Raw genomic sequence first — 230,686 nt, 5'->3', positions numbered from 1 at the left:
GGCTTGCAGCACCCCGTTAAAGCTTGCCAGATGTCGCTGTGGGTGCTCGCCCCGTCGATCAGGCGTGTAAGCAAACCAAACGGCAGGTGCCTCATGGGAGCCGCACGGCCGGTCATCACGCACGTACACCCAGAGCCGTCCAGTCTTGGTGCTACCTCGCCCGGGCTCTAACACCGGCAATGGTGTGTCATCGCCGTGGACCTTGGTGCCGCCCAGCGCGTAGGCACGCACAGCATCCACCAGCGGATTTAACAACCAGCTCACGCGCCCCAGCCAATGCCCCATCTGCCCGGCCTCGAGTTCCACACCGTCACGGGCATAGATCGCCTGCTGGCGGTACAGCGGTTGGTGATCGAGGAATTTGCTGGTAATGATGTGCGCGAGCAGATGGGGGCCAGCCACGCCACGCTCAATCGGGCGACTCGGTGCCGGCTGCTGCACAATCGTGTCGCAGCACGCACAAGCGAGCTTGGGGCGGCGGTGGCGAATCACACGGAAGTGCGCTCGCACGTATTCGAGCTGCTCCGAGACGTCTTCTCCCAGCGGCTTGAGTTTGCCGCCACAGGCCGGGCAATCTTCGGCCTCGGGTAGGTAGACGCGCTCTTCACGCGCAAGGTGTTCTGGCAGCGCCTGGCGCTCGGATCGGACTTTTACTTGGGACTTAATCGGCGTGGCAGCCTCGGTGGCACCTTCGGCGGCTTGCAAGTCCTCCAGACGCAGCTCGAGTTGTTCGATCTGGCGTGCGAGCTTCTCGGATTTTCGTCCAAACTGCATGCGCTTGAGCTTGTCGATGAGCAGCTTCAAATGCGCAATCTCTTGCTCGCGCGATGTGAGGCGCGTTTGCAGCGCGGCGAGCTGTATTTCGCGCTCGTGCAAAACCTGCTGGCTAGCCAACACCAACGCCTTGAGGGCATCGATGTCGTCAGGCAGATTGGCGCGGGAGAAGCTCATGACGTAAGCCTATCGTCCAGTGCGCCCGCTGCCTATCGGATATCTCCCAAAAAATACGTTATCTCGCACTGCGTGGGCGAGCCGCGTCGATGGGCTCGCGCCAATCGAACCCTTCAAGCAAGAGTGAGAGCTGCGCAGTGGTGAGTGCCACGACACCACCATCGGCCCGTGGCCACGCGAAGCGACCTTTCTCCAGCCGCTTGGCCAGCAAGCACAATCCGCCATCGCTCCAGCACAGCGCTTTGAGCAAATCACCACGACGACCACGAAACAGGAAGATGTGCCCCGAGAACGGATCCTTATGCAGCACCGACTCGACCTTGGCAGCTAAACCATTGAAGCCGCAGCGCATATCTGTCACGCCAGCGGCGATCCACACACGCGTGTTCGAGGGCAACCCGATCATGTGCGTAGCTCCGAAATCAACTCGCGCAGTAACTCCAAACTCAGCGGACCATCGAAGCGCATTGTGCCGCCACGCATCACCAACTCGATCTTCCCCTCGTGCCTCGATGAACATCGTGAGGTCGGGACTGCTTGGTCTGCCGTCGGCGTGGCGATGCCAACGAGAGCCTTCGTGATCGTCACGGGAACAAACTCGGTCACCGAAGCCGCGGAACTCTGGCGAGTAACAAGCTCAGGTGTGACATCACCGTAAGCGCCAGCCAGATAATGCCGGCGCCATTTGAATAACAAGTTGGCGTTGATGCCTGCCTTGCGCGCTGTCAAAGCAACCGACGCACCTGGCCTTAACGTTGCCTCGACCGTCGCGCGCTTGAACTCCATTGGGAAATTCGCTCGTCGGTAAGGTACCGCTTCCACAGCCACACTCAAAACCTTGTCCACTTTTGTGCCCACCATTTCATTTGGTGGACGCAAAAGTACCCACATACTCTCCTCGCATCAAGACGGTACTCCTCGAGCCTTTACTTCGAAACTCTCTTGTCTGGTTGATGATGTACATTTATGAGTGTATCCATTTGGATACGAAAAGTCAAAATTGTGTTGATAAGATGCTCGGCTCCACGCGCAGCAGTCGACGTCGGCAGCGGGGCAGGCGATTGGGGCTACTTCATTGGATGAGGGCGGAAAGCGGATCGGATGCATTGCTGACTGAGTGCATAGCACCAGCTCGTAGCAGAGGTTAGTCGAGGCGGAAATCTAGTGCGAATGTGGCGGGTAGTCTATGAGGGCGCAGGCCTCGTAGCGGTTGAGCCCAACGCACTTCGGGCGACAACTTCCAGCTTTAACGGTGGTGTCGAAGTGATGCCGATGTAACCCGGCCTTTCGACCGCAACAACCCTGACCGTCAGTTCTTGGCCTTGGGTCTTGATTCGCATCGTCAAACCTCCTTATGCACATGGCGCGGCTTACGGAAGAAAGCCGCCTCGGACACCCGGCTCATATAGGACTAAAGTCCAATGCGGTGCCTCCATTTGGCCGCTACGCTCGGAAACGCAATGGGTGTATTCATTGCGCCGGAGCCGACTCGGCCCCATGTCGGTAGCGGCCACGTGCTACGCCACGGAAAGCCGATAGACCAATAGAGGTAAGAATGGAAAAGGAACTTCAACCGGGGAAGCTCGGAGACTCGACGGAAGTTGACAAGCGCACCGTCGCTGAGTTGACCGAGGGCGAGATGGCTCAGGTTAGCGGGGGATTCGGGGAGTCTTTTGGGGGACGAGCTGTCCCCGTCGCTACCCCTAACTCCAACAACGCGCGGTTCGGTCCCACCCAGCGTCCTGGCACCCGATAAACAAGCGCAGCAGGCGCAGCGCCCCGTGCGACTCCCGGTCTAACCGGCACACGGCGGCGCTGCGTTTGTGTCGACTACCTCGCCGTCGACACGTCAATGATTTGTTCCTCGTACCACCTCCCGCTTTGGCATCGCTTTCGCGGGCCTCACCGGGTCCCGCAATTTCCTGCAAACACTCGCCAAATAAAACGCAGTTCCCCAACGAACGCTCCGCGCCCCCATCCCACATAGGACTAAAGTCCAATGCGCAGCTTTCATTTGGTCACCATGCTCCGGCGTGCAATGGCCGAAAGTCCATTGTGCCGGCGCTGACTCGGCACCAAGTCGGCAGCGGCGCCGTGCGTTTGCGCGGCAAGCCGATAGACCAGTAGGAGTGAGAATGGAAAAGGACCTTCAGCCCGCGAAGCCGGGTGAGAACATGGACGTTGAAAAAGGCAAGCTCGCTGAGTTGAGCGAGACGGAGGTCGCTCAGGTGGGCGGTGGGTTCGGCGCTAACCGGTCGAACTGCGCTGTTCCCGTGCAATCCGGAAAAGATGGAATTGCAGGCGGCAAGAGCGTCCTCTAACTTCACGGTTAGATAGCATCAGGACCAGCGCCGCATGAAACTCCAGGTCAGCGCGACCCACCGCGGCGCTGCGCTCGTACCGCTCCATCGCAAGACGCTGCCACCCTCGCCGCCCACGCCGCCCGACGCGCCAACGCCCCCCCCGACGCCGATCCGCGTTTACGCAAGCTCAATCCGCCGGCGAGCCAGCACTTTTGAACGCGTTCGGTGGCGCATATCCGTATTTCCTGAAAAGCCGCGCCAGATACGATGGCGATTCGAGCCCTACCGCGGCGGCCACGCCAAGCACCGTCATGCCCGGCGCATTAAGCAGCGACACAGCCATCTCGACTCGGCGCCGCGATTGATAATCCACCACGGTTTCGCCTGTGACGTCGCGGAAAATTCGCGTCAACGTCCGGCGAGATAACCCGAATTCGTAAGCGATGCGATCGAGCGGGACAGGCTGCTCAAGCGTCGCGTCCAAAAACGCACGGATGTCGCGAACGATCTCTGCATTTGCCGCCATCCGATCGGCGCTCAACGGTGCCGACGTCAACCCCGCTTCAATGCAGGTCGCCGCCAGCATGCGGGCGCTGAGCTCTGCGCGAAAGGTCGACAGTTCGGGAGAAAGGGCAGGGCCGGAGGCACTGGCATCCATCGTGGCGACCCGCACGGCATCCAGAAGAAGCATCGGCGCGGACCAGATCGTGACACGCGAACAGGAAAGCTTACGCTGCGCCTTTCGCTCACAGAACGCGACAAAGTCGCTCGCCACATAGACCGCCACATGGGCCTGGCCTGCGCGATAGCCCCGCGTGTCATGCACGCGCTGCGGCGGTATGACCACGAAGGATTTGGGGGCGACCCGTACGGGCAAGACGTTCGTTTCGACGTTGAGCACCAGTTGCCCGGTTCTCGGTAGCAGAAACATGTACTCGTCATCATGCATATGCGGCTGCGTACGGTACTCGCCAACCGACACGTGCCGCACGTCGGCGATTCGATCACCGCAGAGATGACGCTGAGCGGTCGGATAGGACTTCACGTTACGCTTCCTCGGCAGTACAGGGCCTGCAATGACATGCACGACAATTTGCGACGAATGACGACTGTCGATGCGGCACGGTCGTCACCCTGCGGCATCACATTCAAGCGCCCAGTATAGCCTCAGCAAACGCATCGCAAATCCCCCCAGCCATCTCGTCAATACGCGCTCGTCCGACGCCAGCGCCGACCACGATCTCCGGGAAACTACCTATCTTTGCCCGGTGCGCTCGGCCGGGGACTTCCGGCATTTGGCCCGATCGGACGCCATCCATGGCCCGATAAGCGGCGACGGTCTTTTTCCGCCTCGTCATGCTTGCGCCACCTGCCACCGCGAGAGTTCCCAAATGCCACCCAATCTTTACGATCCCACCGGGATCGCCGGTACCACCGGTACCACCGGTACCACCGGTACCACCGATACCACCGATACCACCGATACCACCGATATCACCCGCCGCACCGACGCCGCACCGGACCTGCGTTTCGTCAACGTATTCTCCGCTGGCTCCAATGGCGGAAATCCCGCACCCGTCGTGCTCGACGCCGATCACTTGTCGGCCGACGAGATGAAAGCGATCGCCGCGCGCTACGGGCATGAGAGCGCCTTTGTCTGCCGCGCCGCAGACCCTCGTCACGCCTTCCGCCTACGTTTCTTCGTACCGGCGCACGAAATGGAAATGTGTGGCCACGCCACGCTTGGCGCAATGTGGTTGCTGCGTCAGGCAGCCCGGTGGACGACGCCCAAGGCCACTGTCGAGACGTTGAGCGGCATTGTCGACGTGCGTTTTGACGACGAAACCAAACGCATCGATGTCGGACAGCCCAGAGGCATCGTGGAACCGATCAACGATCCATCGTTGATCGGTTCCGTCTGCGAAGTCTTGCGCATCTCGCACGACGACCTTGCCCCGATCGGCATCGTCAACGCGCGGACGAGTCGCACGAAGACGCTGATCCCGCTCAAGTCGGTCGACGTGCTCGATGCGCTCGCCCCCCGACTGCCGGGCGTCGCCGCACTGTGCGACGCCCTCGACTCGACGGGGCTGTACCCGTTCGCCGTCGAGTGCGCGAGGCCGCTCGAACTGCATGCGCGTCAGTTCCCGCGCGCCTCGGGGTATCCCGAAGACGCGGCTACCGGGATTGCCGCTGCCGCCACGCTATACGGCGCCATCCACTACGGCTTGCTCCGCGACGGCGATTCCACCATGCGGGTGTACCAAGGCTTCGCGATGGGGCGACCGTCGTGCATTCGCGTCGCCTTGCGCGATCCCTTCGACAGCAGTGCAGGTTGCTGGATCAGCGGCGCCGTCGAATTCACCCTGCTGGCGTCGCTGGCATGAAGATCGTCGACAGCGGGCAGGTGCGGACAGTGTCCTCGATGTGGTGTCGGACATCATGACACCCGCCACACGCGCGTGCGCAGGCCTGCGACGGCTACCGATCAACATCCCGGAAGTGAGACGGCTGTTGATCATGGGCGTCTATTACCTCCTCGACATGGGGCGCGTCGCCACCCATGCATCAGGCGTCGCCTTGTCCGTTGAAAATCCGAACGCACCAGTCGACAAAGGTGCGCAGCGCAGCCGATCGGTAGCGACTCTGTGGATACAGGAGGGATATGGGTTCGGCAGGTGCGGTGTGGTCTTGCAAGACCTGCTTCAGGCGGCCTTCGGCGATCAGGGCGTCCACCATGTAGTCCGCGCTTCTGATCAGGCCCAGTCCCGCCACACCGCTCGCGACATACGCCTCGGTGTCGTCGACCGACACTTGCTCCGACATGGCAATTGCGTGCAATTGCCCCGCTTTCTGGAAGACCCACTCGGCCGACCGGCCCGTCCTGCTGGAGATGTAACCCACCGCGTGATGCTCGCGAAGATCTTCAGGCGACACGGGTTCGCCGTGATTGGCGAGATAGGCAGGGGATGCGCAAACGAGCCATCGAAAGGTCGTCAGCCGACGCGCGACGAGTGTGGCGGACGGTTGGGGTTCCCCGGCTCGGATGACGCAGTCGAGGCCTTCCTGCACGAGGTCGGAGACCGAATCGCTCAGTCGCAGTCCGACGTCGATGTGGGGGTGTCGCGCGGTGAATTGTGGAAGCGCCGGAATGATGATGCGGCTTGCCAGCGAGGGCGTGGTGCTTACGCGAATGGACCCGCGAACCTCCCCCTCGGGCCCGGCGATAGCCTCCTCGGCACTTTGCACCTCATGCAGGATCAGCTTGCAGCTTTCGTAGTAGCGTTGTCCCGCGTCGGTGAGGCTTAGCGCGCGCGTGGTTCGGTTCAGAAGTCGTGTGCCGAGATGCGCTTCGAGGTCCTTGATCGTCTTCGTCACCGTGGCGGGCGGCAGCGACAGCGTACCGGCGGCCTTCTTGAACCCGTGGGTCTCGACCACCCGAGTAAAAATTTCCATCGCCTGCAATCTGTCCACCACGCTCACTCTCCCTGTTTTCCGGCGCCTGCGCTCGATATCGACATATCGGGCATACCGGCATACCGGCATACCGGCGCCAGCGATGTTCTCCGACGTTTGTCCAACCGTCCAGACAATTCGTCAATCGTGAATTCTGAAAACCGCGCTTGCGGTCTTATCGCGGCGACCGAATGACGCCACCATAAGGACGTCTCCGGCCGATCCTGCGCAACGCAGTGCGCCAGCGCGTCGATCCACTTCACGAACGCATGACAAAGATTATCAAACAAGGAATTTCACGATGAACGACACAAAGGTCAACATTGAAAACATGATCGTCCTCGGGGCGGGCCAACTCGGCATGGCGGTGCTGCGCGCTCTTGTACCCGCACGTTCGCGACGGCACCCCCCCAAAACGCCGATTACGGTATTGGTCTCGCCGCAGATGATCGACGCACCGTCGTCACAGGATAGCGAGAACCTGTCGGCGCTTCGTCAACTCGGTGTGGAGATCGTCGCCTTCGACCTGGCGGCCGAGGGCGAGGCGCTGACGGACCTGTTCAGACGATTCCGGACGGTCGTCAATTGCACGGGATTCGTGGCTGGCCCCGGCACGCAACTGAAAATCACCCGGGCGGCCCTGGACGCGGGCGTCGAGCGCTATTTCCCATGGCAGTTCGGCGTCGACTATGACGTGGTCGGTCGCGGCAGCGGACAGCCTGTGTTCGACGAACAGTACGAAGTGCGTCAGTTGCTTCGTGCGCAATCGAAGACCGAGTGGGTCATTGTGTCGACGGGGATGTTTACCAGCTTCCTGTTCGAGCCGGCGTTCGACGTGGTCAATCTTGACCATGGCACGATTCATGGGCTGGGCAGTTGGGAGACTAAGGTGACTGTGACGACACCCGAGGACGTCGGCAAGCTCACCACGCATATCCTGCTCGCCGAACCGCGCATCGTCGACGAAGTCGTGTATGTCGCAGGCGACACCCTCTCTTATGGTCGGCTGGCCGAGGTGGTGGAGCGGGTCACCGGCCGCACGTTTGAGAAGACGGCGTGGAGCCTCGAAAAGCTGCGCGCGGACCTGAGCGCTGCGCCCGGCGACGTCATGACGCGTTATCGCGCGGCGTTTGCCGCCGGAGACGGCATGTGGTGGGACAAGTCCACCACATACAATGCGCGCGAAGGTCTTTCCACCGTCGATGTGCAGGCGTACCTGCGCTCGCGGCTGGGGTGATGCGCCGCAGGCCGCCATCGGCCCTCTAGGCGGCGTCGGCAGGACCTGTCGGAACGGCCCATGCGCATGGCGGACATGGCGTGGCTGGCGTCGGACAACGTCCGTTCAGCCGTTCTTACCGAGGGGCGTTCGCCAGAATTGCGTCGGCAATCACGCGCATGATCCGATCGGCACGAGAGGCGTGCGACGGTTGTTCGCGAAGCCAGGCGAGCGCCGCGATCAGATCGAACAGTTCGGCGCCATCGAGGTCGCTTCGCGCCACGCCTTGCCTTTGTGCATGGGCGAGAAGCGACGCCCCTGCGGCTCTTAGCTTGATGCACGACGCATGAAGCGCGGACTCGGGGTCTTCGATCGCGGCCATCATCGGTGCGATGATGCCGCGGTGCGCATGGGTGAAAGCGATGGTCTCCTGCAGCCATGACAGCAGGGCATGGTCAGCGGCATCTGACGTCTCGAGGTGTCTCGCCCTCGCAGCCAACGCGTCGAAACTCGACGCCAGCAACGCCTCCAACAACGCCTCACGCGTCGGAAAATGGCGGTAGAGCGTGCCCAAGCCCACTCCGGCTCGTCGCGCGATATCGCGCAATGACGCTTCCGCGCCCTGATCGGCAAAGACTTCCCGCGCCGTCGACAGCAATTGGTCGTAGTTCTTCTGAGCATCGGCTCGCATAAATGTTCTTGGAAGTGTTCTTGAAAGTGTCCTTGACAAACGGAGCACTGCTCCATATATTTGGAGCAGTGCTCCGTTCACGTTAAAGCATTTCTGCGAAAGAGGAAAGTCATGCCCATCGATACGATGAAGGCCGTTAGGCAACATGCCTTTGGTGGCCCCGAGGTGCTGCGGTATGAAACCGCGCCGATTCCGGTGCCGAAGTCCGGCGAAGTTCTCGTGCGGGTTCACGCGGTGGGCATCAATCCTCCCGATGGGTATCTTCGCGAGGGGTACAAGATGCTGCCTCCGGAGTGGCGGCCGCAGTTGTCGTTTCCACTGATCCTGGGGACCGATATTTCGGGGGTCGTCGCATCGGCCGCCGATGACGTCAAAGCCTTCGCTGTCGGCGACGAAGTCTATTCGATGGTGCGGTTCCCCAGTGGTATGGCGGGCGACAGTCGGGCGTATGCCGAGTACGTCGTCGTGCCGGTGTCGGAGCTCGCGCGCAAACCTCGTGGCATCGACCATGTGCATGCGGCCGGAGCGCCGATGTCCTTGCTCACGGCTTGGCAGTTCCTGGTCGATCTCGGGCACGACGAACCGAATCCGTTACAGCCGCATCGGCATGTACCGGTGCCGCTCGAAGGCAGGACGGTGCTGGTGAATGGGGCCGCGGGCGGCGTCGGGCATTTCGCGGTGCAACTGGCCAAATGGAAAGGGGCCCGAGTGATCGCCGTGGCGTCCGGCAGGCATGAGGCAATGCTGCGTGAGCTCGGTGCGGACGAAGTGCTGGACTACACAAAGACGGCGCCCGAAACGTCGATTCGCGATGTTGATCTCGTTGTCGATTCGGTGGGCGGGCCCGGCGCCGGTCGGTTCATTCCGACCCTGCGTCGGGGCGGCGCGCTTTTTCCGGTGTTCCCTCTGGGGTTCTCCGATGCCGAAGCGGCCGAAAAGGCGGGTGTTACGGTGTCGGCAACGCAGGTGCGATCCAGTGGCGCACAGCTCGAAATGCTTGCCGGTTTGCTGGACGCCGGAACGATTCGCGTCGTGATCGACAGCACTTACGCGCTGGCAGAGGCTCACGTGGCGCACGAGCGGGCGAGCCGGGGTCATATTCAGGGCAAGCTCGTCCTCAAGGTTCGATAGACGGGGTTGCTACCCAAACCGTCGTTTCCATCCGCCAAGTCAGAAACGTGTGCGCGCCGACGTTCGCCGCCGAGGACGCGCGACGCAACCGGGAAACTCATATGGCCCTCATGCAAGCGGTCGTCAACGACCTGTTCAACCAGCCGCATTTGACGACGCGAGACGCCGTCGGGCGACACTTCGCGCCGTCGTTTCGACAACGCACAAACGGTGAGTGGAGCGATTTCGATGCGTTTGTCGCCAACATCGACCAGTTCCGACGACGCGTCGCGCACGCGTGCGTGACCGTGCTGGACGAGTTCTCCGATGGCGAGCGATATGCGGAGCGCCACATCATCGACCTGCTCACACACGACGGACAGAAAATCGTTCAGGAAGTCTTCATGTTCGCCGAGCGCGACGCCGACGGACGGTTTCGCAGAATCGAGGAGACGACGCTGTCGCTGGGGGCCGCGTCAGACGGCTGAGCTACGTGCATTCGACTTGGATTCGATTTGTCGTGTGCGAAAAAAGCCGCCGCGCGAAAGCGGAGGCGGCGCTCAACCCCGATCATAGGCCCACGTACCGTTCGCGCCGAGCGCACGGGCGAACGACGCTCGGCCGGGGCCTGCGAGCCACTCGCGAACGGACAGCATCGAAGGATGGATCGCGCGCAGCATGCCGAGATCCGCATTCCCGGCGAGTGGCCCTTCATTGACCAGCGCAGTGAGTTTGTTCAGGAAGGGGCTCGCGGCAAGCGTCTCCTCGGTGAAGCGGGCGTAGGCGATCCTGCGCCCCGCCGCCTCGCTGAGCAACGTCTCGAGCGACTCGCCGGTCACCGTGTCGCCGGCGATTTCAAAGGTCTGTCCACCGAAACGGTGCGCCGCGGCGAACACCGGTTCGACGAACTTGCCGATATCCTCGACCGCCAGCAATTGCATTGCCTGCCTCGGATGCAGGAAAAAATTGAATCGCCCCTCGTTGAGCCCGAGTCCGGGCATGGCCAGCGTCTCCATGAAGGTCACGGGGCGAACGATGGTCGCCATGATCGGCAAAGACCGAATGTGCGCTTCGATGCGCATCTTGCTGTCGAAATGGCCAACGCCGGTAGGCTTGTCGCCGACCGCCGCTCCCGAGCTGTAGACCAGGTGGCTGACGCCGCATTCCACCGCCATGTCTGCGATCGAGATACCGAAACGAACCTCGTCTTTGTCCGTCAACTCCCCGCTCGGCGACGACTGCTGCACGCTGAATACCCCGTGCACGCCGCCCATGGCCGCGCGGATGGCGTCGGTGTCGGCGTAGGTACCCTGAACGAGTTGCGCGCCGGCGTTGCGCAGTGCGATGGCTTTCTCGGAAGCAGGATCTCGCACCAGCACGCGCAATGGCCAATCCGCCTTGAGCAGCGCAGCGGCGACCGAGCCGCCCTGTTGACCGGTAGCACCAAAGACAAGAACAGGTTTTTTGGGGTCCGACATGTATGCCCTCACGTGCATGGTGATGAGCCGCTAATTTAAACTCCGGTAGCATCCGCCGGAAGACGGCACATTGATTAACCTTGGGCACAAGCATGATACGAATGCAACGCACCATTCACGGTCGACCTTACGAACAAACGGAAGCGGGGCCGAAATTCCGGCCATGCGCACCGCATGACGTGCTTGCCCGACTCGGTGACAAATGGACGATTCTTGTCGTGTCTCACCTTGCCATCGCCGAAGGGCACCGTCTGCGTTTTTCCGAACTCAAACGCGGTATCGAAGGGATTACGCAGCGCATGCTCACGCTCACGCTGCGCAATCTCGAACGGGATGGGTTGCTGACCCGGCACTGCTTTGCAGAAGTCCCGCCACGCGTCGAGTACGAACTCACGGAAATGGGTGACAGCCTGCTCCCCGCGTTGGCGGGCTTCACGGCGTGGATACGAGACAACTGGCCGCGGCTGGAAGCCTGCCGACGCGCGTTCGACGAGGCGCAGCGACAGGACTCGTGAGCTCGCAGGCAGACCGGACGGCATGCCTTGGCGGGCCCTAGAGGAACATCCCGCCCGAGGCCTCGATGCGCTGCGCATTGATCCAGCGATTGTCTTCGGCCAGTAGCGATGCAATCAGCGGCCCGATGTCGTCGGGCAGTCCCGCTCTGCCCAGCGCCGTATTGCTCGCGACGAAGCGGTTGAGTTCCGGGTTGTCGCGAACCGCACCGCCGCTGAAATCCGTCTGGATCGCCCCCGGCGCCACCGTATTCGCCGCGATGCCGCGTTTGCCCAGTTCGACGGCCAGATAGCGCGTGAGCACTTCCACGGCGCCCTTCATGCTCGCGTACGGCGCACTGTTGGGAAGGGTGATGCGCGTAAGCCCCGACGAGATGTTCACGATGCGGCCGCCGTCGCGCAAGATCGGCAGGAGGGTCTGCGTGAGGAAGAATACGCCCTTGAAATGGACGTTGTAGAGACTATCCAGCTCCTGCTCGGTAGTCGTTGCTATCGCGTTGTGATGCGAGATCCCCGCGTTGTTGACGAGGAAATCCAGCTTGTCGGTACCGAGCGACGACAGCGCCGCGCGCACCTCGGCGGAGAAGGCTTCAAAGGTGGAGACGTTGCCGACATCGAGTGGCAAGGCGATGGCCTGAGCGCCGTTGGCCGCGACCTCGGCGACCACCTCATCGGCTTGCGCACGGTTCGAGTGGTAAGTGAAGATGCTGCGGATGCCTCGCCAGGCCAGGCTCTGTACGGTACTGCGTCCGAGGCCGCGGCTTCCTCCGGTTACCAGTGCGACGGGGTTGGGGGATGTCGTGTAGATCGTGTCAGTCATGGGGGGTTCCGGGAAATGGATACGGAACCCTTAGCGTAGAGCGGCAGGCGCGCCACGCCTATGCCGAAACTATCCTGTTTATTGCCCGATCCTGCTTTTTCCGGTAGCTTGCGCGACATGGATACCCGAGCTGAACACGCGACGTCGATGGCCACACTGGTCGACGCAGTCAACCGCTACACCGCTCGCCAATCTGGCGAGAGCCCGTTCTACACGATCGCGGACGGGCTGGTCGTTCTGCGCGCTCAGTGCCATCGGCATCCGACCCAACTGATACACAAACCCGCGTTGTGTATCGTCGTTCAGGGCGCCAAATGGACCGCATTCGGCGCTCACAAACTCGTCTACCGGGCGGGTGAGGCGCTGGTCGTCAACCTCGAAATGCCGGGGGCGAGCCAGGTGATCGAAGGCAGCGCCGATCGACCGTATCTGAGCATCGTGATCGAACTCGATCAGGCGGCGACGCGCGAAGTCCTCGCGCAGCTTGATTCACCGCCCGCTGCCGACACCGACGCGCCGGAAAGCGCTTTCGTCATGCCGCTGGAAAGCGAGCTGATCGATTGCGCGTCGCGCGCAATCCGACTGCTGGAGACGCCGGACGCGGTTCCGGTGCTGTACCCGCTTCTCATGCGCGAAATTTGCTATTGGCTACTGAGCGGTCCGCACGGGGGACGCATCGCAAACGCGATCGTCGGCGGCGAGCGGCATGTGGGCGTTGTCAAGGCGATGCACGTCTTGCGCGAACGTTTTGCGCAGCCATTCCGGATCGAGGAACTGGCGGCATTCGCGAAGCTGAGTCCCTCGGCGTTTCATCACAAGTTCAAGGCGCTCACCTGCGTCACGCCCCTGCAATACCAGAAGCAGATTCGCCTGCTCGAAGCGAGGCGTCTGATGGCGGCCGGCGAAGCCAACGTGCAGAGCGCGGCGGCGCGTGTCGGCTATGAAAGCGCCTCGCAGTTCAATCGCGAGTACACGCGCATGTTCGGTGCGCCGCCCAAGCGGGATATTTCGACGTTCGGTCGCGTGGGGCGGCGCTCATCGTAGTCCCCGCCGATGCGCGAGAACACCGACATCGCTTGCGCACCGGCGCGCGCTTGCGGAATCGTTATCCAGGCGGCGTTCATGTCGGTTTCCGTCACGCCGGGCATGACGGCGTTGACCGTGATGCCCCGCGCACCGAATTCCGGGGCAAGTGCCAGCGTCAATGTTTCGAGCGCCCCCTTCGATGCGGCATAGGCAGGATGGGTCGGCGCCGCCACCCGGGTGAATCCCGTCGAAACATTGATGATCCTTCCGTTGTCCCGAATGTGATCGGCGACCGCCTGGATCAGGAAGAACGGCGCCTCGGGGCGGCCGCGCGGTTGCATGATTTCGACAGCGGTGCTCCAGCATGCCGACAAGAGCGAGTCTGTCGCGCAATGGGTGGCTGCGCGACGGGATCTCGGGTTGAAGACGATCAGGGCGCGCTTCGATCGTGCAGTCGCCGAGGGCGAGCTGGCCAGCGATACCGACACCGAAGCCTTGGCGCGCTTTTTCGGCGCAGTCGTGCAAGGCATGTCGGCGCAAGCCTGCGATGGCGCGAGCAAGGCAATGCTAAAACGCATGGCCGATGTCGCACTATCCGCATGGCCCGGTGCGATAGGCGGCCGGTGACACGGATGGGAACGTCAGTTGCGCGAGCATTTGGAGGCACGACAGGGCTGGCAGGCGCGCACGTCGACACGTGATCGCCTGCGAGCATCAGATAGGTCCAAGCCATACGGTTCTCCTAGAAAGAGCCGGGCCGTCCCGGAATGTCTCGTCAACAGGTGAAGTCGTCCTCACGCCCGACACTAAACGAGTTCACGCGAATCGCTGCAATGGTATGGCGGACGCTCAATGGCTATCGGGCGCAGATCAGCCGAGCTTGAGCTTCGGAATGTCAGCGATGAGGGCGTTGACGGCGCAGCGCGTTTTCGAGGGCAGGTAAGGCGTCTTCGGCCACACCACGTGGATCGGTAGCGGACGCGGGCCGCACAGGTCGCGCACGGCAACCAGCTTACCGGCTGCGATGTGCCGCTCCAGCAACCAGCAAGGCAGGTAGACGAGTCCCAGACCGGCGATGCCCGCGTCGGCGATGGCCTGCACGTCGTCCAGACTCAACTGTCGCGTGATTGGCAGTTCTCGCTCGCTGCCATCGGCGTCGAGCACCTGCCATGCGGACGCCGTGCCGTTGCGCGAATAGGAAATGCCCGTGTGACCGGCGAAGTCTTCGAGAGCAACAGGCTTGCCGTACTGCGCGAGATACGAGGCCGATGCACCGATGCTCAGGTGCTGCGTGCCAAGACGTCGTGCCTCCAGCCGCGTGGTATCGCGCAGATCGCCGATGCGCACGGCGAGATCGAAATGCTCTTCGATAAGATCGACGGCCCGGTCGGAAAACGAGATGTCGATTTGCAGCTTCGGATGCTGACGCGCGAGCCCGAACAGCACTGGCGCAACGCATTGATGGCCGAAGGCAATCGGCACACTCACGCGTAATCTGCCACGCGGCTCGCTCAGCCCGCTCTCCACTTCCGCCGCACCCGCGTCCAGTTCAGCCAATGCCCTCACACAGCGGTCGTAATACACGCGACCCGCCTCGGTCAGCGTGTGACTGCGCGTCGTGCGATGCAGCAGTCGCACACCCAGTCGCGCTTCCAGGCGAGAAATCACCTTGCCGATGGCAGAGCGCGTCAGGTGCAGGCGTTCGGCGGCAAGCGTGAAGCTCCCCGCTTCGACGACCTGCACGAAGACCGCGACGCCGTCGAGTTCGTTCGTCATGTGGGATTCCTGTGAGACAACGTGTGAAAGATTCGGTCTTACACGTCCCTTATTGTGGGAATAAATGTCGGTAATAGGGAAACAGGTTCCCGATATATTACCTCTGACGTTATCCAATCCGGTGATTCCCATGACTCACACACCCACATCAAGAAACGCGGTGGCGCTCGCCGCCGTGTGCCTCACGTCCCTGATGTTCGGCCTCGAAATTTCCAGCGTGCCGACGGTGCTCTCCACACTGGAGCGCGTCTTGCAGGCCGACTTCCGACAGATCCAATGGATCATGAATGCTTACACGCTGGCCTGCACGACGGTGCTGATGGCCACCGGCACACTTGCCGACCGTTTCGGGCGCCGTCGCGTATACCTGATCAGCATCGTGGTCTTCGCGCTGACGTCGCTCGCATGCGGGCTCGCGCAAAGCGCCCCGGTGCTCATCGTGAGCCGCTTCTTGCAGGGCATGGGCGGCGGCGCCATGCTGATCTGTCAGGTCGCGGTGCTCTCGCACCAGTTTCGCGAAGGGCGCGAGCGCAGCAAGGCGTTCGGCGCGTGGGGCATCATCTTCGGCATCGGTCTGGGTTTCGGGCCCATCATCGGCGGCATGATCGTTGCCGTGGCGGACTGGCAGTGGGTTTTTCTGGTGCACGTGGTGCTCTCGCTCGTGGCGCTCGCACTGGTGTTGATCGGTGTGCAGGAGTCGCGCGATCCGCATGCGCATTATCTCGACGTGCCAGGCATCGTCACGCTCTCGCTTGCCACGTTCGGTCTGGTGTATTTCATTACGCAGGGTCCCGATCTCGGCATGGCCAGTGCGCAGGCGCTCGCCATCGCTGCCGCAACGGTGGCGAGCTTCGTCGCGTTTGTCTGGATCGAGAAGCGCAGTCCGCGTCCGATGTTCGATTTCGCCGTGTTTCGTATTCGACGCTTTTCCGGTGCGATGTTCGGTTCGATGGGCATGAACTTCAGCTACTGGTCGTTCATGATCTATCTGCCGATCTATTTCCAGGGGGCGTTCGGCTACACGAGCGTGGATGCCGGGCTGTCGCTGCTTGCCTACACGCTGCCCACGCTCGTCGTGCCACCGCTCGCCGAACGGCTGTCGCTACGATTCGACGCCCGCCGTGTCATCCCGCTGGGCCTCTTCACCATCGGTCTGGGTTTCCTGCTGATGAAGGTTGGCTCAGGCATGGCGCAGGCGAGCTGGCTCACGATGTTGCCCGGCTGTGTGCTTTGCGGCGTGGGACTGGGACTGACGAACACGCCGGTCACGAATACCGCGACCGGGGCGGTGTCGGCGAATCGGGCCGGCATGGCGTCGGGAATCGACATGAGCGCGCGACTGATCAGTCTGGCCATCAACATCGCCGTGATGGGATTCATTCTGCTCCAGGGGGTTGGCGCATATCTCGTCCGCGCGCTGCCATCGGGATTTGACGCGCACTCGCTGCGCTCCCTCGCAGAGAAGGTGGCTGCCGGTAGTCTGGAATCCGTTGCGCAGGGCAATGCGGCGCTCGCCGCGGCCGATCCGCAAGGGCAGATCGTGCACGCTGCGCTGGTGCATGGCTTCGGGTGGGTGATGGTGTATGGCGTCGTGGGCGCGTGGGGGCTGGCGCTGATGAGCGGGGTCGCGTTCGGCAAGGGTGGCAGTCAGGACGACACGGCGTCGCCCGCATCCGCACGGACGGGGCAGGCCGAGCACGCCAGGCAGATATGAGCGAAGCGGAGGGAGGGCAGGGGAAGGGCCGTCGTCGTGACCTGGGTGGTGACGGTTATGGCGATGCGCGACAGGCGCGCAACTGCGGGAACGTGTCGTCGTCCAGTTCACCGAATTCTCCACGCTGGTACGCCGAGATGCGGTCGTTGAGTTGCTCGATCGAGTTCATGACGAAGGGGCCGTGTTTGGCGATGGGTTCGTTCAGCGCAGGACCGGACAGCACGACGAAGTGCGTGTCGACGTCGGCGCTTGCGGCGCGCATGACGAGCGTTACGAGCGTGAAGCAAGCGTCGGGCGCGTCGTCGAGCACACCGACGGCGACGGCGTCTCCGGCTTGCCACTGACGTTGCGATCCGGCGACATCGACATGCAGCGCGCCGGAAATGACGCACACGATCGCATTCCACCCGCTTGAAGTTACGCGCACGGAACAATCGGCGGGCGGATCCTGATAAAGGGGAGAAGACATTTCGAGGCAAGGCTGGTAATATACGTTTCGTAGCTATTTCGTATATATGGAGCCTGCCCCATGGGTATCGTGAAGATATCGGAGCAAATGCATGAGGCGCTGCGCAACACCAGCGGCGCGCTCAGCCGCTCGATCAATGCGCAAGCCGAACATTGGCTGCGCGTCGGCATGCTTGCCGAACTGAATCCCACGATGAGTTATGGCGAGATTTGCCGTCGGCTCATCGAGACCGAAGGCGCGCCGGTCGGCCAGACCGGCGCTGTCGTTTCTCCAGCAACCGGTGCACCCGTCACCGTATTGAACAAGGTGGCCTAATGGTGCGCGAACGCGTTGTCATCCGCTCGAACGAAGAAATTGCCCTGTCGCGCCGCGCCGGGGAGCTTGCCGCACAGGTGCTTGCGATGATCGGCGAGCATGTGAAGCCCGGTGTCACGACCGACGAGCTCGACCGGCTCTGCCATGACTTCATCGTCAACGAGTTGAAGGCGATTCCGGCCAACGTCGGTTATCACGGTTATCCGAAGACGGTGTGTGCGTCGGTGAATCACGTGGTCTGCCACGGTATTCCCGGCGACAAGAAGTTGCACGACGGCGACATCGTGAACATCGACGTCGCACTGATCAAGGACGGCTGGTTCGGTGACACGAGCCGCATGTATTACGCGGGCAAGCCGAGCATTCTCGCCAAGCGTCTGGTCGACACGACGTACGAGGCGATGCTCGCGGGCATTCGTGCCGTGCGTCCTGGCGCGACGCTCGGCGACGTCGGCTACGCGATCCAGACGGTCGCACACCGGGAAGGCTTCAGCATCGTGCGCGACTACTGCGGGCACGGCATTGGCACCACGTATCACGACGATCCGCAGGTGCTGCATTACGGGCGCCCCGGCACGGGGCTGACGCTGCGCCCCGGCATGATCTTCACCATCGAACCGATGGTCAATGCCGGTAAGCCCGACACGAAGCAACTGGCCGATGGGTGGACCGTTGTCACGCGTGATCGCTCGCTCTCCGCGCAATGGGAACACATGGTCGCCGTCACCGAGACGGGCTTTCAGGTGCTCACGCAATGGCCGGACGGCCTCGGCGACTATGCGCGCTATGGGGCGCTGGATGCCGGTGTAGCGGCAGCGAACGCCGCTTGAGGTTGAGCGTGGCCGAGGAGGCGGACGAGGCCAACGAGGCCGTCAATTGCCGACGATCCCGCCGGTAGAGGCAGACGCCGATAAGGCCGACGGAACGAAGGGGCGCAGGTCACATGCCTGCGCCCCTTTTGTATCTGTGTTTGTTCAAACGTCGTCGGGTGCGCCTTCCAGATCGAGAAGGCGATTCGCATATCGGTGGTAGATCCAGCCGTTGCCCGCGCAGATGACAGCCATCCACACGACGGAGATGATCGCTTGCAGGATCAGCGCGGCGAGCACCAGCACCGTTGTGCTACCGGTCATCCGGACGAGCAATTCGACAAGGACCAACATCACGAGCGCGCCGACGATGATAGGCACGGCGATGGCCAGACCGGTGCCGAAAATCGACCAGAAGTGACCGCGCGTGTCCTGCCACGCGGCGCGCCAGCGTTTGCTGCGCCCGGCGCCGACCTGCGCCAGAATCAGCGAGAGGCGGATCGCAACGAATATCGCCAGACATAGCAACAGGACGAGAAGCGTCATCGCAAGGGCCGACGAGTCTCCCTGACCGGACAGGCGCATCGCTAACACGGCGATTACCATGATCGCTGCCGAGACCACGCCGAAGCCAAACCCGATCTGGATCGACGTCCACACGTAACGAACGACGTCGCGATACCAAGCGGTCCCACGCGCGAGTTCCGGCCCGAGCACGACGTAGCGCACGGCGTGAACGGCAAGTGTCGAGTACGCCACGACGTTCACAAAGCCGATGCCCAACGACACGAGCGCGAGTTTCAGACGGTATGCCGCGGGCATGCCGGTTTGGGCGGCATCGGCGGCAAGTTGCTTGACCGACGTGCCAAGCGCTAGCGTGACGAGAATGACGAGGGCAACGGTGATGGCGAGCAGCGGCCGATTGCGCAACGCGTTGAGACCGTCGATCCAGGCGCCTTTGAAACACTGTGTGAACGTGATCGGTTCCATGTTTCCCCTTGAGCGAATATCGCTTCGTCGATCGAAGCTGTGTGGTGACGGCGCGCCGGTGCGCTGGCCTGCCAGGCCGCAGCCATTCTTGCAGATCGCCTCACGGCTGACAATCGCAGGTGTCCGAGGGATCGGCTGCCGGGTGTCGCGCGCGTACTGGAGCGCGCGTGCCGCGTAGCGCCGGTGCATGAATGCGCAGAGAGCAGAGGCAAGCGGTTGAAAGCGGTGGAAAGCGAGGGAAAGCAGGGTAATGCGCGAGGCAGAGGAGGGCGCCGATCCGCGACGCCGGTTGGCATCGCAGACCTTTCGACGTTTGGCGCTTAAGCCGTCATGACCTTGCGAAGCACTTCGGCATGGGTGACAACGCCGACGAGCCGCGCGGCGTCGTCGAGTACGGGCAGCGTACCGTGACGTTGCGTCACGAGCAGCGGCACCAGCTCCGAGAGCGGCATGCCGGCGGTGGCCGACGGGAGATCGCCCTGCATCAGATCGCGCACTGCGCGGCGCTGGCCTCCCACGCCCAGCGACATCGCGAAGCGCGGCCAGCGCTGCCGGCGTGCGCGGCGGGTGTGCAAATCATGACGCGTCACGAGACCGATGACGCGGGCGTCGCCGTCGACGACCGGCAGGGCGTCCAGCCCGTGGCGCTGCAACAGACGCCACGCTGCCGGGACGTCTTCATGCGCCTGCACCTTGGCCAGTGGCGGGGCCATGACATCGGCCGCCGTCAGTTCTCGGGCACGCCGGGCGAATGCCTCGCGTTGCGTATCGCGCAACAGGCTGACCAAGTCGTCTGCCGAAATGTCGAGCAGTTCGCTGCGGCGGGCGAGGGCTTTTTCGGCGTCGGCGGTCGTGACCGGGATCGCCTGGGCATTGACCGGACGCGCCGCTGCCTGCGCACGCATTGCATGCGGATAGCGGTGACCGGTGAGGGCGTGATAGCCGATGGCGGCGCCCAAAAGCAGGACCGATTGCAGCGCGATGGGTTCGAGCACAAAGCCGTAGCCGAGTGCGTGAACGGACGGGCCGCCAAGCACCGCTGTCAGCGCGACCGCCCCCGAGGGCGGATGCACGCAGCGCAGCGTGAACATCAACGCAATCGCCACGCCCACCGCCGTGGCGGCGGCGACGACGGGCGACGTGATGAACATGGCGCACGTCACACCGACGACGGCCGCGACGAGATTGCCGCCGAGCATCGACCAGGGCTGTGCGAGCGGACTGGCGGGCACGCCGAACAGCAGTACGGCCGAGGCGCCCATGGGTGCGACCAGCCAGGGGATGTCGCTGGCCGGGCCGAGCAGCCATAGCATCAGCGCGCCGGTCAGCCCAATGCCGCACAAGGCGCCCAGGCCGGCGCGAAGTCGCTCGCGCCAGTGCACCGCCGCCACGGCGGGCAAAAAGCCCGCCATCCAGTCCCTTACATCGCGTCGTGTCATGGCCATCTCGTCCCGCGGGATCCGTTCCATCCGCCGCACCCGTTTGGGGCGGCTTTTTGATATTTTGTGCATGATATATCGTATATCGATGGATTGGCAGGAGGTGAGCGCATGATTTTAATGCTGCGGCGCAGCGAGATCAGCGTCTGGCGGCGACTGGCATCGAAGCGGTGCACCAAATCCAGGAAAACGGGACGCCAGGACAGCGGGGGGAGAACCTTGCTGGCTACGGAGGCCGCTGGCGTGCGGGCGGGAAGTCGGGCGCAGAGAAAGGCGGATGGGCGCCACAAACGAAACGCGGCAGGGTGGGAAACCCTGCCGCACGGCTGGCAAATCAGCGGAACGTTGCGACGTCAAATGTCATGGACGCCGGACGCTTATCAGTGTCCGCCCACGATCTGGACGATGACGCCTGAACTATTGACCAGCAGGAAGTCGGCGCCGACGCCAACCCAGTGGTGACCCCGCTTGGGCGGGTCGAGATGGTATTGGCGGTAGTCGTCGACCCGATACTGGGCGTCGCGATACTGTTGCGGTACGCGATCGCCCTTGCGCCAGTCGGGGTGTTGCCACGACGAATCGTCGCCGGGACCGCCCTGCGCGCGCGGCGGCGGGCCGCCATGCTTGCTCTTCTGAGGACCCTGGCCCGGAGGACCGCCATGCGGCCCGCCCGGCTGGTGTCCCGGTGGACCGCCTGGCCCGCCTTGCGGCGGCGGGCCGCCCTGAGCCAATGCGAGGGACGAGGAAACCGCCAGACCGGCGGCGAGGCAAAGCGACAGTGTCTTGCGCATCTTCATTGTTTGCACTCCTTATCGTAGGGTCGAAAGACCGAACGCGGGGGAAGCATTCGAGATGACTTGCCAGCGACGGTCGTCGCGCCCATGTCCACCCTGCGGCGCACGAATGCGGCGAACCGTGTGTTCATCCTACCATCGTCGGCAAAAAAAACGCCCGGACATGCCCAATGTCTTTTGACCTGAGGCATGCGCCGGGCAAGCAGGGACGCAGGGAAGAAAACTTTTACGCGCGCTCGCTTTCAAGCTGTCACGCTATTACGCGACGAAGCGCGGGTGCACCGGGACCGGCGGCGCGCCTGGCCCGCATCGGGGGCAGGTCAGCGGGCCACTCGTCTTGGGGGTACGAGCGCGGCCGCCGGTTCGGTGCATTCCTGGCGTTCACTTCGCCGTGACACCCTCGGGGGCGGGTGTCACGACGGTTGCAGTGCAATCGCTGCAACTCGTTATGGCGCGTGGCGCTGTTCGCCACGTGCGCTCAGCGAGCCGCCACCGTGGCGCCGTTCGCCGTCGACGCGCTGGCCGTCGGGGCGGCGGCACCTTCGGTCGTGCCGGGGGGCGTGCCGTCGGGCGACTTGGGCAAATCGCCCCAGCCACCGCCCAATGCCCGAATCAGGTTGACCGTCGACACGGCCTGCGCCCCGGCCAGTTGCACGGCGCTACGGCGCGTTTGCAAGACGGTGCGCTCGGCGTCGATGACGTCCAGATAGGCAATCGAGCCTTCCTGATATTGCGTGCGCGAGAGTTGCGCCGCGCGGCTCGATGCCTTGACGGCGTCGTCTTGCGCCCGCGTTTGCTGCGAGAGCAGACGCAGGTTCGACAGGTTGTCTTCGACCTCCTGGAACGCCACCAACACTTGCTGACGATAGTTCGCGACGTCCTCCTCGTACTGCGCACGCGCACGCGACAGGTTGCCGCTGCGCGCACCGCCGTCGAAGATCGGCATCGAGAGCAGGCCACCGACCACCGGGCCGAGCAGGAACGTACGGCTCGACCAGTTGAACAGGTCGCCCAGCGTGGCGGCTTCAAAGCCACCCGAGCCGGTTAGCGACAGCGAGGGGAAGAAGGCTGCCTTCGCCACGCCGATGCGCGAGTTCGCTGCGGCCATTGCGCGCTCGGCGGCGGCGATGTCGGGGCGGCGCTCCAGCAATGCCGAGGGCAGACCCGCTGGAATGCGGACCGTGACCGGCACCAGCGGCGACGGTGCGAACGTGAACTCGGCCGGCGTTTTGCCAAGCAGAATCGCGAGGCTGTGCTCGGACGCGGCACGCAGACGCGCCACTGCAAGCGCATCGGACTGCGCCGTGGCCAGTTCGGCCTTGGCGCGCGCCACGTCGAGCTCACCGATATCGCCTTCGGAGAAGCGACGCTGCACCAGTTTCAGGGCTTCTTCGCGCAGCGTGACCGTCTGCGTGTACAACGCCTGTTCGGCGTCGAGCTCGCGCAGATTGAAGTAGTTCTGCGCGACGTCGGCTTGCAGCGCTAGTTGCACCGAGCGGTACAGGGCTTCGCTCTGTTCGGCATCTGCCCGGGCAGCGGCGACGTTATCCGACACGCGGCCGAACAGATCGACCTCGTAGCCCACGCTCGCCTGCGCACGCCACACCGTGAACGGCGCGATGTTCGTGCCGTCCGGTTGCATCTGCGACGCCGGCGAGACCTTCTGACGCGACGGGCCGAATCCGGCGTCGAGCGTCGGGAACAGCGCCGCGCGTGCCTGACGCTGCACGCCACGGGCTTCCTGCACGCGGGCGGCGGCCGCCTTCAGGTTCTGGTTGGCTGACAGCGCGTCTTCTTCCAGCTTGTCGAGTGCGGCATCGCCGAACACCTTCCACCATTCGCCGCGCGCCATCGCTTCCGACGGCTCGGCGGTCTTCCACGTGCCGGCTTCACCCGCTGCGAGCGTGGCGGTGGACGCGTCTTCCTTGAATGCCGTGGGCGTTCCCTTGTCGGTCACCTTCGGCACTTCGTACGTGGGGGCCATCGAGCAGCCCGCCACCACCAGCAGGGTGGCGAGCAACCCCGACACACCCAGACTGCGTTTCATCCATTGCGATTGCATGATTGGCATCCTTCAGACTTCGGCCTTGACGTTGGCGGGCATGGTCGACGCGTGCGCACTATGCAGCGGCTTCTTGCCAGCCAGCGTACGGAGCAGTACGTAGAACACCGGCGTGAGGATCAGACCGAAACCGGTCACTCCGATCATGCCGAAGAACACGGCCACCCCCATCGCGTGACGCATTTCCGAACCGGCGCCGGACGAGGTCACCAGCGGCACCACACCCATGATGAACGCGATGGACGTCATCAGAATCGGGCGCAGACGCAGACGGCTGGCTTCGATAGCGGCCGCAATCGCGGTGCGTCCCTGCATTTCGAGTTCGCGCGCAAACTCCACGATCAGAATCGCGTTCTTCGCGGAAAGTCCCACCAGCACCATCAAACCGATCTGCGTGAAGATGTTGTTGTCGCCCCGGGTGAGCCACACCCCGAACAGCGCGGACATGATGCTCATCGGCACGATCATGATCACGGCCAGCGGCAGCGTCAGGCTTTCGTACTGTGCGGCGAGCACCAGGAACACCAGCAGCACCGAGATCGGAAACACCCACAGCGCCGAGTCGCCCGCGAGAATCTGCTGATACGTCAGGTCGGTCCACTCGAATTTCACGCCGCGCGGCAGCGTTTCGGCAGCAATGCGCTCCACTGCGGCCTGTGCCTGCCCGGACGAATAGCCCGGCGCCGGACCGCCGTTGATGTCGGCGGCGGTATAGCCGTTGTAGCGAACCACCATTTCCGGACCGTACGTCGGCGAAACCTTCACCAGCGACGAGAGCGGAACCATGTCGCCGCTGGTGTTGCGCGTCTTGAGCAACCCGATGTCTTCAGCATGGGCGCGATACGGCGCGTCGGCCTGCACACGGACCTGGTACACGCGACCGAACTTGTTGAAGTCGTTCACGTACAGCGATCCGAGGTAGATCTGCATGGTGTCGAATACATCGGTGATCGGCACGCCCAACTGCTTGGCCTTCACCCGGTCGAGGTCGACGTTCAACTGCGGCACGTTGATCTGGTACGACGAGAACGTCGGGCCCAGTTCCTTCGTCTGCGAGGCCTTCTTGATGAACGCCTGCGTCGCGTTGTTCAGGGCCTCGTAGCCGAGTGCGCCACGGTCTTCCACTTGCAGCTTGAAGCCGCCGAGCGTACCCAGACCCATCACCGGCGGGGGCGGGAACACGGCGATGAACGAATCCTTGTTCTTCGCGTATTCGGCATTGAGCTTCGCGGCGATGGCGGCGGCCGACATCGATTTGTCCTTGCGCTCGGAGAACGGCTTGAGCATGACGAACGCGATACCTGCCGAGGACGAGTTGGTGAAGCCGTTGACCGACAACCCCGGGAACGCCACGGAACTCTTCACGCCGGGGATCTTCAGCGCAATGTCCGTCATGTCGCGGATGACTTTCTCCGTGCGGTCGAGCGATGCCCCATTGGGCAACTGCGCGAACGCGACGAGGTATTCCTTGTCCTGCGCGGGTACAAATCCGCCGGGGACCACTTTGCCCAGCAACACCGTAATACCGAGCAGCACCGCGAAGATCGCCATCATGACGGCCTTGCGACCGATCACGCGGGTGACGCCATTGCCATATTTCTCCGAACCGCGATGGAACACACGGTTGAACGCGTTGAAGAAGCCGCCGAGATAGCGGTTCATCTGGCGCGTAAGCCAGTCCGGCTTGGCGTGATGGTCCCGGAGCAGCAGGGCGGCCATGGCCGGCGAGAGCGTGAGCGAGTTGAAGGCCGAGATCACCGTCGAGATGGCGATGGTCATGGCGAACTGCTTGTAGAACTGACCCGTCAGACCCGACATGAACGCGAGCGGCACGAACACGGCCACGAGCGTGAGGGCGATCGCGATAATCGGACCGCTGACTTCGCGCATCGCCTGATAGGTGGCTTCCTTCGGCGTGAGACCCGCCGCAATGTTCCGCTCGACGTTCTCCACCACCACGATGGCATCGTCCACCACGATACCGATGGCCAACACCATGCCGAACAGCGACAACGCATTGATCGAGTAACCGAAGCCGAGCAGCAGGGCGAACGTACCCACGATCGACACCGGCACGGCGAGCAGCGGGATGATCGAGGCACGCCACGTTTGCAGGAACACGATCACCACCAGCACCACCAGGGCGATGGCTTCGAGCAGCGTGTGGCTCACGGCCTTGATCGACGAGCGCACGAACTGCGTCGGGTCGTACTCGATGCGGTATTCGACCCCCGGGGGCATATCCTTTTGCAGATCCGCCATCGCTGCGCGAACGTCGTCCGATATTTGCAGCGAGTTGGCGCCGGGCGACTGGTTGATACCGAGACCGACGGCCGGCTTGTTGTCGAGCAAGGAGCGCAGGCTGTACGACGAAGCATCGAGTTGCACGCGGGCCACATCGCTCAGATGCGTCACGGCACCGTCCGGCGACGTCTTCAGAATGATGTCGCGGAACTCTTCTTCCGTGTTCAGACGGCCACGTGCGTTGACGTTCAGTTGCAGTGGCGTGTTCGGGCCGGCCGGCGTCGCGCCGATCACGCCGGCGGCAACCTGCACGTTCTGTTCGCGAATGGCCCTGACCACGTCCGATGCCGTCAGGCCACGCTGGGCAACCTTGGCCGGATCGAGCCAGACACGCATCGAGTAGTCGCCCGCTCCCCACAACTGCACTTCTCCGACGCCCTGAATGCGCGAGAGGCGATCCTTGACGTTGATGAGCGCGTAGTTGCGCAGGTACGTCATGTCGTAACGGTCGTTCGGCGAGATCAGGTGCACCACCATCGTGAGCGTGGGCGAGGACTTGATCGTCGTCACGCCCAGACGCTGCACGTCGTCCGGCAGGCGCGGCAGCGCTTGCGAGACACGGTTCTGCACGAGCTGCTGTGCCTTGTCCGGGTCCGTGCCCAGACGGAAGGTCACCGTCGTGGTGAGGTTGCCGTCGCTATTGGCCTGCGACTGCATGTACAGCATGTTCTCCACGCCGTTGATCTGCTCCTCGAGCGGAGACGCAACGGTCTCGGCGATCACCTTTGGGTTCGCGCCGGGGTATTGGGCATGCACGACGACCGACGGTGGAACCACTTCCGGGTATTCCGAAATCGGCAGCTGGAACACGGCGATCAGGCCGGCCAGCAGCGTGAGGACCGAAAGCACGCCCGCAAATATGGGCCGGTCGATAAAGAATTTTGAGATGTTCATGACGAAACTCTGGGGTGTCGTTCAGCGTGCAATGTTGCTGTGTGCCTGCACGCGCATTTCGCGCAACGGACAGACCGCGTCGATCACGAGCGCGAAGCGGCATGCTTCGCCGTGCTCGTTGCGACCGATTGCGTCTTGCTGTCGTTTTGCGAAGTTTTCTGTATCGCTTTGGTGTCCTCAGCGTTGCGGGTACCGTTGGCGCTGGCTTCCGACTGGGCGGAGACTTTGGCAGCATCACTGCTCCCTGCGCCCGCGACGGCTGTCGTGGCGACGTCGTGGCCTTCGCCGGTGTCTCCGGCCATCTTCACGACCTTCGGCGAGACGGCGTCACCCGGGCGCACGCGTTGCAGGCCGTTCACGATGATCCGCTCGCCGTCCTTCAGGCCGCCAGCGATTTCCACGAGACCGCCGTGGCGCTCACCGAGCTGGACTTCGCGGTATTGCGCCTTGTTCGCCTGGTCGACCACCATCACGTACTTCTTGCTCTGGTCGGTGCCGACCGCGGCTTCGTCCACCAGCAGGGCGGGGTGCGGCTCGCCGCCGCCCACGCGAATGCGGGCGTACAGGCCGGGGACCAGCGCGCCGTCGGCATTGTCGAAGCGCGCACGCACGCGGATCGTGCCGGACGTGGTGTCGAAGCGGTTATCGACCGAGTACACCGTGCCCTTGCGCGAGTACCCGGATTCGTTGGCGAGACCCAGATCGACCGGCACGCCGTTCGGTTTGGCGGTGTCCTTCGAGAGATAGCGCAGGTACGTCTGTTCGTCGACGTCGAAAGCGGCATAGATCGGCGAGACGGACACGACCGTGGTCAGCGCGGGCGACTGCGCGCCAGCCGACACGGTGTTGCCGACCGTGATTTCCGCACGCGAGACGCGACCCGCCACCGGCGCCACGATCTGCGTGTAGCCGAGGTTGATGCGAGCGGTTTCCAGCGCGGCCTTGGCGGCCTTCACGTTGGCGACGGCCTCGCGCGCCGCGTTTTCCTTCTGGTCGAAGTCCTTCTTCGCGATGGCGTTATCCGCGATCAGGCGCTGCGCGCGAGCCAGATCGGTGCTGGTGAAGACGTCGCGGGCCTGCGCGGACGCGAGCTGTGCCGCCGCGCGGTCGACTTCGGCGGCATACGGGCGCGGGTCGATCGTGAAGAGCGGATCCCCCTTCTTCACGAGCTGGCCGTCCTTGAAATGCACGGCGGTGATGGTGCCTGATACGAGCGGCTTGATATCGACGTGGTCGACCGCGTCGAGGCGACCCGAATAGCTTTGCCAATCGGTCACGGTTCGCGAGAGCACATTGGCAACGTCGACTTCCACGGTAGGCATGACCTGCGCGGCGGGTGTGCTGGCGTCGACGCGCACGACGGTGAGTGTGCCGATGGCCAGCAGCGCGGCGGTGGCGGCAGCGGCGATAAGGACGGGTTTGCGAGCGAGGGTGGTCATTTTTTCAAATCTCCGGGATCGGATGGACTCACTGGGTAGAGCCGGTAACAGGCAGTGCCAGCCGGCGTGTCAGGAACGTGGCCACCTCCCGCAGCGCGGCGGGAAGCGCGGCCAGGCCGTAATGGGAAGCGCTGCGATGGCGCGTGACTTGTGTCGGCACGCCGGCCGCAATGAGCTCGGCAGCGTATTTTTCAGCTTCGACGTGCAACAGGTCGTGTTCGGCGGAGGCGATCAGCGTGGGCGGCAGGCCCGCGAGACGGCGTGATTCGAGCGGTGCGGCATACGGATGCAGGCGTTGCGTGGCATGCGGCAGGTAGGCGCGATAGCAGCGGGCGCACTCGCTGGCTTCGATGTCGCTGGGCGTACGGCCGTCGGCCAGACGCGTCATGCTGGGATCGAGCAAGGGCGCGAGCAGCGCCTGCGCGGCCACGCTGATCTCGCCGCGGTCGCGGGCGATCATCGTGAGGGCGGCCGCAATGTTGCCGCCCGCGTCGTGGCCGACCACGGCCAGCCGGCGCGTGCTCGCCCCATAGCGGCGGGCGTGGCGTTGCAGCCAGAGGGCAGCGCACCAGGCATCTTCCGGCGCCGCAGGAAACGGATGCTCGGGCGCGAGCGAGTAGCCGACCGAGACCACCAGCGCCGGCACGTGCGCGGCGAGGTAGCGTGCCGCGGCGTCGCCGTCGTCGAGGGAGCCCTTGCAAAAGCCGCCGCCATGGAAGTAGAGCACGGCAGGCAAATGGGCTTCGAGCGGCACCACCACGCCGGGCTGGCCCGCATGCTCGGCCGCTGCCCCGGGCGCGTGACCACCGTGCAGGCCGACCGGCCGGTATAGCCGCAGCGTCACCGGGACAACATGGCCGGGGATGGTCACCTCTTCGATGCGCAGACCGTCCTCGGTGCGGAAAGTCGTGGCGCTTGCCCCCGGTTTTCCCGATTGCCCTGGCTTCGACTTGGCATTGACTGACATATGGCGTCGGGCTCGCGCGAGCGATACCCCTCTGATGACATTGGATGGAGCGAAGTCTAGAGGCCACGGACATTGGGATAAACGCCTATAATTTGGCAACACTGTTCGGCCAGCTCGACTAATCGGTCTCAGCCTTATGGGCATTGGCTTATGCCATCGACCAATAAGCATATGCAGTTGCGGTGGGAGCGAAATTTCGCCGGACCGGCCAGTGCAACAGTGTTTTCAATGGGGAAATATCATGGATCGCTTGCAAGCGATGCAGGTCTTCACGCGAGTGGTCGAGGCGAACAGCTTCTCGCGTGCCGCCGACAACCTTGGGTTGCCGCGCACCTCGGTGACCACGATCATTCAGAATCTGGAGTCGCATCTGGGCACGCGTTTGCTTCAGCGAACGACCCGGCGGCTCAATCTCACGCCTGACGGCGCGGCGTATTACGAGCGATGCCTGCGCATTCTCGCGGACATCGAGGAGACCGAATCGTCGTTCCGCGAGAGTAGTCAGCGTGTGCGCGGCAAATTGCGCATCGACATGCCGGGCTCGCTCGGCAAACTGGTGGTGCTGCCCTCGCTGTGCGAATTTCACGACCGCTACCCGGAAATCGAGTTGATGGTCGGCATGGGCGACAAGCCCGTCGATCTGATTCAGGAGGGCGTCGATTGTGTGTTGCGCGTGGGCACGCTGCAGGATTCGAGCCTCGTCGCGCGCCGGGTCGGCATGTTTCAGAGCCTGACCTGCGCGTCGCCATCCTATCTGGAGCGCATGGGCATGCCGCATACGCTCGACGATCTGCAACGTCACACGGCGGTGCATTACTTCTCGAGTCGCACGGGACGCATCATCGAAGAGCAGTTCGTCGTCGATGGCAAGGAAGTCGAAATCCACATGCAGGGCTCGGTCGCCGTGAACGATGCCGAGGCGTATCTGCAACTCGGATTGTCGGGCTTCGGGACCGTGCAGTTGGCGCGCTTCATGGCGCTGCCCTATCTGCAATCGGGGCAACTCGTCGAGATCCTGCACCAGTGGAAGCCGCCTCCCATGCCGATTTCGGCGGTATACCCGCACAACCGCCATCTGTCTCCCAAGGTGCGCGTATTTGTGGACTTCATCGCCGAAATCTTCGAGCGCTGCCCGTTATTGCAAGGGCTCGACGAGACCGCCGGGCAATGCAAGCCGACCGTGGCTGCGGCTGACGGCGATCAGCGCTGGGCAACGTACGGCACGGAAATGGCACCGCAGGAAGTGGTGGTTTGAGCGATTTCTGCACGCGTGTGAAAAGACCCAATGGAAAAATTGGGCACTTTCACCGCGAGCAGAGAGGGGCGGTACCGACCGTCCCTCGCCAACCCCATCATGACGATATCGACGACGCAACGTCCGCCGTTTCTTGACTTTCTTTGCCTTGGCTACGCGGGCACTGCCAGTCGGCCTGATCTCCCTCATTTCCCATATTTCCGCTCCCCGTCGACGGCATCCAACTCGCCGCCGCGAGGCACGCAATGATTACCAGCGCGCTCGATGCGCTGCGAAGCGCCATTCATCCCTGCCGCCATCTCGAGTCCTCTGCGGCGCGGCTGAATCAGTCGCTGGACGTCTTGGATGACAGTTTGCGCGGTGGCTCTCCGGGGGCTTCCGATATCACCGAAGCCGCGGAGACCGTCGAAAAAGCCTGTTTGAAGAGCGACGGTTGGCACGCCCTCAAACGGGGCTTTTCGCCGGAATCGGGCCGCAAAGTGTTCGTCGAACAACTGGTGCGAACGCATCTCGCGACGACAGACACCGGACTGGCGCACGTACGCCAGACGTTTCCTTACGCGGTGCTGGATTCGGAGGCTGCCGACGTCGTCAAGGCGCTGAAGCCGACTGTCCGGGACGCCATCGTGAGTCGCTGGTCGGACCCCGAGAGCACGGCGGTCCACATGAGCGAGCCAGGTTTCATCGCTTTGGAGGTCCCGGGGACGGATCTGCGTTGCGCCTTGTTCGGGGGGTGTTTCGGGAGCGATGGTCTCGCGCTGACGCAGCGCGAAGCCACGCAACTTCTGCTCGCGAGACCGGAAGGGGCGCCGCCCGGCGCCACGGTGCTTCGGGCGATGCGCGACGGGACCGCGGACCGGTCCGCCGAAAATTACGCCCTGTTAAGTGCCGCTATCGACGCCTATGGCAACGTGTTGCCGGAGCTGAATCAGGAGGATGTCCGTGCGGTTGCGAACGCCGCGCACGATGCGTTCGTGAACACCGGCGACACCCGGCCACGCGAACCGTTCGCCTGGCTGTTCCGCCGGATGGGCGACACGCACCGTGCCGACCAGTCGCTCGGCGTGGTCACACTGACGATGCCTGCGAACGGGTTGCGCGGCGGCGCGTCCATCCTGGCTCGCACGGTGACGAACGAGGCTTCGAACCGACCTTCGAACCAAGCTTCGAACGCGGCACCCGATTCGACCGCGACCACGACCCCGCGTGAGCTGACGTTGCAGGCGCAGGTCCGGGCGATGAGTCAGGCCACGCCACGCGCTGTGGTCGATGCGCTGCTCGCGTCTGCGAAAACCTTTGAAGACGCGAACGATCCGCTCGCCGCCGCCGGGAAATATGCGCTGGCTGCGGAAAAGCTCGCCGGTTTCGCGCTGTTCCCGAGCGTGGGCGAGGCGATGTTCAACGCGTTTGGCAACTACGGTCCCTATTTGCAGAGGACGAGCAGGATTGCCTCGCTCTGTGCCGAAGCGTTCGAGGCGCGAGGCCTTTATTTGAGCGCGGCCGCGACGCACGAGGTGGTTGCGGATTATCTCGAAGCCAGTCTGAAGCATCGCATCGACCGCGAAATCATGGCAACGCTGGCGATCACGCACCGCGACACCGCTGACGCATGTTTCGTCAAGGCCGGTCAGCCGGCAGCGGCCAAGGACCGTGACTTCGCAGGCCTGATCCGTACGGCGATCGAGGCGAACAGTGCGCACCTGAGCGACGGAAACGTGCTGGCGGGCGACGGATATGTCATCAAATTCGAGGATCAGACCGATCCGTTCCTCGCGGAGACTTTCGACAAAGAAGCACCCACCGAGTGGGTGCTGTTCATGAGCGGCCATCGTGCCGATGGGGTCGAAATCTATACGCCGATTACGGAAGAGTCCTGGCGCATGCTGACTCGGCCGGTGACGGACGAGCGGGGCGTGGCGCTGGCGAATCAGGCACGTCGGCACCCTCATCTGACGCGCCCGCTCGCCGACCGGGACTTCGCGCGGGGGGCCATCTGTGTCGAGATGTTCCACCGGGCCAGCAAAGTCGGGACAACGGAATCTGATGTGACCCCCGCATCGTCGCAATCCGGCGGAGGGCCGCAATGATTCCGGGCGCGCTCGATGCGCTCAGAAGCGCGATTCAATCGTGCCGCCCTCACGAGCCGACGTCAACGCAAGCGGCAGCCGCGATGCAGACACTACAGGCGTGCCTGCAAACCTGCTCTCCGGGCGCTGCCGAACTGACCAGGGCGATCGAGCGGGTCGAGGCGGCGTTCACGAAACATGAGGCCTGGCAGTGCATCAAGCGTTGCTTCGAGCGGCATGTCGGCCGCAGCGCCTTTGTGAAGGACGTGGTCAGAAATCACGTCACGACGACCTCGACCGGTCTGGCGCATGTGCATCGTGTCGTGGGCAATCTGCAACTCGACAACTTCGCGACACAACTGGTGCGCGCCATGCGCCCGGAGGTCCGCGCCGACATCGTGGATCGCTGGTCGCAACCCGATGGCACGGGGCTATATGTGACCGAAGGGAACTTCATCGCCGTTGGCATACCGGGCACTGACCTTCGGCTCTCCCTCATGGATGGCGGGTTTTCGCACCAGGGCCTGAATCTGTCGCAAGCGGAGGCTACGCAACTGTTGTTGGCGCGACCGGAGGGCACGCCGCCAGGCACGACATTGCTCGACTTGCTGCCGATGCTCACGGACGATCGCCCCCTCGCCAGTTTTCGGATCATCGGTGCGGCAATTGGCGACGATGGGCATGTGCTGCCGGGGCTCGATCGGGACGCCACGCATGCGGCGGCCGCAGCGGCGCACGACGCCCTGACGCATCTGAGCGGCACGTTGCCCGAACGGGAGGCGCTGGCGAGATTTTTCGGCTCGCAGGGCGACGAGCGACGGGCCGCGCAATCCCGGGAAATCATTGCGCAGATTCGCTCGGGAATGTCGCCGGACGAGAACTTCCGTTCGGGCGAGGTGGCGCGCGAACGCCTCGAGACGATCGACGCCATTCGCAGGTTCAACGATCTGCGTGCGGGAGAGAACCGGCAGAGAGCGGCATTCCACTACGCGCGCGCCGCCTCGCCGCAGTTGGCCGCCGAGCAGTATCTCGCGTCGGCAAAGATGTATGCGAGCGCGGCAGACCATCGGATGGCCGCCAGCATGTACGCAAATGCCGCCGAAAAACTGGCAAGCTTTGCAACCTTCAGAGACATCTCGCAGGTGCTTACCGACGCGATCACCGCGTACGAAAACGATGTGAGCGCCGTGAGCCGGATCGGCACGCGATGCGCCGAGGCGTTGACGAAGCAGGGTCTGTACGTCAGCGCGGCGATGGCGCACGACCTCGTCACGCATCGCCTGCTCGACTGGCTGGAGAAACAGCCGGCAGGCGTCGATATGGCGCAAGTGCGTGCGCGGTATGCCGCGCACACCGAAGCGATGTTCGAATGCTTTGCGGCGGTGGGGCTGTCGGTCACTGAATTCGACACGCCATCGCTGATCCGATCCGCCATCGACGCGCGACGTAACGATCTGGCGTCGTCCGACGGCTTGGCGGGCAATCGGTACGTCATTCACTTCGACGACGAAAGCGACACGATCTCGGCGCAGGCGTTCGACGCGCACGCGCCGACGACCTGGGTGCTGCTTCGTCGCGGCGATATCGGCGATCCCAAACAGGTCTACGAGCTCATGACGGAGGACTCGATGCATGATCTTCTGCGACACCGAAGCGTGCATCCTTATCATCGGAAACCGCTGGTCGAGACCGATTTCGTCGAAGGGATCGAGGTCCTCGATATGCTCACGGCGAAACCGCCCGGCCCCGACGCAGCGGCACCCGCCCGCGCTTCGGTCTGAGCGATTTGTGCACGCCTGCACAAAGGCATAGTGGGACACTGAGCTATCGCTATGCCATGTGCGGGGACACCAAGTCCGCGTCTACCTTGTCCAATGACGTCGCAATTGCTGCACACGCTCAAGAGCGTGATATCGCCTTATTTCACGATGGCCAATCCCGAGGCGCGCTTGTCGAAGGCGATGCACGTCATCGCGGCGCTTGCCGAGACATGTCCGGCGACGTCCAGGGAGTTGTTCCTCGCCGGTGCGGAACTCCTGAAGGCGGCGAGTGCGGATCACGGGTGGAACGTTATCGGGCCTTGTTTTCAGCACGGCGTCGACCGTACGGATACCGTCAGAGAACTCGCGCGCAGCCATCTGGCCGCGTTGCCCGGCGGACTGCGGCATGTGCTTGCCGTGTGCAACATTCGCGTTTTCGACGAGTTGAACGAAAAGGTGTTCGGCGCCTTGTCGCAGGATGTCCGAGACGAAATCGTGCGGCGCTGGTCCGAACCCAACGCATCGTCGCTATACGTCACGAAGGACGGGCTCTTTGCCGTGGACTTGCCCGGCACCGATTTTCGCTGCGCCCTGACCGCCAAAGGCTTGTCGCAGAACGGGCTGCGTCTCACGCAACTCGAGGCCACCAGGCTGCTGCTGGCGCAGGTCGACGGCGACTTTGCGAGCGGCCCCGTACGGACGGTCTTACCTGCGATGGCCGTCCTCCATCCCGGCGTTGTTTATACGCTGCTCGGTGCGGTCATTGGCCCGGACGGCAGTCTGCCGCCGGAACTCGATCGTGACGAGATCCATGCGTTGGCGGCGGCCGCGCATGACAGGTTGAAGGGCGAGGACGGGACGGTCGAGCTTCGCGAGCCGTTCGCCAGGTTTTTCCGTTGGATGGGGGATGAGAAGCGGGCGGCCCAAGCGCATGCCCTGACGGCAAAAGTTCGATCCATGCACGCCGAGCAGGGCGGGGCACTGGCGGTCGACCCGAACCTGAGCGGGCACGATCGGGCAGACGAGGTGTTACGGATCAATCACACACGTGCTGCCATTGAACGTCAACTGGCCGCATTTCACTATGACAGGGCGATCGAGCCGCGCTTGGCAGCAACTGAACTTCTGGCGTCGGCGAGCAGTTTTTCATCCGCCGGAGAGCGTCCTCTGGCCGCGGCGATGTATGCCGCCGCCGCTGAAAAGCTCGCGAGTTGCGGCGCCTTTTTCGAGGTCCGATCCACGTTGAAGGACGCGGCAGGGGCGTATGGCGCCGACTCGGAGGCGCTGAGCCGGATTTGCACGCGCTGTGCCGATGCGTTCGGCCAGCGCGGCCTTCACTATGCAGCGGCGAAAACGCACGCGCTGGCCGCCGAGTTCCTGCGCGAGAGGATTGAACGACATACGGATATCGATGTTGCCGCCGCAGTGGCTTGCTACGAACGACATTTCGTGCGCGCCCAGTCGGATCTCCCCGCGCGCATTCGGTCGGCCATCGCTGCACGTCTGGACGCGTTGAGTTCGCCCGACGGGCTGAAGGTCATCGGGGCCGTCATTCGATTCGACGCCCGGCAGGATCCGATTCTGTTCGAGGTATTCGATCCGCAGGCGGACACCGAATGGCTGCTTTGGCACATGGGTGAGCAGGGTGATGGCACTGGTGTCTATCACCTCGTGATTGATGAGACGCGCGAGCAACTTTGCCGGACCGGGAGCCGACATCCCTATTTCGACAGGGCGGTAACGCTCAACGACTTCGTCGATGATGACGCGGCGCTGGCGTTACTGTCGAGGTAACCGATGCAAACGAGGCGTGCGAAGGAGATAGACGTTGATTCCAGGCATCAGTGGTTCGCGGATCGGCGCGACGACGGGGGTTGCAAGCGACGTTGCACCGGGCGAGCGGTTGACATCGGCATTGGCTGAGTTCGAGGTCGAGGTGCAGCGAAGCGCACCGGGCTCGGCGCAACTCACGCGACTCGTCGACTGGTTGGAGATGGAGGTTCTGCATCCCGAGAACTGGCGATGTCTTCGCCCCAGTTTCAAAGATTGTGCAGCACGGCGGTGGATTGCGGAGCATCTGGCGCGGGCGCATTTGGCGACATTCGCCGCGGGTGTCGAGCACCTTCAGGACAGTGCGTTCAGCGCACAGCTCGGCACCCTGGCGCCGTGCCTTCTTGGCGCACTGACGCAGGACGCTCGCGACGACATCGTGAGGCGTTGGTCGACGGGGGACGCTGCGGCGCTGCAAGTGACCGACAAGCAGTACTTCGCCATGGACATTCCGGGCACGGGCTTTCGCTGCGCGCTGATCGGCAACGTATTCGGACCGGGCGGTTTGTGCCTGACGCAGCGCGAGGCGACGGATCTGCTGCTCGCGCGGCTGGGGGACGGCGCCACGACGGTATTGCAGGCGCTGCGCCGCGTTGCCGGGCGAAATCCGGTCACCGCTGGGCAGTTGTTGCACGCCGCGATCGGCGCGGATGGCAGTCTGCTGCCCGAATTGGACGCCGCCGAAGTTCGCACCCTTGTTGCGTCGATTCTCGAGACGCTCAGGCCCGAAGCCAGAAGCGTAGTGTTTCGTGAGCCGTTCGCGCGATATTTCAACTGGCTGAGGGACGATGCGAGTGCGGCGGCGCTGCGCAAGGAGATGGCGCAGATTCTCGCCGATCAGGCAGGCGACCTTGTCCCGCAAGCCGTTCGCGTGCGCGACGGCAACATCATGGCGCCGGACGACATTCGGGTGCAGCATTCATACAAAGTCGGCATACAGCACTCGCTGGCCGCGTTGCATTTCCGGGAGGCCAACGCGCCAATGGAGGCGGCAATACAGTACGTCAGCGCGGGTATTCGTCTGAGTGAGGGGGGTGACGCCGCCATTGCCGACGAACTGATGATGCGTGGCGAGGCGCAACTGCTGAGCGTGCTTGGGGCGGCGCGTTATCAGGACATCGGAGACATCGTGAGTCAGCTGCTCGACGCGTGCCGCGCCGACTACGCCGCGATTGCGCGCATCTCAAGGTTCTGCGCGACGGTATTCGAGAGTCAGGGGCGAATGCTCAGTGCTGCAAGAGTGCATGACGCCGTCATTGCGTGTTTGCCGGGAACGCTCGAGTCGGGCGTCGACGGGAACGCGCGGGCCATGGAAAGCGCGCGAGCGTTTCACGTGAGGCAGGTGCAACGCCATTACGAATCGGCGGGACTGGGACAGGCGCTGGGCGACGTGTCGACGTTGATACGATCGATCGTTCACGCTCGCGTCCAAACGCTCATGCCGGTGGAGCGACTCGCGGGGCCGAACTACGTCGTGAATCTGGATGCGGCGCAGAAAATGTTCCTGAACGAGCCGTTCGACAGTCAATGGTTGTTGCTGTCGGTCAACCGCGATGACGCGCACGAGACGACGTACCACGTCGTCAGCGAAAGCGGAAAGCGCGAGATGCTGGCGCAGGCAACGGTGCATCCGTATCGGGAGCGTCTTCTCGACGCGTCGGACTTCATTGACGGGACGCAGGCCCTGGAACTGCTGCTGTCGGCGCGACCTGTCGTGGCATCGGTCCTGTCGAGCGCAGGATCGCTGGCGCCGTCACAGATAGAGAGAGCGGGGTAACACCCCCCGTCGCGCCGGTCTCGCGCGCGAGTGCGCGAGGAAGCGCCGGGAGCCGACGTTGGCTCCCGGGTGAGGCTTGGTGGGGGGCAGACGGGGAGTGGTCGCTGAGGTCGCAGACGTCGCAGAGGTCTTTCGGAGGTCCCGGAAGACTCAGCGGGCGCTTGCCTCGGCGACACGCTGGCCGATGTGCGCCAGCGCTTCGTCGACCTGATCGATGAGGATCAGACACAGGTCGCCCGGTTGCAGGCGCGCCAGTGCCGTGTCGATGGCGACGAACTCGCCGTTGATCTCATCGATATGGCGGGTGCGGGTGGCGCCCGCCAGACCATCGCGCAGGAGCCTGATCACTTCACCGTCTTCACGGCCGCGCTGGCACTGGTCCTGATAGAGCAGCACGTCGTCGAACGCGTCACCCAGAATCTCCGTCTGACGGCGAATGTCTTCGTCGCGACGATCTCCCGCGCCCGAAATCACCACCGAGCGGCGACGCGCCGGCATCGTCTCGATGGCCTGCGTGAGCGCCGCGATGGCGTCCGGGTTATGGCCGTAATCGGCGATCAGCGTCGCGCCCTTGTAATCGAAGACGTTGAAGCGACCCGGCGCAGTGCCTGCGTCGTTCACGAACGTGAGCAGCCCGGCGCGAATCGTCGCCGGATCGATCGCCAGCGCCCAGGCGGCGCCGATGGCTGCCATCGCGTTCTCGACCTGGAAACCGATGGCGCCGTTGCGGGTGAGCGGAATCGCCGACATCGCATAGCGCGTTTCTTCGCCGCCGTGCGCCGTCACGATATGACCCCCGTCGACGTAGACCACGCGCTTGCCCTTGGCGCGATGCGTCGCGAGCACCGGGTGCGCTGCGTCCACCGCGAAGTACGTCACATCGCCCGGACAGGCATCGGCCATGCGCGCGACCATCGGGTCGGCAGCATTGAGTACGGCCATGCCGCGCGGGGACACGTTGCGCACGATCACGCTCTTGAGCACCGCCAGGTCTTCCACGGTGTTGATGTACGACAGCCCCAGGTGGTCGCCCATGCCGATGTTGGTCACGACCGCAACATCGCAACGGTCGTAGGCGAGTCCCTCGCGCAGCAGACCGCCGCGCGCCGTTTCGAACACGGCGGCGTCGACGTCCGGGTGCATCAGCACGTTGCGCGCACTGCGCGGGCCGCTGCAATCGCCGGTGTCGATGCGCTGACCACTGATATAGATACCGTCGGTGCCGGTCATGCCCACGCGCAACCCTTGCTGGGCGATGAGGTGGGCGATCAGGCGGACGGTGGTCGTCTTGCCGTTCGTGCCGGAGACGGCGACGAGCGGAATGCGACCATCGTCGCCGTCTTCGAACATGGTCGAGACGATGGCTTCGCCGACCGCACGGCCTTTGCCGTAGGACGGCTGAAGGTGCATGCGAAGGCCCGGCGCAGCGTTGACTTCCACGATGCCGCCGGCCTGTTCTTCGAACGGCCTGATGACGGTTTCGCACACGGCGTCGACACCGGCAATGTCCAGACCGACCTGCTGCGCGGCCGCCACGGCGCGTGCCGCGATTTCCGGATGGACGTCGTCGGTCACGTCGGTGGCGGTGCCGCCGGTCGACAGGTTGGCATTGTTGCGCAGGACGACGCGCGCGCCGGCATCGGGCACAGAGTCGGCGTTCAATCCTTGTTTTGCCAGCGTGGCCAGTGCAATGTCGTCGAAGCGGATTTTCGTGAGCGAGGTGGCATGGCCTTCGCCGCGGCGCGGATCGGCGTTCACTGCCTCGACCAGCTGGCGCACGGTATGCACGCCGTCGCCGGTGACTTGCGGCGGATCGCGACGTGCAGCCGCCACCAGCTTGTTGCCGATGACGAGCAACCGGAAGTCGTGGCCCGGAATGTAGCGCTCGATGATGACGTCGCGGCAGATGTCCTGCGCCGCTTCGAATGCCTTCTCGATCTCCTCGCGCGTGCGCAGTCGCACGGCGACGCCCTTGCCCTGATTGCCGTCGCGCGGCTTGACCACCACCGGTGCGTCGATTTCCTGTACCAGCTTCCAGGCGGCTTCGATGTCGCGCACGGTACCGCCGAGCGGCACCGGCACACCGGCGGCGTGCAGCAGCGTCTTGGTCAGATCCTTGTCCTGCGCAATCGATTCGGCCACTGCGGAGGTGCGGTCGGTCTCGGCTGCCTGAATGCGTCGCTGTTTGCTGCCCCAGCCGAATTGCACCATAGAGCCTTCGGTCAGACGGCGATAGGGAATGCCACGTGCCACCGCCGCATAGACGATCGAGCCGGTCGACGGGCCGAGGCGCACGTCTTCGTCCAGATCGCGCAGACGATAGAGCGCGTCAGCGAGATCGAACGGGCCATCTTCAAGCGCGGCGTGAATGAGCTGTTGCGCCAGATCGAACGCCAGACGCCCGACCGGCTCTTCGCTGTATTGCACCACCACCTGGAAAGTCCCCGGTTCGATGGTTTGCGTCGTCTGGCTGAACGTCACCGGACAACCGGCGGCCGCTTGCAGATGCAGCGCCGTGGTGGCGAGCGCGTCTGCGAGCGAGACCGGACGCTCTTCCGCGTCGGGCGTGAGCGCCGGCAACTCCGGGAAGCGGGCGCGCAGACGGGCTTCGAAGCCGGCCAGATTGCCGATCGAGTATTCCAGATCGGTGCACGTCACGATGGCCTCGATGGCGGTGTGACGGCTCCAGAGGTTCGGCCCGCGCAATGCGCGGATACGGGAGACTTCCATAAATTGCAATCCCTGTCTGTCCACTTCGCGTCCCTGTGTATCGTTACGGCGGTTGGTTGGCGAGAAAAACGACTGTGGCTTAGGTATTCGGTACTTATCTAGAGGGAGACGGCGGCGGCAGGGTGGCTGCCGGGCGCCGCTCCTGACGGTTTTGCCTCAGGCGGCCAGTGCTCGCATCGGTTGACCCATCCACAGATGCACGAGGTCAAGCATGGCGCCGGCGCCGCCCTCGTCGGCCTGCAACACGAGCAGATCGCCGCTCGCGAGCTGGGCGAGCGCGGCTTCGGCGGCGGCGCGGCGCTCGCCGGCGTCCGTGACCTGAACCTTGCGGCCAGCGGCCTCGATGCCTGCGCGCAGTTGCGCGCGCGACTCGGCCGACGCACGTTTCTGCTTGACGCTCAGATCGTCGCAAAGCACCACGCGATCGAACGTCTGGGCAAGCAGCTTGCCTTGCGCCTGAAGGTCCTCGTCCATGCGGTCCGCACCCGGGCCGTACACCGCCATGCGGCGCTCTGCGGGCAGCGAGGCGAGGGCGGCAGCGAGCGCCGTCAATGCCGGGGCATTGTGCGCATCGTCGACGATCACGGTCGCGCCTTGCTTCTCGAACAGCGTGAACCGGCCCGGCGCATCGACCTGACCGACGTCGAACGTCGTCACGCCCGTGCGCAGAATGTCGAGAGCGACGCCCATCGACCACGCGGCGGCGAGCGCAGCCAAGACGTTCTCCACCTGGAAGGCGACGCGTCCGGCGTAGGTGAGCGGGATGTTCGCCGTCGGCCCGAGAATCGTCTCTTCCGAACCGGTGGCGAGTATCACCTGGGCATTGCGCACAAAGACCACGCGCTTGCCTGCGGCGCGGTGAGCCACGATGGCCGGCAACTGTTCGTCCAGACCGAAGAAGATCACGTCGCCATCGCACAGCTCGGCCATTTCCACGACCAGCGGGTCACGGGCGTTGAGCACGGCCACGCCGTCCGGCAACACTACGTCCACCTGCGTGCGCAGCACGCTGAACATGCGCTCGACGTCTTCGACGAAGTACTGGCCGAGATGGTCCGGGCGGTCGATGTTCGTCACGATGCCGACCTGGCAGCGGTCGTAGGCGAGGCCCTCGGACAGAATGGCGGTGTTGTCGTTCTCGAAAACGGCGGCCGTGACGCTGGCGTTCATCAGCACGCGGTTTGCAGCGTCCCAATTGGCGCAGTCGCCACGTTGCACGAGGCGTTTGTCGAGGAACAGGCCGTCGCTGCAAGCCAGTCCGGTATGTTCGCCGGCCAGATGCAGCAAGTGCGTGAGCAGACGCGCCGTGACGGTCTTGCCGTTCGTGCCGGTAATGCCGACCACCGGAATGCGCCCGGCGTCGCCATCGGGGAACAGGTGATCGACGATCGCACGGCCGACAGGGCGCGGTGCGCCGTCTGCGGGCTTCAGATGCATGAGCAGACCCGGGCCGGCGTTCACTTCCACAATGGCGCCGCGTTGTTCGGCGAGCGGGCGGGAGATGTCTTCGGCGACCAGATCGACGCCGGCGATGTCCAGCCCGACGATACGCGCGGCCAGCGACGCATGCGCGGCCACGCTCGGGTGCACGCGGTCGGTCACGTCGAAGGCGACATTGCCGTTGCGCTGGATCAGCACGTTCTTGCCTTGCGGCGGGACGGAATCGGCATCGAAGCCCTGACGCTTGAGCTCAAGCCGGGCAGACGAGTCGATGCGCACGCGGTTCAGCGGCTGGTCTTCCGCGCTGCCGCGACGCGGATCGCTGTTGATTTGCAGCTCGATGAGTTCCGAGACGGTATGTTGGCCGTCGCCTACCACCGAGGCCATTTCGCCCATTGCCGCAGCCACCACGCGACCGCCCACGACCAGCAGACGATGTTCGAGCCCCGGCACGAAGCGCTCGACGATCACGCCGTTGCCTTCTTCGAGCGCGACATCAAACGCGGTGGTGACTTCTTCTCGTGTGGTGAGATTGATGAACACGCCACGGCCGTGGTTGCCGTCGTACGGCTTGACCACCACAGGCAGGCCGATGTCTTCGGCGGCGTCCCAGGCGTCTTGCGCGCTGTCGACCAGACGGCCTTCCGGCACGGGCACGCCGCAAGATTCGAGCAGTTGCTTGGTCAGGTCCTTGTCGCGCGAAATGCTCTCGGCGATGGCCGGAGTGCGGTCGGTCTCGGCCGTCCAGATGCGACGCGCGGCGGCGCCGTAGCCCAGTTGCACGAGATTGCCGTCGGACAGGCGAAGATGCGGAATGTCGCGGTCGTCGGCGGCGTCCACGATGCACGCCGTGCTAGGGCCAAGACAGTGCTTGTCGACCAGATTGCGCAATGCTTCCACCGCCGCCTCGACGTCATAAGGGCGGTCTTCGATGGCTGCCATGACCAGATCGCGTGCGGCGAACAGCGCTGCGCGGGTCACGTCTTCATGCCAGGCGCGCACGATGACCTTGTAGACGCCGGAGATCGGGGTCTCGCGCGCCTTGCCGAAGCCACCGGGCATGCCGGCGAGGTTCTGGAGTTCGAGCGTGACGTGCTCGAGGATGTGGCCGGGCCAGGTGCCTTCGCGCAGACGCTGGAGGAAACCGCCGCGTTCGCCGATGCTGCAACGATGCTCGATGAGGGTCGGCAGCCACTCGGACAGCCGCTCGGGGAACCCCGGGATCTTGTTGGACGGGAACGCTTCGAGTTCACCGATATCGACCCATGCCTCAAGCACCGGCCGATATGTCCACATATTCGGTCCGCGCAGCGACAGGACATCGAAAATCTCAATGTCTTTCTTTTTCATCTAAGGCTTTTATTCACGCGTCAGGGCGGGTACGTAGAAGCCGGCGAGGCCGGGTTTCAGGCGGCACAGCCGGTCGCGCTCTTACAGTTAACTGGATGCTTAACGCAAAAAATCCGTAAACGGTTGACACCCGCAACAATATTTCAATGCTGCACCGTGTCATGCTGGAACTCCGTGCCGCAAAAAGCGTCGCTGTGGTTATACTTGCGGCAATTTTGCGGACCTGACAGGGAAAGTCCGCGTCGATTTTTCTCCGTTTGCCTCGATGTCCGCCCCTTGAGGACACGTCTGCCGCATCAATGACCGACACTTCCGCCCACGCGGCGTCTTGCGCCGCCGCCTCGAAAGATCCCTCCGCGGCGCCATCCCCGGCGACGCCCGCGCGCAACGCCGCCGCCGAACCCTGGTACGTCGATCTGAGCGCCCAACTGGCCGACGGCGAGGCCGTACTGGCGTGGCTTGGCGTGGATCTGGACGCCCAATTGCACTTTGCGCGTGGCGTCGTTGTCGCGACCGATCGCCGGATCTTCGCCCGGGAGGCGCGCCGCGACACGCCCTCGGGGGCCTGGCAGTCGTGGCCGTACCGCGCCGACTTGTCGCTCTCGCATACCGACCACGCGGGCGTTGGCTCGCTGGAACTGTGCGACGCGAACAAGAAACTGGCGAACTGGCGCTATACGCTGGGCCACAATCCGGCAGCGCTCACGCTGATGGACACGATCGTGCGCCAGCGCGATGCGCTGGTTGCGGGCCAAGCCGCTAACGATTTGCCGCATGAGGTGGGGGTTTGCCCAATTTGCCAGGCGGAACTGCCGCCGGGCGCCGACGAATGTCCGCAGTGCAACCCGGAGGTAGAAGCCCCGCCGTCGACATGGGCATTGCTGCGATTGTGGCGCTTCGCCCGTCCGTATCGCTTTCAGTTATTGGCCGGGTTTCTTCTGACCCTGTGCGCCACCGGCGCCACGCTGATCCCGCCGTATCTGACGATGCCGCTCATGGACAACGTGCTCATTCCGTTCCAGAACGGCCAACCCATCGATTACCACCTGGTGGGAATGTACTTGTCGGGACTGCTCGGCGCCGGCGTGGTGGCGTGGGTGCTCGGGTGGGCACGCACCTATTTGCTGGCCAAGGTGTCGGAGCGTATCGGCGCCGACCTGCGCACGGCCACTTACTCGCATCTGCTGCGGCTCTCGCTGGAGTACTTCGGGGGCAAGCGCACGGGCGATCTGATGGCGCGCATCGGCTCCGAGAGCGACCGTATCTGTGTCTTCCTGTCGCTGCACCTGCTCGACTTTGCCACCGACGTGCTCATGATCGTCATGACGGCCGTCATTCTCGTGTCGATCAATCCGTGGCTGGCGCTCGTCACGCTGTTGCCGCTGCCGTTCATCGCCTGGCTGATCCATCTGGTGCGCGACCGTCTGCGCCACGGCTTCGAGAAGGTCGACCGCATCTGGTCGGAAATTACCAACGTGCTTGCCGACACGATTCCGGGCATTCGGGTGGTGAAGGCGTTTGCGCAGGAAAATCGTGAGGTGGCGCGCTTCAAGGAAGCGAACCGCCACAACCTGATGGTCAATGACCGGGTCAACAAGGTCTGGTCGCTGTTCACCCCGACAGTGACGTTCCTCACGGAAGTTGGGTTGCTGGTCGTCTGGGTCTTTGGTATCTGGCAGGTTTCCAAGCACGAGATCACGGTAGGTGTGCTCGCGGCGTTTCTGACTTACATCAGCCGTTTTTACACGCGCCTCGATTCGATGAGTCGCATCGTGTCGGTGACGCAGAAGGCCGCCGCCGGCGCCAAGCGCATCTTCGACATTCTCGATCACGTGTCGAATGTGCCGGAACCGGTCAACCCGGTGCATCTGAAGGAAGTGAAGGGCGCCATCGATCTGCGCGACATCGGTTTCCGCTACGGCAATCGCGCTGTGATCCGCGGCATGGACCTGCGCATCGCGCCGGGCGAGATGATCGGTCTGGTCGGTCACAGCGGTTCGGGCAAGAGCACGCTGGTGAACCTGATCTGCCGCTTCTACGACGTGGCGGAGGGCTCGATTCAGATCGACGGCGTGGACATTCGTGCGCTGCCGGTGTCGGACTTCCGCCGCAACGTCGGCCTGGTGTTGCAGGAGCCGTTCCTGTTCTTCGGCACGATCGCGGAGAACATCGCCTACGGCAAGCCCAATGCCACGCGTGCCGAGATCGTGGCCGCCGCGCGCGCCGCGCACGCGCATGAGTTCATCCTGCGCCTGCCGCATGGCTACGACTCGCTCGTGGGCGAGCGCGGTCAGGCACTCTCGGGCGGTGAACGTCAGCGCATTTCCATTGCCCGCGCCTTGCTGATCGATCCGCGAATTCTGATTCTGGACGAAGCGACGTCCTCGGTGGACACCGCCACGGAAAAGGAAATTCAGAAGGCGCTCGACAACCTCGTCAAAGGGCGTACGACGATTGCCATTGCGCACCGTTTGTCGACGCTTCGCAAGGCCGATCGTCTCGTGGTGCTCGATCGCGGCAAGATCGTCGAAGTCGGCAATCACGACGAACTGATCGCGCGCGAAGGCGCCTACTACAAGCTCTATCAGGCGCAGCAGCGCAATGTCGATACGGATATCGACGCCGTTGTCGAGTCCGCCGAAGCGGCCGCCGCCGTGGCGGCCGTCACGGCAGCGCCGGCACAACCGCTCTCCGTCAACTGATCGTCAACTGAACCGTTCGCGAGGCCATTTATGCAGATCGATTTCACCCTGTCGCGCAACGCCTTCGGACGTCTGGTGCTGACTGACGCCTCGGGCGTCGCGCATGAAGGTATCGTGCCCGTGCGCGCCTTTCCGATCGCCGCGCCGGACGAGGGCCTGGCGCTCGTGAGCACGGAAGGGCGCGAGCTCGTCTGGCTCGATTCGGTGGATGCGCTGCCCGAGGACATGCGTGCGCTGGTGCGCGATGAACTCGCCGCGCGAGAGTTTATGCCGGAGGTGCTGCGCATCAAAGGCGTGTCGACCTATGCCACGCCAAGCACGTGGACGGTCGAGACGAATCGCGGTGAGGCGTCGTTCGTGCTGCGCGGTGAAGAGGACATCCGCCGTCTCGGCGGGCAGACCCTGCTCATTACCGACAACCACGGCATTCACTTCCTGATTCGCGATTCAGGCGCGCTGGACAAGGCCAGCAAGAAGATTCTCGACCGTTTCCTCTGACGACTTCGGCGCTCATCTTGCGCGATTCGGGTTACCGCACTTCGCCGTACCTCCCGGCACTGGTAAAATCGCTGCTTTTGATTTTGCGGTGATGCCGATGTGGTTCAAGAATCTTCAGTTGCACCGAATTCCTGCCGGTTGGTCCATGAGCGTCGCGCAAATGGAAGAGGCGCTCGAGAAGCACGCCTTCCGTGAGGGCGGCAGCCTCGAAATGCAGGTGCAGGGCTGGGCGCCGCCGCGCGAAGGCGGCGAACTCGTGCACAGCGTCAATCGTCAGTTCCTGCTGGCCTATCGCGCGGAGAAGAAGCTCCTGCCGACGACCGTCGTCAATCAGGTCACGCGCGCCAAGGCGCTCGAACTCGAAGAGCAGCAGGGCTTCAAGCCCGGCCGCAAGCAGATGCGCGAGCTCAAGGAGCAGGTCACCGACGAACTGCTGCCGCGTGCGTTCGGCATTCGCCGCGACACGCGCGTGTGGATCGATCCGGTCAACCGCTGGCTGGTGATCGATGCGGCCTCGCCTGCGAAGGCCGATGAAGTGCGCAGCCTGTTGCTCAAGACGCTGGACATCATTCTCGAGAACGTCGAACTCAACGAAGCGCCGGTCGCCGTGATGACGTCGTGGCTCGCGGGCAACGACGCGCCGGCCGGCTTTACCGTCGATCAGGACGTGGAACTGCGCTCGAACACGGACGAGAAGGCTGCCGTGCGTTACGTGGCGCACCCGCTCGACGGCGCCGACGTGCGTCAGCACATCGAAGCCGGCAAGCGCTGCACGAAGCTGGCGATGACGTGGAACGACCGGATTTCGTTCGTGCTGACCGACGCGTTCATCATCAAGCGAGTGACGCCGCTCGACATCATCAAGGACGCCGCCGACCCGACCGCCGAAGGCGAAGCGGAGAAGTTCGACGCGGACGTCGCCCTCATGACCGGCGAACTCGCCCGCATGCTCGACGATCTGGTCGAAGCCGTGGGTGGCGAACGCCAGATGGACAAGGCCGCCTGAGCGCCAGACCGTCCTGGCACGAAGGCGAACGCCGCGATACCTTCCGGGTGTCGCGGCGTTTTTTTTCGACCGGGTTTACGGATTTATGACTGGGCGGACGGATCGATCAGGTAAATGCCTTGCGACAATCCCTGTTTGACAGCACGCGTCGTGTTGTCGACGTGCACTTCCAGTTCGCCGGCCTCGATGGCCGCGTAAGCCTGACGCACGACGTCCGACGGCGTGGTTTTTTCGACGTCGAAGCCGCTCGTCAAATCGGTGTCGATGTAACCGGCATGCAGACCGACGACCTGGGTCTTCTGTTCACGCAATTCATGACGCACGCCGTTGGTCAGCGACCACGCCGCCGACTTCGTGATCGAATATTCGGGGATCACGCGGGAATTGACCCAGCTCACGACGGACAACACGTTGAGCAATGCCCCACCCCCGTTGCGCCCCAGGACCGGGGCGAATGCCTGCGTCATGGCGAGTACGCCGAACAGGTTGGTCTCCAGCGTGTCGCGCAGCAGCTTCGCCGAGCCCGGGCGGGTCAGGCCCTCGGAGACGCTGGCGACACCGGCATTGTTGACGAGCAGGGTGACGTCGCCTGCCAGGCTGGCGGCAGCCGCCACGTCGTTGGCGTTGTTCACGTCGAGTTTGACCGGGGTCACGCCCGGTAGCGTCGCCTTCGACGGGTCGCGCGAACCCGCGTAGACCTTTTTCGCGCCGAGGGCTAGCGCCTGTTTGGCGAACTCCAGTCCAAGGCCCCGGTTGGCGCCGGTGACGAATACGACGGCATCTTTGATCTGCATGGCATGACTCCAATACGGTAAATGGACCGTGCCGCAAAGGGCAGGCGGCTAACGGTTTCGGCTATACTTCATGACAATTGTGATCGCCATCGTCATTGAGGCGCATTGTGCCGACGGGATGTGATGTATGTCAATGGTGATCGACATTGTCTTTTTCGATGACGCCGATAGGCGCGACTGGGGCGCTACCGGCCAGCGTGCGGGAGGAAGTGGGGAAATGGGGATTTCGAGGGAGCAGGCGGCGGAAAATCGTGAGGCGATCGTCAAGGCGGCCGACCGGTTGTTTCGCGAGCGCGGCGTTGACGCCGTGGGACTGACCGCGCTGATGAAGGAGGCCGGGTTCACACAAGGCGGCTTCTACAACCACTTCAAGTCGAAGGACGCTCTGGTGGCGGCGGTGATGGCGCGGGCGATGGCGGCCAACGATGCGATGTTGGCGCAACGTCAGACGGATCTGGCCGCGGGAACAGTGCCGGAGATGAGCGTGGACAAGTATCTGTCGACGGCACATCGCGACGACGTGGCGTGCGGTTGTCCCATGGCAGGGTTTGCGGGCGACGTGCCGCGCATCGGCGACGAGGCGCAAGCGTGCTATGCCAAAGGACTGGCGCACGCACTCGAACGGATGACGGAGGCGGGCATGGCGAAGGGAGCCCCCCGGGAGCCGGCGTATCAGGACGCCATGGCGCGATTTGCCCAGATGGTCGGCTCGCTCGTGCTCTCGCGCGCTGTGGTCGGGGCGGACCCGGCGTTGTCCGAGGCGTTACTGGCCGCAGGGCGCGACGCGCTCAAAGGAGCGACCGGGCGCGACACAATGGCGTGAGCGAGACGCCGCGGGGTAGCGGGCAGCGAGCAGTGGGGCCGTCAGCGCTCAGGCCAGCGCCAGGTCGCGCGCAAACGGTCTCGCAAGAACTCGACGAACACGCGCGTTCTCGGCGCCTGATGGCGGCTGTGCGGATAGACGGCATGTAGCGGCGAGGCCGGAATCTGAAGGGCGGGCAGCACGCGCGCGAGCCGGCCCTCGCGAATATCGTCGCCCACGTCCCAAATCGATTTTTGCGTGATGCCTGCGCCGTGCAGCGCCAGTTGATGGGCCGCGTCGCCGTCATCCACCACGTAGGTGTCGGGCACTTGTACGCGCAATGTTTCGGAGCCCGATACGAATCGCCAGTCGCCATGCGGTGCATTGCCGAAGAGGATGCAGTCGTGGCGTTGCAGGTCGCCGACGTCCGACGGCGTGCCGCGTTGTGCGAGGTAATCGGGCGAAGCCACCAGCACCCGATAGTTCGGCGCCAATTCCTGCGCCACAAGGCTGGAGTCGGGCAGGCTGCCGACGCGGATCGCGACGTCGATGCCTTGCGCCACCAGATCGACCCACAGATCGCTTAGCGACATCTGCACCCTGACGCCCGGATGCTGTTCGCGAAACGCCACGAGCAGGGGCGTGAGATGACGTCGGCCAAAGGCGCGCGGCGCACTGATGCGCAAGACGCCGCCGACGGTGCCTGCCTGTCGGGTCATCAGCCGTTCGGTCTCTGCAATCTCGGCCAGAATTCGCTGGCAGCAGGCATGAAACACCTGTCCCGCTTCGGTCAGCGCCTGCCTGCGCGTGGTGCGGTTGAGCAGTCGCACACCGAGTCGTTGTTCCAGTAGCCCGAGCCGTTTGCTCACGACCGCGAGCGACAGGCCCATCTCACGGGCCGCGGCCGACAGGCTTCCGGTCGAGACAACCCGGTCGAAGAGCGCAAGGTCCAGCGTCTGATCGATCATCGCGGCGCCATTGTCAAAAATTTGAAGAGAGTCATTCAGTTTTTCGGAGGATTATCGTCCTGGTGGATGAGGATCACAATAGGCGCATGACTTCGCCGATCACACGATGGCGGCGTCGCGGTTCCTTTTTTCTTCTATGGAGTGACACCATGTTTGACTTCGAAGGCCAGCGGGTGCTGGTGATCGGCGGGAGTTCCGGTATCGGCCGCGCGGCGGCGCAGGCGTTTGCGAAGGCGGGCGCGGCGGTGACCATCGCGTCGCGCAGTCAGGCCAAACTCGACGACGCGCTCGCCACCATCGGCAGCAGCGCCCGGGCGGTCGTGCTCGATACCGGCGACGTGGCCGCCGTCGAGCAGTTCTTTACCGATCACGCGCCGTGGCGCCACGTGGTGATCTCTGCCGCGCAAACGCCGACAGGGCAGGTGCGCAAGCTCTCGCTGGCGGACGCCCATGCCGCGTTCGACAGCAAGTTCTGGGGCACTTATCACGTGGCCAAATTTGCTCGCATCGAGGATGGCGGGTCGCTCACGCTGACGTCCGGCTATCTGAGCGTGCGGCCCAGCACGTCGTCGGTGGTGCAGGGGGCGATCAACGCGGCGGTGGAAGCGCTGGGTCGCGGACTCGCGCTTGAGCTCTCGCCGGTGCGCGTCAACACGGTCTCGCCGGGGCTGACCGTCACGCCGCTCTGGAACAAGCTTGCCGAGGCGGACCGCGAGGCGATGTATCGCCAGGCGGCCGAGCGTTTGCCCGCGCGTCGCGTCGTGGCGGCCGAGGACGTCGCCAACACCATCCTGTATCTGGCGGGCACCCCGAGTGCGACAGGCTCGACGGTGCTCATCGACGCGGGGGGCGTCATCGCCTGAGGCGCCTCGTTTTCCGCCAGAAATTGTTGCGCTGCATCAATTTGCCGGTCCCGATCTTGCGTCGACGTTCACCTTGCGCAAACGCGGTATACCCGAGTCACTTTCGAGTACCTATTTCGATAGGGATTGCCTAGAATGAAAACGTGCCATCCCGCCATGTCGAAGTTAGGAGGCCGCTATGCTTACAGGGAGCTTGATTGGGATGTTGTTGATTGCGCTGGTGGTCGGTGCCGCTGTGGCCTGGCTGGCAGATCGCAATTGGTGTCGGGAGCACCCGACGGCGCGGCACACGTGGCGGCGCCATCGTCGTGACATCCGACACGGTTGAGTCGTGTCGGCGTTCTCCGGGGCAGACGCTCCGGACAATGAAAAGCCCGCCTTCCGGCGGGCTTTTTTGCGACTATAGACACCTTAACAACTGGCTGGGCGTTCAGGCAACGGCCTGAAGGAAGTACTTGCCCTGGACGGTCAGACGCGGCGACTTCTTCCCCGCTTCCAACTCTTCCCACTCGATCAGTTTGCTCTCGAGCAACGATTCGAGGTCCGGGCGATCCAGCTCCACTTGCTCCGGAGCTTCCTTGACCAGCATCAGGGTGGCAAATTCATGATGACTCAGCATCTTCGTCTCCCGGTTTGCGGTTCCACAGGGGGTCCCTCGTCAGGGACTTTAAGGATAGGTCACGAAAAAGCCGCTTGCGCGACAAAATTCGTACTTTCGATGCTGCTATGCAGCACGTCTCGTGTGGGACTTTCCCACGCACAGAATAGGCCGGACGGATGACATTGCCATGTCAATCGGCTAGCATTTTGCAACGCAAGCAACGTATACAAAATGCACCGCCGTATTGCGTTGCAGCAATGGTAATTTTTGGGCAATTTGCGGTGTTGCCCTGCTTATTAGCGGTTTGCAGGAAGCCAAGGGACGGTAGAATGGCCCAATTTGCCAGCAATTCGCGCACAACAACCTGACATGCCGCAAAAGAAAACGCCGTACTTCGAGTTACGCAGCGGTGCCGTAGATACCCTGCATTTCGTTGTCAAGACGCCTGAGCTGGACACCTTGCGCACCGAGTTGGCGCAACGTTTCGAAGCCACCCCGGAGTTTTTTGCCGGCGACACGGTCGCCATCGACGTGCGGCGTCTAGCGGGCGAGGAGCGCGTCGCCGTACCCGCGTTGGCCGAAATGCTGGCCGAATTCCGCATGAAGCCAATCGGTGTGGTTGTGAACGCCGAGCAGGCCGAGTGGGCCGTGGTGGACGGCCTTCCGCGTCTGGACAGTCACGAGCGCCACGAGCGCCGTGCCCCGCGCGCGAGTCGCGACACCGAGGCGCCCGCCGATGCCGAACCGGCACAAGCCGCGAGCGCACCGGTGGTCGCGGAAGCCTCGGCGATTCCCTCGACGATCATCGACAAGCCTTTGCGTTCGGGCCAGCAGGTCTACGCGAAGGGCGATCTGATCATCCTCGATCTCGTCAGTTATGGGGCCGAGGTGATCGCGGAAGGTAATATTCACATTTACGCGCCGCTGCGGGGGCGGGCGCTGGCAGGCGTGAAGGGCAAGCTCGACGCGCGCATCTTCTGCACTTGCCTGGAGCCCGAGCTGATTTCCATCGCCGGCATTTACCGGACTGGCGAATATGCCTTGCCGCCTGACGTGCAGGGGCGGTCGGTGCAGGTGCGGCTGGTAGACGACAAACTGATTTTCGAGCCCCTCGGGCTCAAATGATTCGTAGCTAATTTCATCCTCAAGTTTGGGAAGGCATCGACAGATGGCAAAAGTGATTGTGGTGACCTCTGGCAAGGGTGGTGTCGGCAAGACGACGACCAGCGCCAGCTTTTCCGCCGGCCTCGCCTTGCAGGGGCACAAGACGGCAGTCATCGATTTCGACGTCGGCCTGCGCAATCTCGACCTCATCATGGGTTGCGAGCGCCGCGTGGTGTACGACCTGATCAACGTGATTCAGGGCGAAGCCAACCTCAATCAGGCGCTCATCAAGGACAAGTCCTGCGAGAACCTGTTCATCCTGCCCGCCTCGCAAACGCGGGACAAGGACGCACTCACGCAAGCCGGTGTGGAGAAGGTCATCAAGGACCTGACCGACATGGGCTTCGAATACATCGTGTGCGATTCGCCGGCCGGTATCGAGTCGGGCGCGCTGCTGGCGATGCACTTCGCTGATGAGGCGCTCGTGGTGACGAACCCGGAAGTGTCGTCGGTGCGCGATTCGGACCGCATTCTGGGCATTCTGTCGTCGAAGACGAAGCGCGCCATCGAAGGCAGCGAGCCGATCAAGGAGCATCTGCTGATTACGCGTTACAACCCCAAGCGCGTGAACGACGGTCAGATGCTGTCGCTGGAAGACATTCAGGAAATTCTGCGAATCAAGCTCATTGGCGTGATTCCGGAATCGGAGTCGGTGCTCCATGCCTCGAACCAGGGCACGCCCGCCATCCATCTGGATGGCACCGATGTGGCCGATGCCTATCGCGACGTGGTGAGCCGATTCAAGGGCGAAGACAAGCCCATGCGCTTTACCGACTATCAAAAGCCGGGCCTGTTGCAGCGCATTTTCGGCTCGAAGTAAGGAGCGCCCATGTCCTTCCTGTCTTTCCTCCTGGGGGAGAAGAAAAAGACCGCCGCCGTTGCCAAAGAGCGCCTGCAGATCATTCTGGCGCACGAACGCGCGGGCTCGTCGCCGCCGGCAGATTACTTGCCGGCGTTGCAACGCGAGCTGGTCGCCGTCATCTCCAAGTACGTGAAAATCGCGCAAGACGACATCAAGGTCAGTGTCGAGCATCAGGACAACCTCGAAGTGCTCGAAGTGAAGATCGAGTTGCCGCAGACCTGAGCGGGGCGGGGCGCCCGGCGGCGTAGCTGCCACGCGCTCGGCGCTGATTCGTTCGACGCACGCAAAAGCGAAAGCCCGCCCCCGCATCGCAGGGTGGCGGGCTTTCGTCGTTCCTGCATGCGCTGCTATCGGCCGGGCAGCGCTTCAGAACTTGTAGTCGGGGTTCTTCGGATCGAACGTGGCGTCCGTCCACTGTTCCTTGCGGACTTTTTCAAAACGCATCTCTTCGATCTTCTGGCCCGAGGCGTCCCAGGCTTCGATCCCTCGCGGACGGCCCGTCTTCAGATCGAGTAACACGCGCGACTTGTTGGCATAGTGTTGCGGCGGCCCGGACGGGGCATCCCATTCCAATGCCAGCACACGCGCGCCGTTCACTTCGGATACCGATGTTCTGGCAGGCTTCTCGGGCAGCCCGGCCGCGCGGAAACTCTTGCCGTCGTGGGCGATCTGCTCCGCGATAAATCCGAAGCCAAGATCGCGCACGGTGTGGTTCGATTGCGAGCGCGCCAGCGCGCCGTCAATACTGCTCCAGATCGACGTAAAACCCAGCATGCCGCCAAGGTGGCCGTACATTTCCTTCGGCTTCTTCGTCTCGTCGTAAATGATCTCCTGTCCCGCGTGCGCGCCGTCGGGAAGCCACTTTGCGTAGATCTGCAGCGGGTTTTCGCGAATTTTCACCAGCATGCGATCGGGCGTCGTCTGCCACTGGTTGTTGATGCGCTCATGACGCGTGAGTTCGTACTGGTACTCGGGCAGCGCGGCGGCTTCAGCCTTCAGGAATCGGACGAGGGTGTCGGGGTGAATGGCCTGCATTCGCGCGACGATCTGGTCGTCGCTCATCTTCGCCAGCTCGCCGCTCTTGATCGTGCGCGAGAGCCACTGCGTTTGCTTGGGGACAGGCAACGCGGCGATTTTGGCGACGTCGGAATCCGGCGTCGCGGCAGCCGCAGGAGCGCTGCCCGGGCTGTCGGCCGGTCCGCCGGGCGCGGTTTGCGCGACGGCATACGATGCGCTCACGAGCCCGACGGCGAAGGCCGCTGGCAGCAACGCGAGCGTGAACAGCATGCGCTTTGCATGACGTGCGCGACGTTCATCCGGCGCATGATGGCAGAGGAGGTGGCAGAGGTGGCGGAGGTGGTTCGCCGCAGCCGAAGTGTGAATGGGCATGTCGTTATCTCCCTGAATCGCGAGCCGGTTCGCGCAGTTCGCGCCGCAGGATCTTGCCCACTGTCGTCTTCGGCAATTCACCTTGACGAAATTCGATGATGCGCGGCACCTTGTACGCGGTCAGATGCTGGCGACAGTGCGCCGATATGGCCTCGACGCTCAGTTGCGGATCTTTCGCCACAACCACGAGCTTCACGCGCTCGCCCGCCACCGGGTCGGGCACGCCGACCACCGCCGCTTCGCGCACGCCCGGATGCAGCATCACAACGTCTTCGATCTCGTTCGGATAGACGTTGAAGCCGGAGACGAGAATCATGTCCTTCTTGCGGTCGATGAGCCGCACATAACCGCGCTCGTCCATGACGCCGACGTCGCCCGTGAGCAGCCATCCATCGGCGTCGAACGTTCTGGCGGTCTCTTCCGGGCGATTCCAGTACCCGCGCATGACTTGCGGTCCGCGCACGCACAACTCGCCCGGCTCGCCGATGGGCGCCCAGGTGCCGTCGTCGCGCTTGAAGCGCACGTCGGTGGACGGGGCCGGCAGGCCGATGGACCCGGTGAAGTCGATGGCGTCCATGTGCGCGATGTCGACCGGATTCATCGTCACGATGGGCGAACATTCGGTCAGTCCATAACCTTCGATGATCGGCTTGCCGGTGACCTGCTTCCATCGCTCGGCGATCGCGCGTTGCGTGGCCATGCCGCCCGCGAGCGACAACTTCAGTTTCGAGAAGTCGCGCGCGCGAAACTCCGCGTTTTCCAGCAAGCCATTGAACAGCGTATTCACGCCGGTCACGCCCGTGAACGTTTCGTTGCGAATGATGTAGACCACCTTCTTCACATCGCGCGGATTCGCGATCAGGATGTTGCGTCCGCCCAAGCTCATGAACACGAGGCAGTTCACGGTGAGCGAGAGGATGTGATACATCGGCAGCAGCGACAGATTGACCTCGATATCGCCGTCGAGCTGATCGGCCGCCCACGCTTCGGTTTGCAGCAGGTTCGCCAGCACGTTGCCGTGCGAGAGCATGGCGCCCTTCGCCACGCCGGTGGTGCCGCCCGTGTACTGAAGGAAGGCGAGGTCTTCGCGTGCCATCGGAACGGGAGCGACCTTGCGTGTCGCACCGTCTGCCAGTGCCTGGCGCAATGGGACCGCCTGCGGCAGCCGGTAGGGCGGCACCTGCTTCGCGATGTGTCGCATAAGGAAGTTGACCGCGCGCCCCTTGAGATTCGCGCCCGCGCCGAGCAAGTCTCCGATCTGGGTGATGAGGACATGGCGCACCTGCGTGCCGTCGATGGCTTCCTGCAAGGTCTTTGCGAAGTTCTCGAAGACGACGATCGTCTGCGCGCCACTGTCCTGCAACTGATGCTTCAGTTCGCGGGCCGTGTATAGCGGGTTGACGTTGACGACCACGGCGCCTGCGATGAGCGTGCCGAACAGGCAGATGGGGTACTGGAAGCAGTTGGGCATCATGAGCGCGACGCGGTCCCCCTTTCTTACCCCTTGCGCCTGCAACCACGCCGCGAAGGCGTAAGCCTGACGAGAGACTTCGGCATAGGTGATTTCGCTGCCGAGACTCACGAACGCAACGCGCTCGCGGTACTTGTCGATCCATTCGTCAAAAGCCTGTACGAGCGACGTGTATCGATTCACGTCGATGTCCGCAGGCACCCCGGGCGGGTAGGCCTTCAGCCATACGCGTTCCTCTTGGACGGCTTGATCCATCGTTGTCTCCATGGAAGATGTCTACACTTTTTTGTTCGCCGCCACTGCCCGCCGTCCTCGTCGCCCAATGACGCAGACGAACGGCTCCCGCAACATTGCCGATGAACGATCGGCCGGTGTCGCGCGGCGGCGCTTTTTTCAATGCCCCTGTGTGACTTTGTCTCACGACGATGGCGTCTACCGCGATGGAATGCGATAGCGCGACGTTCTCGTTGTGTTCTTGTTGTGTTCTTGTTGTGCTTTGGTGCGGGTTTGGCGCGCTCAGCGCTCGAGCATCGCGACCACCCCTTGTCCGCCGGCGGCGCAGATGGAGATGAGGCCACGGCCACCGCCGCGTTGGGCGAGTAGTTTCGCGAGGGTGGCCAGAATGCGTCCGCCGGTGGCCGCGAACGGATGACCGCAAGCGAGCGAGCTGCCGTTCACGTTCAGGCGCTGGCGGTCGATGCTGCCCAGCGGGGCGGCCAGGCCGAGCCTGTCGCGGCAATAGACAGGGTCTTCCCAGGCCTTGAGCGTGCACAGCACCTGCGCCGCGAAGGCTTCATGGATCTCGTAGAAATCGAAGTCCTGCAAGGTGAGCCCGGCCTGTGCGAGCAGGCGCGGCACCGCATAGACCGGCGCCATCAACAGGCCCTCGCGCTGCGATTCGTCCGGATTGAAGAAGTCGACGGCCGCCGTTTGCGAATACGTCAGGTAAGCGAGTACCGGAATGTCGTGCGCCTTCGCCCAGTCTTCGCTGGCGAGCAGCACGCACGATGCCCCGTCGGTCAGCGGCGTCGAGTTGCCCGCCGTCAGCGTGCCCGTTGCGCTCCGGTCGAAGACCGGTTTGAGGCTGGCGAGCTTCTCGAGCGTGAGTTCGGGGCGCAGGTTGTTGTCGCGCTGCATCCCTCGGAACGGCGTCATCAGATCGAGGAAGAAGCCGCGGTCGTATGCTTCGGCCAGATGTTCGTGACTCGCCAGGGTGAGGGCATCCTGTGCGGCGCGTTCGATTTCCCAGCGCTTGGCCATCCATTCGCAATGCTCGCCCATCGAGAGTCCGGTGCGTGGTTCGCCATTGCGTGGCAACGCTGGGCTGAACAACATGCCCGGGCGCACCTTCGCCAGCGCGCCGAGCTTGCCCCCGGTGCTGCGTTGCCGGTTCGCTTCGAGCAGGATCTTGCGCAGCTTCTCGTTCACGCCGATGGGGGCGTCCGAGGCCGTGTCGACCCCGCCGGCGATAGCGACATCGATCTGACCGAGTGCGATCTTGTTGCCCGTGAGAATCGCCGTCTCCAGGCCGGTGCCGCACGCCTGCTGAACATCGTAGGCCGGGGTCTGGGCGGCAAGCGTGGTCGACAGCACGGATTCGCGCGTGAGGTTGAAGTCCCGGGCGTGCTTGAGCACGGCGCCGGCGGCGACTTCGCCGAGCGTCTGTCCGTGCAGGTCGAAGCGGTCCACGAGGCCCTGGATCGCTGCGGTGAGCATGTCCTGATTCGACGCCGTGGCGTATGCCGTATTCGAGCGGGCGAACGGGATGCGGTTGCCGCCGAGGATCGCAACGCGGCGCAGGGCAGGGGCGGGCGCAGTAGGTTTGAAGGCGCTCATGAGAGGTCCGGAGTCGAAGATGTCGGTTCGCTGGCGAGCGAGGTGGACGATGCGGCGCAAGGCGCGGCGGCGAGGCTGTGCCACCGCGCGCGCAGGTGCGGCACCGCACCGGAGGCATCGCGCAACTCGAAGCGCTCGCCATCGGCGGCGCGCCAAAGCGTGACCTCGCCTGGGAGCAGCACGGGGGTCTTGAATTCCACGAGCAGATCGAGCGTCGCGACGTCGGCCGGCGAGGTGGGCGAGGTGGGCGAGGTGGGCGAGGTGGGCGGAATCGGGTTCATGGCCGCGACAGTGCGCGCAAAGCTCCACATGCCGTGAATGATCGGCCGAGCAAAGCCGAACAGCTTCGCGGTGAGCGGCCATAGATGGATCGGGTTGTAATCGCCGGAGACGCGCGCGTATTGGCGGCCGAGGTCGCCGGGCACATGCCACGTGGCGGATTTCGTCATGGCGTCGTCGGCGGCGAGTTCGGCGCGATAGCGCGGACCGAGCGCGTTATGCACGCCCGTCCTGAGGTAAAGACTCTCGCCCGTCCACACGACGATGCCGTCTCTGCGCGCGGTTGTGACCACGGTGAACACTTGCCCTTTGTCATGGGCGTACAGCGGGCCGCATCGCACGTCCAGCGTGAGTCGCTCGCCCGCGTGAAGTGTCGCGTGCTGCCGGATGCGGTTGGCCAGATGCACCATGCCGAGCATGGCGAACGGAAAGGCGCGATCGGTCATGAGCAGCATGTGCAGCGGGAAAGCGAGCAGATGCGGCCAGGTCGCCGGCACGCCGTTTGCCTCCGAAAAGCCGCAAAGGCGCGCGTAACGTGCGATGTCCCCGGCATCGAGCGGCACATTGCCGCGCTCGAATGCCAGTGCCGGCATGGGGTGCGCCCGGGCCGGTTTGCGAGACGCCAGCAAGGCGCGCACGTACAGACGCAGCGGCGAAGGCAGATGGGTAACCTGGGTGACCTGTGCCACGGGGACGATGTCCGTACGGTCGTTGGGCATGGTCAGGCTCCCAGCAGGCTCTGGCCGCAAACGCGCACGACCTGCCCGGTGAGGGCGCCCGAGGCGGGATGCGCGAGCCACGCGATGGCTTCGGCCACGTCGACCGGCTGGCCGCCCTGCCCGAGCGAGTTCATGCGGCGCCCGGCTTCGCGAATCGCGAACGGTACGGCGGCCGTCATCTTCGTCTCGATGAAGCCGGGGGCGACGGCGTTGATGCTGATCTGACGCTCGGCGAGGATCGGCGACCACGCCTCGACCATGCCGATCACCGCCGCTTTCGACGTGGCGTAGTTGGTCTGTCCGCGATTCCCGGCAATGCCGCTGATCGAGGCGACCCCCACGACCCGGCTGCCCGCGCGCAGCGCGCCTGCATCGAGCAACGCGCTATTGAGGCGCTGTGGCGCGCCGACGTTGATGTCGAGCACGCTTTGCCACTGTGCGTCGCTCATGCGCACGAGCGTTTTGTCGCGGGTGACGCCTGCGTTATGGACGAGGATGTCCAGGCCTTGCGGGGCATGCGCGGACAGATGCGCGATGAGCGTTGCCCCCGCCTCGGGGGAGGTGATGTCGCAGGCCAATGCGCTGCCGTCCAGGCGCGTGGCCACGGTGCTCAGGGCGTCCTGCGCGGCAGGGATATCGACGCAGACGACGTGGGCGCCGTCGCGCGCCAGTACGGTGGCAATGGCCTCACCGATGCCACGTGCCGCGCCGGTCACCACGGCGACTTGTCCGGCCAGCGGGCGCCGGTCGCGCATTGGCGGCGTCTCGAACACGGGATTCTGAAGCGTAATGGCCTGGCCGCTCACGTACGCGGCGCGAGGCGAGAGGAAAAAGCGTAGCGTCGAGTGCAGGGATTCACGCGCGCGCGGCGCGATGTAGAGCAACTGTGCCGTTGCGCCGCGGCGCAGTTCCTTGGCCAGCGAGCGTACGAACCCCTCCAGCGCGCGTTGCGCCGTGCTGGCGTGCGGCGTGGCGGCAATCGACGGCGGCAGGCCGAGCACGAGGACACGCCCGCATCGGTCGAGCGACGCCAGCGTATCGTGGAAAAACGTGTAGAGCGACGCCAGTGCACCGGTATCGGCGATGGCGCTGGCATCGAACAGCAACGCCTTGGGGCGCACACCTTCGTTCGCATTGAATCGCCCGCTCATCGTACCGGCCTTGTTCGCGTACGAAATCCAGCCGAGTCGCCCGGCGTGGGCGAGGCTCGGAATGCCCAGCCAGTGCAGCTCACGCGCCAGTCCCGGCAGCAACGGCGCATCGCCCGCGCCGCCGACGACGGCCAGCGGCGCGTGAATGGCGCGTGCTTCGGCGACCTCGTCACCATAGTCGGGCATGCGCTCCAGCGGCACCGGGCGCGGCAGGCCCAGCGCGTCGGCCAGACGGCTGCCGACGGCGGAGTTGGCGAAAGCAAGATATCGGTCGGACGTCGTCACGGCGCGGTCATCCTCAGAGAGTTGTCAATCGGCGGGCGAGCGAACTCAGGGCGTGAGCGCTTCATCTGCCGGGGCGTGCTGCCGGGCCTGCTGCGCGTCGGCTGCACGGCCGAAATCGGCGGGGAAGTCGTCGACCGCGACGGCTCTTGCCGCATAGTCGGCGTACTGGGCGAGCAAGCGGCGCTCGTCGTCGCTGATGCGTTGCGACTGCGCGGCGTGAGCCACCCATGCGGTGAATTCGGGCAGGCTCTGTGGCATGACCGGCAAATGGCCGTCCTTGATCGCGGCACGCAGGCGCTGCTCGATGGCGGCGACCTCGGGCGTCATCTGGAAGACGATTTCGCCGTAGGCCAACGCGTCGACTTCAGGGCTCGGGGAGTAGCTGCCCGCGATGAGCCGCTCGCGCGCGTCCCCCGGGGTCTGCATGATCTGCGCCACGCGAGCGCACAGCGCGTCCGACGGCTTCGTGTATGGCAGCCCCAACGGCATCAACTTCCAGCGCATCCACCATGCCACACCGCGCGACGGGTAGTTCGCCAGCACCCCCTCGAAGGCCTCGCGCGCTTGCCGTAACGCATCCTGGGCGGCCCAATGCACAAGCGGCAAGTCGGCTTCCGGGCGACCTTCGTCCTCGAAGCGCTTGAGTGTGGCCGTGAGCACGAAAAGCTGGGAAAGGATGTCGCCAAGCCGACCGGTAATACTCTCCCGGCGCTTGAGCGAGCCGCCAAGCACTGCCATCGAAATGTCGGCGGCAATGGCAAGCAACGTCGACATGCGGTTCGCGGCGCGGTAGTAGCCCTGTAGTTCCGGTGCCACGCCCGATGGGACGGCAGAAAAGCGCGCGTGCGTCACACCTTGGAGCGCACCGCGCACGATGTTGCTCGTGACGAAAGTCAGATGGCCGAAGAGGGCGTCGTCGAAGGCGCGCACGGCGGCGTCGTCGTCGGTCATTTGCGCAGCGGCAAGTTCCTTGAGCACGTACGGATGGCAGCGAATCGCCCCCTGGCCGAAGATCATCAGGCAGCGCGTCATGATGTTCGCGCCCTCGACAGTGATCGACACGGGAATCTGTTGATACGCGCGGGCGAGGAAGTTGTTCGGGCCCATGCAGATGCCCTTGCCCGCCACGACATCCATGCCGTCGTTCACGACCTTGCGGGCGCGCTCCGTCACGTGATACTTCGCGATTGCCGAGATGACGGACGGCTTTTCACCGAGGTCCACGGCGAGCGCAGCCATGCGGCGGGTGGCGTCCATTGCGTAAAGGTTGCCGGCCATGCGCGCGAGCGCTTCCTGCACGCCTTCGAACTTGCCGATGGGCGTGCGGAACTGGCGACGAACGGCGGCATACGCCCCCGTTGCGCGCACTGCGATCTTCGAGTAACCCACGTTCGACGACGGCAGTGAGATTGCCCGACCCGCCGCGAGGCATTCCATCAGCATGCGCCAGCCCTTGCCGACTTGCGCCTGACCGCCGATCACCCAGTCAATGGGGATGAAGACGTCGGTACCCGAGTTCGGGCCGTTCTGGAAAACAGCGTTCAACGGCCAGTGGCGACGGCCGATGACCACGCCCGGATGACGGGTCGGAATCAACGCGCAAGTGATGCCAGGCTCGTCGTCGTCGCCGAGCAAGTGTTCCGGATCGAGGGCGCGAAAGGCGAGACCGAGAACCGTCGCGATAGGCCCGAGGGTGATGTAGCGCTTGTTCCATGTGACGCGAAAGCCGAGCGTTTCGCGTCCCTCATGCATGCCGCGACACACGATGCCGACGTCGGGAAGGGCGGCGGCGTCCGATCCGGCGTAGGGACTCGTGAGGGCGAAGCAGGGAATTTCCTGGCCTCTGGCCAGTCGTGGCAGGTAATGGTCTTTCTGCGCTTCGGTGCCGTAGTGCAGCAGCAGTTCGGCAGGCCCAAGCGAGTTCGGCACCATGACCGAGACGGCGGCGGCCGAACAGCGTGATGCGAGTTTCATGACCACCTGTGAATGCGCGTATGCGGAAAATTCAAGGCCGCCGTAGCGCTTCGGAATGATCATGCCGAGGAAGCCGGCTTCCTTGGCGTATTGCCAGGCTTTGGGCGGCAGGTCCTGCCAGACCTGCGTGCTTTCCCAGTCGTTGGACAGGTCGCAAAGGTGCTCGACCTGATTGTCCATGAAGGCTTGTTCTTCGGCGGAAAGGGCCGGCGCGGGCATGGCCTTGAGTTTCTGCCAGTCGGGCTGTCCCGAGAACAGGTCGGCATCCCACCAGACGGTGCCGGCCTCGATGGCGTCTTTCTCGGTGTCCGACATTTCCGGCATGATGGTCCGGAACTTCGCGAGCATCGGCGCGGTGACCCACGCGCGGCGCAGCGGGCCGATGCTGAGGATCAGGGCGGGAAGAATGAGCGCAATACCGAGGACTACGGTCGCGAGAGTGCCCGTCAGCCCGAACACGATGCCGGCGCCCACCCACAGCGCGGTCGCAATGAGCCACTGCCAGGCGTGCGCACGATAGAAAAGCAGGGCGCTCACGCCCGCGACAAACGCAACAATCCATACGGCCATCATTTTCTCCTCCCTTGGGTTTGGCGTCCCGGCAGGCGATCTTCGGCCTGTGCTCGCGTGACACGCATGCCGCGCGCGGTGACGTGGCAAGCCCGGGGCTGTCATCCTCTTGCCATTGGCCGGATTCGGCTGGCGTGGCGCGCAGTTCGGACCGGTGGCGGCGTTCTTATTGGATCGTTCGGCGACCTGTTGGTGCGCCGGGAATTCGAGTAAAGCGTCAAAATCTGGCGGTGCTGTATGTGCTGCAAGTGCACGGCTGCGTGGCGTCGCCTCTGCCTGCGAGGTGCGGCGGGCGTGCGGTCCATGCCGGGCCGCGAGCCCGGCGATTCGACCGCGCGGCGCGGTTTGCGGCTTGGGCCGCCGTCAGGGGCTCACGCGTTCAGGCGCTCGGGCACTCAGGCACTCGCGAGCGATCGGTCGCTCGACGCGGGGCCGTCGTCGTTCGCCTGATTCGGTGACGTGCCCGCGACCTGACCGGCTTCGCGAGGGGGAGTGACATCGGCGTCCTTCGCAAGCGCGAATACGGCTGCGAAGCTGGCCAGTTGCTCCTCTCCGGGCATCGGTGCCTTGAGCGCCGCGACCATGAGCGCGGTGAGCCTTGCCACGACTTGCAGATCGCCCATCGGCTGACCTTGGGCAAAGGTGTCGATCAGCCGCGACGTGTCGCTGCTCGCGAGCACCCCGGACAGCGCCTGGAGGGCAAAGTGAAGCCGCCAGCCGAGTTCCTGGCGCGGCAACTCGGGGAGCGCCCGCGCAAAGGCTTCGAAGAACCGCTCGAAGACAGGCGCATAGTGTTGCTGCAGGTAGTCGCGGATGAAAGGCGACGGGTCGGCATACACGCGACCGAGCAATCGCAGGAACGCCGGACCACCGATGTCGCGATGATGCGAGATGGCCAGCGCCGGGATGAACATGGCGCCCAGCACGTGTTCACACGTCAATTGCGGCGCGGGCCAGACAGCCTCCGCGCGGGTGAGCAGCGCCAGACGCTCGTCGTTGAGCCGGTCGAGCCGGCGCGAGAGCATGGCCTGGAGCAATGTTTCCTTGCTGCCGAAGTGGTAGTTCACGGCAGCCAGATTGACCTCGGCGCGCGAGGTGATCTGACGCAGGGACATGGCTTCGTAGCCGAATTCGATAAACAGATCTTCTGCGGCATCGAGGATGCGCAGCTTGGTGTCGCCGGCTTGACGACCGGCCAGGACGCGAGGATTCACGACGAACCTCCAGTGAGACATGGCGCGGTGAGCACTGTGAGCACCGTGCCACGTCATCTCAAAGAACCGATGTTTCATTCAAACGTTCGATTGAATCCTAGGCGGTAAGTCGGCGCCACCCAAGCGGTTTTTGTGGACGTCGCCCTCTAAAGCGCGGTTTCGGCAAATGGGGCGTGTTCCTTGCGCGAGGCCGCCGGGTGAACCCGTTAAGGGGTGGCAGGGTCTGATTTCCGTGCTTTCCCGCCGGAAAGTCTCGGTGCAGGACAATAGTTTGCTAAAATGTCCCGCTTTGTGTGCAAGACCTTTTTGGCGCTAACCCGGATTGTCGGGTGCGGAGGGAAGCCGGCGTCGCATCGTCGGTACCGGCCCAAGGTTGATTAACTGACAGGGTCCGCTTGCGGCATTCCCTCGCCGCAACACAGAACGACCCTCTGGATGGACGAATATCCTCATGACTATCGCTGTTGAAAACCTCGGCAAGCTCGAGCGTCGCTTTACCATCACCCTGCTCAAGCAGGACGTCGAAAAAGAAGTTGCGACGCGCATCCAGCGACTGTCGAAAACGGTTCGCATGCCGGGCTTCCGTCCGGGCAAGGTGCCCCTGAAGATGGTCACCCAGCAATACGGCGGTCAGGTCGAAGCCGAAGTCGTCAGCGACAAGGTCGGCCAGCAGTTCTTTGAAGTCAGCAAGGCGCAGGATCTGCGCGTGGCCGGTCAGCCGAGCTTCGCTCCGAAGGCTGACGCTGCGGAAACCGAATACGCATTCGACGCGACGTTCGAAGTCTATCCGGAAGTGAAGATCGGTGATCTGACGACGGCTGAAGTCAGCCGCACGACGACCGACGTGTCGGAAGCCGAGATCGATCGCACGATCGATATCCTGCGCAAGCAGCGCGTGCACTACCACGTGCGCGGCGAAGCCGGCGCCCACGGCGACGGCGGCTCGGTCGAAGCCAAGGACGGCGACCGCGTGACGGTTGACTTCGTCGGCAAGATCGACGGTGAAGTGTTCGCCGGCGGCAGCGCCGAAGACTTCGTGTTCGTGCTGGGCGAAGGCCGCATGCTTCCCGAATTCGAAAAGGCGACGTTGGGCCTGAAGGTCGGCGATTCGAAGGAATTCGAACTCAAGTTCCCGGACGAGTACCACGGCAAGGAAGTGGCCGGCAAGACCGCCACGTTCACCGTGACGCTCAAGAAGGTCGAGTGGGCCCATCTGCCGGAAGTCGACGCAGAATTTGCCAAGTCGCTCGGCATCGCCGACGGCAGCATCGAGAAGATGCGTGCCGACATCAAGGAAAACCTGTCGCGTGAAGTGAAGCGTCGCACGCAGGCTCTCCTCAAGGACCAGGTCATGAACGCCCTGATCTCGGTTTCGGAACTCGACGTGCCGAACGCGCTGATCGCTCAGGATCAGGAGCGTCTGGTAGCGATGGCCCGCCAGGACCTCGCACAGCGTGGCGTGCCGAACGCCGGCAATGTGCCGATCCCGGCTGAAATGTTCAAGGAACAAGCCGAGCGTCGGGTGAAGCTGGGCCTGATCCTGGCTGAGCTGGTCAAGCAAAACGACCTGCAAGCCAAGCCGGAACAGATCAAGGCCGAAGTCGAAGAATTCGCGAAGAGCTACGAAGACCCGCAAGAAGTCGTCCGCTGGTACTATGGCGATCAGCAGCGCATGGCGGAAATGGAAGGTTTCGTCGTCGAGAACAACGTTGTCGAGTTCGTCCTGGGTAAGGCCAAGGTGACCGACAAGCAGGTCAGCTTCGAAGAACTGGCCGGCAATACGCAAGGCTGATCGACCGCGACACGACTGACTGAACCGCCGCGGCCGAAAGGCCGTGGCGGTTCTTTTCCAAATGGCCTCCGGGTCTTCCCCTTGCGGCGCGCAAAACCATCTCGATAGAAGGGTCGAACCGATATGATTACCCGTTCCGAATTGCTCGCCCAACTCGCCTCCCAGACGCACAACTCCGCTCTCGACACGCAAGGCCTTGGCCTCGTGCCGATGGTCGTCGAGCAAAGTGGTCGTGGTGAGCGCGCTTACGATATCTATTCGCGCCTCCTCAAGGAGCGCATCATTTTCATGGTTGGCGAGGTCAACGACCAGAGCGCCAATCTCGTCGTCGCCCAGTTGCTGTTCCTCGAGAGCGAAAATCCGGACAAGGAAATCTCGATGTACATCAATTCGCCGGGTGGTTCCGTCTCGGCGGGTCTGGCGATTTACGACACGATGAAATTCATCAAGCCGCCGGTCTCCACCCTGTGCCTCGGCATGGCCGCGAGCATGGGCGCTTTCCTGCTCGCCGCCGGTGAGAAGGGCAAGCGTTTTGCGCTGCCAAACGCGCGCATCATGATTCACCAGCCGTTGGGCGGCGCTCGCGGTCAGGCATCCGACATCGAGATCCACGCCAAGGAAATCCTGTTGCTCAAGGACCGGTTGAACCGTCTGCTGGCCGAGAACACCGGTCAGTCGCTCGAAGTGATCGCGCGCGACACCGATCGCGATAACTTCAAGTCGGCGGCGGATGCCGTTGAGTACGGGTTGATCGATCGCGTGCTCGAAAAGCGTCCCTGATTCGGTCCCGAATTCGGGGCGCCTGACGGCAAAATCGTTGGCGCGACACCAGGCATTTTCGTTTCGGGAAGCAGGGTGGTCGCGCCAAGTCTTTGTCGTAAAAGGGAATTTATGGCTGTCGCGAGTGGGCCACACGCTCGCACGGCATGGCGTTACAATGGGATTCACGTATGCCGCGTTTGCCGCCCCCGGTGGGGGACGACCGGGGCGCAAATTGCTAGCAGGCTGACACAGATATGGTGGATAAAAAAAGCACTTCCAACGGCGAAAAGCTGCTCTACTGCTCCTTCTGCGGAAAGAGCCAGCACGAGGTCAAGAAGCTCATCGCAGGTCCGTCCGTGTTTATTTGCGACGAGTGCATTGATCTGTGCAACGAGATCATTCGTGACGAGGCCGCAGCGGCCGAAGACGAGACCGGCAGCGGGGCCAAGTCCGATTTGCCGTCGCCGCAGGAAATTCGCGAGAGCCTCGATCAATACGTGATCGGTCAGGACCGTGCCAAGAAGATTCTGGCCGTTGCGGTCTATAACCATTACAAGCGATTGAAGCACCTCGGCGACAAGCGCGACGAGGTCGAACTCTCCAAGAGCAATATTCTGCTGATCGGGCCGACCGGCTCGGGCAAGACGCTGCTCGCGCAGACGCTCGCGCGTTTGCTCAATGTGCCCTTCGTGATTGCCGACGCCACCACGCTGACCGAAGCCGGTTATGTGGGTGAGGACGTCGAGAACATCATCCAGAAGCTCCTGCAGAACTGCAATTACGAGATCGAGCAGGCGCAAAAGGGCATTGTCTACATCGACGAAATCGACAAGATCAGCCGCAAGTCGGACAATCCGTCGATTACGCGTGACGTGTCGGGCGAAGGTGTGCAACAGGCGCTGCTGAAGCTCGTCGAAGGCACGATGGCGTCGGTGCCCCCGCAAGGCGGGCGCAAGCATCCGAACCAGGACTTCATTCAGGTCGACACGACCAACATTCTCTTCATCTGCGGCGGCGCGTTCGATGGTCTCGAGAAGATCATCATGAATCGTACCGAAAAGACGGGTATCGGCTTCGGCGCGACCGTCAAGACCGGCGAAGAGCGTGACGCAGGCGAACTGCTGCGCGACGTGGAGCCGGAAGATCTGATCAAGTTCGGCCTGATTCCGGAGCTGATCGGTCGTCTGCCGGTGGTTGCCACGTTGGGTAAGCTTGACGAGGACGCACTGGTCACGATCCTGATCGAACCGAAGAACGCACTGGTCAAGCAATATCAGCGCCTGTTCTCGATGGAAGGCGTGGAGCTGGAAATTCGCCCGGCGGCAATGCATGCGGTGGCACGCAAGGCCATCAAGCGTAAAACCGGGGCGCGCGGCCTGCGTTCGATCATCGAACAAGCGCTGCTCGAAGTGATGTACGAGTTGCCGTCACTCAAGGGTGTGACCAAAGTGATCCTGGACGAGAATGCGATCAGTGGCGACGGAAAGCCGCTCCTGATCTATCAGGAGTCGCCGAAGGTTGCCGGCTCCAATTGAACGGTCAACTTAGCCCTACCTCAAGCCGTTCATGGAAACATGGACGGCTTTTTTTCCTTCATACTAGTGCCACGGGCAATGAAACCCCGAGTGGTGCAACTTGTTGGCGAACGGGCTTCCCAGCCCCTTGTAATTCTCGCCGGCGGCCTCAATTAGCTGGAACACAACGGTATCGTTAAATATGGGGAACGAGATGTCAGGCACCCAAATCCTCCCGCCCGAAGCGATTCAACTGCCCCTGTTGCCTTTGCGCGACGTGGTCGTGTTTCCGCACATGGTGATTCCCCTTTTCGTGGGGCGTCCGAAATCGATTAAAGCGCTTGAAACCGCGATGGAAGGCGGCAAGCACATCATGCTGGTCGCACAGAAAGCCGCGGCCAAGGATGAGCCTACGGCCAAGGATCTCTACGAGATCGGCTGCGTGGCCAACATCCTGCAAATGCTCAAATTGCCCGATGGCACCGTCAAGGTGCTCGTCGAGGGGATTCAACGCGCCCGCACGCTGAGTGTGGACGAAGAGGAAACCCAGTTCACGTCCGAAGTCATGCCGCTCGAGCCGGACGATGGCAACTCGCCGGAATCCGAAGCGCTGCGTCGCGCGATCGTGGCGCAGTTCGACCAGTACGTGAAGCTCAACAAGAAGATTCCGCCCGAGATCCTGACCTCGCTGTCCGGTATCGATGAGGCGGGTCGTCTGGCCGACACGATCGCCGCGCATCTGCCGCTCAAGCTCGAGCAGAAGCAGAAGATTCTCGAGATGTTCCCGGTCATCGAACGCCTCGAGCATCTGCTCGCGCAACTCGAGAGCGAGATCGATATCCTTCAGGTCGAAAAGCGTATCCGTGGCCGCGTGAAGCGCCAGATGGAGAAGAGCCAGCGCGAGTACTACCTGAACGAGCAGGTCAAGGCGATCCAGAAGGAATTGGGCGAAGGCGAAGAGGGCGCGGATCTCGAGGAACTCGAGAAGCGCATCAAGGCCGCACACCTGCCCAAGGAAGCCAAGAAGAAGGCTGATGCTGAGCTCAAGAAGCTCAAGCTGATGTCGCCGATGTCGGCCGAAGCGACGGTCGTGCGCAATTACATCGACACGCTGGTCGGTCTGCCGTGGCGCAAGAAGAGCAAGGTGAACAACGATCTGTCGAACGCCGAGAAGGTGCTCGACGAAGACCACTTCGGTCTCGAGAAGGTCAAGGAACGCATCCTTGAGTATCTTGCCGTGCAACAGCGCGTGGACAAGGTCAAGGCGCCGATCCTGTGCCTCGTTGGGCCGCCCGGTGTGGGCAAGACCTCGCTCGGTCAGTCGATCGCGCGTGCAACGAACCGCAAGTTCGTGCGCATGGCGTTGGGCGGCGTGCGTGACGAGGCTGAGATTCGTGGCCACCGTCGCACGTACATCGGTTCGATGCCCGGCAAGATTCTGCAGAGCCTGTCGAAGGTTGCCGTGCGCAATCCGCTGTTCCTGCTCGACGAAGTCGACAAGATGGGGATGGACTTCCGTGGCGACCCGAGCTCGGCGCTGCTCGAAGTGCTCGATCCGGAGCAGAACCACACGTTCTCGGATCACTACGTCGAAGTCGACTTCGATCTGTCGGACGTGATGTTCGTGGCCACCTCGAACTCGCTGAACATTCCGGCGCCGCTGCTCGACCGTATGGAAGTGATTCGACTGTCGGGTTACACGGAAGACGAAAAGGTCAACATCGCCCAGCGTTATCTGCTGCCGAAGCAGAAGAAGAACAACGGGTTGAAGGAAGGTGAGATCGATCTGACGGAAGCCGCGATTCGCGACATCATTCGTTACTACACGCGCGAAGCGGGCGTGCGTTCGCTTGAGCGTGAGATTTCGAAGATCTGCCGCAAGGTCGTGAAGATGCTGTTGCTCAAGAAGGTCGAAGGCTCGTCGATCAAGGTCGATGCGGGCAATCTCGACAACTTCCTGGGCGTGCGCAAGTTCGACTTCGGTCTGGCGATGAAGGAAAACCAGATCGGCCAGGTCACGGGGCTGGCGTGGACGGAAGTGGGCGGCGATCTGCTGACCATCGAGGCTGCGCTGATGCCGGGCAAGGGCAACATCATTCGCACGGGTTCGCTTGGCGACGTGATGAAGGAGTCGGTTGAAGCCGCTCGCTCGGTGGTGCGCTCGCGGGCACGTCGCCTTGGTGTGACCGATGAGCAGTTCGAGAAGAAGGACATCCACATTCACGTGCCCGAAGGCGCGACACCGAAGGATGGTCCGTCTGCCGGTATCGCGATGACGACGGCGCTCGTGTCGGTGCTCACGGGGATTCCGGTGCGCGCGGACGTCGCGATGACGGGTGAGATTACGCTGCGCGGCGAAGTGCTGCCGATCGGCGGTCTCAAGGAGAAGTTGCTCGCGGCGCATCGCGGCGGCATCAAGCTCGTGTTGATTCCGGAAGAGAACGTGAAGGATCTCGCAGAGATTCCGGACACGGTCAAGAACGCGCTGGAAATCGTGCCGGTGCGCTGGATCGACAAGGTGCTGGAACTTGCGCTGGAGCACGCACCGACGCCGTTGCCGGAAGAAGAGGCGAAGGCTGCGCCTGTGACGCCGAACGCCGATGCGAGCGGCAAGCAGGACGTCATCAAGCACTGAGTGAGGTGATCGTCGGGGAATGATCGGAGATTGGATCGTTGCCCGGCGACGCATGACGCAAGCGTTGCAAAAGTTGCAAAAAGCTCGGGGTTTTCCCCGGGCTTTTTTTATTGACGCAAAGTGATCGAGAATAGCGTCCGGCAAGCACAGATTCAGGAGTGCTTCCGATGCCCTTCGAAGGCCGCAAAACGGCTTGACATCAGGGTTTGCGGCTTGTCTAATGGCAAAGCCAGCGGACCTCTCAGATCAATGTCAAGGCGCGCAAAGAGCGCCTCCGCGGCTCAATCGCCTACTATCCTTGCAAGGGGGTTACAGTGAATAAGACGGAACTGATCGATCACATCTCGGAACAGTCGGACATTTCGAAAGCCGCTGCTGGCCGAGCACTCGACGCATTCGTGGGTGCAGTAAAGAAAGCGCTGAAGAAGGGTGATGATGTGACGCTGGTTGGCTTTGGCACGTTCCACGTCGCCAAGCGCGCTGCCCGCACGGGGCGCAACCCGCGAACGGGTGACGCCATCAAGATTAAGGCGGCGAAGGTTCCGAAATTCCGCCCTGGCAAAGATCTAAAAGATAGTGTAAACTAGCCAGCTTTCCTGCTTCGGCAGGAGGCAGCAACAAGACAAATCAGGAACGGGTGCTTAGCTCAGCTGGTAGAGCGGCGCCCTTACAAGGCGTAGGTCGGGGGTTCGAACCCCTCAGCACCCACCAGTTCCAGATCTTGGGGAGCGGTAGTTCAGTTGGTTAGAATACCGGCCTGTCACGCCGGGGGTCGCGGGTTCGAGCCCCGTCCGCTCCGCCAAATTGTGAAAAGGCGAACTTCGGTTCGCCTTTTTTGCCATATAGCGTCATAAAACGCCTCCAGACGACTCTTCCGATTTCGTATGTTCGACTTCATTCGCCGTCATCAACGATTGGTCCTCATCTTCCTGACGGTGCTGATCGTGCCGTCGTTCGTGGTGTTTGGCGTCCATGGCTGGCAAGAGTACGCCTCGGATGCCGGTACGATCGCCAAGGTCGGCGATCAGACCGTGACGCGTCAGGAATACGACGGCACGCTGCGCGCTCAGACTGAGCGCATGCAGCAAATGTTTGGCGGCGCAGTCGATGCCAGCCAGATCAACACGCCGGAAATGCGCACCGCAGTGCTGGATAACCTGATTCAGCAGAAGCTGCTCACGCAGGAAACCCTGAAGAAGAATCTTTCGGTGCCCGATGCACAGGTGCGCGAGGCGCTGCTGGCCATTCCTGCGATTGCGCAACTGCGCCGCGCGGATGGCTCGATCGATCAGGCGGCTTACGAGCGACTGCTCTCGGCACAGAACCTGACGCCGCAGCGTCTGGAAGCACAGATCCGTTTCGAACTGGCGTCGAATCAATTGCCATCGAGCGTGCAGGCGAGCGCCATGTTGCCCAAGACGGTGCTGGAGCGTTTCGCGCAACTGCGTTCACAGCAGCGCGAAGTCGCCACGATCGAAATCCCGCTGTCGGACTATGCCGGCAAGATCGTGCCCACGCAGCAGCAGCTTCAGGCCTACTACGATGCGCACAAGGCGGCGTTCCAGACGCCGGAGTCGGCCGAAATCCAGTATGTGGTCCTCGATCCGAAGGCCATGCCGGCAACCACGCAGGCTGCGCCGAGCGATGACGTGCTGCGCAAGATGTACAACGACAATCTGAAGCAGTACACGACGCAGGAAGAGCGTCGTGCATCGCACATCCTGATTGCATCTCCGGCGGATGCATCGCCGGCCGATCACGCGAAAGCCAAGGCCAAGGCCGATGCTATCCTCGCGCAGATCAAGAAGAACCCGGGCGACTTCGCCAAGCTCGCGAGCGAGAACTCGGAAGACCCCGGTTCGAAGGCCAACGGTGGCGATCTGGGCTTCTTTGCGCGCGACGCAATGGTCAAGCCGTTCGCAGACGCCGCATTCTCGCTCAAGAGCGAAGGCGAGATCAGCGACGTCGTGAAAAGCGATTTCGGCTATCACATCATCAAGCTCACGGGCATCAAGGCAGCCCAGACGAAGTCGTTCGACGACGTCAAGGCGCAACTGGCCGACCAGTATCGTCAGCAGGAGGCCGCGAAGGGTTACGCCAAGCTTGCCGATCAGTTCACGAACTCGGTGTACGAACAGCCCGACAGCCTTCAGCCGGTCGCCGACAAGCTGAATCTGAAGTTGCAGACGGCAAAGGTCACGCGCACGCCTGACCCGGCGCTGGCGCAAAGCCCGCTCGGTAACGAGAAACTGCTCAAGGCGGTGTTCGGTGACGAGTCGCTCAAGAACAAGCGCAACACCGAGGCCGTGGACGTTGGTCAGGGTGTCCTGGTGTCGGCGCATGTCGTGACGTATCATCCGGCCGCGACGCCGCCACTCGCGCAGATCGAGGCACAGGTGAAGCAGAAGGCGATTGCCGATCTGGCTGAGCAGGAAGCAAAGAAGGCTGGCGAAGCCAAGCTCGAAGCGCTGAAGAAGGGTGGTGACGCCACGTTTGGCGCGGCACAGACCGTTTCGCGCGACAATCCGGGCAAGCTGGCGCCGAATGCTTTGACGGCGATTTTCAGTGCCGACACGAGCAAGCTGCCGGCATATGTCGGCGTGGCGCTGGGCGAGGGCCAAGGCTATGCGGTATATCGCATCAGCAAGGTGTCTCAGTCGCCTGCGCAGGATCCCCAGCGTCTGGCCGCCGAGGCGCAGCAGTTGAGCCAGTTGGCCGCACAGGCCGAATGGAACGCGTGGCTGGGCGACCTGCGTGCGCGCTCGAAGGTCAAGATCGTGAACGACGTCACCAAATCGTCGGGTAACTGATCGCAATAGGGGCGCCAGAATGGTCCACCAGACGTTGGACGACGATGGCGCGACCAAGAAGAACGGCCAACCCAGTTGGCCGTTTTTTTATGTCTTCGATCCGAATGTCGGATGGATGTGTCGGATTCAGGCACCCGGTTTCGACGAACGCGACTCTGCCGCTTTGGCAGGCGACTTACCAGCGGGCTTGAGGAGCGGCTTCACGGTGGGCCAGACGTTTTGGAGAATCTGCGGATGCGCCTTGGCGAGCGGGTGGATCTGGTCCGGCTGGAACCAGTCCTGATGCTCGGCAACCCCCGCCAGCAGGAACGGTACATAGCCCGTCTTCTCTTGTTTGGCAAGGGTCGAGAACATGGTGAAGAACTGTTCGCTATAGTCCGGGCCATAGTTGGGCGGAATGCGCATGCCCACAACGATCACCTGGCTGCCGGCCTTGCGAGCCGCCGCGATCATCTCACGTAGATTGCTGCGAGTGAGTTCGAGCGGGATGCCGCGCAGCGCGTCGTTTCCGCCCAGTTCGATGAGGGTGATGGCGGGCCGGTAGCGCGCGAGCAAAGGGGCGAGGCGGGAGCGTCCGCCGCTCGTGGTGTCGCCACTGATACTTGCGTTGACGACGTTATAATCGAACCCGCTTTGCGTGATCGTCTGCTGCATCAGATTGACCCAGCCGGCGCCGCGCGCGATGCCATATTCCGCCGAAAGACTGTCGCCCACCACGAGAATGGTCGGTGCGTCTGAACTTGCCGCATTTGCTGCGGTCCCTGTCAGCAGGCACCAGCCCGCAACGGCCGATGCAGCCAATTTCAAGAACTCTCTTCTTGCCATGTCGTTTTCCGAAAACGTTATTGAAGTGCGGGGGCTGGGTAAGCGGTTGCGCGACGCTACCGGTGAGCTTGTCATTTTGCAGGATATCGACTTCAGCGTCGCGAAAGGTCAGAGCGTGGCCATCGTGGGCGCATCGGGGTCCGGAAAGTCCACGCTGCTTGGCCTGATGGCTGGCCTCGACACCGCGACCGACGGCAGCATCACCTTGCTGGGCCAGTCGCTGGGCGATCTTGACGAGGAGGGGCGTGCCGCTTTGCGGCGCGGCGCCGTCGGTTTCGTCTTCCAGTCCTTTCAACTGATGCCGCATCTGAGTGCGCTCGAGAACGTGATGCTCCCGCTGGAACTGCTGGGTGAGACACGAGACGTGCGCAATCGTGCCGTCAGGCTGCTCGAACAAGTGGGGTTGGGCTCTCGGCTCACGCACTACCCGAAGCAACTCTCCGGCGGCGAGCAACAGCGGGTTGCACTCGCGCGCGCGTTCGTGACGGAACCTGCCGTTTTGTTTGCCGACGAGCCGACAGGCAGCCTCGATACGGCGACGGGAGAACGTGTCATCGATCTGATGTTTTCGCTCAACGAGGCGAGTGGGGCGACGCTGGTCCTCGTGACCCACGATCTTGCGATTGCGCAGCGTTGCGACGCCACAGTGCGGCTCGCAGGCGGGCGCGTAGTCAATGGCGCATCATCCGTCTGACGCGCGTCGCATGACGTTTCAAGGCGTCATGACAAAAAGGAGAAACCTCGGTGGCTTCTCCTTTTTTCGTTTCCGTCGAATCGTCGAAATCGTCAAACCGTAGATCGCGCCTCGCGCATTGTCAGGGCCGCTTCCTGAGCGCCTCGCCCGCAATGCGAATCAGCGACGCCGTTGACGCATCGTGAGCATCCGCTTTGAGCGAGTCGGGATCGACCAGTTCCGGCTCGATCGCGCGGCAGAGCGTCTTACCGAGTTCCACGCCCCATTGGTCGAACGGATTGATGTTCCAGATGGCGGCCTGGACAAACACCTTGTGCTCATACAGCGCGATGAGGGCGCCGAGTCGCTCCGGCGTCAGCTTGTCGATCACCAGCGTATTGCTCGGTCGATTGCCGTCGAAGCGGCGCTGCGCGGCCAGCGGACCACCGGCTTGATCGGGCGTGGCCATCGAGCCGCCCTGAAGGAACGCTTCACTCTGCGCGAAGCAATTGGCCAGCAGCTTGCGGTGATGATCGAGATACTCGGGCTGATCGTATTGCGGCGCCAGGACCGCGATGAAGTCCACCGGCACCAGCGTGGTGCCCTGGTGCAGCATCTGGAAGTAGGCATGCTGGCCATTGGTGCCCGGCTCGCCCCAGATGATCGGTGCGGTCTGCCAGAAGACGGGTGAACCGTCGACCTGTACCGACTTCCCGTTGCTCTCCATATCCAGTTGCTGCAGATACGGAGGAAGCTTTTGCAGCGCGTCCGTGTACGGTGCAATGGACAACGTCTGCGCGTCGAAGAAGTTGCGATACCAGATGCCGAGAAGACCGAGCAGCACAGGCATATTGGCGTCGAGCGGTGCGTGCCGGAAGTGCTCGTCCATGGCGTGCGCGCCGGCAAGCAAGGCATCGAAATGCTGCGCGCCGAGATAGAGCATGACGATGAGCCCGACCGACGACCACAGCGAATAACGTCCGCCGACCCACTCGCCGAACTGGAACACGTTCTCGCGCAGAATGCCGAAGCGCATCGCTTCGTCGACGTTGGTCGACACCGCCACGAAGTGCTTGTCCAGCCCGCTCTCGGGGACGCCGTTCTTGATGAACCACGCGCGAATCGTGCGCGCGTTGGTCATGGTCTCGAGCGTGGTGAAGGTCTTCGAGCAGACCACGACCAGCGTGGTTTCCGGGTCGAGCGTCGGCAACGTGCGTGCGAGTTCGGTCGGATCGATGTTGGCGATGAAGTGCGCCGAGAGATCCTGCCGTCCGTACACGGCGAGCGCGTCGCACACCATGCGCGGCCCCAGATCCGAGCCACCGATGCCGACGTTGATCAGATGCCTGATGCGCTTGCCTGTGGCGCCGGTCCACCGGCCGTCTCGCACGCGCTCGCTGAAGTCTCGCATGCGAGCGAGCGTTTCGCACACGCCGCTGCTGACTTCGCCGGTCGTGTCGCGAAACGTCACACCCTTCGGTGCACGCAACGCCATATGCAGCGCTGCCCGGTTCTCGGTGACGTTGACGTGTTCGCCGGCCCACATGGCGTCGCGTTTGGCCGGCAGATGACATTCGCGCGCAAGATGCGTGAGCAGTGTGCGCGTTTTCTCCGTGATGCGGTTCTTCGAGTAATCGAGATACAGACCGGCGGCGTGCAGCGAGAATTGCTCGACGCGCGCGTGGGCCCCGGTACCGGCGAACCAGTCGCGCATATGCTGAGCGGCGATCTCGTCGCGATGCTCGAGCAGGGTGCGCCAGGCGGGAAGTTGATCCAGTCGAACGGATGTCTTGTACGGCATGTGCGGTAGGGCCATTTCGATAAAGCGAAGTATAACGGGAGTCGCCGCGAAATCACGCTGAAATGCAGCGTCGGGCGGCTTGGGGGACCTGCGCCGGATCGGCCAGTATGCTCAGTTCGGTGCGAATGGCGGGCAGAAGTTCAGAGGCAGTCAAACCCGCCGGTCCGGCTCCCTCGAGAACACACCGTTGCGCGGCCGCGCCGTGGAGCCAGACCGCTGCGAGCGCCGCTTGCGTGGCGGGCATGCCCTGAGCGAGCAGTGCGCCGATCACGCCTGTCAGCACGTCGCCTGTGCCTGCCGTGGCAAGCCCGGCGTTTCCCGTGATGTTGATCCACGCACGTGCGCCGTCATCGACGACGCTTCCCGAGCCCTTGAGCACCACCGTCGCATCGAATTGCTTTGCCAGTGCACGCGCCGAGGCCAGACGGTCGGACTGAATGTTGGCAACTTCGCAGCCCGCAAGCCGTGCTGCTTCCAGTGGATGCGGCGTGAGCACCGTTGGCCCTTTACGCCGACGCACACGCTGCGCGAGTGTCGGTTCGGCTGCGAGCAGATTGAGCGCGTCGGCGTCGATCACGAGGGGCGTATCGTCCAACGCGAGGGCGCGAGACAAGCACGCCGCCGAGGCGTCAGACGTGCCGAGCCCGGGTCCCACGCCGACTGCCTGCATCGATGCAAGATCGAGATCTTCTGCGTGACGCAACATCAGTTCCGGATGCATCGGGTCCCATGCGGGGGCGTCGTTCGCGATGAATCCCACGTACACGCGCCCCGCGCCCGTCATCAGACCGCTGCGTGCCGAGAGCATTGGCGCGCCCACCATGCCCGCGTGACCGCCGAGCACCGTCAGCGATCCATAGCTGCCTTTGTGGGAGGCGTGATGGCGTCGCGGAAGGTGTTCGATAAATGCGCTCGGGGCGTTGGTCGCAACGCCGCCGCCAGCGTGTGTCGCCGTGAGGTCCTCGGTGCCGAGTGCGGCCACGAAGACCTCGCCGGCGACATCACGCCCGACGCCTGTGAACAGCCCCGGACATGCGCCTAGCATGGCTATCGTGGCGTTCGCATGAATGACCGGACCTGCGGCGAGGCCCGTGGCGGCCATCAGACCGCTGGGAATATCGATGGCAAGCACCGGCGTGCCACAGGCATGCGCATAGACGATGTTCTCGACGAGAGCGCCTGCTGCGCCATCGAGCGGGCGGGAGAGTCCGATGCCGAACAGGCCGTCCACGATCCAGGCGTAAGCATTCGGTTGCGGCCACGTATCGGGCGACCGACGCACCGGCACCCCGGCGGCCAACGCCTCGCCAAGTGCCCACCGGGCATCGTCGGTGGCGGGCGGCGCCAGTTGCCAGACGTCGACCAGCACACCCCGGCGATGCAGTTCTCGCGCCGCGACATACGCGTCGCCCCCGTTATTGCCCGGGCCGGCGAGCAGCAGCACGGGTTGCCTGCCGGCGCTCGCGAGTGCGGGGAGATGGCCGTAGAGCCAATGGGCAACGGCGGCCCCTGCCCGGGCCATGAGGGTATGAGGCGCGAGTCTGGCTGCGGCGTCGCGTTCGATGCGCCTTAGCGCAGCGGGCGAGTGCAGGTCGAGCGCAATCGTGCTTCTTACCGCGACCGACACGCCGTCGGGGGACGGGCGGGCCCGTGGTCGGGCAAGCGGACTGGGGTGGGCGGGCGCGGCCTCGGGGCTGAGGCCGGAGACGTCTTCGACGTGCAGGGGATCGGACATGGCAGGCGGAGCTCCTGGAATCGACGGCGGTGTGCGCAGCGCTTCTTGCAGAACGCGGACGGCGGACCGCAGATGATGGGCTGCAGGCAGCAGACCGTGCCCACGTGGTGTTTCGACGCGCAGCGGCTCACTCGCGAATTGCGTATCGATCTTCGGATTATGCCGTCAATGCGCCGTGTCGCCTGCCAGTATCAATCCCGACGTTGTGTCGGTTATCTCCGACATGGGGCGCAATGAGGCGGAATGTGGCGGTGCGCAGCGGGCGAGAGCGCCGGAGGGCGGATGCAAAGGCCGTCGCGTCCGCGCCATTCAAACGTGCGGGGACGGCCGTCGCTTCGCCCTGTCGGTCTTATCCGTCTTATCGATCGTAACGGGCAAGCGTGAGCCCGTTCAGGTCGATGTCCGGCGTCTGGCCGGAGATGACGTCGGCGAGCACGCGGCCCGAACCGCAGGCCATCGCCCAGCCGGTCGAGCCGTGACCCACATTGAGGAAGATGCCCGGCAGGTGTGTGGCGCCGAGCAGCGGCGGGCCGTCGGGCAGCATCGGACGCGCCCCGACCCACGCCCGGGCCTCGCGATACCTTCCCGCGCCGGGGAACCAGTCCGTCGCCACCTTGTAGAGCGTGGCGATGGCGCGCTCGCGCAATACGAGCTGCGTGTCGCCCAGTTCGGCTGTGCCCGCGATGCGCAGACGGTTGCCCTGTGGGGTGATGGCCGTCTTGTACGACTCGTCCATGACGGCAATGCGGGGGCTGAACAACTCGGTCTTGACGGGGACCGTAATCGAGTAGCCCTTGATCGGCCACAGCGGCAGATCGATGCCCAGCGGGCGCAGCAGCGACGTGCTGGCGACGCCGGCGGCAATCACCACGGCATCGGCTTCCAACGATGCGGTTTGCCCGGTTTGCCCGACTTGTGCCGTACTGACTGTCTCGACGGTGACACCGGCACGTCCCAGGTTGGGCCGCACGGACAGCACGGTCGTCTCGGTCGCGAGTGTCACGCCGATGTCGCGGGCGATCTGGGCGAGGCGCTTGGTGAAAAGCGGGCAGTTGCCGGTCTCGTCGCGAGGCAAATGGAGGCCGCCGGCCAGCGGCGCGTCGGTGGAAATCGCGGGTTCGAGCTTGCGGCATTCGTCGGCCGTGAGCAGGCGATGCGGCACCTCGTTCTCGGCGAGCATGGCGCGCGCCGGCGCGTTCATCTTGATGTCGCGCTCGGTCCGGAACAATTGCAGATAGCCCTGCGTATGCTCGTATTCGAAAATGTGGCTTTCGCGCAGTTCGTGCAGGCAGCGCTGGCTGTAGAACGCCAGACGCTGCATGCGTTCGCGATTGGCGCGGTAGCGCTCGAGCTTGCACTCGCGCAGCCAGCGCGCGGCCCAGCGCCATGTGCCGGCGGACAGGCCGGGCCGGAAAATGAGCGGGCTCGCGCTGCTGAACATGTAGCCCAGCAACTTGCGCGGCATGCCGGGCGCGGCCCAGGGCGTGACATAGCCCGGCGCGATAACGCCTGCATTGCCGAAGCTGCTCTCCTGCGCAACCGTGCTATTGCGCTCGACGAGCGTGACCGTATGCCCCGCGGCGGCCAGATAGTAGGCGGTGCATGTGCCAATGACCCCGCCGCCGATAACGATGACCTTCATTCCCAACCGTCTGGTGTGTGGCGAACGCCCGTTCGTTCGCTTGTTAGTGTCGTTCTTTGACGTGCCGCCTGCCCGGTGACGCGCCTCAACCCGCCGTAAAGCGGTGAATGTCGGCCGGATTTGCATGAATCCCGGTTTCGCGGCCCGCATGGATACGGGGCGCATAGGTTACCAGAGAGACGCCCTCACAGGGCGGGACAGCATGCACATTGCCTGCTTCACACTCGGGTATAACCCGGGGTAAGCAGGGTATAATCCCGGTTTGTCGTTCCCACGCGTTTTGAACGCCTCGCCTTCCGTCCTTCCATGACTCACATTGCCTGCTTCGCCGGCGCCTTGGCGCTCTCCGAATTCCGCCAGCAACGTCTTTTGCAGACCCTGCAAGCCATCGACAGCTCGATCGTGCGCATCGACGCCCGCTACGTGCATCTCGTCGCCAGCGCCGAGCCGCTGTCGAGCGAGGACGTGGCCCGTGTTGCCGGTCTGCTCACTTATGGCGAGCCGGTGCGTGAAGAGCCGGTCGGCGACCAACTGCTGGTCATTCCGCGTCTGGGCACGATTTCACCGTGGGCGAGCAAGGCGACCGATATCGCGCGCAACTGCGGCATCGATCACGTGCGCCGCATCGAACGTGCCGTCGAATACACGATCGGCGTGAAGTCCGGTCTGCTGGGCGGCAAGAAGTCGCTGGCAGCCGATGTGCTCGCCCGTGTGGCCGAGGTGCTGCATGACCGCATGACGGAGGCGGTCGTCGCCACGCGCAAGGATGCCGAGGCACTGTTCGTCGAACTGCCGGCCAAGCCGTTGCAAACGGTCGACGTGATCGGTGCGGGCCGCAGCGCGCTCGAGGGCGCCAACCGCGATCTCGGCCTGGCGCTTGCCGCAGACGAAATCGATTATCTCGTCGACGCCTTCACGAGCCTGAAGCGCAATCCGACCGACGTCGAGCTCATGATGTTTGCGCAAGCGAACAGCGAGCACTGCCGTCACAAGATCTTCAACGCCAACTGGACGATCGACGGTCATGTGCAGGACAAGTCGCTGTTCCAGATGATCAAGAACACGCACCAACTGCACCCGCAGGGCACGGTGGTGGCGTACTCGGACAACGCTTCGGTGATGGAAGGCGCCGAAGTCGAGCGCTGGTATCCGCGCGGCGCCGACGGCAAGTATGGTCGCAGCGTCGAGCTCACGCACACGCTGATGAAGGTCGAGACGCACAATCACCCGACGGCCATTTCGCCGTTCCCGGGGGCGTCGACGGGGGCGGGCGGCGAGATTCGCGACGAAGGCGCGACGGGCCGTGGATCCACGCCGAAGTCGGGGCTGACCGGCTTCACCGTCTCGAACCTCGCGCTGCCGGACGCACGCGAGCCGTGGGAAAACGATCGCGACGTGGCGGTGCCGCCGTCGCTGCGCAAGCCGGACGATACGGGCGCCGACTACGGCCGCCCGGACCGTATCGCGTCCCCGCTCCAGATCATGATCGACGGCCCGCTCGGCGGCGCCGCGTTCAACAACGAATTCGGCCGACCGAACCTGGGCGGCTACTTCCGCACCTATGAGCAGAACGTTGGCGGTCGTGTGCGCGGCTATCACAAGCCCATCATGATCGCGGGCGGCATGGGCAATATCGCGGCACAACACACCCACAAGCACGATCTGCCGGCCGGCACGCTGCTCATTCAGATCGGCGGCCCGGGCATGCGCATCGGCATGGGGGGCGGCGCCGCCAGTTCGATGGCGACCGGCACCAACACGGCCGAACTGGATTTCGATTCGGTCCAGCGCGGCAACCCGGAAATCGAGCGTCGCGCGCAGGAAGTGATCAACTGGTGCTGGCGTCAGGGCGAAGCCAACCCCATCCTGTCGATTCACGACGTGGGCGCGGGTGGCATCTCGAATGCGTTCCCCGAACTGGTGGACGGTGCGGGCAAGGGCGCGCGCTTCGATCTGCGTCAGGTGCAGTTGGAAGAGTCTGGGATGTCGCCCGCGGAAATCTGGAGCAACGAGGCGCAGGAGCGCTACGTGCTCGCCATCGCCCCGGACAGCTTCCCTGCGTTCCAGGAAATCTGCCAGCGCGAACGCTGCCCGGTCGCTGTCGTGGGTGTTGCGACCGACGAACGTCAACTGAAGCTGGTCGACCCGATGCATCCGGAATCGCCGGACCCGGTCGACATGCCGATGGATGTGCTGCTCGGCAAGCCGCCGCGCATGCATCGCGACGTCAAGCGCACGAAGCAGGAACTGCCGCCGGTCGATGTCACTGGACTGTCGCTCGACGAAGTCGCGCGCGCCGTGTTGCGTCACCCGACGGTGGCCAGCAAGTCGTTCCTGATCACCATTGGCGACCGCACGGTGGGCGGCCTGACCGCGCGCGACCAGATGGTCGGCCCGTGGCAGGTGCCGGTGGCCGATTGCGCCATCTCGTTGATGGACTACAGCGGCTATCGCGGCGAAGCGATGACGATGGGCGAGCGCACTCCGCTGGCGGTGATCGACGCACCGGCGTCGGGTCGCATGGCTGTTGGCGAAGCCATCACCAACATTGCCGCGGCGCCGATTGCGTCGCTCGATCAGATCAAGCTGTCGGCCAACTGGATGGCGGCCTGCGGCGCCGAGGGCGAAGACGCTGCGTTGTTCGACACGGTCAAGGCCGTTGGCATGGAGTTGTGCCCGGCCCTGGGTCTGTCGATTCCGGTGGGCAAGGATTCGCTGTCGATGCGCACCAAGTGGGACGACGCCGGTCGTGCCAAGGACGTCGTTGCGCCGGTATCGCTGATCGTCTCGGCGTTCGCGCCGGTCGAGGACGTTCGCGGTCATCTCACGCCGCAGTTGCGCGCGGTTGCCGACGTGGGGGAGACGGTACTGATCTCGATCGACCTGGGGCACAACAAGAATCGTCTGGGCGGCAGCATTCTCGCGCAGGTGACGCAGCAGATCGGCGACGTCACGCCGGATCTGGATGATCCTGCCGACCTCCAGCGTTTCTTCGACGCGATCCAGAAGCTCAACCGCGAGGGCAAGCTGCTCGCATATCACGATCGCTCGGACGGTGGCCTGTTCGCCACGGTCGCGGAAATGGCGTTTGCCGGACACGTTGGCGTGTCGCTGAACGTCGATATGCTTACGCTCGACGAAGGCTTCGAATCCGATTACGGCGACGCCAAGGACTGGGCGAAGCAAACGGCGGGGCGTCGTGAAGACAAGACGCTGCGCGCGCTGTTCTCGGAAGAGCTCGGCGGCGTGATTCAGGTGCGGGCGTCGGAGCGCGACGCCGTCTTGCAGACGCTGCGTGAAGCGGGTCTGTCGTCCGTGACGAACGTCATCGGCAAGCCGAACAACACCGACGTCATCGAAATCTATCGCGACGCCAAGAAGATCTTCGGCGCCTCGCGTGCCGAGCTCCAACGCGTGTGGTCGGAAGTGAGCTGGCGTATCGCGCGCCTGCGCGACAACCCGGCGGCCGCAGATGCCGAGTATGAAGCGCTGAACGACACCAGCGATCCGGGCCTCTCGCCGAAGCTGACGTTTGACGCGAGCGAAGACGTGGCCGCGCCGTTCATCGCGACGGGCGTACGTCCGAAGGTCGCCATTCTGCGTGAGCAGGGCGTGAACTCGCATCTGGAAATGGCCTACGTGCTGGATAAGGCTGGCTTCGATGCGTACGACGTGCACATGAGCGACCTGCTCGCCGGCCGCCATTCCCTCGACGCGTTCAAGGGCTTCATCGCCTGCGGCGGCTTCTCGTATGGCGACACGCTGGGCGCTGGCGAAGGCTGGGCGAAGACGATTCTGTTCAACCCGTCGCTCGCCGAGCAGTTTGCCGGTTTCTTCAACCGTGCCGACACGTTCGCACTGGGCGTGTGTAACGGTTGCCAGATGATGAGCAACCTGTCGAACCTGATCCCGGGTGCCGCCGCCTGGCCGAAGTTCACGTACAACCAGTCGAAGTACGAAGCGCGTCTGACGCAGGTGGAAGTGCTGGATTCGCCGTCGCTGTTCTTCAAGGACATGGCAGGCTCGCAACTGCCGATCGTGATCGCACACGGCGAAGGCTTCGCCAACTTCAGTCAGCAGGGCAACATCGATCAGGCGATTGCCGCAATGCGTTTCGTCGATCATCGTGGTCAGCCGACGGAGCAGTACCCGTACAACCCGAACGGGTCGCCGCGCGGCCTGACGGCGGTCACGACCGGCGACGGCCGTTTCACGGTGATGATGCCGCATCCGGAGCGCGTGTTCCGCACGGTGCAGATGAGCTGGGCGCCGTCGCAGTGGCGCGAGGACAGCCCGTGGATGCGCATGTTCCGCAACGCCCGTCGTTGGGTGGGCTGATGCCGTGACGGCGTGAGCGGGGCGATACTTCGCGGCGGATCGCGAAGGCGTCCCGCCAAAATGGCCGTGAAATTGCAGTGAAAGGACCGCTTGCCCTGTTCAGGGGCAGGCGGTTTTTTCTTTTATGGATCTCGTCACCTGTCAGGGTTGACAGTTGTTCGTCGCAAACGTGGCGTGGCCCAATAAGTCCGGGCCGCTTTCATGCGAGGTGTTGCGATGATCCCTTCGACCTCCTTGCGCTTGCTGAGTGGCGCGTGCGAGCGCGTCGTTGCGTTCGATGCCTTGGTCCGATTTCGACGTGCGCTCGCATGCCTGTGGGCGGCGCTGGCGCTGGGCAGCGGTAGCGGTACGGCCTGCGCGGCCTCGGGTGCAGACGTTGCGCAATGGGTCAGTCAGCGCTACGCATCGCGCGTCGAGAAATGCGCGGTGGACCGCGCTATCTGGATGTGCAGCGGCCTGATCGTTCGCCCACTCGCTGGCGGCGCTTCGCAGAACTTCGCCGCGCTGACGGTGGATGAGGCGCAAAACCAATCGGTGAATCTCGTATTTGTGCGAGGCGACTTGCGGACGTCGTCGCTGGGCGCCACAGCAGGTTTCATTCTGGCGGACGGCTTCACCGCGGCGGGCTGGGGCAAGCCCTACGACGTGCGGTGTGTGTATCCCTTCGAAGTGAGTCCGCCGGGCGCGGCCGGCTCGCACGGTTGCGACCTGCTGGGCAGCGCGCCGCCGGTGCCGCCGGACTGGAGTTCGTGCGCCGCCAACGGCGTGACCGATGCGACGGCATGGGTCGCACACTTCAATGCCAATGGCCAGAACGTCCTCCGGCAATGCTCGCTAAGTGCGCATGTGGCGCCGCAGTTTTATGCAGCCATGCAGGCGCACGAACAGGCAACGGACGCGCTCGCACAGACCGCGATGTCGCTACTGAGCACCGCATGGAATCCGGCAGCGCCGGCCACGATTCCCGTTCAGGCCTTCTACTACGACGTCGGCACACCCGGCCAGCTCATGCAAGCGCAGCGCTACCAAATGCAGTACTTCAACGCCATGCGTGAGTGGGTGCCGATTCTCCGGGTCGCGTTCACGCCGGGGCAAGGCGCCGCTTTCGGGTATGACGAGACCGACCAACTGGAGGAGGGATATCGCGTCGCCGAGCGGTTGACGAATCGGTATGCGGATACCTCGCCCAATTGCAATGGCGGCACGAAAGCCGCGTACTTTTGCGATGGCGTCATCATCCGGATGGTGTCCGTCGCGCAGATGCCGATCTGGAACCCGCACCAGTCCTACATCAACCGCGATGGCGTGTCGGCGAGCTACATGCGCGCGGACGCCAAGGTGACGCAGCTCGCCACCGGGCGCGGCGGGACCGGATTCATCTTCAAGGAACTGAACGCGCCAGCGGGTCAGCAGGTGATCGTGAAGTGTTCCTTTCCGGCGAATGCGAACACGAATGCGCGCCCCGACAGTTGCTTTAACCCGGGGCAGAATCGGTACTGTGACTCGCTTGGCGTGACGACATACCCGGCATGGACGTCGTCGCAATGCCCATTCAGCGTAACGCCAGCCCAATTCAATCTGAGTGTGACGGTCCGGCGCGACTATGCGGGGGGCGTCGGTGCATGGAATGAAATCACCATCAAACCCTGGCCGCCGAATATTCCGGCGAGGTTGCCATTGGAAGCGTTCGTGGCGGTGGGCGATGCTTACGTCGATGCCCGCACCATCCAACTGGGCTATTTCAATGCGACGGCGCGCTTTTTGCCCATCATCCGCGTCAATGCCACTGCGGCACCGGGACTGATATTTACCTACGTGCCAGGCGATCAGGTCGGCGCTCAGCAATAGCGAGTCGACGGACCTTTTGCATCCACCTGTCAGGGTTGACAGTTGTTCGTCGAGGATGCGGCATGGCCCAATGATCGCGGGTCGATAACGCGCGAGGCGAGTGATGACGGTCCTGCTCATTCGATGTGTCGTGGGTCAGTACATCGCAGGTTGGTGTCGAATCTCGATGTCGTTGGGCCTCGCGTTCGCGGCGTTGTGCGCTCACGCCCAGGCGCTTCCCGGTCCCGATGTGGCGCAACTGGTGAATCAACGTTATGCGTCGCGTGTTCAGCGTTGTGGCGTGGACAGGCCGATATGGACATGCAGCGGCCTGATCGTGCGCGCGTTATCGGGCGGCGCGTCGCAGCAGTTCGCGGCCCTTACGCCGGACGAGACGCAGACGCAGTCGGTCAATCTCGCGTTCGTACGAGGGGACTTGCGCACATCATCTCTGGGCGCGACGGCGGGTTTCATTCTGGCCGACGGTTTGACGGCGGCGGGCTGGGGCAAGCCCTACGAGGTGCGGTGTGTGTATCCCTTCGCGGTGAGCCCGCCGGGCGTGTCCGGCTCGCATGGCTGCGATATGTTGGGCAGCGGACCGCCTGCGCCACCGGACTGGAGTTCGTGCGTTTCCAACGGCGTGGCGGACGCAACGGCCTGGGTCGCCCACTTCATTGCCAACGGTCAGAACATCCTGCGGCAATGTTCGCTGAGCGCCCACGATGCCCAGCAGTTCTACGCGGCGATGCAGGCCCACGAGCAGGTAACGGACGCGCTGGCGCAAACCGCCTTATCTCTGCTGAGCGCGGCATGGAACCCCGCCGCGCCGACGACCATTCCGATTCAGGCGTTCTACTACGACGCGAGCACACCCGGCCAGCTATTGCAGGCGCAGCGCTATCAGATGCAGTACTTCACGGCGACTGGCCAATGGATGCCGATCCTGCGCGTGATGTTCGTGCCCGGCCAAGGTGCGACGTTCGGCTTCGATGAAACCGATCAGATGGAGGAGGGGTTTCGGGTGGCGGAGCGCTTGACGAAGCGGTACGCCGACATTTCGCCAAGTTGCAATGGCGGGAAGGATCCGGCGTATTACTGCGACGGGGTGTTGATTCGGATGGTGGCTGTGAAGGACATGCCGGTGTGGAATCCCCGTGCCGACTACCTTGTTCGCGACGGTGTGTCTTACAGCTATCTGCGAGCCGACGCAAAGGTGACTGCGGTCGCCGGATGGACAGGGGGGACCGGTTTCATCATGAAGGAGTTCAACGCGCCTGCGGGGCAGCCGTTGATTCTGAAATGTTCGTTTCCAACTGATGCCCATACCGGCGCACGCGCGGACAGCTGTCGCTCTTCGAGTGAAGGGAAGTTCTGCGATGAACTGGGCGTGACCTCTTATGCCATCTGGTATGCCCGTTACGCCCATCAGGCAATATCGGTTCACTGCCCGTTCCGTCCTAACCCTGTCGGGTTCCAGCTAAGCATCACCATTCGCCGCGATTTCCCCAGCGACACGATTCTTGGCTACAAGCACAACGAAATCACGATTAAGCCATGGCCCCGCGACATCCCTGCGAAACTGCCGCTTGAAGCGTTCGTCGCCGTCGGCAATGTCTTTGCCGACGCCCGCATCATTCAGCAAGGCTATTTCGACGCGACAGGCCGCTTCCTCCCGATCATCCGCGTGAATGTCACAGCGGCGCCCACGCAGATATTCATCTACGCGCCGGGTGATCAGATAGGTGCAAATTGAAGACGTCGATCGGTCGGACTCGGTGTGCGCCTTGCGCGACACCGATGTGCAAGACGTTGTGCCGGGATGTGCCAATACCTTCCAGATTCCTGCCAATTGGATTCAATGAGAGGAGGCAACGATGCAAAAGTGTTTGCTGAACATTCTGGGGACAGGTTGCACATTTCTGCTTTCGCTTGTGCTTATCGCGTGTACTGCGCCGGGCCAATCGACATCGAGGCCCAGCGTCGCAGCGGCTTCAGACGCCGTTCAGTCGACGCCAGGCCCCTCGGTCATGGCCGCGCCCGATGCGGCTGCTGATCCCGCTGTGCAATTGACCCACTGGTACAACAGCAACGCTCAGAATTGTGGCTCGGTCAATCGGCCTGCTTTTCTATGCGGCGGCGTGACAATACGTACGACCGACACCCATCCAGACTTCTATCCGTGGGATCCCAGTCCCGACGCGATTCGCAAGGGGGGAATTGCATTCGTGTGGCTTCGCTACGACTCGAACTTCTCGAAACTGTGGCAGCACGCAAACGGATTCATTTTGTACCCGGGAATGGAAGCGCCCGCCGGAACACAGGAGGTACAGGTGCTGTGTGCTTTCCCTTACGATGCCGATTCCTGGAATCGACCGACGCTTAATGGGTGTGGTCCGCTCACCTACGACCCGGTCGGCACGCAGTCATGCGAAACGCTCGGTATCACGACAGCCCAACAATGGGTTGAGCACTTTCGCAAAGTCAATCGACGTCCCTATCAAATGTGTGGCTGGAACATGCGGATCGGTCAGCAAGGCACCGCGGATCGGTTCTACCAGAACATTCTCGCTCGCGCACAGCAAGCGCCGACCGGCACGTTCGACTGGAACGAACTTTTGATGGCGACATGGCAGAGTGGCAGCGGTGCTACGCTTCCCATCCATTCGTTTTTCTATCTTCAAAATGTCGCTGGCGCGCTCGCAAACGCGCAAAGCGACCAGCAGCGCTACTATCAGGCTTACCGGAAGTTCGTGCCCATCGTGCGAGTCGGGATGCCCGCTAACGCGGGGGCCAGAGCCACCTTCGCCTATATTCCGGCAGAGCAAGTGGTCGCGCCGGATAACGGCATCGGCAACGTCGCGCCGAAGGTGCTCGAAGCTTCGGCGAACAATGGGGCACGGTTGCTGATTTCCGATTTCTACGAGCGCGATACCGTGACTGTCGAGGTGCCCGCCTATCCTGGCATGGCCGTCGGGCAGACGGTCGGCGCAAGGTGGCAAGGCCCTTCGGTCACTTACGACACACCGATCAAGTCCGTGGCGAGTGTGGGGCGAATGACATTCGACATTCCTCGTGTCGAAGTGATCGACGCGATAGGCGCGACCGTGCCAGTAACGTTTAGCGTCAAGCGCGGCAACAATCCCATCGAGCAGTCTGCGCCGTTGAACCTCCAGATCGAGGGGCAATCGCTGAGCCTGCCCGCGCCGGCGATCGATGCGGCCAAAACGCAGGTGACAGTGTCGTTCCCCGGGGCCGCGAGCACGCATAACGTTCAGGTGCGCTGGGCTGGTGTGGTGGTGCGTGATACCGAACGTCAGAACGTGGTCCCCGGCCGGGCCAATGTATTCCAGATTCCCACTGCGTGGATCACGGAGAACGCAGGGAGGACGGTGGCTGTGAATTATGCGGTAGGCACCTCGTCCGGCGCCCGCTTCCAGTTCTCGAGGGTGCTGCGGATCGGGTTTTGATGCGGTGCGAATGTGACGCCTTGTGACGCCTTATGGCGCCCTTCGCTTATTGGGGGACGGGCCATGAGCCCGGGTCGATATCGGGAGAGAGGAATGATGATGGTTCCGCTGAATCCGGAAGTTGCGACTCGATCCGTATCCGCTCGGTGGCGTACGCTCCTGTCGCTTGCACTCATGGCTGCATGCTACTGCGCGCAGGCACAAATGCTTCCCGGGCCGGACGTCGCGCAGTTAGTGAATCAGCGGTACGCGTCGCGTGTCGAGCAGTGTGGGGTCGATCGGGCGATCTGGATGTGCAGCGGGTTGATCGTGCGGTCGTTATCAGGTGGCGCATCGCAGCAGTTTGCCGCGCTGACGGTGGAGGAAACGCAGACGCAGTCGGTGAACCTCGCGTTCGTACGAGGCGACTTGCGCACGACGTCGTTGGGGGCGACTGCGGGGTTCATTCTGGCCGATGGGTTCACTGCGGCTGGATGGCAGAAGCCTTACGACGTGCGTTGCGTTTATCCGTTTGCGGTCAATCCACCGGGGGCCACCGGTTCGCATGGCTGCGATTTCCTGGGCAGTACGCCACCAGCGCCACCAGACTGGAGTTCGTGCGCGGCCAATGGTGTGACCGACGCGACGGCATGGGTCGCTCACTTCCTGGCGAACGGCCAGAACGAGTTGCGACAATGCTCGTTGAGTGCGCGTCTGGCCGCGCAGTTCTACGCGGCCATGCAGGCGCATGAACAAGTATCGGACGCGCTGGCGCAAACGCCCATGTCGCTGCTGATCGCCGCATGGAATCCGGCGACCCCTACGACCATCCCCATTCAGGCGTTCTATTACGACGCCAGCACACCCGGCCAGCTATTGCAGGCACAGCGCTATCAAATGCAGTACTTCACGGCGACCGGACAATGGATGCCGATTCTGCGCGTGATGTTCGTGCCAGGCCATGGTGCCGCGTTCGGCTTCGATGAAACCGATCAGATGGACGAGGGGTTTCGGGTGGCGGAGCGGCTGACGAAGCGGTACGCCGACATTTCGCCGAGTTGCAATGGCGGGAACGATCCGGCGTATTACTGCGATGGGGTGTTGATTCGGATGGTCTCAGCCACCGCCATGCCCGTGTGGAATCCACGTGACAACTACTATGTTCGGGATGGCATTTCGTTTAGCTATTTGCGAGCGGATGCCAAAGTTACCGCGCTTGCTCATTGGGCGGGCGGGACTGGCTTGATCATGAAGGAATTCAATGCCCCGGCGAGCCAGCCGCTCACACTGAAATGTGCATTTCCAACCGATGCCCAAACGGGCCAACGCGCCGATAGCTGCCGTTCCATCAGTGAAGGTCGCTTTTGCGACGAGTTGGGTGTAACGTCATATGCCGTTTGGTACGCCCGCTATGCCCATCTAGGCATTTCGAGTCACTGCCCATTCCGCCCCGATCCGGTGTCGTTCCAGCTAAGCATCACGATTCGCCGCGATTTTCCGAGCGATGTGATCCTCGGCTACCGGCACAACGAAATCACTATCAAGCCGTGGCCTCGCGACATTCCCGAAAAGCTCCCGCTCGAAGCCTTCGTGGCGGTAGGCAACGTTTTCGCCGACGCCCGCATCATCCAGCAGGGCTATTTCGACGCGACAGGCCGCTTCCTCCCGATCATCCGCGTGAATGTCACAGCGGCGCCCACGCAGATATTCATCTACGCGCCGGGTGATCAGATCGGGGCGCAATGACAGCCGACGGCAGGCCGAATGTGTCGGTTCGGGTTTCGGGCGCGAACGTAAAAGCGTCCTGCGTCGGCACCGCAACACGGCATGATGCGGATGTGCGCAATCTTTGCGGGCGGAACCGCCCCTTTCGCACCTCACCACCGGAAAACAAAAATCCCGCCATCAGGCGGGATTTTCGTTTCGATACCGCAAGCACAAGGCTTACTGAATCTTGGCCTTCTTCTCCAGACCGTCGATGAAGCCCTGCAGCTTTTCTTCCTGCATCTGCTGCACCAACTGCGGCTTAACGTCGGCCAGCGGGGGAATCTGTGCGTCGCGCACGTCGTCCAGTTCGAGAACGTGATAGCCGAACTGCGTCTTGACCGGCGTTTGCGAATACTGACCCTTTTGCAGCTTCTGCAGGGCGTCGGCGAACTCAGGCACGTAGGCGTTGGCCGGCGACCAGTCGAGGTCACCGCCGTTCTGTGCAGAACCCGGATCCTTCGAGTACTGCTTGGCGAGATCGGCGAATTTCGCGCCGCCCTTGAGCTTGGCGATGATTTCCTTGGCAGTATCTTCGCTCGGCACCAGAATGTGGCGGGCGTGGTACTCCTTGTCGCCGAACTGCTTTTTCAACTGGTCGTAACGCGCTTGCAACTCGGCGTCCGTCACCGGCGAGGTCTTCTGGAAGTCGGCGATCAGCGCGCGGATGAGCACGCCTTGCTCGGCAAGCTTGATCTGCTGCTTGACGGCCGGATCGGTGGCCAGACCCTTGCTGATGGCTGCCTGCGCGAGGACTTCGCGCTTGACCAGTTCTTCACGCACTTGCTGTTGCAGTTGCGGCGAGTTCGGCTGGCCCTGACGCACCATTTCACGCACCATGGCGTCGGCGCGTGCCACAGGCACCGGCGTACCGTTCACAACGGCAACGTTCTGGGCGAGGGCAGGGAGGGAGACGGCGGTCAGCGACACGACGGCGCCAAGCGCCAATGCCGTGCGGGCGAGTTTCAATGCCATGCTGTTTTTCCTAACGAATGACGAAGGCAAGGTTAATCGACGGGGGACGCGTCGCATGCGAGTTACGCTTCGCCCGGGGCGAGCGCAACGATGGCGAGGGCGTGAATGCCGTTCTGCATCAAATCGGCTAGCGCATCATACACCAGGCGGTGACGCGCAACGCGGTTACGTCCGGTAAACGCGGCGGAGACGATGCGCACGTTGTAGTGGCCGCCCGATGCCGCTCCGGCGTGCCCGGCGTGGCGCGCGCTGTCGTTCACGAGCGCCAGTTCGAGCGGGGAGAGCGCGGCGGTAAGCCGCGCTTCGATTTGCTGTTCCATGGTCATGGCGATGATTTCCTGACGAACGAGTCGTTACTCGTCCTGCTTGATGTACTTCGCGAGCCACAGGCTCTGCACGACGATGAACACGACCATGAGGCCCATGCCGCCGAAGAGCTTGAAGTCGACCCACGTGTCGGTGGAGAAGTGATACGCGATGACCAGATTAAGCGCGCCCATCGCAAGGAAGAACAGCGCCCAACTGAAGTTCACGGCACGCCAGAGGTTCTCGGGCAACGCCATCTGCTTTTCCATCATCGCGCGAATCAGGTTCTTGTCGAACACCAGTTCGGCTACGAACAGCGTGACGCCGAAGAGCCAGTACAACGCGGTCGGCTTCCACTTGATGAAGGTTTCGTCGTGCAGCAGCATGGTCGCGCCGCCGAACACCACGATGATCGCCAGACTGACCCACTGCATGGGTTCCACCTTGCGGTGACGCAGCCACATCCAGACGACCTGGGCAATCGTGGTGACGATCGCGATGCCGGTCGCCACGTAAATGCCGGCGAATTTGAAGGCGACGAAAAACAGGATGACCGGTAGCAGGTCGAAAAGAAATTTCATGAAGTCTCGGCTTGGGGGCTTCGGGATTTTTGCCCCGCGGCACGAGTCGCCAGGGGGCAAACATCCATTATATTTCAAAGGCCCGGGACGCAGATGGGCGAGCATCCGAATTCCGAGAGGGGGGCGGCCGAGAGCGCTGGAGAGGACTAAGAGGACCGACAGACCGGACAGGGCTGAGAGGACGGATAAGACTGAGAGAGCTGACAGGGCGATGCCCGCGCGATGGCGGGCATGCTAGGCATCGACATGCGCACGGGGTAACTGCTGCGCCGCGCTATCCTGGGCTACTCCACACCACTCCGCGCTGCTCCATTACCGACGATCCACGAACTCGACCTTCTTCACGTCGATGTCGTTCGGCTTGCGATGATGGACATCGACTTCCCCCCAGATCCGGACGAGCGTCTGCGGCGTGATTTCACGCCCGGTGGGGACATACTTGTCGTCGATCTCGATAAGGATCGTCTTGCCCGACGCGTCGCGGAACGTGTAGTGCTCGTGCTTGCTCTCTTTCTGCACGATGTATCCCTCGATGACGGCTTCGATATCCTGCTTTGCCGCCAGCGCCTGTTCGACGGTCACGGCGCGCGGCATGACCGTCGGCGCGACGACACTGCCGCCTGCTCCACCCGAGCCGGCCTGCGGCACGTTGATTTGCGCGTGCGCGGGCGCGCCGAGCATGACGCCGGCGGCAATCAGCGAACCGGCGAGGGCGAGGGTCAGACGACGATCAGATTTCTTGGACATGACAAGGACTCCCAGTTAAAGACAGGTGGACGCAAGCCTAAAGCCAAAAAACGCCAGTTTCGGGCGAATGACATGAACTTCACGACATTTCACCGGTAGTCAGCGACACAGTGCCGCTTTTTGAAAGCGGACCCCGAAGGCGCCCGCCCGAAGAGGGTGCGGTCAGTACGCTCGGTGAAAGCACGCAAGCCAGGCGCCTGCGCAGCGAGTGCACTCAGTCCTGCGTCGGTTTATCCGACTTGCCGTCCTTGTCCTCGAAATTGAGCGACGCGGAATTGATGCAATAACGCAGGCCGGTGGGTTGCGGGCCGTCCTCGAACACGTGACCGAGGTGGGCGTCGCAATTGTGGCAGCGCACTTCGACGCGGACCATACCATGGCTGTAATCCGTAACCTCGTCGATACCCGCCCCCTCGATCGGCTTCGAGTAGCTCGGCCATCCGCAGCCGGCGTCGAACTTTTCGGTCGACTCGAACAGCGGGGCGCCACAGCACACGCAGCGATACGTGCCGTCCTTCCAATGATCCCAGTAGCGCCCGGTAAAGGCGCGTTCGGTCGCGGCATGGCGCGTGATCTGGTATTCGACGTCGTCGAGCTGGGCACGCCACTCGGCGTCGGTCTTTTCCACTTTGCTCATGAAAATCTCCTGATATCCAGAATCAAGAAGAGCAGCTGACTTCGAGCTGTCCGGCCCAATCGGGCGGCAACTCGGCGTAGCGCTCGAATTCGGGTTGTTCGTCGTACGGGTGCGAGAGCACTTTGAGCAGCGTCTCGACTTCGGAGAAGTCTTTCTCGTTGGCTCGCCGGATGGCAACTTCCGCCAGATGGTTGCGCAGGATGTATTTGGGGTTGACGAGCCGCATTGCAATGGCGCGCTTCGCATCGGTGCTCGCCTCGTAACGCAGGCGGGCGCGGTAGTCGACAGCCCACGCGTCGAAGCCCGGCCGGTCGATGAACATGTCGCGCAGCGGTGCATCGGCCTGCGGGTCATCCATCTTGAGCGTGGCGAGCGTGCGGAACAGGTGCGTGAAGTCGACACGACCCTCATGCATGAGCCTGAACAGACGGTTGATGAGCGTCTCGTCGTCGGCATGCGATTCGCGCAGGCCAAGCTTGGCGCGCATGCGCAGGTCGATTTCCTCGGCAAAACGCGTCTTGAATACCGGCAATACCGACTGAGCCTGTTCGATGGCCGCTTCGCCCTCGCCAAACAGCGGCAACAGCGACTGCGCCAGGCAGAACAGATTCCAGTAAGCGACGTTCGGTTGTGCCTGATAAGCGTAACGGCCCTGCGTGTCGGAGTGGTTGCAGATGTGATGTGCGTTGAAGCCGTCGAGAAAGCCGAAGGGGCCGTAATCGATCGTCAAACCGAGAATCGACATGTTGTCGGTGTTCATCACTCCGTGACAGAAGCCTACGGCCTGCCAGTGCGCGACCAGTTCCGCCGTCGCGTCGCACACGGCGCTCAGCAGCGCGAGATACGGATTGGCCTCATCGCGGCAATGCGGATAGTGATGATCGATGGTGAAGTCGGCAAGCTGGCGCAGTGCGTCGTAATTGTCGCCGGCCCAGAAGTGCTCGAAGTGCCCGAAGCGGATGAAACTCGGCGACAGGCGCGTGACGACGGCGGCCGTCTCGATGGTTTCGCGGCGCACCGGGGCGTCCGAGCCGATGACGCACAGCGCCCGCGTCGTCGGCACGCCCAGATGGAACATGGCTTCGGAGCCGAGGAATTCGCGGATGGAGGAGCGCAGCACGGCGCGGCCGTCGCCCATCCGGGAGTAAGGGGTGAGTCCTGCGCCCTTGAGCTGGATCTCCCAACGTCCGCCGGGGCCGTCGGCCTCGCCCAGGAGCAGCGCGCGACCGTCGCCCAATTGCCCCGCCCACACGCCGAACTGGTGTCCGGAATAGACGCTGGCAAGCGGATCTCCGCCTGCCAGCGGGGCATTGCCCGCGAAAGTCGCGAGGAATTCCGGATCGCGTGCGGCCTGCGCAGACCAGCCGAGCAGCCGAGCGGCGTCGGCCGAGAAACCGACGAGGTACGGTGCGGGCAGCGGTTGCGCGCTCAGGCGGGTAAAGAAGTCGGTGCCGAGCGTTGCAAAGCGGTTCGTCAGGCGTAGCGGTCCGAACGGCTTCAGGGATTCAGAGACGGCGGCGGGAACTGAGGCGGGGCGGTCGGTGGCCGGCATTGGGGACGTTCCTGATGGTGAACAAACATTCTACTTGAGGTGTCCGTCGGGCGCTGTGAGCTTGCGTACACTGGCGGTCATGATTCGTGTTGCGCCGCACAAGCGATGGGCGTTGACCCGGCGCGCCGGCGCGTCAAGAATCGCTCAACGTATCCCGTAATCCCCGTAATTCCGGTTATTCCGACTTTTCTGGAGATTCGACGTATGGCAACACCGCTCCTCGGCCAGATGATGGCCGCGCCGCTGCTGATTTCCTCGCTGCTCACGCATGCCGCACGTCACCATGGCGATACCGAGATCGTCTCTCGTCGCGTTGAGGGCGACATCCACCGCTATACCTGGCGCGATGCCGAGCAGCGATCGCGTCAACTGGCGCAGGCGTTGCGCCGCCTGGGGGTGGGCGATGGCGAGCGCGTGGGCACGCTTGCGTGGAACGGCTACCGTCACCTCGAACTGTATTACGCGGTCTCGGGCATGGGCAGCGTGGTTCACACCGTCAATCCCCGCCTGTTTCCCGAGCAGATCGCCTACATCATCAATCACGCGCAGGACCGCTACGTCGCCTTCGACGTCAACTTCATGCCGCTGGTCGAGACCGTCGCCAAACAGTGCCCGGACGTGCAGGGCTGGATTGCGATGACCGATCGCGAGCACCTGCCGGTCACGGATTTGTCGTTGCTTTGCTACGAGGATCTCATCGCCGCCGAAGACGGTAAGTTCGATTGGCCTTCGATGGACGAGAACCGCGCGTCCGGCCTTTGCTACACGTCCGGGACCACGGGCAATCCGAAGGGCGTGCTCTACAGCCACCGCTCGACGGTCCTGCACGCGTTTGGCGCGTCGCTGCCGGACGCCATGAACATGTCTGCGCGCGACGCCGTGCTGCCCGTCGTGCCGATGTTCCATGTGAATGCGTGGGGGCTGCCGTATTCCAGCGCGCTGACCGGTGCGAAGCTTGTATTCCCCGGCAAGGATCTCGACGGCAAGTCGCTGTACGAACTTTTCGAAGCCGAAGGTGTGACGTTCTCGGCAGGCGTGCCGACGGTTTGGCTCGGGCTGCTCACCTATGTGAAATCGATCGGCGCGCGGTTTTCCACGCTCGAGCGTACGGTGATCGGCGGTTCGGCTTGTCCGCCTGCCATGCTGCAATCGTTCGAGAAGGACTACGGCGTGCGCGTCATTCACGCGTGGGGCATGAGCGAAATGTCGCCGCTCGGCACGTTGTGCCATTTGCGCAAGCACCATCGCGACTTGCCGGAAGCCGAGCAGCAGCGCATCCTCGAGAAGCAGGGGACGGCCATCTATGGCGTCGACCTCAAAATCGTGGGGCCGGACGGCGAAGCGTTGCCGTGGGACGGCAAGGCGTTCGGTGACCTTTACGCGCGCGGACCGTGGGTGCTGGAACGCTATTTCCGCTCCGATACTTCACCGCTGGTCGATGGCTGGTTCCCGACCGGAGACGTGGCGACCATCGATCCGGAAGGCTATGTGCAGATCACGGATCGCAGCAAGGACGTGATCAAGTCCGGTGGGGAGTGGATCAGTTCCATCGACGTCGAGAACGTCGCCATGGCGCATCCCGACATCCATGAGGCGGCCTGCATCGCCATTCGTCACCCGAAATGGGAGGAGCGGCCGCTGCTGGTCGTCGTGCGCAAACCCGGGTCCACGCTGACACGGGAGGACGTGCTGGCGTTCTATCAGGGGCGTGTCGTGAAATGGTGGATCCCCGACGACGTGGTGTTCGTCGACGAAATTCCCCACACGGCGACCGGCAAAATGCTCAAGCTCAAATTGCGCGAGAAATTCCGCGATTACGAAGCGGCGTCGTGAGACGACTGTCGTCATACCGGCATGCGCGGGATCACGGATCGGAATGATCCGATACGCATCGGGGATGCCGTCCGAAATCCAGCATTGGCGCCGTTTTTCGGGGCATCTCAAGCGAGTCGGGCGCGCCGGCCGCTCTATAATGTCAGCCTGAATTTTCTCCGGATGCGGCGCTTGCGCCGCGTCTTTCATTGGCTTGCCGGATCTTCCCGAAGTTTCCTAACGCGTCTTAACGCTTCCTAACGCTTCCCCAAAGGAGATGTAGTGCAACTGCTGAGCGCCACCACCGGCCTCGTTCTCGTGAACGGTGTGAGCTATGGCTTGCTGCTGTTCATGCTGTCAAGCGGACTTACGCTGATCTTCAGCATGCTCGGCGTGCTGAATTTCGCCCACGCCAGCTTTTACATGCTGGGGGCGTATTTCGCTTACGCGCTGGCGTCGATGCTCGGATTCTGGTCGGCTTTGATCCTTGCGCCGTTGATCGTCGGCGTCGCCGGCGCGGTGTTCGAGCGTGCGGTGCTGCGGCGCTTGCGAGCGCGCGGTGCACTGGCTGAATTGCTGGCAACGTTCGGGCTGGCATACGTTGTGGCGGAACTGGTGCAACTCGCCTGGGGACGCGGTCCGGTCGACTACGCCGTACCTGCTGCGCTCGAAGGGGTTCTCGTGCCTGTGGCGGGAATTGCCGTGCCCGCTTACCGCTTGTTCCTGATGGGACTGGCATGCGTAATCGCGCTGCTCGTGTGGATTGCCTTTCGGGCCACACGGGTCGGATTGATCTTGCAGGCGGCGCTGTCGCAGCCGGCGATGACACAGGCGCTCGGTTACGACGTCCCCTTGCTCTACACGGGCGTGTTCGCGTGCGGCGCCGCGCTGGCGGCGCTGGCAGGCGCCGCGGGCGGCAACGTGCTGGTGACCGAGCCCGGCATGGCGGCGACGGTCGGCAGCGTGGTGTTCGTCGTCGTTGTCGTCGGCGGCCTCGGGTCGCTTGGCGGGGCGTTTGCCGCCTCGCTGCTTATCGGCGTGCTGCAAACCTGGGCCGTGACGAGCGATGCCACGTTGGGGCAATGGTGGCCGCCAGCGGCCGGGGAGCTTGCTGGCGTCACGGGCGTGATCCTCCGGGCGATTGCCCCGGTGCTGCATTTGAGCGTTGCGCAACTGGCGCCGGCGGTGCCGTATTTGCTGATGGTCGCGGTGTTGCTGTGGCGTCCGCGTGGACTCTTCGGCGTGAGGGAGGGGTGATGGACCAGGCGGTTACGGGTGTCCCCTTGTCCGAGGCGTCGTCCTGGCGCCGCCGTGTCGCCGTGTGGGCGGCTTTCGCTGCCGTGCTGGTCCTGTTGCCCTGGTGCTTTCCCTCCGACGCTTCGCTCACGCTCATGACGCAGATGGGCACGGCCGCCATTCTCGCGCTCTCCTTTAATTTGCTGCTCGGCTCGACCGGGCTGCTGAGCTTTTGCCATGCGACATACGCGGGTATCGGCGCATTCGCGGGCGTGTGGTGCATGAACCGGATCGGCGCGCACGCCCTGCCGGTGTCGATGGCGCTTGTGCCGATCGCGGGCGCGCTTGCCGGTGGCGCAGCGGGAGCGACACTGGGCTACGTAACCACGCGCCGTTCGGGCATGACATTCGCGATGATCACGCTTGGCGTTGCCGAACTGGTCTGGGTCATGGCCGCGATGCTGCCCGAATGGTTCGGTGGCGAGCGCGGGATTCCGACGGACCGCACGTTGGGCGCACCGTGGCTGGGCGTGACGTTTGCCACGCAGGGCCAGGTCTACGGCCTGGTGGCGGTGTGGCTGTTTGTCTGCACGGCGTTGATGTTCGGCCTCACACGCACGCCGTTGGGTTTTCTCGCCCGCGCCGTGCGCGATAACGCCGTGCGCGTGGCCTTTCTGGGGCAGTCCCCGGCAGCGGTGCGTTATCGCATGCAAATCGTCGCGGCGGCGTTTGCGGGCGTGGCGGGCGCACTGGGCGCGTTGAATTTCGAACTGGTCAGTGCAGACACTTTCAGTCTCGAGCGATCGGGCGGGGTCCTCGTGTTCACCGTGCTCGGGGGCTCGGCTTATTTCGCAGGGCCGATGCTGGGGGCTGTGGTCGGCGTGTTCGCAACGGTCGTACTCGCGACCACGACACGGGCCTGGCAACTCTATCTCGGCCTTGGATTTCTCGGCGTCGTCGTGTTCATGCCGGGCGGTATCGCCGGGTTGCTGGCGATGCATGCGCGCGCGTGGCGCGACGGCGTCGTAGGCGTGCTTTGGCGGCCGTACGCGGTCCTATGCGGAGGGCTCGCGCTTGCCATCGGCGGACTGATCGTCATCGTTGAGACCACCTATGGCGTGCGTCTTGCTGTTGCCGGCGCGTCGATGCCAGGCCGTTGGGGAATCGAGGGCGGCGCGGCCATTTGGGCTAGCTCGGCGCTCGCCGTGGGCGTGGGTGTCGTGATCGTCAAGGTCGCCGCAGGTCGTTTGCGCCGGGCTGTCGGCGGCGCAAACCGCCTGGTGCAGGAGCGGCCATGAGCGGCGTATCGATGCATGCCGATGCCTCCGCGTTTGCCCTGAGCGTGCGCGGCGTATGCAAGTCTTTTGGGCCCACGCGCGTGCTGAGCGGCGTCGACCTCACGTTGGCGCAAGGAGAGCGGCTCGCCATCATCGGCCCGAATGGCGCGGGCAAGAGCACATTGTTTGACGTCATCACCGGGCGAACGCGGCCCGACAGCGGCCGCGTGTTGCTGCGCGGGTGCGACGTCACTGCTCGCGCGCCGCACGTAATCAGCCGACTCGGCCTGTCCCGAAGCTTCCAGACGTCTCAATTGTTCGGTCAGATGAGCGTGATCGATCACCTGCGCTGCGCGGGGTTATGGTCGAGCGGGCACCGCTACACCTTCTGGCGACGTATGCGGGGTATCGAAAGCGTGACGCGTCACAGCGAGGCCTGGCTGGCGCGCGTGGGGCTGGAGGGCCGTCGTGACGTGCCAGCGGGGGCGCTGAGTTATGCCGAGCAACGGGTGCTGGAAATCGGTCTGTGCGCGGCGTCGGCAGGCCATGTCATGTTGCTCGACGAACCCACCGCCGGTATGAGCCAGTCAGAGTCGGCCCGCATGGTGGCATTGATTGCCGAACTCAGCCGGGGACGCGCGTTGCTGATGATCGAGCACGACATGCAAGTCGTTTTCTCACTGGCTGATCGCATCGCCGTGTTGGCGCGTGGCGCGGTGATTGCATGCGACACGCCGGAACGTATTCGCACGCACCCCGACGTGCGCATGGCCTATCTGGGCGAGTATGCCGATCGTCCGAACTTGGGAGACGAGCGCCATGCTTGAGCTCGTCGATGTCAGGGCAGGTTACGGCGGCAGCCGTGTGTTGCACGGGGTAACGATGCAGGTCGCGCCGGGCGAAATCGTGGCGGTGCTAGGCCGCAATGGCGCAGGCCGCTCGACGCTCGCACGCGCGATCATGGGTCAGTTGCCTCGTGAAGGCGAAATCCGATGGCGTGAACGGTCATTGGTCTCGCTGGCGCCTCACCAGATTGCGCGGCTCGGTGTTGGTTACGTACCCGAGACGCGAGACGTTTTCGGACCGCTGACCGTGCTTCAGAATCTTCAGCTCGGCCAACGCACGGGAAAGACGGTGTCACGCGCGAGGGGGGCTGGCCGGGCCATGACGCTGGCACAAGCCTTCGAGCGTTTCGAAGAACTGGCGCCGCGTCGCGACGCGCCGGCCGCTTTGCTATCAGGAGGCGAACAGCAATTGCTTTGCCTGTGCCGGGCGATGATGGCGGGCCCGGACCTTCTGATCGTCGACGAGCCGACCGAGGGGCTTGCGCCGCGAGTGGTGGCGCGTATCGGTCGGATCCTCACGGATCTGCGCGCGGCCGGTGTGGCGATCCTGCTGATCGAACAGAAGCTGTCGCTGGCGCTGAGCTGCGCCCAGCGCGTGGTGGTCATGGGGCGAGGCGCGCTGGTGTTCGAGGGCTCGCCGCAGACGCTGGCGGCTTCGCCGGAGATCCGTCGCGAATGGCTCGAGGTGTAGCGCTGCGCTAGAATCGAACGATCGTCTTGCCGCAGCTTGCGGGCTCGCGGCGCTCCCCCAACGACGCCAACAATAAGGAAAGAGACAAGGATGAGCACGGCTTATGAGGTTTGTGACGGCGTGGCCGTCATCACGCTGGAAAATCCCCCGGTCAACGGTCTGGGACATGCGACGCGCGCCGGGATTGCGCAAGGCCTGACCCAAGCCCAGGCGGACGCTCAGGTGCGTGCCATCGTGCTGATCGGGGCAGGCAAAGCGTTCTCCGGCGGCGCCGACATCCGCGAATTCAACACGCCGAAGGCAACGCAAAGCCCATTGCTGGTCGATGTCATCAATGCGTTGGACGCGTGCACCAAACCTGTCGTTGCTGCGGTGCACGCGGTGGCCATGGGGGGCGGTCTGGAACTCGCGCTCGCTTGCCACTATCGCGTTGCGCTGCCTGGTGCGCAAATTGCCTTGCCCGAGGTCAAGCTGGGTTTGTTGCCGGGCGCAGGCGGCACGCAACGTCTGCCGCGAGCCGTCGGCATTGCGCGGGCGCTCGATATGGTCGTGACCGGGCGCGTCGTCAAATCCGAAGCGCTCGTCGGCTCGCTTTTCTCGACCCTGTTCGAGGGAGATCAGGCTGACCTGCTGGCCGGCGCCATCGGCTTTGCGACCGACGTGGCGAACCGGGGCGGGGCGTTGCCGCGCCTGCGCGACATTGCCATCGACGATGCCGACGGTTCGGCCGGCGCCGCGATAGCGCAAGCACGGGAAAAGGTGCAACGCGAACAGCCGCACTTCCCCGCACCGCACAAGTGTGTGGCGGCGGTTGAGGCTGCGCTGCAACGCCCCTTTGACGACGGGGTGAAATTCGAGCGCGAGTGCTTCGTGGCGTTGGTCAGCTCGCCCGAGTCGAAGGCGCTGCGCCATGCGTTTCTCGGCGAGCGTGCGGCCGCCAAGATCGCGGACGTACCGGACGATGTCCCGTTGCGCAATATCGAGCGCGTGGCCGTCATTGGCGCAGGCACCATGGGGGGCGGCATCGCAATGACGTTCGCGAGCGCCGGTATTCCCGTCACGATCGTCGACACGACAGAGGCGGCGCTGGCGCGCGGCATCGAGGCCGTGCGCAGCAACTACGGCCGCGCGGTAACGCGAGGCAAGCTGTCGGCCGAGGAGGCGCAAAAGCGACTGGCCCGGATTCAGGGCAGTACCGATTTTCAGGCGGTGGCCGACGCCGATTTGATCGTCGAAGCGGTTTTCGAGGACATGGCCGTCAAACAGGTTGTCTTCAAGGAACTCGACAAGGTCGCCAAGGCGGGCGCGATTCTGGCGTCGAATACATCGACGCTCAATCTCGATACGCTGGCCGAGACCACGTCGCGCGCCGCGGACGTCATAGGCATGCATTTCTTCAGTCCCGCGAATGTCATGCGCCTGCTGGAAGTCGTGCGCGGCGCCCACACGGGCAAGGACGTGCTGGCAACGGTAATGAAACTGGCCAAGCGCATTGGCAAGCTGGCCGTGGTCGCCCGTGTGTGCGACGGATTTATCGGCAATCGCATGCTCGAACCGTATTTCAAGCAATCCCAATGGATGATCGAGCAGGGTGCGACGCCCGCGCAAGTCGATGCTGCGATCGAACGTTTCGGTTTTGCCATGGGCCCGTTTCGCACGAGCGATCTGTCGGGCAACGATGTCAGTTGGGCCATTCGCAAGCGCCGTCACGCCGAACATCCGGACGTCGCGTACCCGAAGATTGCCGACGTGCTTTGCGAGGCCGGCCGTTACGGACAGAAGACGCACGCTGGCTGGTATGACTATGCCGAAGGGGACCGTACGCCGCGCGAATCCGCCAAGGTGGCGCAAATGCTCGACGACTACCGCAAGGCCCATGGCATTACGCCACGGACCTTCGCGCAGGACGAGATCGTCGATCGCCTCGTTTATGCCTTGGTCAACGAAGGGGCAAAGGTGCTGGCGGATGGCACGGCCGCACGGGCGTCCGATATCGATATGGTGTACCTGAACGGTTACGGCTTTCCGCTGTGGCGTGGCGGGCCAATGCTTTACGCCGACACCGTAGGACTCGACAAGGTGCTCGCGCGTGTGCGGGAATTCGAAGCGGGCGAACACGGCGAGGATTGGGCGCCAGCGGCGCGCCTCGTGGAACTGGCCGAGACCGGCAAGCGTTTCAACGGCTAAGCGCGTCAGGCAGCGGATGGGCGTCGGCATGCAAGGTCGGACCGGCGCCGATCTTCTTGCTTCCGGGTGTTCGTCAATGAAGAGGCAATGACATGAAACCGATGAGCGAAGTGTTGCTCGTGATCGATGTACAGAACGACTTCATGCCGGGCGGTGCGCTCGCCGTGCCCCATGGCGACGAAGTGGTGGGCCCGATCAACGCGCTGGCGAGCGGTTTTGCCCATGTGGTCGTAACCCAGGACTGGCATCCGGCCGGGCATGTGTCGTTTGCGGAGAATCACTCCGGACGTCGGCCTTTTGAGACCATCACGTTGCCGTACGGCGAGCAGGTGCTGTGGCCGGCGCATTGCGTGCAGGACACGCACGGTGCCGCGCTGCATACGGACCTTCACATTCCGCATGCGCAGGCGGTAATCCGCAAGGGGTATCAAATGGGCGTCGACAGCTACTCGGCGTTTCTCGAGGCCGACCGGAAGACGCCAACCGGGCTCGCCGGGTATCTTCGAGACAAGGGCGTGAAACGGGTGCATTGTGTTGGACTGGCGACGGATTTCTGTGTCGCCTGGAGCGCTCTCGACGCCAAAGCCGCCGGATTCGACGTGTGCGTGATCGAACATGCCTGCCGCGCCATCGACCTCGACGGGTCGCTCGTGAGCGCGTGGACGTCGCTCGAAGCGGCAGGTGTTTCGCGGGTGTAACCGATGCTGGAGTGCGATCGATTCGCCACAATGTCGCCGCAGTGCAGTCGCGCCGGTGTGCCGCATGCGGTGGCGCATGATTGATGAATGAACAGTCAGTTGAAGAAATGATGATGGACAAGTTTTGTCTGAATGGCCAAGCCGGCCGGAGCCTGCGATGAACGCACTGTCTATCCGGTCGGGGTTTATCGATCACATGGGCATCGAGTTGCTGCGCGCCGAAAACGGTGAGTCGGAAGTGCGGCTCGCCTTATCGTCGCAGCATCTCAATAGCTGGGAAGTGATGCACGGCGGTGTCACCATGGCGCTGCTCGACGTGGCGCTGAGCACCGCGAGCCGGAGCGTGGCGCCTCACGGCACTGGGGTGGTGACGATTGAAATGAAGACGAGCTTCATGCAGCCCGGCTCGGGAGAGATGCGTGCGTTCGGGCGTTTGTTGCACCGCTCCACGACCATGGCCTATTGCGAGGGCGAGGTGCGCGACGCCAAAGGCAAGCTCGTCGCCAAGGCCATGGGTACCTTCAAGTATCTGCGGCGCCTCGCCGTCGGGCGCGAAGTCCATGAACAACGCCACCATGGCGAACCGAGCGGGGACTGAGGTCCGGGCCGCTGACTTATGTCGCCGATGCGACTCATGCAACCTATGCGGAGGAAAGTCTCATGACGATCAATCGCCAGATACTGCTGGTCTCCCGTCCCAACGGAGAACCGACGCTCGACAACTTTCACCTGGCCGCGCCGGAATTGCCGGAACTCGGTGACGGACAGGTGCTGGTGCGCAACTTCTATCTTTCCCTCGACCCTTACATGCGCGGCCGGATGAGCGACACGAAGTCGTATGCGCCACCGCAGCCGCTCGATACGGTCATGATCGGCGCCACGGTGGGCGAGGTGATCGAATCGCGTCATCCGGACTGGCAGCCGGGGGACGCGGTGACGGCCATGTTCGGCTGGCAGGAGTATGGCATTTCCGACGGAAGTAACCTGCGCAAGCTTCATGACACCCGCGTGCCGATGAGCGTATACCTCGGCGCGGCCGGTATGCCCGGTGTCACGGGTTGGTACGGCCTGAATCGGATCATTGCGCCCAAAGCGGGGGAAACGGTTGCGGTCAGCGCGGCGTCGGGCGCGGTCGGGAGCGTGGTGGGGCAACTCGCCAAGCGTGCGGGGTGCCGCGTCGTCGGCATCGCCGGCGGCGAGCAGAAATGTACTTATGTGCGCGAGACGCTCGGATTCGATGCGTGCATCGACTACAAGGCGGGCAACGTCTTCGAGGCGTTACGCGACGCCGCGCCGGACGGCATCGACGGATATTTCGAAAACGTGGGGGGCGAGATCTTCGACGCCGTATTGCGCAATATGAACGCGCATTCACGAATTGCGCTGTGCGGCATGATCGCAGGCTACAACGGTGAACCGATTCCGCTGAAGTACCCGTCGCTGCTGCTGACCCAGCGAGTCAAGCTCGAAGGTTTCATCGTGACCGAGCATCTTGACGTCTGGCCCCAAGCGCTAAAGGAACTGACCGACGCCATTGCGGCAGGCGAGTTGCGGTATCGCGAGTCGATGACACAAGGTATCGAAAGCGCACCGGCCGCGTTCCTCGGACTGCTCAAGGGCGAGAACTTCGGTAAGCAGATTGTGCGGTTGGTGTGACGCTCAGATCCGGACACCTTAGCGAGTACCCCTGAATTTCAGGAGTATTGTGTTTTATTTGCTTTGCATGGATTGGCACAGTTGGCACAATAACGGGATATCGACCAGATAAGCCGCCTGAGCGGTACCCGTTATTGTGACCACTGCTGCCAAGCCGTCAGCCGATTTCCGTGCAAAGGCATTCGTTCCCGAAACCCGGTTCGGGAACTGGTTTCTGAAAACGTACACGTGGCGGCATCACGTGCTGCGCGTCGCTATCGAAGATCTGCTGCGGCTCTCGCACGGGGCGGTCCCGGAAGCCCCCGTGGTGCTCGATGCCGGATGCGGGCACGGACAGTCGCTCCCGCTGCTTGCACGATATTTTTCCCCTTCGCGCTTAATTGGCTTCGATTGCTTCGCCCCGGCGCTGGCCGATGCGCAAGGGCATGCGCGTGCCACAGGGACGTCGGTCGAATTGATGCCGGGAGACTGCTCCGATATTCCAATGCCGGACGCCAGTTGCGACATCGTCTTCTGTCACCAGACGTTCCACCATCTCGTCTACCAGGAAGCTGCCCTTGCCGAGTTTTACCGCGTGCTGAGACCCGGTGGCCTCTTGTGCTTTGCCGAGTCCACGGAGGCTTATATCCGATCATGGGTGATTCGGCTGCTGTTTCGCCACCCCATGCATGTGCAGCGTAGTGCGGAAGGTTATCTTGCAATGATTCGTGAGGCGGGCTTCACTTTCGATGCCGAGAATGTGTCCTACCCATACCTGTGGTGGAGCCGCGCCAGGGACTTCGGGCTGTTCGAACGCATGGGACTTCGGCGCCGTCCGGCGTTCGGTGAACGCGAAGAGACTTTGGTAAACGTTGTCGCCCGAAAGCCGCTGGCCTGGTGCGCCGGGGTTGGCGAATCACATACGCGTCAACGTTAATGCCGCGTAGGTGCCGCCAAAGCCGAAGGTATTGACGAGCACGCTATCTACCCTGTACTCGCGTGTGTCGGTAAGAACCGGGAACGCCGACGCGCGCGCGTCCATCTGCTCGACGTTGGCGGCACCGGGTACAACGTTTTCCTGCATGGCCCAGATGGCGCATGCGATTTGCATCGCACCTGCGGCGGCCACCGTATGTCCTGTCAGCGCCTTGATCGAAGTGATGCCGGGAAGCTCGGAAGGGCCGCCCAGTGCATGCGCGAGTGCCTCCAGTTCCGCGATGTCGCCATCGACCGAACCGTTTGCATGTGCGCTGATAAATGTTGGCGGGGCGGGAAGGTCGGCGCAAGCGTCCCGAACGACGCCGCACATCGTGGCGAGGTCCACTGCGAAGGCACGAGAGGCACACATTGCCGCGCCCATGCCGGTAATTTCGGCGAGCGGCCGCGCCCCCCGCGCAGTCGCATGTGCAAGGGTTTCGAGTACCAGAATGCCGGCGCCGCCCCCCAGGACAAACCCGTCGCGGGCTGCATCGAAGGGGCGTGAGGCGCCCGCAGGGCGGCCGTTGTGCGCACGAGACAATACACCCATTGCATCGAAGCACAGAGCGGCTCCCCACGGAGCCTCCTCGCTGCCACCGGCGAGCATGACGTCTTGCCGCCCGAGCCGGAGCAGGTCGACGGCATGTCCGACACAGTGGATTGACGTCGAACACGCGGACGAAATTGCATAACCGACGCCGCGCAGGTCGAACAGTGCGGCGATCGCTGCCTGAGCAGTGCTCGACATGGCTCGCGGCACCACGTAGGGCAGCACACGCGAAGCGCCGCTTTCACGCGCGGTGTCGAGCGCCTGCTCAAAATCTTTCATCGCGCCGGTCCCGGAGCCAACCACGACCCCGCAGCGGCCATTGGCCAGTATCTCGGCATCGAGTTCGGCCTGCGCGATCGCCTGGATTGCGGCATGACACGCATAGCTCGCCGTATCGCCCATGAAGCGTCGAAGCTTGCGCGGTATGGCCGCGTCGTCCAGCGTCCCGGCATGCGGTCGCCCCGTGACGGTCGAGCGCAACCCATGTGCAACGTAATCAGGCGCTTCGTGCACCCCGCTTTTTTGGCGGAGCAACGCATCGACAATGGCGCCGCGCGAGTGACCTGCGGCGGACACCATCCCGATCCCGGTGACGACAACCCGGTGCAAACCGTCGGCGCGATGAAAGGGCGTCATTAGAGGCGACGGATTTCCGAATTGATATCGTGGATGAGTGTCTCGACCCACCGGTTGTAGTTCGGGTGGATCATCGGGGTGTTGGGAGGCAGTGCCGAATTGAGATCGTCGCGGCGCGTCGGCGCGGCGTTCGTGCCGGAGAGCTGATATTCAAGATTCGTACTGTCGCGGTACGTCACCGAGTACGCGGTTTCGGTGTATTTGATCATGACCGACGCATAGTGCTTGTTGCGCACGTTGATGGATGCAACCATCTCGCCGGGCTTGACCAGGCTGACGGTCCAGTCATGGACCGCGGCGCCTCGTGCGATGGCGCCTCGCACGTCGTCCAATGAGGGCGTTTTTCCGCTACCCGAGATGATCGCGATATTGTCGTGTGGCACGATCGGCACTGCCGGACGTGCGGCCTGGGCGGTCGTTCCGATCAGGGCCGTGGCGGTCGCGCACAGCGAGGCGATGAGCAAGCGTCGACGAGTCTTCATGTTTTCTCCGTTTTTTTGATGTGGCACCGCACGTCCCCGCTGTGCCGAGTTGGCGGCGCAGGGAGCACGCGGTGTTCGGGGTGCAACGTGGTGCGACAACGTTGTTTCAATCAACAAACTGCTCAAAAATCAAAGACGTATTGATGCCACCAAAGGCGAAGTTATTGCTCATGATGCGTCGGGCCTCAAGCGCCCGGCCTTGTGCGCCGGCGATATGATCGAGCGCCGCGCATGCCGGGTCCGGCGATTCCAGGTTGAGCGTGCCGGCGAACCAGTTCCGACGCATCATCTCGATGGCCCACCATGCTTCGATCGCGCCACAGGCGCCGAGCGTGTGGCCAAGATAGCTTTTCATCGCGCTGATCGGTACGTTCGAACCGAAGAGGCCGAACGTGGCTTCACTTTCGGCGACATCGCCGCGATCGGTCGCGGTGCCATGGGCGCTGATGTAGCTGATGTCGTCGGGACGAAGGTTGGCGTCGGCGAGCGCCAGTTCCATGGCGCGCGCCATCGTCGCCGAGGTTGGCTGGGTGACGTGATTGCCATCCGATGTGCAGCCGAAACCCACGATCTCCGCGAGAATCGTGGCGCCGCGCGCTTTTGCGTGTTCGAGCGATTCCATGACAAGCGTTGCGGCGCCTTCTCCAACGACAAGACCGTCGCGCGCCACGTCGAACGGACGAGGCGTGAGCTTGGGCTCGTCGTTGCGCGTGCTTGTCGCGTAAAGCGTGTCGAAAACGGCGCTGCCGGGGCCGGACAACTCTTCGGCGCCGCCGGCGAGCATGGCCTTCACGCGGCCAAAACGAATGGCCTCATAGGCGTAACCGATCGCCTGGCTGCCTGAGGTGCAGGCGCTTGACGTGGGGATAATGCGGCCTTGAAGGCCGAAGTGCACGCCGATATTCACAGCCGTCGTGTGCGGCATCATCTGGATATAGCTGGTCGACGTCACCCCAGCCATCGAACCGGTGTCGACCATGACGCCGAATGCGTGAATTGGCGCGATGCTCCCCGATGACGAGCCGTAGGCCACGCCAATATCTTCGGGAGCGCACGTGTGGATGTCGAGTCCGGCGCTCGCCAGCGCATGCTCCGTTGCCCGTAGCGACAACTGTGCCACTCGCCCCATGGAGCGCAACTGTTTGCGCGGCCAGTGGGGCGGCGGGGCGAAATCTTCCACCGGACACGCAAGACGGCCGTTGAGCATCTCGAAATAGTCCCACTCGGGCATTCGGCGAACGGCATTCTGTCCAGCGCGTAATGCAGTCTCGATGTCCTCCCAGCGGCTACCGAGCGCGGTGATGCCGCCGAAGCCAGTCACTACGACACGGTTCATCAGATGATCCCTCCATTTACGCCAATCACCTGACGGGTAACGTAACTTGCTCCGTCAGACATCAGGAACGACACGACGTGCGCGACTTCATCCGGCGTGCCGATGCGGTTCATCGGAACCATGCGCAATGCTTCGTCCATCGCGACACCTTCGAGCATGCCGGTATCGACCAGTCCCGGGGCAACACAATTGACCGTGATTCGACGCGATGCCAACTCAACCGAAAGCGCCTTTGTTGCGCCGATCAGGCCCGCCTTGGCGGCGCTGTAATTCACTTGACCGCGATTGCCCATGACCCCGGAGACCGACGCCACCGTGACGATTCGGCCGCCGGCCCGCAAACGAACCATGGGCATGGTGAGCGGATGCACAACGTTGAAGAAACCGTCGAGGCTCGTATCGACCACGCTGTCCCAGTCGTCGTCGGACAGGGCGGGAAATGCATTGTCGCGGGTGATGCCCGCGCCGCACACGATCCCGTAATACGCGCCATGCGCAGCCACGTCGGCCTCGAGCGCGCTGCGGCAGCCTTGCCGGTCGCGCACGTCGAACTGCAGGAGATGGGCGGCGCCACCTGCTGCGCGAATGTCCGCCATGGTGGCTTCGCCGGGGGTGACCTGCTCGCGACAATGAACGGTGACGGCGAAGCCATCTTGGGCGAGGCGCAAGGCAATCGCACGCCCGATGCCCCGGCTGCTGCCGGTGACGAGAACACGGCGAGTCATGTAAGTTGCTCCAACAAAAATGCCGAAAAATCGTTTGGCTGATGAACCTTGATGGTGGCCGAGGCGATCGACTGGCCTTCGCTCTCGATGCGGCAGTCGTAGGCGCCGTTACCCGCGTCGTCGCGCAAGACGCATTCGGCGTGAACGAGCACCGGTCGGCCGCCGCGCAGGGAAGGAGCGCTTGCCTCCAGGCGGCGCGTGCCGAGCAGTACGCCCGGGGCGGGAGGCAGGCCGCTCATCCGTCGCGTGAGCGCCTCATGTGCTGCGATCGCCTGCGCCATCAACTCGATGACGATATGGACCGGCATGTCGCCTCGTGCGTCTGCGTACCAGGCATGGGCGTCGGGCGTGGCACGAACACAGATGGACGTTGCGTTATGCGAGGTCACTTCATCGACCAGCAGCATTGGCGGACGATGCGGAAGGAGCTCGTCAATGGGTGGCCAGCTTTCGGAAACGATGGTGTTTGCGGTCATTGCGCCCCCGCACGTGAAAGGATGACGCTGACGTTATTGCCACCGAATGCGTAGGCGTTGGTCATGACATGACGGGGGGCGCGTTCCAGCGAAGTTCCCACGGCCGCCAGGCGCAGCGGGCTGAGCGACGGATCCGTTTGCCCGTCGGAGACATGCGGCGGCAGGCGTCCGCGGTCCTCCAGTGCCAGCCAGCACAATCCAATACCGGTTGCGCCGGCCGCGCCGAGCAGATGGCCCGTCATGGCCTTGGTGCCGCTAGCCCACGGGGCGGGCCCGAGGCAGGCGTGTGTTGCGAGGCTCTCCATGGCATCGTTTTTCGGTGTGCCGGTCGCGTGCAGATGCACGTACTCGATATCGGCGGGAGACAGACCCGCGTCGTCGAGGGCTGCGCGCATGGCTGCGATTGCGCCGCTGCCGTCCGGCGAGGGGGACGAAATGTGATGCGCATCGCTCGAGTCTCCGATGCCGGACAGAACGATGTCGCTTGGCTCGTGCGACACCAGGCAGAGCATCGCTCCCTCGCCAATATTGATGCCGTCGCGGTTGGGGCTCATGGGGCGCGTCAGGCTGCGGGAAAGCGATTCAAGCGCGCCGAAACCACCCAGCGTGAGGTCGCACAACGTGTCGGCGCCACCGGTGACGACGGCGTCGCAAGTGCCGCTGTCGATCAGTCGTCGTGCGGCGCCGAAGGCCTTTGCGCTCGAGGTGCAGGCCGTTGAAATGGTGTAGGCGGGACCCTGGACACCCAGCAGTTCGGCAACGAATTTCGACGGCGAGCCGAGGGCTTGTTGCAGGTAATGGTACCCGGCAGGCAGCGCGCCGTCGGACGCGTGCATGCGCAGCGCCGTGCCGCCCTCGGCGATGCCGGACGTGCTGGTGCCGATCACGACGCCGATGCGTCGCGCGCCGTACCGGGAAACGTGACGAGCGAGAATCGGTCGCAGGCGCTCGGCGGCAGCGACGAGAAGTCGGTTGTTGCGACAATCGTATCGTCCCATGGCGCGGGGCAGCGACGGAAGCTCATGATCGGCCAGACGCACGGCGCCCACCATCGGTGCAGGCGACGTCGGCACCGGATGCCAATGCTCGTGAACGCGCATGCCGGACGTGTCGCCGGCAAAAAGCCGCTCAGCGATGTCGGGCAAATCGTGACCCAACGCATTGATCATGCCGAGTCCGTGAAGGTGGACGGGGGACGTCATTGGCGAAGCTCCGGAAAACGCAGGCTGTACGGCGCGAGCAGCAATGACAGCGCAATACCGATGGTGAGCGTCAGGCCGAAAGCCTGCAGGCTCGGCATGCCGCTAAAGGCGAGTAACCCGAAGGAAAGCAGGGTCGTGGCGGCGGACATGAGCGTGCCAGCCACGGCGATGGCGGCCTGGCGTTCGTCTTCACCCGCGCGAAGCTCACCTTCGCGCAGGAAAATGGCGTAGTTCACGCCAACGCCGAGGACGAGCATCAACCCCATTTGTACGAACAAGGTGATCGGCAATTCCAGATAGCCGAACGTCGCAATCACCGCTGCACATGCGAGCATCGTGGGCAAGAGGGTGGCGATGGCGCCTCGCCAGCCGTAACGACGGGCAAGCAGCATCGCGACGATCACCAGTGCCGCGGCGAACCATTGAATGGCTGCCACACGGTAACGTGCGAAGAGTGCGGAAATTGACGTGGCCTTGTCGACGTAGGTGACGCCCGGCAGGCCATCGGCCAGACGTGCAGCTTGCGCACTGTCGCGAAGTCCGGACGGGCGTGTCAGGCTCGCAAACTGGTCGGACCCGGGCGCGCCCGTGTCGGCGTCGCGCTGCGCGGCGATGCTTCCCATCCAGAGCGGGCGGAACGGTTCCGATCCGGGCCATGCAAGCCACTGGTCGACGCGCAGCGGCGGCGTCTCGCCTTCGTTGTGGTATGCCTGCGCATATTGCCGGGCGAAATCGGGGCGGAAGCCGGCATGGATCATTTCGCTTGCCAGCGCTTCGGGCGCATCGAAATATGTCGCACCCAAGAGCGCCCGATCATCGAGCTGTCGCTGCATGGACGGGACGAACTGCGATACTCCCGTCCAGCCCGATATCGGGGCATCTTCGCGTGCCGTGGCTTCGTCAAGACGCGCCCCAAGCTGCTCTTCGCGTCGCAGCAACGCTTCCTCGCTGTCAGCCTGAACCAGCCAAAACTGCGTCGCGCCGTCGATGCCGGTGATGCGCGAAATGACCTGTTCCTGAGCGACGAGTGACGGATCGCGTGAAATGAGATGGCGCACGTCGTCGTCCGTATGCAAACGCGCCCAGCCGGGCAGGCACGCCAGGATGATCGCAATGCCCACGACAACGCCTCTGCGACCCGCGAGCGTCCCGCGCCAGATAAGCAGCCAGCGTTGCGCAAGCCCGATGACCGCGCCACGTAGTTGCGGGACCTTTGGCCCCAGAAAGGCTGGCAAGGCCCAAACGACGAAGACATAGGACGAGAGCAGACCAGCCAGCGCAAACACCGCGATCTGGCGTAAGGCGGGAAACGGCACGACACCCAGAATGGCGTAGCCGAGCACGCTCGTTCCGAGGGCGATGCGAAGCGCGGGCCGGATAACGGGCAACGCGCGCTGCGCTTGATCACGCGCCAGACCACCAACACCCACGAAGTACTGGATTGCATAGTCGACGGTCTCGCCGATCAGTGCCGCGCCGAAAACGAGCGTTAGCAGGTGTAATTCCCCGAAGAACACCAGCGTCGTGAGCGCCGCGCACAGCGTGCCGAAGGCTATCGTGGCAAGCCCCATGACGAGGAGTCGTCCGGAACGAAATGCCCACAGCATCAGGGCGGCAATGCCCAGCGTCGCGACGATGCCGATACGGTGCAGCTCCATCTCCGCCTGGGATCTGGCGTCAGCGGCATGAAACACGGCACCGCTGCGCAGGATCTCTACCCCGGACGACGCGTCCCCGATTTGTGATGTCGCCTGATCGAACACGCGCCGCACGCGCTGCTGGACCGAAGTGTCGAACGCCGAACCTTGCGTTTGCATCAGCACGAGGACCCACGTTTTTCCCCTATCTCGCGCAGTGAGCCAGCCTTGGTCCGGCAGGAGACGGAGTTGTCCAAAGGGCAGGTGTGTCAGCCAGTGGTCCAGCCACCCGAACGGGTCGTCAGCGGGATTGGTAAGACTGAACGGTGAGCTGGCGAGCGTCGCAGGCATTCGCGACTGACTGCCCGACGCGGCGCGTCGCAGCTGTGACTGCAGTTCGGCGCGGTCTCCCGGCGTGAGTAACGCAAACCGGTGAGGTAGATAGAAATTCGACAGGAACGCAAGATCGACAGGCGGCACCTTCGCGCGCACCTTCGCGAAGGCGTTGCTGGCGCGGGCCAACGTTTCGAATCGGGCGGCGGCCGTGTATGCGGTACTTGCGTCATTGGCGCCGATCAGCACGACTACACGATCGCTGACGCTGCTGGCCAAATGCTCCACGGCCTGTTCGGCAACCGGATTGCGCTCCGTCTCGGGCAGTAGCGAGAGTACGTTGGTCTGCAACGGAAGGTGACGCACCGCGAGCAGCCACGCGATCAGCGATATCAGGCTGATGACGAGAGCGCAGACGAACACGCGGCGAAACGTTCGGGCGAATGGCGTCATTCCGCGGCTCTGAACAGGCGTCGTTCACGGGCGTTCAGCGGTTCGGACGTTTTCACCTTATCGAACTGCCACCTGATCGATTCTCCCCGCTGGGTCTCGAGTACGACCGTGCGCACCACGTTATCGCCAGTGAGTGTGAGACGTCGCATTGCCTGCGCGATTTGTGGCTGCGACGGCGTGAGAACGGCCTGCCAGCGACTCGTCGTGCCGGTCGCCGATATGGCGAATTGCGACGCGAGTCCGCTGACGTCGCCATGCGTGAACGCACTCGCCCATTCGTTGATCTGGTGCGTAAGGGCGGACGGCTGAGCTTCGCGCGACAGCACGTTGCCGTCGGCATCGAACCGCGCGGTGCGCTGGCGCCCGTAGACGTAGCCTTGCCATTGCGGTGCGCTGACCTGCCAGATCACGCCAAGCTCGCTCGCGAAGACCAGTGTGCCCCGTGTAATGACGGGCGTCGCCAGAAGGGGGGACGTTCGGGTCTGAATAAACTCGGCCTTGACCACGGCGTTTGCCCCGACCTGCGACAGCACGCGCTCGAGCAGCGCAAGGTCGGCAGCGGAAGACGTCGGAGCCGATGCGATTTGCGCGTGCAACCCATGCGTTGCACCCAGCGCGACGGCTGCCACAACAGCCGACAACAGCCATCCGTGGATGCGTGACCTCAGCCGTTGGCCCATGCGGCCTCCAGTTTCTCGCGCACTACGGCCGGGCTTGCGAACTGCATTTCACCATTGCGGGCGTCGACCGCGACCTGAGTCGTGTAGCCTCGCGTCAATCGTGTCTGGGAAGCGATATCGTGAATCTCGTACGCGATACGCAGCCGATTTTCGTACTCGGTGAGCGACGCGGTAACGCGCACGCGCTGGCCGTAACGTGCCGGGCGAACGTACTTGAGATGACACTCGACGATGGGCCACAGATAGCCCGAGGCCTGCATCTGCGGATAGTCGTAATCGAACCGGCGCAACAGCACGCAGCGCGCGATTTCGAAGTACTTGACGTAATGGCCATGCCATGCGACCTCCATGACATCGACGTCATGGAAGGGAATTTCGACCTCGGCCTCGGCCACCAGCCAGGGTGCCTTGTCGGGAAATCGTCCGTTCATTTCACACTTCATCGGGCAAATCCGCTCCGTCGGCGAGCCATGCGCGAACCGCACGCAACTCGTGCTCAAGGGCCCGGTCTTCTTCGACAAACGGGGAGCGCTCGGCCACCGCATCGAGCCACTCGCGCACGGCGTCGGATAAGGGGGCGCAGCCAGGCGAAAGACGCGCCCGCAACCGCACGGCCTGTGCGGCGGCGAGCGTGTGCGCGGCCGCCACCTGCTCGGTGAGCATGAGCACGCGAAGACAATCCCGCGCGGCGATCGTGCCCATGCTGACCTTGTCCTGATTGTGCGATTCGGTCGAGCGGGAAAAAACACTCGCGGGCATCGTGTGCTTCAGCGCCTCGGCGGCCCAGGCCGATGCGCCGATCTGCACGGCTTTGAAGCCGTGATTGATGGGCGCACGCGGCCCGGTCGCACCGCTGAGATTGCGCGGCAGGCCGTTGTTGAACTTATCGTCGACGAGTAGCGCCAACTGCCGGTCCATCAGGTCGGCGATGTTGGCCACGGCAGCCTTCAGGCTGTCCATCGCGAAGGCGATGTGGCCGCCGTAAAAGTTGCCACCGTGATGGACCTCTGCCGTATCCGGATCGATGAGCGGGTTATCGTTTGCGCTGTTGATTTCATTTTCGACGTCGCGCCGGATCCAGCTCAGCGCGTCGACCAGCACCCCAACGACATGCGGTGCGCAACGAAGCGAGTAGCGGTCCTGAAGGCGAGCCTCCGTCGGCTCGGTACGTCCCGTCAGATCTTCACGGATCCAGCGTGCGGCGTCGGACTGGCCTTGATGCGGTTTGGCTTCGAAAAGCGTTGGATGAAAGTGCGCTGCACGGCCATCCAGCGCGATAGTCGTCAAGGCGGTCAGTCGAGATGCCAGACGCGCCAGCGACCGGCTTCTCGCAAAGGCCAGGCTTGCCAGCGCAGTCATCACCGCCGTGCCGTTCATCAGCGCGAGCCCCTCTTTGGGGGCGAGCACGATTGGCGAACCGGCAGTGGCAGCCAACGCTTCGGTGGCTGAGCAGATGCGGCCGCCGTACTTAACATCGCGTTCGCCGATCAGCGTGGCGGCCACATACGACAACGGCGTGAGATCCCCGCTGGCGCCTACGGACCCCTCCGATGGAATGCGCGGCAGGATGTCGTGCTCGAGCAGGTGAACCAGCGAAGCGAGCAGCGCCGGTCGCACCGCCGAGTACCCCTGGACCAGAGAAGCGAGCCGGCAAGCCAGGACCGCCCGCACGGCTTCGTCGTCGAGCCAATCGCCCATGCCGCAGCCATGATAGCGAGTCAACTGCGCCGGTAGCGCCTCGACGAGCGCCATAGGAACGTCGACGACGCAAGCGTCGCCGTACCCGGTTGTGACGCCATACACCGGATATCCGGCGCGAAGATGCGCTTGCAAAGCCTCGACGCCGCGGCGTATGCGGGCTTGCCACGCGGGGTCGGTCGACAGGCGCGCTACGCGGGTGCGTCGCGAGATCTCGACAATGTCCTCGATGCGCAGCCGTGCGTTGCCGAAGACGACGGCGGCCATGGCGGTGCGTTGACCACCGTCGTCGACCCGCCCGATGTCAAGGGCAGGGGTTGCCGGGATACCGATGCCCTCGTGGGGGCGGGTAAGGGAAATCGGAAGTTGCATGGTCACAGCGGCGGTCTGCCGCGCCAGAAATCGAAAAAGTTGAACCACTGCATTGGATACCGCCGGCAGTAGTGCTCAAGGCGTCTCGCGTAACGCTCGGCATAGGTCAATATTGCGGCTTCGCGTTTTGCGCGCGGCAAAGTCACGACATCGGCGAACGGCTCGAAGTACAACCGGTAGGCCACTTTATCGTGCAGGCAAAACAGCAGATAGACGGGACATTCGAGCAATGAGGCGAGAATGAACGGGCCCTGAGCGAAAGGGGCCGGAGCCCCGAGGAACGGAACCTGAACGACCCGTCCGTTCTCGCTGGATGGCACGCGATCACCGACGATGACCAGCCAGTCGCCCCGGTCGACACGCTCGCGCAGCATGATGGCCGTGGCCGGGCCGATGTCGTCCACTTCGATCAGGTTGTCGGCGAAATCGCTGTTTGCGCTGGCAAGCATCGTGCGAAAGCGCTGCGCGTGGCGGGTGTAGACGACAGCGTGAATGCGGTCGATACCGCGCGAGCGGGCCAGTGCGCGGGTCATCTCCAGATTGCCCAGATGAGACCCGATGACGAGCGCGCCGCGCGAATCGTTGGCGGCCGCGTCCAGCGTCTGTTGATCTTCGACGTACACGTGGCGTTCGTTGAGCAACCCGCTCCACGCGGCGAACTTGTCGAGCGCAGCGTTGGCAAACGAGAGCAAATGCCGGAAGGTCTGCCGGAAGGTCGGTTCGGGGAGCGCGATTTCCGGCGTGGTATCTCGCAGACGCTGCTGATAATCGCGTGAAGCGCTGCGTGCCTGCGAATCTTTCAGTGCAAAGTAGGCGACCACGGGCACGAGGCAAGCGCGTGCCGCGCGCAACCCGAGGCAGCGGCAGGCGAACGCCAGAACGCGCATACCCAGCAAACTGCCCCGTTCGGGGCGACGCCACCATGGCAACGGGCCATGGGCTTCGGAAGGCGCGAGGGCGTTGCCTGTCGATGTTGTCTGCGATGTCTGCGTGCCGTGCTGCGGGCGGTATTTTCGCCGTAACAGTGCCGGAGCGCGGGCAATCATGCCGCATACCAGTCGCGTGTGCATCAGCGAAATGCCCACATTGTCGCGGAACATCTGAAAATGCGAGACCCCGTCCTTGGGATACACGACACGCGTGCGCCTGTTATGAATGGGCACGCCTTGCCAGTAGAGACGGACCAGAATATCGGTGTCGAACGCCATGCGCGACGGTGGTTGATGGCGTGCGAGCAGGGCGGCGGTGGCAGCCAACGGGTAGACGCGAAAGCCGCACATCGAATCGACGATCTCGAAGGACAGTGTTTCGATCCATACCCAGAAGTGCGTGATGTAGCGTCCGTACAGCCGGCCTTTCGGAACGGATGCGTCGTAATGCGGTGTTCCGCAAATGACGGCTTCCGGGCGTTGTCGGGCATCGTCAAGAAATGCTGTGACATCGGCAAGATTGTGTTGCCCGTCGGCGTCGACCTGCAGCGCGTGCGAGAAGCCCAATGCGTGGGCTCTGCGCAGTCCGTGGGAAACGGCGCCGCCTTTACCCAGGTTGCCTGGCAGGCGCTCGAGCGTGACGAAGGCGCCATGTTTGGCCCGAATGTCTTCGAGCACGGCGCGCGTGTGCGCTTCGCTTCCGTCATCGACCAGCAGCACGGCCAACCCTAGCCCGATCAGGGCCTCGACGATGCCCCCGATGTGCGCCGGATGGTTGTACACAGGGATCAGCACGCACGGGGAGAAGGGCGGATTCGACACGCCTTGGCCGACGTCGTGGGTCATTGCGGGGACACCTCGGCGCCCGCAGGCATTGGGGCGTAGCCCAGATATCCTGAAGCTACGACTCCCCGGCTGCCGTCGTATTGATACTTCACGCGATGGCGCGTCGCGTCGAATGTCAGTGTGAGTTCGAGCCGGGCTCCCGGAAGCACGGGGGACGAGAATTTCACTTGCTGCAAGGTGGCCGGTGTGCAGTTTGCCCACCCATGCCGAGCCGCTTTTTCGCACGCATACTGTGTGGCGAAACGCGTCGCCCAATCGACCAGAACGACGCCCGGCAGCAACGGCAACCCCGGGAAATGCCCTTCGAAGTGCGCCAACCCGGGGGGGACACGGAGGGTACAGACGACACGGAACGGCGACGCTTCGCCTTCTCGCTGCGCCTCATGTCCCTCATCGCCATCGCTTAGACGTACGCCCAGCACCGAGGGCATCCATGGCGTGGCAGGTGCGAAACAGGCGGCCAGGTCGGCGGCGGTGCGCTTGCCGCGTTCATTGATCGGCAGTGCCGGCAGGAAACGCCAGCGTCTGGGCAAAACGGTTGCGTCGAACGTTTCAGCGAGTGAACGGCGCAACGTCTCTCTCACCGACTTGAGCGATTGCTCGGCCCACGCGCGGTTGCCGGCGTTGTTCAGTACGACAATCACGGCCAGTCGTCCCGACACGATGGCGGCGGCTGCCGCGTCCACCCACTCGTGGCGCGCCAAGGCGGATTCCACGCTTGGCAAGGCGAGCCGCTTGCCCTCGATCTTGACGACGCGATCGAGTCGTCCCGTCAAGGCGAAGGTTCCATCGGCATGGAGGGTAGCGCCGTCATCGGTACGCCACCATTGACCGTCGCCCACACGTGGCGAACAGATCTCCAGCGCTCCTGTGTCGCCGACCCGAATACGCGTGTCGCCGAGCGGCGTCCAATCGGATGACGCGTCCTGCTGCCGCCAGGCAATGCCACCCGTCTCCGTGCTGCCGAACACTTCGATCGGCGCCTGCGCCGCATGCGCGTCAGTGGCGGCGTGGCGCGTCAGACCGACATATTGCCGCGCAGCCTCGGCGGGAAGCGGTCCGCCGGAGGAGAAGGCCATGTGGGGTGCGTCAATCCACGGGCCGTCGCCGATCAACGCCGGCCACCGGGTCAGCTGCGCGGGACCCGCAATCCATATGACGTTGGGCCAGCGTCGCCAGACGCTGGCATGCGACGGCTCGGCAAAGGTCTGGCGGGCAAAGGGTACGCCGGCGGCCAGTGGCCAGAGAATGCGGAACCACAGACCATAGATGTGATGGCATGGCACGCTCGCCACGACAATGCCGTTCTCCAGTCGCTTGCCCCAGTGGCGATGCAGGGTCTGCACCTCGTCGTCGAGTTGACGGAGTGTCTTGACGACCGCCTTCGGCTCCCCGGTGCTCCCGGATGTGTAGATCGCCAATCTGCAAGCCGGGGACAGGCCCGTCGAGCGCAAACCGACGGGCTTCGTATGGTCGCGGGCGAGCATGACTTGCGCGAGGCTTTCGGTGTCGATCGCTTCGTCATAGGCAAACGCAAGATCCGCGCGTGTCCGGGCAAGCAAGTTGGGCAAGACGACCGGCGTTTTTCCGGCTGCCCACGCCGCAAACAGTGCGCAACTCATGTCGAGCGGGTCGTCCAGGCATAGCGCGAGACGTTGCGAAGGGCGCGTTGCCCATGCATCACGCAATGTCGTAACGCGGGCGTGCCACGCCCCGGCGCTCAGCGACGTGTGCGGCGTGCACGTGTCCTGCGCGTCGATGCATATCACCCGGGCCGGGTCGGAAGGGGGCGTCAGCAATTCTGCCAGTGAACGGCATGCGTGCGACGGCTGGGCCGACGACTGCAACGCGTTCATGGGCGCCGGTCCTGTGCGGTTACCGCGCCGGATCGCTTTTCCATCGCTTCTCCCGCTTTGTGTGCAAGCATGCGACGGCGATACAGCCACTCGCCCGCGAACAACAGGCCAATGAGCACGTAGGCAATGCCACCGTTGTACAGCGACCATATCTCGCGCGACGCCCAGAACGCGGTGCAAAGCGCGATACTGCCGTTGATGACGAAAAACGCGATCCACACGCGTGTCACGGCACGTAGGTAAGGCGAAGCGTCGGCCGGCAGATCCGGTTGATGCAGCCGGGCGATCCTTTCGACCATTGAGACGGGCGCGCGCAGCGACAGGGCGAACGTCACCCCCATGCCGATATTGACCGCAACGGGATAGCACCGCAGCAGCATTTCGCTGTTGCTCAACGCCGTCGCGCAGGCCAGCGCCCCCAGTCCGCCGGCGGCGATCCATTCTGCTGGCATCAGCAGCCGTTGAGTGCGCAGATTTCCCCGGTATCGCAAAAACAGCCCGACGAGCAGCATCAGCGCGATGTATCGAGGGGCGAGCAATGTTATCCCGGCGAGGATCAGCATCGGATACGCGAGCGCGGCAACGAGCGACTGCCATCGCCCCTTCTTCGAGGCGGCGTGTGGCAACGACGCCGACGCGTTGGCGTGAATTTGCGGCATGCTCGTTCGTCAGTCGTTGAGCAGCGTATGGACTGCCGCGATCACATCGGCGACAGTGCGAACGCTTTTGAAATCTTCCGACTTGATACGTTTGCCGGTCATGCGCTGAAGCTGAATGGCCAGATCCACCGCGTCGATGCTGTCGAGATCCAACGCTTCGAAAAGGTGCGCTTCTGGCGTGACGCGTTCGGGCTCGATTTCGAACGTGTCGTGCAAAATGGTGCGCAACCGCGAAAGAATGTCTTCGTCCGTGAGGGGCAACGTCAATGGGGTCATTTCTTTCTTTCCTTACTGGGCGCAACCGCGTTCGCGCAACAATTGGGCAAGGGTGGATACGCTGCGGAACTGCGCGCGAGCGGCCTCGTCGTTTGATTCGATTTGCAAGCCGAAGCGCTTGCGCAAGGCAATGCCGAGCTCAAGCGCGTCAATGGAGTCCAGGCCCAGGCCGTCGCCAAACAACGGAATATCGTCCGTGATGTCGTCCACGCCGATGTCCTCTAATTCGAGCCCATCGACGATCAATTGCTTGATCTCAAGTTCTAGTGAAGCCATGTCGAGAAATCTGATCGATGAAAAAATGTTCCGCGAATGCGGTCAGGCGTCTCGCAGCCAGAGGTGTCACGTCACCGTGCGTCGGGGCAGACCCCGTGTCGGTGTGCGCGGGCGTGGTTGCCTTCGATGAGGGCTGCGGGATCGGATTGAGGTGCGCGCCGGCAGCCTCGCCTTGCTGGCCAAGGCTCTGCGTACCGATATCGGTTTCCAGCACGCGAACGTGCAGTGTCGGCCTCTGCGGCGACACCGAATACCAGCGGTGTTGTTTGGTATAGGCGGGCGGATCGCAATCGATAAGGACCGGAAGGATCGGGCAGCGATGTGCCAGTGCGATATGCGCGAATCCACGGGAGAATTTGCCGAGCCGTCCCCGCGACGGGCTTCGTGTGCCTTCGGGGAATACGATGAGCGGCACGTCGTCCGCGAGCGACGCATGGCTCGCGCTCACGAGCGATGGCCCGCCATCGTTGCGCAGGTATCCGGCGGAACGAACAATGCCCGCAAAAAGCGGGTTTCGCCAATGTCGGCTCGTCACGATGCAACAAGCGCGGGGCATCAACGCGAGCAGAACGACGACATCCAGATACGACGGGTGGTTGGCGATCACGATTGCCCGCCCGAGATGACGCAGTGTCTCGACGTTGTGAAATTCGAAGCGCATCACGCCGAGCGCACGGCAACTGGCCACCAATGCCGCGAAACACCGATGGACCAGCGCCATCGCGTATCGCCGGCGCAAACGCGTCGATATTGGCAGTAACAGCAGTCCCGGAAAGATCACCAGCGAAAAGACAAGACCGCCCACCGCGAAGCATGCCCACAGGAGCAGAGCCGCCGCGTGGCGCCGTGTGGTCTGGAACTTCCATCCCGTGTCAGTCGCGCGCATGCTGAGCATCCTCTTGCCATTCCCACTGCCAGTCGTGACACTCACCGCGCCACCGGTCGCTGCCTCCGCCCAGAAGGGACGTGACGAGGCTGGTGCTTTGCGAGCGCGGCTCCGCGTGCGCGGTGCGTCGCGCGGGCAGATGCATCGTGCAGGTCAGTCTCGCCGGGGCATCGGATTCCATCAGGATGGCCAACGCGTTCCCGGCGTCGTCGACTTGTCGTGCGGTCGGTCCGTAGCAGGCCGGCGGCGCTTCGAACGCGTGGATGAGCAACACGGGGGATGCCGGCGTCTCGCGTAGCTGTGTCCATGCATCGAGCAGTGCATAGCCGAGTGTGTCGTCGCCAGCGGTAATGGCGTTGATGGCCGAATGGTCCTTTCGCGCAATGCTCAGGACGCCGGGCGTCGCATTGAGGACGGACAGGCTGAAAGCCGTAGGGGAGGGCGGTTCGCCTCGCGCGAGCGCTTCGAGCATCTGGGTGGTGCGCTGGATTTCGCCGTGTTGCGACGCATAGACGATGCGACAAGCGTGCGGCAGCGGGCCGCAGGCGGCAGCGGCCGACAAGGCGAGTCTGGCGAGGGGGCTCAGCCGGCGCCTAAGCATCGGATCGACGATGCCCACGTCGGGCTTACCGGAAGCGGCTGCGCCTGTCTGACGATAGGCCCACCGGCGCACTGGCAGCGACCAGCGCGCGACAATGTCTGCCATTGCCGCAGCCGCCGCTGTTTCGGCAACTGCCGGCTGTGGCAGAGAATCCTCAATGGAGACTTCCCCCGAAGTCCATTGTGGCGCGCGACCCCTGATTCGCGCGTCGTATTTTTCTGGCATGGCTGGAATTGGAAAATAAGCGATTACCGCTTTGCTATGCCACGGATGCATTGCTCCGTTTAATGCGTTACCCCGACTGCCGCTCTATACAGCCGGATCTGGCGTCAAAGCCGACGCTGTACCGCGTCGTGCTTTTTCATAGCATCCCAAAAAGTTTGGCGTGCAATTATAGCCAAATGTAAGGCGACGAAATGATTGTTCGTCGAAGAATGTGGCGTTTTTTTATAGAAATCAGAAAATTACCTGGTGACAAGCCCGTTAAATATGGCTTGTCGAGGCGAAAGCGAATAGGTTAACGCGGAAAACAGTACGCAAATAGCGCTTCCCATTTTTGCGGGCGAAATGAGAAACCTATTTCGGTTTTCGTCGTTCGTGCTCGAAATCAGGCGTGGGATGGGGCTAAAGCGATCGACGGCACGTTGAAGACAAAATCGCGCCGGTTGGACAATGATTCCGGCAATTGGCCAGGCGAGATCGTGGCTTCGGTCATTTCGATGGCGCCGTCACGGTGATAGCGAAGCAGCGTGGTGCATCGTGTGCCGTAGGCGGGTGACGCAATGAACGCGGCCGAGAGAGCGCGTTCCCATTCGAGGGGGACGCCGGTCTCGGGCAATTGGTCGTCTGCGGCCTGCGTCGGGTCGCGCATGATTCGCAGCAGTGTCGCCGCATCGGCGCCGTCATGCAGCGCATTGCGCAGCGCATCGCGCCGGCTCACCAGCTTTGGCCAGGGCGTATCGAGCAGCGCGTTCGACAGGCCGTGAATCCCCGGGGTGATCGGATGTGCGACGGGCAGCGCGGTTGGCCCGGCGGCCTCGCCCCTGTCACCGCTCTCGCCGCTGTCACCAGTCTCGCCGGTCTCGCGATTGCCCAGCCAGTACAGCTTGCCCGCCGGCAAATCTCCCGCCAGCAGATTGAACCCCGCGTACTCGTGCGCGTGTTTTTCGATACGCATCAGGTCATCGTCGAACGAGGTCGCGTCGAGCATGGCGGACACGAGCAGGCCTCGCGACGGCGTGTCCTTGGGCGTCATGGGCGCGCGACCATCGCGGAAGTTCGTCAGTGCGGCGAAGCGCCCGGCGCGGTTCACGCCCATCCACGTGCCTCCGCCCCGCAGGTCGCGCCCGGCGAGCACGTCGGGTCGATCGGACCACCAGTGCATCGGCTCGGCGGGGCGCTCGAAGAATTCGTCTCGATTGGCGAGCACAACGAGCGGCGTAGCGGCTTCAGGTTGCCAGGAAAAAACGATCAGGCACATGGAGGGAGGGGGGGCGGGAGATCGACGAAGCACTCGACGTGGCGCTCACCGTCCACCAGCGAGGCGAGACCGGCCTCGGCAACCAGTTCAGGCAGCGCGGTGACGAAAGCGGGACCGACGTCGTCGTAGCGCTCCATCCACGTTTGCATGCCTGGCGCGTCGTTGGCGCCAGGGTCGGCGGCCGCACTGGCGACCTCATTGGCCGACGCATCCGCACGCGACTGAATGCGACCGACGACGCCAAAGCGCGCCGCCGCCAGCGCGAAGAGCTGCATAACAGCCTGATGAGCGGCCTTGGCGTGCTGCGGCGAGACGCGATAGTAGACGTAACAGTCCATCCGTTGCGGGCAGACCGAATCAGGGCGCAGATGACGCGGCCGACCCTGCCGACGCCGTTGATGCACCCGGCGTTTCGGTCGGATCGATGATCGCATACGGCAGATCGGCAAACGCCAGCGCCGGTCCGTCCACCGAGCCGATCCGCACGTCGTCGGTCTCACGTGCGGCGAGTTTCACCTCGACGAGGACGTCGAAGCCGCCATTCGGCGCGGGCGCGGCCTGAACGACCATGCCGCAAGGCTGATCCGCGTCGCTCGATTCGATCAACGCCTGTCCCGGCAACGGCGGCTCGCCCTCGACATGCGCGAGATGCAACCGGCGCTTGATGGTGCCGCGATACTGGCTGCGGGCCACCACCTCCTGGCCGGGATAGCAGCCCTTGCGGAAGTTCACGCCACCGACGACTTCCCAGTTGATCATCTGCGGCACGAACTGTTCCTGCGTGGCTGCCGTCACGCGCGCGACGCCGCTTTGCACATCGAGCCAGGCGGCAATCGCCGGGTCGACCGCAACGACGCCCTCGGTTTGCACGAGCGCGTTCCAGACGTCCTGCGCCTGCGCGATGGGCACGCTCCACAGGAAGCGCGACAGCGAGCGCGCGACGCCCGCGTCCGGCAAGCGGATCAGGCTCGTGGCATTGACCGGCGCATCGCCCATCGTGGCATGCACGGCAACGAGCGGCGCCGTCGGCAGCGAGGCGAACGTGCGGGTGAGCACGGCCTCGGCCGCAGGACCGCCGACTTGCAGCAGGACGTGCGTTGCCGTGCCGTCGGTGAGCTTGGCCTTGGCGCGCAGCACGAACATCGACAGGCGCTTCTGGACGGCGGCCTGTACGGAGGCGTCGCTCGCGAGATAGAGGGTCGCCTCGGGCGATGTGTCGCGCCACATGAGGAAGGTCGCGAGCAGACGCCCCTTGGCTGAGCAATAGCCGGCCAGACGCGCCTGCACCGGCGACAGGCGCTCGACGTCGTTGGTCAGTTGACCGTGCAGGAACGCGGCGGCGTCGGCGCCGTTCACGGCAATGAGCCCGGTGTCGCTCGCGAGCGACACGAAACTGCCCGCGCGCAGTGCATCGAACTGGACGGCACGTGCGTCGGACGAAATATCGGACAGGGAAGCGGCTGCCGCTTGCGGCAGAAGATCACGCCATTGGGAGGTCATAAACGAAAGTGGCTGTCAATCTGTGAGGGTTCGGCAAGTCAAAGTATTATATTGGGTCTTCCGCCAGGACGTGCGAGCCCGGTTCGACGTGCAACGACGTGCAAAATGCGCGGCTCGATACGGTCAACATCACGCAGGTCCGGCGGACGAGTCCCCCGAACCCGCTGCCGCCGTCAGGCGACTTATCCTGCAATTCATGTCTTTCATCAAACGCCTGTTTGTCCTGTTGATTGTCGCCGCACTGGCGGCGGGCGGCGCTTTCTATTACTGGGCTCAGTCGCCGCTGCAATTGGGTAAGCCGACGCTCGACGTCACGATCAAACCCTATAGCTCGGTGCGCAGCGTCGCCACGCAACTGCGCGCGGGCGGCGTGCCGGTGCATCCGGTGCTGTTCAATCTGCTCGCGCGCGTGATGGACGTGGGCACCAAGCTCAAATCGGGCAACTACGAGTTCGCGACCGGCGTCACGCCGATGGAAGTGATGGACAAGCTCGCGCGTGGCGATGTCAACCAGTACGTCGTGACGATCATCGAAGGCTGGACCTTCAAGAAGATGCGCTCGGAGATCGACGCCAACCCGGCGCTGCGTCACGACACCGCAGGGTTGCCGGACGCCGATCTGATGCAACTGGTGGGCGCGGATCGCGCGGAGGCCGAGGGCATGTTCTTCCCCGACACGTACCTTTTTCCGAAAGGTTCGAGCGATATCGATATTTACAAGCGTGCTTATCGCCTGATGCAGAAGCGTCTGGACGAGGCCTGGGCCTCGCGCGCACCGGGCCTGCCGTACGCCACGCCGTACGAGGCGCTTATCATGGCTTCGCTGGTGGAGAAAGAGACGGGGCAGGCGGTGGAGCGTGGGCAAGTGGCTGCGGTGTTCGTCAACCGGCTGCGCAAGCGCATGCTGTTGCAGACGGACCCGACAGTGATCTACGGGATGGGCGATCTTTACACCGGGCGTCTGCGCAAGCGCGATTTGCAGACCGATACGCCGTACAACACTTACACGCGGGCCGGCTTGCCGCCAACGCCCATTGCGCTGCCGGGTGTGGCGTCGCTGGCTGCGGCGCTCAATCCGGCGCCGACCGACGCGCTGTACTTCGTCGCACGCGGCGATGGCACCAGCCATTTCTCGACGAATCTTCAGGAGCACAATCGCGCCGTGGACAAATATCTGCGAGGTGAGCAATGACGCATTCCCCAATCGCGCCGGTCGTGGCCCCGGGCAAGTTCGTGACGTTCGAAGGCATTGACGGTGCGGGCAAGAGCACGCACGTCAACGCCTTCGTCGATGCCTTGCGTCAAGGACTGGCGAGCGTGGGACGCGATGTCGTTGCCACGCGGGAGCCGGGCGGCACGCCGCTGGGTGAAGCGCTTCGCAAGCTCGTTCTCGATGAGCCGATGGACATCGAAACTGAAGCGCTGCTGATGTTTGCCGGTCGTCGAGAGCATTTGGTCAAGGTCATCGAGCCTGCGCTGGCACGGGGGGACTGGGTCGTCTCCGACCGCTTCACCGACGCGACTTTCGCCTATCAAGGCGGAGGGCGTGGCCTGTCGCGCGAGAAGCTGTCGATTCTCGAGCGCTGGGTGCAGGGCGAGCGCCAACCCGATCTGACGATCCTGTTCGATCTCGATCCCGCCATTGCGGCAGCGCGACTTGCCGGCGCGCGTGCCCCGGACAAGTTCGAGCGCGAATCGGCGGCCTTCTTTACCCGTGTTCGCGAGGAATACCTGCGCCGCGCCGAGACGTCCGGGGGCCGCATCGTGCTGATCGACGCCGCGCAAAGCATCGACACCATTGCGGCGCAACTCGCCAACGTTTTTGCTCGCCTGGGATTGCCCGGGCATTGAGCGCTGATGACCAGGGCGAGCGGGCTGAGTCGGCATCTGAAACGGTGCCCTCACCGCTCTCACCGCCCTCACCAACGAAACCGCCCGATCTCTTCCGACGCGCGCATAATTCCGGGTATGCCGTCGGCAGCAGGGGGAGCGCACTGACGCTACCATGACCACTGCCGCAATATCCGGCCAAGGAGCCCACATGCTGTATCCGTGGCAGTCACAGGACTGGACACGACTCAACGATCTTCGCGCCCAGATGCCTCACGCGCTGCTGTTGCAGGCCGTGCCGGGTATCGGCGAAGTCGCGCTTGCGCGCACATTCGCGCAGGCACTGTTGTGCGAATCGCCGCGCGAGGGGCATTTCCCTTGCGGGACATGCGGTGCGTGCCAGTGGTTCGTCAGCGGCAATCACCCGGACTTTCGCGCGATCTGTCCCGAGGCACTCGCCGAGACGCTGCCGGGTGCGCAAGCGCGTGCGGACGCCGATGGCGACAAGAAAACCAAGACGCCCAGCAAGGAAATCAAGATCGAGCAGGTGCGCGAGGTGATCGACTTCGCGAGCCTTGGCTCTCATCGTCAGGGGCGTCGCGTCGTCTTGCTGTATCCGGCCGAATCGCTCAACGTGCACGCGGCGAACGCCCTGCTCAAGACCCTCGAAGAACCGCCCGAAGGGGTGGTTTTCCTGCTGGTGACGACACAACCGGACCGTTTGCTGCCAACGATTCTCTCGCGCTGCCGTCGTCTTGTGCTGACGCGTCCGAACGATGCTCAGGCGACCCAATGGCTGATGGGCGAGGCCGGACTGGACGCTCCCACGGCCGCCGCCGTGCTCGCCGAGGCCGGTGGTGCGCCGCTTGCCGCACGCGCGCTCGCCGAGCCGGAAGAGCGCGGTTGGCGCGACTGGCTGTTGGGACAGTTGGCGCAAGGCGGCGCGATAGACGCGTTTGCCTGTGCGGAGCAACTGCACAAGGGGAGTCTGCCGGGGGTTCTCGAAACGTTGCAACGCTGGTGTTTCGACGTTCTCGCCGAGCGCATGGCGGGCGCCGTTCGTTTCTTCCCCGGTCAGTCGCAAGCGTTGCGGCACTGTGGCGACGCCACCGACGACGTCCGGCTGCTGGGCTTCCTGCGCGAACTCGCGCAACAGCGTCAGGTGCAGAACCACCCGCTCAATACCCGGGTGCTGCTCGAAGCGCTCTTCCTGCAATACAAACAGTTGTTCGGTGGACCGGCATCGCTTTGATGCAGACCGTCTGCCACCGATCGCCGATCGCACATCATGTTCATCGATTCGCATTGTCATATCAATTTCCCGGAACTGGCCGAGCAGATGCCCGAGCTGCTCGCACGCATGCAGGAGAACAAGGTCAGCCACGCGCTGTGTGTCTCCGTTGATCTGCCGACGCTGCCGCAGGTGCTGGAGATCGCCGCCCGGCATGAGAACGTCTACGCGTCGGTGGGCGTGCATCCCGATTACGAAGACACGCCCGAGCCGAGCGTCGACGATCTGATTCGCCTCGCGGCCACGCCGAAGGTCGTCGCCATTGGCGAGACGGGCCTCGATTACTACCGGCTCGAAGGCCGCAGCATCGAGGACATGGAGTGGCAACGCGAGCGTTTTCGCACCCACATTCGCGCCGCACGGGCCACGGGCAAGCCGCTCATCATCCACACGCGCTCCGCAGCAGACGACACGCTCAGACTCATGCGCGAGGAGGACGCGGGGCAGCCGGCCGGCGTGATGCATTGCTTCACCGAAAGTTGGGAAGTTGCCGAAGGCGCGCTCGATCAGAATTTCTACATTTCGTTCTCGGGCATCGTCACGTTCAAGAGCGCGCGCGATTTGCAGGAGGTGGCGCGTCGTGTGCCGCTCGATCGCATGCTGATCGAGACGGACTCGCCCTATCTCGCGCCGGTGCCGTATCGCGGCAAGCTCAATCAGCCGGGGTATGTACGGCATGTGGCCGAATTCATCGCCGACTTGCGCGGTGAACCGTTGCAGAAGATTGCCGAGGCGACGACGGAGAACTTCTTCCGTCTTTTTTCGACGGCAGCGCATTGAACGCATTGAACGCATTGAACGCATTGAGCGCACGAGTGCGCCTTGCAATATCGACAGCATTCGAATCGACGTATTTCAGCACGCCTTAGCCGATTTTTCCGGACGACCGACAGGAGCCCCCGATGCGCAAATTTTCGATGATCCGTGCCTTTACGCTGATGAGCGTGCTTTGGCTCACCGCATGCGCCACTGCCGCCACTTCCAATACGGCGCTCGTCAAGGCCGTTGTCTTCGACGACACCAAGGCTGTCCAGCAGGCGCTCAAGGCGGGTGTCGACCCGAATGCCACGGACGAGAAGGGGGACCCGCTATTGGTGATTGCCATGCGCGAGAAATCCGTTGGCGTCGCCAAGCTGCTGATCGAGGACAAACGTACGGATCTCGAAGCGACCAATCGCGCCGGCGAGAACGCAATGATGATTGCGTCGCTGCAAGGCCTGACGCCGATGGTCAAGCTGCTCATCGACAAGGACGCCGAAGTCAACAAGAAGGGCTGGGCACCGCTGCACTATGCGGCGACGAACGGTCACGACGACATTGTGAAGATGTTGCTCGACGCGTCAGCCTACGTGGATGCCGAGTCGCCTAACGGCACCACCCCGCTGATGATGGCCGCGCGCGGCGGTCATATCACCACGTGCAAGGTGTTGCTCGACGGCGGCGCGGATGTGCGGCTGAAGAATCAGCTCAAGATGACGGCGGTCGATTTCGCCCGACAGGCGAATCATAAGGAAATCGCCGACGGCCTTGCCAAGCGTCTGGCGGAAACGCCGGCGTTGCCGGCACCGGCACGATAAGTCGTTCGCGACATATTCGAGGCGTTCAGGACGTTCGTGGCATTCGTGGCATTCGCGCCGTGCGGTCAGCCCATTGTCGTCGCACGGCGTGCAGAGGCAGCACGACGGTGCTTAGCGCGAGTCGCGCGGCGCCCCGTGGCGGCCCGCCCCACTGAGAAATGCGCGCGCGCCGGCAATGCCTTCGGAGAACACCACGTCATGACCCGCTGCGCCTTCCTGGCGCAGCGCCTCCTCCAGCGGCAAATCCCACTGCGCGTAAGCGGCCCGGCGATCGGCGCGTAATGCCCCTTGCGGCAATTCGGCCAACTGCTGCGCCAGCGCAATCGCGCCCTGTCGCGCCATGCCCTCCGGCACCAGCCGATTGACGAGTCCGATTTCGAAGGCTTCCTGCGCCCCTACGGCACGGCCGGTGAGGATCAGGTCGAGCGCACGACTCATGCCGATCAGGCGAGGTAGACGGACGGTCCCGCCATCGATCAGGGGAACGCCGAAGCGCCGGCAGAACACACCGAACGTTGCCGAGTCGTCCGCGACACGCAAATCGCACCAAAGCGCCAACTCCAGTCCCCCGGCCACCGCGTGACCGCTCACGGCGGCGATGACCGGCTTGTCCAGATGACGCCGCGTGAGGCCCATCGGCCCGTCGCCGCTGCCGTCGGGCGTGACGATGTTGCGACGTTCGGGGTCGTCGAAGGCGGAGAGGTCCGCCCCGGCGCAGAACGAGGCGCCTTTACCGCAAAGCACGGCGACACTGGTGGTTTCGTCCTGCTCGAAGGCGAGCAGGGCGTCACGCAACGCCGCGGCCATGGGGCGGTCGACGGCGTTCCGGCGCGCTGCACGCGCCAGCGTGAGGATGGTTACCGGCCCCTCAGTCTCGACTTCGACATACGGGGCGACCTGGGGGACGGAGCGTTGACTCATGGCGAATCTCCCGAGAGGTTCGTCCGTCGCCTTATGCCGTGACCCCGAACGGGGGCAGGCAGTCACGCACGGCGGCAGTCAGGCGGCGGCGGGTTGGGCGCAGCGCAACAAGGCCGGTGTCGCGGCTGCGGGCGCACGCAGATCGGCGATGAACCGGTCGCGCCACGTCGACAAATTGTGCTCGCGCAATGCGCTCATCATGCTCTCGTGACGCGACTGACGCTCGGATAGCGACATATTCAGCGCGGATCGTAGCGCTTCGGCCATGCCGTCGATGTCGTAGGGGTTCACGATCAGCGCCCCATCGAGCTCCTGCGCTGCGCCTGCAAAGCACGACAGTACCAGTACACCCGGGTCCGCGGGGTCCTGTGAGGCAACGTACTCCTTTGCCACGAGGTTCATGCCGTCGCGCAATGGGGTGACGTAACCGACCTGCGACGCCCTGAAGAACGACATCAGCACTTCATGATCGTAGCGCTTGTTGATATAGCGCAACGGGGTCCAGGCGAGATCCGAGAAGCGGCCATTGATGTGGCCGGCCTCCGTTTCGAGCTGACGGCGGATTTCACCGTAGCCCGCCACGTCGGAGCGGCTCGGGGGCGCGACCTGCACGAAGCTCACCGTCCCTTGCTGATTCGGCCATAACTCCAGCAGACGCTCGAACGCGCGAAAACGCTCCAGCATCCCCTTCGAGTAATCGAGACGATCCACGCTCATGATGAGCTTGCGTTCCTGCAACCCCTGCTTCAGATCGAGAATGTGCTTGACGGTCGCTCGTGCCGTTGCCTGCTTCTGAATCTCGTCCGGATAGACGCCAATCGGGTAGACGCCGGTGCGCAGCGTTCGCCCGTAGGCCGTTATCGTGCCATCGTCGTTCATCGTGGCGCCTGCAAAGCGCAGCAGGTAATCGGTGAACGCCGTACGGTCCGTCTCGGTCTGGAACCCGACGAGGTCGTACTCGCACATGGCCCGTACGAGCGCCTCGTGCGGCGGCACGGTCATCAGCACCTGCGGCGACGGGAACGGAATATGAAGGAAGAAGCCGAGCCGATGCTGCACGCCTATCTGGCGGCAGGCCTGCGCGAAGGGCAGGAGATGGTAGTCATGCACCCAGACGAGGTCGTCGGGTTCGAGCAACGGCGCGAGCAGCGAGGCGAACCGGGCGTTGACGTGGCGGTACCCGTTGTAGTCGTCACGCTGGAAGCGCGTGAGGTCGTCGCGGTAGTGAAACGTCGGCCACAGCGTCGCGTTCGAGAAGCCGCGATAGTACGTGTTGTAATCACGGCGCGTGAGCGGCACGGTGGCGAAGGTGACATTGTTGCGATGCGCAATGTTCGGCGCGGTGGCCGGTTCCGCATCGATCTCACCGTTCCAGCCAAACCACATGCCGCCGGTGTCCCTGAGTGCGTCGAATACGCCAATGGCCAGCCCGCCGGCCGTTGGTTTGCCCTCGGTAATGGGGGCGACCCGGTTCGACACGATGACTAAGCGACTCATACGTCTGTCTCCTGAGAGGGTTGAGATGGGGACGGGGCAGCCGCGCGGTGCAGCGTCAGCAGCCAGGTAGTCAATGCTTCCGGCGAAGGCAGACGATGGTGAGCGCAAGTCTCTCCGTCTCCGATCTTGATCGTGATGCCACCCAGCGCATTCACGTCGGCGAATCCGGCCTCGTCTGTCAGGTCGTCGCCGGCAAACAGCGGCGTGCGCCCGGCAAACGGGGCTTCATTGAGCAACGTAGTAATCGCACGCCCTTTGCTGACATGGCGTGGACGCAACTCGAACACGAGCTTGCCGGGTTGCAGCGAAAAACGCTCTGCGTGCAGCTCGGCCAGCGCTAGCATGGTGTCGCGCGCCACGCCCGCCAGTTCAGGCGCACCGCGATAGTGCAAAGCGAGCGCGCTGCCTTTGTTCTCCAGCAGCAGCCCGGGGTGTTGAGCGACCAGCGCCTGTAACGGCGCGGCCATCGCGGCGATACGTTCGGTATCGGCCGTATGCCCTCGATCGCGCAGCAGCTGGCCGTTGGCATGACGAATCTCGGCGCCGTGCAGGCCGGCGGCGGGCAAACGCAGCGGGGCCAGCAGGTCATCGATCTGGTCGATCGCGCGCCCGGAGACCACGGCGAGCGCTCCCTGCGTGCGTTCGAACAGACTCTTGAGCACGAGGGCAGTGTCCGGCGGTAATTTCACGGCGCCCGGACTTGCGGCCAGCGGCGCCAATGTGCCGTCAAGGTCGAAAAAGAATGCCACCCGGGTAACGTCAACGGCGGGGACCGACGTTGACGCGGTGGGACGGGAAAACGCTAAGGGTCGCATGGCACTCCGTCGCTGTCGTGCCGCAGATCGACAGGTCGTTCCAGGGCCGCCAATGGGCTAGGGAGTGGGCAGACGAGACGTGTCGAGCGGCAAATGGATGAGAAGGAGCGCGGACATCCGCGCGCAGTAATTCATCCTAACCGCTCAAAAACCGACAAGACGTCGTCTTATGTATGAAATTCCTGTGAGACGACACCTACAGGGCCGCACGAAACAAGTCGCAAGTCGCTATTGAATATGAGAATCGTTTGCAATACCATTCGATAATTGCCGCATAGTGCGCCGTCGGGGCATTGCGGCACGGCAAACTTGCCACGCACGCGCCATCGCCGGCGCACGGACGTGCGTTGGACGACAACAATGATGAAAAGACTGTGGTTTCAACTGCACTGGTGTTTCGGCATTACCGCCGGTCTGGTGCTGGCGGTGGTCGGCCTGACCGGCGCGTTGCTCTCCTACTACGAAGAACTCACGCGCGCCTTCAGCCCGGGGGTGATGACGGTGACTGTGCCCGAGGCGGCATCCGCATCGCGCCTGCCGGTTCCCGAACTGGTTGCGCGCGTTCACGAGGCGGTGCCGGATCGGCGCATTCTGCTCATGACGGTGATGCGTGCCCCGGAGGACGCCGTCGGCGTGCGCCTGTCCATCGATGACGGCACGCGTGGCGAAACCTACTTCGTTGACCCGTACACCGGACAGATGCTGGGCCGCTCCCAGGCGGATGTTGTCTTCCGTTTCATCATGGACATTCACCGATTCCTGACGGTGGATGGCATTGGCAAGCAGATTACCGGCGCGGCCACGCTGCTGCTGTTCCTGCTCGCGCTAAGCGGCTTGTACCTGCGATGGCCACGTCGTATCGGTCATTGGCGCGCCTGGTTCCACATCGATTTCAAGAAGCAGGGCCGTCCGTTCCTTTGGAACCTGCATGCCGTGATCGGCACGATCGTACTCGTGCCGTACCTGCTGTCGGCCACCACCGGGCTTTACTGGTCGTACGACTGGTGGCGCGGCATGCTGTTTTCGGTGGCCGGGGTGCCGCAGCCGGTGCGCAACAAATCGCCCGAGAAGCCGAAGATGGCGAAGCAGGGCGAGCCGGGCAACGCGGGCAACCCGCCCACCGCGAAGGCAGCGGGCAGGAAGGCATTGCCCGACCTCGCGTCGACGTCGCCTGACGAGATGCGCACGGTCTGGACCCGCTTCACGGCGCGCGTGCCCGATTACACCAAGGCGTATGTGCGCCCGTCGCAAAAGCCGGGCGGTCCGTTGCAGATGACCTGGCTGGACCCGACGGTACCCCATGAGCGCGCCTTCAGCCGCATGGACATCGACCCGGCGTCGGGCGCGATCCGCAGTGAAGAGCGTTACCTGGAGAAGACGACCGGCGGCCAGTTGATCACGAGCATCTATGCGCTGCATCGCGGCAGTTTCTTCGGCACGCCGGGCATCGTCGTCATGATGCTCTCGAGCCTGATGATGCCGGTGTTCTTCGTGACCGGCTGGATGCTGTACCTCGATCGCCGCAGGAAAAAGCGCGCGCTGGCGGCCTCACGGCCGGTGCAGGCGGCGAACGGCGCGACGACGCTCACGGGCGGCTCGTTTGCCGACGAGGGCGTGCTGATCGGCTACGCCAGTCAAAGCGGTGTCGCTGAGGGGCTGGCGTGGCAGACCGCCGGCATGCTTCAGGGCGCGGGCGTGCCTGCGCAAATCCAGCCACTCGCGCGGATCGGCGAGGCGCAGCTCGGCGCGGCCAGACGGGCGTTGTTCATCGTCAGCACCTTCGGCGACGGTGAGCCTCCGGACAGTGCACGGCGTTTCTCGCAGCAATTGATGAATCAGGCGATGGCGTTGCCCGGGTTGCGCTTCGCCATGCTGTCGCTGGGCGACAGTCATTACGACACGTTCTGCGGCTTCGGCCGGAAACTCGACGGTTGGCTGCGCGCGCAGGGTGGCGTGGCGGCGTTCGAGCCGATCGAGGTCGACCGGGGCGACCCGGGCGCGTGGGCGAACTGGCAGGCGCGTCTGGGGGAGTGGCTGGGCCGTCCGCTCGTGGCAACCACGACGCACGAGAGTCCGCAGTTCGCTTCGTGGACGCTGGCCGAGCGCGCGGTGCTGAACCCCGGCAGCGCGGGCCTGCCTGCCTACCATCTGGCATTCACGCCACCCCCGGGGGCAACGTGGGTGGCGGGCGATCTGGTCGAGGTGCTGCCGCGTCATACGGCGGCCCATGTCGACGCCTTCCTGGCCGGAAGCGTGTGGACGTCGGACGTTCGGGTGAATGTCGCTGGACGGCAGACGCGGCTTGGCGACGCATTGCGTGAGCGCGTGCTGCCCGAGGCGGCGCCACCCGCCGGCGTCGATTTGCAGGACTGGCTCGATCGTCTGGCCCCGTTGCCCGAACGTGAATACTCGATAGCGTCGACGCCGGAGGAGGGCAAGCTGATCCTGCTCGTGCGTCAGACACGTCGCCCGGATGGCGCACTTGGCCTCGGGTCGGGCTGGCTCACGCAAGGGGTGGCGCTGGGCGACAGTGTGACCATGCGTGTGCGCCGGAATCCCGGGTTCCACGGCCCCACCGACGCGAGCGGCATGATTCTGATCGGTAACGGTACGGGGCTGGCAGGTCTGCGCGCCCATCTTTCGGCCCGCATTGCGCAGGGGCATGTGCGCAACTGGTTGATTTTCGGTGAACGTCAGGCGCGCCACGATGCATTTCACGATGTGACTTTGCGCGATTGGCAGGCGCAGGGCGGTATTGCACGACTTGACCGTGTCTATTCGCGCGATCAGCCCGAACGGATCTACGTGCAGGACCGGGTCCGCGAGTCGGCGCAGGAAATCGCCCAGTGGGTCGCCGACGGGGCATCGATCTACGTGTGCGGCAGTCTGGCGGGCATGGCGCCGGCGGTCGATGCGGCACTCGCCGACGCGATCGGGGTGCAGACGTTGCTGGACCTTTCCGCACAGGGGCGCTATCGCCGCGACATCTATTAGACGTGGACCGATGGTGTGCTAACGTAACGAAGGGGCTCGATGTTCGTCGAGCCCTTTTTCCATGAGGGCACCGACACGCATCGGTGTCCATCCGTCGAGACAGGAGGGGGCAATGACGGCAACGTGGCGCATCGTGGTGCACGGAAGGGTGCAAGGCGTGGGCTACCGTGCGGCCTGTGTGGTCGAGGCGCGCAAGCTCGGGCTTGCGGGATGGGTGCGCAATCGCCGCGACGGGACGGTGGAAGCCGTCGCTCAGGGCGAGACCGCGCAATTGCTCGCGTTATGCGAGTGGATGCGGCAAGGGCCGCGAGGCGCGCAAGTATCGTCGTGCGACGTCGACAAGGCGTGGGTGGCGGCGTCGCCGCTCGACGGATTCGAGCAGCGCGTCAGCGTTTGAGATCGCGTCCCGGCGCGCTCGCCGATGCCCAGTCAGCCATGTGATGGGCGTATGTAGGCGAGAGCGCGGGGCGCTGACTTCGTTACCGGACCGTCGGGCGCGTCGGGCGCGTCAGGCGGCCAGCGCCAGCGCGCCGGGGGCAGCGGTGGCCGGGGTGTCGCCTGCGCCGATAGCCGATGCATGGGCCGCTTCGTGCGTCGAGAGACGGAACAGCGCCACCGACTCGCGCAGACGCGCTGCCTGTGTTTCGAGCGCGGTAGCGGCGGCTGACGCTTCTTCGACGAGCGCGGCGTTCTGCTGGGTCATTTCATCCATCTGCGTGACGGCCATATTGACCTGCTCGATGCCGCTGGACTGTTCTACGCTTGCGGCCGAGATCTCACCCATGATGTCGGTCACGCGTTTGACGGACTGCACGACTTCCGACATCGTCGCGCCCGCACGCTCGACCAGACGGGTGCCGGCTTCGACTCGGGTTCCCGACGCTTCGATCAATCCCTTGATTTCCTTGGCGGCCGACGCGCTGCGCTGCGCCAGCGTGCGGACTTCGCCCGCCACCACGGCGAAGCCGCGACCCTGTTCACCGGCGCGCGCCGCTTCCACCGCGGCATTCAACGCCAGGATGTTCGTCTGAAAGGCAATACCGTCGATGACGGTCAGAATGTCGCTGACCTTTTGTGAGGCCTCGGCGATATCGCGCATCGTCGTTACGACTTCCTGAACGACATCGCCCCCGCGCGCGGCAGTCTCCGAGGCGGTCACGGCCAGTTGGCTCGCGGCGCGGGCGTTCTCGGCGTTCTGTTTGACGACGGCGGTCAGTTCCTCCATGCTCGCGGCCGTTTCTTCCAGCGACGATGCCTGCGATTCGGTGCGGCGCGACAGGTCGGCGTTGCCGTCGGCAATCTCGCGGGCGCTGCCGTGGATCGCTTCGGTGCTCTCGCGCACGGTGCCCACCGTGCTCGCCAGACCGTCACGCATGCGACCGAGCGCCCCGAAAAGCTGACCCATCTCATTTCGCGTGCGCTGCTCGATCCGCTGGCTCAGATCACCGGCGGCCATCCGCTCGAAATAGGCAATGACCTCCCGGATCGGACGCAGCACGGCGCGCGCGAGCATGGCGCGGCCCCAGAGGGCGAGCAGCAGCGCGATCACGAGCGTGGCGCCCATCGCAATGCGCATGAACGTATAGCGCTCCTGTGCGGCTTCGTAGCGCGCCTTTTGACGCGCGACCTGAAGATCCTGAAGCTCGCGCATGAGCGTATCCAAACTGTTGTAGGCGGCCGGTGCGATGCGTGCCTGAATCTGGTGGAAGCCGGCGACGTCGCCCTGCTTGAGCGCGTTGAGCGCGGGCGTGATCACCTTGTCGAAAAAGGCGCGGCGCTTTTCGTCGGCGGCTTTGGCCACCTCCGCTTCGTGCGCATCTTCTTTGGGACGTTTCAGATAATCGTTCCAGAGGGCATCCGACGCGGCGATGTATTGCGTGCCTCGTTTCAGAACTTTTTCGGATTCGTCGGGATCGGCGCCGAGGCTGACGTACGACGCATACGTCGCCATGGACAGGCGCGTGCGAAGAATTTGCTCGCCGGTTCCCTTCAGTTCGGCCAGGGCGGGGGTGTCCTCCGTCGCCATCTTGCTCAGCGATTCATTGCTGGAGCCAAGCGCCTGGAGACCCAGCAGGCTGACGAGGACGAGTAGTGCACCAAGCAAACCTAAGACCAGCGTCAGACTGGCCCGAATCGTAATGTTCTTATACATATTGATCGATGGAATGAATGCCCAGGCCGTGCCAGGAGGGGGCGCGACCTCCCCGTCCATCGGTGAGTGCAAGACGGGGCATAGGGATTATCGGCATATGAGAAGCAGAACTTGAGCCATTCGGGATCGGGGCAATCCGAAAGCGCGGTCTCGGCGAGAAAAATTCGGAATTTGCGCAGTCGCAACCGTCGCGCAACAGGCCAGACTTGAAAGCTCTTCCACTTTCTTCAGTACGCCGAAACGCGTCAATCGTGATGCGGCGTCAATGGCGCGATGAATCTCGATAAATTCAAGTTACGATCCGCAAGCCCGGAGGCGGGACGGTATGCCGTGGATAAGGACAGTTCGCCGGAAGGCTGTGTAAGGAACGGCGCGGTGGATGTCGCCACGTTTCGGCTGGCGTTGGTGCACGAGTTGCGCGCGCCCTTGCAGGTCTTGCAGGGGCATCTCGACGCCATGACCGCACGCACCGAGCACGATGCCGCTGTCGACGACGGTGCCGACGACAGTGCCCACATGCACGGTCCGCGCCGACGCCTGGGCAACATGCGCGACATGCTCGATGTGCTGGCCGGGGTGGTCGATGACGTCTTGCAACTCGGCCAGGGCGAGATTGCGCAACTGCCGCTGCGAGAAGCGGTATTCGAGGTGCGGGCGTGCCTCGATACCGAGGTGGATGCCTTTCGCGATGCGGCCAGGACCAAAGCGCTGGCGCTGACGTGCGAGATTGGGGACGACGTGCCGGTATTTCTGTGGGGCGATGCCGGTCGGTTGCGGCAGATCGTGCGTACGCTCGTGGATAATGCGCTGAAATACACGATGTGCGGTGGCGTGGCAGTTCGCGTGTCCTGGGAGGAGGCCAAGGAACCGGAGGGAGACGACGCCGACGGCAGCCACGGGGGCCATGGGAGCGGCGCGCAGGGTGAAAGGCGTGGGGGGGCGCCGCACACCAACATGCGGCGAAACGGTGCCGAGTCGCGATTGACAATCCACGTGACCGACACGGGGCCGGGCATTCCGGCGGGAATGGAGAACGCCGTCTTTGCGGCGTTCGCTCGGGCCGATCCGGCCACGAAGGGCACGGGTCTGGGGCTATGGATCGCCCGTCAATGGGCGCGGCGTATCGGCGGCATGCTGTGCGCCGAGCCGTCGCCGACCGGCGCGCGGTTTCGCCTGTCAGTGCCTTTCGCGCCTTCCTCACCGCTCTCAGCGCTCTCACCGCTCTCACCGTTCAAGCCGCAGATGCCGTCCGGATCCTCAACCGACGTTGGCAGGAAGATGGCCCGGGAACAGGCTTCGGAGGGCGCGGGCGCGCTCGCGTCGCCACGCGTGCGCCGCGACGTGCCGATAGCGGCGCCCGTGCAACGGATTGCCGTGCGTCCGGGCTTACAGGCGCTCGTTGTCGATGACCACGCCATGAATCGGCAGATTCTCGGCGAACAGTTGACGGCGCTCGGCTGCCATGTCGCAACGGCCCAAGACCTCACGGATGCGCTGGTGCAATGGGTTGCACTGGACGTCGACGTCGTGCTCACCGATGTTCATCTCGATGGCGTGAGCGGTCTCGCGCTCTCGAAGACATTGCACGCGCTGGCGCCCCTGCTCGGTCGACGCGAACCGGTGGTGTTCGCAGTGACCGGCTCGGTCGTCGAGGCGCGCGCGGCGCGTGACGCCGGTATCGACGATGTGCTGACGAAGCCGGTTTCCCGGGAGCGGCTTGCGCAGACCTTGTCCGTGCGATGGCCGGCGCTCGACGAGGCGTGGGACGAGGCGTGGAACGAGCGCCCGAACGAAGCGGGGGCGAAGGGGGCGAAGGGGACGAGGGGGAAGGAGGGGGCGCCGGCACGACCTCACATGCCGCACAAGCCACCCAAGCCACCCAAGCCACGCACACCGCTCAGAGAGGATCCGCACGCGCGACGCATGATGCGCGACGAAATGGCAAAGGATCTGGCGCGCTTTCGTCGTCTGATCGCAAGGCGTCGGGCTGAAGACATTCATGCGGCTCAGGCGCTGCTTCACCGCATGCGCGGCGCTTGCCGAATGTTCGGCGATCCCGTGCTCACGGCACGATGCGAGCGTCTCGCACAAAAGCTCGAAAGCTGCCGGGCAGCGTTATGCTCGCAACGAGGGACAGACTGAGTGGCGGGCACGGCCGCGTATGGAAGGGGGCGCGGAGGGGACTCGGACGGGGGCGACATCGTCCAGGATCGTCCGAGGTCGTCCGAGGTTGTTCCGCGAGCGGCTCGACCCGGTTCAGACGTACCGCCACACGGCGAGGTAGTGGCAAACGGTGCCGCCGATGGCGAACAGATGCCACACGAGATGCCCGAACTTGATGTGGCCGTCGAGGGAATAGAAGATCGCCCCGACGGTGTACGCCACGCCCCCGGCGTACAGCCATCCGGCACCCGGTCCGGGGATGGCCGCGAGCACCGGTCCGGCGACCAGCACGGCCACCCAGCCAAGCGCGATGTAGAGCAGCGTGGAGACGAGCGGGCGGTCGAGCAGGCCGAGCGATTTGGCAATCAGACCGGCGATGGCCATCGTCCATACGCCGGTGAGCAGAGGCCAGCCCCATGGGTCGTTGAGAATCTTGACGGTGAAGGGCGTGTAGGTGCCGGCGATGAAGAGAAAGATCGCGCAGTGGTCGACCCGCATGAAAAGGCGTTTCGCGCGTCCGTCGGGCAGTCCGTGATACAGGGCGGATGCCAGATAGACCACCACCATCGTGACCGCGAACACCCCGATGCCGATCTGCTGCACGGCGCTCGGGCTGGGCAACGCGGGGCGTACCGCCGTGAAGAGAAACGGAATTGCCGCGAGGGCCGCCAGGCAGGCGAGGCCGTGACTGAGGCTGTTGGCGAGTTCCTCGCTGCGGGTCTGTGCGCGGGCGATCGCCCTCGCGGTCGGTGGTGCCGTGCTCATGCCGTCCTCATCGGTAAAGCCCTGAAAAGCGGGTGATGCCTTGGTGCCTTGACGCCTAGCCGCCTGTCGCCTTGATGCAGGGGATGCAGGTGAAGCGGGTGAAGCGGGTCAGGAAAACAATGGGAATCAAAGCGGTCATGCCGGTCACGCGAGCGAATCACGCGACGCGCGGCATCAGTGATGCGTCTCGTGCCACTTTCGAACCGCTGCCATCGTGTTCTGCACATGCTTGTCCGGATCCATGCTGACATAGCTGTAGATCACTTTGCCGTCGGGGGCGATCACGTACGAAATGCGATTGGCGATGTCCGGCTTTAGTGCGAGCACCGCGTCATACGACTTCATGATCTTCTGGTCGGTGTCGGCAGCTACCGCAAATTTGCTGCGGCACTCGGACACGGAGAATTTGTTGAGTGTGTCGATGTTGTCGTGCGAAACCCCGATGACGGTGGCGCCCATGGCCTTGAACGCGTCGGTTGCTTCGGCAAAATCGTGTGCCTCGATCGTGCAACCCGCGGTGAACGCGGCCGGATAGAAGTACAGCACGACGGGGCCCTGCTTGAGCGCGTCGGCCAGCGAAAAAGTGAAGACTTTGCCGCCGAGCGACGCCTGGGCCTTGAAGTCGGGCGCCGATGCGCCGTTTTGCAACGCCGCGTGGGCGGGGATCATGCACCAGGCCGTGACGCCGACGATGGCGGCTGCGACAGTCATTCCGAACCAACGTTTCATGCGAGGCTCCCGTAGTGGATGCTTAAGGATAGAGGCTTGCGTGGGTGCTGTCCAACGTAGCGCGTTGCCTCGAACGCCACATTTGCCGCCATGTGCGTCATCCTTTGCCTTGCCGTACGCGCCTCGCCACAGGGTATCTCCATGAAGGTCGGAAACATCAGTCTAGCGGCGCTTTCGCGACAGCCGTTTGTCGAATGGCGTCACGAATGGGAGGGCGCACTGCCGCCTGCCGCGCCGGGGCCGGCGGAATGTCCGCCCGATTGAGCGTTGCCGATCGGGAGCACCGTTGTCGACTTGATTTGGGAAAGCGCAATCATCGAGTTGACTTCCTGCACCATCGGCAATTGCGAGAGACGCTCGAAGAAGAAGCGTTCATAGGCCTCGACGTCGCGCGTCACGATGCGAAGCAGAAAGTCGACGTTGCCCATCAGCACGTGACATTCGAGCACTTCCGGGAATTCCTGTATCGCCTTCGAAAATTCGGGCAGCGCACTGCGGTTATGCCCGGCCAGTTTTACGTGAGCAAACAGCATCACGTTCAACCCGACCTTCTTCCGATCGACGAGTGCGACGCGCCGCTCGATCACGCCTTCGGCATCCAGCCTGTCGATCCGGCGCCAACACTGCGATTGCGACAATCCGATCCGTTCGCCGATCTGCGCCGCCGAGAGCGAGGCGTCTTCCTGCAGGAGCGCGAGGATTTTCTCGTCAAATTCGTCGAGTTGCATAATTTATTCCCGTTGCCGTCGAAAATTGAATGAATCATGTGAAATGAACGCACTTTTGTCAACGATACGCGAAGCATTTACCGAGCGATCCCCGTAAACTCTCATCCTGTGTGATAGTGCCGCAAGCCTTCCCTCAAGCTCGTTTGAATCCGCAGGAAACCCCATACCCATGAAACTCGATTTGACTTTGCCCGCTGCCGAAACCGCGACCGGTGCCGTCGCCCAGCCTGTTGCTCCGTTGTCTGCCAAAGGCGCAGATCTCATTGCACGCACGCTGGTCGATATTGGCATCGATACGGTGTTCTGCTATCCGGGCGGGGCCAATCTCGAAATGCTCGACGCACTCTCGCGGGTGTCCATCACGCTGGTACGGACCGAGCACGAGCAAGGTTCGGTCTTCGGCGCGCAGGGTTATGCCCGTGCGACCGGCAAGCTGGGCGTATGTCTTGCCACGTCGGGGCCGGGCGCCACCAATCTGGTCACGGGGATTGCCGATGCGGCCAGCGACTCCGTGCCGATTCTTGCCATCACCGGGAACGTGGCGACCCATTGGCTGGGAAAGAATGCGTTCCAGGAAGTGGACATCGTCGCCATTACCCGGCCGGTTACGAAGCTGGCCCGTCAGGTGCGTGAGGCGCGCGACATCCCGGCGGCGCTGCGTGAAGCCGCGGCCTGTGCGTTGGCGGGACGTCCCGGCCCGGTGTTGCTCGACTTCCCGAAGGACATCCAGCAGGCGCGTCCCGACCAGCCTACCGACAAGCGCGTCACGTCCGCCGTGCCTGCTGGCATGAGCGACGAAACGGCGCAACGCATCGCGGCATTGCTTTCGCAAAGCGAACGGCCGGTGATCTACGCCGGCGGTGGTGTGATCGCCTCGGGCACCGGGGCGCAACTCGTGGCGCTGTCCGAGGCACTCGATTGTCCGGTCGCGCTCACCATGATGGGGCTGGGGGCGATGCCCGATGCCCACGCGCTGTTGCTCGGCCCGCTCGGCATGCATGGCGCTCATGTGGCCAATGTCGCTGTCAACGAGGCGGATCTTGTGCTGGCGCTCGGGGTGCGGTTCGACGATCGGGTGATCGGCGATCCGGCATCGTTTGCCCGTCACGCCAAAATCGTCCACATCGACGTCGATGCCGCCGAAATCGGCAAAAACAAACCGGTCACGCTTGGTGTGCACGCGGACCTGCGCGATGCGTTTGCTGGCCTGCTGGCGCACGCGAAGCGCCGCGACGTGCCAGCGTGGCATGCCTATTTGCGCGAGCGCCGCGAAGCGCATCCGCTGCGCGCGCCGCAACCCGCCGGCCCTGACGCTGCGGGTGTGCTGACCGGGGTGGATGTCATTGCCTCGCTCGCGGCGTTGTTGCCGCCTGAAGCGGTCGTCACGACCGGCGTGGGACAGCATCAGATGTGGGCCATGCAGCATTTGCGTCTTCGCGAACCGCGCACGTTTCTCTCGAGTGCCGGGTTCGGAACGATGGGGTTCGGTTTGCCGGCGGCTATCGGCGCGAAAGTGGCGCTTCCCGACGTGCCGGTCATCGATATCGACGGTGACGGCAGCCTGAACATGTCCGTCAACGAGTTGTCGACGTGCCGACGCTATGGGCTGGGCGTGAAGGTGCTGGTCATCAACAACCAGTGGCTGGGCATGGTGCGGCAGTGGCAGGACATGATCTATTCGCGTAACCGTGTGGCGTCCTCGCTGGTCGATCCCAACGCTGCGCAGGGGGCGGACGAGGGCCATCCGTACCCTGACTTCGTGACGATCGCGGCAGGATACGGCGTGGCGGGCGCGCGCGTGACCCGCGCGGAACAACTGCCGGCCGCGCTGGCCCGTATGCTTCAGGACCCGAGCGAGCCGTATTTGCTCGATGTGCTCGTCGCTCGCGAAGACGATGTCTACCCGATGATTCCGGCAGGCAAGACGTATCGCGACGTCGTTTTCGGTCCCGGTGAGGCTGCCGGCCCGATTGCGGCGGGCGCATTCTGAATTCGAGGCGTTCGCCAGGGGCCGGCAGGGCACTGCATGCGCGGTGTCCTGCGCCCCCCGAGCCGCCTGCGGGCATTATCGTCCGGTGAGAATTTCACATCGCGTCGCGAGAGCGCAACGTGAAAACCCGCTTCGGCGGGTTTTTTACGTTTCGGGGGCAGCGAGGAGTATCATTGCGCTCTTTCAAGAATTCTCGCCAAGGAAATCAATATGTTGACGAAGCGCCTGGTGCTGGCCGCCGCCTGTATTCTGACGACCTTCGCCGCGCTGCCGGCCGCGCAGGCAGCCGATCCCACCTACACCGTGGGCGCAGGCGGCACGTACCGTCCGTTCGAATTCGAAACGCCGCAAAAGGAACTGGTCGGCTTCGATATCGACATCATCAAGGCGGTCGGCAAGGCCGGCGGCTTCAACGTTAAGCTGGTCAGCACCCCGTGGGAAGGCATCTTCGCCACGCTCGACCAGGGCGATCGCGACATCATCATTTCCGGCATCACCATTACCGACAAGCGTCGTGAAATGGTCGACTTCTCGGCACCGTACTTCCCGGCCGATCAGGTCATCATTACCGCGCCGGGCGCCAAAGTCGCCGGCCTGGCCGATCTGAAGAAGCTTCAGGTCGGTGTGGTGAATTCGAGCACGGGCGATATCGCCGTGTCGGAAGAGCTGGGCCGTGCCAGCACTGCCATCCGTCGCTTCGACAACACGCCGCTGATGCTCGAAGAACTGTATCGTGGCGGTGTGGACGCTGCCGTGGGCGATGTCGGCGTGATCAAGTTCTACATCAAGAGCCATCCGGAAAAGCCGTTCAAGCTGGTCTATGACAACAAGTTCAAGCGCCAGTACTTCGGCATCGCCGTGAAGAAGGGCAACAAGGTTGCTTTGGACAAGATCAATACCGGCCTGAAGAAGATCGTGGCCGACGGTACGTACGCCAAGATCTACAAGCAGTGGTTCGATGCCGACGTGCCGACCCTGCCGCAGCAGTAACAGGCGAGCCCCTTTAACGCGTGCAAGATTCGCGCCACGCGCGCCAGAGACTCTGGCCACTCGCGGCCCGTGAGCTGATCGTCGATTGCCGACGTCAACCCCCGGGCCGCGTGCGTTTTTCCGCCGGGCAGCCGGTTCGTTTCATTTTGTGAGAAAGGTGCTTCATGGGTGGGTTCCAGTGGAACATCATCAGCGAATACATGCCTCTGTTCGTCGAGGGCACGCTGATGACGCTCAAGTGCACGGTGATCTGTGTGATCGCCGGCACGTTGCTTGGGCTTGTGCTGGGCGTCGGTCGACTGGCCGAAGCGCGTCACGGCTTCTATAAGTATTTCCTGCGCTACGCGGTGCAATATCCGGTGCGCTTCTACGTCAGCTTTTTCCGTGGCACGCCGCTGTTCGTGCAGATCCTGCTGATCCACTTCGCGCTGATGCCGGTGCTGATCAACCCGTCGGGTGGTCTGATCGTCAGCGGCGACTTTGCCCGCGAAATCCGCTCGCAGTACGGCGCGTTCATGTCGGCGGTGCTGGCCATCTCACTGAACGCGGGCGCGTACGTGTCGGAAATCTTCCGCGCGGGTATCCAGTCGATCGACCGTGGACAGGCGGAAGCCGCGCGCTCGCTCGGCATGACCTACATGCAGACGCTGCGCAAGGTGGTGCTGCCGCAGGCGTTTCGTCGCATGCTGCCGCCGCTGGGCAACAACGCCATCGCCATCGTGAAGGACTCGTCGCTCGCGTCGGCCATCGGTCTGGCGGAGCTCGCATACGCCGCGCGCACGGTATCGGGCGCCTATGCGCGTTACTGGGAGCCGTATCTGACGATTTCGCTCATCTACTGGGTGATCACGCTGGTGCTGTCGGCATTTGTTCAACATCTGGAAACGAGGTACGGCAAAGGTGATCGTCGTCAATAACCTGCAAAAGCAGTACGGCGAGTCGCACGTGCTGCGCGGCATTTCGTGCCGCATCGAAGAAAAGGAAGTGGTCTGCGTGATCGGGCCTTCGGGCTCGGGCAAGAGCACGTTCCTGCGCTGCCTGAACGGTCTGGAAGATGTCAGCGGCGGTGAAGTGCTCGTCAACGGTTTTCACGTGGAAGACCCGAAGACCGATATGAACGCCATGCGCGCGAGCGTGGGCATGGTGTTCCAGCGTTTCAACCTGTTCCCGCATATGTCGGTGCTCGAGAATCTGGTTCTCGCGCCAATGCAGGTCAACGGTATCAAGCGTCAGGAGGCGGTGACGATCGCTGAGCAACTGCTGCGCAAGGTTGGCCTGATCGACAAGATCGATGCGTTCCCGAACCAGCTCTCCGGCGGCCAGCAGCAACGTGTGGCCATTGCCCGTGCGCTCGCGATGCACCCCACGGTCATGCTGTTCGACGAGCCGACGTCGGCGCTCGATCCGGAACTCGTCGGTGAAGTGCTGGAAGTCATGAAGTCGCTCGCGGAAGAGGGCATGACCATGGTTGTGGTGACCCACGAAATGGGGTTTGCCCGCGAAGTCGCCGATCGTGTCTTCTTTATCGATCAGGGCGTGATCATGGAAGAAGGCAAGCCCGAGCAGATCTTCACGGCGCCCAAACACGAGCGCACGCGGGAATTCTTGCGCAAAGTCCTGTAATTCTCACGATGTCGGCGCACGATGAGGGTACATCGGCGCGCCGCATCTGATTACAATGCGAGGGTACGCGCGCCGAGTGACCTCATGTGCCGGCGCGTCGCAGGCACCCTGAGCCACCGCCAGGTTTTTTCACAGGGCAGCGACCTTTGTCCGGGCCTGCCCCGCAATCGCAGATTGCACTCCGATTTCACGAGGTAGTCATGAGCCAGCAAATCGCTGTGACCCGCCAGACGTTCGACGACGTGATGGTGCCCAATTACGCTCCTGCCCAGATGGTGCCCGTGCGCGGCGAAGGCTCGCGCATGTGGGATCAGGAAGGTCGCGAGTATGTCGACTTCACCGGCGGTATCGCGGTCAACGCGCTAGGCCATGCCAATCCGGAACTGGTGAAGGTCATCGAAGATCAGGCCCGCAAGGTCTGGCATATCGGTAACGGCTACACCAACGAGCCGGTGCTGCGTCTGGCCAAGGCCCTGACCGAAGCGACGTTCGCCGACAAGGCGTTCTTCTGCAATTCGGGCCTCGAAGCCAACGAAGCCGCCCTCAAGCTCGCCCGTCGTTACGCCTACGACCATGCCGCCGAGCGTGGTGGCAAGGAAAAGAGCGAAATCATTTCGTTCTACAACTCGTTTCACGGTCGTTCGCTGTTCACGGTGAGCGTGGGCGGTCAGGCGAAGTACACCGAAGGCTTCGGTCCGATTCCGGCCGGCATCATGCATTTGCCGTACAACGATCTCGAGACCGTCAAGGCGACGATTTCGGACGCCACGGCAGCTGTCATCGTCGAACCGGTGCAGGGCGAGGGCGGCGTGCTGCCCGCCGATCCCGAATTCCTGAAGGGGCTGCGCGAGTTGTGCGATCAACACGGCGCATTGCTAATTTTCGACGAAGTGCAGACGGGCGTCGGTCGTACCGGCACGCTCTACGCCTACGAGCAATATGGCGTGACGCCGGACATCCTGACCACGGCCAAGGCGCTGGGCAACGGCTATCCGATCGGCGGCATTCTGACCACGAGCAAGATCGCAGCGAGCTTCTCGCCGGGCACGCACGGTTGCACGTACGGTGGCAATCCGCTCGCCACGGCCATCGCGGGTCGCGTGCTGGAACTGATCAACACGCCTGAAACGCTCAAGGGCGTGCAGGCCCGTCACGATCACTTCATCAAGGGGATCGAGGCGATCAATGCGCGTCACGGCGTGTTCGAGCAGGTGCGTGGCATGGGCCTGCTGATCGGCGCGGTGCTCAAGCCAGCATTCGCCGGACGCGCCAAGGACATCGTGGTCGAGGCGGAAAAGCATGGCCTGATGCTGCTGGTGGCGGGCGGCGACGTGGTGCGCTTCGCGCCGTCGCTGAACATTCCGTTCGCCGACATCGACGCGGGTCTGGCTTCGCTGGAGAAGGCGGTCGCTACGGTGGCCGCAACGGCAAAGGCCGCCTGATCGCCTCATTGAACGCCAGGACCTGAGCCCATGCCCAGGACGACGGGCCGGACCGACGGGTGACGTCGCTCCGGCCCGTTTTTCATCCAAATGACGGGATGCTTCACATGACGCACACCACGCGCACCGTACACACCATGCAAACGCCGACCCCTTCGAAAGCCTCGAAAGCGTCGAAAGCGACAGGCCATGCGGCGGTCCCCGCGGCCGACGCCGACACGGACGTGAGCCTCATGGGTGAGGGCGCGGCGAATTCATTGCGTGTGGTGCGGCTCGCTCGGCCCGCCGATTTGCCCGCACTGCTGGCGCTGGCGGCGCTAGCCGGCCCCGGCATGACATCGTTCAAGCCGGACCGGGCGGCGCTGGAGGCGCGTCTGGCGCGGGTGGCGGCGACGCTCGGAGGCACCGCACCCACGGCCGAGCAAGGCTATCTGTTCGTGATGGAAGACGTGGACACCGGCGAGATCGCCGGCGTGTGCGGGCTGGAGGCGGCCGTTGGGCTTGATCAGCCGTTCTATACGTATCGCAAAGACACCATCGTGCATGCGAGCCGCGAGCTCAACGTCTGGTCGCGCATGCTGACGCTCTCGCTCTCCAACGATCTCACGGGCTACAGCGAACTCTGCTCGTTGCTGCTCGATCCGAAGTGGCGCGGCCATGGAAACGGGGCGTTGTTATCCAAAGCGCGCTTTCTGTTCATGGCGCAGTTCCCGGAACGCTTCGGCCCGCAGGTGTGCGCAGAATTGCGCGGATTCTTCGATGACGAAGGGCAAAGCCCGTTCTGGCAGTCGCTCGGCCAGCACTTTTTCAAGATCGACTTCGATCAGGCCGACTACCTGACGTCCATCGGCAAGAAATCGTTCGTTGCCGAACTGATGCCGAAGTACCCCATCTACGTCGATTTCCTGTCGCCGCAGGCACAGGCCGCCATTGGCGTCACGCATCGGGACACACTGCCGGCGCGTCGTCTGCTGGAACAGGAGGGAATGCGCTCCGGCGCGCATGTCGACATTTTCGACAGCGGGCCGGTGCTCGAAGCCCGTGTGGCCGATTTGCGCGCGGCGCGCGACAGTCGATATCTGTCGGTCAACATCGTGTCATCCGAGAGCGGCAATCCGGCGCCGGCAGTGGCCAATGCCGAACCGTATCTCGTCGCCTGCCTGAGTCTCGAAGGCTTTCGTGCCACGCTGCTGACCGGCCGCCCGGAGCGACGCGCGTTTTCCATGACGGCGCACGCCGCAAAGGCGTTGGGCGTCAAACACGGGGATCGCGTACAGGTGCTGCCGCTCAAGCCGCCGCGTGCCGAGGCCGTCTAGGCGGCTTCGCTACTACCGTTTGTTGCACGTCTGCAGCACGTCTTTTGCACGTCGCCTTCAACCCGTCGCCTGCGTCGGCCACGCGGATTGCTCAGAACTCGATCGTGGCCGTCACCGTGTCGGTATAGACCCCGGGCGGCGGTGTGGATTGCGCCGGTACACGCGCATAGATCGGAACCGCCTGAACCAGACCGGTGCCCACGCCGGTGAGTTGCGATGTGCCGGACGTGCCGTCCCCCCAAACGGTGGCGTAGCCGCTGTCCAGATATAGCTGATAGTTCACGCTGGACGTGAGCCCCGTCATGGCGCGCGACGTGACCGTGCCTTGCAATCCGCCTGACAGACCGACGCGAAACGCATCGTTGTTCGTACACTGCACCGTCAGTCGTCCGGTGGCGGTCACGGGACTCGCAAGCGTCGATTGGGTGGCGAACGTGATGTTGGTCGCGGCAATCGTGCAGTTGTTGATGACCGTCACGTTGACGGTGAACGGTGCGCCGGGCGCGGCCGTCATGGCGTCGCCGCATGCGGGCGCCGGCGCGAGCGCGGCATATGACGCGTATTGCAGCGACGTCTCGGCCGACACGAACGTGCGCGAGTAGACGGTGTTGCCGCTGCCGGACGTGGGCACAGTCGTTTGCCCGGCGGGGATCCTTCCATAGAAGTTCACGTTCTGCGTCACGGTTGCGCCCAGTAATGGACGAACGATCGTGAGCGAGATCACGTTGCTCACGCCACTGCCCCAGGCGTTGGAAAACGAGGGGTCGGTGAAGAGTCCGAAATTGATGGTGCTCCCAGCGTTACCGGGGCTGGAGAGGACAAGCGGCTGGGGGGCGCCAAGCGCAAGACATAGCTTGACGTTTGGATTGCCGCCGAGCGCGGGCCACGTGCACGACACGGGAAACGTACCGGTTGCCGAGAGCGCAAAGCCGGAGATGGGACTGAAGGCGGCAAAGGCGAGGCTGGGCGTGCCGACCGAGCACGTCTGCGCAAACGCGCCGGGGTCCAGGGCGAGGCCCCCGAGGGCGATCGCAGCGAAGGTGAGGGTGCGCGATGCGATGCACCTGCCACGAGCGCGGGTCATGAGCGATTCTCCTGGGCGGATGGCGCGGGCCCTGGCGTCGCGTTCGATTCCGTCGTCGTCGCATCAGCCGAAGGCAGCGCCTTGTCCGTCGCCAGCGCGCCGAAGGCAACGCAAGCCAGGGGTCCCACGCGGGTGATGCGGCCGTGCCGAGGCGAGGTCCAGTCGAATGACACGCGACAGCGTTGCCCCGCGTCGCGCGACTCCAGCGTATTGCGCGCGACGAGTGCGTCGATGAACACTTCGCCGTCGTAACCCACGACCGTCGCCCTGCCGCTTTGCACGTGGCGCACTGACGTTCCCGGGCGTAGCGGCCGCCCCGCAGCGTCGACGAGGGTGACGAGCGCGGCCCGGTAGCGCCGCACGGGAAAGTGCACGAGCACGCCGCTGCGTGCCTGTGGCGCAACACGTCGCTCGGTCGTAACGACCTCCAGATCGGCAGGCAGATGCACGGGATCGATGCCGATGCGCGACGCTTCGAAGCCGTTCAGGTCCGGCACGAGGAAATAGCCGTGCGAATCGGTATGCCCGACAGCGATCGATTCGCGCAGCACCGGGACGTGGGCTTGCGCGTCGGTGCTTACCAGCGCGAAGGCGTCGTACGTACGTCGCGTGGCGTGCACGCTGTTGTCCATGACGACGAGCGCGCCGGCCATGCCGAGGGCCGCACTCGAGCGGCGTCCCACCTGCTGCGCGAGTGCGGAGATCTCGCCGTGACGCCCGAGATACTGGACTTCGCCTTGCATCGTTCGTTGCGAGAATGCCCGTCCGCCCAGGACCTGCCATCCCCAGCCGCCGTGGTAGTCGGGCGTGCGGGTCGCGCCTGCCCATGCCTGCGTTTGTCCGTCCTGCTGGCTAAACGATGTGGTGCCGAGCGCGGCATTCCCGCCTTCGGAACCCTGTGCGCCCTGTGCGCCGCCGCCCAGCAGCACGCTGAGCATCGCAAAAATGCCGTGAGCGCGTCGTCGTGCGAAGTCGCGAAAGCCGCCGATCGACAGCATGCCGCGCGTGCCCGCTGGCAGCGTCAGGCTCGCAGAGAGGACACGTGTGGGACGTTGACGCGGCGTGCGCTGCGCGAACCATGCCAGAGACGCCGTGCTGCCGCGCGCGAAGGGCACGGACACGCTCACGCGATCACTGGCGTCGGGCACGGGCAGGCCGTCCAGCGTGGCGATGTCGCGGTAGCGTCCCGCCGTGCGGATCAGTTGCGCGTCGACGCTCAGCCCTCGCGACAGATATTGATATCCCGCACTCCACTGGCTGCCGGCGCCGTGTCCGCCGGAGACGGCGACCGAGGCGCTCACGACGCCGGCCTGACCCAGCGCCATCAGCACACCGGCGCCGCCCAATGCGAGGCGTCGCCCGGCCTGCGCCTGCGCTTCTACCGTTACGGTATCCGTCGCGCCGTAACGTGCGGCGACCGAGGCGACCGGATGGTGCCGATATGACCACGAGCGCACGCCGTAATCGTCTCGCGGCAAGCCGGCTTCCACGGAAAAGCTCGACAGACCGGGGGCAAGCAGACGTGGGTCGATGTAGAGCGGGACCGTCGTGATCCGTTCGCGCCCGAGCGCGTCTCGCGTGACCACGCTCGCTTGCAGGTCGCCCGTGAGCCCCGGCGTCTCCTGAATGACGAAGGGGCCGGGCGGGACGTGTGCGCTCATGCGCCGCACGCCGTCCAGGTAGAGGTCGACGGAGGACGGGACGACGGCGCTGCCGTGCAAGGCAGGCATCGGAAACGTCACAAGATCGGGACGAAGTGCGAAGTTGCGCCGCCATTGCAGGCCCGCAATGCGCAGCGAACGGCTCCACGACAGCGAGCCGGTAATGAGGTCGCCCGCGATCCATGTGCTCAGGCGTGCAGGGTCGTCGTGCTGCCACCAGGTGTCGTATCGCCGATAGCCGTGCCGCCAGCGGGAGTATTCCGCAAGGCCGGTTTGCTGCACGGTGCCGCCGGACCAGAACCCGCGCACTTCACTCCAGAGCGATGTCCGCGTGAACCGCTCGCGCTGCACGTAGCCGTCATAGTTGACGATCAGCCCGGGGTCTGCCGACGCACCAATGACGAGCGGCGGCGGGCTGCCCAATCGGTAGGGGGAGAGCCAGGCGTCGCCCACCGTGAGCGAGAGCGTTTGTTGCGAGGCGTCGTAGGCGGCGCGAATGCCGTCGAGCGAGTCGAGGGCGACCTCGGCAGCGCGCGCGTCGGGAAGCCCGTCGGCCGTGAGACCCAGCGCGCGCAAGTCGCCTGCCTTCGCGTACCAGCGTCCATGCCGTCGGGTGAATGGCGCCAGACGTCCGGTCGATTCGCCGTTGATGAGCACTTCGAGAACGTAGGGGCCGTCGAGCCGGGAAATGCCGCCGGTGCGCACGGGAGCGGAGGTGCCCGCCGCCGTTGGCGTCGCGTCGTCGAACAACGTCGTGCGGCCCGTCGCTGCCGATGAGGCCGGGCGAGGCGACGCACCGGCGCCATTCGCCGCAGCCACCATGTCGGGGGCAGTCTCGCGGGCCGGTGTGCCGCAGGCCGGCGCGCAGGCGAAGGTCGCCCATGCGACCAGCGTGACGGTCATCGACGTCGACGCCGCGATGCCTGTCGTGGCGCACTCGGCGTGCCCCGGGGAATGGCCCACCTGACGATGCGCTCGTTTGAGGCGCACACGCACACGGCTAGCGCTCGCCATCCGGCGAAACATCGGCGTCAAAGCGCATCGGGACGGCGTCGACGCGCGACTCTACCGTGAACGGGGCGACGGGCGGTGCGCCGGCGGGCCAGCGCACCGCGAAGCGGCGCGTTTGTCCTGCGAGCACATAACCGAGCAGGCCGCGAGTGAGTTCGACACTTCGCCCCGACGCGTCGAGCACGCGCGTGGCGCCCAGTTGTGCGTGTCGCTCTCCGTCGTTGCGGACCGCCAGTTCGCCGCGCGCCATCCGGATGTCGAAGCGCAGCGACGGCGAGCGCGAACCCCTCGTCTGGACGAACACGGGCAGCGAATAACGCAGGCGAATGGATACGCCGTCGGAGGCGGGCGTGTCGACCGAGGGCAGTTCGTCGACCACTAGCCGGTAGCTCTGCTCATTGCCATCGGGCTTGCGCGCCACGTGCACGAGCCGCACGATCTGCCGCTCGCCCGGTTCGATGCGCACGATCGGCGGGCTGGCGATCAGGGCTTGCGTGGGGGTCAGCACGTTCTCGCCGTTGCGCTGCGTCCAGGCATACAGCCGCAACTGACCGTGGATCGGCAGGTCGCCGGAATTGCCCAGCGTCAAGGTGGTGGCCGGTTGCGTCGGGAGAATATTGACGATGACCGGAGAGACCTGAAGCGTGGCGCCGTTGCCGTCGGTCACGCACAGCATCAGCATGGCGACGAACGCACCACCGCAGGCGTATGCCGTGGGCCGTCGGACAACACATCGTCTCGTGGGAGTCGTGACCGTCATGATGACCCCGGCATGTCAAAAGTAGACGGTGGCCGTGACCGTCGACGAGTAGACGTCCGGCGCGGGCATGGTGGCCGACAACGTGGCCTGCCCGTAGACCGTGTACGTCTTGAGCACACCCGTGCCGGCGTCGCTCAGCGTGTTCGAGCCTTGCGTGTTGCCCCAGGGGGTGGCGTAGCCGGCGTCCTGGAACAGCCCGAACGGAATGGTCGTGGTATTCCCGGTGAGCGTGCCCGCGAGCAACCGGTTCGTCTCGGTCGAGTTCGGCACCGTGCCTGCGTTCAGGCCGATGTTGTATCCCGTCGACGCCGTGCAGACAACCGTAAGCGACGCCGTGCTCGCCACCGGTCCTGTCGCCGAACCCTGCACCGCGTTGAAGGTCATCGGCGTGGTGGCAATCGTGCAGCCGGGGAGGATCGTCAACTGCACGCGCATTTGCGCGGTCGCCGACCCATTGGAATAGACGGCTGCGGGGGTGGGCGTGTGATACCCGAGCACGGCGACCATTGCCGCGAAGGCCAGGCAGCGTTGCGGTCGATTCATGATGTTTCTCCTTTGGAGTCCTATGTGAAAATCCGATGTTGTATTGCGGGGACTACGTTATCGACGTCGATCATCACCTTGGCGCCAGGCCCGTTAACCCGTGATATTTCGGACGCTTGTCGGACGCTTCTTGCGCACTTTTCGGACGCTTTTTACGTAGTCTATGAAGGCATTTACCCGAAATATTCGCGCTTAAGGAGTTTTCGGAATCGTCCCAATCGATGGTGGCGCCGCCGCTTGCCACGCGTCGTCGGCATACGCGCAACGCGCATGGTTGGGTATCACGCAGCGCGCACCCTAACGCGCGGCGAGGGCAACGATGGTGCGGTGACGTTGGTGGAGGCGACGGCATGTCGCAATAACGATGGGCGATGTCGGGCGGCGAGGCCGAAATGGTCGTGCAGGATTCGGCGGCAGCGGGTGGACGGAATCGGCGGGAATCGAAGAGAAGCGGAGGGAAGCCGACGAAAATGACGCTCGTCAAAGCGCGTGCAGGTTGCACAAGCTTTCGCACATATTTCACTTGATCTGACGTCGAAGGCCTCTCTAGAATGACCTCTTACGCGCATCGGGCGCCTGCCCACATCGAACGTGTGGTAGGACGTCAGTCGCCCGTCGTCGCTGCCTGCGGTTATTTCACGAGAGGGATGCCATGCTCAGACTTCTGTCGAAATACTGGTGGTTGCTTGTGTTGCGCGGTGTGTTGGCCGTGATCTTCGGCATCGCGGCCTTTGCCTTGCCCGGCGTCACGATTGCGGTGCTGGTGCTGTGTTTCGGCGCGTTTTCGTTCGTCGATGGCGTGTTTTCGCTCGGGGCCGCATGGAGTGCGCGTCAAGAGCACGCCGACTGGTGGCTGCCCTTGTTGCAGGGTATTGCGGGCATTGTCATCGGAGTCCTGACTTATCTCAACCCGGCGTTGACCGCCGTTGCGTTGCTTATCTATATCGTGGCCTGGAGTTTCGTCACCGGCGTGCTGCAGGTGGCCGCCGGCATCGCGTTGCGGCGCGAGGTCAAGGGCGAACTGTGGGTCATTCTCTCCGGTGTCTTCAGTATTCTGTTCGCCATCTTCATCATGTGGCAGCCCGGCGCGGGCGCGCTTGCGCTCATCTGGGCCATCGGATCCTGGGCCATCGTGTGGGGCGTGTTGCTGGTGATGGCGGGCTTCAAACTGCGGGGCGCGCCGCATGGGCTGTCGCAGGCGCCCTCGGGACATCCCAGGTAGCGCCAGATGTTGTCGTCGTTTTCGTGAAACGCATTCGATTCCCTTCGTCCACCCGGACCCCTCGCATGACGCAATGACCCTGTCATGCCGGCGTCCGGTGCCGACGGCTTCCCCCCGGCGACCTGCGGGTCGCCAGACGTCAGGAGTGTCAAATGGCTTTGAATCATACGCGTAACACCCTCGGTGAAAAGATCCGTATCGAATCGGTCAATCAGCTCAATCGCGGGCTGGTCAACGGCATCGACGTGCAGCGCCAGGCGAAGCAGGCGCACTGGAACGTGCACGGCCCCGGCTTTATCGAATTGCACTTGCTGTTCGACGAGGTCTACAACGCCGCCATCGAGTGGGCCGATCTTTGCGCCGAGCGTCTCGTGGCACTGGGCGGGGTGGCGGACGGGCGCGTGCAGACCGTCGCCCAGAAGACGGAGTTGCCGACGTACAAGAACGAATTCAAGCGGGGGCTCGATCACGCCGCCGCGCTTGCCGAAGCGCTTGCCGCATACGGCGAAATCATTCGCGGCCTGATCGACGCGTCTGCGCAAATCGGCGACGCCACCACCTCGGATGTCTTCACCGAAATCTCGCGGGGTGTCGACGACCACCTGTGGAAAGTCGAAGCGCACTTGCGCGGCGAGTAAACCGGTTGTCGGGCATCCCGTGCGGATGCCCGCGCTGTCGCATTCGATACCGCTTGCCCGGCCCACCTTTGCCCGTTGGGTCGGCGTTGTCGCCGATTCGGTCTGAGTGGGTCCGATTCGGCGGGAGCCGTCCGATTCGAGCGGACCGTGTGCATTGGCTGCATTGACGAGCGCGCGCCCAGGCATGATGCCGGGCGCGCGCTCGCATGTCTTCCCCTGTGTGTTCTACGCCGCCTATCTTCCTTACCTCCCCCGGAGTCACCATGACCACCCGTAACCTGAGCCAGATGTTCCAGCCGAAATCGGTCGCCGTGATCGGTGCGTCCAATCGTGAGCGGCGCGTGGGGACGACGGTGCTCCAGAATGTGATCGACGGGGGATTCAAGGGGGATATCTATCCCATCAATCCGAAGTACTCGACGCTGGCCGGCGTGAAGTGCTACCGCGACGTGAGCGATCTGCCGCAGGCCCCCGATCTTGCCGTGATCTGTACGCCGCCCGCGACCGTGCCCGAACTCATCCGGGAACTGGGCGAGCGCGGCACGCGCGCGGTGGTGGTGCTGACGTCCGGCCTGGCGCGTGAAAAGGACCGGCATGGCGTGACATTGCAGGATCGCATGCTAAGGAACGCGAAGCCGCACGTGTTGCGTATTCTCGGACCGAACTGTATCGGTCTGCTAAGTCCCGGCATTGGATTGAACGCCAGTTTTGCGCACATGGGGGCAAGGGCGGGCAAGCTCGCTTTCGTTTCTCAGTCGGGCGCACTGACCACGGCGGTGCTCGACTGGGCCGATGCGCGCGAGATCGGCTTCTCGCATTTCGTTTCAATGGGCGACAGTGCCGATGTGGACTTCGGCGACATGCTCGACTATCTCGCGAGCGACCCCGGTACCGATGCGATTCTGATGTACATGGAATCGATTCGCGATGCGCGCAAGTTCATGTCCGCCGCGCGCGCGGCGGCGCGCAACAAGCCGGTGGTCGTCATCAAGTCGGGGCGTGTGCCGGAAGGCGCACAGGCGGCCGCGTCCCACACGGGCGCGCTCGCCGGATCGGACGACGTGTACGACGCCGCGATCCGGCGCGCCGGCATGCTGCGTGTGGACACGACCGACGAACTGTTCGCGGCGGTCGAGACACTTGCGCGTCTGCGACCGTTCGTGGGCGACAAGCTCTCGATCATGACCAATGGAGGCGGCGCCGGCGTGATGGCGACCGACGCGCTCGTGCTCGACGGCGGCAAGCTCGCGCACCTGAGCGACAAGACGCGTGACGCGCTTGACGCCGTACTGCCGAAGACCCTCGGCCGAGTCAATCCCGTCGATATCGGTGGCGACGCCGATCTCGAACGATACACGGCCACGCTCGCCGCCCTGTGCGAGGACCAGGAAACGGCCGCGGTGCTGTTCATTCAGGCGCCCACGGCCGTCATGCCGAGTCTGGATGTCGCGAATGCGCTTGCTGGGCTACCCCGGCCATCCAAGAACGTGTTCACCTGCTGGCTCGGCGGGGACACCGCTGAGCGGGCGCGGCGCATCTGCCGCGAAGCGGGGCTGCCGACTTACGACACGCCGGAAAATGCCGCGCGGGCGTTTCTCGAAGCCGTCAATTACCGGCGTAACCAGGCGCTGCTGATGGAAACGCCCCCGTCGATTCCCCCGGGTTTTGCGCCCGACGTGGCGCGAGTGCGCGCCATCGTCGACAGCGCCATGCAAGAGGGGCGCGCGCTGCTCACGGAGCCGGAAGCCAAGGGCGTACTGTCGGCGTATGGCATTCCTGTGGTCGAGACGCTCGTGGCCGAAACGCCGGAACTGGCCGGAGAACTCGCCAAAGGCATCGGCTTTCCGGTCGCGGTCAAACTGATTTCCCCCGACATCACCCATAAGTCCGACGTCGGCGGTGTCGTTCTGAACATCGAAACGCCGGAGCAGGCGATCGAGTCGGCACGCCAGATTCGCAAGCGGGCGCTGGCGGCAAAACCCGACGCCCGTGTGACCGGCTACTCGGTGCAGCGCATGGCCAACGGGGCCGAGGCGTTCGAGCTCATCGTCGGTGTGGCCACCGATAGTGTTTTCGGACCGGTCCTCCTGTTCGGGCAGGGGGGCACCGCCGTCGAGGTCATTGCGGATCGTACGATCGGACTGCCGCCGCTGAACCTGAACCTCGCGCGCGATATGGTCGCCCGCGCGCGCGTGTCGAAATTGCTCGCTGGCTATCGCAACCGGCCGGCCGCCGATCACGAGGCCATTTACCTGACGTTGGTCAAGCTCTCGCAACTGGTCTGCGATGTGCCGGAGATCGCCGAGCTCGACATCAACCCGCTGTTTGCCGATGCCCACGGTGTGCTCGCGCTCGACGCCCGCATCGTGGCGCGCCCGCCCGCCGTGCCGGGGCACGGGCGCCTGTCCATCGCCCCATATCCGCAGGAACTGGAAAGCACGGTGGATGCAGGCGGCAAGCCGGTGCGGGTGCGCCCGATCCGCCCGGAGGACGAGCCTGCCTACAACGCGTTTTTCCACACGCTCACGCCGGAGGACGTGCAGTTTCGCTACTTCGGACTGATCAAGGAGTTGTCGCACTCGCAGATGGCGCGGGTCACGCAGATCGATTACGACCGGGCCATGACGTTTGTGGCCACGGAAAAGGATGAAGCGGGCAACACGCGATTGCTGGGTGTTGTGCAGGCGCTGGCCGATCCTGACAACACCGTGGCGGAGTTCGCGGTCACGGTGAGTCCGGCGGCGCAGGGGCGCGGGCTGGGCCGCGCGCTCATGGAACACATCGTGGACTACAGCCGCAAGCGGGGCACTGGGGAACTCATCGGCTATGTGCTCTCGGCAAATACGCGTATGCTGACACTCGCCCGTCATCTCGGATTTGTCGAAGACAAGGAAATGGAGGCGGGCATTCTTCATATCCGGCTGCCGCTGCAATCGACGGCGCAGGTGCGGGAGACACGCAACGCGTAACCGTCGCGAAACGGTCACGACGTTCGTCGCCATGTTCGCGTGTCTGCCGGCGCCTGCGTTGCGTGCGCGAGGCATGGCAGCCGCCTCGACCAGGAAGACGAATGCTAGTGAATTGCGTGGCCTATGAGGATGGCCGCAAGATTGCCGATCTGCACCCCGACGAAATCTCGGACTACCTCGAGCGTCCGCACTGTTTTGTCTGGGTGGCGCTCAAGGACCCCGGCCCGGGCGAGCTCGCGCAGATGCAACACGAGTTCGGCCTGCACGACCTTGCCGTCGAAGATGCGCAGCATGGTCACCAGCGTCCGAAAATCGAACAGTATGGCGATTCGCTCTTCGCCGTGCTTCACGTGCTCAACAAGGACGACGCCGGCGACTTTTCGATCGGCGAAGTGGCGATTTTCGCCGGGCACAATTACGTGCTCTCGGTGCGCTCGAACGCCACGCAGGGTCTGGGGGCGGTGCGCGCCCGTGCGGAGAAAGAGCCGCACCTGCTGCGCCAGGGGTCGATTTTCGTGCTCTACGCGCTGATGGACGCCATCGTCGACAGCTACTTCCCGGTATTCGACGATCTCGAAGCGCAGCTCGAAGCCATCGAAGAGCAGATATTCACGCCGAACGCCCCCACCAAGGGCCGCGCGATCATCGAGGATCTGTACCAGCTCAAGCGTCGGCTCATTACGCTCCAACATGCTTGCGTGCCGCTCATGGAAGCGGTCAGCAAGCTCTTCGGCGCCATGGCGCCGAAGCTGTGCGGTGGCATGCAGGAGTACTTCCGCGACGTGTTCGATCACCTGCAGCGCATTACGAAAAATATCGATTTGCTGCGCGAGATGGTGACCACGGCCTTGTCGGTCAATCTCGGCATGATTTCGCTGTCCGAGAACGAGACGACAAAGCGCCTCGGATCGTTCGCCGCGCTGTTCGCCGTGCCGACGATGATCGCGGGGATCTACGGCATGAACTTCGCCGACATTCCCGAATTGAAGTTTGCGTATGGCTATCCTGTGTGTCTCGCCGCGATGGTCATCATCGATACGCTGCTGTTCCTGAAATTCCGGAAGGCCGGTTGGTTGTGATGGACATCGATGGACGGCCATGGGCTGTGTGATCCGCGCTCGGGCGATGGGCCAGCGCCCTGATGCGCATGTCGGACGCGTGACGCTAACGCCCGTATGGACGGCTTTGTTGCCGGGTGGCAACGCGCCCCGGATCTGCCATTTTTTCGCAGTGACCGGCGTCGAATAACTGTTCTAGAATGCCTCAACGCCGCGTCAGACGGTTGCCAAGGGTTGAAAACTACAATAGACCGTCAGGCAAATAGGGGTCAGATATTGAACGCACCACTTACGGGGATCCGCGTCATCGAGTTCTGTCGCGGCGCGGCGGGTGCCTATTGCGGCATGTTGTTGGCCGACATGGGCGCGGACGTCATTATGGTCGACGATCCCGTCGACGACCTGTCCAACGATCACCAAAGCCCGCTCGGCGAATCGGCGCAATTGGGCTTGCGGCGCAACAAGCGCTCCGTCGCCCTCGATCTGCTCACGCTGGAAGGCCGTAGTCTTGCGCATACGCTCGTGCGGGGTGCGGATGTCATTATCGAATGCATGCCGCCGGGTACCCTGGCGCGTGCCGGGCTCGGTTACGACACTGTGTCGAGCGTCCAGCCCCATCTCGTCTACGTGTCGATTTCCGCATTCGGTCAGGATGGCCCGCGCTCTGCCACGCAGGCGGGGGGCGTACCGGCGCTCGAGGCGCTGAGAAGCATGCTGGGCGCCGTGTCGCAGGGCGCCGAACCGCCGCGCGATCTGCCCGTGGCGGATCTTGCGGCCGGACTCTATGCCGCGTTCTCCGTGTCGGCGGCGCTCGTGTCGGCCAAACTGCACGGCAGCGGCGTGCATATCGACGTGCCGATGCTCGGGGCGACGCTCGCGATCGCCGCGTTGCGTGCAGGCGACGCAGGCGCCGAAGCCGCGCAGCGCGCAGGTCTGGTGCAGCCGTCGGTGCTCTTGCGTCAGAGTGATCGGGAAGGGCTGCCAGCGACGCATTGGCGTCAAGCGCCGGCAGAGGCCGTGGGACTCACGAGGGCGTCGCCGCTGGCCGCGCCGTTGGACGGTGAGGCGCAGGCCCGTGGCCAGCGTTTCGGTGGCCCGTCGGCCCCGTGGCCCACGTTCCGTGCCCGTGACGGATATTTCGGCATGGACCTCGACGCATCGGACCACTGGCAGTCGATTTGCGCGCTGGTGCATCGCGTGGATCTGCTCGACGATCCGCGATTTGGCAATGCACGCGAGCGCGCCCGCCATCAGGCGGCGTTGCGCGACGTGCTCGAAGCGGTATTCGTGGCCGAAGATCGCGGTGTCTGGCTGGCCCGACTCGTTGCCGTTGGCGTGCCGTGTACCGAAATCAGTACGTATTCGCGGGTGCTGGCCGACCCGCAGGTAGCGCATATGGGATGGGTACGTCCGATGGTGTTGCCTAGCGGCGAGACGACGCACACCATCGTCTCGCCCGTCCGGCTCAATGGACAGAGTCCCGTCACCCGGCTCGACCCGCCAGCGCCCGGGGCGCACACGGGCGATATTCTTGCCGAGCTGGATGCGAGCGCAGTGTTGTGGGCCAGACAAGCGCGGACGTCTTCGACGTAGTCAGGTTTCGAGGATTCCCACGTTTTCGGATAAGGCGGCGCGCAGGTAGCGCCGCTTTTCTTTTGGGCGCCACGCCCGTGTCAGGATCGTCGAAGATCAACGTGCGTCCCGGGGCGCGCCACGGAAAACACACCCTGCGGTCAGATCTTTGCGAGGTATTCGTCAGTTCTATATAATTCATCGGAATAAGCATATGAAAATTAGTGATTTGGCTTTCGGGTCAGGTCATTTTCTGCTGGATTTCGCCCATGTTCCCCGACCTATCGAGTTTTTCGCCAACGGCGGCCTTGCTCGGCGCGGCTGTCGGCCTCGTCCTGGGATTGACCGGCGCCGGAGGCGGGATATTTGCCGTCCCGGCACTGGTCTTCGGACTGGGATGGGGGGTGCCGCAGGCCGGACCGGTCGCATTGCTCGCGGTAGGCGCAAGCGCTGCCGTTGGAAGCGCACAGGGGCTGCGTGCGGGTATCGTGCGGTACCGTGCGGCCATGCTGATGGCGGGAATCGGCGTCTGCATCGCGCCGGTCGGCGGTTGGCTGGCGCATCGCTTGCCCGAGCGCTGGCTTGTCGGACTCTTCGCGCTCGCCATGCTGGTCGTTGCGGCACGCATGTACCGGGCGTCCCGCGCCAATGCCGGCACGCCACCGGTTGGTGCGAGCGAAGGCGCGACGCCCTGCACGTCGCCATCGCCGCCTTGCCGAATGGATCCTTCGACCGGACGACTTCACTGGACACGTCGTGTGGCGAGTACGCTCGGGCTGATTGGTGCGGTGTCGGGATTTGCGTCCGGATTACTGGGTGTCGGCGGGGGCTTTGTCATCGTTCCCGCGCTACGGCGCTTTACCGACATTACGGTGCACGGCGTGGTCGCGACGTCGCTTTTCGTCATTGCCCTGATTTCGGCCGGTACGGTTGCCAACGCGTGGTGGCACGGCATGCACCCGGGCATGCAGGGCTGGACGTTCGTGCTGGGCGCCGTGGCGGGCATGGTGCTCGGTCGTGCCCTCGCACCGCGTCTGGCCGCCTCGCGGCTCCAGCAGATTTTCTCGGCGCTCATGGCGGTCGTGGCATTCGGCATGGTCGTGAAAGCCCTCGGCGCGTGAGCATCGCCTCGCGCCCGATGCCGCGTACGTTTTATCGGCGCGGTCAATCCTTTTCATGCGACGGATGGCAGCACGTATATCTCTCGAAATTCGCAACGTCTTTCGAGTGAAGTGATGCGTTAACAGAAGATCCGCACACGCTGCGCATCACTTCGGTACACCGCCGATGATTCACGTACCCGGTGCTTTTCAAATGAATCTTTTCTTCGCCCGTCTGTCCATCAGAACGCGGCATTCGCGCCGACGCTACGTCATTTGAGTTATTCCCGCATCGCGTGTGCATGCGATGCGTGCGCCGCGCGCAACGCGAACAGTAATCCTCCTAATTTGGACTAGGATGTTTCCTATAAAGAGTTCCAAAACGGTAGGGTTTTGTAGATTTATCCTATATTTCCGCTGGTCGTAAAAACGACGCGTAACGTTCGATTGTCACGCGGCGAAACGATTGGTAATGGACCAGATGATCCCAACACACGTTGACTCTTTCCTTCCCAGTCCGTCTCGCTGCCCGACCGCCAGGCTGGCAACGGGACGACGCGCCGTGACGACAGTGAAAAGGCTGAGCGGCACGCTGGTTATTGCGCTGCTTGCCGGATGTAGCGAATACAAGGCGTCGACAGCGAGCGCGACCGGCCCCACTTTCGAATCGGAGAGCGACGGTGCGTCGCTGGCGCGAGTGGAGCCTCCGGTTGCTTCGGCTGGGGTGACGCGAGAGGTTGAAACGCGAATGCGGCCGGTGGCTGCGGCAGTGAAGATGAGCGCGACGCCGCAGGTTGGCACCGTCGTGAGCGGCACCTATCGATGGATGGCGGACTGGCCCGAGACCGACAGCGTCCATTTGTGGGAAGCCGCCGCAGGACCGACACGCATCCGTGTCGTCGGTCGGGCGCGGGACATGATGCCGTCGGCGGGGCTGCGCGGCGTTCGCATTCGATACTGTGTCAAGCCGGTCATCGGCGAGGGCACATCCCGGTTGACAGGGCACAAGACGTGCTCGGCGTGGACCACCGTCGACGGGCCCGGAGCGGCCGAAATCGTCGGTAGCGCTGGATAGCGCGGCAGCGGGGCGGGGGCCATGCGTGGCTCGTGCGCGCCGGACTGCCGGGTCCCGCATCGTCGCCCAGCAGCAATGCGGTCACGCCTGAGTGACCAACGCGTGCGTTGCCAAGACGCACATTCCTCTTTTGGGAAGCCATGACGCGTAGACACGGCGAAGGATCGCGCGCGCCCACGGCTGACTTCTTTTAAAAGGATCCTGCAAATGATGGTGAAGATTCTGATTGCCGACGATCATCCGATCGTGGCCTCCACGCTGCGTGAAATGCTTTCCCCGGACCCGGGTTTTCACGTTCTGCCCCCTGTCTCCAACTCGACGGAGTTGTTCAAGGCGCTGGAGACGAATTCCGTCGACGTCCTGATCACGGATTACTGCATGCCGGGCGGTGCGTTTGGCGATGGCCTCGTCATGATCAATCGCGTGCGCCGCAAGTATCCCGATGTGAAGATCATCGTGTTCACCTCGATCGAGCAGCCCGCAATCATCCATGCACTCGACAGTTGCGGCGTGCTTGGCGTGATGACGAAATCGGACGATTTGCGCGAAATCACGGTGTGCGTCGAGCGTTGCCGTCGGGGCATGAGCTACCGTGGCGGCCGGGCGGAGCAGATTCTCGAAGAGCAGATGCGCCGCAAGCCGACGGCCCGCCGTCCGCTTTCGCCCAAAGAAATGGAAGTGCTGCGTATGTACCTGGACGGCCAGAATGTGTCCCAGATCGCGGGCGCGCTCAAGCGTTCGGCCAAGACGATCAACAACCAGAAGCGCATGGCGATGTGCAAGCTGGGTTGCCGCACCGACATGGAACTGTTCAAGTTGCATGTATCGAGTCCGGTCCAGTTCTCGCGTGACGGCGATGCCGAAGCGCCGAGTGCCGCCTGAGTCCGCCGCGCTCACCGACGTTGGAGTCTATGCCCGCCAGAACGATGACGCGCGACATCGCGATTGCCGGCCGCCTGCTTCGCATTGGTGGCCTGCTTGCCCTGCTGTTCGGTTTGTCGGTCTGGGTAGCAGCGGTGTCATATGCCCTGTTCGGCACGCTGTGGCAAAGCGGGCAGAAGACCGAGTCGTTCTTTGCCGCCGTGGGACGAGAAATCCGCGACCTCGAGATTTTCAACGAACAGGCCCGCGCGATGGCGCAGGCCACGCAGGCGAGTTCGGTGCGTCCGAGTGGCGTTACGCAGGCGCTGACCGATCGCATTTTCAAACCCCTGGTTTCGATGCCGGTCGGTACGGCGCGACGTATTAGCGGGATCGGCTGGGACAGTGAATTCGAGATCGTCAAACTCGCGGACATTCCGCAAGAGCGCGCGGCGTTGCTCGCGCGCCTGACCCTGCGGCTCATGGTGCTCGACGCCAATTTCTGGAGCCCGCTCGACGCGCAGGACGAAACCTTCATCATTTCCGCCGATGGCGCGTTCGCGACCTATCGCCCTGCCATCGGCAGAGAAGCCTTCAGCCCGGCCGATCTCGCGCGCGACACGCAGGCGATGCTCGCGGAGATCAACAAGGTCGAGCGGTATCACGCACGCGTTCGCGGTAACAGCGAAGGTCCGTTCTGGACCTACAACTACAAACATCCCGTCACGCATCTGAAGACCGTATCGAGCTTCGTACCGATTCGCGATCTGAACGGACACCTCGTGCTCTATGTGGGCACCAGCATGTCGCCGGAGATGATCGTGCCGCCGCGCATGCGTCACCTTGAACGGACGGGCGAGGCGCTTCAGCTGATTTCGGAAGATGGGCTCGTGATTGCCAGCGCAGGCCTCCCGCTGTCGTCCCTCGGCCACTTGCGCACGCTGGTCACGTTGCCGCTATTTGGTGGTGCGCAAATGACGTTGCGCTCCGACGGCCAGCGGCTGGTCTTCGAGCGGCGACTGGCGTCCACGCCGTGGTTCGTGCGGTACGCGGTTCGTCCGGCGCAATTGCTGCGTGAAAATGCGACGCTTTTGCTCGGTGCGACGCTGCTGCTGTTCTTGTATGCGACAGGGGTCTACGCCGGTATGCGCTACATGCGTCAGCGCATCATCGAACCCGCGCGCCAGCGCACGACGGCGCTGCTCGAGCGCGATGCCTTCACGCAGACGCTCATCGAGACCGCGCCCGTCGGCATGGCGATCATCGATCCGTTCGAGCCCGCGGTGGTGATGAGCAACCCGGCGTATGCGGGCACCGTCGATTTGTTGCGACATCTCGGCGATGGCGAATTGACGCGCATGTATCGGCAATTGCACAGCGGCGTGGTGGCACGGCCGGTACGCCGTCTGTTGAGCGCGCTCGACGATGCTGGCGAGCGTCATTACGCCGTGAGTTTCGTCGATACCGTGTTTCGCGAGCAACCGGTGCTGATCGGTACGCTGTCCGATGTCACCGAGCAGCGTCGTTTCGAGTTGGAACAGCGCAAGGCGCGTTTGGCTGCCGAAAGCGCCAATCGTGCCAAAGATGTCTTCCTCACGACCGTCAGCCACGAAATGCGTACGCCGCTGTATGGCACGCTGGCGTCGCTCGAACTGCTCAGCGCGCAGAATCTCGGCGACGATCATCGGTACTACGTCGACGTGATGGAGAGTTCGACGCGAAACCTGCTCGATCTCATCAACGACCTGCTCGACTATTCGCGCATTCAGGTCGGTCGTTTCGAGCTGAATTCGCGGGATTGTTCGCTGCTCAAGGAATTGGAGGCGGTCGGATTGTCGTTCACGGGACGTGCGCGCCTGCAGGGCCTGACGCTCGATTGGATGATCGACCCGCAACTGTCGCGCGCCGTGCATACCGATGCGTTGCGACTCGGACAGGTGGTGACCAATCTGGTCGGCAACGCCATCAAGTTCACGGAACATGGGCATGTCGCGTTCAGTGCGATGGTTACGCGCGCCGACATGCAGGGCTGTGACGTCGCTTTCACGGTGAGCGATAGCGGGGTCGGCATTGCCGCGTCCGATCTGGCAGACCTGTTCAGGCCGTTTGGCAAGAGCACGACCGAGCCGGGTATGCAGCACGGCACCGGTTTGGGACTGGCAATTTCGCATCAGTTCGTGGGCATGCTCGGCGGTGTGCTCGCGGTCGACAGCGAGGAGGGGGCGGGCACGACCATGCGTTTCACCCTGCATTTGCCTTGGGCGCCCGACAGCGAACCGCCTCATATTGCGGTGTCGCATGAAACGTTCGCCTACGTTAGCGATAGGGAGCGGCGGCACTGGTATCTCGAGGCGCTGATTCGCCGCGCCGGCTTCGAGCCAGTGCGTTATGACGATGCGGTGTCATGGTCCACGGGGTCCGGGCGTGATCGCGATTCCGGACTGCTGATGTTTGCCGACGAATGGCCCGTGCGTGGCATGGCAGGTGCGCAAGTCTACTTGCTGCGCGCCACGCCGGTGGATCGTCCGGCGGGTAGCGCGCCGACATGGCCGCGCGATATTGCATTGTTCCAGCAAGCCGAGCTTTGGGATGCGCTGGGTTCAGCCCCGCGCCCGGGCCTGAGCGCGAATGGAAACCTGCCGGTGACGGGCGCGACGAGTGCGCAGGCGCGCGTGAGACCGCTGGCGGGTTGGTATGTGCTGGTGGCCGACGATCATCCGATCAGCGGCATGCTGCTCTCGCGGCAACTGGAAGGCCTGGGCGCGATGGTCGATTGCTATCACGATCCCCGTGAAGCGCTCGACGCGTTCGACGCCGAATCCCACATGCTCGTCATCACCGACGCCAATATGCCGCATATCTCAGGGCATGCGCTGGCCACGGAAATCAAGGCACGGGCGCCTCATGTGCCCGTCGTGGTGGCGACGGCGGACGTCACACTACGCAACGACCGGGAGGCCAAGTCCCCGTACGACGCCGTCGTCTACAAACCGGTGGATGCGCGCTCGCTGTTGCGCGTGATTGAACTGGTACGAGTTCGCTATCCGTCGCTTTGCGTCGAGATTGCGCCATTGCCTGCGTCCACGCGGCCCATCGAGCATGCACCGAAGCCCGCGCCGCAGAGCGAGACGCCGAAGGACTGGCGCTTGCCGCTATCGGACATGCTCGACGCATTCGTCAAGATCGCGGATCAGGACATCGCGAATTGTCGAACGGCGTTGGCGGAGGTGTCGCGTGAGATGCTTCGTCACTCCGCGCATCGCTTGCGCGGCGGATTCATGGCGTTTGGATTGAGCTCGCTGGCATCGCTCGCCGCGCAGGTCGAGCATCTGGCGCCGCAAGCCTCCGTCGGGCAGATGGAGGCCGCTTTCGACGCGCTCGACGCGGCGTGGAACGACTGGCTGCGCGCGCAAGGACACGCCATCGCGAGCGGCGCGTGAGGGCGCGTTTGCGGTCCGTCGATGCGCGGCGATCACGGGGATGGCGACGACGGCGATGAAATCCGCTGTGATGTGCCGCGTCTGGCGGGCCATCGGTTTGCCTATTCCACGAAATGTTCCGAAATCAACTGACGTAACCACTGGTTGCCGGCGTCCTGATGGTAGCGCCGGTGCCAGAACACATTGGTTTGCAGGGCAGGCAGACGCAGCGGAGGTTTGACGAAGCGCAAGCCGAACGGGGCCGCCGCACGTTCGGCGAACTTCTGGGGCACGGTGACCACCAGGTCGTTCGTGCTCACCACATAGGGTACTGCGATGAAATGCGGGACCCAGAAGTTGGCATCGCTACCGAAGCCGGCCTGCGCAAGCAATTGATTGACGCGTGCGTACGGGTTGTCGCCCGTCGCCACGAACAGATGCCGCGCTGCCCTGAATTCCGCCAGGCCGGCTTCGGGCGTGTCGAGCGGGTGTCCGACACGAAACATGCTCACGTATTGCTGACTGAACAGCCGACGCTGGAAAAACGGGCCCGTCAAATCGTCAAATGCGCCCACCGCGAGATCGATTCGCCCGGCTGCCATCGCCTCCTTGAGGTCGGGCAAGGTCGTCCGAACCGTGCGGATCCGAATGCCCGGAGCCAAATGCGTGCACAGGTCGATCAGCGCGGGCATGAAATACACCTCGCCCACATCGGTCATTGCCAACGTAAATTCTCGCTGACTGCTTGGCGGGTCGAACGCCTCACGGTGATTGATCGCCCGCGAAATCCCCGCCAGTGCTGCGGACACCGGTTCGGCCAGCGCCTCGGCAAACGGCGTGGGCTGCATGCCTGTGCTGGTTCGCGTGAACAACTCGTCTGCGAACGTTTGACGCAGGCGCGCCAGTCCGTTGCTGACAGCCGGCTGCGACAGCCCAAGCGCCCGCGCGGCCTGGGAAATACTGCGGTGGGTAAGCACCGCATGAAACACGACGAGCAGGTTCAGGTCGACATCACGTAACGAAATCATGGTGTGGCTGACATCGCGGATTCCCGACGTAATATTCGCAATGTGAATAGAGTGGATTTCTCTATTTATATCGCAAAATTTGGTCGCTTGGCGGACAATGTTTGCATTCGATATCAGGAGACGAGGTCATTCATGCGTCAAGCAGACCAAATTCAGGGGGAGTTGGGTTACCTGTCCGGCTTTATCAACGAGTTCGCGACGGAGGCCTTGCCCGGCGCGCTGCCTATCGGGCAGAACTCGCCGCAGCGGGCGCCCTACGGCCTCTACGCCGAACAACTCTCCGGTACGGCCTTCACCGCACCGCGCGGCCATAATCGTCGCTCGTGGGTCTACCGCATTCGTCCTGCTGCCATGCACAAGCCGTTCACGCCGGTGGAGAACGCACGTTGGCTGAGCCGTTTCGACGACGTACCGACCCCGCCTAACCAGATGCGCTGGGACCCGCTGCCGATGCCCGACACGCCGACCGATTTTGTCGATGGCATGGTGACGATGGCCGGCAACGGTAGTCCCGACGCGGGTCATGGCTGCGGTATTCACGTCTACGCCGCGAACAAGTCGATGGACGGTCGCTTTTTCTACAACGCCGACGGGGAACTGCTGATCGTGCCGCAGGAAGGGCGGTTGCGCATCGCTACCGAATTCGGTGTCCTCCAGGTCGAGCCGTACGAGATCGCTGTGTTGCCGCGCGGCGTGCGCTTTCGGGTCACGCTGCCCGACGGGCGGGCGCGCGGCTACGTGTGCGAGAACTATGGTGCGCTGTTCCGCCTGCCGGATCTGGGCCCCATCGGCTCCAACGGGCTGGCCAATCCGCGTGATTTCCTCACGCCGGTCGCGGCTTACGAAGACGTGGAAGGCGACTTCGAACTCGTCGCCAAGTTCGGCGGCGCGCTGTGGCGTGCCGATATCGGTCACTCGCCGCTCGATGTCGTCGCCTGGCATGGCAACTACGCGCCCTACAAGTACGATTTGCGGCACTTCAATACGATCGGGTCCATCAGCTACGATCACCCGGATCCGTCGATCTTTCTGGTGCTGCAGTCGCAGAGCAACACGCCGGGCGTGGACGACATCGACTTCGTTATTTTCCCGCCGCGTTGGCTGGCGATGGAAAACTCGTTCCGTCCGCCCTGGTTCCACCGCAACATTGCCAGCGAGTTCATGGGCCTGATCCACGGCGTGTACGACGCCAAGGCCGAAGGGTTCGTGCCGGGTGGCGCGAGTCTGCACAACTGCATGTCGGGTCACGGCCCCGATGCGGACACGTTCGAGAAGGCGTCCGCCGCCGACACGAGCAAGCCGCACAAGGTCGACGCGACGATGGCCTTCATGTTCGAGACGCCCGCGGTCATTCGTCCGACGCGTTTTGCGCTGGAGACCAAGCAGTTGCAAGACAACTACTACACGTGCTGGCAGGGGTTGAAGAAGCACTTCAACCCGAACCGGAAGTAAGCGGCATCGCGCCACAACACCTCTCATTATCAAGATGGCCGACCCGGCGCAGGTGATGCGCTCGGTCGGCCTGAGCGTTACCTCGAACAAGGAATTCCACATGTCTGCTCTCCCGCAAAGCTGGGTCGCGTCCGCCAACACCGGCGTGACGGATTTCCCGCTGCAAAACCTGCCGTACGGTGTTTTCAGCACGCAAGCACAACCCACGCCGCGCGTGGGCGTTGCGATCGGCGATCAGGTGCTCGATCTGGCGGCGCTCGAAGCGGCGGGCGTGCTCAAGGCCGGCGATGTGCCGGTGTTCGCCCAGGCATCGATCAATGCCTTCGTTGCGCTGGGCAGCGCCGCATGGCGTGCCACACGTGCCCGCCTGACATCGCTGCTGGCCGCCGATGGCGACGCATCGCTACGCGAGAACGCCGCGCTCAAGGCGCAGGCGCTCGTGCCGCTCGCGCAGGCTACGCTGCATTTGCCGGTCGACGTGCCGGGCTACACCGATTTCTATTCGTCCAAAGAGCATGCGACCAACGTCGGCAGCATGTTCCGCGACCCCGCCAATGCACTGTTGCCGAACTGGCTCGAGATCCCGATCGGTTACAACGGGCGTGCCAGCTCGGTGGTGGTGAGCGGCACGCCGCTGCATCGTCCGAACGGGCAGATCAAGCTGCCGGACCAAGCGCGTCCGATTTTCGATGCCTGCCGCAAGCTCGACTTCGAACTCGAAACCGGCTTCATCGTCGGCCGCGATACTGCACTGGGCGAATCGCTGAGCGTGGAAGACGCCGAAGCGGCAATCTTCGGCATGGTGGTGCTCAATGACTGGTCCGCCCGAGATTTGCAGCAATGGGAATACGTGCCGCTCGGGCCGTTCAATGCGAAGACGTTCGGTACCTCCATCTCGCCGTGGGTGGTCACAATGCAAGCGCTGGAGCCGTTCCGCGTCGCCGGCCCGCAACAAACGCCGGAACCTCTCTCGTATTTGCAGCAGCAGGGCAAGCATGCGTTCAACATCGAACTCGAAGTGCTGCTGCAGGCGGAGGGCGACGCCGAGCCGACATCCATCTGTCGCACCAACTTCCGTCACATGTACTGGAGCATGGCGCAACAGTTTGCTCACCACACCGTGTCGGGTTGCAACGTGCGCGTGGGCGACCTGATGGGCTCGGGCACGATCAGCGGTCCGACGCCGGATTCGTTCGGCAGCCTTCTCGAATTGACGTGGAACGGCAAGAACCCGATCACGCTGGCCAGCGGCGCGAAGCGTACGTTCATCGAAGACGGTGACACCGTCGTGATGGCCGGCTGGTGTCAGGGCGACGGCTACCGCGTCGGCTTTGGCGAGGTATCCGGCAAGATTCTGCCTGCCAAAGCACGCTGAAATGCCGTGCGCTCACACGGGCGAGCAGGATCTCCCTAACGCTCACTGAGGGGGGCAGACCGACGCCTGTTTAATCGCCGCCTGCCTGGTCGCCTTGATGCAGGGAACGCGCCGTACCGGTTCGTCGGTCGGCGCGTTTGCTTTTAGCGAAGCGGTCGCTGCGTCTCGCGCGTCTGGCGGGAGTTCGGCAACGAGGGGCAGACGCTGCCACCATGGATTGACGCGTGCGACCAGCAGACTTGCCGTGACGCGGCATCGCGTTGGGGTGTAAGCCAGTTCGTTCGCCACGCGCCGCAGCAGCGGCGGGTCACCGAGGCGGGCACGGCGCGGCACGCGCAACGTGCGCGTTTGTCGCGTTTGTCGCGTTTGGCGCGCCGGGTGGGTGGCGGGCGGGCTTGCCTGAGATGCGGCGCAGGCGGATGGAGCGGGCGCAGAGTGAGGCGTCGAGTGGGGCATCGGGTGTCTCCGGCAAACGTGTCAGTGTGGGAGACATTTAGCCACGGCGCGACGGCGCGCGACAGGTGAAGGAATCCGAAAAATGGGTACGGGGCGCGTGACGAACGCACCCCGCGGACTTATAGAGGCACGGCATGCACGGCGTGCATGGCACGTCTCATCGGGGTTTCTGGCGATCGGAGACCACCGACGCCAGCGTCTCTTCGTGTGCCTTGGTCCCGCCGTCCGGCAATGCCGACTCGGTGCCCGATGCATTTAGCGGCGCACCGGCCGGCGCTGTGGCAGGCCGGTTCAGGCCTTCATTGATCCAGGCCATCAGAAGCGTGTACGTCACGGCCAGAATGACAGGTCCGACGAACAGCCCGACGATGCCGAACGTGAGCATGCCCCCGAGCACGCCTGCGAGGATCAGCGTCATCGGCAGATCGGCGCCACGGCGAATGAGCATCGGACGCATCACGTTATCCAGCATGCCGATAATGATCGAGAGCACCAGCAGAAGGGTCGCGAGCGTGGGACTGTCCTGCCAGTAAAGCCATGCCACGCTTGAGAGCAGTACTGGGAATGGTCCGATCTGCGCGATACACAGCACGAGCATCAGTGCCGTCAGGAACCCCGACAACGGCACGCCGGTAAGCCAGAGTCCGAGGCCGCCGAGCAGCGATTGGGTCACGGCCGTGACAACGATGCCCAGCGCCACGGCGCGAATCGACATGCCGGCCAGCCGAACGGACTCTTCGCCGCGATCGCCACCGAGGCGACGCGCAATCCGGATCAACGCGCGTGCCGCACGTTCGCCTTGCATGAAGAGAATGCCGGAGATGATGAGCGTGAGGCCGAGGTGGACCACCAGCAGGCCGATCGACCCCAATTTGGCGAATCCCCACGAGGCGGCTTTCACGGCGTAAGGCTGAATCCGGGACACCAGCCCGCCGGGACCCGCAGCAGCCAGCGCCTGCCATTCGTCGCTCGCGCGCTGGCCGACCACGGGAATCCGGGCCAGCCAGTCCGGCGGCATCGGCAGGCCGTGCTGACCGATGGAGTGGACCTGATCGCTGATGTCCGCCGCGTGCCCGATGAGCGTGCCGATGGCGGCCGAGAGAGGGGCGACCACGATGATGAGCATGCCAAGAATCATGACGGTGGTGGCGAGCCACCGCTTGCCCCACAGGCGGCGTTGCAGGCCGACGAGCAGCGGCCATGTGGAAGCGACGATCGTGACGGCCCAGATGAAGGCTGGCAGGAACGGCAGCAGCACCCATAGCGTGCCGATGATCAGTAGTCCAAGGACCAGCACGATCAGCAGATTGCGGGCGAGTTCGCTCGGCGTGGTGTTCAGCATAGGCGCTCCGGCCGGGTTGTCATGCGCAAAGAACGCGCTTGGAGAGCAAGATGCCATGCCGGCGCAGTCACGGCAAGTGCGGGCAACACTTCGTCACAAAGGCGTGCGGTGTTCGGCGGCGTCGACGGTCTCACTGTCGCCTTCGCGCGACGTCTCACGATAAATGCCCGAGGGCGCAACGGAGGTGCCGTGTTTTCTCGCCTGCGGCGTGTCGGCTGCGCGTGGTCCCCCCGATCTCCTGTCGGACGACGTGCGCGCAGGGTCATCCATCGGCAAGAAGACGGAATCGTCGCCCGAGGTGTCGCCCGAGGTGGCGCCGCAAGTGTCGCGATCGGGCGTGCGTATGTCGTTGGCGGGGTGGCTTTGCCGCAGTGCACGGGGCGGGGCGCAGGGACTGGCAGGACTGTCGGGCAGATCCGAATGAGATCCGGCGGACGAATGTCCCGAGTCGCCCTGCGACATGACCGTGGCGGTGCTGATCTTCGGCCGGCCCCGTCGGCGCAGGTATGCCGTGGCGATGGCGTCGTGTCGTGCCGAGATGCCTTGCATCGAAACGAACGTCGCGATTAGACCGTAGAGCACGCTGAGCACGGCTTGCGAATGCCAGTCGATGCCGGCGCCGTCGCCCGGCCCGCACGCCGTTGCCGTCGTCGCCATCGTGGCCATCGTGGACGTGGTGCCCGCCACGGCGGTCGTCGCCGGCATCGTCGTGTTTCCCGCAGTCCCGACATAGGTATCGGCAACGACGTCATCGGCGTTGATCTGGGTGATGGCACGGTGGAACGTCGAGAGGAAATAGAACCCGAGCGACAACGTGAGCCAGATGGCCTTCGGCGCGCTCGATTGCAGCAACTCGACGAGATGTGTGCGAAAGGACCGCCAGAACGGCGTGGAGGCCTCGGGCGGCATGTCGTCGCTCATCTGGCAGATGAGATCCCCGAAGCGGTCTTGCAGCAGCGGTTCGAGCCTGGCGTCTTCCGGTGCGATGGCAATGCGATCGACGATCGGTCCGAGAAACGCCCCCGGAATCGGGCACAGCAGGATTTCCAGGCATGAGTGGATCGTGTTGCCGAAGCGGGTCGCCATGATGCCCGGCAGCGCCGCGGACAATCCCGCCTCGGCGCCGAGTCGTGCCAGATTGCGAACCACGCCGTAGCAGAACACGAAACCCACGACGTGCGCAGCGACGTCGCGCACCGGACTGCGCAATGTGGCGCTGATGGACTCCAGCGCTTGCGTCGGCGTGATTTGCCCCAGCCGGCTCGCCCAGGACGGATGGGCTGCGTTAAAGCGCGCCATGCCGACGATGTTGATCAACACCACGCCCAACGCTTCGATGGGTGGCCAGATCATTGCCAGCCGGCGCTTGGGGTCGACCGTGTCGACCAGCACCGACAGTACGGTGGCGCCGAGCGCAAACGGGAATGCGTCGCGCTCCAGGCCGGTGCGCATCGCGCGCCACGACACGCCGGGATGCTCGTGGCGCATGAGCGCGTCGAATCGTCGCCGCACCTTGTCGACGCTGAGCCCGCGTTGTGCGAGAAGCTGCGCTTCGATGCGCAGGTGTGGCAGGAGGTCGGCGAACCATGGCGGCGTGCCGGCCACGGCGGCGGGGCGGGTGGGATGACGACAGGCATGCGAGCCGCCATTCGGACGCACCGCGTCGGCACGATGCGCGCGCTCGAAGCGGCGCAGTGCGGGAATGGCGATCTCGTCGCGAAGCATCGCGTAAATTTTTTCGCCCGTGCGCGGCGTGTCGCCTCCGTCGTATCTGCGCACGGAGACCGGAGACATGTCCGGCGACATATCCGGCGACATATCCGTTGACAGACGGGGCGCTGCACGACTGGCCGCGGCGCCGCTTACCTGTCGCATTGCCAGAGGCGGCTCATTTCGATGTCCGCGCGGAATCGGTTGCGCAACACTCGCGTGTCGCCCGATGCTTCGGCCCTGTCGCAGCGCCACCGCGCTTTGTTGTGCGCGAGCGAAGTCCTCGACGAGATGGCGTGGCGTTCCGGATCTCGCCTCCGAGATCGGGAACTCGATTGTCAAGCCGTGGGTGCGGGGAAAAACAGGGGCGGCGCAAGAGAAGTCCTGGGGCATGTCGTCGATGGACGGCCGCACACGCGCGATTTCCTTTGCCCGAGCCGCAAGCCGCCGTTTCCGTTTCGCAGGAGAAATGAAGTGGGCGATGCTACCTGCATCCCCGCGCGCCGACGACGCCCGGACAGGCGTTTAAAACCGTTCATTCGCGATGCTGCGTAGCCGTCACGGCGAACCGCGCGCGCCATTGTGCCGACCGTCACGCAAGCCGCAGCACGACGGCGGCGGCCCGACATGCCCGCACAACCCTCACTCCGGCACGACCATCACCCCCGCACGCAGCCCGTTGGCGACGTTCGGATTCGGAAACACGATGCGTTCTTCCGGATGCGAAACGGTGTAGACGGTCTCGCCGTCGCGCGCAAGGATGGTGCCGGCGGGATACGGCGTGAAGTTCGGCGTGTCGACCGGCACATCGAGCACGAAAGCGTCGGTGCGTCGCACGATTTCCGCAGCGACGCGAAAACGTTTCGGCGGGCGCACTTGTCCATCGTCGCGTGCCGTCATTTCGCCGCCTGACAGCCAACGGCGAAGCGCGGCGTCGATGCCGAAAAAATCTTCGAGCCGGTTTTGGCCGAACGGCGCGACCTTGCCCAGCTCGAGCGTGCAGCTTTGCGCGCCGAAACGTGCACAGGTGAAATAGGAAAACGTAACCGAGGGCTGTCCGGTGCGCATCGTTGCTTCGATGTCGGCCGCCCCCAGCGTATCGAACCAGTCGTCGGCGGGGGGATGCTGCGGCGTGCCCGGCACGACGGCAAAGCGCTGGAACAACGAGGCGCGAATGGCGGTGTGCATGTCCACGTGACGACGCGCGCGACGCACGCCGTCCACGCCGCCCTCGCCGCCGAAGAACTCCCCGACGATCACTTCGAGCTCGCGCGCACGCTGCACGGCCGGCGACTCGGGGCGCTTCGCATGCGCGCCCTGAAACAGCCGGTTCAGGTCGTACTCCAGATAACGTTTGCCGGCCCGAACCGCGTGGGGGTTGCCGAGGACGACGAGCACGCGCTCGCGCAACGTGAGGCGCGCATCGGCAATGTCGTGCAGGATCCCATCGACAATTTCGATGGGCGCGGTCTCGTCGCCGTGAATGCCGCAAGACAGGATGGCGTCGTAGCGATGGGCAGTTTTCGCCGCAGTGTCGGCGGGCGCCAGTTCCAGTACGCCTTCGGCGTGCCGTTTCCACCGAACGCCGCATGGGTCGACGCCTTCGTCGTGAGGATGATCGCGCGATTCGAGGACGTCGCTTAGCCAGTGGCGTAGTGCCGAACGAGGGGCGTCGTTCATGATGGGGAATCTCCGGAAACTTAACGCCGTATTCTATGCGCGTGCGTGGCGAGAGTGGCGTCGTGTGCTGCACAGATCCGGTTGACACGCATTTGTCGGCGATTCTGAGGCCTCCGAGGCCCCCGCATTGTTCCGGCTGGCGAATCCGTGTCATCATGATCCGCATCGCACGCCGCACTATCGGGCGTGCCCTCGGGATTGCCGTTCATGACCGATCTGTATATCGAAGGTGTCTGGCGGACCGCCGGCGGTGCGGAATTCCGCTCTCTCGACCCGATGTCGGGCGATGTCGTCTGGCAAGGGCACGCGGCCAGTGCCGCCGATGTCGACGCCGCCGTTCAGGCCGCGCGGCGTGCACAACGTGATTGGGCGAGGATGGGCGTCGACGCACGGCTCGCCGTCTTGCAGCGCTTCGCGGCCATCGTGACCGCGAACACCGAAACGCTGGCCGATGCGATCGGTCGCGAGACAGGCAAGCCTCTATGGGAGGCCCGCACCGAGGTCGCGACGATGTCGGCCAAGGTATCTCACTCGGCGCGCGCGTATGAGGCGCGCACGGGGGAGCATCGATCTCCCGTCGCGGATGGCCAGAGCGTGGTCCGTCATCGTGCGCACGGCGTCATGGCCGTGTTCGGCCCTTACAACTTTCCGGGACATCTGCCCAACGGTCATATCGTACCGGCGTTGCTGGCGGGCAATACCGTCGTCTTCAAGCCCAGCGAGCTGGCCCCGGGCGTGGCGGCACGCACACTTGCGTGCTGGATCGAAGCGGGATTGCCCCCCGGCGTCATCAACCTCGTGCAAGGCGGGCGCGACACTGGCGCGGCACTGGCCGCGCATGCCGATATCGATGGCGTGTGCTTTACGGGCAGCTCGGCCACGGGGCGCGCGTTGCATCAGCAATTTGCGGGGCGGCCCGACAAAATCCTCGCGCTGGAGATGGGCGGCAACAATCCGCTGATCGTCGACGTGCCGCAAGACATCGACGCTGCCGTGCATGTGACCATCCAGTCGGCATTCCTTTCCGCCGGGCAGCGATGCACGTGCGCGCGACGCCTGCTCGTGCCGCGTGGCGCGCAAGGCGATGCCTTCATCGAGCGTTTGACGCATGTCACGCAGCGTATCAGCGTCGGCCGTTACGACGCCGAGCCCCAACCGTTCATGGGGGCCGTCGTGTCGTTGCAGGCGGCACGTCGCATGACGGCGGCGCAGGCTGACTTGATGGCGCTGGGCGCGCGCATCATTCTGGCGCTGTCCCAGCCGGACGGCCGCTCGGCGCTGCTCACGCCCGGGCTCATCGACGTGAGCGCGCCCGCCGCACGGGATGCGTTGCCCGACGACGAGTATTTCGGCCCGCTGCTGCAAGTGCTGCGGTACGACACATTCGACGAGGCCATCGCTCTGGCGAACCGCACGCGCTACGGTCTGGCCGCCGGCTTGCTGTCCGACGATCCGGCAAGGTATGACCAGTTTCTCGCCGAGATTCGTGCGGGTGTCGTCAACTGGAATCGTCCGACGACCGGCGCCGCCGGCGCAGCGCCGTTCGGTGGCGTAGGCCTGTCGGGCAATCATCGTCCCGGCGCCTGGTACGCCGCGGACTACTGCGCGTACCCGATCGCTTCGATGGAATCGGCGCGCGCCGTGATGCCGGAGCGGCTGAGCCCCGGACTGGATTTCGGCGCCCGCTGATTCAGGCACAATGCCGCACAATGAGTCCCACGGAATCGAACGGTTCCGACTTTTTCAGGAACAGACATGACGCGCTTTGCCCTCGAAGCCAACTTCGACGGATTGGTCGGCCCCACGCACAACTACGCGGGTTTATCGTTCGGCAACGTGGCGTCGGCGAACAATGCCAACCGCGTGTCCAATCCCCGGGAGGCCGCGTTGCAAGGGCTGGCGAAGATGAAGGCGCTGGCCGACCTCGGTTACGCCCAGGGTGTTTTGCCGCCGCAGGAGCGACCGTCGGTCGGGTTGTTGCGCACCCTTGGATTTACGGGCGACGACAAGACGGTCATTCGTGACGCGGCCCGTACGGCCCCGAGCCTGCTGGGCGCCGCCTGCTCGGCGGCCAGCATGTGGACGGCCAACGCTGCAACCGTGAGTCCTTCGGCCGACACCTCGGACGCCCGCGTGCACTTCACTGCCGCGAACCTGTGCAGCAAGTTGCACCGCGCCATTGAACACGAGACGACATCGCGCATTCTGCGAGCGGCCTTTCCCGATGAATCGCGCTTTGCACACCATGACGCATTGCCCGGCTGGCCGTCGCTCGGCGACGAGGGGGCGGCCAACCACACCCGGCTGTGCGGCGCTTATGGCGAGCGCGGCGTCGAGTTCTTCGTCTATGGTCGGGACGATCTCGCCAACGCGCCTGCGCCGCGTCGGTTTCCCGCGCGCCAGACGTTGCAGGCGAGTCAGGCCATTGCCCGTTTGCACGGTCTAAGTGACACGGACGTCGTGTTTGCTCAGCAGCATCCCGATGCCATCGACGCCGGTGTCTTTCATAACGACGTGATCGCCGTCGGCAACGGCAATGTGCTGTTCTGCCACGCGCAGGCATTCGTCGATCAGCCGACGGTGCTGGCCACGCTGCGAGAGCGGCTCGCCGCCCGGGGCACGCAACTGGAGGTTGTCGAGGTGTCGGCGGACGACGTCTCGATGGAGGACGCCGTTCGCAGCTACCTCTTCAACAGTCAGTTGCTCGCGCGTGCCCCGGAGGCGGGCGGCGGCATGCGACTGGTCGTGCCTCAGGAATGTCGTGAGCGAGCGTCGGTGTGGCGCTATCTGGAGTCCTTGGCGGCCAGCGGCGGCCCGATTCGCGAGCTTCACGTATTCGATTTGCGCGAAAGTATGCGCAACGGGGGTGGCCCGGCGTGTCTGCGGCTGCGCGTGGTGCTCACGCACGAGGAGCGCCAGGCGGCGCATGCCGGGCTATGGATGAACGACGCGCGCTACGCGTCGCTCACCGACTGGGTGAAGCGTCACTACCGTGATCGGCTGGCCGTGGACGACCTTGCCGATCCCGGATTGCTCGACGAATGCCGCACGGCGCTCGACGATCTCACGCGGCGACTCGGTCTGGGCAGTCTTTATTCGTTCCAGCGCGACGCGTCCCGCACGGCGATGGCTCGTTAAGCCGCTACGGTACGTCGCGATGCTTGTCTTTCCCGATCCGACACGAAAGGAGTCAACCGCATGACGACGATCATTGGTTTGTCCGGGAGCCTGCGAAAGGGCTCTTACAACACGGCGCTGCTGGCGGCGGCGAAGTCGCTGGCGCCGGCCGGCGTCACGCTCGATGTGCGAACGCTGCACGGGATTCCGCTTTACGACGGCGACGTAGAGGCGAGCGAGGGGATTCCGGCAGCGGTCGCCACCCTCAAGGACGCCATCGCACAGGCCGACGGTCTGCTGCTCGCCACGCCCGAGTACAACAACGGCATGCCGGGCGTGTTCAAGAACGCCCTCGATTGGCTATCGCGTCCGCCTGCGGATAGTGCCCGGGTATTCCGTGACAAGCCGGTGGCGATCATGGGCGCTTCGCCCGGCGGCTTCGGCACCATCCTTAGCCAGAATGCCTGGTTACCCGTGTTGCGCACGCTTCAGACCACGCCGTGGTGGCAGGGGCGTCTGATGGTGTCGCACGCGAACAAGGTCATCGACGTGGACGGCAAACTTCAGGATGACGCGGTGCGCCAGCAATTGGCCGACTTCATTGCGGGATTCGTCGCCTTCCTCGATGCGAACAAAGCGCAAGATTGATGAGGTTTTATAAAAATCAACGGGTTGTCGGTTGATTTAGATGTTTTTTATGAGGTGACGCTCGATCCGGAACCTTATCCAATCGATCCGGACGAACCGATAAGCGACGTCATTATCGGTTCGTCCGGCCATGCACTATGCTGGATGGAACGTGTCGGCCGACACGTCGTCTGCGTCCTTTCGTCAACCGGGGGTGCCGCCATGCAAATCGAGTTTCCGGATCACCGTCCCATGTTCAACTACGAAGACCTGACGATCGAGTTTGCGGTTGTCGTCAACGGCCGCCCCATCGATTGTGCGGTTTCGGCCGAAGCGCTCGAATCACACTTTCATGCGCATTCCGCGCGGGCCGACGACCTGCTGAACGCGTTCGAGCATGGGCGCAGCCGCATCCACGCACTCACGCGTGAGTATCTGGCGATGGGCCTGCCCGGCCCGGTGCTGCTTCGCAGCGGGCACTTCCGCTGGGCGCAGCAGCACGAAGCGCGCCGGTGATCGGCGCTTCGCGGATTCAGGGCTTAAGCCTCCCATAAAGTGAAGGTCTTCAAACACCGGCATTGACGCGGGTCAATGCCGGTTTGTTTAGGCATGCGACTCAATTGGCGAGCTATGGGGTTCGGCGTACACTGGTGTTGCCGCCAAAGAGGTTACGTGAGCGGTACCATCGCCGATAACTATAAGGAGTCGCTATGGGCTCGGAATTTCGCGTCGTCATTGCTTCGATCGCGGCCTTCATGACGCTTGGCGGGGCATTCGCCACCATCCACGGTCTGCTCTACGACAAGTCGCACGTCATGCACGGCGGTGTCATCACGGTGCTGTTCGGCATTCTGTTCATTGTCGTCATGCTTACGCCCTGGCCGCGTGACGAAGAGGGCGAGGCCGATGCCAAGCGCAAAACGTGAGCGATGCGCGCGCCCGATCACGCCCGATCACGCGTGATCCGCTAACGCTTTGATGCCCGGCGTCCTACACTGAAATCGAGGGACGCCGTCGAAGCCACCCCAGGTTCGCATCCGCCGCGTGACGCGTGTCGGGCACGCGGCGAGGCTCGCCGAATCTCGCGGTCGCAACCATCCGCTTCGCAACGGGCGTGGTCTCGTTGTGAGGTGGCGTATGTGTTCCGATATCCGCGTCGTCATTGCCTCCATCGCAGCATTCGTCATGCTGGGAGGCATTTTCGCCACTATCCACGGTTTGTTGTTCAACCTGCCCGAGGTCTCGCGCTATGGCGTGGCGGCGGTCCTGGCAGGCGCGACGTGCACGGCCACGATGCTCATCCCGTGGGGCGCGCGCGACGAGTCTTGACGCACGGCCCGCACGCGCCGGTCATGTCCGGCAAAGCGCCGCGGCATGACCGACGTTTGACTTGCACGCAACTCACCCGAGTCGGGCGCGCAGGCACATGAACGCCGGCGCCTGGGAAAGCTCGTCGTAGAGGCGCGGGCTGACCGTCTTCATTTCCGGCAGCGGCAGTGGCTCGACCATCCGTTCGAGTTGCCAGCCGGCATCCGCCGCCGCGTTCAGAATTCCCGCGAGCGGCCGGCGGTATGACTCCACATACGGTTTCGGTTCACCGAAACCACTCCAGTACATGCCGAAGCGGGTCGTCTCGAAGTAGGTGCGATTGCGCCGCGTGCGCTCGTCGAGCCAGTCGCGCATCGGGTGGCCCATCGACCAGACCAGCGTGGCGCCGGGTTTTGCGACGCGCGCGAATTCGCGGAACGTCGGCCCAAGGTCGTCGACGTAGTCGAGGGCGAGGGCGCTGACGATGGCGTCGAAGCCGTCGTCGGCTAGCGAGGTGAACGGGGCGCCGAGATCCTGGATGTCAAAGGTCGCGGGCATGCCGTTGCACCGCTCGCGCGCGAGGTCGATCATCTCGGGCGTGACATCGATGCCATGCACCGTTGCACCTTGTTCGACGAGCCAGGCGCTGTTGATGCCCGGACCACATCCGGCGTCCAGCACGTGAAGGCCGGCGACGTCGCCCAGCAACGCGCGCGTCGCCGGACGCTCGTACAGCGCGTTGTGGGGCTTCGTGACGGCGATCTCGGCGTAGCGAGCGGCGAAACTGGCGTAGGCGGTGCGTCCCATCGACGCGGAATCGGATGACGACATGCGTGGCTCCAGGGGGGGGCGGTTGAAAATGCGGGGTGCCGATTGTAACGGCAAAGGTCACGGCAAAGGTAACGCCAAAGGCGCATTGCGGGTCGTGACGCCGTGTTTCGGTCTCACCGATGTGGGACAATGGCGGCCTTCGCTGCGCGCCCGGCGCGAACGGCCTCACTCTCGCAACAACACATCCCAGCATGTCCCCATCCCACGCCCCGAATACGCCGTCTCGCCCATCGATGCCTGCACCGGCGGACGGTGTCGATAGCGCCATCGACACGATCGAGGTCGCCGTCATCGGCGCCGGGCCGGCGGGACTGATGGCGGCGGAAGTCCTGTCGGCGGCGGGGTGCCGGGTGGATGTCTACGACGCCATGCCGTCGGTCGGCCGCAAGTTTCTGATGGCGGGCAAGGGCGGCATGAACCTCACGCACAGCGAGCCTGCCGAGCCCTTCGTGAGCCGTTACGGCAAGCGCGCGGACGCCGTTGGCCAATGGCTGCACCGTTTCAGCTCGGACGACGTGCGTTCCTGGGCGCATCGGCTCGGCATCGACACCTTCGTCGGCACGTCAGGCCGGATCTTCCCCGTCGACATGAAAGCGGCGCCGCTGTTGCGTGCGTGGCTGTCGCGCCTGCGCGCTGCCGGGGTGCGGTTGCACGTGCGGCATCGCTGGCTCGGATGGGACGCAAACGAATCCGCGGGCCCGGGCAATCTACGATTCGCGACGCCGGCCGGCGAGCGCCGTGTCCGTGCCAAAGCCCTCGTGCTGACCCTGGGCGGCGCAAGCTGGCCACAGTTGGGCTCGGACGCCGCGTGGGTGCCGTCGCTGCGCGAGCACGGCGTCAGCGTCGCGCCGCTGATGCCGGCCAACGCCGGATTCGAGACGGACTGGACGCCGCACATGCGAGAGCGCTTTGCGGGGCATCCCGTGAAGCCGGTGACGATGACGTTGCCCGACGGCGCCACGCGCCAGGGCGAGTTCGTCGTATCCGAGCATGGCATCGAAGGTAGTCTCGTGTATGCGATGTGTGCGCCGATTCGCGACACGATTCGCCAGCACGGCAGCGCACGGATTTTTCTGGATTTGCTGCCGGACTGGACGCCCGAGCGCGTGATGGCGGAAGTGTCCCGCCCGCGCGGATCGCGCTCGATGGCGAGCCACCTGCAAAGCCGTCTCGGCATAGCGGGCGTCAAGGCGGCACTGCTGCGGGAATGCTTGCCGCGCGAGACGTTCGACGATCCGGGCGCGCTCGCGGCGGGCATCAAGCGCTTGCCGCTCACCTTGCTCAGAACGCGCCCGATCGCCGAAGTCATCAGCAGTGCAGGGGGCGTCGCGCTCGAGGCGCTGGATGAGCGCTTGATGATCAAGGCCCTGCCGGGCGTGTTTTGCGCGGGTGAAATGCTCGACTGGGAAGCGCCCACCGGCGGTTATCTGCTGACCGCCTGCTTCGCCAGCGCCTGTGTGGCCGCAGACGGCGCTGCGGCCTATCTTCACAGGCGGTGAAGGCGTCCGGGGATGCCGATCCCGCCGATCACGCCAATCACGCCGGACGCACGCCGAGTCGCCAGAGTGACGTGACTTCGGCGCGTCGGGCAGCATGCAGCGGGTCGTTGGCGTCGGTGGCCTTCGGGTGGTGGGGGCGCACGTCGTGACGCGCCAGCACCACGAGGCCCGCGCCGTGAATCCACGATAGCAGCGTCTCGCGTGTGCGCAGACCCAGATGCTCGGCCAGATCCGACATCACCAGCCAGCCTTCCCCCCCGGGGGTGAGATGCTCGCCGAGTCCATTCAGGAAACCCTTGAGCATTTTGCTATCGGGATCGTAGATGGCGTGCTCGATCGGCGCATTGGCCTTGGCGGGCAACCACGGCGGATTGCAAACGATGAGCGGCGCCTTGCCGTCGGGGAACAGATCCGCGTTGACGATTTTCACCGAACGCTCGAAACCGAGTCGCGCGATATTCTCGCGCGCGCACGCCAGCGCACGGGGATCCCGGTCGGTGCCCACGACTTGTTGCACGCCACGACGCGCAAGCAAGGCGGCGATCACGCCCGTGCCCGTGCCCACGTCGAAGGCGAGGGCGGTCGAGGGTAACGGCGCCTGATCGATGAGTTGCAGGTACTCGCCTCGCACCGGTGAAAACACGCCGTACCACGGGTGGATCGCTGCCCCGCCCAAGGCCGGAATCGCAACCCCCTTCTTGCGCCATTCATGCGCGCCGATCAGGCCGAGAATTTCCCGCAACGACGCGACCGACGCCACACCGTCCGGCGCGCCCCAGGCTTGTGTGCAAGCTTCGCGCACGTCCGGCGCGCGGCGAAGCGGAATGCCATAGTCGGCGTCGAGCGGAATCAGCACCATCCCGAGAATGCGGGCACGCTGGGCCTGCGCCATGCGGTGCTTGTGAAATGCGTCGGCCGGGCTGGGGGCCGGGGCATCCTTCGCGCCCGGTTTGCGGCGCGCACGATGCGGCGGACGATCGACACGGCGAGCCATCGCCTGCATCAACTGTCGCGCGTTCTGGTAGTCGCCCCGGTACAGCAGTGCGGTGCCGCCACAGGCGAGATGGTAGGCTTCGTCCGCCGTGATCGTGTCGTCGACGACTTCGACGCGACGCGCAGGCGTCACGCCGGCTTCTGAGCGCCAGCGGGCGGTGACGGGGCGACCGTCTTCGGTCCAGGCTAGCGTCGGGAATTCATTCATGCTGTGTCTTTTGAGGAGCGTGGCGGTACACCGGAGTGCGCCGTAAGCCCGCATTATGCCTGCGTTGGCGGGACACCGTCCGGAATTCGGGCCGGCGCGCACGCGCATGGACAGCGCTCAGACGGCTCTCAGATGGCCCTCAGTCCGGGGTCTCGGGCATGCTGAAGAGCATGTCGATGGCCTCGCGCAGCACGCCATCCAGAATGGGGTCGACGCCATCGATCGGCTTGTCCGGCAACACCGGCACAGGCCCGCCATGGCGCAGCGCCGCAGCCATGTGCGTGAGAATGGCCGCTGCCGGGTGGACCGGCGCGCTGTGATCGTCGCCATGCGGCACGGTGTCCGTGATGGCGTTCGCCACGCGCTCCAGCGACACGAGCGCCGGCCACCAGCGCGCGGCGCGTCGGCTCACCAGCGGCGGCTCCGACAACGCCCGCTGCAAGGCAATGCGCGTGTCGTCCAGCGCCTTGTAGGCAGCGCGGCGGGCCGCGAAGGCCGCATCGGCGTCATGCGTGTCCGCGAGCGCGGCATAGCGCCCGAGGGCATCGAGCGCGTTCGCGACGCGTTCATCCAACTGGCGTCGCTCCCACTTCGCCCACGGCAGATAGCCGATCAGAAGCACGATTGCGCACGCGGCGACGGCGTCCACAAACCGGGCCAGCGCGATGTCCTGACTGCCCGGCTGCAACGCCCCCATCACGAGCATCAGAATCGGTAGCAGCAGCGCGCTGAAAAGCCCGTAGTTGCGACGCAACGCCCACGGCAGGCATGCCGCGAGCGGGATCAGGGTGGCGAGATTGAACCAGCCGTTCCGGTCGATGGCGACCACCGCTGCCGAAAGCGCCACACCGACGATGCTCCCCACACCGCTTTGCAATGCCCGCGCGAAAACGGAGCCGTAGTTCGGCTTGAAAATGATCACGACGATCAGCGGTACCCAATAGGATCGGGGCAATGCCGTCACGGCGATAAAGATCTGCGCGACCAGCACGCACAGACCGATGCGAACGAGATAGCGCCAGACGTCGGGCCATGGCCACTTCGGCATCCAGCGCGGGTGCACCGTTGCGCGCGCCTGATGGCGTGCGAGTGCCACGAGCGGGGCCTCAGCGGCATGCACCGTGCCTGTGAGCAACGGCTCGGCGCGATGCAGTGCGGCGGCAAGCGTCGGCGCATGGTTGTCCTTTGCCGTGGTGATCGCCGCATCGATATCGACGGTCCGGTCGCGCGCAATGCTTCGTGCCAGGTGGTACAACGCCTTGCCCAAAGGCGCGGGCACCGGCTGGTCGCTCTGCGCCAGACCGATCACGGCGGATGTGATCGGTTCGGCGGCGAGAATCTGCGCCGCGCGCCGCTCCAGGATCTCCCAACCGGTTGCTGTGCTCGCGCGGGCGGTGAGCAACGTGTCGTAGGCGGCCGCAATGGCGTTTTCCAGCGACCGGCGCGCGAGCCGCACACGCGGTGTCCCGCTGGCGTCGAGCACGTTGGCGAGTTGCTGGTAGATGGCGGCGACGGCATCGCGCTCGGCGGCCCCCGGGTGTCTCATCCAGTGCACCGCCATGAGCAATACGCTGAACACGCCACCTGCGGCCAGCAGCAACGGCGCTCGCCACTCGGGCGGTGGAAGCGCGAGTCCCCAGCCGACGATGAGATAGACAGCCCCCTGCAACGTGGCGGCGGAGGCGACATTGCCGAATGTCCCGATGAAGCTCAACAGCAGAACGGCGAGTTGCAGCAACACGTGGGCAAGCCATGGATGCGCGAGGCCAATGTCGTGGATCAGCATGCCTGCGTGAAAGCCTGCGACGCCGGTCACCACCGTGATGAGTATGGAGCGGGCGCGCGCACGATACGGGCCGGTGCGGTCGCCAGTGATGGCGGGCAACGCACCGAGCGCGATCAGCGAGGCGTCGGCGCCGTAACCGATCGCCGCGCCAATCGCTGTCGGCACCGCCACCGAGAGCGCCGCGTGCACCGCGTCCCAGCGGGAGAATGCGACGGGCTCCAGCCGGGCGAGTCGCGACATCCAGGCGACACGGCGTCCGGGAGGCGAAGGTGGTGGAGGATGCGAGGCGGGCGGGGCAGGCGAGGCAGGAGGTGAGGGCCGGCTTTCCGGAGGCGGGGGAGCAGGCCGTTGCGGTGTCGTCATCGGGCCACCACGCTCGTTACGCCGTGCGCCGGGGCGCGTCGGCGTCCGTGAGCGGCATCAGTTTTCCCTGACCTCGGATCCATGCGTAGTCGGCGCGTTCGGCCATCTCCTTGTCGCCCCGGCTATCGCCATAGGCGAAGAGCACGCGCGGTGGCATGTCCTTCCACCACGCTTCGAGGCGTCGCACCTTTTCCGGCCCCCAGCAGTTCGGTTTCGCGAAGACGCCGTCGAAGCGGTCGTTCGCGTCGAATGCCAGTTCGGTGCTGAGCACCGTCTCGATGCCGACCGACGCCGCCCAGGGGCGCAGGTACAGACCTGGCGAAGCGCTCACGAGTACGACCCGGTGCCCGAGTGCACGATGCTGGCGCACGCGCGCGAGCATCTCGGGACGTATCAGTCCCGGCAGTCGATCCTGTAGGAATCGGCTGACATCGGCGTCCAGCTGCGCACGAGAGCGTCCGCCGATCGTTGCCCGCAGGAACGCCGCTTTGGCCGTTCCCCGGTCAACCAGACCCAGTGCAGCGCCGATCAGCGAAGCAGACGCCAGCAGGGCGCCCGCCACGAAACGAGGGGTGCCGATGGTGCTGCGAACGAAGACCCGAAGACTGTCGGTGGTGGAGATCGTGCCGTCGAAGTCGAAGGCGGCGACGATGGATGCGTCTCGCATGTGAAATCAGTTCGACGCGCCCGAACGCGACGGATTCGAGGCGATGGTGGCGGCCCCGACGTTCCCGATGTCCCCGAGGTCCCCTAGGGCGCCTGTACCTACGCTGCGGGAATTCGCAACGGCGACCAGATGCGGCCAGCGTTCGCTCGCCTGCTGACTGGCGAGGATAGCCTGCTCATCGCGGTAGAACGGCAACACGTCGACGCCCACGACCTCACGCAAGCGGTCGATGTCCGACGGGTAGCGACGTTCGATCATCGCGTCGGCGGCTTGCTCGGCAGCCTGCGCGGCGGCGGCCGGACCGGCAACGGCGGATGAGGATTCCGTAGGTTCGTGTGGGGTCATGCCGGGCATTCTATACGGTGCGTTGCTTCAAGAGCAATCGCCATGCCGACCGGACGACCGATGTACCTGTCGTATGACACACTGCCGTCAAGACCCGCTTGCTCATTGACACCGAGGCAAGCTAGCATGGCGCAACGTGCCATATCCAGTCACACGCGCAATACTGTCCCGCCGAACCCTCGCGATCTCAGGATTGCCTGACAACGACGTGATGAGACGTCGGCCAGTGGGGTGTTAGGGCATTGCGCGTGGGGGTGTGGCGAATATGCAGCGCAAGCACAGACGAGGCACATCCCATGCAGCTTCGAGCGTCCTGGTCGCGTTACACGAAGGTCTCCGCCATCTGTCTGCTAATCGCCGCAGCAATGGATCCCGGCGCAATCACGCTTGCGGGAGCAGCGCCAACGGGAGGCCGCACGGGTAAAGCGCCGGCGCCAGCCGGCGTCACTGCCTTGCCTGAGAAGGCGTCCGCCGCCGCCGCGGCGGATGCGAGCGGCGCGACTGCCGTGATCGTCCCGACTGTCCCGCTCGCGTCGGGCACGAACCAACGCACCGTCACGTTCGCGCAGCTGGGCCAGACGAATGGCTTGCGCCTGCGCGGCACCGAGGGAACGGGCGACGTCAATTTCGGAATCCGACTCGATCAGTCGGTGGCCTCGGCGCTGCTGCGGCTGCGTTACACCTATTCCCCCGCACTGATCCCCGATCTCTCGCAGCTCAAGGTATATCTGAACGAGGAGCTGATCGCGACGTTGCCGTTCAACAAGCAGGACGGCGGCAAGACTCTCCTGCGTGAAATTCCGCTCGACGCGCGAATGCTCTCAGGCTTTAACCGCGTGCGCATCGTGCTCATCGGGCATTACACGATGGAGTGCGAAGACCCGATGCACTCCAGCCTGTGGGCGGACATCAGCCCGCAAAGCGAGATCGTCACCAGCACCCAGCCGCTCACGCTGCGCAACGATCTGTCGACGCTGCCGGCGCCGTTCTTCGATCGCCACGATAACCGCGATCAATCCATCCCGTTCGTTTTCGGCGCCCAGCCATCGCTCGCGGTCGTGCATGCGGCCGGCGTTGTGGCAACGTGGGCCGGCGCCATCGGCGACTATCGACGCACGCGCTTTCCGGTCAGTGTGAGCGCCTTGCCGACGAAGCATGCGATTGCGTTCGTGACGAACGACACGATGCTGGCGGGCCTCGATCTGCCGAAGGTCGATGGTCCGACATTGCGCATGGTGTCGAATCCGAACGATCCGTCGCTCAAGCTGCTGGTGATTCAGGGGCGCGATGCCAAGGACCTGGAGACGGCGGCGCTCGCGCTCGTCTCGGGCCGCGCGGTGCTCTCGGGCGAGTCGACCCGCATCGCAGCGCTCGAGCCGTTGCCGCCGCGCGCCGCCTACGACGCGCCGCGCTGGGTGCGCACCGATCGTCCTGTGAAGCTCGGCGAACTGATCGAGAACCCGAGCGACTTGCAGGCGAGCGGCTACATGCCGTGGCCGATCCGCATTCAGCTCAATCTGCCCGCCGACCTGCTGACGTGGGAAAACACCGGCGTGCCGATGGACCTGAAGTACCGCTACACGCCGCCGGTCAAACCCGACGACTCGTCCATGAGCGTGTCGATCAACGACCAGTTCGTGCGCGCCTACCGTCTGCGCTCGGCGGGCGCGAGCAGCGACAAGAGCCACATGCTCGTCGAGTTGCTCTCCGACGGCACCATGGCCGATCGCAAGGACGTTCGCATTCCGGCCTTTCAGGTGGCCTCGCGCAACTCGCTGTCGTTCCAGTTCGCGATGGAACCGCACAAGGAAGGGCTGTGCAGCCAGACGATCACCAACGCTGCGCGTTCGGCCATCGACGCCGACTCGACCATCGACTTCAGCGGCCTGCCGCATTACGCCGAGATGCCGAATCTGAACTTCTTCGCGGGTAGCGGTTTCCCGTTCACGAAGTACGCGGACCTCGCGCAGACCGCTGTCGTCATGTCGAAGACACCGGACAAGGCCGAGCTGGAAACCGTGTTCTCCACGCTGGGGCAGTTCGGCCGCTCGACCGGCGTCTACGCCGACCGCTTCGAGGTGCTCGACACCACCCAGACCGATCGTTTCAAGGATCGCGACTTGCTGATCGTCGGTGGCAAGGACGGGGCCGATCTGCTGACCAAGTGGGGCAAGAGTCTGCCGCTTGTGATCGATCAGACGCGTCGCGTCATGCAGTCGCAGCCGCAGGGATATCGGGGTGACGGCGCGACCGGCTCCGCGCTCGCGGCGAGCCGCATCGGTCCGACCCGCCTCGACGCCCAGTCGCAAGGACCGCTCGCGGCGCTGGTGGGGTTCGAATCGCCGGTGACCGGTTCGCGCTCGGTGGTGGCGATCAACGCGTCGAGCGATGACACGCTGCTCAGCGTGGTCGACGCTGTGGACACGCAGCGCGACGCCATTCACGGCGATCTGGCGGTGATCAACGGCGATCGTACGGCGTCCTATCGGCTCGGGAAAACGTATTTCGTAGGCGATGTGAGCTGGTGGACGCGCATTCGCTACCACCTCTCGAGTCATCCGATTCTCGTTGGCCTGGTGGCGTTGCTGGCGGCGTTCGCGATTGCGCTCAAATGTTACGGGTGGTTGCAGCGTCGCGCGGCGCGTCGGCTGGAGACGTAAATGACGCGCGCCGATGCTCCCGGGCGGCGCCGTCGGGCCGTGTTGCGGGCGCTCGTTGCCTGTGGTGCGGGCCCCGTGCTCGCAGGCATGACGCCCAGCGCTCGCGGCGCACCCGCGAAGACGCAGGCCAATCCTGCACCTTCGGTCGCGCCGGTGTCGGGCGCAGGGCGCGCGTGCCCGTCGGTCGACTGGCCGGAATGGTCGCGATTCAAGTCGGGCTTTCTGAGCGATGATGGCCGCGTGATCGATCACAGCGCGCCCGATCTGCGCACGGTCTCCGAAGGGCAGGCATATGCGCTGATGTTCGCCCTTATCGCCAACGACCGGGCGACGTTCGACAAAGTGCTCGACTGGACCGTCAACAATCTCGCGCAGGGCGATCTGACGGCGCGTCTGCCGGCCTGGCTTTGGGGGAAAACGGACGACGGCAAATGGGCGGTGCTCGACAGCAATCCGGCGAGCGACGCCGACATGTGGATCGCCTACGCGCTGGGCGAGGCCGGACGCCTCTGGCGCGTACGACGCTACGCCGCGCTCGGGGCGTTGGTCGCGCGCCGCATCGCCTCGGAGGAGACGGACTTCATTCCGGGGCTCGGGCGCACATTGCTGCCCGCGCCCGTTGGCTTTCATCCCGCCAAGGATCTATGGCGTCTGAATCCCAGCTACGTGCCGATGCAGGTGGTGCGGCGTCTGGCGGGCCTCTTTCCCGACAGCGGCTGGGGGCAACTCATCGCATCGTCGCTCAAGCAGATCACGTTATCGGCCCCGCCGCTCGGCTTTGCGCCGGAGTGGGCGATGTATCGGGCCGGACGCGGTTTCGAGATCGATCCCGAGACGCAAGGCGAAGGCAGCTACAACGCCATACGCGTCTATCTTTGGGCGGGCATGCTCGCACCGGGCAGCGACGACGCTCGCGCACTGACGCACACCTTCGACGGCATGTTGAAGTATGTCGCCACGCACGGCGCGCCGCCCGAGCGGGTCAACACACGCGACGGCACGGCAAAGCGCAACGGCGGGTCCGGTTTCTCGGCGGCGCTCGTGCCCCTGTTGCACTCGGCGGGCGATACGGCGCTCGCGCGCGCACAAGCGGAGCGCGCCCTTTCGCTCGATGCACAGTCGCCGCCGGGCTACTACAGCTCGGTACTGTCGCTGTTCGGACTCGGCTGGCACGACGCGCGCTTTCGCTTCGCGGCCGACGGTACGCTGCAATTGCCATGGGAGGCAGTTTGCGCCACACGCTGATCCGTTCCGCCTGCATGACATGCCTGCTGATGGCGGCCGGCGCGGAACACGTGCGCGCCGCGCCGACGCCGAACACGGCGGCAACGTCCGACGCCGTGGCGGCGAACCGTGATGTCGGCAACCTGCTGGCCAGCGCACGTCTGTGGCATTCGCGTCATCGCAACGACCTGGCCCGCGCCGCGCTGGACAAGGCGCTGCTCGTGCAGCCCGATCAGCCGGATGCCCTCTCGCTGCGCGGCCAGATCGATATCGAGGAGAACAAGCCGCAGGACGCCAACAAGGCGTTGCAGACATTGCGCGCGCGCTATCCCAACGCGCCGGCGACCAAGGCGCTGGCGGACGTCATTCGCATCAACACGGTCGACAAGTCGCGCATCGCCCGCGCACGGCTGTTGCAGCGCAGTGGTCAGGCGGACGCCGCATTTGCCGAATACAAGGCGCTGTTTCCGGACGGCCCGCCCACTGGCGATCTCGGCGTGGAGTACTACCGCGCACAGGCTAATGCGACCAACGGCTGGCCGGCCGCGCAACAGGGGCTGGCGAACCTGTCGAAGACATCGCCCGAAGATTCGCGCGCCTCGCTATCGTTGGCGGAGCTGATGATCGACCGCCCGTCGAGCCGACTCGCGGGCACGCGCATGGTGGCGGATCTGGCTGCGCGCCCCAACGCGGACTTGAATGCTTTACTGCCGCTTTGGCAAAAGGGCCTCTCGAAAGCCGACGGCAACCTCGCGTGGCTGCCGCTGTATCAGCGCTACCTTGCCCTCGCACCCAACGACGCCGACATTCGCGCCGCTTACGACAAGTTGAACGCGCAGCAGGCCGCGCGCACGCGCATGCTCAACGACCCGGCGTACAAGGCGCGACAGGCGGGCATCAAGGCGCTCGATCAGGGGCGTCTGAACGACGCGGAAAAATCGCTGGACGCGGCCCGTGTCAAACGTCCCAACGACGGCGAACTGCTGGGCTCGCTGGGATTGGTGAAAATGCGTCAGGGCGATCACAAAGGCGCGCAGGAATTGTTCGCGCAGGCATTGCGCAAGGACCCGGACAATGCGGGCAAATGGCGCAGTCTGCTCAGGACGTCGCAGTTCTGGGGCGCTATGTCCGAGGCACGCGCTGCGCGCGACGCCGGACGCCTTGCCGATGCCGAGCGCCTCGTTCGCGGTGCGCTGGCAAGCGATCCGAACAATCCCGACGGTCTGGCGCTGCTTGGCGATATCGCGCTCGACGACAAGCGCGACGACGATGCCGAAAAGCTCTTCCGGCAAGCACTGAAGATCGAGCCCGACAACGATACGGCGTTGCGCGGCATGATCACCTTGTACTCCCGTCAACAACGCCGCACCGAGCTGGCGAATCTGCTCGGCGATCTGCGTCGGCGTTTCCCGAACGACAAGGCGCGCTTCGACAAGGCGGAGGCCGCCGCGTTGTCGGACGATGCGGAGCGCGCCATCGCCGAAGGCCATAACGGGCCGGCGCTGGCGGCGCTGGAGCGCGCCGTTGCGCTCGATCCCGGTAACGCCTGGACACGCTACTCGCTTGCCAGCCTTTACCGCAGACTCCGGCTTCCGAACATCGGACGAGACGTCATGGCCGAGGGCATGCGCCAGCCACTCGACGCGGACGACCGCGCGCAGATGCTGTACGCGCAGGCGATCTATCTGAACGTCATCGACGACGAGGCGGGCGCCCGCGCGTCGCTCGCGCAAATTCCTGCGGCGAATGTCACGCCGTCGATCAAACGGATGCAGACGACGCTTGCGATTCGCGACACGGCACGTCTGGCACGCGAAGCGCACGCAGCCGGTAACGACGACGAGAGCGAGCGCCGCTATGGCGAAGCCCTGAGCATGGCGGGCGACGATCCGGAACTGATCGGCGAAGTGGCTCGCGCTCGGGTATCGGCCGGGCAGCCCGAGCAGGGACTCGCGCTCATGCGGGACTGGCTCGCCGCGCACGCGGACAAGCCGCAGCCCGACGCACAGTTGCGCTACGCCGAATTGCTCAACACCGCCGAGCGCGACACCGAACTTGGCGGCTTTCTCGCGAGCCTGGACCCCGCAACGCTGGGCGCGGACCAGCGCGACGAATGGCAGGACCTTCAGGACCGTCTGGCGTTGCGTCAGGCCGACCGGGCCCGTGCGCTGGGCGACTTCGATACGGCGCAACGCAAGCTCGAACCGCTTCTGTCGCGTCAGCCGCCCGACAAGCGCGCGCTGTCGACGCTGGGCGACATCTATTTCGACGAGCGCCGTTACGACGACGCGCGAAAGATTGCGGAAGACCAGATCCGTCAGGACCCGACCAATCAGGATGCGCGCCTGTCGCTCGTGCGCGTGCTGTACGAAATGCAGGACGACGACGCGGCCAATCGAGAACTCGACCGGGCGCTGGCCGAAGCCCCGCCGGACGACGTGTGGACGCAGCTCGCCGCCGTGCGACGCCTCACGGCGATGGAGCGTTATGACGAGGCCGTCGCGCTCAACGACAGACTGCGCACGCAGTTCCCCGACACGTCGGCCGTCACGGTGCAGCGGGGGCGCATCGCTCAGTCGCAGCGTCGGTACCACGAGGCGAAGGGCTGGTACGACCAGGCGCGCAAGGAGGAGATCGTGCAAGGCGCGCTGCCGGGATATGACGGCATGACGTCTGCCGAATCCGCGATTGACTCCCTCGAATCGCGTCGCAACAGCTACGTGGCGGCGGGGTACGAAATCGACGAGAAGAAGGGCGACGGCGGCATCTCGATGTTCAACGCCCGCGCGGTGCCCCTGTACGGTCAGTACGCCGTGGGCTACGACGGCCATGTGTTCGCCCAGACGGACTACGTCAGCGCCGACTCGGGCGACCTGCCGCTTAACGGCACATCCGAATTCGGCACGCTGCCGTTGCTCAACGTGCCGTCGTTTCGCGCGGCCAATCCCGGTGTGCTGGCCGATTACGGCACGAAGCGTCAGAAGGCGCACGGACAGGCGCTCATGCTCGGGTACGAGAATGACTGGATCCGGGCCGACATCGGCCATACGCCGATCGGTTTCCCGATTTCTTACGTGACGGGCGGCGTGCGCCTGTTCGGCAATCTCGGGCGCTACAACTACTGGGTCGACGCCTCGCGGCGACCGATGACCGGTAGCATGGTGTCGTACGCGGGCGCCAACCTGCCGCTGCCTGAGATTTTCGGTGACGGCAAATGGGGTGGCGTGCGGCGCGATGCGATCACGTTCCATGCCTCGCGCGATTTCCCGAAGTGGGGCATCTTCGGCGAGGCGAGCGTGGCGCGTCTGACCGGCGAGAACGTGTTGAACAACTCGGAGGTCTCGGCGCGCGCCGGGGTGGACCTGCCGCTCATCTACAAGCGCGACATGCGCATGAACACTGGCGTGACGCTGTTCTTCGACAGCTTCGCGCAAAACGAGCGCTACTACACGTACGGTCACGGCGGCTACTACAGCCCGCAGACCTATGTATCGCTCACGCTGCCGTTGGAGTGGTACGGACGCACGCAACGCTGGTCGTACTACCTGCGCGGCTCGGTGTCGTTCTCGCAAAGTCACGAAAAGTCGATGCCGTACTTCCCGACCAACGGCGCGTTGCAAGACGCCAGTGGCAATCTGACGTATGGCTCCGGCGGCGGTTTCGGTGTGGGCTTCTCGATCCTGGGCCGCGCGGAATACTGGGTCAATCGACACTGGGTCATTGGCGGTCAGGTCCAGTTCGAGCGCTCCGATTACTATGCGCCGAACCGCTTCCTCGTCTATATGCGTTATCACTTCGACGCCCGTCGCGGTGACGTGCCGATGCCGCCCTCGCCGGTACGCCCGATCTGGAGCTACTGATCCATGAGTCTTCGCGTCGATATCCAATGTGCGATGGTTCGTTTGCCGTCGATGGCCCAACGGGCCGGGGAGGGCGCATGCTGACGCTCATCGCCGTCGTCTCGAGCGCAGGCGGTGCGGGACGAAGCACTGTCACCGCGCATCTCGCTGCCCAACTGGCGCATGCGCGAACGCCCGTCGCCGTGCTCGAACTCGATGCCCAGAACAGCATCGGCGCGCTGCTGGGGCTGCGTGAAACGTGTGAGCAGGGCGTGCTGTCCGCCGGTGTCGCGCCCGATGGCTGGCACACCGTGCTGCGCGACACGCCGGAGGGGGTTCCGTTGCTGCCCGCCGGGCGCACCGACGCGAAGCAACTGGCGGCGCTCGGCGATTGGCTGCGCGGGGACGCCGGGGGTTTGCGGCGTCAGTTGGACGCGTTGGGTCTGCCCGCAGGCACCCGCGTATTCATCGACACGCAACGACTGCCGGACGCCATCGCGCAGGCCGCAGTGGTGGCTGCCGACCGGGTGCTCGGCGTGGTGCCGGTGACGACGACCGGCTACGTCACGCAGGTCGATCTGATGGCAGCCTGTGCCGGACGCGTGCAAATGGTGCCGAATCTGGCGGCATCGAACTCGCCGCTGAACAACGACCTGCTGCATCTCATTCAGGCGCGTGGCGGCGACGCCGTCGTACCGGTGCGCATTCACCGCGACGATGCGCTCGGGATGGCCGCGGCCAAGGGAGGTTCGCTCGCCAGGGCGGCCGACGGTTCGCAAGCTGCACTCGACTTCATCCATCTGGAGGCATGGCTTGCGCGCGCCACGGCGCCGAACGGCTCGGGCGGGCAAGGAGACGCGCGAACATGATCACCGACGCACTTGCCTCCCTCTCCCGCCTCGGCCGGGAAATGCTCGCCGTGCGACTCGTCGTGCCGAATCGGCCGGATGGCCGCGCGCCGGGTTTTGCGCAATGGCTGCTTGCCGCGACGGTGCGCTCGCCTGCACATCGGCTATGGATCTCGCAAGCCATGGATCATTTCGTGGCGCGTCTGGCGGTGCGGCTAGATGTTCGTCAACTCGACGAATGGCGCGACTGGTGGCTGCGCATCGTGTTCCAGCCGGCGCGCAGGGGACGCCCCGACTATCCGGGGCGTGCGCTCGCCTGGGCCAACGACCGTGTGACGCAACGGCTCGACCTGCCCGCCGATGCGAGCTTCTGGCGGATGGTCGGCGCCATGTTCTGGCGGCGCAGCGGCCATCGGCCGGCGTTTCCGCCTTACACCGCGTGGCTGGCCTTGCGCTCGGGTAACGAGCGGTTGCGCCTGTGGCTGGTGCAGACGCTCTTCGGCATTCCGCCCGACACGCCGGCCGAACTGGCGCACCGCTTCGACAAGAAGCTCGAAGGGGTCATGCAGTGGCGGGTGACGTCGAGCGTCGTTGCGCTGCTCGGGCTCATTGGCGTGTTCTGGATCGTGACGACGCCGTTCGACCCCTTCTCGCAACTGCTGTTCTCGATCTGCACGCTGACGCTGGCGCTGGTGTTCCGGCGTCTGGACAGTCAATACTCCGTGCTGGTGCTGATCGGCCTGTCGCTGATGTCGACCGTGCGCTATGTGTGGTGGCGTCTGACGCAATCGCTCGCATTCGACACGGTGGCGGAAGCCGCCGTCGGCTACACGCTGGTCGCCGCAGAAATGTATACGTGGATGATTCTGCTGTTCGGGTACATCCAGACCGTCTGGCCGTTACATAGGCGCATCACGCCGCTGCCGCCAGACACGCGCCTGTGGCCGAGCGTCGACATCTACATCCCGACCTACAACGAAGGGCTGGATGTGGTGCGCCCGACGGTCTATGCCGCGTGCGGCATCGACTGGCCCCCGGAAAAGCTCAATATCTATCTGCTCGACGACGGACGCCGCGAGGAGATGCGCGAGTTCGCCGCGCTCGCCGGCGTGCATTACGTGACCCGTCCCGACAATCGCCATGCCAAGGCGGGCAATATCAACCATGCGCTCGGCAAGACGACGGGCGAGTTCATCGCCATCTTCGATTGCGATCACATTCCGGTGCGCTCGTTCCTGCAAACGACCATGGGCTCGTTTCTCAAGGACGAGCGCTGCTCGCTGGTCCAGACCCCGCACCACTTCTTCTCCGACGATCCGTTCGAGCGCAACCTCGCCACGCGTGGCGCGGTGCCCAACGAAGGGCGTCTGTTCTACGGCATCGTGCAGGATGGCAACGACTTCTGGAATGCCTCGTTCTTCTGCGGGTCATGCGCCGTGTTGCGTCGTACGGCGCTCGACGAAGTCGGCGGTGTGGCCGTCGAGACCGTGACCGAGGATGCCCACACGGCCCTCAAGATGCACCGGCGTGGCTGGAATACGGTGTATCTGAAAGTGGTGCAGGCCGCCGGCCTCGCGACGGAGTCGCTCTCGGGCCACGTCGGGCAGCGCATTCGCTGGGCGCGAGGCATGGCGCAGATCTTCCGCGTCGACAATCCGCTGTTCGGACGCGGCCTGAAATTCGGTCAGCGCATCTGCTATGCGAACGGCATGCTGCATTTTTTCTACGGCATCCCGCGCATCATTTTTCTGCTCGCCCCGATCTGCTACCTCTTCTTCGGACTGCACATCGTGCAGGCGGCGGCGTTGAGCATCTGCGCTTACGTGTTGCCTCACATCGCGCACGCCAACATTGCGAATTCGCGCATTCAGGGCAAGTATCGCCACTCCTTCTGGTCGGACGTCTACGAAGCTGTGCTCGCCTGGTACGTGGCGTTGCCGACGACCGTGGCCTTCATCAATCCGCGCTACGGCAAGTTCAACGTGACGGCCAAGGGCGGACTGATCGAGCAGAGCTTCTTCGACTGGAGCATTTCGAAGCCGTATCTGGTGCTGCTGGGCTTTAACGTGGCGGGTTTTCTCGCGGGTATCCTGCGGTACTTCTATGGTCCTGCCCATGAGTCCGGCGCGCTGATCTTCAACCTGTTGTGGGTCATGTTCAACCTCGCGGTGCTCGGCGCGGCGGTGGCCGTGGCCACCGAAGTCAAGCAGGTGCGCCGCACGCACCGGGTATCGATGCGCATGCCGGCGACGCTGTACTTGCCCGACGGGCGCACGATGGCGTGCCACACGCGGGACTTTTCCGGCGGCGGTCTCGCCCTGGTGCTCCCGGCCCCCATCGATCCCCCTGTCGGCACCGAGGCGCATGTGGCGCTCGCGCGCGGTGCGACCGAATACGGGTTCCCGGTGAGTGTGGTCGGTGCGCGTGGGCACGATCTGTTCCTCGCGTTCATGCCGCTTACCGCGGAACAGGACAAGCATCTCGTGCAATTCACTTTCGGGCGTGCTGACGCGTGGCGCGACTGGGACGCGGAGCGCACACGCGACGAACCGATCCGCGCACTGTTCGAAATGTTGGCGATGGGCTTGCGTGGGTATCAGGTGCTCGCCAATTACTTGTTGAGCAAGCTGGTCACCCGCTGGCAGAACCGTTTGCGGGGCGCACGGCATACGTGACGGAACGGCCTGGCGCATCCAAGGATCTTCGAGACAGCGGCGCGCCGGGTGAGACAAAATGACATCGACAGGACGTGAGCCGGCGACGACGCGGCGACCCAAGGGAACCATACGATGGGCATCTGGAACCTCTATTTCATTCTGAAGCTGTTGCTGCTGTGGGCGGGCATCATCGGCTTTCACGTGCTGCCGAACTTCCTCTTCGCGCTGTGTCTGGTCGTGAGGTTGCGGCCCCGTTGGGCGCGCATCTTGCGGCAGGTGATCGCGATCCCGCTAGGTGCGGCATTGCTTTACTACGACTCGAACCTGCCGCCGTTCGCACGTTTCGTCGAACAGTTGCCCGCGCTGCTGCAATTCCGGTTCTCGTACATCGTCGAACTCCTCGGGCGCTTCGTGCCTGCGCGCGACTGGCTGTTGCTGGCCATCATGGTGCTGGCGTACTGGATCGTGAATCGCTGGGTGCGCGTGACCACGTTCGTGCTGCTCGCGCTGCTGATCGTGCCGGGTGTGCTGCGTGTGGGGACGCTCGTCTCGGTCTCCCCGGTGGTGGCGGCACAGGGCGACACGACGGCACTGACGGCGGGAGCGGCTGGGGCGGCGGGCGGTGCGGCAGCGGGCGGAGCCACGGCCGCCAGCAGCGAATTCCTGACAGGCGACGGCGAAGTGCCCCTGGACGCGAATCCCAACGCGGCGCTCAACAGCTTTTACTCACGTGAGCTCACGCGTTCCGTCTCACTCCCGGCGCAGGCCGGTGCGGGTCCGGACTACGACATCATCTTCCTGCATATCTGTTCGCTCGCGCAGGACGACCTCGACGTCGACAATCTCGATAACCTGCCGTTGCTCTCGAAGTTCGACTTCATCTTCAAGAACTTCAATTCCGCCGCGAGCTACAGCGGACCGGCAGCGATTCGCGTGCTTCGGGCGGGATGCGGTCAGCCTGCGCACAAGGCGCTATACGACCCGGCAGGCCCGCAGTGCTACGTGATGAGCGACCTGAAGAACCTCGGCTTCACCCCGTCGCTCGCCATGAATCACGACGGACACTTCGACAACTTCATGCAGGAAGTCCAGCAAAACTTCAACGTGCCGGGCGTCGCGCCGTTCGACAACACGCACGCCCGCGTGTCGATGCGCGCGTTCGACGAAACGCCGATTCGCTCCGACGGGGACGTGCTGCAAGCGTGGTGGAAGCAGCGCACCTCGCAGCCGGACAAGCGCGTGGCGCTGTACTACAACACCATCTCGCTGCATGACGGCAATCGTCTGGAAGGCTCGAAACTCAGCAGCGTGCAGAGCTATCCGATGCGCGCCAAGACGATGTTCGACGACTTCGGTCAGTTCATCGACACGATTGCCAGGTCGGGGCGCAAAGCCGTTGTGGTGTTCGTGCCGGAACATGGCGCGGCGCTGCGTGGCAGCAAATTGCAGATCTCCGGCATGCGTGAAATTCCTTTGCCGGAAATCACGCACGTGCCGGTCGCGGTGAAGCTGGTGGGCTTTGGCGACGGCGCGGCGGCCTCGCATGGAACGCCGGTCTCGATTTCCACGCCCACGAGCTATCTGGCGATGATGGCGCTCATCTCGAAATTGATCGCGAACAACCCGTTTGCTGGCACGCCGGATCTGGCGCAATACGCGAGCGACCTGCCACAGACGGCTTTCGTGTCGGCCAACGAGCAGACTACCGTCATGAAGTACGGCGGCAAGATGCTCATTCGCGGCGCGGATGGTGTCTGGCTCGACCTGAAGTCGCTGGAGTAGGTCGGAGGATCGACGGCGCACGCGGCCCGCGCTTGCCGCGACGCCGCACGCGTTTTTCCGGAATCGCGCATACTGTGCACCTTGCCCGCGCGCGGGCATTGCGCTTTGTGCTGTCGTTTCTCGTGACCTCGGGTCACGCGGGGCCGCACCGGGCCGCGAGAGACCCTGCATCCTTCGCAACCTCCGGGAGTTACCGTGCAATACACGAAATTCGGCCGCACCGGCCTGACTGTTTCCCGCCTGTGCCTCGGCACCATGACGTTCGGTTTGCAAACCGAAGAGGCCGCCAGCCACGCCATTCTCGATCGCACCGCCGAGGCGGGCGTCAATTTCATCGATCTCGCCGACGTCTATCCACTGGGGGCCGACACGTCGCTCGTCGGGCGCACCGAAGAGATTGTCGGGCGCTGGCTCAAGGGCCGTCGCGATCAGTTCATCGTTGCCACCAAAGCTTGCGGCGAGATGGGACCGTCGCCGTGGGACAAGGGGGCGTCGCGCAAGCATTTGCTGAGCGCCATCGACGCGTCGCTCTCGCGCATCGGCACCGATTACGTCGATCTCTATCAATTGCATTCCGATGACACCGATACGCCCATCGACGAGACGCTGGAAGCCCTCGACACCATCGTGAAGTCGGGCAGGGCACGTTACGTCGGCGTGTCGAACTTTCTCGCCTATCGCCTCGCACGCGCACTTGGCCGCGCCGAAGCGCTGCGTCTGACGCGCTTCGTCTCGGTGCAGCCGCGCTACAACCTGTTGTTCCGCCAGATCGAGCGCGAACTGCTGCCGCTCGCCAGCGAAGAAGGGCTCGCCGTCATCCCCTACAACCCGCTCGCCGGCGGCCTGCTCACGGGCAAGTACCGCCACGACGCCGCACCGACAGAGGGCCGCTTCACGGCGGCGACGGTCGGCAAAGCCGGGGCAATGTATCAGCAGCGCTATTGGCATGAACGCGAGTTCGAGACCATCGAAGCGCTCAAAGGCATAGCAAAGGACGCCGGGGAATCGCTCACCCGCCTCTCGCTCGCGTGGGTGCTGGCGAATCCGGTCGTCACGTCCGCCATCATCGGGGCGAGCCGCGTGGAGCAGTTGACCGAGACGCTGGGTACGATCGACTACACGTTGCCGCCCGCACTGAAGACGGCGCTCGACGACGCGTCGCACGCCTATCGTTGGGGCGACGCCGCGCGCTGAACGCACGGCAAGCGCGCAGCACCGTGGCGCACGTCGCGCCACGGGCCCGCCATGCCGGGTCTGCGGCGTTTTTGCGTTGCATCAAAGGCGCCGGTATGAAGCGGCGGGTCGCGCGATGCGGGGTGGCCTTTGTGCTCGATCGGGCGGTATAGTGGGAGTGTCATGCGGGTTTGTCAGGCGGAACATCGAGATGACGTTGCCCGCGCATGGCATTCCATCGACTCCCAACGCGAGGCTGCTCATGACAAAACGCATTCTGCTGGCGACGGACGGTAGCGAATCGTCCCGCCGCGCGTTGCGCGAGGCCGCCGCCTTTGCGCGCAACGGCGACGTGATCCGCGTGATTCATACGGTAGAAGACCCGGTCAACTTGCTGACGGCGGCGTTTGGCAAACTCATCGATCTGGAACAGGTGCGCCGCGACATGCAGCGCGAAGGCGAAGAACATCTTGCCCGCGCGGTGTTGTATCTGCGCGAGGAAGGGTTCGATGCGCAGGCACATCTGCTCGATCTGCGCACGACCGGGGAAACGGTCCCCGAGGCGATGACGCGCGAGGCCATCGAATGGGGCGCAGACATCATCGTGGTGGGCACGCACGGGCGCAGCGGCGTGCGGCGCGCGATGCTCGGCAGTGTCGCCGAACAGATCCTGCGCAGCGCCGAGGTCCCGGTGATGCTCGTGGCGGGGGAAGCGCGTCCGCATCTGCCATTGCGCTCGGGCGGTCACTACGAGCGGATTCTCGTCGCGCTGGACGACAGCGAGACGGCACGTCAGGCATTCGAGTATGCGCTGGCATTGGCGCGAACCCACGGTGCGTCGATGCGCGTGGTACACGTGCTCGACCTGCCGGGACCGTTTCTTGCCGGTTTCGATCCCGAACCGCTGCTCGACGCCGTGCGCGCGGTGGGCGAGCAGGTGCGCCTGCGGGCGGAGACGCGTCTCAAGGAGGCGGGCGTCCCGGGGGAAATCGAGATGCGCGAGATTCAACCGGTGGGCGAGGGCGTGGCCGACCAGATCATTGCTGCGGGCAAGGACGCCGATGTCGACGTGATCGTGCTGGGCACGCACGGACGGCGAGGTTTCCGGCGCTTCACGCTGGGGAGTGTGGCCGAAGATACGGCCCGGCATGCAGGCCGTCCGGTCCTGCTGTTACCCGCTCACGCGCCTTCACCCTGACGGCATGCGAAGCGGGCGAGTCGCGCACGTCGCGGCGAAGACGCCGCACGTGCGCCGTAGGCCCTGACAAAGCGCGTTGTGCCTCAGCCTGTCAGGTCATCGGGCCATCAGCTCGTCAACTCGGTGAGCAGCGTCTTGAGCGGTGTGGCGGCATCAGCCAGACGCACCGGATCCACCACGGCCCGACGGCCCACGAGTTCTCGCGCGGCGAGGAATTCCTGCGCACGATTGATGCTCGCTGCGGCGACGACAGCGCCCTCGCGCAGATAGAAGAGCATGAACACCGCAGCGCCCTGCGCGTCAGGCAAACGGCGCTCGACCACGGCGTCGTGTCCCTCGGTCATGCCGACCATTTGCAGCTTCGCATTGAACTGATCCGACCAGAACCAAGGCGCGGTGGCGACGGCCTTCGGCGCATCGCCGTGGATCACGCTGGCGGCCACCTTGGCCATCTCACTGGCGCTCGGCACGGATTCCAGGCGAATGCGACGGCCCAGCGCCGGGTGCACGTGATGGGCGCAATCGCCCACGGCCAGAATGGCGGCATCGCTCGTGCGCGCGAATTCGTCCACCACGATGCCGTTATCGACCGCGAGCCCCGCGGCCTGCGCGAGTTCGGCGTTCGGAATCAAGCCGATGCCCACGACCACGACGTCCGCGTCCAGACGCTTCTCGCCCGCGACCACGGCGACCACCTGACCCTTGGCGTTCTGCTCGAGCGCGGTGACACCCACGCCCACCTGAACGTCGACACCGTTCTCACGATGCAGCGCGGCGAAGAAACCCGCCAGATCGGCTTCGGCCACGCGCGCGAGCAGACGCGGCGCGGCTTCGAGCACGGTTACGGACGCCCCGGCCTTGACGGCGCTTGCCGCCACTTCCAGTCCGATGTAACCGCCACCGACCACCACAACGCGCTTGCCCGGTGCCAGCGCTTCGCGAAGACGTTGCGCGTCGGCAATGTTGCGCAGGTAGTAGACGTTGGGGGCGTCGCCACCGGGAATCGGCAGGGGCCGCACGCGACCGCCCAGGGCGAGCACGAGATGATCGTAGTGCTGCGTCTGCCCATCGTCGAACGACACGGTGCGTGCCGCGCGGTCGATGGCGGTTGCGGTGACGCCGAGGCGCACCTCGATCTCCGCCTTCTCCCAGGCGTCGGCCGGACGGATCAGCAGGCTGGCTTCGTCGGCCTGGCCGGCAAGGAATGCCTTCGAGAGAGGGGGGCGGCGATACGGCAGATGCGTTTCGCTGCCGGCGAGCACGATGCGGCCCGCGTAGCCGAGCTGGCGCAGTGCGAGAGCGGTCTCGCCGCCAGCCTGACCGGCGCCGAGAATGAGGGTGGTGGAGGTAGCTTCGGACATGAGGATGAAAACGAAAGAAGCAGAATGGGTGGAACGAGCGGAATGAAAGCGCGATGCACGCGCGCCGACAGCGCAACGAATTTGGGCGTCAGTGTAATGCATCGGCACGCCAGTGGTGTCCCGGATACCGCCGGATGGCGTTTGCGCGCCGTGATTCGGCGTGTTTGGCCGATTCGCGACAGTGCCGGCCCTTTGGGGCCTCGGGTACGGCTCAGCGCTCGGTTGGCGCCGGGGTGAAGAACACCATCTCGATCTGCCGGAGCAGGGCGGGTCCGAAGGCCTCGCCGCCGACTTCGGGCGCGATCACCTGCATCAGCACGGGCGAGCCAGGCGGCGGATGCAGCGCATGCGCGAGGACGCAGAAGTACATCGCGGGATGCTCGGCCCGGATCACGCCCGCAGCCATGCCTTCGACGATGAGTTTCTCCATGCACTGGTACACCGGTTCGAGCAGGTGCCGGTAAAGCACTGCCCCACGCTCACCCGTTTCCGTGGCATGCAGGGAAATGAAACACTTGTGTTCGGGATGCTGCGCCGCGTAGGCCGCAATGAGCGCGATGGCGTCGCGCAAGCGGTCTCGCACGGGCCGTGTCGTGTCGTCTGCGGTCGCCTTGAGCATGGCGACGGGCGCCGCGAGCGCGGCTTCGAGCGAGTCGACGCACGCGCGCCAGAGTTGCTCCTTCGAGCCGAAGTGCACGCGCACGAGGCTCGCATCGACCTTCGCCGCCGCGGCGATGCCGCGCAGATTGGCGCCGTCGTAACCGAGGCGCGAGAAAGCGTCGATGGCCGCTTCGAGCAGGGCGGCGCGGCCATCGGGCAGGTGTTTGGGGCGTCGGCCCCGGGCGGTGGGTGTGGCGGTCATCGTCGGGCTACGTCTTGCGACGGGGGCGGCCGTGAATCGGCAGAGGCAGAGGCCGAGGCCGGTGCGTTGGCTGCCGTCCCGGCGTCCGGCGTTGCCCCATCGGCAACCGGCTCGGGCGGTACCCCCATTGCGTAAAACAGTAGCGCAGTATCCGACAAACGGGCGCCGGTTGCACGCACTGTCGTCAGATAGGCGTTCCAGTACTGTTGCTCCCGCGCGCGCGCCGCCGACATCGGCAGCGCACCGAGCCGCACCCGGGCCGCCGTATCGCGGTAGATCTGCTCGGCCGCTGCGCTGGCGTTGTCCGCGTGCAGCAACGACGTATTGTCGGCTTCGAGCGACGCCAGCGTATCCGCCACGTTCTTGAACGCGGTGAGCACCGTTTGCTTGTACTGGTCGACAGCGGCCTCGTAAGTCGCCTGCGCCGCACGACGCTGCGCGAGCAACGCGCCGCCGTGGAAAATCGGTTGCGTAATCGACGCCGCCACGCTCCATAGCGAACCGGCGTTGGACATGACGGTCGTCCAGTTGAACCCGCCTTTGCCCATCGATGCGCTCAGGGACAGGCTGGGGAACATTTGCGCCGTTGCCACGCCGACTTCTGCGGACGCCGCCTTGAGCGCCATCTCGGCGGCTTGCACGTCCGGACGCGATTGCAGCAGCGTCGACGGCACTACGACCGGCACCGCGTCCGGCACCTTGAGTTCGCCCAGCGCCAGATCGTCCGGCGCCTGGTCCGGCGTGCGACCGAGCAGCACGGCGAGCGCATGACGCGTGGATTGCCATTGCGCCCGCAAGCCGGGCAGGGACGCCGCGAGCGACTCGGCATTCTGGGCAGACGCCAGCGCGTCCGCACGCGAGACGGCGCCGAGCGCCTCGCGGCGCGCCATGTCGGTGGCGTCCGCCTGGGCGAGGTCGACGAGTCGCTCGGTCGCCTTGACCTGAGCGCCCAGCACCGACGCACCGATCGCGCCGGACACGATGTTTGCCGCGAGCGCCTGACGCGCCGACGTCAACTGGAACGCCTGCTGGTCGACCTGCGCGGCGAGCGAGGCATTGGCAAAGCGCGAGGCGCCGAAGAAGTCGAAGGTGTAACGCGCCTGAATCTGACCGACGAACATGTTGTACAGCGCAGTCGGCGGGCGCAGGTTGGGGATGCCGAGATTGCGCTCGCGCGCCACTTCGCCGCCGATGTCGATCGACGGGAACAACGACGAGCCAACCTGCGCCTTCAACTGCTCGCGTGCCGCCTGGAGCGAGTGATCGGCGGCGGACAGGTTCGGGCTGTTGCGCAGGCCCTCGTCGACGAGCGCGTTGAGCTTGTCCGAGCGATAGGCCTGCCACCAGGCCTTGACCGGCGGCGCGCCGACGTCGAAGCGCTGCGAGGCGCCCTGCGCGGTGACCGTCTGCGTTGGCGTGGCGTTCACACCGTAGTGCGCCGGCGCAGGCATGGCGGGCGGCGTGTCGCCCGGGGTGAACGAGCAGGCGCCGAGCCAGAGCGGCAGGATCGGCAGCAGCACGGCATGCCGAACTGTCGGGAGGTTCCAGCGATGCCGGACATCATCGGTCACGGAACGCACCGAGGCGCGCGAGGGCAGGCGCGAGGATGAGCGCAAAGGGAAGCGCGAAGTCATGAGCGGTCTCCTTGCGGGCTGGCCTCGGACGGACTCTGAGCATGCGAGGCACGTTCGTCGTGACGCACGCGGAACGCCGTGGCGTACAGCGCCGGCAGGAAAAATACGGTCAGGATGGTCGCGCTGGTGATGCCGCCCATGAGCGCCGTCGCCATCGGACCGAAAAAGTTGCTGCGCAACAGCGGGATCAGCGCGAGCACGGCGGCCGCCGCCGTCAGCGTGATCGGTCGGAAACGTCGCACCGTGGCGCTGACGATGGCGTCGAAGCGCGGGTGTCCGGCGGCGACGTCCTGTTCGATCTGATCGACCAGGATCACCGAGTTGCGCATGATGATGCCGAACATGGCGATCACGCCGAGCATGGCGACGAAGCCGAACGGCTTGCCGAACAGCAGCAGCGTGGCGACCACGCCGATCATGCCCAGCGGCGCGGTCAGCACCACGAGCATGGTCCGCGCGAAGCTCTGCAACTGGATCATCAGCAGCGTGAGCACGGCAATGATCATGATCGGCATCTGCGCGTTGATCGACGCCTGTCCCTTGCCCGACTCTTCGACCGACCCGCCGATCTCGATGCGATAGCCGACCGGTAGCGCCTTGCGAATGTCGCCGAGTTGCTTGAAGACGGCTTCGGTCACGTCGATCCCTTGCTTGCCGGCACGCACGTCCGAGCGTACGGTAATCGTCGGCTGACGGTCACGTTCCCAAATCACGCCGTACTCCAGTTCGTCGACCACCCGGCCGAGCGTGGCGAGCGGCACGGGACCGTTCGGTGTCGGCATGGCGAGCGTGGCGAGCTTCGCCGGGTCGACGCGTTCGGCCTTGGGCGAGCGAAGCGTAATGGCGATCAGCTTGTCGCGCTCGCGGTACTGGCTGATGTCGTACCCGGTGAGCGTCATGGCGATGAAGTTCGCGATGTCCGATGAGCTCACGCCCAGTGCGCGCGCCTTCTGCTGGTCGACTTCGAAGCGTACGGAGCGCTGCGAGGGTTCGTCCCAGTCGAACTGGACGTCGATGGTGTCGCCGTTGCTGCGCATGACATCCGCCACTTGCTCGGAGATCTTGCGCACCGTGCCGATATCGTCGCCGCTCACGCGGAACTGCACCGGGAACCCGACTGGCGGCCCGTTCTCCAGACGCGACAAGCGCGTGCGAACGCCCGGCATCGTCTCGCGAAGTTTCGGCTCCAGCCACTTTGCGAGCGCCTCGCGTTCTTCCACCGACTTGGCGGTAATCACGAGTTGGGCAAAGTTGGGCGTGGGCAGTTGCTGGTCGAGCGGCAGGTAGAAACGGGGCGCGCCCGTACCGACGAAGCTCACCGTGTGATCGATCTCCTTGCGGCCTTCGAGCAGCTTCTCCAGACGCTCGGTCTCACGCAGCGTGGCCTGATACGACGCACCTTCCTGCAGGCGCAGATCCACCATCAATTCGGGGCGATCGGAGCTCGGGAAGAACTGTTGCGGCACGAGCGAGAAGCCCGCCATCGCAATCAGGAACAGCACCACGGTGATGACGAGCACGATGAGCTTGCGCTCGATGCACCACGTCAGCCAGCCACGCAGGCGGTTGTAGAACTTCGTGTCGTAGACCTCGTGTTCGTGGTCGTCGGCGTGATGGGCCTCCCGCGCGCGCTCCGGCAGCATCTTGTAGCCCAGCAACGGAATCAGCACGACCGCCGCCAGCCACGACGCGAGCAGCGCGATGGCCGAGACTTCGAAGATCGAACGCGTGTACTCGCCGGTGCTCGATTTCGCCAGCGCGATCGGCAGGAAGCCCGACACTGTCACCAGCGTGCCCGTGAGCATGGGAAATGCCGTGCTCGTATAGGCGAAGGCGGCAGCGCGCTTGCGATTCCAGCCTTGCGCGAGCTTCACGGCCATCATTTCGACCGCGATGATCGCATCGTCCACGAGCAGGCCCAGCGCGAGAATCAGCGTGCCGAGCGACACCTTGTGCAGACCGATGTCGAAGATGTACATGAACAGCGACGTGACGGCGAGCACGACCGGAATGGAAATCACCACGACCATGCCGGTGCGGAATCCGAGCGAGACGAGGCTCACGATCAGCACGATCGCCACGGCTTCGGCCACGGCTTCGAGGAAGTCGTCGACCGAATGCGACACCGATTGCGACATGCTCGCCACTTCGGTGAGCTTCAACCCGGCGGGCAACTGCGCGCGCAGGTTGCCCATGGTGCTCTCCAGCGCCTTGCCCAGATGGACGACGTCCTGCCCCTTTTTCATGGTGATGCCGATGCCCAGCACCGGCTTGCCGCCGAAGCGCATTTCCGAGACCGGCGGATCGATGTAACCGCGCTTGATCGTGGCAATGTCGCCCAGTCGGAAGGTGCGGTTATTCACGCGAATGAGCGTGTCGGCAAGCTCGTTGACATTGCGGTATTGACCGCTCGGACGCACGACGACACGGTCGTTGGGCGCTTCGATGGTGCCCGCGGGCGACACCGCGTTCTGGCCGCTGACGGCCATGGCGATCTGATTGGGCGAGATACCCAGTCGGGTGAGTTGCGTGTTGCTGATCTCGACGTAGATGCGCTGGTCCTGATCGCCGAAGTAGTCAACCTTCGCAACGCCGGGCACGCGCAGCAGCACGGTACGCAGGGCGTCCGCGTAGTTGCGCAGCTGCGCCGGGCCGAAGCCATCGCCTTCCAAGGTGAAGATGTGCGTATAGACGTCGCCGAACTCGTCATTGAAGAAGGGGCCCTGCACGCCGGGGGGCAGCGTGTAAGCGATGTCGCCGACTTTCTTGCGCACCTGATACCACTCTTCGGGCACTTCGCTGGCGGGGGCCGAATCCTTCATCGAGAAGAACAGCAGCGACTCGCCCGGGCGCGAATAGCTGCGCTGGAAGTCGATGTTGGGCATCTCCTGGAGCTTGCGGGCGATACGGTCGGTGACCTGTTCCTGCACCTGCCGGGCAGTCGCGCCGGGCCAGAATGTGCGGATCACCATCACGCGGAACGTGAAGGGCGGATCTTCCGACTGGGCAAGGCGCGAGTAAGCCAGAATGCCGAAAATCGTGGCCATTGCGATCAGGAAAACCACCAGCGCGCGATGTCGCAACGCCCATGCCGAGAGGTTGAAACGCCCCTCTTCATGGCGGTAGTCCTTCGGTTCGGCGGCGCTTGGGTCCTGGGATGCCTGGGGCAGGGGAGGCTTGCCGTCTTCCATGCTCATGACGCGAAATCCTCAGGATGCAGGGGGGCAATGACGCGAACCTTCTCGCCGGCGGTCACTGTGTGAACGCCTTGCCAGACGATGCGCTCGCCTGGCTGGATACCACCGGCGACCGTGACGGTGCGCTCGCCGTAGCGAACGATGGCCACGCGTCGGAGCACGAGCGTGTCGTCGGCTTTGACGACCCACACGGCGGGCTGGTTGCCATCATGGAAGAGTGCGGTGGAGGGCAGCGTGATCGGTTGCTGAGCTTGCTGCGGCTGCGCGCTGGCGTTCGTCGTCGGCGCACCTGATGCGGCAGGCGTGCCCGACGCTGCCGTCGGCGCGGACGCGGCTGGCGGAGCGGCCACGACGGGCAACGGCTGTGCGAAGGCCACGTTGGCCGTCATGCCAAGCTTCACTTCCGGGCCAGGCGAGAGCAGCGAGAGCTTGGCGCGATAGGTGCGGCTCAGGGGGTCGGCCGCCGGAGCGATCTCGCGCACGCGTGCCTGCCACGTTTTGCCCGGCAATGCGGGCAACGAGACGGTCGCCGTCTGTCCGATACGGAACGCGCCGAGGGCGACCTCGGGCACGTCGGCAATCACGTCGACATCACCCGTCCACGCCAACTGGTACACCGGTTGACCCGCACCGACGTTTTGTCCGGTATCGGCCTGCTCGGCGGTGATCACCCCGTCGCGGTCCGCTTTGAGATTGCCGTAGCTCAATTGATCGCCGGCAAGCGCTGCCTGCTGGCTGGCCTGATTGCGCTGCGCCAACGCGCTCGCGTAGGCATTTTCGGATTGTTCGAGTTGCGCCGGCGCGATCAGGTTTTCACGCGCCTGCGCCCGATCGCGAGTGACCGTTTGCGTTGCGTATTCGAGTTGATGCTGCGCGGCGTCGAGCTGTGCACGCGCGCTGGCGGCGTTCTTCGACAGATCGGCAGGGTCGAGTCGTGCCACGACCTGGCCCGCCTTCACGGTGTCGCCCAGACGCACCGACCGATCGACGATCTTGCCGGCGACGCGGAACGACAGCGGTGTGGTGTAACGCGCCTCGATCTGCCCGGGAAGCGAGGCAATGGGCGTTTGCTCCGCGAGCTTCGCGGCGACGGCGACCACCGGACGCGGGGGCGGCTCTGGCGGCGCCTTGCGAGAGCAGGCGGCAAGCGCGGCCGCAGCGATGGCGGTGGTGGCGAGCGCCAGCGCGAGCCGGCGTCGAGGAGCGGTATCGGGCAATAAGGACATCATGCGCTCGTGACCCACAAAGTGAGGAATTCAGTAGAAAAAACAAACGATTACGACGAATTTGTCGACGCTGACGGCAAGGTCGCCGGGGGCCGCAGGCGTGAGCGTCATAGCGGCAAGGCGGTAATGCGGTGATGCGTCCGTCCGCCGCGACCCGGTGACCCGAATTAAATCTACGGGCGATGATATATGGATTGCCCACGCCCTGCAACGGGCGTGGGCACGTTACATGCGCCCCCCTATGACTATCGATAGGGGTGGGTCATTGGATTGTTGTTGACGTGTCGGGAACGACTTACCAACAAATTAATTTGGAGTACGATGCCTATCAAGCGCCGTCGGGCGTGAACGCGAATTCAGCGTCGGCACATCGTGAGATTGCATGCAATGCACCATGTGAGGTCCTTGTGTCGGCGGGGCTGTCGCGAAGGCTGTCACCGGGACAAATTGTCACAACCGAGGAACGTTGTCATGTGCGTCGAGTCGCACACGGGCCAGTTGCAACGACTGGCGACATCGTAGCGAAGACACCCGGCATTTCACAACGTGAGCGGCACGCAACAGCGATGCCGGCGGCGGCATTTTTGGGTGCTGACAGTGTAGCGTCGGCGCTATGGGCTTGATTGAAGTCAAACGAACTCGAGCCAGTGACATGCGGGGATGTCGATTGCCACAGCGAGTCGGTCGTTCACGACTATGCTGGATGTATCCGAAGTTTAACGACAGACGTTAACCGGAGACGGATAGCCATGACAACACGAACAGCATTGGTCACAGGCGGCATGGGCGGTTTGGGCGAGGCGATCAGCCTGCGGCTTGCCGATGCCGGGTACCGCGTCGCGGTTACCTGTTCCCCCAACAATCACGATTGCGAAGGCTGGGTCGAGCGCATGCGCGCCACGGGCCGGGAATTCGCCGCCTATCGTGTCGACGTTGCCGACTTCGCGTCGTGCGCGGCTTGTGCGAAAGCCATCGAATCGGACTTCGGTGCGGTGGATATTCTCATCAACAATGCGGGGATCACGCGCGACGCCACCCTGCGCAAGATGACGGCCGAGGACTGGCAGTCGGTATTGCGCACGAATCTGGACAGCGTTTTCAATATGACCCGGCCGATTTTTGGCGGCATGGTCGCCCGTGGCTGGGGACGCATCGTCAACATCTCATCGGTCAACGGCAGCCGCGGCGCCTTCGGACAAGCGAACTACGCCGCAGCGAAGGCGGGCATGCATGGGTTCACCAAAGCGCTCGCGCTCGAAGTTGCCAAGTCGGGCGTGACCGTCAACACCATCTCGCCGGGCTATCTGGCGACCAAGATGGTGACCGCCGTGCCGCAGGAGGTACTCGAATCGCGCATTCTTCCGCAGATTCCGGTCGGTCGTCTGGGGCGGCCCGACGAAGTGGCGGCACTCGTCGCCTTCCTCGTCTCCGACGACGCAGGGTTCATCACGGGCAGCAACCTCGCCATCAATGGCGGCATGCACATGGAGTAACGCGTAGCGACGCAGCTAACTACTTATTTAGGAGAGTCAATATGTCAAAGGAAACGAATCCGGCACTGGCGTTGGTCAAACTCGGCACTGCCAGTGCGCTCGGCGCTTACGGGATTCTGCTGGAGGCCGCGCAACGCACGCATCAGTTGCAAGTCGAACGCGACGAAGCACTGCTCAAGGCCCATTCGCAAGCGGCACAGTCGCTCGGCGGCGCCAAGGATTTCAATGGACTGCTCACCGCCCATCTGCAACTGCTTAATGGTCAGCTCGCGCAGCAAAACGAGTTCTGGCGCGAGTGGCTGGCCGTGTGCGCCAACAATCAATTGCTCTGGGCCGAGCACTGCCGCAAGACGACTGAAGAGTTGCAGCACGGCATGGCCGGTGCAATGACCTTGCCGGATCTGATCGGCGCCGGGACGGCGGCGGGCGCCGCCACGCAGGCGGCCGAGGCGCCGCTGCAGAAATGGTTCCAGGCGTTCAACGATGCGACGCAGGGCACGATGGATGCGTGGCGTCGCATGTCGAGCGAAGCGGCACAGGCCACCGAGGCGGCCGTCTCGCAGCAATCGCCGCTCAATGGCCGCGTGCCGCCGAAGCGCGGCGGCGGGCATGCTCAGCGCTCGAGCACGTAAGTTCCGGGCGCGTCGTCCAGCGGCTTGGCCGGCGGCCAGGCGGCGGCGACGGACTTGCCGCTGCCTTGCGCCAGCAGCCACGCCTGCCATGCGGGCCACCAGGAGCTTTGCATGGCGGGGGTCGCGTCGTACCAGGTCTGCGGGTCGCGGTACGCCGCGCCCGCCGCGCGTGTGGCCACCCGATGATGGCTACGCGCGTGCCCGGGCTCGCAGACCACGCCCACATTGTGGCCGCCCGATACGAGGGCGAACGTCAGGTCTGCGTGATAGAGCAGGTGCATCTTGTAGACGGAACGCCAGGGCGAGATGTGATCGCGCTCGGTCGCGACGACGAACATCGGCACGCGAATGTCCGACAACGCGACCGGTTGACCGCCAATGTTCAGTGAACCCGTCGCCAGGGCGTTGTTCAGATACAGCGCTCGCAGGCACTCGCTGTGCAAGCGCGCGGGAATACGTGTCGTATCGGCATTCCAGACGGTAAAGTCGGTGGTCTGGGCGGGCGTGCCAAGCAGATAGTCGCGCATGAGCCGCGACCAGATCAGATCGCGCGAATTGAGCAACTGGAAGGTGCCCGCGAGTTGCTCGCCACTGATAAACCCCTGCCGCCACATCATCGCCTCGAGATAGGCGACCTGACTGGCATCGATGAAAAGGCCGAGTTCTCCGGGTTCGCTGAAATCCGTCTGCGCAGCAAGCAGCGTAACGCTGGCGAGCGCGTTGGCATCCTCCCTGTCGCGACTGCGCGCAGGGCGCTCGCTGTCCCGACGGGCCAGCGTCGCGGCCCCGATGGCGAGCAACGTACCGCCCAGGCAGTAACCGCAGGCGTGCACCGGCACGTTGCCGGTCAACCGCCGGACCTCACGTAACGCGGTGAGCAGGCCGGACTCCAGATAGTCTTCGAGACCCCGGTCGCGCGCGTGCGGGCCAGGGTTGTGCCACGACATCATGAAGACGTTATGGCCTTGCGCGACCAGATAGCCCACCAGCGAGTGCTGCGCTTCGAGATCGAGAATGTAGTACTTCAACAGCCACGACGGCACGATGAGCACGGGTTCGCGCCATGTCTGCGCTTGCCCCGGCGCGTATTGAAGCAACTCGAAGTAGGCATTGCGGTAGACGACCTTGCCCGGCGTAGCGGCAATGTCATGCCCCACGCGAAATGCCTTGCAGGCTTCGGGGCCGGCCCCCGGCGCGCTGCCGCCTGCCATATCCCGTGCGTCCGACCACCAGCGCTGTGCGCCCTTGACGAGATTGCGCCCCTGCGTTTCGCGAATCGCCGCAAGCACTTCGGGGTTCGCCCACCATTGGTTGCTTGGCGAGAACACATCTAGCCATTGCCGGGCCATGAAACGCACGACATCGCGGTGATGCGGTTCGACGCCAGGAATGTCGCCGGTCATTTCGTCGACGACATCCTGCGCGCGCAGGAATCGTTCGCGCAGCCACGCGAACGGCAACTGATCCCACGACGGATCGCGAAAGCGTCGGTCGACCGCATGCGGTTCGCCCGCTTTGGCTGCGGCTGGCCTGTCGATGGCCGCGAACGCCTTGAATACATTCAACTGGTGGCCCGGCGCCGTTGCGGCGTGCATCGCCCAGTCGGCCCACGCGAGTGCGACGGCTGCCGGGGACACATTGCCGGTGAAGCGCGCGGTCGCTGCCATGGCGGCGCGATCGAGATGATCGGCGAACGATGTGAGCGATGTCGGCGGTGTGGGGGCGACGGTGTCTGGCGACGGCGAGGTGTCCGGCGCGGTCATGCCCGACGCAGCGTCGACGGCGGGAGCGCCCTTCGGCGTCGCGCGACGTGTCGGCGAGCGGGTCGATTTCGGTGCGCCGCGTGCGCGCGACGCGGTGGAAGTCGCCGCCGAGGAGGATGACAACGACGGCGACGTCGCCGCGCCGCCCTTCACGGATGACGATTTCGTAGCACGGGACGTCTTGTCACTGCGAGCAGGCATGGCGAACTCCGTTCAGTCGCGCGACGTGTGTCGGCGTTTCGGTGAATATAACGCACGCCACGTATGACGACTCTGATCTCCGACAAGTTGCGCGCACGGCCCGACGCGTCATCCTCGCGCGTCGCTGCGGCTTCAACGCACGGACGAAGGCGCGCCGACCGGCGACGGAATGGCGGGTGCCGAGGGCAGGGGGGAGGGCTTGCGCGCCAGCCAACTGTAGCGTTTGAATGGCTGTTCCCGGCCCGACATCATGAGCGCGATGTCGGTGATCCAGCGTTGCGTGGGTACGCTCTCGCCGTGCAGCCAGATCATGAGGGCGAACAGGCTGGCGGCCATCGGCAGCGTCTTGACGTTGGGGGTGTCGTCGCCCCGCGTGAACCACGCAAACGCGGCCCAGACGGAGAAACCGACCACGCACCCCGCGACCGATTCCGAGACCGAGTGTGCCGACAACGCGATGCGCGAGACACCGACCGCGACACTCCCTGCCGCCGCGGCCAGCACGCCGAGCGCGCGCCACGGCCACGCAAGCTTGCGCAGCAGCAACCACGCCATGACCGGGTAGACGGTGGCTGCAAACATCGTATGGCCGCTCACCCCCGTGAAATCGATCTCGCGCACGCCAAGTCCCCAGCCGAGGAACATGACTTTGGAGACGGCCACGACGAACGAGCCGGCGCCGAACAGCGCGACCCAGACCAGCGCCGTGTGCCAGGCACGGGCGCAGAGCAACCAGAGGGTGAGGGCGATGGCCAGCGGCACGGTGACGGCGGCACTGCCGAAATCGGTAATGGTGATCCAGAAATTAGACATGACTACCAGAAGACGGCCCGGGAACAGAAGGCTCCGGGCGAAAGCGCTATCTTACGCGCGCCGTCATGACGTCACCAAATTGCCATGGGGCGTCGCGAACCCTGGGCCGTCCGACAACGAAGCTGCCCGTTCGTTCGGCAAGCATAGGGTGGCGCACTGTGCGCACGGGCTCCCCATCGAATTCGATGGGGTGTCGCCGATCGGTGACCGTAGTACGATATCTGCGGTGTGACCCCCCGCACACCGTTCCCGGAGTTTCCATGGCTTTTCCCCCGACGCCGGCGCCGCACGCGGCGCGGCTGCGTTCGCGCAACGACGGCATCGACCTCCTGCGCGGCCTGTCCATCCTGTTCGTGGTCGTTCATCACCTCGCGCTGAAATTCCGACTCCCGCTCGGCCCCAGTCTGCTGGGCGAGGTATTGCCGGCCCGTGTCATCAAAGGCATCAGCTTTAACGGTTACGAAGCCGTGTTCGTGTTTTTCGTCATCTCGGGCTTCGTGATCACGCGTCGGTCCCTGGAGCGGTACGGCTCGCTCGACGCCATGCGCTGGCGCCATTTCTATGCACTGCGCGCCGTTCGCATTTTTCCGTTGCTGCTGCTTTTGCTCACCGTGCTGTGCGTCATGCATCTGCTCGGCGTGCCGACCTTCGTCATCGACAAGCCGGGGCAGTCGCTGGCTGGCGCGGTGGCGTCGGCGCTCAGCATGACCCTGAACTGGTACGAAGGTCGTACGAACTGGTTGCCAGGGGGATGGGACGTACTCTGGTCGTTGTCCATCGAAGCGTGCTTTTATCTCGTGTTCCCCGTGTTCTGCCTACTGCTGCGCGGGCCGTGGCGTGTGGTGGCGCTCATGGCGCTAACGCTCTCGCTGCCGTGGACGCGCGCGGCATTGCAGGGCAATGAAATCTGGCAGGAGAAGGCCTATCTGCCGGGCATGGCCGCCATCGCCTGGGGTGTGCTGACGGCGCTCGCCATGCAACGCGTGACGCTGCCGCGAGAGCTCGCCGGAGGGATCGCTGCGCTGGGCGCCACGGGTCTGCTCGCCGTCGTTTTTTATGGTGATGTGTTGTGGCCGCTCATGCACGATCACGTCATGTCGTTGCTCTGCGTGAGCGCGGCGCTCTGGCTTGCCGCGGCCCACGGCGCGACGCGTGTCATGCCGCGCGGTCTTCGCTGGCTCACGCAAATGGGACGATGGAGTTACGAGATCTATCTCAGTCACATGTTCGTCGTGCTCGCACTCACCCCGACGTATCTGGCGCTCGCCAACGGCGACATGCGCTGGACGTTCCTCGTCTACGTGCCGGCGCTGATCGTCTGCACGTTGCTTGGCGGCGCGCTGCATCGACATGTGAGTGGCCCGGCGGCGCGGCGCTTGCTGCCGCATCGGGTGACGGCCGCGCCAGCGAGTGCGTCGCAATGAGGTACGACGACGGTGCATGGGTGCCACGCCGGGCGTCTTTCCCGATGCCGATGTCCGCACGTGTGAACGCGTGAGCGAGTGCATCGCGACGGCGGGGTTCCCTCGTAATGGGTGAAGTCCCAAAATGGGGTGTTTTAGCCGCTGTTTGCGTGCTGTTTAGGGGTTTTCCCATAAAATAGCGCTCACATGGCCCGTAGACTGCGTCGTTTCCGATCCCGTCTGTCGAGCCATGTTTTCCTCTTCTCCTCTCGTGGCGCGCCCTTGCGCCGCGTCGGATGGCGGCGCGCTAGGCCTGCGAGGCCAGAGCGCGCGTGCTCATGCCGTGTGGGTCCTGCTGGCGCTATCCGCTCCCACTCCCGCGCTGGCTGCCGCTGGTGATCCGCTGCACGCACATCCGCGCCTGACGGCCGCGTCTGCGTTCGCCCACACGCTGCCTTCCGTAACGACGGCGCCGGTCGCGCTGCGCCAGTCCATCTGCGGCACGATTTCAACGGTTGCGCTGACACCGGTGTCGAGTGCGATGGGGCGCTCGCGCCTGTTTGCGCCATTGTTGAGCGCGCAGTCGTCGCATGACGGCAAGACCTTCGTCATGCCCGTGTCCGGCGCGCGAATGACATCGAACTTTGGCCAGCGTCGTCATCCGATCCGTCGCGTGTCGCATAGCCACAATGGCGTGGATTTTGCGGCCCCCGCCGGCACGCCGGTCGTCGCCGCCGCGGAAGGCAAGGTGAAGCATATTGGCAACGAGCGACGCGGTTTCGGGCGATACGTCGTGATCGCGCACCGTTACGACAGCGAAACCGTCTACGCGCATCTGTCATCGCTGGCGCGCGACTTGCGCGTGGGCAACGCCGTCATCACGGGGCAGAACATTGGGGCCGTCGGCCAGTCGGGGATGGCGACCGGTCCGCACCTGCATTTCGAATTGCGTCGTAAGGGCACACCGGTGGACCCGACGCCGTTGCTCGGCAAGGGAAGCGTGAATCCCCGGTCCGACGCGGTGACATTCAGCGGCAACGGCTGCCAGAGCGTACTCAATGCGGTGCCGTCATGGCATGTGGGCGGACCGGCGCACGCAGACAGCCCCGCGCACGCGAGCGCAAGTCCGAGTTCGGCGCGCTGGACCTACTCGCCGCTTTGAGCCTGTCGGGAATAAAACGGTATCTCCACCGGTATGACGGATAACGGTGCGCCAAACCTCGTCATCGGGATGAGCGGGACGCGTCCGTGTGCGGAGGTGGACCATGAAGCGTCGAGCACAGCGAGACGACGGCGCAGCGCGGAGCGAGGGCGTGTCGCCTTCGATGTCGCGCCGCCGGGCGATGACCTGTCTGGCATGGGCGGGGGGCGGCATCCTGTGGACACTCGAGGGCGGGGTGCCGCGCGGCATGTCGCTAGGCGGCGTCGCGGCATCCGCCGCTCAGACCGCCTCCGGCGCGGTCTCCGGCAACACGCTGTCCTTCGTGCAGATCAGCGACAGTCACATCGGGTTCAACAAGGCGCCGAACCCCGACCCGGCGGCCACGCTGCAATCCGCGATCGAGCGCATTCGCGGCGCCGCGCAGCGCCCCGCGTTCATGCTGCACACGGGTGACGTCAGTCATCTCTCGCGTCCCGAAGAGTTCGACATCGCGCAGCAGATCGTGAACGGCGCGGGTCTGGAGACGTACTACGTGCCGGGCGAGCACGATGTCATTGGCGACGACGGTCGCGCCTTCTTTGCCCGCTTTTCCAGCGTTTCCAGCGTTTCCAGCGTTTCCCGCATCTCCCGCATCGCTCCCGACGACCGTAGCACCGGCTGGTACAGCTTCGATCAGCAGGGCGTGCATTTCATCGCGCTCGTGAACGTGCTGAACCTGAAGCCCGGCGGCATGGGCTATCTTGGGGACACGCAACTCGCATGGCTCGCGGCCGACCTCAAGGGCCGCACCCACAGCACGCCGCTCGTGGTGTTCGCCCACATGCCGCTCTGGTCCGTCTATCCCGCTTGGGGCTGGGGCACGGACGACGGCGACCGGGCGCTCGCGCTGTTGCGTCCGTTCGGTTCGGTCACGGTGCTCAACGGTCATATCCATCAGACACTGCAAAAGGTCGAGGGCAATGTGCGACTGCAAACGGCCATGTCGACGGCCTTTCCGCAACCGGCGCCAGGCGATGGGCCGGGACCCGGCCCCCTAAAGGTCGAGGCCTCGCAGTTGGGGCGAACCCTGGGCATTCGCCGCGTCGATTTCACCTCGCTCGACGGCGCGCCATCGCTCGGCGATGCCACACTGGCGTCGTGATTCGGGAGACAGATCATGCAATCCCCTCATTTGCGGACTCGTGCCGTGCAACCTCGCGTGTGGCCCGGTCGTCTTGTCATCACCGTTTCGAGCCTGCTGACGCTCGCCTTGCCCTTGCCCTTGCCCGCGAGCGCGGGCGAGGCCACACCCAACACCGGCGCCGTCCATATCGAGAACTTCACGTTTGCGCCCGCGACACTCACCGTCAAGGCGGGCGCCCGGGTCACTTGGATCAATCGTGACGACGAGCCGCACACCGTGACCAGTGCCTCCACGCCTCGAGCGTTTGCTTCGGGGGCGCTGGACACCGACGCAGCCTTTGCGTTCACGTTCGACAAGCCGGGAACGTATCCGTACTTCTGTGCCGTACATCCCCACATGACGGGGGTGATTGTCGTGAAATAACGGACCCCCGACGGGAATTCGTGGCGGTAGATGTGATTCAATGAGCCTACTGGCGTTGCGTAGCTGTCAGTCATCGACGGCCCCGCATCGACAGTTCCACTCATGCGGGCGCAGCCGCCCGCCCACGGGAGAGCCCGGTGACCGACCCAGACAAGTCGGACGCTCCGGCGTCAGGACGCTTCGAAGCATTGGCCTTGCCGCACCTCGACGCGGCGTACAACCTCGCGCGCTGGTTATCGGGCAGCGCGAGCGACGCCGATGACATCGTGCAGGAAGCCTATTTGCGGGCGTTGCGCTTTTTCGACGGCTTTCGGGGCGAGAACGCGCGCGCGTGGCTGCTCGCGATCGTGCGCAACACATGGCTCACGGAATGGCGGCGGCGCTCCGACGCTGCAGACGGAACCCCATTCGACGAAGCCGCACAGCGCGCGCAAGACGAAGTGCGGTTGCCGGGCTGGGACGATGCCGCACCGGGCGATCCGCAGACGCTCGCCCTGCGGCGCGACGAATGTGCATTGGTGCGCGACGCCCTTGCCACCTTGCCCGTGGTGTTCCGCGAGGTGCTGGTCCTGCGAGAGATGGAGGATATGAGCTACCGGGAGATCGAAACGATCGTCGGCGTGCCGGCGGGCACCGTCATGTCGCGTCTGGCGCGTGCCCGACAAATGCTGGCAACAGCCGTGCTGGCCGCGCGTGACAAATCAGTGGCTGCGTCGCCATTGACCTCCGCCCAGGTCACTCGTCTCACACGTCTGCCGATGGACGGCACCTCTGCGGGAGGACACGATGAACAAGCCTGACGACGCCAAAGACACGCCGTCCACGCCATCGACGCCATCGACACCAAGCGGCGATACGACCTTGGGCAAGATGTTGCGCGACGGTTCGCTACATCACAAACCGCCGCACGCGCTGCGAGAGCGCCTTCGGGATGAACTCGCGAGCGCAGAGCGAATGATGGATCCCGCGGCGTCGACGTCATCGTCGGACACCGGGCCGCAGCGCGAGACGCCGCCGCCCAAGGCCACAGAGTCTGCACAGCCTGGACAGCCTGTTCACCCCACGCAGAACGCACGGCCCGCAGTATCCACCGACGCCGCACGGGGGCCAAGCCTCGCGCCATGGCTGTTCGGCGGGGCGGGCGGCGCGATACTCGGGGGCCTCGCGGTAGCGATGGCGTTGCTCGTCGGGCGCCCTCCGGCGCCTGCGCCGGCCACCGAGCCTCAGGCGCCGAGCGGCCTGCAACCGCAGGAAATCGTGTCCAGTCATGTTCGCGCGCTGTTGTCGCAGCATCCGCTCGACGTCGTGTCGACCGACCGGCATACGGTCAAACCGTGGTTCAACGGGCGTCTCGATTACGCGCCGCCGGTCGTCGACCTCGCGGACAAGGGCTTTGCGTTGGCGGGTGGGCGTCTCGACTATGTCGGTGGACGCACGGTATCCGTGCTCGTTTATCACACGGACCAGCATCCGATCGATCTTTACGTGTTCCCCGCGCGTGACAAAGCGTCCGCTGCCCCGACGATCACAGGGTCGGACGGCTACGCGATTGCGCGCTGGCGACGCAACGGGATGACGTTCTGGGCGATCACCGACGCAGAGCCGTCGCATCTGCGAGTCTTCGTGGAGGCGCTGCAGGCCGCGACCTGATATCGTGACGGCTGCGCGTTCCCAGCCCCCTATGGAGTCGATTCATGTCGCAAGACCAGCAAGCCATTGCCTCGACCACGCCGACGAATCCGACGAATCTGGCGTGGCAGGCGTCGCAGTACGTCAAGTTCGAAGACGAGCGCACGCGCCCCGTGCGCGATCTCGTCGCCGCCATTCCCGAGCTTCCCGGTCGTGCGGCCGCGCGTGTCGTCGATATCGGCTGCGGCCCCGGCAACTCGACTGAAGTGCTTGCCGCCCGCTATGCGAAGGCCGAAGTGCTTGGCCTGGACAGTTCGCAGGACATGGTCGACGCAGCACGCAAGCGTTTGCCGCAGTTTCACTTCGACGTGGCGGACATTGCCGATATCGGCACGTGGAAAGACGGTCCGTTCGATGTGATTCTGGCGAACGCGGTCCTGCAATGGCTACCCGATCACGAAACGCTGTATCCGCGTCTGGTCGAATGTCTGGCGCCCGGCGGCTCGCTTGCGGTTCAGACGCCCGACAACCTCGATGAACCCGCCCATCGTCTGATGCGCGAGGTCGCTGCCGACCCGCGCTGGGCAGACAAACTCAAAGGGGCCGAGCGCACGGCGCGTCACGGCGCCGCGTTCTATTACCCGATGCTGCGTGCGCTGTGCTCACGTGTCGACGTCTGGCGCACCACCTATTACCATCCGCTCGCAGGCGGCGCCCCGGCAGTCGTCGAATGGTTCAAAGGCAGCGCGCTGCGCCCCTTCCTTGCCCGGCTTGACGACGCCTCGCGCGACGCCTTCCTTGAGCGATACACCGAGGAAGTGGCGAAGGCTTATCCGGCGTTGGCAGACGGCACGGTGCTGCTGCCATTCCCCAGGCTCTTCGTCGTGGCGACACGCTGATCGGCCGGCCTGCGCTCCGGGGCTGAAGTGCGCGACGTCCACCGCCGGGCGTCGGTGCGTCGCCCGGTGTAAAGTAGCGGCCATGGACGCCGTGTTCCAACCCCTTCTGCCATTTCAGCCGTTTCGCAACGCCCCCTTGTACTGGCGCTCGTCGCTGGTGCCGGGCGGCGACATGCTCACGGCCGAATACAACGACCATACCTTCGCGCCGCATTGGCACGATGCGTATACGTTCGCGTGCATCGTGGCCGGGGCGGAGCGTTACGCTTATCGCGGCAGGGAGCATGTGGCGTATGCGGGATCGATTGCCATCATCCATCCCGGGGAAGTGCATACCGGGGCGCGGGAGACCGATTTCGGCTGGCGTTACCGCGTGTTCTATCTGCCGGTCGGATTCGTTCAGGGGGTGCAGCGGCAGTTGACGAATCCGCTGGCGGGCATGTCCGACGCTACGGCCACCACGGCCGCCATTGACGCTACGTCCGCCGACGACGCCATGCCGTGGTTCGGCGAAGATGTCATCTACGACACCCAGGCCATGCAGTGCCTGCTCGAGGCGCATCGATTGCTTCAGATCGGCGCGGACCCCTTGCTCGCGGAGAGCGTATTGATCGAGGCGGTGTCGATGATGCTCGTGCGCCACGCGCAGGCGCGCATGCCGCCCGCGGCGATCCATCGCGACGCGGTACGGATCGAAACGATGAAGGCGCGGTTATCGGCCGATCTCACGGAATCGATGTCGCTCACGACGCTGGCCGAGGCCGTCGATCTCTCGCCATTTCACGCGGCGCGGTTGTTCTCCCGTGAGACGGGCATGGCGCCGCACGCGTGGCGAAATCAATTGCGTTTGTCGCGTGCGCTCCCGGCGCTGCGGGCCGGTATGTCAGCCACGGATGTGGCGCTCGCGCAAGGCTTCAACGACCTGTCGCACTTCACGCGGCACTTCCGTCGCGCTTTCGGCGTGTCCCCCGGGAAGTGGAGCGTGCGTCCGGGCGCGTAACCTGCGACGCGGGCGCCTGCGCAGCCTCGTGCACCCACATCAAGAAATCCCGTAACGGTTTCGATTTGTCAACGTCGCGCGGCACGAGCGTGACGTAGGTCGCGCCGTCCACCTGAATTTCGGGCAACGGCATGACGAGGCGCCCGGCAGCCAGTTCGCGATCGAGCGTCGGCGTGCAGCCGATGCCCAACCCCAGTCCGTCGAGCACCGCTTGCAGACTCACGTGATAGTGATCGAAGCGATGGAATCGCACCGGGCGCAACGCGCTCACCCCGGCGGCAGCCAACCAGGTTTCCCAGTCGCCGACACGCGTTTGCGTTGCCACGAACGTGTGTTTCGCGATGTCCCTCAAGCGCCTCACGGGCAGGGTGGCCAGCAGCGACGGGGCGGCTACGACGCTCGCCCGCTCCATGAACAGGGTTTGCTTGTCGTAGGGCTCCCAGGCCGGGCGTGGCGGCGGATCCCGCCGGATGGCCACATCGAACCCGCCGCGCAATGCCGGGTCGGCACTGCTCGACGTGGTGACGACGACTTGCACGTCAGGATGCGCCGCGTGAAAACCGGGAAGGCGCGCCATCAGCCAGTGCATGGCGAGCGTGGTTTGCGCATTGACACGCACCACGCGCGTCTGGGGGGCTTTGCCGAAGCGCAGCGCGGCGTCGCCGATCAGATCGAACGCGGCACTGATCTCGGCGGCGAAGGCGCGTGCGTGATCCGTCGCGACATTGCGCTGCCCCTGACGAACAAACAACGTTTGCCCGAGCCAGTCCTCCAGCAGCGCAATCTGACGGCTGACCGCTCCGTGGGTAATCGACAATTCCTGCGCCGCAGCGCTCAGGCTCTCGGCACGTGCGGCAGTTTCGAAAACCCGCAGGGCGTGTAACGGTGGTAATTGACGCGACATTCCCGACCCATATCAAGAGAGGTTCCGGACCCCATCCGGACTTACTGTGAGTTTTTATCACAGAAGGGCGGCGATTTTGTCGATAGTGTGAGCGAACGTCATGTTTTATCGTCACGACAAGGTTCACATGCGCACGTGCGATGTGAGCGGAACGACATTCGACGAGGGCGGGATGCTGGCAGGGTTTCTGGCGGGACACGCATGGGGCATGGTGATGATCGCCATCGTGGGGACGGCGGCGGGCGCGGTGAGCGGGGTGGTCGGCACCGGTTCATCGATGATGTTGCTGCCAGTGCTCGTCTATACGTATGGCCCCAAGCAAGCCGTGCCGATCATGGCCGTCGCAGCGGTGGTCGGCAACCTGTCCAAGGTATTCGCGTGGTGGCGCGAGATCGACTGGCGTGCGGTGCTCGCCTACTCGGCGCCCGGTGCGCCCGCTGCGGCGCTCGGGGCGAAAACCTTGTGGAGCTTGCCGTCGACCGTGGTGGATGTCGCG

General features: G+C 64.1%; 186 protein-coding genes and 2 tRNA genes (2 of these 188 running past the window's edge). 100 read left to right on the top strand and 88 right to left on the bottom strand.

What is annotated here, in order from left to right; all coding sequences use genetic code 11:
* The 3 genes in view from tnpC to tnpA are tightly spaced (at most 58 nt apart) and all read right to left on the bottom strand, a layout consistent with a single transcriptional unit that may run on beyond the window.
* Positions 1–951 carry the 5' portion of an IS66 family transposase gene (tnpC, locus tag UC34_RS14135; RefSeq protein ID WP_044453172.1) on the bottom strand. Its footprint begins 636 nt before the window's first position, so only the first 951 of its 1,587 coding nucleotides appear in the window; the start codon lies at positions 949–951; its stop codon lies off the left edge, out of view.
* Between the two features lie 58 nt (positions 952–1,009).
* Complete coding sequence (tnpB, locus tag UC34_RS14130; RefSeq protein WP_044453173.1) at positions 1,010–1,357, bottom strand: IS66 family insertion sequence element accessory protein TnpB; 348 nt, start codon at positions 1,355–1,357, stop codon at positions 1,010–1,012.
* A complete protein-coding gene (tnpA, locus tag UC34_RS14125; RefSeq protein ID WP_084070255.1) occupies positions 1,354–1,842 on the bottom strand; it encodes an IS66-like element accessory protein TnpA in 489 nt (162 codons plus the stop codon). Before tnpA ends, tnpB begins: the two co-directional genes overlap by 4 nt.
* Positions 1,843–3,086: 1,244 nt before the next feature.
* Here tnpA and UC34_RS14115 point away from each other — a divergent pair.
* Positions 3,087–3,272, top strand: a complete 186-nt coding sequence (locus UC34_RS14115; protein ID WP_044456051.1) for a hypothetical protein — start codon at positions 3,087–3,089, stop codon at positions 3,270–3,272.
* Positions 3,273–3,441: 169 nt separating this feature from the next.
* Here the strand turns inward: UC34_RS14115 and UC34_RS14110 are convergent, their stop codons facing one another.
* The gene (locus tag UC34_RS14110) at positions 3,442–4,299 is read right to left on the bottom strand and encodes a helix-turn-helix domain-containing protein (protein ID WP_044456050.1); all 858 of its coding nucleotides are present in this window, start codon (positions 4,297–4,299) and stop codon (positions 3,442–3,444) included.
* Positions 4,300–4,645: 346 nt separating this feature from the next.
* Between UC34_RS14110 and UC34_RS14105 the strand changes: the two genes are divergently transcribed.
* Positions 4,646–5,641: a PhzF family phenazine biosynthesis protein gene (locus UC34_RS14105; RefSeq protein ID WP_157123191.1), complete on the top strand. Its 996-nt coding sequence runs from the start codon at positions 4,646–4,648 to the stop codon at positions 5,639–5,641.
* A 181-nt stretch (positions 5,642–5,822) separates the two neighbouring features.
* Here UC34_RS14105 and UC34_RS14100 read toward each other — a convergent pair whose 3' ends face one another.
* Positions 5,823–6,710: a LysR family transcriptional regulator gene (locus UC34_RS14100; protein ID WP_218919546.1), complete on the bottom strand. Its 888-nt coding sequence runs from the start codon at positions 6,708–6,710 to the stop codon at positions 5,823–5,825.
* Positions 6,711–7,011: 301 nt separating this feature from the next.
* Here UC34_RS14100 and UC34_RS14095 point away from each other — a divergent pair, with 301 nt between their 5' ends.
* Positions 7,012–7,947 carry an aromatic alcohol reductase gene (locus UC34_RS14095; RefSeq protein WP_044456048.1) on the top strand — a complete coding sequence of 312 codons (936 nt, stop codon included), beginning with the start codon at positions 7,012–7,014 and terminating at the stop codon, positions 7,945–7,947.
* A 115-nt stretch (positions 7,948–8,062) separates the two neighbouring features.
* Here the strand turns inward: UC34_RS14095 and UC34_RS14090 are convergent, their stop codons facing one another.
* The gene (locus tag UC34_RS14090) at positions 8,063–8,617 is read right to left on the bottom strand and encodes a TetR/AcrR family transcriptional regulator (protein WP_044456047.1); all 555 of its coding nucleotides are present in this window, start codon (positions 8,615–8,617) and stop codon (positions 8,063–8,065) included.
* 111 nt (positions 8,618–8,728) lie between these two features.
* Between UC34_RS14090 and UC34_RS14085 the strand changes: the two genes are divergently transcribed.
* Positions 8,729–9,748: an NADP-dependent oxidoreductase gene (locus tag UC34_RS14085; RefSeq protein WP_044456046.1), complete on the top strand. Its 1,020-nt coding sequence runs from the start codon at positions 8,729–8,731 to the stop codon at positions 9,746–9,748.
* 101 nt (positions 9,749–9,849) lie between these two features.
* A complete protein-coding gene (locus tag UC34_RS14080) occupies positions 9,850–10,215 on the top strand; it encodes a hypothetical protein (RefSeq protein WP_044456045.1) in 366 nt (121 codons plus the stop codon).
* A 72-nt stretch (positions 10,216–10,287) separates the two neighbouring features.
* On the opposite strand, the gene UC34_RS14075 is transcribed toward UC34_RS14080, so the two are convergent.
* Positions 10,288–11,205: an NmrA/HSCARG family protein gene (locus UC34_RS14075; protein WP_044458185.1), complete on the bottom strand. Its 918-nt coding sequence runs from the start codon at positions 11,203–11,205 to the stop codon at positions 10,288–10,290.
* Between the two features lie 101 nt (positions 11,206–11,306).
* Here UC34_RS14075 and UC34_RS14070 point away from each other — a divergent pair, with 101 nt between their 5' ends.
* A complete protein-coding gene (locus UC34_RS14070; RefSeq protein ID WP_044456044.1) occupies positions 11,307–11,720 on the top strand; it encodes a winged helix-turn-helix transcriptional regulator in 414 nt (137 codons plus the stop codon).
* A 37-nt stretch (positions 11,721–11,757) separates the two neighbouring features.
* Here UC34_RS14070 and UC34_RS14065 read toward each other — a convergent pair whose 3' ends face one another.
* Positions 11,758–12,537, bottom strand: coding sequence for an SDR family oxidoreductase (locus UC34_RS14065; RefSeq protein WP_044456043.1), 780 nt, complete (start codon positions 12,535–12,537; stop codon positions 11,758–11,760).
* Between the two features lie 60 nt (positions 12,538–12,597).
* On the opposite strand from UC34_RS14065, the gene UC34_RS14060 reads away from it, so the two are divergent.
* A complete protein-coding gene (locus UC34_RS14060) occupies positions 12,598–13,581 on the top strand; it encodes an AraC family transcriptional regulator (RefSeq protein WP_237165110.1) in 984 nt (327 codons plus the stop codon).
* Here the strand turns inward: UC34_RS14060 and UC34_RS14055 are convergent.
* The gene (locus UC34_RS14055; RefSeq protein ID WP_044456041.1) at positions 13,476–13,904 is read right to left on the bottom strand and encodes an SDR family oxidoreductase; all 429 of its coding nucleotides are present in this window, start codon (positions 13,902–13,904) and stop codon (positions 13,476–13,478) included. The two genes, UC34_RS14060 and UC34_RS14055, sit on opposite strands and share 106 nt — an antisense overlap.
* Between UC34_RS14055 and UC34_RS14050 the strand changes: the two genes are divergently transcribed.
* Complete coding sequence (locus UC34_RS14050) at positions 13,903–14,190, top strand: hypothetical protein (protein WP_237165109.1); 288 nt, start codon at positions 13,903–13,905, stop codon at positions 14,188–14,190. The two genes, UC34_RS14055 and UC34_RS14050, sit on opposite strands and share 2 nt — an antisense overlap.
* Positions 14,191–14,433: 243 nt before the next feature.
* On the opposite strand, the gene UC34_RS14045 is transcribed toward UC34_RS14050, so the two are convergent.
* Entirely contained in the window at positions 14,434–15,339 is a 906-nt protein-coding gene (locus tag UC34_RS14045) for a LysR family transcriptional regulator (protein ID WP_044456040.1), read from the bottom strand.
* A gap of 130 nt (positions 15,340–15,469) precedes the next feature.
* Here UC34_RS14045 and UC34_RS14040 point away from each other — a divergent pair, with 130 nt between their 5' ends.
* Positions 15,470–17,053: an MFS transporter gene (locus tag UC34_RS14040; protein ID WP_044456038.1), complete on the top strand. Its 1,584-nt coding sequence runs from the start codon at positions 15,470–15,472 to the stop codon at positions 17,051–17,053.
* A 55-nt stretch (positions 17,054–17,108) separates the two neighbouring features.
* Here the strand turns inward: UC34_RS14040 and UC34_RS14035 are convergent, their stop codons facing one another.
* On the bottom strand, positions 17,109–17,447 hold the full coding sequence (locus UC34_RS14035) for a pirin-like C-terminal cupin domain-containing protein (protein WP_052811052.1): 339 nt from the start codon (positions 17,445–17,447) through the stop codon (positions 17,109–17,111).
* Positions 17,448–17,582: 135 nt separating this feature from the next.
* Between UC34_RS14035 and UC34_RS14030 the strand changes: the two genes are divergently transcribed.
* Together UC34_RS14030 and map are read left to right on the top strand one after the other, a co-directional pair.
* Positions 17,583–17,837 carry a ParD-like family protein gene (locus tag UC34_RS14030; protein WP_044456037.1) on the top strand — a complete coding sequence of 85 codons (255 nt, stop codon included), beginning with the start codon at positions 17,583–17,585 and terminating at the stop codon, positions 17,835–17,837.
* Positions 17,837–18,667, top strand: coding sequence for a type I methionyl aminopeptidase (gene map, locus UC34_RS14025; protein ID WP_044456036.1), 831 nt, complete (start codon positions 17,837–17,839; stop codon positions 18,665–18,667). The genes UC34_RS14030 and map overlap by 1 nt, the downstream gene beginning before the upstream one ends.
* Before the next feature lie 144 nt (positions 18,668–18,811).
* On the opposite strand, the gene UC34_RS14020 is transcribed toward map, so the two are convergent.
* The 7 genes from UC34_RS14020 to UC34_RS13990 form a co-directional block, all read right to left on the bottom strand.
* Positions 18,812–19,636: a hypothetical protein gene (locus UC34_RS14020; RefSeq protein WP_044456035.1), complete on the bottom strand. Its 825-nt coding sequence runs from the start codon at positions 19,634–19,636 to the stop codon at positions 18,812–18,814.
* A 320-nt stretch (positions 19,637–19,956) separates the two neighbouring features.
* A complete protein-coding gene (locus tag UC34_RS14015; protein WP_044456034.1) occupies positions 19,957–21,075 on the bottom strand; it encodes an HPP family protein in 1,119 nt (372 codons plus the stop codon).
* 380 nt (positions 21,076–21,455) lie between these two features.
* A complete protein-coding gene (locus UC34_RS14010; protein ID WP_044456032.1) occupies positions 21,456–21,872 on the bottom strand; it encodes an RcnB family protein in 417 nt (138 codons plus the stop codon).
* Between the two features lie 475 nt (positions 21,873–22,347).
* Positions 22,348–23,931: an efflux transporter outer membrane subunit gene (locus UC34_RS14005; RefSeq protein ID WP_044456031.1), complete on the bottom strand. Its 1,584-nt coding sequence runs from the start codon at positions 23,929–23,931 to the stop codon at positions 22,348–22,350.
* 12 nt (positions 23,932–23,943) lie between these two features.
* Complete coding sequence (locus UC34_RS14000; protein WP_044456030.1) at positions 23,944–27,129, bottom strand: efflux RND transporter permease subunit; 3,186 nt, start codon at positions 27,127–27,129, stop codon at positions 23,944–23,946.
* An 83-nt stretch (positions 27,130–27,212) separates the two neighbouring features.
* The gene (locus tag UC34_RS13995; RefSeq protein WP_072617477.1) at positions 27,213–28,568 is read right to left on the bottom strand and encodes an efflux RND transporter periplasmic adaptor subunit; all 1,356 of its coding nucleotides are present in this window, start codon (positions 28,566–28,568) and stop codon (positions 27,213–27,215) included.
* Between the two features lie 28 nt (positions 28,569–28,596).
* Positions 28,597–29,535 carry an alpha/beta hydrolase gene (locus tag UC34_RS13990; RefSeq protein WP_044456029.1) on the bottom strand — a complete coding sequence of 313 codons (939 nt, stop codon included), beginning with the start codon at positions 29,533–29,535 and terminating at the stop codon, positions 28,597–28,599.
* Between the two features lie 241 nt (positions 29,536–29,776).
* On the opposite strand from UC34_RS13990, the gene UC34_RS13985 reads away from it, so the two are divergent.
* From UC34_RS13985 to UC34_RS13965, 5 genes are all read left to right on the top strand, one after another.
* Entirely contained in the window at positions 29,777–30,790 is a 1,014-nt protein-coding gene (locus tag UC34_RS13985) for a LysR family transcriptional regulator (protein WP_044456028.1), read from the top strand.
* A gap of 245 nt (positions 30,791–31,035) precedes the next feature.
* Complete coding sequence (locus UC34_RS13980) at positions 31,036–32,877, top strand: hypothetical protein (protein WP_044456027.1); 1,842 nt, start codon at positions 31,036–31,038, stop codon at positions 32,875–32,877.
* An 83-nt stretch (positions 32,878–32,960) separates the two neighbouring features.
* On the top strand, positions 32,961–34,637 hold the full coding sequence (locus UC34_RS13975; protein ID WP_157123190.1) for a hypothetical protein: 1,677 nt from the start codon (positions 32,961–32,963) through the stop codon (positions 34,635–34,637).
* 231 nt (positions 34,638–34,868) lie between these two features.
* Positions 34,869–36,410 (top strand): hypothetical protein, encoded by a 1,542-nt coding sequence (locus UC34_RS13970; RefSeq protein WP_157123189.1) that lies wholly within the window; start codon positions 34,869–34,871, stop codon positions 36,408–36,410.
* Between the two features lie 34 nt (positions 36,411–36,444).
* Positions 36,445–38,223, top strand: coding sequence for a hypothetical protein (locus UC34_RS13965; protein ID WP_044456024.1), 1,779 nt, complete (start codon positions 36,445–36,447; stop codon positions 38,221–38,223).
* Positions 38,224–38,373: 150 nt separating this feature from the next.
* Here UC34_RS13965 and cphA (UC34_RS13960) read toward each other — a convergent pair whose 3' ends face one another.
* Entirely contained in the window at positions 38,374–40,953 is a 2,580-nt protein-coding gene (gene cphA, locus UC34_RS13960) for a cyanophycin synthetase (protein ID WP_044456023.1), read from the bottom strand.
* A gap of 156 nt (positions 40,954–41,109) precedes the next feature.
* Positions 41,110–43,743: a cyanophycin synthetase gene (gene cphA / locus UC34_RS13955; protein ID WP_044456022.1), complete on the bottom strand. Its 2,634-nt coding sequence runs from the start codon at positions 43,741–43,743 to the stop codon at positions 41,110–41,112.
* Positions 43,744–44,042: 299 nt separating this feature from the next.
* Between cphA (UC34_RS13955) and UC34_RS13950 the strand changes: the two genes are divergently transcribed.
* The 3 genes from UC34_RS13950 to UC34_RS13940 all read left to right on the top strand — a co-directional run bounded on the left by UC34_RS13950 (position 44,043) and on the right by UC34_RS13940 (position 47,949).
* A complete protein-coding gene (locus tag UC34_RS13950) occupies positions 44,043–46,445 on the top strand; it encodes a cyanophycin metabolism-associated ABC transporter (protein WP_044456021.1) in 2,403 nt (800 codons plus the stop codon).
* A 30-nt stretch (positions 46,446–46,475) separates the two neighbouring features.
* The gene (locus UC34_RS13945; RefSeq protein WP_044456020.1) at positions 46,476–46,943 is read left to right on the top strand and encodes a cyanophycin metabolism-associated DUF1854 family protein; all 468 of its coding nucleotides are present in this window, start codon (positions 46,476–46,478) and stop codon (positions 46,941–46,943) included.
* Positions 46,944–47,040: 97 nt separating this feature from the next.
* Positions 47,041–47,949: a recombination-associated protein RdgC gene (locus tag UC34_RS13940; protein ID WP_044458181.1), complete on the top strand. Its 909-nt coding sequence runs from the start codon at positions 47,041–47,043 to the stop codon at positions 47,947–47,949.
* A gap of 83 nt (positions 47,950–48,032) precedes the next feature.
* On the opposite strand, the gene UC34_RS13935 is transcribed toward UC34_RS13940, so the two are convergent.
* Positions 48,033–48,743 (bottom strand): SDR family oxidoreductase, encoded by a 711-nt coding sequence (locus tag UC34_RS13935; protein WP_044456019.1) that lies wholly within the window; start codon positions 48,741–48,743, stop codon positions 48,033–48,035.
* Positions 48,744–48,960: 217 nt separating this feature from the next.
* On the opposite strand from UC34_RS13935, the gene UC34_RS13930 reads away from it, so the two are divergent.
* Positions 48,961–49,566 (top strand): TetR/AcrR family transcriptional regulator, encoded by a 606-nt coding sequence (locus tag UC34_RS13930; protein WP_044456018.1) that lies wholly within the window; start codon positions 48,961–48,963, stop codon positions 49,564–49,566.
* 41 nt (positions 49,567–49,607) lie between these two features.
* On the opposite strand, the gene UC34_RS13925 is transcribed toward UC34_RS13930, so the two are convergent.
* Complete coding sequence (locus UC34_RS13925; RefSeq protein WP_044456017.1) at positions 49,608–50,513, bottom strand: LysR family transcriptional regulator; 906 nt, start codon at positions 50,511–50,513, stop codon at positions 49,608–49,610.
* A 149-nt stretch (positions 50,514–50,662) separates the two neighbouring features.
* On the opposite strand from UC34_RS13925, the gene UC34_RS13920 reads away from it, so the two are divergent.
* Entirely contained in the window at positions 50,663–51,376 is a 714-nt protein-coding gene (locus tag UC34_RS13920; protein WP_044456016.1) for an SDR family oxidoreductase, read from the top strand.
* A 430-nt stretch (positions 51,377–51,806) separates the two neighbouring features.
* Here UC34_RS13920 and UC34_RS13915 read toward each other — a convergent pair whose 3' ends face one another.
* Positions 51,807–51,995, bottom strand: a complete 189-nt coding sequence (locus UC34_RS13915; RefSeq protein ID WP_044456015.1) for a hypothetical protein — start codon at positions 51,993–51,995, stop codon at positions 51,807–51,809.
* Positions 51,996–52,346: 351 nt separating this feature from the next.
* Here UC34_RS13915 and minC point away from each other — a divergent pair, with 351 nt between their 5' ends.
* From minC to minE, 3 genes are read left to right on the top strand one after another with little or no spacing between them, the layout of a single operon-like run.
* Positions 52,347–53,102: a septum site-determining protein MinC gene (gene minC / locus UC34_RS13910; protein ID WP_044456014.1), complete on the top strand. Its 756-nt coding sequence runs from the start codon at positions 52,347–52,349 to the stop codon at positions 53,100–53,102.
* Between the two features lie 43 nt (positions 53,103–53,145).
* On the top strand, positions 53,146–53,961 hold the full coding sequence (gene minD / locus UC34_RS13905) for a septum site-determining protein MinD (protein WP_044456013.1): 816 nt from the start codon (positions 53,146–53,148) through the stop codon (positions 53,959–53,961).
* A 9-nt stretch (positions 53,962–53,970) separates the two neighbouring features.
* On the top strand, positions 53,971–54,225 hold the full coding sequence (minE, locus tag UC34_RS13900; protein ID WP_010808102.1) for a cell division topological specificity factor MinE: 255 nt from the start codon (positions 53,971–53,973) through the stop codon (positions 54,223–54,225).
* A 144-nt stretch (positions 54,226–54,369) separates the two neighbouring features.
* On the opposite strand, the gene UC34_RS13895 is transcribed toward minE, so the two are convergent.
* The 7 genes from UC34_RS13895 to UC34_RS13865 all read right to left on the bottom strand — a co-directional run bounded on the left by UC34_RS13895 (position 54,370) and on the right by UC34_RS13865 (position 64,912).
* Positions 54,370–55,290 carry a DUF1571 domain-containing protein gene (locus tag UC34_RS13895; protein WP_044456011.1) on the bottom strand — a complete coding sequence of 307 codons (921 nt, stop codon included), beginning with the start codon at positions 55,288–55,290 and terminating at the stop codon, positions 54,370–54,372.
* A 106-nt stretch (positions 55,291–55,396) separates the two neighbouring features.
* Positions 55,397–57,130, bottom strand: coding sequence for an AMP-binding protein (locus UC34_RS13890; RefSeq protein ID WP_044456010.1), 1,734 nt, complete (start codon positions 57,128–57,130; stop codon positions 55,397–55,399).
* Positions 57,131–57,379: 249 nt separating this feature from the next.
* The gene (locus UC34_RS13885) at positions 57,380–58,699 is read right to left on the bottom strand and encodes an acetyl-CoA C-acetyltransferase (RefSeq protein WP_044456009.1); all 1,320 of its coding nucleotides are present in this window, start codon (positions 58,697–58,699) and stop codon (positions 57,380–57,382) included.
* On the bottom strand, positions 58,696–59,697 hold the full coding sequence (locus UC34_RS13880) for a MaoC/PaaZ C-terminal domain-containing protein (protein WP_052811051.1): 1,002 nt from the start codon (positions 59,695–59,697) through the stop codon (positions 58,696–58,698). The genes UC34_RS13885 and UC34_RS13880 overlap by 4 nt, the downstream gene beginning before the upstream one ends.
* A gap of 2 nt (positions 59,698–59,699) precedes the next feature.
* Complete coding sequence (locus tag UC34_RS13875; protein ID WP_044456007.1) at positions 59,700–61,133, bottom strand: 3-oxoacyl-ACP reductase; 1,434 nt, start codon at positions 61,131–61,133, stop codon at positions 59,700–59,702.
* Positions 61,134–61,178: 45 nt separating this feature from the next.
* Positions 61,179–63,677, bottom strand: a complete 2,499-nt coding sequence (locus UC34_RS13870; protein WP_044456006.1) for an acyl-CoA dehydrogenase — start codon at positions 63,675–63,677, stop codon at positions 61,179–61,181.
* Between the two features lie 395 nt (positions 63,678–64,072).
* Positions 64,073–64,912 (bottom strand): TetR/AcrR family transcriptional regulator, encoded by an 840-nt coding sequence (locus UC34_RS13865; protein WP_044458179.1) that lies wholly within the window; start codon positions 64,910–64,912, stop codon positions 64,073–64,075.
* A 430-nt stretch (positions 64,913–65,342) separates the two neighbouring features.
* Here UC34_RS13865 and tig point away from each other — a divergent pair, with 430 nt between their 5' ends.
* The 8 genes from tig (at position 65,343) to UC34_RS13825 (ending at position 74,404) form a co-directional block, all read left to right on the top strand.
* Positions 65,343–66,683, top strand: a complete 1,341-nt coding sequence (tig, locus tag UC34_RS13860) for a trigger factor (protein ID WP_044456005.1) — start codon at positions 65,343–65,345, stop codon at positions 66,681–66,683.
* A gap of 126 nt (positions 66,684–66,809) precedes the next feature.
* Positions 66,810–67,463 carry an ATP-dependent Clp endopeptidase proteolytic subunit ClpP gene (clpP, locus tag UC34_RS13855; RefSeq protein WP_044458178.1) on the top strand — a complete coding sequence of 218 codons (654 nt, stop codon included), beginning with the start codon at positions 66,810–66,812 and terminating at the stop codon, positions 67,461–67,463.
* A gap of 236 nt (positions 67,464–67,699) precedes the next feature.
* Complete coding sequence (gene clpX / locus UC34_RS13850; protein ID WP_044456004.1) at positions 67,700–68,980, top strand: ATP-dependent Clp protease ATP-binding subunit ClpX; 1,281 nt, start codon at positions 67,700–67,702, stop codon at positions 68,978–68,980.
* A gap of 193 nt (positions 68,981–69,173) precedes the next feature.
* Positions 69,174–71,594 carry an endopeptidase La gene (gene lon, locus UC34_RS13845; protein ID WP_044458177.1) on the top strand — a complete coding sequence of 807 codons (2,421 nt, stop codon included), beginning with the start codon at positions 69,174–69,176 and terminating at the stop codon, positions 71,592–71,594.
* A gap of 314 nt (positions 71,595–71,908) precedes the next feature.
* Positions 71,909–72,181, top strand: a complete 273-nt coding sequence (locus tag UC34_RS13840; protein ID WP_044456003.1) for an HU family DNA-binding protein — start codon at positions 71,909–71,911, stop codon at positions 72,179–72,181.
* 48 nt (positions 72,182–72,229) lie between these two features.
* Positions 72,230–72,305 (top strand) — tRNA-Val (locus UC34_RS13835).
* A gap of 14 nt (positions 72,306–72,319) precedes the next feature.
* A tRNA-Asp gene (locus UC34_RS13830) sits at positions 72,320–72,396 on the top strand.
* Between the two features lie 82 nt (positions 72,397–72,478).
* Positions 72,479–74,404 carry a SurA N-terminal domain-containing protein gene (locus UC34_RS13825; protein ID WP_044456002.1) on the top strand — a complete coding sequence of 642 codons (1,926 nt, stop codon included), beginning with the start codon at positions 72,479–72,481 and terminating at the stop codon, positions 74,402–74,404.
* Positions 74,405–74,530: 126 nt separating this feature from the next.
* Here the strand turns inward: UC34_RS13825 and UC34_RS13820 are convergent, their stop codons facing one another.
* Positions 74,531–75,229 carry an arylesterase gene (locus tag UC34_RS13820; RefSeq protein WP_072617476.1) on the bottom strand — a complete coding sequence of 233 codons (699 nt, stop codon included), beginning with the start codon at positions 75,227–75,229 and terminating at the stop codon, positions 74,531–74,533.
* Between UC34_RS13820 and UC34_RS13815 the strand changes: the two genes are divergently transcribed.
* Entirely contained in the window at positions 75,228–75,923 is a 696-nt protein-coding gene (locus UC34_RS13815; protein ID WP_044456001.1) for an ABC transporter ATP-binding protein, read from the top strand. The two genes, UC34_RS13820 and UC34_RS13815, sit on opposite strands and share 2 nt — an antisense overlap.
* 121 nt (positions 75,924–76,044) lie before the next feature.
* Here the strand turns inward: UC34_RS13815 and pgi are convergent, their stop codons facing one another.
* From pgi to UC34_RS13800, 3 genes are all read right to left on the bottom strand, one after another.
* Entirely contained in the window at positions 76,045–77,718 is a 1,674-nt protein-coding gene (gene pgi, locus UC34_RS13810) for a glucose-6-phosphate isomerase (RefSeq protein ID WP_157123186.1), read from the bottom strand.
* A 37-nt stretch (positions 77,719–77,755) separates the two neighbouring features.
* Positions 77,756–79,438, bottom strand: a complete 1,683-nt coding sequence (locus tag UC34_RS13805; protein ID WP_084070645.1) for an NAD(P)H-hydrate dehydratase — start codon at positions 79,436–79,438, stop codon at positions 77,756–77,758.
* 358 nt (positions 79,439–79,796) lie between these two features.
* Complete coding sequence (locus UC34_RS13800) at positions 79,797–81,080, bottom strand: D-amino acid dehydrogenase (RefSeq protein WP_044455999.1); 1,284 nt, start codon at positions 81,078–81,080, stop codon at positions 79,797–79,799.
* Positions 81,081–81,386: 306 nt separating this feature from the next.
* Here UC34_RS13800 and purL point away from each other — a divergent pair, with 306 nt between their 5' ends.
* From purL to UC34_RS13775, 5 genes are all read left to right on the top strand, one after another.
* Positions 81,387–85,418 (top strand): phosphoribosylformylglycinamidine synthase, encoded by a 4,032-nt coding sequence (gene purL, locus UC34_RS13795; protein ID WP_044455998.1) that lies wholly within the window; start codon positions 81,387–81,389, stop codon positions 85,416–85,418.
* A gap of 216 nt (positions 85,419–85,634) precedes the next feature.
* Positions 85,635–87,266 carry a hypothetical protein gene (locus UC34_RS13790; protein ID WP_044455997.1) on the top strand — a complete coding sequence of 544 codons (1,632 nt, stop codon included), beginning with the start codon at positions 85,635–85,637 and terminating at the stop codon, positions 87,264–87,266.
* A 103-nt stretch (positions 87,267–87,369) separates the two neighbouring features.
* A complete protein-coding gene (locus tag UC34_RS13785) occupies positions 87,370–88,998 on the top strand; it encodes a hypothetical protein (protein ID WP_044455996.1) in 1,629 nt (542 codons plus the stop codon).
* 274 nt (positions 88,999–89,272) lie between these two features.
* Entirely contained in the window at positions 89,273–90,712 is a 1,440-nt protein-coding gene (locus UC34_RS13780; RefSeq protein ID WP_052811050.1) for a hypothetical protein, read from the top strand.
* Between the two features lie 174 nt (positions 90,713–90,886).
* Positions 90,887–92,437 carry a hypothetical protein gene (locus tag UC34_RS13775; RefSeq protein WP_157123185.1) on the top strand — a complete coding sequence of 517 codons (1,551 nt, stop codon included), beginning with the start codon at positions 90,887–90,889 and terminating at the stop codon, positions 92,435–92,437.
* A 198-nt stretch (positions 92,438–92,635) separates the two neighbouring features.
* On the opposite strand, the gene UC34_RS13770 is transcribed toward UC34_RS13775, so the two are convergent.
* From UC34_RS13770 to UC34_RS13745, 6 genes are all read right to left on the bottom strand, one after another.
* The gene (locus UC34_RS13770) at positions 92,636–93,430 is read right to left on the bottom strand and encodes a peptidylprolyl isomerase (RefSeq protein WP_044455994.1); all 795 of its coding nucleotides are present in this window, start codon (positions 93,428–93,430) and stop codon (positions 92,636–92,638) included.
* 62 nt (positions 93,431–93,492) lie between these two features.
* Positions 93,493–93,756: a BolA family protein gene (locus UC34_RS13765; RefSeq protein WP_044455993.1), complete on the bottom strand. Its 264-nt coding sequence runs from the start codon at positions 93,754–93,756 to the stop codon at positions 93,493–93,495.
* Positions 93,757–93,783: 27 nt separating this feature from the next.
* A complete protein-coding gene (locus UC34_RS13760) occupies positions 93,784–94,317 on the bottom strand; it encodes a septation protein A (protein WP_044455992.1) in 534 nt (177 codons plus the stop codon).
* Between the two features lie 312 nt (positions 94,318–94,629).
* On the bottom strand, positions 94,630–95,064 hold the full coding sequence (locus tag UC34_RS13755; RefSeq protein WP_052811049.1) for a YgiW/YdeI family stress tolerance OB fold protein: 435 nt from the start codon (positions 95,062–95,064) through the stop codon (positions 94,630–94,632).
* A gap of 214 nt (positions 95,065–95,278) precedes the next feature.
* Complete coding sequence (gene msrB / locus UC34_RS13750) at positions 95,279–95,701, bottom strand: peptide-methionine (R)-S-oxide reductase MsrB (RefSeq protein ID WP_044455991.1); 423 nt, start codon at positions 95,699–95,701, stop codon at positions 95,279–95,281.
* 22 nt (positions 95,702–95,723) lie between these two features.
* Positions 95,724–97,253, bottom strand: coding sequence for a protein adenylyltransferase SelO (locus tag UC34_RS13745; protein ID WP_044455990.1), 1,530 nt, complete (start codon positions 97,251–97,253; stop codon positions 95,724–95,726).
* Positions 97,254–97,457: 204 nt separating this feature from the next.
* Here UC34_RS13745 and UC34_RS13740 point away from each other — a divergent pair, with 204 nt between their 5' ends.
* The 10 genes from UC34_RS13740 (at position 97,458) to UC34_RS13695 (ending at position 108,571) form a co-directional block, all read left to right on the top strand.
* A complete protein-coding gene (locus UC34_RS13740) occupies positions 97,458–99,086 on the top strand; it encodes a 3-(methylthio)propionyl-CoA ligase (RefSeq protein WP_044455989.1) in 1,629 nt (542 codons plus the stop codon).
* Positions 99,087–99,416: 330 nt separating this feature from the next.
* Positions 99,417–100,322 (top strand): branched-chain amino acid ABC transporter permease, encoded by a 906-nt coding sequence (locus UC34_RS13735; protein WP_237165336.1) that lies wholly within the window; start codon positions 99,417–99,419, stop codon positions 100,320–100,322.
* On the top strand, positions 100,322–101,599 hold the full coding sequence (locus UC34_RS13730) for a branched-chain amino acid ABC transporter permease (RefSeq protein ID WP_063389842.1): 1,278 nt from the start codon (positions 100,322–100,324) through the stop codon (positions 101,597–101,599). Before UC34_RS13735 ends, UC34_RS13730 begins: the two co-directional genes overlap by 1 nt.
* Entirely contained in the window at positions 101,596–102,405 is an 810-nt protein-coding gene (locus UC34_RS13725; RefSeq protein ID WP_218919545.1) for an ABC transporter ATP-binding protein, read from the top strand. The genes UC34_RS13730 and UC34_RS13725 overlap by 4 nt, the downstream gene beginning before the upstream one ends.
* Positions 102,398–103,114 (top strand): ABC transporter ATP-binding protein, encoded by a 717-nt coding sequence (locus tag UC34_RS13720; RefSeq protein WP_044455988.1) that lies wholly within the window; start codon positions 102,398–102,400, stop codon positions 103,112–103,114. Before UC34_RS13725 ends, UC34_RS13720 begins: the two co-directional genes overlap by 8 nt.
* Before the next feature lie 90 nt (positions 103,115–103,204).
* Entirely contained in the window at positions 103,205–105,301 is a 2,097-nt protein-coding gene (locus UC34_RS13715) for a 3-hydroxyacyl-CoA dehydrogenase NAD-binding domain-containing protein (protein ID WP_044455987.1), read from the top strand.
* 92 nt (positions 105,302–105,393) lie between these two features.
* Complete coding sequence (gene pncA, locus UC34_RS13710) at positions 105,394–105,999, top strand: bifunctional nicotinamidase/pyrazinamidase (RefSeq protein WP_044455986.1); 606 nt, start codon at positions 105,394–105,396, stop codon at positions 105,997–105,999.
* 157 nt (positions 106,000–106,156) lie between these two features.
* Positions 106,157–106,597 carry a PaaI family thioesterase gene (locus UC34_RS13705; RefSeq protein ID WP_044455985.1) on the top strand — a complete coding sequence of 147 codons (441 nt, stop codon included), beginning with the start codon at positions 106,157–106,159 and terminating at the stop codon, positions 106,595–106,597.
* 62 nt (positions 106,598–106,659) lie between these two features.
* On the top strand, positions 106,660–107,655 hold the full coding sequence (locus UC34_RS13700; protein WP_044455984.1) for an NADP-dependent oxidoreductase: 996 nt from the start codon (positions 106,660–106,662) through the stop codon (positions 107,653–107,655).
* Positions 107,656–107,791: 136 nt separating this feature from the next.
* A complete protein-coding gene (locus UC34_RS13695) occupies positions 107,792–108,571 on the top strand; it encodes a class I SAM-dependent methyltransferase (RefSeq protein WP_044455983.1) in 780 nt (259 codons plus the stop codon).
* Here UC34_RS13695 and UC34_RS13690 read toward each other — a convergent pair.
* The 20 genes from UC34_RS13690 to ygfZ all read right to left on the bottom strand — a co-directional run bounded on the left by UC34_RS13690 (position 108,551) and on the right by ygfZ (position 128,501).
* Positions 108,551–109,741 (bottom strand): beta-ketoacyl synthase N-terminal-like domain-containing protein, encoded by a 1,191-nt coding sequence (locus UC34_RS13690; RefSeq protein ID WP_237165335.1) that lies wholly within the window; start codon positions 109,739–109,741, stop codon positions 108,551–108,553. The two genes, UC34_RS13695 and UC34_RS13690, sit on opposite strands and share 21 nt — an antisense overlap.
* A gap of 56 nt (positions 109,742–109,797) precedes the next feature.
* Positions 109,798–110,280, bottom strand: coding sequence for a hypothetical protein (locus UC34_RS13685; RefSeq protein ID WP_044455982.1), 483 nt, complete (start codon positions 110,278–110,280; stop codon positions 109,798–109,800).
* Positions 110,281–110,386: 106 nt separating this feature from the next.
* On the bottom strand, positions 110,387–111,616 hold the full coding sequence (locus UC34_RS13680; RefSeq protein ID WP_044455981.1) for a beta-ketoacyl-ACP synthase: 1,230 nt from the start codon (positions 111,614–111,616) through the stop codon (positions 110,387–110,389).
* Positions 111,616–112,341, bottom strand: coding sequence for a 3-ketoacyl-ACP reductase FabG2 (locus UC34_RS13675; protein ID WP_044455980.1), 726 nt, complete (start codon positions 112,339–112,341; stop codon positions 111,616–111,618). The genes UC34_RS13680 and UC34_RS13675 overlap by 1 nt, the downstream gene beginning before the upstream one ends.
* Positions 112,338–112,817 carry a hotdog family protein gene (locus UC34_RS13670; RefSeq protein WP_044455979.1) on the bottom strand — a complete coding sequence of 160 codons (480 nt, stop codon included), beginning with the start codon at positions 112,815–112,817 and terminating at the stop codon, positions 112,338–112,340. The genes UC34_RS13675 and UC34_RS13670 overlap by 4 nt, the downstream gene beginning before the upstream one ends.
* Positions 112,814–114,019 (bottom strand): beta-ketoacyl-ACP synthase, encoded by a 1,206-nt coding sequence (locus UC34_RS13665; protein WP_044455978.1) that lies wholly within the window; start codon positions 114,017–114,019, stop codon positions 112,814–112,816. Before UC34_RS13665 ends, UC34_RS13670 begins: the two co-directional genes overlap by 4 nt.
* Complete coding sequence (locus tag UC34_RS13660) at positions 114,016–116,442, bottom strand: MMPL family transporter (RefSeq protein WP_044455977.1); 2,427 nt, start codon at positions 116,440–116,442, stop codon at positions 114,016–114,018. Before UC34_RS13660 ends, UC34_RS13665 begins: the two co-directional genes overlap by 4 nt.
* Positions 116,439–117,122: an outer membrane lipoprotein carrier protein LolA gene (locus tag UC34_RS13655; protein ID WP_044455976.1), complete on the bottom strand. Its 684-nt coding sequence runs from the start codon at positions 117,120–117,122 to the stop codon at positions 116,439–116,441. Before UC34_RS13655 ends, UC34_RS13660 begins: the two co-directional genes overlap by 4 nt.
* The gene (locus UC34_RS13650) at positions 117,107–117,553 is read right to left on the bottom strand and encodes an acyl-CoA thioesterase (RefSeq protein ID WP_044455975.1); all 447 of its coding nucleotides are present in this window, start codon (positions 117,551–117,553) and stop codon (positions 117,107–117,109) included. Before UC34_RS13650 ends, UC34_RS13655 begins: the two co-directional genes overlap by 16 nt.
* A gap of 1 nt (position 117,554) precedes the next feature.
* Positions 117,555–119,087, bottom strand: a complete 1,533-nt coding sequence (locus UC34_RS13645) for an HAL/PAL/TAL family ammonia-lyase (protein ID WP_044455974.1) — start codon at positions 119,085–119,087, stop codon at positions 117,555–117,557.
* Between the two features lie 107 nt (positions 119,088–119,194).
* Positions 119,195–120,967 (bottom strand): glycosyltransferase family 2 protein, encoded by a 1,773-nt coding sequence (locus UC34_RS13640; RefSeq protein WP_044455973.1) that lies wholly within the window; start codon positions 120,965–120,967, stop codon positions 119,195–119,197.
* Complete coding sequence (locus UC34_RS13635) at positions 120,964–122,823, bottom strand: ApeI family dehydratase (RefSeq protein WP_052811047.1); 1,860 nt, start codon at positions 122,821–122,823, stop codon at positions 120,964–120,966. The genes UC34_RS13640 and UC34_RS13635 overlap by 4 nt, the downstream gene beginning before the upstream one ends.
* The gene (locus tag UC34_RS13630) at positions 122,820–123,482 is read right to left on the bottom strand and encodes a COG4648 family protein (RefSeq protein WP_052811046.1); all 663 of its coding nucleotides are present in this window, start codon (positions 123,480–123,482) and stop codon (positions 122,820–122,822) included. Before UC34_RS13630 ends, UC34_RS13635 begins: the two co-directional genes overlap by 4 nt.
* A 9-nt stretch (positions 123,483–123,491) precedes the next feature.
* Positions 123,492–123,758: an acyl carrier protein gene (locus UC34_RS13625; RefSeq protein WP_044455972.1), complete on the bottom strand. Its 267-nt coding sequence runs from the start codon at positions 123,756–123,758 to the stop codon at positions 123,492–123,494.
* Between the two features lie 12 nt (positions 123,759–123,770).
* Positions 123,771–124,034, bottom strand: a complete 264-nt coding sequence (locus UC34_RS13620) for a phosphopantetheine-binding protein (protein ID WP_044455971.1) — start codon at positions 124,032–124,034, stop codon at positions 123,771–123,773.
* Entirely contained in the window at positions 124,015–124,920 is a 906-nt protein-coding gene (locus UC34_RS13615; protein ID WP_044458166.1) for a lysophospholipid acyltransferase family protein, read from the bottom strand. The genes UC34_RS13620 and UC34_RS13615 overlap by 20 nt, the downstream gene beginning before the upstream one ends.
* A complete protein-coding gene (locus UC34_RS13610; protein ID WP_044455970.1) occupies positions 124,907–125,626 on the bottom strand; it encodes a beta-ketoacyl synthase chain length factor in 720 nt (239 codons plus the stop codon). Before UC34_RS13610 ends, UC34_RS13615 begins: the two co-directional genes overlap by 14 nt.
* A gap of 502 nt (positions 125,627–126,128) precedes the next feature.
* The gene (locus UC34_RS13605) at positions 126,129–127,001 is read right to left on the bottom strand and encodes an NRDE family protein (protein ID WP_044455969.1); all 873 of its coding nucleotides are present in this window, start codon (positions 126,999–127,001) and stop codon (positions 126,129–126,131) included.
* Positions 126,992–127,339, bottom strand: a complete 348-nt coding sequence (locus tag UC34_RS13600; protein WP_044455967.1) for a DUF4936 family protein — start codon at positions 127,337–127,339, stop codon at positions 126,992–126,994. Before UC34_RS13600 ends, UC34_RS13605 begins: the two co-directional genes overlap by 10 nt.
* Positions 127,340–127,358: 19 nt before the next feature.
* Positions 127,359–128,501 carry a CAF17-like 4Fe-4S cluster assembly/insertion protein YgfZ gene (gene ygfZ / locus UC34_RS13595; RefSeq protein WP_063389840.1) on the bottom strand — a complete coding sequence of 381 codons (1,143 nt, stop codon included), beginning with the start codon at positions 128,499–128,501 and terminating at the stop codon, positions 127,359–127,361.
* A gap of 196 nt (positions 128,502–128,697) precedes the next feature.
* Between ygfZ and mltG the strand changes: the two genes are divergently transcribed.
* The 5 genes from mltG to UC34_RS13570 all read left to right on the top strand — a co-directional run bounded on the left by mltG (position 128,698) and on the right by UC34_RS13570 (position 133,199).
* Positions 128,698–129,693 carry an endolytic transglycosylase MltG gene (gene mltG, locus UC34_RS13590; protein ID WP_044455966.1) on the top strand — a complete coding sequence of 332 codons (996 nt, stop codon included), beginning with the start codon at positions 128,698–128,700 and terminating at the stop codon, positions 129,691–129,693.
* A gap of 23 nt (positions 129,694–129,716) precedes the next feature.
* On the top strand, positions 129,717–130,352 hold the full coding sequence (gene tmk, locus UC34_RS13585; RefSeq protein ID WP_044458164.1) for a dTMP kinase: 636 nt from the start codon (positions 129,717–129,719) through the stop codon (positions 130,350–130,352).
* A gap of 190 nt (positions 130,353–130,542) precedes the next feature.
* Positions 130,543–131,583 (top strand): DNA polymerase III subunit delta', encoded by a 1,041-nt coding sequence (gene holB, locus UC34_RS13580; RefSeq protein ID WP_044455965.1) that lies wholly within the window; start codon positions 130,543–130,545, stop codon positions 131,581–131,583.
* Positions 131,584–131,619: 36 nt separating this feature from the next.
* Positions 131,620–132,402, top strand: a complete 783-nt coding sequence (locus UC34_RS13575) for a TatD family hydrolase (protein ID WP_044455964.1) — start codon at positions 131,620–131,622, stop codon at positions 132,400–132,402.
* A gap of 122 nt (positions 132,403–132,524) precedes the next feature.
* On the top strand, positions 132,525–133,199 hold the full coding sequence (locus UC34_RS13570) for an ankyrin repeat domain-containing protein (RefSeq protein ID WP_044455963.1): 675 nt from the start codon (positions 132,525–132,527) through the stop codon (positions 133,197–133,199).
* Positions 133,200–133,310: 111 nt separating this feature from the next.
* Here UC34_RS13570 and UC34_RS13565 read toward each other — a convergent pair whose 3' ends face one another.
* The 3 genes from UC34_RS13565 to otsB form a co-directional block, all read right to left on the bottom strand.
* Entirely contained in the window at positions 133,311–134,120 is an 810-nt protein-coding gene (locus UC34_RS13565) for a crotonase/enoyl-CoA hydratase family protein (RefSeq protein WP_044455962.1), read from the bottom strand.
* A gap of 78 nt (positions 134,121–134,198) precedes the next feature.
* Entirely contained in the window at positions 134,199–135,617 is a 1,419-nt protein-coding gene (gene otsA / locus UC34_RS13560; RefSeq protein ID WP_044455960.1) for an alpha,alpha-trehalose-phosphate synthase (UDP-forming), read from the bottom strand.
* Positions 135,614–136,432: a trehalose-phosphatase gene (otsB, locus tag UC34_RS13555; RefSeq protein ID WP_044455959.1), complete on the bottom strand. Its 819-nt coding sequence runs from the start codon at positions 136,430–136,432 to the stop codon at positions 135,614–135,616. The genes otsA and otsB overlap by 4 nt, the downstream gene beginning before the upstream one ends.
* 360 nt (positions 136,433–136,792) lie before the next feature.
* On the opposite strand from otsB, the gene UC34_RS13550 reads away from it, so the two are divergent.
* Together UC34_RS13550 and UC34_RS13545 are read left to right on the top strand one after the other, a co-directional pair.
* On the top strand, positions 136,793–139,426 hold the full coding sequence (locus UC34_RS13550; protein ID WP_044455958.1) for a PepSY domain-containing protein: 2,634 nt from the start codon (positions 136,793–136,795) through the stop codon (positions 139,424–139,426).
* 112 nt (positions 139,427–139,538) lie between these two features.
* Positions 139,539–139,823: an acylphosphatase gene (locus tag UC34_RS13545; RefSeq protein WP_044455957.1), complete on the top strand. Its 285-nt coding sequence runs from the start codon at positions 139,539–139,541 to the stop codon at positions 139,821–139,823.
* Positions 139,824–139,934: 111 nt separating this feature from the next.
* Here the strand turns inward: UC34_RS13545 and UC34_RS13540 are convergent, their stop codons facing one another.
* On the bottom strand, positions 139,935–141,578 hold the full coding sequence (locus UC34_RS13540; RefSeq protein ID WP_044458163.1) for a methyl-accepting chemotaxis protein: 1,644 nt from the start codon (positions 141,576–141,578) through the stop codon (positions 139,935–139,937).
* A 330-nt stretch (positions 141,579–141,908) separates the two neighbouring features.
* Here UC34_RS13540 and UC34_RS13535 point away from each other — a divergent pair, with 330 nt between their 5' ends.
* On the top strand, positions 141,909–143,720 hold the full coding sequence (locus UC34_RS13535; protein WP_167370662.1) for a sensor histidine kinase: 1,812 nt from the start codon (positions 141,909–141,911) through the stop codon (positions 143,718–143,720).
* Between the two features lie 114 nt (positions 143,721–143,834).
* On the opposite strand, the gene trhA is transcribed toward UC34_RS13535, so the two are convergent.
* The 3 genes from trhA to UC34_RS13520 form a co-directional block, all read right to left on the bottom strand.
* Positions 143,835–144,506 carry a PAQR family membrane homeostasis protein TrhA gene (trhA, locus tag UC34_RS13530; RefSeq protein WP_044455955.1) on the bottom strand — a complete coding sequence of 224 codons (672 nt, stop codon included), beginning with the start codon at positions 144,504–144,506 and terminating at the stop codon, positions 143,835–143,837.
* A gap of 174 nt (positions 144,507–144,680) precedes the next feature.
* Complete coding sequence (locus UC34_RS13525; RefSeq protein WP_044455954.1) at positions 144,681–145,235, bottom strand: peroxiredoxin; 555 nt, start codon at positions 145,233–145,235, stop codon at positions 144,681–144,683.
* A gap of 200 nt (positions 145,236–145,435) precedes the next feature.
* On the bottom strand, positions 145,436–145,963 hold the full coding sequence (locus tag UC34_RS13520; RefSeq protein ID WP_237165108.1) for an Lrp/AsnC family transcriptional regulator: 528 nt from the start codon (positions 145,961–145,963) through the stop codon (positions 145,436–145,438).
* A gap of 169 nt (positions 145,964–146,132) precedes the next feature.
* Here UC34_RS13520 and ilvB point away from each other — a divergent pair, with 169 nt between their 5' ends.
* The 6 genes from ilvB (at position 146,133) to astA (ending at position 153,324) form a co-directional block, all read left to right on the top strand.
* Positions 146,133–147,953 (top strand): biosynthetic-type acetolactate synthase large subunit, encoded by a 1,821-nt coding sequence (gene ilvB, locus UC34_RS13515; RefSeq protein ID WP_044455953.1) that lies wholly within the window; start codon positions 146,133–146,135, stop codon positions 147,951–147,953.
* A gap of 210 nt (positions 147,954–148,163) precedes the next feature.
* Complete coding sequence (locus UC34_RS13510; RefSeq protein WP_084070636.1) at positions 148,164–148,943, top strand: basic amino acid ABC transporter substrate-binding protein; 780 nt, start codon at positions 148,164–148,166, stop codon at positions 148,941–148,943.
* Between the two features lie 164 nt (positions 148,944–149,107).
* Entirely contained in the window at positions 149,108–149,860 is a 753-nt protein-coding gene (locus tag UC34_RS13505) for an amino acid ABC transporter permease (protein WP_044455952.1), read from the top strand.
* Positions 149,844–150,566, top strand: a complete 723-nt coding sequence (locus tag UC34_RS13500) for an amino acid ABC transporter ATP-binding protein (protein WP_044455951.1) — start codon at positions 149,844–149,846, stop codon at positions 150,564–150,566. The genes UC34_RS13505 and UC34_RS13500 overlap by 17 nt, the downstream gene beginning before the upstream one ends.
* A gap of 200 nt (positions 150,567–150,766) precedes the next feature.
* Positions 150,767–152,008: an aspartate aminotransferase family protein gene (locus tag UC34_RS13495; protein ID WP_044455950.1), complete on the top strand. Its 1,242-nt coding sequence runs from the start codon at positions 150,767–150,769 to the stop codon at positions 152,006–152,008.
* A gap of 257 nt (positions 152,009–152,265) precedes the next feature.
* On the top strand, positions 152,266–153,324 hold the full coding sequence (gene astA, locus UC34_RS13490; protein WP_044458160.1) for an arginine N-succinyltransferase: 1,059 nt from the start codon (positions 152,266–152,268) through the stop codon (positions 153,322–153,324).
* A gap of 91 nt (positions 153,325–153,415) precedes the next feature.
* On the opposite strand, the gene UC34_RS13485 is transcribed toward astA, so the two are convergent.
* Genes UC34_RS13485 through UC34_RS13470 form a run of 4 tightly spaced genes read right to left on the bottom strand, consistent with a single transcriptional unit; the run spans position 153,416 to position 158,383 of the window.
* On the bottom strand, positions 153,416–154,408 hold the full coding sequence (locus UC34_RS13485) for a Csu type fimbrial protein (RefSeq protein WP_052811044.1): 993 nt from the start codon (positions 154,406–154,408) through the stop codon (positions 153,416–153,418).
* On the bottom strand, positions 154,405–157,032 hold the full coding sequence (locus UC34_RS13480; protein ID WP_167370661.1) for a fimbria/pilus outer membrane usher protein: 2,628 nt from the start codon (positions 157,030–157,032) through the stop codon (positions 154,405–154,407). Before UC34_RS13480 ends, UC34_RS13485 begins: the two co-directional genes overlap by 4 nt.
* Before the next feature lie 37 nt (positions 157,033–157,069).
* The gene (locus UC34_RS13475; RefSeq protein WP_084070633.1) at positions 157,070–157,840 is read right to left on the bottom strand and encodes a fimbrial biogenesis chaperone; all 771 of its coding nucleotides are present in this window, start codon (positions 157,838–157,840) and stop codon (positions 157,070–157,072) included.
* A gap of 15 nt (positions 157,841–157,855) precedes the next feature.
* Positions 157,856–158,383: a Csu type fimbrial protein gene (locus UC34_RS13470; RefSeq protein ID WP_044455948.1), complete on the bottom strand. Its 528-nt coding sequence runs from the start codon at positions 158,381–158,383 to the stop codon at positions 157,856–157,858.
* Between the two features lie 652 nt (positions 158,384–159,035).
* Here UC34_RS13470 and UC34_RS13465 point away from each other — a divergent pair.
* From UC34_RS13465 to UC34_RS13425, 9 genes are all read left to right on the top strand, one after another.
* Positions 159,036–159,605, top strand: a complete 570-nt coding sequence (locus UC34_RS13465; protein ID WP_044455947.1) for an HdeD family acid-resistance protein — start codon at positions 159,036–159,038, stop codon at positions 159,603–159,605.
* Positions 159,606–159,757: 152 nt separating this feature from the next.
* A complete protein-coding gene (dps, locus tag UC34_RS13460; RefSeq protein WP_044455946.1) occupies positions 159,758–160,243 on the top strand; it encodes a DNA starvation/stationary phase protection protein Dps in 486 nt (161 codons plus the stop codon).
* Positions 160,244–160,506: 263 nt separating this feature from the next.
* On the top strand, positions 160,507–163,212 hold the full coding sequence (locus tag UC34_RS13455) for a bifunctional acetate--CoA ligase family protein/GNAT family N-acetyltransferase (protein WP_044455945.1): 2,706 nt from the start codon (positions 160,507–160,509) through the stop codon (positions 163,210–163,212).
* A 101-nt stretch (positions 163,213–163,313) separates the two neighbouring features.
* Positions 163,314–164,291 (top strand): magnesium/cobalt transporter CorA, encoded by a 978-nt coding sequence (gene corA, locus UC34_RS13450; protein WP_044455944.1) that lies wholly within the window; start codon positions 163,314–163,316, stop codon positions 164,289–164,291.
* A 255-nt stretch (positions 164,292–164,546) separates the two neighbouring features.
* A complete protein-coding gene (locus UC34_RS13445; protein ID WP_052811042.1) occupies positions 164,547–165,863 on the top strand; it encodes a CaiB/BaiF CoA transferase family protein in 1,317 nt (438 codons plus the stop codon).
* A gap of 248 nt (positions 165,864–166,111) precedes the next feature.
* Positions 166,112–166,963, top strand: coding sequence for a sulfite exporter TauE/SafE family protein (locus UC34_RS13440; protein WP_044458156.1), 852 nt, complete (start codon positions 166,112–166,114; stop codon positions 166,961–166,963).
* A gap of 541 nt (positions 166,964–167,504) precedes the next feature.
* Positions 167,505–168,017, top strand: coding sequence for a hypothetical protein (locus UC34_RS25415; RefSeq protein ID WP_157123182.1), 513 nt, complete (start codon positions 167,505–167,507; stop codon positions 168,015–168,017).
* Between the two features lie 207 nt (positions 168,018–168,224).
* Positions 168,225–168,899, top strand: coding sequence for a response regulator (locus tag UC34_RS13430; RefSeq protein WP_044455942.1), 675 nt, complete (start codon positions 168,225–168,227; stop codon positions 168,897–168,899).
* Positions 168,900–168,943: 44 nt separating this feature from the next.
* A complete protein-coding gene (locus UC34_RS13425; protein WP_044455941.1) occupies positions 168,944–172,318 on the top strand; it encodes a hybrid sensor histidine kinase/response regulator in 3,375 nt (1,124 codons plus the stop codon).
* A 101-nt stretch (positions 172,319–172,419) separates the two neighbouring features.
* Here the strand turns inward: UC34_RS13425 and UC34_RS13420 are convergent, their stop codons facing one another.
* Positions 172,420–173,325: a LysR family transcriptional regulator gene (locus UC34_RS13420; protein ID WP_044455940.1), complete on the bottom strand. Its 906-nt coding sequence runs from the start codon at positions 173,323–173,325 to the stop codon at positions 172,420–172,422.
* Positions 173,326–173,457: 132 nt separating this feature from the next.
* Here UC34_RS13420 and hmgA point away from each other — a divergent pair, with 132 nt between their 5' ends.
* Complete coding sequence (hmgA, locus tag UC34_RS13415) at positions 173,458–174,777, top strand: homogentisate 1,2-dioxygenase (protein WP_044455939.1); 1,320 nt, start codon at positions 173,458–173,460, stop codon at positions 174,775–174,777.
* Between the two features lie 100 nt (positions 174,778–174,877).
* Positions 174,878–176,152 carry a fumarylacetoacetase gene (gene fahA, locus UC34_RS13410; RefSeq protein WP_044458155.1) on the top strand — a complete coding sequence of 425 codons (1,275 nt, stop codon included), beginning with the start codon at positions 174,878–174,880 and terminating at the stop codon, positions 176,150–176,152.
* Between the two features lie 613 nt (positions 176,153–176,765).
* Here fahA and ydiK read toward each other — a convergent pair.
* From ydiK to astE, 3 genes are all read right to left on the bottom strand, one after another.
* A complete protein-coding gene (gene ydiK, locus UC34_RS13405; RefSeq protein WP_237165107.1) occupies positions 176,766–177,950 on the bottom strand; it encodes an AI-2E family transporter YdiK in 1,185 nt (394 codons plus the stop codon).
* 93 nt (positions 177,951–178,043) lie between these two features.
* On the bottom strand, positions 178,044–179,744 hold the full coding sequence (locus UC34_RS13400; protein WP_157123181.1) for a hypothetical protein: 1,701 nt from the start codon (positions 179,742–179,744) through the stop codon (positions 178,044–178,046).
* A gap of 558 nt (positions 179,745–180,302) precedes the next feature.
* The gene (gene astE / locus UC34_RS13395) at positions 180,303–181,340 is read right to left on the bottom strand and encodes a succinylglutamate desuccinylase (protein ID WP_044455937.1); all 1,038 of its coding nucleotides are present in this window, start codon (positions 181,338–181,340) and stop codon (positions 180,303–180,305) included.
* Between the two features lie 207 nt (positions 181,341–181,547).
* On the opposite strand from astE, the gene astD reads away from it, so the two are divergent.
* The 6 genes from astD (at position 181,548) to UC34_RS13365 (ending at position 186,413) form a co-directional block, all read left to right on the top strand.
* Entirely contained in the window at positions 181,548–183,029 is a 1,482-nt protein-coding gene (gene astD / locus UC34_RS13390) for a succinylglutamate-semialdehyde dehydrogenase (protein ID WP_044455936.1), read from the top strand.
* Between the two features lie 66 nt (positions 183,030–183,095).
* Positions 183,096–184,478, top strand: a complete 1,383-nt coding sequence (gene astB / locus UC34_RS13385; protein WP_044455935.1) for an N-succinylarginine dihydrolase — start codon at positions 183,096–183,098, stop codon at positions 184,476–184,478.
* A gap of 60 nt (positions 184,479–184,538) precedes the next feature.
* On the top strand, positions 184,539–185,105 hold the full coding sequence (locus UC34_RS13380) for an NADPH-dependent FMN reductase (RefSeq protein WP_044455934.1): 567 nt from the start codon (positions 184,539–184,541) through the stop codon (positions 185,103–185,105).
* Between the two features lie 201 nt (positions 185,106–185,306).
* Entirely contained in the window at positions 185,307–185,600 is a 294-nt protein-coding gene (locus tag UC34_RS13375) for a DUF1488 family protein (RefSeq protein WP_044458153.1), read from the top strand.
* A 194-nt stretch (positions 185,601–185,794) separates the two neighbouring features.
* A complete protein-coding gene (locus UC34_RS13370; protein WP_044455933.1) occupies positions 185,795–186,010 on the top strand; it encodes a DUF2964 family protein in 216 nt (71 codons plus the stop codon).
* Positions 186,011–186,221: 211 nt separating this feature from the next.
* Positions 186,222–186,413 carry a DUF2964 family protein gene (locus UC34_RS13365; protein WP_044455932.1) on the top strand — a complete coding sequence of 64 codons (192 nt, stop codon included), beginning with the start codon at positions 186,222–186,224 and terminating at the stop codon, positions 186,411–186,413.
* Between the two features lie 72 nt (positions 186,414–186,485).
* Here UC34_RS13365 and UC34_RS13360 read toward each other — a convergent pair whose 3' ends face one another.
* Positions 186,486–187,223, bottom strand: coding sequence for a class I SAM-dependent methyltransferase (locus UC34_RS13360; protein ID WP_044455931.1), 738 nt, complete (start codon positions 187,221–187,223; stop codon positions 186,486–186,488).
* Positions 187,224–187,456: 233 nt separating this feature from the next.
* On the opposite strand from UC34_RS13360, the gene UC34_RS13355 reads away from it, so the two are divergent.
* Complete coding sequence (locus UC34_RS13355; protein WP_044455930.1) at positions 187,457–188,722, top strand: TIGR03862 family flavoprotein; 1,266 nt, start codon at positions 187,457–187,459, stop codon at positions 188,720–188,722.
* A 37-nt stretch (positions 188,723–188,759) separates the two neighbouring features.
* On the opposite strand, the gene UC34_RS13350 is transcribed toward UC34_RS13355, so the two are convergent.
* The 4 genes from UC34_RS13350 to UC34_RS13335 all read right to left on the bottom strand — a co-directional run bounded on the left by UC34_RS13350 (position 188,760) and on the right by UC34_RS13335 (position 193,084).
* Positions 188,760–189,923: a methyltransferase gene (locus UC34_RS13350; RefSeq protein ID WP_044455929.1), complete on the bottom strand. Its 1,164-nt coding sequence runs from the start codon at positions 189,921–189,923 to the stop codon at positions 188,760–188,762.
* A gap of 139 nt (positions 189,924–190,062) precedes the next feature.
* A complete protein-coding gene (locus tag UC34_RS13345; RefSeq protein ID WP_052811041.1) occupies positions 190,063–191,949 on the bottom strand; it encodes an FUSC family protein in 1,887 nt (628 codons plus the stop codon).
* A 139-nt stretch (positions 191,950–192,088) separates the two neighbouring features.
* Complete coding sequence (locus UC34_RS13340; protein WP_044455928.1) at positions 192,089–192,739, bottom strand: HAD-IB family hydrolase; 651 nt, start codon at positions 192,737–192,739, stop codon at positions 192,089–192,091.
* Between the two features lie 6 nt (positions 192,740–192,745).
* Positions 192,746–193,084 carry a hypothetical protein gene (locus UC34_RS13335; protein WP_157123180.1) on the bottom strand — a complete coding sequence of 113 codons (339 nt, stop codon included), beginning with the start codon at positions 193,082–193,084 and terminating at the stop codon, positions 192,746–192,748.
* 296 nt (positions 193,085–193,380) lie between these two features.
* Here UC34_RS13335 and bcsB point away from each other — a divergent pair, with 296 nt between their 5' ends.
* From bcsB to UC34_RS13295, 8 genes are all read left to right on the top strand, one after another.
* A complete protein-coding gene (bcsB, locus tag UC34_RS13330; protein ID WP_052811040.1) occupies positions 193,381–195,744 on the top strand; it encodes a cellulose biosynthesis cyclic di-GMP-binding regulatory protein BcsB in 2,364 nt (787 codons plus the stop codon).
* Positions 195,745–196,989 (top strand): cellulose synthase complex periplasmic endoglucanase BcsZ, encoded by a 1,245-nt coding sequence (gene bcsZ / locus UC34_RS13325; protein WP_084070627.1) that lies wholly within the window; start codon positions 195,745–195,747, stop codon positions 196,987–196,989. It abuts the gene before it with no gap.
* On the top strand, positions 196,962–200,828 hold the full coding sequence (locus tag UC34_RS13320) for a cellulose synthase subunit BcsC-related outer membrane protein (protein WP_052811039.1): 3,867 nt from the start codon (positions 196,962–196,964) through the stop codon (positions 200,826–200,828). The genes bcsZ and UC34_RS13320 overlap by 28 nt, the downstream gene beginning before the upstream one ends.
* A 77-nt stretch (positions 200,829–200,905) precedes the next feature.
* The gene (locus UC34_RS13315; protein WP_044455924.1) at positions 200,906–201,676 is read left to right on the top strand and encodes a cellulose synthase operon protein YhjQ/BcsQ; all 771 of its coding nucleotides are present in this window, start codon (positions 200,906–200,908) and stop codon (positions 201,674–201,676) included.
* Complete coding sequence (gene bcsA / locus UC34_RS13310) at positions 201,673–204,330, top strand: UDP-forming cellulose synthase catalytic subunit (protein ID WP_044455923.1); 2,658 nt, start codon at positions 201,673–201,675, stop codon at positions 204,328–204,330. The genes UC34_RS13315 and bcsA overlap by 4 nt, the downstream gene beginning before the upstream one ends.
* A gap of 114 nt (positions 204,331–204,444) precedes the next feature.
* A complete protein-coding gene (gene bcsG, locus UC34_RS13305; protein WP_044455922.1) occupies positions 204,445–206,094 on the top strand; it encodes a cellulose biosynthesis protein BcsG in 1,650 nt (549 codons plus the stop codon).
* 195 nt (positions 206,095–206,289) lie between these two features.
* Complete coding sequence (locus tag UC34_RS13300) at positions 206,290–207,288, top strand: aldo/keto reductase (RefSeq protein ID WP_044455921.1); 999 nt, start codon at positions 206,290–206,292, stop codon at positions 207,286–207,288.
* A 241-nt stretch (positions 207,289–207,529) separates the two neighbouring features.
* Complete coding sequence (locus UC34_RS13295; protein ID WP_167370660.1) at positions 207,530–208,465, top strand: universal stress protein; 936 nt, start codon at positions 207,530–207,532, stop codon at positions 208,463–208,465.
* Between the two features lie 107 nt (positions 208,466–208,572).
* Here UC34_RS13295 and UC34_RS13290 read toward each other — a convergent pair whose 3' ends face one another.
* From UC34_RS13290 to UC34_RS13270, 5 genes are all read right to left on the bottom strand, one after another.
* Positions 208,573–209,826 carry an NAD(P)/FAD-dependent oxidoreductase gene (locus UC34_RS13290; protein ID WP_044458148.1) on the bottom strand — a complete coding sequence of 418 codons (1,254 nt, stop codon included), beginning with the start codon at positions 209,824–209,826 and terminating at the stop codon, positions 208,573–208,575.
* Between the two features lie 211 nt (positions 209,827–210,037).
* On the bottom strand, positions 210,038–210,688 hold the full coding sequence (locus UC34_RS13285; RefSeq protein ID WP_044455919.1) for a TetR/AcrR family transcriptional regulator: 651 nt from the start codon (positions 210,686–210,688) through the stop codon (positions 210,038–210,040).
* Complete coding sequence (locus UC34_RS13280; RefSeq protein ID WP_084070622.1) at positions 210,685–212,322, bottom strand: efflux transporter outer membrane subunit; 1,638 nt, start codon at positions 212,320–212,322, stop codon at positions 210,685–210,687. Before UC34_RS13280 ends, UC34_RS13285 begins: the two co-directional genes overlap by 4 nt.
* Positions 212,319–215,513: an efflux RND transporter permease subunit gene (locus UC34_RS13275; RefSeq protein ID WP_418303942.1), complete on the bottom strand. Its 3,195-nt coding sequence runs from the start codon at positions 215,511–215,513 to the stop codon at positions 212,319–212,321. The genes UC34_RS13280 and UC34_RS13275 overlap by 4 nt, the downstream gene beginning before the upstream one ends.
* 2 nt (positions 215,514–215,515) lie before the next feature.
* A complete protein-coding gene (locus UC34_RS13270; protein ID WP_063389884.1) occupies positions 215,516–216,745 on the bottom strand; it encodes an efflux RND transporter periplasmic adaptor subunit in 1,230 nt (409 codons plus the stop codon).
* A 749-nt stretch (positions 216,746–217,494) separates the two neighbouring features.
* Between UC34_RS13270 and phbB the strand changes: the two genes are divergently transcribed.
* Positions 217,495–218,238: an acetoacetyl-CoA reductase gene (gene phbB, locus UC34_RS13265; RefSeq protein ID WP_044455917.1), complete on the top strand. Its 744-nt coding sequence runs from the start codon at positions 217,495–217,497 to the stop codon at positions 218,236–218,238.
* A 41-nt stretch (positions 218,239–218,279) separates the two neighbouring features.
* A complete protein-coding gene (locus UC34_RS13260) occupies positions 218,280–218,870 on the top strand; it encodes a hypothetical protein (protein ID WP_044455916.1) in 591 nt (196 codons plus the stop codon).
* On the opposite strand, the gene UC34_RS13255 is transcribed toward UC34_RS13260, so the two are convergent.
* Entirely contained in the window at positions 218,852–220,633 is a 1,782-nt protein-coding gene (locus UC34_RS13255; protein ID WP_044455915.1) for a PHA/PHB synthase family protein, read from the bottom strand. The two genes, UC34_RS13260 and UC34_RS13255, sit on opposite strands and share 19 nt — an antisense overlap.
* Here UC34_RS13255 and UC34_RS13250 point away from each other — a divergent pair.
* Positions 220,617–220,901, top strand: a complete 285-nt coding sequence (locus tag UC34_RS13250) for a hypothetical protein (protein ID WP_044455914.1) — start codon at positions 220,617–220,619, stop codon at positions 220,899–220,901. The two genes, UC34_RS13255 and UC34_RS13250, sit on opposite strands and share 17 nt — an antisense overlap.
* A 65-nt stretch (positions 220,902–220,966) precedes the next feature.
* On the opposite strand, the gene UC34_RS13245 is transcribed toward UC34_RS13250, so the two are convergent.
* The gene (locus UC34_RS13245; RefSeq protein ID WP_044455913.1) at positions 220,967–221,647 is read right to left on the bottom strand and encodes a phosphatase PAP2 family protein; all 681 of its coding nucleotides are present in this window, start codon (positions 221,645–221,647) and stop codon (positions 220,967–220,969) included.
* Positions 221,648–221,907: 260 nt separating this feature from the next.
* Between UC34_RS13245 and UC34_RS13240 the strand changes: the two genes are divergently transcribed.
* The 8 genes from UC34_RS13240 to UC34_RS13205 all read left to right on the top strand — a co-directional run bounded on the left by UC34_RS13240 (position 221,908) and on the right by UC34_RS13205 (position 229,286).
* The gene (locus UC34_RS13240) at positions 221,908–223,071 is read left to right on the top strand and encodes an acyltransferase family protein (protein ID WP_044455912.1); all 1,164 of its coding nucleotides are present in this window, start codon (positions 221,908–221,910) and stop codon (positions 223,069–223,071) included.
* 229 nt (positions 223,072–223,300) lie between these two features.
* Positions 223,301–224,212: a M23 family metallopeptidase gene (locus UC34_RS13235; protein WP_084070621.1), complete on the top strand. Its 912-nt coding sequence runs from the start codon at positions 223,301–223,303 to the stop codon at positions 224,210–224,212.
* A 103-nt stretch (positions 224,213–224,315) separates the two neighbouring features.
* Positions 224,316–225,353 carry a metallophosphoesterase family protein gene (locus UC34_RS13230; protein ID WP_044455911.1) on the top strand — a complete coding sequence of 346 codons (1,038 nt, stop codon included), beginning with the start codon at positions 224,316–224,318 and terminating at the stop codon, positions 225,351–225,353.
* Between the two features lie 15 nt (positions 225,354–225,368).
* Complete coding sequence (locus tag UC34_RS13225) at positions 225,369–225,758, top strand: cupredoxin domain-containing protein (RefSeq protein ID WP_084070619.1); 390 nt, start codon at positions 225,369–225,371, stop codon at positions 225,756–225,758.
* 137 nt (positions 225,759–225,895) lie between these two features.
* On the top strand, positions 225,896–226,558 hold the full coding sequence (locus UC34_RS13220) for an RNA polymerase sigma factor (RefSeq protein WP_044455909.1): 663 nt from the start codon (positions 225,896–225,898) through the stop codon (positions 226,556–226,558).
* On the top strand, positions 226,545–227,408 hold the full coding sequence (locus UC34_RS25675; protein WP_044455908.1) for an anti-sigma factor family protein: 864 nt from the start codon (positions 226,545–226,547) through the stop codon (positions 227,406–227,408). The genes UC34_RS13220 and UC34_RS25675 overlap by 14 nt, the downstream gene beginning before the upstream one ends.
* Before the next feature lie 44 nt (positions 227,409–227,452).
* Complete coding sequence (gene tam / locus UC34_RS13210) at positions 227,453–228,286, top strand: trans-aconitate 2-methyltransferase (protein WP_063389837.1); 834 nt, start codon at positions 227,453–227,455, stop codon at positions 228,284–228,286.
* Positions 228,287–228,377: 91 nt separating this feature from the next.
* Positions 228,378–229,286 (top strand): helix-turn-helix transcriptional regulator, encoded by a 909-nt coding sequence (locus UC34_RS13205; protein ID WP_237165106.1) that lies wholly within the window; start codon positions 228,378–228,380, stop codon positions 229,284–229,286.
* Here the strand turns inward: UC34_RS13205 and UC34_RS13200 are convergent.
* Entirely contained in the window at positions 229,219–230,190 is a 972-nt protein-coding gene (locus UC34_RS13200; RefSeq protein ID WP_063389836.1) for a LysR substrate-binding domain-containing protein, read from the bottom strand. The two genes, UC34_RS13205 and UC34_RS13200, sit on opposite strands and share 68 nt — an antisense overlap.
* Positions 230,191–230,398: 208 nt before the next feature.
* On the opposite strand from UC34_RS13200, the gene UC34_RS13195 reads away from it, so the two are divergent.
* Positions 230,399–230,686: the 5' portion of a sulfite exporter TauE/SafE family protein gene (locus tag UC34_RS13195; RefSeq protein ID WP_052811300.1), read on the top strand. 429 nt of this gene lie beyond the right edge of the window; only the first 288 of its 717 coding nucleotides appear in the window; its start codon is at positions 230,399–230,401; the stop codon falls past the right edge of the window.

The sequence above is a fragment of the Pandoraea vervacti genome, assembly GCF_000934605.2.
Taxonomy (GTDB): Bacteria; Pseudomonadota; Gammaproteobacteria; order Burkholderiales; family Burkholderiaceae; genus Pandoraea; species Pandoraea vervacti.
The sequence above is the reverse complement of the archived record's forward strand: the minus strand, read 5'-3'. Positions and strand labels throughout refer to the sequence as shown.

Excerpts from the sequence above, each read along its gene's own strand:
- tnpB (WP_044453173.1), bottom strand. The coding sequence starts at position 1,357 with ATGATCGGGTTGCCCTCGAACACGCGTGTGTGGATCGCCGCTGGCGTG.
- tnpA (WP_084070255.1), bottom strand. The coding sequence starts at position 1,842 with ATGTGGGTACTTTTGCGTCCACCAAATGAAATGGTGGGCACAAAAGTG.
- UC34_RS14115 (WP_044456051.1), top strand. The coding sequence starts at position 3,087 with ATGGAAAAGGACCTTCAGCCCGCGAAGCCGGGTGAGAACATGGACGTT.
- UC34_RS14105 (WP_157123191.1), top strand. The coding sequence starts at position 4,646 with ATGCCACCCAATCTTTACGATCCCACCGGGATCGCCGGTACCACCGGT.
- UC34_RS14100 (WP_218919546.1), bottom strand. The coding sequence starts at position 6,710 with ATGGAAATTTTTACTCGGGTGGTCGAGACCCACGGGTTCAAGAAGGCC.
- UC34_RS14095 (WP_044456048.1), top strand. The coding sequence starts at position 7,012 with ATGAACGACACAAAGGTCAACATTGAAAACATGATCGTCCTCGGGGCG.
- UC34_RS14090 (WP_044456047.1), bottom strand. The coding sequence starts at position 8,617 with ATGCGAGCCGATGCTCAGAAGAACTACGACCAATTGCTGTCGACGGCG.
- UC34_RS14085 (WP_044456046.1), top strand. The coding sequence starts at position 8,729 with ATGCCCATCGATACGATGAAGGCCGTTAGGCAACATGCCTTTGGTGGC.
- UC34_RS14080 (WP_044456045.1), top strand. The coding sequence starts at position 9,850 with ATGGCCCTCATGCAAGCGGTCGTCAACGACCTGTTCAACCAGCCGCAT.
- UC34_RS14075 (WP_044458185.1), bottom strand. The coding sequence starts at position 11,205 with ATGTCGGACCCCAAAAAACCTGTTCTTGTCTTTGGTGCTACCGGTCAA.
- UC34_RS14070 (WP_044456044.1), top strand. The coding sequence starts at position 11,307 with ATGCAACGCACCATTCACGGTCGACCTTACGAACAAACGGAAGCGGGG.
- UC34_RS14065 (WP_044456043.1), bottom strand. The coding sequence starts at position 12,537 with ATGACTGACACGATCTACACGACATCCCCCAACCCCGTCGCACTGGTA.
- UC34_RS14060 (WP_237165110.1), top strand. The coding sequence starts at position 12,598 with ATGCCGAAACTATCCTGTTTATTGCCCGATCCTGCTTTTTCCGGTAGC.
- UC34_RS14050 (WP_237165109.1), top strand. The coding sequence starts at position 13,903 with ATGATTTCGACAGCGGTGCTCCAGCATGCCGACAAGAGCGAGTCTGTC.
- UC34_RS14055 (WP_044456041.1), bottom strand. The coding sequence starts at position 13,904 with ATGCAACCGCGCGGCCGCCCCGAGGCGCCGTTCTTCCTGATCCAGGCG.
- UC34_RS14045 (WP_044456040.1), bottom strand. The coding sequence starts at position 15,339 with ATGACGAACGAACTCGACGGCGTCGCGGTCTTCGTGCAGGTCGTCGAA.
- UC34_RS14040 (WP_044456038.1), top strand. The coding sequence starts at position 15,470 with ATGACTCACACACCCACATCAAGAAACGCGGTGGCGCTCGCCGCCGTG.
- UC34_RS14030 (WP_044456037.1), top strand. The coding sequence starts at position 17,583 with ATGGGTATCGTGAAGATATCGGAGCAAATGCATGAGGCGCTGCGCAAC.
- map (WP_044456036.1), top strand. The coding sequence starts at position 17,837 with ATGGTGCGCGAACGCGTTGTCATCCGCTCGAACGAAGAAATTGCCCTG.
- UC34_RS14020 (WP_044456035.1), bottom strand. The coding sequence starts at position 19,636 with ATGGAACCGATCACGTTCACACAGTGTTTCAAAGGCGCCTGGATCGAC.
- UC34_RS14015 (WP_044456034.1), bottom strand. The coding sequence starts at position 21,075 with ATGACACGACGCGATGTAAGGGACTGGATGGCGGGCTTTTTGCCCGCC.
- UC34_RS14010 (WP_044456032.1), bottom strand. The coding sequence starts at position 21,872 with ATGAAGATGCGCAAGACACTGTCGCTTTGCCTCGCCGCCGGTCTGGCG.
- UC34_RS14005 (WP_044456031.1), bottom strand. The coding sequence starts at position 23,931 with ATGCAATCGCAATGGATGAAACGCAGTCTGGGTGTGTCGGGGTTGCTC.
- UC34_RS14000 (WP_044456030.1), bottom strand. The coding sequence starts at position 27,129 with ATGAACATCTCAAAATTCTTTATCGACCGGCCCATATTTGCGGGCGTG.
- UC34_RS13995 (WP_072617477.1), bottom strand. The coding sequence starts at position 28,568 with ATGACCACCCTCGCTCGCAAACCCGTCCTTATCGCCGCTGCCGCCACC.
- UC34_RS13990 (WP_044456029.1), bottom strand. The coding sequence starts at position 29,535 with ATGTCAGTCAATGCCAAGTCGAAGCCAGGGCAATCGGGAAAACCGGGG.
- UC34_RS13985 (WP_044456028.1), top strand. The coding sequence starts at position 29,777 with ATGGATCGCTTGCAAGCGATGCAGGTCTTCACGCGAGTGGTCGAGGCG.
- UC34_RS13980 (WP_044456027.1), top strand. The coding sequence starts at position 31,036 with ATGATTACCAGCGCGCTCGATGCGCTGCGAAGCGCCATTCATCCCTGC.
- UC34_RS13975 (WP_157123190.1), top strand. The coding sequence starts at position 32,961 with ATGCAGACACTACAGGCGTGCCTGCAAACCTGCTCTCCGGGCGCTGCC.
- cphA (WP_044456023.1), bottom strand. The coding sequence starts at position 40,953 with ATGGAAGTCTCCCGTATCCGCGCATTGCGCGGGCCGAACCTCTGGAGC.
- cphA (WP_044456022.1), bottom strand. The coding sequence starts at position 43,743 with ATGAAAAAGAAAGACATTGAGATTTTCGATGTCCTGTCGCTGCGCGGA.
- UC34_RS13950 (WP_044456021.1), top strand. The coding sequence starts at position 44,043 with ATGACCGACACTTCCGCCCACGCGGCGTCTTGCGCCGCCGCCTCGAAA.
- UC34_RS13945 (WP_044456020.1), top strand. The coding sequence starts at position 46,476 with ATGCAGATCGATTTCACCCTGTCGCGCAACGCCTTCGGACGTCTGGTG.
- UC34_RS13940 (WP_044458181.1), top strand. The coding sequence starts at position 47,041 with ATGTGGTTCAAGAATCTTCAGTTGCACCGAATTCCTGCCGGTTGGTCC.
- UC34_RS13935 (WP_044456019.1), bottom strand. The coding sequence starts at position 48,743 with ATGCAGATCAAAGATGCCGTCGTATTCGTCACCGGCGCCAACCGGGGC.
- UC34_RS13930 (WP_044456018.1), top strand. The coding sequence starts at position 48,961 with ATGGGGATTTCGAGGGAGCAGGCGGCGGAAAATCGTGAGGCGATCGTC.
- UC34_RS13925 (WP_044456017.1), bottom strand. The coding sequence starts at position 50,513 with ATGATCGATCAGACGCTGGACCTTGCGCTCTTCGACCGGGTTGTCTCG.
- UC34_RS13920 (WP_044456016.1), top strand. The coding sequence starts at position 50,663 with ATGTTTGACTTCGAAGGCCAGCGGGTGCTGGTGATCGGCGGGAGTTCC.
- UC34_RS13915 (WP_044456015.1), bottom strand. The coding sequence starts at position 51,995 with ATGCTGAGTCATCATGAATTTGCCACCCTGATGCTGGTCAAGGAAGCT.
- minC (WP_044456014.1), top strand. The coding sequence starts at position 52,347 with ATGCCGCAAAAGAAAACGCCGTACTTCGAGTTACGCAGCGGTGCCGTA.
- minD (WP_044456013.1), top strand. The coding sequence starts at position 53,146 with ATGGCAAAAGTGATTGTGGTGACCTCTGGCAAGGGTGGTGTCGGCAAG.
- minE (WP_010808102.1), top strand. The coding sequence starts at position 53,971 with ATGTCCTTCCTGTCTTTCCTCCTGGGGGAGAAGAAAAAGACCGCCGCC.
- UC34_RS13895 (WP_044456011.1), bottom strand. The coding sequence starts at position 55,290 with ATGCTGTTCACGCTCGCGTTGCTGCCAGCGGCCTTCGCCGTCGGGCTC.
- UC34_RS13890 (WP_044456010.1), bottom strand. The coding sequence starts at position 57,130 with ATGGAGACAACGATGGATCAAGCCGTCCAAGAGGAACGCGTATGGCTG.
- UC34_RS13885 (WP_044456009.1), bottom strand. The coding sequence starts at position 58,699 with ATGAGCGCCTTCAAACCTACTGCGCCCGCCCCTGCCCTGCGCCGCGTT.
- UC34_RS13880 (WP_052811051.1), bottom strand. The coding sequence starts at position 59,697 with ATGCCCAACGACCGTACGGACATCGTCCCCGTGGCACAGGTCACCCAG.
- UC34_RS13870 (WP_044456006.1), bottom strand. The coding sequence starts at position 63,677 with ATGGCCGTATGGATTGTTGCGTTTGTCGCGGGCGTGAGCGCCCTGCTT.
- UC34_RS13865 (WP_044458179.1), bottom strand. The coding sequence starts at position 64,912 with ATGTCTCACTGGAGGTTCGTCGTGAATCCTCGCGTCCTGGCCGGTCGT.
- tig (WP_044456005.1), top strand. The coding sequence starts at position 65,343 with ATGACTATCGCTGTTGAAAACCTCGGCAAGCTCGAGCGTCGCTTTACC.
- clpX (WP_044456004.1), top strand. The coding sequence starts at position 67,700 with ATGGTGGATAAAAAAAGCACTTCCAACGGCGAAAAGCTGCTCTACTGC.
- lon (WP_044458177.1), top strand. The coding sequence starts at position 69,174 with ATGTCAGGCACCCAAATCCTCCCGCCCGAAGCGATTCAACTGCCCCTG.
- UC34_RS13825 (WP_044456002.1), top strand. The coding sequence starts at position 72,479 with ATGTTCGACTTCATTCGCCGTCATCAACGATTGGTCCTCATCTTCCTG.
- UC34_RS13815 (WP_044456001.1), top strand. The coding sequence starts at position 75,228 with ATGTCGTTTTCCGAAAACGTTATTGAAGTGCGGGGGCTGGGTAAGCGG.
- UC34_RS13820 (WP_072617476.1), bottom strand. The coding sequence starts at position 75,229 with ATGGCAAGAAGAGAGTTCTTGAAATTGGCTGCATCGGCCGTTGCGGGC.
- pgi (WP_157123186.1), bottom strand. The coding sequence starts at position 77,718 with ATGGCCCTACCGCACATGCCGTACAAGACATCCGTTCGACTGGATCAA.
- UC34_RS13805 (WP_084070645.1), bottom strand. The coding sequence starts at position 79,438 with ATGTCCGATCCCCTGCACGTCGAAGACGTCTCCGGCCTCAGCCCCGAG.
- UC34_RS13800 (WP_044455999.1), bottom strand. The coding sequence starts at position 81,080 with ATGAAGGTCATCGTTATCGGCGGCGGGGTCATTGGCACATGCACCGCC.
- purL (WP_044455998.1), top strand. The coding sequence starts at position 81,387 with ATGACTCACATTGCCTGCTTCGCCGGCGCCTTGGCGCTCTCCGAATTC.
- UC34_RS13790 (WP_044455997.1), top strand. The coding sequence starts at position 85,635 with ATGATCCCTTCGACCTCCTTGCGCTTGCTGAGTGGCGCGTGCGAGCGC.
- UC34_RS13785 (WP_044455996.1), top strand. The coding sequence starts at position 87,370 with ATGACGGTCCTGCTCATTCGATGTGTCGTGGGTCAGTACATCGCAGGT.
- UC34_RS13780 (WP_052811050.1), top strand. The coding sequence starts at position 89,273 with ATGGCCGCGCCCGATGCGGCTGCTGATCCCGCTGTGCAATTGACCCAC.
- UC34_RS13775 (WP_157123185.1), top strand. The coding sequence starts at position 90,887 with ATGGCTGCATGCTACTGCGCGCAGGCACAAATGCTTCCCGGGCCGGAC.
- UC34_RS13770 (WP_044455994.1), bottom strand. The coding sequence starts at position 93,430 with ATGGCATTGAAACTCGCCCGCACGGCATTGGCGCTTGGCGCCGTCGTG.
- UC34_RS13765 (WP_044455993.1), bottom strand. The coding sequence starts at position 93,756 with ATGACCATGGAACAGCAAATCGAAGCGCGGCTTACCGCCGCGCTCTCC.
- UC34_RS13760 (WP_044455992.1), bottom strand. The coding sequence starts at position 94,317 with ATGAAATTTCTTTTCGACCTGCTACCGGTCATCCTGTTTTTCGTCGCC.
- UC34_RS13755 (WP_052811049.1), bottom strand. The coding sequence starts at position 95,064 with ATGTCCAAGAAATCTGATCGTCGTCTGACCCTCGCCCTCGCCGGTTCG.
- msrB (WP_044455991.1), bottom strand. The coding sequence starts at position 95,701 with ATGAGCAAAGTGGAAAAGACCGACGCCGAGTGGCGTGCCCAGCTCGAC.
- UC34_RS13745 (WP_044455990.1), bottom strand. The coding sequence starts at position 97,253 with ATGCCGGCCACCGACCGCCCCGCCTCAGTTCCCGCCGCCGTCTCTGAA.
- UC34_RS13740 (WP_044455989.1), top strand. The coding sequence starts at position 97,458 with ATGGCAACACCGCTCCTCGGCCAGATGATGGCCGCGCCGCTGCTGATT.
- UC34_RS13735 (WP_237165336.1), top strand. The coding sequence starts at position 99,417 with ATGCTGTCAAGCGGACTTACGCTGATCTTCAGCATGCTCGGCGTGCTG.
- UC34_RS13730 (WP_063389842.1), top strand. The coding sequence starts at position 100,322 with ATGGACCAGGCGGTTACGGGTGTCCCCTTGTCCGAGGCGTCGTCCTGG.
- UC34_RS13725 (WP_218919545.1), top strand. The coding sequence starts at position 101,596 with ATGAGCGGCGTATCGATGCATGCCGATGCCTCCGCGTTTGCCCTGAGC.
- UC34_RS13720 (WP_044455988.1), top strand. The coding sequence starts at position 102,398 with ATGCTTGAGCTCGTCGATGTCAGGGCAGGTTACGGCGGCAGCCGTGTG.
- UC34_RS13715 (WP_044455987.1), top strand. The coding sequence starts at position 103,205 with ATGAGCACGGCTTATGAGGTTTGTGACGGCGTGGCCGTCATCACGCTG.
- pncA (WP_044455986.1), top strand. The coding sequence starts at position 105,394 with ATGAAACCGATGAGCGAAGTGTTGCTCGTGATCGATGTACAGAACGAC.
- UC34_RS13705 (WP_044455985.1), top strand. The coding sequence starts at position 106,157 with ATGAACGCACTGTCTATCCGGTCGGGGTTTATCGATCACATGGGCATC.
- UC34_RS13700 (WP_044455984.1), top strand. The coding sequence starts at position 106,660 with ATGACGATCAATCGCCAGATACTGCTGGTCTCCCGTCCCAACGGAGAA.
- UC34_RS13690 (WP_237165335.1), bottom strand. The coding sequence starts at position 109,741 with ATGGTGTCCGCCGCAGGTCACTCGCGCGGCGCCATTGTCGATGCGTTG.
- UC34_RS13685 (WP_044455982.1), bottom strand. The coding sequence starts at position 110,280 with ATGAAGACTCGTCGACGCTTGCTCATCGCCTCGCTGTGCGCGACCGCC.
- UC34_RS13680 (WP_044455981.1), bottom strand. The coding sequence starts at position 111,616 with ATGAACCGTGTCGTAGTGACTGGCTTCGGCGGCATCACCGCGCTCGGT.
- UC34_RS13675 (WP_044455980.1), bottom strand. The coding sequence starts at position 112,341 with ATGACTCGCCGTGTTCTCGTCACCGGCAGCAGCCGGGGCATCGGGCGT.
- UC34_RS13670 (WP_044455979.1), bottom strand. The coding sequence starts at position 112,817 with ATGACCGCAAACACCATCGTTTCCGAAAGCTGGCCACCCATTGACGAG.
- UC34_RS13665 (WP_044455978.1), bottom strand. The coding sequence starts at position 114,019 with ATGACGTCCCCCGTCCACCTTCACGGACTCGGCATGATCAATGCGTTG.
- UC34_RS13660 (WP_044455977.1), bottom strand. The coding sequence starts at position 116,442 with ATGACGCCATTCGCCCGAACGTTTCGCCGCGTGTTCGTCTGCGCTCTC.
- UC34_RS13655 (WP_044455976.1), bottom strand. The coding sequence starts at position 117,122 with ATGGGCCAACGGCTGAGGTCACGCATCCACGGATGGCTGTTGTCGGCT.
- UC34_RS13650 (WP_044455975.1), bottom strand. The coding sequence starts at position 117,553 with ATGAACGGACGATTTCCCGACAAGGCACCCTGGCTGGTGGCCGAGGCC.
- UC34_RS13645 (WP_044455974.1), bottom strand. The coding sequence starts at position 119,087 with ATGGCCGCCGTCGTCTTCGGCAACGCACGGCTGCGCATCGAGGACATT.
- UC34_RS13640 (WP_044455973.1), bottom strand. The coding sequence starts at position 120,967 with ATGACCCACGACGTCGGCCAAGGCGTGTCGAATCCGCCCTTCTCCCCG.
- UC34_RS13635 (WP_052811047.1), bottom strand. The coding sequence starts at position 122,823 with ATGAACGCGTTGCAGTCGTCGGCCCAGCCGTCGCACGCATGCCGTTCA.
- UC34_RS13630 (WP_052811046.1), bottom strand. The coding sequence starts at position 123,482 with ATGCCGCAAATTCACGCCAACGCGTCGGCGTCGTTGCCACACGCCGCC.
- UC34_RS13625 (WP_044455972.1), bottom strand. The coding sequence starts at position 123,758 with ATGACCCCATTGACGTTGCCCCTCACGGACGAAGACATTCTTTCGCGG.
- UC34_RS13620 (WP_044455971.1), bottom strand. The coding sequence starts at position 124,034 with ATGGCTTCACTAGAACTTGAGATCAAGCAATTGATCGTCGATGGGCTC.
- UC34_RS13615 (WP_044458166.1), bottom strand. The coding sequence starts at position 124,920 with ATGCGCGCGACTGACACGGGATGGAAGTTCCAGACCACACGGCGCCAC.
- UC34_RS13610 (WP_044455970.1), bottom strand. The coding sequence starts at position 125,626 with ATGGCAGACATTGTCGCGCGCTGGTCGCTGCCAGTGCGCCGGTGGGCC.
- UC34_RS13605 (WP_044455969.1), bottom strand. The coding sequence starts at position 127,001 with ATGTGCCTGATCGTTTTTTCCTGGCAACCTGAAGCCGCTACGCCGCTC.
- UC34_RS13600 (WP_044455967.1), bottom strand. The coding sequence starts at position 127,339 with ATGGACTGTTACGTCTACTATCGCGTCTCGCCGCAGCACGCCAAGGCC.
- ygfZ (WP_063389840.1), bottom strand. The coding sequence starts at position 128,501 with ATGACCTCCCAATGGCGTGATCTTCTGCCGCAAGCGGCAGCCGCTTCC.
- mltG (WP_044455966.1), top strand. The coding sequence starts at position 128,698 with ATGTCTTTCATCAAACGCCTGTTTGTCCTGTTGATTGTCGCCGCACTG.
- holB (WP_044455965.1), top strand. The coding sequence starts at position 130,543 with ATGCTGTATCCGTGGCAGTCACAGGACTGGACACGACTCAACGATCTT.
- UC34_RS13575 (WP_044455964.1), top strand. The coding sequence starts at position 131,620 with ATGTTCATCGATTCGCATTGTCATATCAATTTCCCGGAACTGGCCGAG.
- UC34_RS13570 (WP_044455963.1), top strand. The coding sequence starts at position 132,525 with ATGCGCAAATTTTCGATGATCCGTGCCTTTACGCTGATGAGCGTGCTT.
- UC34_RS13565 (WP_044455962.1), bottom strand. The coding sequence starts at position 134,120 with ATGAGTCAACGCTCCGTCCCCCAGGTCGCCCCGTATGTCGAAGTCGAG.
- otsA (WP_044455960.1), bottom strand. The coding sequence starts at position 135,617 with ATGAGTCGCTTAGTCATCGTGTCGAACCGGGTCGCCCCCATTACCGAG.
- otsB (WP_044455959.1), bottom strand. The coding sequence starts at position 136,432 with ATGCGACCCTTAGCGTTTTCCCGTCCCACCGCGTCAACGTCGGTCCCC.
- UC34_RS13550 (WP_044455958.1), top strand. The coding sequence starts at position 136,793 with ATGATGAAAAGACTGTGGTTTCAACTGCACTGGTGTTTCGGCATTACC.
- UC34_RS13545 (WP_044455957.1), top strand. The coding sequence starts at position 139,539 with ATGACGGCAACGTGGCGCATCGTGGTGCACGGAAGGGTGCAAGGCGTG.
- UC34_RS13540 (WP_044458163.1), bottom strand. The coding sequence starts at position 141,578 with ATGTATAAGAACATTACGATTCGGGCCAGTCTGACGCTGGTCTTAGGT.
- trhA (WP_044455955.1), bottom strand. The coding sequence starts at position 144,506 with ATGAGCACGGCACCACCGACCGCGAGGGCGATCGCCCGCGCACAGACC.
- UC34_RS13525 (WP_044455954.1), bottom strand. The coding sequence starts at position 145,235 with ATGAAACGTTGGTTCGGAATGACTGTCGCAGCCGCCATCGTCGGCGTC.
- UC34_RS13520 (WP_237165108.1), bottom strand. The coding sequence starts at position 145,963 with ATGCAACTCGACGAATTTGACGAGAAAATCCTCGCGCTCCTGCAGGAA.
- ilvB (WP_044455953.1), top strand. The coding sequence starts at position 146,133 with ATGAAACTCGATTTGACTTTGCCCGCTGCCGAAACCGCGACCGGTGCC.
- UC34_RS13510 (WP_084070636.1), top strand. The coding sequence starts at position 148,164 with ATGTTGACGAAGCGCCTGGTGCTGGCCGCCGCCTGTATTCTGACGACC.
- UC34_RS13505 (WP_044455952.1), top strand. The coding sequence starts at position 149,108 with ATGGGTGGGTTCCAGTGGAACATCATCAGCGAATACATGCCTCTGTTC.
- UC34_RS13495 (WP_044455950.1), top strand. The coding sequence starts at position 150,767 with ATGAGCCAGCAAATCGCTGTGACCCGCCAGACGTTCGACGACGTGATG.
- UC34_RS13485 (WP_052811044.1), bottom strand. The coding sequence starts at position 154,408 with ATGACCCGCGCTCGTGGCAGGTGCATCGCATCGCGCACCCTCACCTTC.
- UC34_RS13475 (WP_084070633.1), bottom strand. The coding sequence starts at position 157,840 with ATGACGGTCACGACTCCCACGAGACGATGTGTTGTCCGACGGCCCACG.
- UC34_RS13470 (WP_044455948.1), bottom strand. The coding sequence starts at position 158,383 with ATGAATCGACCGCAACGCTGCCTGGCCTTCGCGGCAATGGTCGCCGTG.
- UC34_RS13465 (WP_044455947.1), top strand. The coding sequence starts at position 159,036 with ATGCTCAGACTTCTGTCGAAATACTGGTGGTTGCTTGTGTTGCGCGGT.
- dps (WP_044455946.1), top strand. The coding sequence starts at position 159,758 with ATGGCTTTGAATCATACGCGTAACACCCTCGGTGAAAAGATCCGTATC.
- UC34_RS13455 (WP_044455945.1), top strand. The coding sequence starts at position 160,507 with ATGACCACCCGTAACCTGAGCCAGATGTTCCAGCCGAAATCGGTCGCC.
- corA (WP_044455944.1), top strand. The coding sequence starts at position 163,314 with ATGCTAGTGAATTGCGTGGCCTATGAGGATGGCCGCAAGATTGCCGAT.
- UC34_RS13440 (WP_044458156.1), top strand. The coding sequence starts at position 166,112 with ATGTTCCCCGACCTATCGAGTTTTTCGCCAACGGCGGCCTTGCTCGGC.
- UC34_RS13430 (WP_044455942.1), top strand. The coding sequence starts at position 168,225 with ATGATGGTGAAGATTCTGATTGCCGACGATCATCCGATCGTGGCCTCC.
- UC34_RS13425 (WP_044455941.1), top strand. The coding sequence starts at position 168,944 with ATGACGCGCGACATCGCGATTGCCGGCCGCCTGCTTCGCATTGGTGGC.
- UC34_RS13420 (WP_044455940.1), bottom strand. The coding sequence starts at position 173,325 with ATGATTTCGTTACGTGATGTCGACCTGAACCTGCTCGTCGTGTTTCAT.
- hmgA (WP_044455939.1), top strand. The coding sequence starts at position 173,458 with ATGCGTCAAGCAGACCAAATTCAGGGGGAGTTGGGTTACCTGTCCGGC.
- fahA (WP_044458155.1), top strand. The coding sequence starts at position 174,878 with ATGTCTGCTCTCCCGCAAAGCTGGGTCGCGTCCGCCAACACCGGCGTG.
- ydiK (WP_237165107.1), bottom strand. The coding sequence starts at position 177,950 with ATGCTGAACACCACGCCGAGCGAACTCGCCCGCAATCTGCTGATCGTG.
- UC34_RS13400 (WP_157123181.1), bottom strand. The coding sequence starts at position 179,744 with ATGTCTCCGGTCTCCGTGCGCAGATACGACGGAGGCGACACGCCGCGC.
- astE (WP_044455937.1), bottom strand. The coding sequence starts at position 181,340 with ATGAACGACGCCCCTCGTTCGGCACTACGCCACTGGCTAAGCGACGTC.
- astD (WP_044455936.1), top strand. The coding sequence starts at position 181,548 with ATGACCGATCTGTATATCGAAGGTGTCTGGCGGACCGCCGGCGGTGCG.
- astB (WP_044455935.1), top strand. The coding sequence starts at position 183,096 with ATGACGCGCTTTGCCCTCGAAGCCAACTTCGACGGATTGGTCGGCCCC.
- UC34_RS13380 (WP_044455934.1), top strand. The coding sequence starts at position 184,539 with ATGACGACGATCATTGGTTTGTCCGGGAGCCTGCGAAAGGGCTCTTAC.
- UC34_RS13375 (WP_044458153.1), top strand. The coding sequence starts at position 185,307 with ATGCAAATCGAGTTTCCGGATCACCGTCCCATGTTCAACTACGAAGAC.
- UC34_RS13370 (WP_044455933.1), top strand. The coding sequence starts at position 185,795 with ATGGGCTCGGAATTTCGCGTCGTCATTGCTTCGATCGCGGCCTTCATG.
- UC34_RS13365 (WP_044455932.1), top strand. The coding sequence starts at position 186,222 with ATGTGTTCCGATATCCGCGTCGTCATTGCCTCCATCGCAGCATTCGTC.
- UC34_RS13360 (WP_044455931.1), bottom strand. The coding sequence starts at position 187,223 with ATGTCGTCATCCGATTCCGCGTCGATGGGACGCACCGCCTACGCCAGT.
- UC34_RS13355 (WP_044455930.1), top strand. The coding sequence starts at position 187,457 with ATGCCTGCACCGGCGGACGGTGTCGATAGCGCCATCGACACGATCGAG.
- UC34_RS13350 (WP_044455929.1), bottom strand. The coding sequence starts at position 189,923 with ATGAATGAATTCCCGACGCTAGCCTGGACCGAAGACGGTCGCCCCGTC.
- UC34_RS13345 (WP_052811041.1), bottom strand. The coding sequence starts at position 191,949 with ATGTCGCGACTCGCCCGGCTGGAGCCCGTCGCATTCTCCCGCTGGGAC.
- UC34_RS13340 (WP_044455928.1), bottom strand. The coding sequence starts at position 192,739 with ATGCGAGACGCATCCATCGTCGCCGCCTTCGACTTCGACGGCACGATC.
- UC34_RS13335 (WP_157123180.1), bottom strand. The coding sequence starts at position 193,084 with ATGACCCCACACGAACCTACGGAATCCTCATCCGCCGTTGCCGGTCCG.
- bcsB (WP_052811040.1), top strand. The coding sequence starts at position 193,381 with ATGCAGCTTCGAGCGTCCTGGTCGCGTTACACGAAGGTCTCCGCCATC.
- bcsZ (WP_084070627.1), top strand. The coding sequence starts at position 195,745 with ATGACGCGCGCCGATGCTCCCGGGCGGCGCCGTCGGGCCGTGTTGCGG.
- UC34_RS13320 (WP_052811039.1), top strand. The coding sequence starts at position 196,962 with ATGGGAGGCAGTTTGCGCCACACGCTGATCCGTTCCGCCTGCATGACA.
- UC34_RS13315 (WP_044455924.1), top strand. The coding sequence starts at position 200,906 with ATGCTGACGCTCATCGCCGTCGTCTCGAGCGCAGGCGGTGCGGGACGA.
- bcsA (WP_044455923.1), top strand. The coding sequence starts at position 201,673 with ATGATCACCGACGCACTTGCCTCCCTCTCCCGCCTCGGCCGGGAAATG.
- bcsG (WP_044455922.1), top strand. The coding sequence starts at position 204,445 with ATGGGCATCTGGAACCTCTATTTCATTCTGAAGCTGTTGCTGCTGTGG.
- UC34_RS13295 (WP_167370660.1), top strand. The coding sequence starts at position 207,530 with ATGACAAAACGCATTCTGCTGGCGACGGACGGTAGCGAATCGTCCCGC.
- UC34_RS13290 (WP_044458148.1), bottom strand. The coding sequence starts at position 209,826 with ATGTCCGAAGCTACCTCCACCACCCTCATTCTCGGCGCCGGTCAGGCT.
- UC34_RS13285 (WP_044455919.1), bottom strand. The coding sequence starts at position 210,688 with ATGACCGCCACACCCACCGCCCGGGGCCGACGCCCCAAACACCTGCCC.
- UC34_RS13280 (WP_084070622.1), bottom strand. The coding sequence starts at position 212,322 with ATGACTTCGCGCTTCCCTTTGCGCTCATCCTCGCGCCTGCCCTCGCGC.
- UC34_RS13275 (WP_418303942.1), bottom strand. The coding sequence starts at position 215,513 with ATGGAAGACGGCAAGCCTCCCCTGCCCCAGGCATCCCAGGACCCAAGC.
- UC34_RS13270 (WP_063389884.1), bottom strand. The coding sequence starts at position 216,745 with ATGTCCTTATTGCCCGATACCGCTCCTCGACGCCGGCTCGCGCTGGCG.
- phbB (WP_044455917.1), top strand. The coding sequence starts at position 217,495 with ATGACAACACGAACAGCATTGGTCACAGGCGGCATGGGCGGTTTGGGC.
- UC34_RS13260 (WP_044455916.1), top strand. The coding sequence starts at position 218,280 with ATGTCAAAGGAAACGAATCCGGCACTGGCGTTGGTCAAACTCGGCACT.
- UC34_RS13255 (WP_044455915.1), bottom strand. The coding sequence starts at position 220,633 with ATGACCGCGCCGGACACCTCGCCGTCGCCAGACACCGTCGCCCCCACA.
- UC34_RS13245 (WP_044455913.1), bottom strand. The coding sequence starts at position 221,647 with ATGTCTAATTTCTGGATCACCATTACCGATTTCGGCAGTGCCGCCGTC.
- UC34_RS13240 (WP_044455912.1), top strand. The coding sequence starts at position 221,908 with ATGGCTTTTCCCCCGACGCCGGCGCCGCACGCGGCGCGGCTGCGTTCG.
- UC34_RS13235 (WP_084070621.1), top strand. The coding sequence starts at position 223,301 with ATGTTTTCCTCTTCTCCTCTCGTGGCGCGCCCTTGCGCCGCGTCGGAT.
- UC34_RS13230 (WP_044455911.1), top strand. The coding sequence starts at position 224,316 with ATGAAGCGTCGAGCACAGCGAGACGACGGCGCAGCGCGGAGCGAGGGC.
- UC34_RS13225 (WP_084070619.1), top strand. The coding sequence starts at position 225,369 with ATGCAATCCCCTCATTTGCGGACTCGTGCCGTGCAACCTCGCGTGTGG.
- UC34_RS25675 (WP_044455908.1), top strand. The coding sequence starts at position 226,545 with ATGAACAAGCCTGACGACGCCAAAGACACGCCGTCCACGCCATCGACG.
- tam (WP_063389837.1), top strand. The coding sequence starts at position 227,453 with ATGTCGCAAGACCAGCAAGCCATTGCCTCGACCACGCCGACGAATCCG.
- UC34_RS13200 (WP_063389836.1), bottom strand. The coding sequence starts at position 230,190 with ATGTCGCGTCAATTACCACCGTTACACGCCCTGCGGGTTTTCGAAACT.